Below are 230,686 nucleotides of genomic sequence, written 5' to 3'. Positions count from 1 at the left end.
CACAACTTGTAATTGTGTTGGTACTTGGCACGTTTTTTTATAACGTCAAAAAGGAATAAGTTTTAAGATGACCTTTTGGTAATTTAAAGTTCATTTGCGTTATATCTATTGGCCATGGAAACGAGGAATTACACATGTGTTGATTAACCAAAGGAAACCAGTAAATGACTGCTTAACTTTGTGTTAAAACACTAGTCGTCTTACGTATTCTTAACTGTCATTATAATTGACTAGCATCTATCTTAGTGGAATTTTTCCCCTTAACCTGTTTTAACGTCGCTACTATAAGAAAGCTAACAATTACTAATAAGAGCCATGAACTTACCTTTCCTAGGTGAACGAGACTCCATGCATCGGTTTGGTTTGGGTATTTCCATGCACCAAAGAACGTTGCAATATTTTCAGCTATCCATATAAAAAATCCGATGAGCACAAAAGAAAGTGCGAGTGGCATGCGGTAACGAGTTCCATTAACCTCGTATGTGACCCATGATTGCCAAAAGACGATAATTACAAATCCAGATAGCCACCACCGAACATCGATCCAATAATGGTGAGTGAAAAAGTTTAAATAAATTGCAGCTGCAAGAGGCACAACTATCAAAAACGGTGGCCACTTAACCAGTTCAACCTTTAACCTCCTCCATGCCTGGCAAAGATAACTCGCTACACTCGCGTACATGAATCCACTATATAAAGGCACTCCAAAGATTTTGAAATAGCCATCCTCTGGATAAGCCCAGGAGCCCATATGTACTTTGAAAATTTCAAGAGCAAGTCCAATAAGGTGGAACAATGTGATAACCTTTAGTTCATCCCGTGTTTCAAGCCCAGAACGCACCATCCACCATTGCATCAGAAGGAAGATAATGAGCAGCCAGTCATAACGTGGTAGGAACGGAAGTGGGATGAATTGTGTAAAAGCCAAAGAGGCGAAAATGACGACAGGAAACAAACATGATAGGGCCTGCTCCCGGCCAAAACGAACGAGTTGTTTTGATGCTCTCATGATTTGTTTCACCATTTTTGGATGGTTAAATTCATGAGTAACTCCCTTTTTATGAAATAACGTAAAAAGATGTCCTTTTTCTTTCAATGTTAAATACCTCCACTTTGTTAACCTTGGTTGTCTTCATCACTTCGGTATTCCAAAATATCTCCAGGCTGACAGTCCAAAGCTTTACAAATCGCTTCTAAAGTTGATAATCGAATCGCTTTTGCCTTTCCATTTTTCAATATAGAAATGTTAGCCATTGTTATTCCAACCCTCTCTGAGAGTTCTGTCACGCTCATTTTCCTTTTAGCCAACATCACATCAATATTGATTATTATTCCCATTGTTTTCACCTCAGACTGTTAAATCATTTTCTGATTTTATATTAATAGCTTCTTGCAAAAGTTTTTGGAGAACGGCAGCAAAGACTGCGATTACCATTGGAGCAAAAATAAAGAGCATTCCAACCAATATGACACCCGGGGCGTCGTCTAACTCCGCAAAGATAAAGAAGAAGGGCATACCAACCACATATAAGCCACTGATTGTGATTGCACAATGTTTTATATTTTTTAAAGCTTTTACAGATATTTCCGAGAACGCTTTGCTCTTATCAATATAATTTAAAAGTTTAAAAGCCTGATACAATGCAACGAAAAATGGTATCGCCGAAATATACATAATTATTACAATGCCGTATAGTACATAAGCAAACTCCGAATTACTTTCTGCTGCTTCTTTAGCTAGCAGGGGCAACCCAAAAATACATAAAGCAACAATAGGGATTCCAAGAAGAATAACGGCTATTTTTAAAAAGTTTGTTGAACCTCGTTTCAAAAAAAGCACCTCACTTATTTATTAGTAATTTCATTTTAGCACGTTTTTTATCGATTCGCAATAAATGTTTATCGTTTTTAGTTGTACCTTATTTTATAAAAACATCTTTTTAATTTTAGGCAAAGATAAAAAGCATTTCTCATTACAGGGAAATGCTCCATAACTTTAAACTATTCAACTTATAACTTGTGCAACTACTTATTTATCCATGGCTCACTCTACCTGAATTCGCTTCTGATTAGACTGTCCTTTTAACACCATACATGTGCTTGTCGAATAGGCGACTAGCTCATCCTTTTCATCAAAGATATTACACGTTAATAAACCTATTGAAGAGCCTTTTTTCATTAACTTCCCCTCAGCACGTAATTTACCTCTGAAAACTGGTTTGAGGAAATTCGTTTTTATTTCTACCGTTGAAAACAGTTCGTCTTTCTTGAGTGTGGTCGCAAACGCATAGCCCATCGCGGCATCTGCGATATCACATATTATTCCACCATGAAGTGTTCCCATCGGATTGTGTAGTTTTTCCGTCACGTTGAGTTCAATGATCACCTTTGCATCCTCCGCTTTGGTCACTCTAAATCCAATTAAATCAGCAACAGGTGATTCAGGCAATTCGCCCTTAGCAACCTTCTGTAATACTTCTAAAAAATTCATCGATTAGCCACCATCCTTATAAAAGTAGAATCCTTTTTGGAACGGTCATTCTAAAAGGTCAGTCTAAGACGCTCAATATTGCATTAATCACATTCTTAAGATTCTGCTTATCAGCTGTGGTTTTAGCTAAAACTAGCATATCAGTGTTGGAACATTCAGTAAAATAACGAGTGCAATACAATCTATAAATAATTATTACTTCTTAAAAAGTTAAACCATAACCCGCTATTTCTAACTTCGATTCCTAGTATCTGGAGTCACAGAAGGTCCATCTTCAAATTCACTTGGGGAAAGCTTTTTAATCCATGCATAAATAAAAAAAGCTGTTTGCCCCATACTCGGGAACAAACAGCATCTTACAACAGTTCTCTTTCAAACCCATCTCTCTTTCCAGGTTGAAAATGAATGGTTTGCGAATTAATTGGGAACCAAAATACTAGCTATACTTCAGTCAGGCTAATTTTGCTACTTTCATTCATCATTTCTAAGAATTTAAGCGGGATATTGAAGTCATTCTTTTCATTAAAAAGAGGTGTAGTAAACTCTTCATCCATTCGTTTAATTTCATTGACTTCTTTTTGAAGATTCTCCATCTTTTGATCCAATTCGTTGGCAGATTCCGCGGCCTCTTTCAACTCTTTCGTAATTTTTTCCGGGACAGATTTGTTGAATTTATAAAAGATTTTATGTTCCAGACTTGCCCAAAAATCCATAGCAATTGTCCTGATTTGCATTTCCACAAAGACGTGCTCTACCCGATCTGTCATAAACACAGGAATTTTTAATATCAAATGAAGACTCCGATAACCATTGGGTTTGGGATTTTGTATGTAATCTTTGTACTCAATCACTTCAATATCCCTTTGCTTTTGAATCATTTCACTTAGTTTATAAATGTCGGAGTTAAAGGAGCAGTTAATACGAATGCCTGCGATATCCCGCATATTTTCCTTTATGGAAGACAGGGACAGTTCAACATTTTTACGATGTGCCTTTTTAATAATGCTTTCTGGTGTTTTCAAGCGGGTATTAATATGTTCGATGGGGTTGTATTCATGTATTAATTGAAATTCTTCTTCCAAGATATTGATTTTGGTGCTCACTTCGTCTAACGCAAATTTATAGGCCAGCATGAATCTCGTCATTTCTTTTTTTAGATGATTCAATCGGCTATAGTCTAGTTCATTTGTCAGTTTCAAAATAAATTCCTCTTTTCTTTACGCTCACTATGACTAAGATGTTCTATAGTTGGCTTTTATTTTAGCTTCTCTCTTGCAATTGAATGGTGACGTCCGGTAGAAATACCATGCGATGTAATCTTCTTTGCCTTCGCATTTTCATATCCTTTTTCAATAAATAGAATGCATTTACTCTCAAATAAAGCTGTTCACTTACTTTGGGAACGTTCTTGTTTGTGCATCTACTTATCGCCAATTGAATGATAGCACGAATACAAAAAAACTTTACTTGAGTTCTAGCTATTTTAGCATTTCTACTGGATATTTGCTGTTTCGTTCACTCTTTATTCGAAAAGAGGAAGCGGGTCCCGGGAGATAAATCAGTTCTCCTTCTTTGCCACAATCCTCTGTTATTCAGGAAAGTCTAGGCGATGACCCCATCCAGATTGTTACAATAGTAGCAACGATATGTGTTATTTCAAGAAATACGACAAACTTTATCGTAGAAAATGAAAAGTGATTTTTTAAAATGATTTGAAAAAGACTTCGCCTCGAGGAATCACATCTTGTACTACTTTGTAGGCACCTTTTGCGGCACCTGCATTGATCCTATTGCTTGCCAGAAAATGGCTACCGGTTTCAGTAGGAGATATGTTTTTGTCGGTCATAAAAATTATTCTCATTCCGATTGTCCTAGGACTCGTTGCGAAAGTGCTGTTCCGCAAGCAAGTAGATATTTTATTGACTTTATCATAGAGAGAAATAGCAAACTCGTTTGAAGTTTAACACCGGATTGCAAAAGAATCCCCAATAAAACCTCGCAACTTATAACTTTATAAGAATGATAAATTGGAGGAGGCTGCTGTTTTATCGGTTGTGCACATCAGTAGGGTGAAGAGGAAGCCGCTAAATAAAGAATTACAAAGACATTCATCACAGCTGTCTGTATTTACGTTTGGTACAAATCGAGTCGTGTTTTCTGGATTCTAGTTTGGAATTTGATTGCCAGGCAATTTTCACTGTAACAAAACTTTATACCCTTGTGCTTTGTACTCATAGACGTTTTTTAAGCTTTATTCTAAAATTAACATATGGAAATATTTGAGTATTTGCATTTCGGAAACTAGGATGAATTTGTGCAAAGGGGCCTATTATGACGAATGACTATGAAGGAAAACGAAAACAACTAAAAGTAATTCAATTTGACAAGGCGAAAAATACGCTTATTGAAAAGACAGAGCCGAAGGAGACGTTTGCTGATGTTGGCGGTTTGGAGGATGTTAAAAAGAAAATTCAGATGAACTTCATCCTTCCACTTAAAAATCCAGAGTTTTTTAAAGCATATGGCAAAGAAGCCGGGGGAAGTTTACTGCTATACGGACCACCGGGTTGTGGAAAAACGTTTTTGGCAAAAGCGATTGCAGGTGAAATAAATGCCAGTTTTCTACATTTGGAATTACAAGCAATTTTGTCTATGTACGTAGGGGAAAGCGAGCATAATCTCCATGATGTATTTGAAGCAGCGCGAGAAAATAAACCATGCGTCTTATTTATTGATGAGTTGGATGCAATTGGTGGAAATCGGCAAAACATGAGACAACATCATGAGAGGATGCTTGTCAATCAGTTGCTCCTTGAGTTAGATGGTCTAAATTCTCATAATCATGGTATCTATGTTATTGGCGCAACGAATACGCCGTGGTATTTGGATTCTGCATTACGGAGACCTGGCCGTTTCAATCAGTTGCTGTTCATACCCCCGCCAAGTGAAACGGAAAGAGAAGTCATCTTAGAATTAAAACTGAAAGACAAACCTCAGTCTTCGCTAAATCATAAAAAAATTGCTAGTAAAACAGAACATTTCTCTGGGGCTGATCTTGGCCAACTTGTCGGGGATGCAATCGAGTCCGCATTACACCGTTCGTTGGAAGCGGGTGAACTACAACCGTTAACGAATGATGATTTAAGTGGAGCATTGAAGCAAAGGAAGCCGACGACTTTGGAATGGTTTTCCACGGCTAAAAATTACGCCACCTTCAGTGATGTGAATAAGGATTATCAACATGTGCTTGATTATATAAAAGAGAATAGAATTAGATAGGTTGTGAGTTGCGATGGACGAAGAAAAACAATATGCACAACTCATGCGGATTGAACAATTGTGTGAGTGGAGTCGTTTTAAAGACGCCATTAAAGAGACGGAAAACTACATTCAACAATACCCCGAAGATGCGGATGGTTATGCGCTGCTCAGTAAAGTCTATTTAATGTTAGATGACTTTGAAAAATCTTGGCATTGGTCACAAGAAGCATTAAAGAAAGAACCGGAAAATGAGGTCGCGTGGGAGGTTAGGGTATCGACGCTTTACACAGAAGGTAAATATGATGAAGCGATGACCGCGATTAAAGAGGCTTTAACGATTTACCCCGAAGAAGGCCATTATTATTTTTTGAAAGGGAATATTTATAATCAGCGCGGTAATTATAAGAAAGCGAAAGAAAGCTTTCTCGTTGCTTTAAAATTTGAGACTTCTAATGCACTCTATCTTGCAAATTACAGTTATGTTGAAAGTATTTTGGGGAATCAAGATCTTGCTCTTCAAGCGGAAGAACAAGCATTGGAACTAGAGCCAGAAAATTCAACTGTCTTTATGTATTTAGCTTGGGCAGCTGATCAAAGGGGAGATCATTTAAAGTCATTGCATTACTTGGAAAATGCAGTCCGAATAAAACCTGATAATCGCCAATTAAGAGAAGAGTACTTGGAAATTTTACAAAAGCAATATAAAGTGTACCGATTGTTCTTGGTGCCGTCTAAACTGTTAACAAGAGTAAAACCGATATATGCATTCCTAATTTGGATTGTGGCCTGGATTTTATTTAAGCCACTTGTCGTTGTATTTATTATTTTATATGTCCTGGCCCATTGGTCGACGAAAATCATTGTCAATGTAAAGGTGTTTGGTCGGATAATTGTAAAGGCATGAAATCTTGTATTAATGAATAGATATGAAAAAAGGTACCTAGATCTGAATTTTTTCAGAAACAGGTACTTTTTTAGGGTTTTTATGGGGATTAAACGATGTCGAAGGCGATAATAATAGCCTCCGTTTTTGGATGTCAGTTATAGTAGTGAACGAAAAATTTGAAGAATAAAGTCTATTGATTGAAATCAGCTAAAGAACTTTTTCTGTTGCAAAGGGAAAACAATGCATCGAATAACTGTATAAGGTATCCATAAGCAGTTAGAATGCGAAGAAACTTTATTATCTAAATGTATTGACAATTATAAAATGGAAATGGTATCCTAAAGTAGTTAGATTTACAAAAAAGAGGGAGGCACGGAAAAAATGATTAAACGTGTATATTCTACCTATAACTTTATAGTCATTCCGTGCGTAAACAATCTTTCTTTTAACTAATTAGTATCGGAATGGCATATATTCTGCCGTTCTTTATAATGAGCACACGCTTATTTTAATAGGCGTGTGCCTTTTTGAGTTCAATTTAAATACAAATTGGTGTTTCCACGCATTGCGTGTTGCATAAATAAGTAGAAAAGGAGTGTTGACTATGTTTTACGTAATTCAGCAAAGAAAAGTATTGAGGAAGGAATCTACAGAGAGCGGATAGTGAAAGATTTTAATACTTTAAGAATTAATTAAAAATAAGATTGAGGAGGAGAATAAAAGATGATCAACAAAATTGTAAATAACAGATTGAATAAGCGATTCGGAGAAAATAAATTGGAGTCACCAACAGTATATTTAGGTGGTAAATATATAACAAGAATGGTGTTTGCCATACCTTTACAATAAACTTGGAAGTGCTCCTAAGGGAGTAATAGAATGTTTGAACATGATATAGAATACGTCCGTGAACGGATGCGTGAATTACAGAAAGAAGCAAGAGCTCATGAATTAGCACGTCGCTGCATGAGCATGAAAAAGAAAAACAGAAAATCTTTTTGGGTAATTTTAATGAGCTACTTTCAGAGATGAGTAACTGATTCGTTACTTCTGTTAGAGGGCACATCATATAAATAGTAAAAAACATCTTTGTCTACAATGAGATCTAGTAGATAAAGATGTTTTTTTATACATGGTAACAGTTTTTTCATTAATAGTGCATCAGCTTTCAATAGAAGCACTAAAGCCAGAGATCTATAATATTTCTAGCTTTACATTTGCCTACACAAACTTCCGTGTCTAGCGAACAATCGATATTAAGATAGCATAATCTATATAGATATAAGTTCGATTAGCAACGGAGGTAACGGGATGATAAACTTTAAAGCTTTTAATGGTACGGTAACGACGATTGATGATTTTTCGATAGGGCAAAATAACGAAGCCGGTTGCTATAAATTAATAGCCGTGGAAAATGGGAACGGGACGTTAGTCAATTTCGTAGTGTCACCTACAACTTACTTTGTAGATCATGTAATGGTGGCAGTAGGAGATAAGATAACAGGGTTTTATGATGCGAACGCGTTAGTCCCTCTCATATACCCACCACAATTTCGAGCGCTTGTAATTGCCAAAGACACTCCCTATCAAAATGTGAAGGTATCCTTTTTTAACAGCCAATTAGAGAGTAGTGACGGCGCATTAAGATTAAATATATCTTCGCATACTAAAATCTTATTGGAAAACGGGCAAGCCTTTACCGGAAGTATTGCAAATCGAAATCTAATTGTTACCTATGGTGCTACTACTAGAAGTATCCCAGCCCAAACTACACCCAATAAAGTTATTGTTTTGTGTTAGTGGTTTGGAGCAAATGATTTCTATCTATGCCAGCGAACTACAATTGCATAAAAAAACTCAGTCATTACAATTAGACTGAGTTTTTTGTTGTATACGATTTTATTGGTATTAGCGTAGGCTGTATTTTGGTATTGTTTACTACCCTCTAGTGGTTTAGTGATTTCCAACTATCAAACTAACTCACTCAGAACTGCATTAGCACATGTTTTGTTTCACCAAAATTAAACTGAAAAACTTTTCAATGATAGAATTGAATGAATAACTCCTTGAGTTAAATCTGCTTGATTTCATTTGAAATATCGCGAAATTCTACTGATTCTAAGAATCCATTAGACTTCATCTTATCCAAAAACTCAATCAGTTCAATTTTCATTTGATATAATTGCAGATCTTTATATTCACCATCAAATTGCTCGTTTGTCGTTTCTGTAGGCATAATCTCACTCCCTTCGAAAGAATGGTATGAATTTATCCACTAGATTTAACATATTGGAAATTGCTTTAGAATCCGGAACCGATCCATTATTATCTATACATTGACTATGGCCTTTATCTATTTTAATTACCTTAACGATTTTATGGGAATAAATGTCTTCGATTCGCATGCGTACTACCCCTTGTTTCTTGCTAAGTTAAACATACCACCCACAAGACTAAAGTAACATCCAATTAGGTTGGGACATTTTATTTAGAATTATGCATTATTTAAGCCTTTCGGTAATAAATTTCTCACATTAAAATGGTATGATTAATGTTAAGTATGTACTATGCTGTAAAAGAGAGGGATTCGCTAATGAAAGTTGGTCATTTAATAAGGGCAGAACGAATTAGACAAGAAATGAAGCAATTAGTATTAGCAAAAGGAATCTGTACGCCATCTTACTTATCTAAAATCGAACGGAATTTAATTTTCCCAAGCGAAGACATAGTCACGTTATTATTTAATCGTTTAGGAATAGATTCATCGAAGTTACAGAAAAATAATCAGCAAACTGAAATTGATTTTGAAAAAATGATAGAAGCTACTTACAAGGAAGTAATCACAAATCGAGATGAAAGTTTTACTAAACAAAAACTGGAGTATTTAGAACAACACAGTCCCTTATTTGAAAATCGAACGCTCTACTACACTTATCTGCTGATTGTATTAAGGTTCCGCATTATTTCAGGCGGGAATTTGGATGAAATAAAAAAGGGAATTAAAGATCTTGAAGAGTTAAGCAAAGAATTTAACCCACGGCAAACCTATCTATATAAAGTAAATAAAGCAATTTATAATTATTCAACAGAAAATCGCAATAAATCGATTGAATATTTAGAAGATGTGTTATTATTAGTCGATGACATTGCATTAGAAGCTTGGGAAAAAGCAGAATTGAATTATATGATAGGGGTAGTTTACACCGCAGATAGTCGAATCTTTACCTCAATTGAATATACAAGAAGAGCTCTTGAATATTTCAGGGAAAACTTTTTAATGAAGAGAGTTTTAGAGTGTTACATACTTATTGGAATCACTCGTAAGAAAAGTGAACAATTTCAAGAAGCCTTGGAATCCTACCTAAAAGCGATGCAAATTTGTGATGAATTCAATTTACGCCGAGAAAAAGGAATTGTCTATCATAACTTAGGATCCTTATCTAGTATAATGGGCAATAAAGAGGAAGCAATTGCTTACTATAAACAAAGCATTGCATATAAAACTGATGAAAATGATCCAATTATTTCAATACTTTGTTTAGTGATTGAATACTCTAAGATGAACAATAAAGCGTTAGTTAAAGTATGGTGTGATGAGGGAACCTCATTGTTTTTAAAATTAAAAGATAAAAGCTTAACATCGTATTATCATCATTTTAATATTTTCGAATCCCTCCATAGTGAACGAGGTTTATCCGAAAGTATTACTGAAGAAGCAATTGAATACTTTAAAAAAGTACAAGATTACCGATATGTTCACAAATACTATTTAGCACTTGCCGAATGGCATTTTAGTAATCGGAAATACAAGCTATCATCTATTTGTTATCAAGAAGCAAATAAGTATGAAAACATTTTCAGAAAAATAAAAAAATGGGAGGATTTATAATGAAGAAACTTTTATCTATTCTTTTACTTGTAGTAATTTTAAGTGGGGTTGCTGGTAATCAGGCCTCCGCATCTGAAGATAAAGTGCCTAAGTTGTTTAAAACATCTAGTTTTACTATTGAACTCCTAAAATAAGCACAACAAAGGGAACAACTCTTAATGGGGTTGTTCCCTTTGTCATTTTAACCGGTACTTAAGCGATTCGTATAACGTCCGTATTTATTAATAGTGGAATAAGTAAAAATGAACAAACTACTATATACTCGGCACTACTTATTTAGAGTTAACTAGGTGGTATAGCTAACCAGTATAACGAACAAAACTAGCGAATGAGCGACAAGTGTGAGCCGGAGCAATAAGACCAAGGAGGGATGCAGTTCAATCCCTCCCAAGTGATCTTCTGGCGGGCTTACTGCGTGAGGCCATCACCAAGCGACAAAGCGGTGTTAGGGGAACATTCCATTCGTTAAGTGCGGACTATATAGTAATAATCAATGTGCGAGGTAGGAAGTTTTTATTCTGGTTACCAGTTGCTTATTAGAAAGTAAAAGTTTAAATATTAAATCTCGAATTCAAGGTTTATAACTTGATTCTCCATCACTTGCGTGGTAAAGTGATATTAAGGTTAGTGATGAGGAGGCGAAACAAGATGCGTAATAATACGATTGGCTCGTTGATTTGGTTACGTTTAATGCGTTTTACAAACCAAAGTAACCAACTGTCGAATGAGTTTTTAAAGCGTTTTGATTTAACAACTGCCCAATTTGATGTACTTGTTCAAATTCAGATATACCAGCCACTTACACAAAGTGAATTAGCTGAAAAAGTGACCGTTACGCAAGGCGGTATTTCCCGCATGCTCGCACGACTTGAAAAAGAAGACTATATTGTACGTAAGCAAGACTGGAAAACGAAAATGATTAGCTTAACTGACAAGGCTGAAGCGATTTTAGAAGAGGCGATGCCAGCTCAACTGGCGTTTCAAACGTCATTTTTTGCTGATGTATTAAACGAGGAAGAAGAGAAAACACTTTACAAATTAATGACACGCATCCATAAACATAGTCAAAAAAAAGAATTGCCGCTGGAGTGATTTTTTTTGCACTATCACTTGACTAATCAATTTAAAAACCAAGGAGGAACTAGCATGTATAAGATACCAGGACATCACCACATTTCAATGATTACAAAAAGCGCTCAAGCGACTAATCACTTTTACCGAGATGTATTAGGCTTGCGCCGTGTGAAAAAGACGGTTAACCAAGATAGCCCATCCATGTATCACTTGTTTTATGGGGATTTAACGGGAAGTGCAGGAACGGAGTTATCATTTTTTGAAATGACGAACGCTGGAAAAACCGTCCGTGGAACAAATGCCATAACACAAATCGGCTTACTCGTGCCATCACTTGAAAGTTTAACGTATTGGAAAAAGCGCTTTGAGCAATTGGATGTAGAGCACGGAGACATTACAACGTATGCAGGTCGAGCAGCGCTGCCATTTGAGGATACAGAGGGGTTACGAATGATCTTGCTAAATAATAATGGCGAAGCGATACCTGAATTTTGGTCGCCTTGGGAAGATTCAGTTGTGGAGCAAGAGCATCGTATTTTAGGAATGGGAACTACGGAAATAACAGTACGTTATTTGGAACGGACGGCTAAAATGTTGCAAGAGATGTTTGGCTATGTGGAAGTAGCTCATTCTGAGAAAGAAGCTATTTATCAGTCGGTTGCTGGGCAAGCATTTGGTGAAATTGTTTTGAAGCAGTTGGAGGGACCGAGTGAAAAACCGGGCCGAGGCAGTATTCATCATTTAGCGATTCGTGTGAAGAACGAGGAAGAGCTGCGCTATTGGGACGGAGTCGTGAAAGAACGTGGCTTCGATTCATCTGGTGTTATCGATCGTTTTTATTTCCAAAGCTTATACTTCCGTGATTCAAATGGCATTTTATTCGAAATTGCCACAGATGGACCTGGATTTACAGTTGATTCAGCGGTTAAAGATTTAGGAAAAGAATTAGATTTACCACCATTTTTAGAATCAAAACGTGCAGAAATTGAAGCGAAACTACAACCGATTGATTAATAGAAACGATACAAAGTATGGGCATAGAAAAAGGAGACGATGAAAATGGAGAAATACCGTATTGACACAACTAAAGGACTTGAATTTGGTTTATATTCGATTGGGGATCATTTACTAAATCCGTTAACAGGAAGTCGTATTAGCGCAGAGCAGCGTATTCACGAATTGATTGAAGCAAGTAAGTTGGCTGATGAGGCGGGACTAGATGTTTTTGCAGTAGGGGAGAGTCATCAAACGCATTTTACAACACAAGCGCATACGGTCATTTTAGGCGCTATCGCACAGGCAACAAAAAATATTAAAATTGCAAGTTCTGCAACGGTGTTAAGTGTATCTGATCCTGTGCGTATCTATGAGGATTTTGCCACGATTGATTTAATTTCAAAAGGTCGAGCTGAAATTGTTGCAGGGCGTGGTTCACGGATTGGGGCCTATAGTTTACTTGGGTTTGACGTACATGATTACGAAGAGTTATTTGAAGAAAAGTTAGAACTTCTGTTGAAGATAAATAATGAAGAAACGGTGACATGGCAGGGGCAATTTCGGGCACCATTGGAAAATGCAACGATTTTACCACAACCGCAGAATGGTCATCTGCCAATATGGCGTGCAGTAGGAGGACCACCCGCGAGTGCGATTAAGGCGGGGTATGCAGGAGTCCCGATGATGCTGACAACTCTTGGTGGACCAGCGATTAACTTTAAGGCGTCGGTGGATGCCTATCGTGAGGCGGCGCAGCGTAGTGGTTTTGATCCAGCGGCGTTGCCAATTGCAACAACGAGCCTATTCTATACAGCAGAAACTTCACAGGATGCGCTTCGTGAATATTATCCACATGCCAATGCAGGTATGCAGGCGTTAAGAGGCGGCGGCTATCCGAAACAACAATTTGCACAATCAACGGATACGCGCGATGCATTAATGATTGGTAGTCCACAGCAAATTATTGAAAAAATGCTCTACCAATATGAGCTATTTGGTCAACAGCGATTCATGGCACAAATTGACTTTGGTGGCGTACCGTTTGATAAAGTTATGAAAAATATCGAATTGATTGCGACAGAAATACTACCAGCAGTTAAGAAATATACTGCTGGTAAATAAGGAGATGCTAGCATGAAAATCGTCTTACTATCGGGCTCCAATGTAGGGTCTAAAACAAGAACAGCGATGGATTATACAGTCAAAATAGCGCATGAAAAATACCCGGATGCAGAGATTACATTACTGGATCTGGCTGAATTTGAAATGGTTTTTAGTGACGGGCGTAATTATTGGGACTACGAGGGTGACACCAAGTATGTTACAGAAACGCTTATGGCCGCGGATGCAATCATTATTGGATCGCCAACGTTCCAAGCTTCTATTCCGGCTACGCTCAAAAATATATTTGATTTATTACCAGTCAATGCGTTCCGGGATAAAGTAGTGAGTATGCTCGTAACAGCAGGTACAGCTAAGCATTATTTGATGGCGGAACAACAGTTAAAGCCAATTTTAGCGTATATGAAGGCACATATTGTACCTACTTATGTGTTTATAGAAGAAAAGGATTTCCATCGCAAAGAAATCGTTAATGATGATGTTCTCTTCCGTCTGGAGCGCTTAGTGGAAGATACCGTGCTTCTTGTCGATGCTTATGTAGGGATTCGAAAAGCGAAAGATGAGGAATATGGTTTTTAACTAGTTCAAGGCAGTAGTCCACATTGTGCGACGGGAACTTAGAAAGAAAAAAGGTGGTACTGCTTAAAGTGAAAATCTAGGGCGTTACAAAAATCCCCACAATCTCGTAGAAGTTTACGACGAGATTGTGGGGATTTTGGCTAGTAGTGACTGTCACTTATTAAGAATGAAGCTTTATCCTTTTTTCGTTTTTAAATAATAGATAATGTGCTTTTCCTAATTTTTCTTCTATATAGTCGAGTGAATAGTTACCGGATGGATCTGCTAAGTCTCCAAGGGCCCGGGATAGATTATCAACCGCGAGATTTAGCGTCTCAAACTGTCTTGGCTCATTCCCTCTATTCATTTCATCCATGATTTCATGAGCTAGTTGCTGGATTCGACGTAAGCGTACTTCTTTCGTCTGCATGATATCCTCCTCCATATATCAACTTATATAGCCTAACTATATGGCTAATGATAGGAGTTCATGAGTAGATGTATAAATTAATTCGGATAACCGCTCACAAGTACTACTTATTATATGTTGAACAAATGAATATGGCTTATGCGCTTTACAAGGGCATTTGGGAGGCCACTGAAAAGGCACCATTACTTAGAGCAAATTAGAACTCCTACCAATACCGCTTTGGCGCTTTGTGGATGCCTCCCGCGATAAGCCAGAAAGAAGACCGCTTTCAGTCTTATCGCTCCGGCTACCACGAAGACGCGCCTGCGCTGGATGGTCTGTGTGAGAAAGCGCATTTCTTGAATATAATTATATATGTTGAATCCGGTATATATACTGAGCGAAGGCGCCTTAGCAGGGGTAGCCGAAGCGATTCAATGGGATTCTTTAATTCAACATATATAGTCTCTAATTCGAAAAATTACTTATTAATGATCGTAATAAGCTCGCGAATATCCGTGCGTGGTTGAGCCTCTGGTATATGCTTAGGATAGCCGATCATCAACGTCGCTACGACTTTTTCGCCAGGTAGGACATCGATGGCCTCCCTGAATGCCGGGTCGTATACCCAATCGTTAGTACGCCAAATCATTCCAATTTCCCTTTCCCATGCCGCAAGTTGGAAGTTTTGAATTAGAGAGGAAATTGCCCCGTAATCCTCATCCCATCTTCTTTGACGGGGATCTTCAGGCATAATGACTACAAGATGAACGGGTATATCTCGGAAGTATTGTGCTTTTCTATTCACTTTTTCTGAAACTTCGCCATCTACTTTCGGCTGCGAGTCAATGTAGGCCTGAACAAATTGTTCTTTTCCTTCACCCACGTACAACTGAAAGCGCCACGGTTCCGTCAACTTGTGGTTCGGTGCCCATTTCGCGACATTTAGCAGCTCGATGATTACTTCAGCACTAATCGGATCTTTTTTAAAAGATTTGATTGTTCTTCGGTCTATAATGTTTTGTTCAACCACATTTTTCCCTTCTTGCTGACTCATCTGATAATCCCCTTTATGTTTAGATAGTATATGAAGTTTTTGAACTTCAAATGAAAATCATTCTCAATTAAATGCCCATTTAGTATAGCATGACAAGTAATAATAGCTCAATAAATCTAATCTTAAATTAGAACAGACTTCATCTACATCGTAAGAGGCAACTTCGATGGGAATCATATGCAAAAATTACGACCGTATTTGCCCAAATAATTTTCCAGTGCCTGTCGACATTCATTGAAGTTGTATGAACCGCGAGTATTTGATATATTAAAAGTAATATGAAATCTTTGATGTGACCAAGTAGACAAGAATTGTGAACCAGAAAGTATAGCGACTTACTGAGAGCTATATCACCGCTTCTTGTCGAAACCTACCACTGAGATGTTATGACAACATAACCGAGTCGTTTTCGTTATCAAACGTTTTAGAGGGCTTGAATTTAACTTAATTCAGCTGAATTAAGTTAAAGCCTCCGGCGGATGTCACAGATTTTGAATTGCGCACATGCAATTCGAAATCTGGACGCAATTACACCGGGGTGCAATTGATTTAGGCTAAACTAAGGTGGTACCACGTCCATTCAGCACAAAGACGTCCTTATTATAAGGACAACTTTGTGCTTTTTTGATGTCTAGACTTCAGGCAACCGAAGGATTTCTTTATTATTTTAGGAGGGGAAATTAATGACCAATCAACAGAAAAATGATTTTACAAGCTGGTATATCGACACGATTCAAAAGGCGGATTTAATGGATTACACGCCAGTTCGCGGGTGCATTGCATTCAAACCGGATGGCTATGAAATTTGGGAGCATATCCAAGCCGAGATGGATAGACGTTTTAAAGAAACGGGGCATCGAAATGCCTATTTTCCAATGCTTATTCCAGAGTCGTTTTTTGAAAAAGAGAAGGATCATATCGAAGGGTTCTCACCAGAACTCCCTTGGGTTACCGAAGCTGCAGGTGAAAAGCTAGAAGAGCGTTTAGCGCTTCGACCAACGTCTGAAACGATGGTTGGGCATCTTTATTCGGATTGGATTAAAAGCTATCGAGATCTTCCTGTGTTAATTAACCAATGGGCGAACGTCTTCCGTTGGGAAAAGAAAACATTGCCGTTCATTCGGACGTCTGAGTTTTTATGGCAAGAAGGGCATACAGCTCACGTGGATGAAGAAGAAGCACGTGCTGAAACGATGCAAATGCTCAACATTTATAAAGAAGTTGTCGAAGAGTTGCTGGCGATTCCAGTATATGATGGTCAAAAGACACCTTCCGAGCGTTTCGCAGGTGCTGTAGATACGTACTCCATTGAAGCAATGATGAAGGATGGAAAAGCAGTTCAAGCAGGAACTTCACATTATTTAGGAACAAAATTCGCGCAAGCATTTGATATTAAGTATTTAAATAAAGAAAATAAGCATGAATTTGTCCATACGACATCTTGGGGGACTTCTACCCGATTGATAGGTTCTGTTATTATGGTGCATGGCGATGAACAAGGGCTTGTATTGCCGCCACGTGTCGCACCGACGCAGGTTGTATTAATTCCAGTAGGACCTTGGAAGAAGAATCCTGAAATTATGGAAAGACTTGATAAGATTTATGCGGAATTAAAGGCAAAAGGAATTCGCGTGCGCTTGGATGATTCTGATCAATCACCGGGTTATAAATTCAATGAATGGGAACTGAAAGGTGTGCCGGTTCGAGTTGAATTAGGGCCACGTGACTTGGTGAATAACCAAGCAATAATAAAAGCTCGCGATGAAGAAGAAAAAATTTCTGTTGATCTTCCAACTATAGCTGACTGCATCGAAGGCGCGCTTAACACGATGCAAACTCGCTTATTGGACAAAGCACGTGCATTCCGTGAAAAGCATTCCCATACGCATGTCGATTCACTCGAGCAATTAACGCAACATATTGCTGACTCGACAGAAAATGGAGAAATCCCAGGTTGGATCCTTGCGGGCTGGTGTGGAGATGACGCCTGTGAAAAACAAGTGAAAGAAAAAACAAAATTTACGACGCGTAATATCCCATTCAATCCACCCGCTACAAAGTCAACATGCATCAATTGTGGAACAGCAGCAAAATATACTGTGTGGTTCAGTCGCGCTTATTGATTAACTAACTGGAATGAAAAATGCTCCCCCGAATAAATCGGAAGGAGCATTTTTCATTCCATGTACATTCATTGTTGTTACGGAGCAACAGCCGCAGCGTGTATTTTGAGTACTATATACAGATTAGCTCATTCGTTTTTCGAATGTACTTTCATTCATACAATTGAATTTACTTATGGACTAAGGTTGAATATGCTAGTCATATAGAGGTTTTCACTGAAAGAAGGATGCTATATGGAATACATCTTGCTTTATTTCATCGGGTTTGCTGCAACAACGCTTGGTACATTAGCAGGGGGTGGGGGACTTATCAGTTTGCCGGCCATGCTGCTGATGGGATTGCCGGTCCACTCGGCAATTGGGGCCAATAAAGTATCAAACACAGTGAGCTCATTTTCAAGTTTTCTTGTGATTTATAAAAATAAAGAAGTAACGGTCAAAGAAGCACTTACGGTTGTTCCGATCAGTCTTGCTGGAGGAGTAACGGGCGGAGTAATCGCTTCCTTTTTGAAAGAAGAATGGATGATTGTTATCGCGATTATACTATTAACGTTCGCATTCATCTCATCATTTCTTGGAAAAGCGGATTTTGACGGTAATAAATCCTTTCGTGCAACTAAAAAAAGTGCCACTTCATTGTATGGAATTGGTATTTACGACGGCGTTTTTGGACCGGGTAGCGGAACGTTAGCGTTATATTTATTTGCTCGATTGAAAGTTTCTTACTTGAGGGCAGTCGGCTTGTCTCGTATCATGATTTTTTCAAGCTGTTTCGGCGCCTCAATCAGTTATATTTCGACGGGGAAAATAATATGGCCACTCACAATTGCATTAATGCTTGGTTCGATAAGTGGTGCACAACTTGGTGTTCGTCTCGCACGTAAATTGAAAACAGAGCATGTTAAACCACTACTACGTATCGTAACCGTGCTCCTGATTATACAGATTGGTGTGAAGTATTTTGGATGAGGTACTTTTAAGAACAAAGAAAATTCATTTGGGGTATTTTTCATAAGTAGTGCATTTGATAAGTATGATGGAACAATAACTAATTGAAGCTAGATACTTTAAAAAGGGGGGCTACATATTAAAATACTTGTCGTAGGTGCAAGTGGAACGATTGGTAATGCGGTTACTAAAGAACTGGAGAAAAATCACGAGGTCATTCGTGCCGGACGAAATGGTGCCGATGTATCTGTTGATATTACGTCAGTAGAGAGCATTAAAAAGATGTATGAAAAGGTTGGCAAAGTTGACGCGGTGATTAATGCAGCAGGTCGTGCTCATTTCGACGCAGTTACGGATATGACACCCGAGTTGAATGACATCGGGATTGATAGCAAACTGAAAGGGCAAGTCAATCTAGTGCTTTTAGGTTTTAATAATATGAACGATGGTGGGAGTTACACGTTAACGACGGGGGTTATGATGGATGACCCAATCGCGAAAGGAGCATCAGCGGCTCTGGCAAACGGCGGCGTCAGGGCATTCGTTAAAGCTGCGGCTATTGAAATGCCAAGAGGAATTCGCATTAATAGCGTAAGTCCAAATGTGTTACAAGAGTCGATACACAAATTCGGCACCCTTTTCCAAGGGTTTGATGCAGTACCTGTAAGGCGTGTAGTTCTTGCTTTTGAAAAAAGTGTCTTTGGCCTACAAACTGGTCAGAACTTTGAAGTCTATTAATAAGCATGTGAAAAGCCCTCTGGGAGTGTTTCTCAGAAGGCTTTTCGTATTTATTAATTTCTTTAAATCTCTTGCAAGACGTTTTTAATTAAATGTACAAATGCACTTCGAGATTGAGCAGCAACTTTTATGACATCCTCATGACTTAATGGTTCATCTAGAATCCCACACGCCATATTCGTTAAGCAAGATATTCCTAATACCTTCAGCCCTGAATGAATCGCAACAACTGCTTCAGGCACTGTTGACATGCCAATTGCATCTCCACCTAAAATGCGAATCATACGGATTTCAGCAGGTGTTTCGTAAATAGGGCCACTCCACCAACCATAGACGCCTTCTCTTAATGTAATGTCATTCTCACGCGCTACTTTTAACGCTATTTCTCTCATTTCGCGATTATAAACCTCAGAAACGTCTGGGAAGCGCGTTCCTAAATCATCGTTGTTTTTACCAATCAATGGATTTATGCCAACTAAATTAAGATGATCTGTAATTAGCATTAACTCGCCCGGATTAAAGTCAGTATTTACCGCTCCACACGCATTCGTGATAATTAGTTTTTCTATACCTAATGCTTTCATCACTCTGACAGGGAAGGTAACTTCGTCTAAAGAATACCCTTCGTAGAAGTGATAACGTCCTTTCATAGCCACGACTGTTTTACCTTCTAAACGCCCGATAACTAATTCATTTGCGTGACCAACTGCAGCTGATTTCGAGAAAAAAGGAATATCCTCGTATGGAATGACAACTCCGTTTTCTATCTCATCGGCAAGGCCGCCCAATCCAGAACCTAGGATAATTCCGATTTCGGGAACTTCTTTTGTTTTACTAAGAATGTAATTTTTAGCTTCTAAAATTTCTTCTGTTTTATGCATTAATAGTACCTCCTGTTATTTCTATGGAATTGTTTATTAATAGCGATGCTTTCATAGTTTAGTGCTTGTACTAAAAAGAATCAAGAATGGTTCATTGTAGGTTGGTACGAACTCAAGGATTCGCAAGTTCATCAGATGCTTTTGAAGTTCTACCTAGTTTCTGCGAAAGGAAGTAGGCAATTGTTGATGATAGGAGGATGAATAATAAGGGAATAGTAGAACTCCCTCCATATATGGCTTCTTGATTCGATGTAGATTGCATTAAAAATATATCCGGCTTATAGAGAGCGGTAAGAATTGCTCCTGATGAAAGTTGGAATAGCGTATACAACGCTGCAAAACTAATGATAAAGATCAGATACTTTTTCAAAATAATCACCCCTTTCTCTATTTACGTTTCAATTTAACCAAAGTTTCATATACCTTAGTTTTCGTCACATGAGTCTTCCATCACAGTCAGTAACTCCTCTGCGGATACCAATCGTTCACCGCCACCTTGGACAAACGCATCATTCCCGCCGCCTTTTCCGTTAATCAGGGGAAGTGTAGCAGATGCGACTTGTTTCATGCTTGTTTCTACAGAAGCTCCTCGAGCCGCGACAAACTGTAATCGATTATCACTTTCAGCAACGAGAAGTACAATTACTTCATCTGCTTCAGTCACAAGAAGTCGGGCAAGTTTCTGTAATTGCTGGACAGTTCTATCTGTAAAGAGTGCTTTCACAACGCCATTTTCCTGTTGCCTTAACAATGCTTGCGCTTCAAATGCTAACAGTGCTTCTTGCGTATCCGCCAACGATTTCTCGAGTGAATGATTCATTTCTAATAACTTTTGTACTGCATCCGCAACACCAACGTCCGGGGCACTTAATAGTCTGGATGTTTCCGCTAACACCTGATTTTTTCGTTGCAATTGCTGTAACACACGTCCACCGCAAACGAAATGCACGCGTACTTTACCTCGATGCTTCTCTGTCGATAAAATCTTCAGTGCGCTTACTTGTCCCGTTGTACTTGGATGTGTACCACCACAACCGTTATAGTCAAAATCAGGGATAATGACAAGTCGAATTTCGTCTGTCACTGCCAGCTGTTTGCGAAGAGGATAGTGATGCAGTTCATCCTCAGTAATCCATTTTATTTCAATCTGTCTATTTTCTGAAATAATGTCATTCGCTAATTTTTCCACCGCGTCCAATTGCTCTGGAGATACATCCTCCATATCCAAATCGATTGACACAATTTCTTTACCTAAATGGAAACTTACTGTTGGAAACTCGAACAGTTCAACAAATCCGGCTGATAAAATATGCTGTCCTGCATGTTGTTGCATATGATCAAAGCGCCGCTGCCAGTCGATAGCGCCCTCTACTTCGGTTGCAGAACCGAGACTTTCAGCCAATGTATGGCGAATTTCATCTTCTACTTCTTCTACATTGAGTACTTGAATCCCATTCAATGTCCCCATGTCATGCGGTTGGCCGCCGCCTGTCGGATAAAACGCTGTATTGTCTAACACGACATAGTGATTTCCTTCTGCATCTTGTGCCGCTTTAATAATCTGAGCCGTAAACAATTTGCAATATGGATCTGCATAATACACACGTTCTTTTAACATAGACAATCGACTCCCACTCTTTGTTTTGTATATATTAACATTATACAGAAAAGAAGGGGGGTTCTCGTTGGTCGAAAACTCGACTTTTGAGAAACCCCCTCTTCTTGCGGTGTTTTTTAACCATGGCGGTGATAACTTATCCTATAGCGGTGATAACAACCATGGAGACGGTGATAACAAATTTATAATAAAGATATTAAGTCAAAACAAGTCCTATGTTCATTCTTACAATTTCTCGGAAGGAGTTAAAACCGTAACTTCCGGTGCATCATCGGGTTCATCTTTCTCTTCAACAATCGGTTTCTTTGACCAGATCGTGGCGAGGATTGGGCCCGAAATATTATGCCAGATCGCGCCCCAAACGCTCGGCAGTGCTGCAAGCGGGCTAAAGTGAGCAGTCGCCAAAGCCACGCCTAATCCAGAGTTTTGCATGCCAACTTCAATTGAAATGGCTCGTCGATCATTTTCGTTCAGGCCGAGCATTACCGCTGTCAAATAGCCAAGTAGTAGACCGAATCCGTTATGAAGGAAAACGGCGATGAAAACAACGAGTCCTGAACTTGCAACATTATCCGCATTGGCGGCAGTGACGGCTGATACGATGATTAAAATCGCCGTTACTGAAATGAGTGGTACAATCGAAATGCTTTTTTCGACAGCTTTCGGGAAAAGCTTTTGGACGGCAAACCCTAATATAATTGGGATGATAATCACTTGGACGATTGACTTGAACATCGAAACTGGATCAACGGGTAGCCATTGTCCCGCAAGTAAAAGCAACAAAAGTGGTGTGACGACTGGAGCCAATAAAGTGGAAAGGGAAGTCATTGCTACTGACAACGCAAGATTTCCTTTCGCAAGATAGACCATAACATTGGAGGCCGTACCGCCTGGAACACACCCGAGAAGCACTAAGCCCGCCGCCAATTCAGGGGGCAACTTGAGCAAGTGAGCTAATGCGAATGCAACTAGGGGCATGATGATGAACTGGGCACCGACACCGACAATTACAGGTAGCGGTTTTGTCAGGACAATTTTGAAATCAACGGGCTTTAACGTCAGTCCCATTCCGAACATGACGACACCTAGTAAAATTGTAATATAGCCGCCCAACCCTAAAAAGGGTGTTGGGACCATAAAGGCAATTACGGCAATCGCGATAACCCAAAAGGCAAAATATTTCCCTGCAATTGTGCTAAGGGTTTCAAGTATTTTCATAGTAGATATCCTCCCTAGTCCATCTTCACGTTTTTATTTGGATTCAATAAATTGTCTGGATCAAGTGCTTTTTTAATTTTTTCCATAACGAGGAGTGCAGCACCGTGCTCTCGTTCCTGGTATTTCTGTTTACCAATCCCAACCCCGTGTTCTCCAGTACAAGTGCCACCACGCTCAAGCGCATACATGACGATTCGTTCATTCAACTCATCGGCTTTCGCAACTTCTTCTGCATCGTTCATGTTCATCATCAGCAGTACATGGAAGTTACCATCGCCTACGTGACCGACAATTCCTCCGGTCAATTCTAGCGACTCGACCGTTTCGCGTGCATGTTCAACGGCACCTGCCAACTCTGAAATCGGAAGACAAACATCCGTTACCATCATCTTTTTCCCCGGATAACCGTGGATGAAGGCATAGGCTAAATTATGCCGCGCCTCCCATAGTCTGTTGCGTCCCGCGTTGTCCGTTTCGAATTCGATGTCTTCACAATGATGGTCTTTAACAATTTCTTTTGTGAAGTCAACATCTTGTTTTAATCCTGCTTCATTCCCATGAAATTCTAAGAATAGCGTTGGTTTTTCTTTGTAGTTGGTTTCACTGTACAGATTCGCCTGTTTTATAGATGGTTCATCGACTAACTCAACCCGTGCGATCGGAATACCAGCCTGTAGAATGGACACAACAGCTTCGACCGCGTCATTGACAGTAGCAAAGGAAGCCCGTGCAGCTGTGACGTGTTCTGGAATTCCGTATACGCGTAGTGTTAATTCCGTAAAGCAACCAAGCGTGCCCTCAGATCCTACGAACAGACCGTTCAGATGAAGGCCAGATGCAGACTTCGCGGCCATATTCCCAGTATGAATGATGGTTCCATCGGCCATCACAACTTCTAAATCACGGACTTGATCACGCATGACACCGTATTTGACGGTCGTTGTTCCACTTGCATTTGTAGCCGCCATTCCACCTAGTGTTGCATCCGCTCCCGGATCGACAGTGAAAAACAGCCCGTGCTTTTTCAGTTCTTTATTTAACTGTGTACGGGTTACACCAGGCTGTACTTTAACGAGAAAGTCATTCTCTCGAACTTCAATAATCTTGTTCATCAGCGAGAAGTCAATTGTGATTCCTCCTTTTGAAGGGATTACATGTCCTTCCAGGCTTGAACCGAGACCGAATGGAATGACCGGAACCTGGTATTCTTTCGATACTATCATTACTTTACTAACATCTTCAGTCGATTCTGGGAAAACCACAATGTCCGGAAGTCCTGCCGCGTGATACGATTCATCCCTGCCATGAAGCTCTCTTATGGTTTCATTGATGGTTACCTGCTCGTCCTTAAGTACTTTTGTTAACGCTTCAACTATATTTACTGTAGAAATTTTCATTATATTTTCTCTCCTTAATCAACTAATTTGTCATACCAATATTTTATGTAATTCGAAATTTTAAATTTTGGTCCAACCACTTTTCATTATACCTAATAATCTGAACAGTGCAACGATTATTTTGAGACATTGATTATTCCAAATTTCATTGATATCGTTAAAGTTACGAAAAAGGTTCGATGTAAGGGGGGAAATCGTTGAATCTACAGAAGAAAAAGACCTATGAAGTTATTATTGAAAAGATAGAAAAGTTCTTTTTAAATGGAAAACTAAAATCGGGTGATAAATTGCCGCCCGAAAGAGAATTGGCAAGTCGGTTTGGTGTAAGCAGGACCTCTGTGAGAGAGGCACTTCAGGCATTAGAGATTAGCGGTGCTATTGAAATCAGACAAGGTGGGGGGAGTTTCATCAAAACGTCTGAAGTTCAGTTAGTAAGTGATGCACTTTCAACTACAATTATTCAAGCTGAAAACAATTTGGTCTATGAAATGTTGGAGCTGCGCCGTGCGTTGGAAGTTGAATCGGTATCTCTTGCCGCACAACGAGCAACTTCAGCAGACTTGGAAAAGATTCGTCAGTCACTAGAACAAATGGCTGTATCGTGGCAAGATGCAGAAGCGGGGGTACAGGCTGATCTGCATTTTCATTTGCAAATAGTCTATGCTACGCATAATAAACTACTTATTAATTTGGTCCAAACGCTGACTGAACGAATGGAGGATACAATTCGTGCGACACGGAAACACCGCTTTTTAGATGAAGATCGCTACGAGGATACATTCGAGGAACATAAGGAGATTTATATAGCAATCGCATCGGGCAATGCTCAGGAAGCGAAGAAACTAATGGAAGAGCATATTACGCGTGTTCGGAGAGAATTAAGTGAAACATTTTTGCCGACTTTTGAATGAAAAAGTACTTATTAAAATCGAAGGAGAAGACGAAGTTGAAAAGTAAATTATTGCTTATGATGCTGGTGTTTACAGGGCTCTTCCTAATTCTAAATTCGCAACATAAAGCTGGCGCAAGTTCTCAAATCATCAGAGAGGACGAGGCAGGTAGCTATCAATATACGGTAATAAAGGAACACGAAACATTCACGTGGGAGGTTGGTTACAAAGGCGATGTATCTGTGATTAAAGAAAGTGAACAAAATCAGGAGGACCTACATAGGTTCATGAATGTAGTTGGAGACATCAGTGCGCAAAAGTTAAGGCTGATACTCTCCGTGTGTTACTTGCTACTTATAGTAATAACAGTAGTCATTGTTCAGAAAAAGAAAAAAGAAATGCTTAAGGAAGCTCTACTCCTACTGATTATTGGTGCTCTTGGGGGAATTGCATTCTACGTCGCTTTTCAAACAATTCTCGAATTGAATCATTCATTAAATGATGCAAAATACTATTATTTGGTGTTAATTCAAAAATGATAGGATACTAACTCTATCTTAAGAAGATAAGTCGATACCATTATATAGTTTACTTTCTAATAGTTAGTAGGGTGGGAATCGGGGGAGGATATTCCAGTGGAAAAGATAAAAATTAAACACTTTAAATACAATATATTTGAACCAATTGCCATTAATAAAAGTGCATTAACGGTAATCTTTTACCATGGCTGGGGGACTGATGTTGACAGTTTTCAAAGTCTTGCTGAAGAGATTACCAAAGAAGGACATACCGTAATAATGCCAGAAATCCTTTACCATGATACTAGAAATCCATTGAAAAAACATTTTGAGAAAGATACTCTTCAAAACTATTTTTGGAAAACAATTATCGAAAGTATTGCTGAGTTTAATGACTTTTTTAATGAATTAAAAATTTCTAAGCAAAAGACAGTACTTGCGGGCAGTTCTATGGGTGGTTTTATAGCTAATGGTATTTTTGCCTCACAAGAAAACGTAGGCGGTTTAGCAAATATTAACGGATCAGGGTCATTTTTATTGTCAGAAAAGATCTTCAGGGAGATGGATAATCGACCAGATATACCACTGGAACTGGAAATGATCCTTGAAAAGTTTGATCCCATTGGACAGAAGAATTGTGATTCACCTGTGCTTCTTATACATGGTGACTCAGATAAAACTGTTTCTTTAGATGGTCAAAAAGATTACTTTAACTACCTTACTGAAAATGAAGGAAGAAAAGATGTGGAGCTATTAATATACAAGGGCGTCGATCACCAGTTTACTTCAGATATGTTGCAGGGTTTGATTATATGGTTGAATGAAATAAGTATATGATGTGGGGTGATTTTTTTGAAGATTGATCATTCTAATTAAAAATAAATAAACATGAAATTGACTTAGATATGTTAAACAAATGAAAGCCTATTTAAACTGTGTTAAGGCGGCCTAGCGAATTAAATGGGGTTCTTTATTTCACATATATAGATCCGAAATTTATGCAAAAGGGAGAATGTCATGAATTACATAAAGTATTTAAGGGGATTCATAGGAACAAAACCTATTATTGCCCCGGGATCAGCAATAATCATAATGAATCTGGAAAATGAATTGTTATTGCAATTACGTTCAGATACAAAAGATTGGGGTATTCCTGGTGGAGGTATGGAGATGGGCGACACATTTGAAGAGACCGCCAAAAGGGAGTTATTTGAAGAAACTGGTCTTGTAGCAAATCAATTAGAACTTTTGGGAGTAGTTTCTGGAAAAGAATTATATTTTAAATTTCCACATGGTGACGAGATATATAATGCAACTGCTGTTTACAAAGCAACAGAAGTTACTGGAACACTTACAAAAGACGAGGAGAGTATAGAGCTATCGTATTTTCCTTTAAATTCATTACCAAGTTTGAACTATACAACTTTAAAAATCTTGCAAAAAGTAGGATATATAGTGGATTAAATTAATAAATTGGGGAATAGACTAGCAATTTTCATTTCGTAGATAAGGGGATTCTTTTGGAATATAAAGGCAATGCAGTTTATGACGATGATGAATCATTTGGAAATTATTTAACAAGAAGACATAGAGCGGAAAGTCCAAACAATATCATCGAAAAGCCGTTGTTAATGGAGCTAATTGGAGATGTTAGTGGGAAAAGGTGCTGGATTTAGGCTATGGCGATGCCGAATTTGGATTAGAGCTGATAAAACAGGGATGTTCATTTTATGAAGGTGTGGAAGGTCCACTCAACATGGTCCAAAAGGCAGTAAGCGTCTTAGATTATACTGCTAGTAAAATTCAACACTCGTCAATGGAAACCTGGGATTTTCCACAAGAACAATATGACCTGGTTGTTTCTCGACTAGCACTGCATTATCTAGAAAAAGTAGATGGGCAATTTGTTTTTAGTGTTCAACATCCAGTTTTAAACTTCTTCAGTACAAAGTGCAACAAAATCGGCACCTACAGATTGGAAGGTAGATGATTATTTTCATACTGGAAAACGTGTAGAGCCTTGGATTGAAAAAGAAGTCGTTAAATATCATTGTACATATAGAAGAATATTTTAAGGAATTGAAACGTGCAGGATTTAAACCTGAGGAAATAAATGAATGTCGCCCGCGTCTTGAAAACTTCAAAAGTGAGGAAGAGTATAGAAGAAGAATGAGAATCCCATTATTTTTAGTATTTGCATGCAGTAAGTAAAGATTAGCAGAAGTTTAAGAGGGAAATTAAAGTGGCGGTGTTGAAAATAGAAAAAGAACTTATTTATAAAGAACTGCTAGCCATAAAAGAAAGTTTATATACCCCTTTTCCATATAGTGATATTTATAAAATACAGCATGACTTCATTAAAGAACTAAACCCGGATGATATCCTAACAGCTGATTTGAATACCTACTGGATGAATATTGTCGGAAGCCTGAGTTATGTTCTCAGGGGGAAGCTGCAAGCAATTCCTCAAGGTCAAATAGAATGGCTTCAATTGACTTTTTATGATATTTTTCATCAATATTATTTTTTGCAAGAAAGCATGATAAATTATCCAACGTTTTACGCTGAGTATATGAATCATGAAAAAGCACGGGAGTTATTAGTAGATTATTTATCTTATAAGTGAACGGTTGAGTTTCGGTGTTTGTTTTTCGAATAAAAGGAATGGAACTAGGAGGGAATAGTATGAAGATAATTGAACAATGGAATCAAGACGATAGCGACTATATAAGAAGTAAGGTCATAGAACATAATATGGAACAGCTCCCGAACGAACTTAAAACCTCAAGGGAAAGTATTAGCTTCGTTATAAAGGATGACAAAGGAGAAGTAATGGGTGGAATTACTGGAGATATATTTTGGCGTCATATGCATATTGACTTTTTATGGGTCGATGAAAGTGTTAGGGAAGAAGGTTATGGGAGTATTTTATTGGAAAAGATTGAAAGTCTCGCAAAAGCTAAAAGATGTAGGCTTATTCACTTAGATACATTCAGCTTTCAAGCTCCTGAATTTTATCAGAAAAATGGCTATGAAGTTTTCGGTGTAATTGAAGATCATCCAAAAGGGTTTAAGCAATACTTTTTGCAGAAAAGATTTTGTGATTCATACATTTGAGAATGAGTATAGTAAGAGATGAATATATAAACACCAAAATAGATACGACTAATTAATAGTCGTATCTAAGATTGTAGACAAACGTATAATTGTTTATCTGATTACAATTAGAAACCGATAATAGACTACTTACTCCTTTGCCTTACTTGGCTTTCAGAAAACGTATCTCTTTTATACGAATAGAGACTAACCAAGTTATTAATCTTTCATAGTTCTCTTTCCATAGTTTTTTCATTATCAACGTCAAGAACAGCAGAGATAACAAAAATAAAAAAGAGATGATACTTGTTAACTGGAAAAAAAGAGTTTCTTTAAAACCACCATAACCAATGCAAATGACAACGCTACTCGCAAAAACTATTGATACAACAGGTAACAATTGAAAAAATATGTCGTAGTTTCGTTTCTTGATAAATCGCATCATAGTCGGGGAAATTAAAGCAATAAGTAAGATATAGGACATAACGACGAGTACGTCTATTACGACTAAGAATAAGTCCATCTCGTTTCAACCCCCTTATCAAAACCACCTATAGAATGACCCTCTTAGAAAAGGCTATATAGTTAAACTATACCCTTTGAACCCTGCGATTATGCATCGAAACATGCTATTTCTTTGCAATGAACATAAAAAAGAGGATGGTGTATCACCCATCCCCGTTACGCTGTCGTTATTCTATTACCCCAGGCTTTTTAAGCGATGCGATCACGGAACATTAAATAGCATTACTGAATTTAGTAACCTCTTCGCATAATCATTTTTTGCAAGTAGTAGATTGGAGCTTTCTAATTCCTCAACAATTTCTCCTTGATATAGAAAAAGAATTCTATCGCAAATATTAGCGACGACCTGAAGATCATGAGTTATAAAGAGGTAAGTCATATTCATGTCATCCTTGATATCGCGTAGTAGTTGAAGAATTTCCGCCTGACTCGAAACATCCAGGGAACTGATGGCCTCATCAAGAACAATAAATTTAGGCTTAGTTGCAATGGCACGTGCAATACAAACACGCTGAAGTTGTCCTCCGCTCAACTCATGCGGATATTTATGGATCATTGTAAGTGGGAGCCCGACTCTAGATAGGAGCTCAGCGATCCGTTCATCTAGATTTTTATTAACTCCTAGAGCAATTAGTGGTTCTGCAATTATACTTCGGGTTGTGAATTGTGGATTTACAGACGAGGTGTAATCTTGAAATACTACACTCATTTTCCCTTTATTCTTCTTAATCCATATCGAAAAAGGTTCTCCCTCAATCATTACTCTGCCCCGACCTGGTTTCTCTAGACCAAGAATGATTTTGCTCAGCGTGCTCTTACCGCTTCCACTTTCACCAATTAACCCTAGACATTCGCCTTTTTTAATCTGAAGGCTAATATCGCTCAAAACCTCGGTTTTAGACTTTATAAAAAAAACACCATCTTTATTATAGCTTTTTGATACGTTCTCAACGTTTACAAACATGATAATACTCCCGACGTCATAGATTGCTGAAACGGCTCTGTTAGGCTCAATCGGGTATTGATTAAATACTTCGTGAAACCATGCTTCGGGGAGGAAAAGACTTCGTTAGTCTTTCCGTATTCTAGACATTTTCCATTTTGCATGACCAGCAATTCATCTGACAAATATTGAACAACCCCTAAATCGTGGGAAATGAAGATAATCGAAGTGCCTGTGAGTTCGCGTAGCAACTTGAATTGCTCTACAATATCACGTTGATTTATGGAGTCGATTGCTGTTGTGGGCTCATCGGCTATTATGATATCCGGCTCCATCATAATCACAATAGAAATCATTACTCTCTGTAGCATCCCTCCCGACAGTTGATGTGGATACATCTTCAAAACTTGCTCGGGATGATGGATATGTACACGATGCAACGCAACTTTTGCCATGTCTATAGCGAGCTTCTTTTTAACCCCTAAGTTTTCGCGAAATGTCTCACTCATTTGTCTGCCGATAGTATTGAGTGGATTAAAAGCTGTCATTGCATCTTGAAGAATCATACAGACTTGTTGTCCCCGGATTTTTCTCATCACCCCGTTTGATTGTCCGATTAAGTTCATTCCATTAAAAATGGCTTCACCCGTAACATCCAACCATGGGGAAGTTAAACCGAGGATTGCTCTTGCGGTTATTGATTTTCCACTTCCGCTTTCACCTACAATTCCGAGGCAGCTGTTCTCTTTAAGAGTGAAATTTAAATCTTGTACAATCTGCTGCCCACTTCTCGTGTCAATAACGGATAGCTTTTTTACTTCTAGTAAAGACATTCAAGCGACTCCTTTTCTTTTTCATCTGAAAGTGTTTAGGATTTATGGCTGAATGTAAGCTGTCGCCAAGGAAGTTGAACGCAGCAACGACAATTACAATTGCAAGTCCTGGAGCAAGCATATGTGCTGGATGGGTAATCATTACGTTTCTCGCTTCATTTAACATCATGCCCCATTCTGGTGTCGGAGCCTGTACTCCTAAACCTAGGAAGGAGAGTGCAGAGATATTTAAAACAACCCATCCCGTATCAAGGGTTGCAAATACCGCTACTTCGCCTGATACACCAGGAAGTAAATGTTTTCTCATAATATGTCCTGTGCTACAACCGGATACCTTAGCGAAGCGTATATAATCTTTGTCTATATATTGAATAACCACGGATCGGATCATACGTGTATACCAAGCCCATTTGGCAAGGATGTTGGCAATTACCACATTTAACAAGCCTGGTCCAAGGACCCCTACAATCGCTAAAATCATGACTTCTGATGGAAAAGACAGCATAATATCACAAAACCTCATAATAATTTCGTCTACTTTCCCACGGAAGAACCCTGAAATAATTCCAAGCAATGTTCCAATCGTAATCGTAATGCACATTGTAACCAAAGCGAAAAAGACGGTTGTACGAATTCCAAATAAAAGTCTGGATAAAATGCATCGTCCTAATTGGTCTGTTCCTAATGGGTAGGTTTGGCTGACTCCTGCATATTTCTGAAGGATATTCATTTCTAACGGATTATGAGGTGCAAGAATGGGAGCGAAAATACCGGCAGTAATAACCAAAAGTAACAATGATAAGCAAAGAATGGCCAATTTATCAGTCTTTAAACGTCTCCAAACATTCATACTATAATTCCTTTCTCATGCGTGGATCAAGCATTGTATTAAGAATATCAACTAGAAGATTACATATAACGAACAGCACGCCCATAATTAATATGTAAGCTTGGATAATTGGGAAATCCGAATTAAAGATTGCAGTAACGCATAATCGTCCAATACCTGGCCAAGCAAAAACATTTTCGACAATAACCGTTCCAGCAATCAGCTTAGGAATCGACATTCCTATGGCGGTCATGGAAATTTGAAGAGAGTTTTTAAAGACTTTTCTGGTGATTGTGCTTTCCTTTAAGCCACGAACCCTAGCATAAAGTACAAAGTTTTCACTTTTGTTTTTAATCATATTGTTTCGAATAAGGCGGACATAAGTTGAAATAAATCCTAAAGACAGCGTGACAGCAGGGAGAATAACAGAACTTGGCCTTTCCATACCGCTAGTGTCGAACCAATTCAGCTTGACAGAAAAGAGCCAGATAAGAAGAATTCCTATCCAAAAACTTGGCATGGCTGTGGAGATGAAAATCAATGCGCGCATCACTTTATCACCGATGCTTCCTTCGTAAATGGCGCACAGCATGCCGATTATAATACTGAAGGAAAGAATAATAACTAACGCAATGAACGCGAGCTGGAGAGTTGCCGGCAGTGCAGTTGCCAGTTGATCAGCAACAGGCTCATGCGTTACATAACTGTTACCAAAGTCCCCTTGAAGGTTATTTCCGAGCCATGAAAAATACCGGACTAAATAGGGTTTATCAAGACCCAGTTCAATTCTCATTGCCTCTATCATGTCTTCTGTCGGTGTAACTTGGTTTACTCGCATTGCAATTTCTGCCGGATCGCTAGTTCGTAAGTTGATCAGTACAAATGCTAAAAACGAAATGCCAAGGATAATTGGAATGATAACTAGCACACGTTTTAATAGATATATTTTCAAGGATATTTCTCCTAACAAGATATTTTATCAAGTAAAATCCCCGGCCAATTCTCTGTCTATAAAAGCATAATCGGTGAGAATTCTATATCTATATAAACTGAGCGAAAGTGCTTGGCTTAGGGCGGGAGGCATCCCAGAGCGCTGTAGCGCCTTAAATGGGATACTTTATTTCAATACATTTATCTATCAAAGGATCGTTTGATTTTATTCTTCGAAGTACATTTTTTCAAAAGGAATTTCGTACTGTGAGACATTAAAATCAACTCCTTTTAGCGCCTTAGTATGAACGGCCTTTGTTACAGAATAGGTTAATGGTATATAAATATTCTCGGAGTGAATATACGTTAAGATATCCTTATACATTTGCTTACGATTATCTTCGCTTTGTTCACTCATAAGATCAGTGATGACTTGATCCAGCCATTCCTTTTTCTCAAGCCCTACTTGTGCTTGATAATCGGCATGAGAAGGCACTCGCCAAGACGATACATAAGTTTGTGGATCATAAGGCAGTCCCCATGATAGAGAATACATTAAATCGAAATCTCCTGTTTTTTGTCGGTCAAAATAGGCTTGTTTCTCTTCTCCAATGATTTTAAGACTGGCACCAACTTGTTTTAAATCATTCTGCATTGATTCACTGATTGTACGTTCCTGAGCGTTATCGGAGTTATAGTAAATTGTAATCTCAAGTTTATTTCCATCTTTATATCGATACCCATCTTTACCTATTTTCCAGCCGGCTTTTGTTAGCAATTCATTTGCTCTGTCTTCACTATATTCTTGTTTTATTAAGTTCACATCTGCATAGGGGACAGATGGTGCAAGAAGGGTATCGGCTACTTGCTCAGCCCCATTTAGAATTCCCTCTGCAATCATTTGTTTGTTAATCGCAGATTGGAATGCTTCGCGAACTATTGGATCTTTTGTAATCGGTTTTTGTGAATTTAAGACAATTGCTCGAGAACCGACTGGACGGCTAACAGCGGTGCTGTATTTGTCTTGCTCAGAAAGCGCCTTGAAAGAATCGTTATCTACCATATCTCCATCGGAACCAAATAGTAGGTCGATTTCACCTTTTTCCAAGGCTAGAAGTATGGTTTGGTGATCGGGCATCACTTTCCATTTAATGGATTTTATTTTCGGCTTATCGCCCCAGTAGTTGTCATTCTCCGTAAATACGGCATATTGATTTTTTTTATGCTCTGTCAACACATAAGGACCTGTACCTGCATAGCTACTAACTCCATTAGCTGTTGTTCCGGCGATAAAACTTTTGGGTGAAATAAACCGAAAGGGGCGAGTCAGGCCGAGTTCTTCTAGCGTAGGATAATAAGGATTCTTCAGTGTTAACTGGAATGTATACCTATCCACAGCTTTTGTTTCTTGGATTTCAGCCACAAGATTCAGCCATGCATTTTTTTCAATATTTTCTACTACAGCATCTACATTCATCTTTACAACTTCCGCATTAAATGGCTCACCATCTGTAAAGACAACTCCTTGCCTTAGATAGAAAGTATATGTTAAACCATCCTCCGAAATATCCCAGTTTTCAGCTAAGGCAGGTTTTATCCCTTCATCCGTATTAATTACCAGAGATTCAAATACAATGTTTTGGGCTGGCATTTCACCTGCATAGAGATGCGGGTTAATGTCTCGAATATCTTTTGTACTTGCAAAGACAAGGTCATTAGTAGACTTAGCTTTGGAGGTCGGGACATTGCCGTCCTTTTTATCGAAGCAAGCCGAGAGTAAAATTACAGTTAGTATGAGTAGGAATATAGAATAACTTTTTTTGTTTTTCAAAGCATAGTCTCCCTTTAGTTTTTGTATTGCAGATTCCTTTATCAAATCGTAATCATTACGATTTGATAATTAGCTTAGCATGAAAAATATATCGATGCAATATCTATTTAGGAATTCAGAGGGGGCCAACCACCAAAACGGTATGGTGAAATATATGCAAGCGTTCAAAAAAAAAAGACCGTCTCTTGACGGCCCGCTCAAAAAAAAGTTATTATTCTACGATCTCAAAGCTCTCCAACATATGGTGGAACCTTGCTCCGTGGCCTTCCGCAGCTTCGAGGAAATAGTTTTCTGTAATGATGTAGCTACCGTCTTTGCCGTTGCTGATGACATAGGCATGAACAACTTTAGCATCCCAATCGCTACCGTTCAATCCGTGTAATAAATAACCTTCAACTGGTTCTGTCACTGTTTCGACTGCTCTTAGCTCCGGGAAGTCTTTCTTTAACTCGGCTTCAAACTTTTTAACGAGATCTTCGGGTTTCTGATCAGCTACTTGTTTAATTTCCATTGTCACTTCCGGGTACTTTTCTGGAAGGGGTTCAATTGTTGTAATGACGTCTGCTTTATCGCCATTGATCATTTTATAGCGTGTTTCATCGACATAGATGATGTACTCGGAGTTTCCACCTTCATTTAAATTAACATCGGTTTTTTCGTCCTGTCCTTCAATGCTTTGAGTAATTTCCTTTTCTGGGACGAACATGTCTTTAATACCTTTCATGAATGCCATTCCTGTATCGGTTTGTAAACTGAATGCGATGACAAGGGCGGCGGCAGTTGTAATGATAATTGGAATTACACGATTTTTCTTTTTCATTTTCTTCACATCTCCTCTGTTAACGTTCTCTTCGCTGAATAGTTCTTTTTCTAGACCGTTCCATATTTCATCTTTTAGACCAAGCGTTTCTTGCTCAGTCCGTTTATCGAGAGCCTCTTTTGCTCGTTCGTCGAAGTTACTCATTGTGATCCCTCCTCCTTATTCGTCGGGTCTAACTGTTCTTTTAGTCGTTTTCTACCTTTAAACAACCGTGACTTTACTGTATTGTGATTTAACCCTAGAATGTCCGCAATTTCTTTTTCGGTAAAGCCCTTCACATACTTTAATATGATTGGAATTCGATGTATGTCATCAAGCGATTGAATCGTATCGTATAAATCGGATAGCTGATTGAAAGATTCTTCGGCAAGAGATGGGTCATTTTCCAAGTCGGGATGTTCAAATTTTGAAAGAGGGGACTCTTTCTTTAGGTAACGAAGACATTCATTCATTAAAATCCGGTAAAACCACGGGTCAAAGGGCAATTCAGGGTTGTAGCTACCGATTTGCCGATAGACGCGGATGAACGTTTCTTGTACCGCATCTTTGGCCATTTCACGGTTGCGCGTAATAGCAGAAGCCGTTCGAATTGCGTAGTCTGCATATGCTTCGTAAAATTCGCGAAACGAGTCTTTGTCACCGGTCTGTATGTTTCGTATCAATTTTTCTATCTCCACTCGGGTTTCACTCCTTCCAAAACAACGGTATTTTGTTGCTCTTACTATACTTACCCTTAGAAACACTAAAAAGTTTTCAGGGAAGAAATTTAATTTGCAAAGTTGAGTCGAATGATAGATGTGAATCGTAGGTATCGTGTAGAATACATGTTAAAGAATGGAATATGTAAAAAAGAGGAGAGAACTTGATGAAAATTGTAGCGATTGTCGGGAGTTTACGAAAAGATTCATTCAACATGCAGTTAGTAAAAACGATTGAAAAGAGATACAGTCACCTTTTCGAAATAGAAATTGCGGATATCGGAAATTTGCCGTTCTACAATGAGGATGAGGAAAAGTCACCTTCTGAGAAAGTACAAAACTACAAGAAAATGGTTGCTGATGCGGATGCTGTATTCATTAGCACACCTGAATTCAACTGGTCCATGTCGGGCGTTTTGAAAAATGCATTGGAATGGCTATCCAGAGTGGACAAGCCGATAGCAGGTAAACCGGTATTGCCAATGGGAGTTTCTCAAGGAGTGTTAGGGACGGTTAGAGCACAATTGCACTTGCGACAAGTATTAGGGAGTATCCAAGCAACTACACTGCCTCCTGCGGGAAATGAAATATTCATTGGCTCAGCCGGACAAAAGTTCCAAGATGGTTATCTGACAGATGAAGGCACTCTCAAGTTTTTGGATTTAGTCGTTGATAAGTTTGTTACTTTCGTAAAAGAGCAAGAAAGTAAATAAAGAAAACCGCCTTTTCGATTTCTAATGGATAGAAAACGAAAGGGCGGTTTGTATAGTGAAAGAAAGTCACGTCTGTTGATTAACCACTTTCTTGCATAAAGAGCAGGTAAGAAAGGCTTGAAAAACGCCATTTTCACTTGATCATTTCCGGTCCGCTTTCAGCGAAATAGTCATGACAACTTTACCGAGGGGAGAGTGTGGCTAGAAATGACTTCGTCATTCCTAGCCACACTCTTTTCAGTAATTCTGTTACGATTAGTTACCTGTCGCGTTCCTACAATGTTTAAGTGAAAAATACAGCTACTTTTGAAAAAAAGAGTAGATGACTCTTTAGAAAGGTTGTAAGTGCCCGAAGATACAATTTCGGGCACTCTAGTACTTTGTACAAGGTGTTCCTTGCTTACTATTAGTAAAGAGTATGCACCTTATCATGCGATGGACTATAAGAAAGTGACTCTTCCTTAACTAAAAAAGACAAGACTATGGAGAAGGCTTCAGCCGCCAAAATTGTATTTTTGTCGGCTACTATTCAGATAAGAAGTCCCGCTATTCTTTCGTCCCGAAAAGTTTTAGCACTTTGTGTATATATGCATTTGGAGCGCGACGGATGAATAAGCACCATACGATTACCGAAAAAATGTGTAGGGATGCGACGAAGTCGTATTCCTACACATCAAGACATCTCGTTAATCGTATAGGGGTCGTTCAATCCAAAGCGATCCAAAGTAATTGTACAAGAAGTGCCTAGTGTTGGATTTAGTTATTTACTGGTTGTTTTTGGTTAATCAACACTTGTAAAAGAAAATATAAGTTTTTCACCTGGAGTGGTGTCTAGACTCCAGCGCTGTTCTTAGTTAAACAATTTTCACCATATGATGAAAAGGTTCACCAATGATTGTCCAGGGTGAGACGATTTCATAACCCAGCCGTTTGTATAGACGAATAGCTGGTTCTTTTTGTGTTTCGACGTTTAAAGAAAGCTTTGCACTGTATTTTTGTTTCGCGACTTCTTCTGCGTACTCAAACAACTCCGTACCGATTCCTTTACCGCGAAATGCAGGATCAATACAAACTGTATCGATGTAAAGTTCGTCAGCTAAAGATTCCGCTTCGACTTCAGAGTTAGTAGCACCTTTTTTAGCAAGCCACTCACTTAAATTTCGATCGAGTTCAGGGGCATCTGCGCCTGCATACAACACCATAATACCTGCTACTTTTCCATCCAGCTCGGCAATATATGTATAGAGATGGGAGTGTCGGTTATCCTCACGCTTGAAAAGTACGCATAGTTCCTGCTCTACCTTGACCCATTCTGTTTCGCCTGTCATTCTTTTAGCGATATCACCGATTGCGTCGATAATAAGCGGTGCAGCCTGTTCGGCATCAGTCGGTTGTGCTTGTCGAATTGTTATGTCCATTATTAAAAACCTCCTTCTACATCCTCTATTATATCAAATACTACCTGTTGTAAAGAAAACAACCCACCTGCAAGTGCAGTGGGCTGTTGAAACTATCAGTTGTATTTCAATCTTCTCTGCGCAATGGTCGGTAACGTCATACCAATTACGATAATAATAATACCAATTACTTGGAAAATTGTCAGCGCTTCGCTCAATAAAATAACGGACGCGGTGACAGCAACGGGAAGTTCTGCTGCGCTTAAAATCGATGTCATCGCAGTCCCAACTTTCGGCACTGCAATTGAGAAGAGGTAAATCGGAATGACAATCCCGAACAATCCTAGGATCAAACCGTATACCCATAAATTTTCGTTAAACAACGTACCGTTCCAGACGATTTCGGGCGATTGGAAAAAGAAGATTGCAATTGCTGCGAAAAACGATGTGAACAGTAGACGCGTTTCCGTATCCATTCCTTCAACTTGTCGTGAATTAATCATAACGAATGATGCAAAGCTGACAGCTGAAGCCATTCCCCATGCCCAACCTTGCCAAGGAATTCCGCTAAGATCTGCATCGATAATACCGGCTGCAAGAATTGTACCGCCGAAAAGGAAAAGAAGTGAAATGACTTCAATCCGTTTTGGAAGGCGTCGTTTCGCGATACAGTCGAACAGCATTCCTACCCAAGTGAATTGGAATAGCATAACAACCGCAAGAGAAGCAGGCATGTATTCAATGGCTTGGCCGTATACCGTACCAGTCGTTGCAGTAAATAACCCTGCAAGAAGGAGTGTCACACCACCGCCAAACTTTGGGACTTTACGTCGTACAAAGACGAAGATAAGTAGAGCTATGAAAAAACCGACAAAGTATTGGCTCGTTACTGCTTCAGCAGCAGTGTAACCATCTTGAATCGCGAGTTTAATAATTGTTGAAAGAATACCATAACAGCTTGCTGCAAAGACGATAAGTAGTGGATAAATCCATTGTTTCATAAGAAAATCCTCCCGTTCCATCCAAACAGTATACCACGATTAGGGAAAGAATTACAGGTCAGAGGTCAGACAACTAACAAGAATTTAAATTTTGGGGTGTAATGATTCGATTATAAAGTCACGTCTGTTGAATAACTATTTGTTTGTATAAAATACTGGTGAGTAGGGCTTGGAAAAATCCGTTTTCACTGGATCATTTCCGGTTCGCTTTCGGCGAAATTATCACGACACTCTTTTCAGTAATCCTATTGCGAATAGTTGCCTGTCGCATCCCTACATATCCAGACATCTCGGTAATCGTATAGAAGTCATTCAATCCAAAGTAAATTATATACGTAGCGCCCAGTGGGTGATCATGTTATTCACTAGTTACTTTTGGTTAATCAACAGGCGTGTTCCGAAAGCGCCGAAGGGGATTGGAAGAAATTCTTTATTTCAACTTTTAAAGCGATATATTTCCGTACTCTTCCTGTAAATCGTGTTCCATGATACGATTGGGAAAAATAAAGTGATAGGGTGTACATTCATGATTGATGCGAATAAAAAACATGTTTTAATTTACGGCGATGCATTCGTCGATTATATAGCGGAAGACCAGTCCAATTCAACATTCACGACGTTTCTTGGCGGAGCAACGGTCAATGTGGCAGCGGGTATTTCTAGGCTTGGCGCTTCGTCCGCATTCATCACCGTGACAGGAGATGACGAAACTTCCGAATTTGTTCGGAATGAATTGAGGAAAGAAGGCGTCGACTTGACGTTTGCTAAACTGGAGAATGACAAACGGGTGAGTGGCGTGTATGTCCATTTGACGGATGACAACGACCGTATTTTTCATACATATATAGATGAGACGCCTGATATCCAGGTAGAAACTACTGATTTGTCTATAGAGGCATTTCAAGATGCTTCCGTATTGCATATTTGTTCGGGCACAATGTTTCATTTAACAGCTCTACAAACGACGCGGGAAGCGGTACGTCTAGCTAATAAGTTTGGAGTGCCTTTGTCATTAGACGCAAATATCCGTCCGCTAAGGTGGAAGAGTGAAGCGCATTGCCGTGAGACAATCATGTCATTTGTTGAGAACACCAATCTGCTGAAACTGACCGAAGAGGAGCTTTTTTTCCTAACGGAGACAGATACGTTGAAAGATGGAATCCTCAAGTTAGCACCTTATCGGATTCCTGTAATACTCGTCACCGCGGGTGAGCTCGGTACGTTTGCTGTCATTGACGGCAGCATAACACATGTAGGCGTTGAACCCATCATAGCTGTCGATACGACGGGAGCAGGCGATGCATTCATTGCAGGAATTCTTCGCCAAATCCAATTGAAAGGGAAACCAAAAACCCGCGATGAGTGGATTGACTATATTTCCTTTGGCAATAAACTCGGTGCACTCTGTGCAACAAAATCGGGCGCATTGTCGGCAATGCCTCGGCTTGAAGAAATAGATGAATAATGGAATCCTCCCTTTTTTATAGGGAGGATTTTTTATTTGATATTCCAATTAACTAAATAGTGGTGTATATTTAGAATTATCACTATTTTTAACTATTAAAGGGGATGGGATTAAATGAATAAGAGAATAAAACTGCTATTTTCAGTCTTGATGATGTTCACGCTAGTTGTGCTGACAGCTTGTGGAACCGATACGAAGGATGCGGGCGACAAAGAAACAGGAGCAGATGGCCCGGTAAAGGCTAAAATAGGTGTCATTTCTTATTTAACTGGACCAGGAGCTGGTTATGGAGAAGCAATTACGAATGGCTTGAAACTGGCCAATAAAGAACTTAAAGAAGCAGGGGAAGTTGACCTGGAATTAAAGATTGAAGACTCAGCTGGTAAACAAGAAGAAGCATTATCAGCTGCACAGAAATTGATGAACTCAGATAATGTCGATGCAATTATTGGGCCTACGCTTAGTACAGAAATGTTTGTAGTTGGACCTGAAGCAGATTTAAATGGTGTTCCAATCATGGGGACTTCAAATACGGCTGAGGGGATTCCTCAACTTGGGGATTATGTATTTAGAAACTCAATCCCTGAGACACTAGCGATTCCAGCGTCAGTACAAAAAGCAATTGAAAAATATGATGTTAAAAAAGTAGCGATTTTATATGGCAATGACGATGTATTTACAAAAGCGGGTTACGATGTAATGAAAAAAGTAGCAGAAGACTTAAATCTGGAGGTCGTTACGACAGAAACATTCCAGTTAGGTCAATCCGATTATAAAGCACAATTGACGAAAATAAAGAACTTGAACCCGGATTTGATTCTTGCATCTGCTTTGTATAATGAAGGTGCGGTAATTTTAGACCAAGCTAGAAAAATGGGGCTTGATGTTCCATTTGTGGGTGGGAATGGATTCAACTCACCGGAAGTTATCAAAATTGCTGGAGATGCATCCAATGGTTTAATCGTTGCGACACCGTGGTTTGCTCAAAAGGATGACGAAAAAGTAAAGAACTTTGTTAAAAACTATACAGAAGCATATGGAGTTGAACCAGATCAGTTTGCTGCACAAGCTTATGATGGATTGTATCTAATGGCTGAAGCGGTTAAAAATGCAGGTGTAGCTGACCGCGATGAAATTCGCGATGCGTTAGCAACACTCAAGGACTTTAAAGGTGTATTAGGCACAATGTCATTTGATGAAGACGGAGATATTGTCATGGAACCAACTGTATTAATTATTGAAGGTAATGAGTATGTAGTGTTCGAATAAATGATCGGCAATCAGGTTGAGATGTTTGCAGCCTGATTGCATTTCTATTTTAACTATTTAAAAAAGCTGAGAATGGATAAGGAGGGTGCACATTGCTAATTGAACAATTAATAAATGGTCTTACATTGGGTAGTATTTATGTTGTTGTTGCCCTCGGTTATACGTTGGTGTTTGGTGTCCTTAACATTGTCAATATGGGGCATGGGGAAATTTTTATGTTTGGTGCATTTATGGGCGTTATTGTAACGAATAGTTTAGGTTTACCATTATATGTGGCCTTTTTGGTCGCAATTATTGTTACAGGTATATTAGGTTATTTCCTTGAGCGTTTTGCATTAAGACCACTGAGAGGTAAAGAGGGCGTGTCCCATCTTGCTCCGCTTATCAGTACGATTGGGGTATCTATTTTTCTTGAAAATGCTGCTCATCACTTTTTTGGAGCTGGAAATCATCCATTTCGGACAAGTTTTTCAGAGTTGAACATTACGATTGGTTCAACAACCGTCTATTATGTCCAAATTCTTATCTTCATTATTGCGATTCTATTAATGTTTGGACTCACATTTTGGCTGTCGAAAACAAAGGCGGGCAAGGCATTACGTGCAAGTGCGGAAAATTTAGCTGTTGCAAGCCTACTAGGTGTTAATACGAAAAGGATGATTACACAAACAGTTATTATTGCATCTGCAATGGGTGGAATTGCCGGAATTCTAGTTGGGATTGCATTCAACTCAGTTAATCCACAAATGGGTTTATCATTCGGATTAAAAGGTTTAGCTATTATCATTCTTGGTGGTTTAGGAAACGTTCGTGGTGCGATGGCGGGCGGGTTAATATTAGGGCTTTCTGAAACGTTTTTAGTAGCTTATGGAAATTCAGGCTATCGTGATGCGATAGCGTTTTTAGCTATTATCATTATTTTAATTGTGAGACCACAAGGACTTTTCGGTACGGCAACATCGAAATCAAGGGGGTGATTATATGTTAAGCGAATTAATAAACCCATATTATTTGCAAGTTGCAACTTTTATTTTATTGAATATTATCCTTGGTGTTAGTATTTACATAACACTTGGAACAGGGCAATTGTCACTGGGGCATGCAGGATTCATGAGTATAGGTGCATACACGTCGGCTATTTTAACGCTTAATTATAATGTACCTCTAATACTCGGTATTATTATTGCAGCTGTGTTTACAGGTTTTATCGGCGTGTTAATTGGTTTTCCTGCCCTAAGGTTACAAGGCGTATATCTTGCGATTGCGACGCTTGGGTTTGGGGAGGTCATTCGAGTACTGTTTATCAATTGGGAAGGTTTAACAAACGGTGCTATTGGGATTCGTAGTATCCCTCATCTTGGGCGAGAGATTTTGAGTTTTAGTAACAGTTTAGGTTTTAGTCCGGAAATGATTGGATTAAAAAATAACCAATTTATAAGTTTAGCAGTTTTTCTTGTATTACTGATGATTAGCATTGGCGTTATTTGGTTCTTTATTAGACAAAACAATTCTAGAATTGGGCGTGCATTTGCTTCTATTAAAATGGATGAAGAGGCATCGGAAGCAATGGGTATTAACATTACATACTATAAGATTCTAGCATTCGGTCAAGGAGCGCTACTTGCTGGATTTGCAGGTGCATTATATGCACATTTAACGGCTTATATTAGTCCATCAGATTTCGATTATCATCGTGCTGTTGAAATTCTGATCTTTGCTATATTTGGAGGAAGTGAAGTTATTTGGGGACCGATATTCGGTGCTATTTTCCTTTCAACAATGCCAGAGTTTTTGCGTGTTATCAGCGAGTATCGTTTCATGATTTACGGTGCACTCCTTGTATTGATGATGGCGTTCCGGCCACAGGGGCTCATTGATATGAATGTCGTCAATTGGATTAAACGTCCAAGATTAAAGAAGAAGGAGGGAAAACATGGTACTGGAAATAAAAAAGATAAGTAAAAACTTTGGTGGGATTCAAGCATTGACAGATGTTTCTTTTTCAATAGAACAAGGAGAAGTGCTTGGCTTGATAGGGCCAAATGGTGCTGGAAAAACAACAATGTTTAATATGATTACCGCCATGTTTCCTCCTAGTTCTGGTGAGATAAAATTTACAGGACAGTCGCTTGCAGGTTTGAAACCGCATGAAATTACGAAACAGGGCATTTGTCGTACATTCCAAAACATCAGACTCTTTTCAGAGTTAACTGTTCGCGAAAATGTAATGGTAGGAAATCACTGTCGTCTCACTACTGGTGTTTTGCAAAGTGTGTTTCGGACGAAATATCAAAAGCAAGAAGAGGAAAATGTTCTGAAAAGATCGGATGAGATTCTAGAAATTGTTGGATTGTCAGAATACAGTCAAACGATTGCGAAAAACCTTGCTTACGGTCAACAACGTAGATTAGAAATTGCAAGAGCTTTGGCAAGTCGACCTAAATTATTGCTTCTTGACGAGCCAGCTGCTGGAATGAATGAAAAAGAGACAAATGATTTGTTTGATTTGATCAAGAAAATTCAAGCGCTAAATATAACTATTTTATTAATTGAACATGATATGCCACTTGTTATGCGGATTTGTAGCCGTATTGTGGTATTGAACTTTGGAAAGAAAATTGCAGAAGGTACACCGAGCAGTATTCAAAACAATAAAGAAGTAATTGAAGCCTACCTCGGGGTTGAGGAGGAAGATGAGCTTGCTTAAACTACAGAATGTCAGTACTTTTTACGATAAGATTCAGGCATTGAAAAGCATTGATGTAACGGTTGAGGAGGGGACGATAGTAACCATCCTCGGTGCAAACGGTGCGGGGAAAACAACGATGATGAATACGATTGCAGGTTTATTGAAACCGAAAGAAGGTAGTATTCATTATTTAGGTAAGGATGTAACTGGACAACGACCTGATCAGCTTTTAAGAAAAGGGTTAGCTTTAGTTCCAGAAGGAAGAGGTATTTTGGCCTCTATGACTGTTTTAGAAAACTTGGAAATGGGAGCGTATCATCGAAATGACGCTGAAGTAAATGCTGATCTTGAAAAGGCGATGAATCGATTCCCAATACTAAGGGAAAGACAATCTCAGCTAGGAGGTACACTTTCAGGCGGGCAACAGCAAATGCTGGCAATCGCGCGAGTAATTATGTCTAAGCCAAAGTTACTTTTACTTGATGAACCATCGATGGGACTGGCCCCGTTAATCGTTGCAGATATCTTTAAAATTATTAAAGAGATTAATGAAGCAGGAACGACTGTTTTACTGGTTGAACAAAATGCACGTCAGGCTTTAAAAGTTGCGGACTATGGCTATGTGCTTGAGACAGGTAAAGTGGTCGCGAGTGGTAACGCGAAAGAGCTGCTGCAAGATGATACGATAAAAAAGGCTTATCTAGGACATTAATAATTTTGAAGTACATCGACGGTAACGATTTTTGTTGCCGTTTTTTTGCGTTGAACTTTCAATCCAAAGTAATTCAAAAGCACCTGTACATAGAGTGCCTAGTGTTTCATCACAAAAATAAGCAGTACTTTTCTGGTTAATCAACACACGTGTGAAATTGCTATACTATATTTATCATTAGCAAATAGAAAAATTGTGAAATTAACGGTTGAACTCTCAAGTATTCCTCGGCTATCTGCATTTGAATTTACAGAAATGGTTGCGTGGCTAAGCAGGTGTCATAAGGCAAGCAAAAAATACATAGGAATTTGTCGGTCTAGGAGAAGCGATGAACGAAAAGACGGATACTTTTTTCGGGGGAATGAAACAGCTATTATTACATAGGCGATTGTCCATAAACCAAAACTGTACCCCAATCACATTATATGAATGGGGTACAGTTTTTTACTGTTTTTTAAGTCCAGAGCCGCGGAATTTCTCTTCGCTGGATGAATTACTTTTGGAATCGTGATGATGTTTCTCTTCCCGTTCTTCCAATTTTAAATCTTCCAGAGGAATAGAGTCGACAGTTTTCATATCTTCATGCATATCGTAAATGCTTTCCTTATCAGTTCGGAGGTTTTCGGGATTATCCATGTATGGTCCTTCAGCATCCTTTCGGTCCCGTTCAGTAAATACTTTTTTGTTAGTCATCAAAAACAGACTCCTTTCATCTTCGAGTTTGCCGTGGAATATTCTCTTGTCCTTATGTTATTCACTCTTTTACAGAAACTAAACATCCGATTTGATGGAGCAGTGCGTTTCTTAATGGTTTGGACGGGTACAATAAGAAACAAAGGCAATATCATCGAAAAGGAGGAATTTTGTAAAATGGAAAACAAGAAGTATATCGGTACATTTCATTCCATTGATACAGTTTTATATAAAATTACAGAATTGAAAGCGCAAGGCTATGATGAAAGTGATATGTATGTTGTTACCAATGAAGAAGATAATATTTCAATGCTTCGGGGACAGACCGATGCCGAACTCCTCGGTACAGCAGATGATAATTGGTTAGATCGTTTTAAACTGTTTTTGGGCGGTGAAGAACCCATTCTGAATGCTTTTTCACGCATGGGGTTTTCAGAACAGCAATCAAGGGACTATTACAATGAAGTTAAAAATGGTGGCGTTGCTCTATTCGTTAAAAGTAAGGCACTGGATGAGATGGATAGTAGTACAGAACGTGGCCTGAGCGGAGAACCATTGGATGGTCAGGGTGGAAACCAACAAATGATCGATAATGACGGTACGGTCCCACGCCTCAATACAAGAAACTTATGAGTGGCAGAAGACGGCTGTTTACCCATTGCAAACAGCCGTACTATTTATATATATGTTGAACAAATGAATACCTAAATAAACTAAGCGGAGGCGCCTTACAAGGGGATCTTTATTTCAACTTAAATAGTTGTTATTACGGTTACCCTATTAGTTTCGCAAAATTTACATTCACGCCTTAATAATTTCACACTACCTCAACAAATTAAAAAGCCCCCTCCGTCTAAAAAAGGGGGACATACAGTCATATAATCAAAAGAATGATGCATATTGATACACTTATTCCAATTTCTTAACAGGTATGGACTTATAGCTATCACTGTTTGATAGATGACTTACTTTTTAAAGATTATCGATTGTTATTATCGGAAACTTTATCTTTTAGTTCTCCGATTTTCTTTTGCGCTTCGCCTTTTAACTTATCAAACTTACCTTCAGCTTGTAGTGAAGGATCATTTGTGGCATTGCCTATCTGATCCTTTGTTTCACCTTTCACTTTGTTTACTGTCCCTTTGACTTTGTCTGAGAAACTACCGTTTGTCATTGTAAAGCCTCCTTTTTATTCTTGTTAGGTAATAGATACCCTGCATGAAAAAACATTAAACATGGGAGAAAAAAATAATACTCAATGGTATTTGTTCAGAATAGGTTCAAAAGGTCTAATTTATTGTATAAAAAGGTGACTAAACTTATGTACCCAACCTTCGATATATTACATATAATATAGGTAGATACAAAATAGTGGGAGGAGATGGGATGATTAGAAAAGGTCGATTTGCTTTATGGGATAAAAGGGAATTTGAACTGGCTTCTTATCAACGACAATACTATTTGCAATCGGCGGATCCTTTAGACTTGAAAAACGGGTTCGTGAAGAATGGATCTAACCATGTTTATATTAAGACTATTTCCGTCGAGGAATTAGAGGATGCGTATGAAGTCATTCCATATGGGATGATTGAAGGCTACCGTTTTGCAGTAGAAGGATATGATGAAAAGACTGGGAAAGTTGCATTGGTAACAAACAATCCATTTGTCAAAGAACGGATCGAAGTGCGTCCTTATGGGGAATTTCAATACATAATAGAAATACTTCTTGAAGATATTGTAATTGAGGAAGATCGGGTTCCTATACTTGGATTTGATGGTTTATACACATAAAAAGGCAATTGTGCATGTCGATAAGACAACACGATTGCCTTTTTATTGTTTTAATAGCTGTAGTACGGACTGGGCTTGTTGCATGTGCATAGCGAGTACGTATTGACCGGCCTGAAGTAGAATGTTTGCTTTCGTGAGTGCCATCATTTCCTTTGCGATGTCGACATCTCTTATGCGGGATTCGGCTGCGATTAAGTTTTCTTCCATGACGAGTGTATTGTTGTAAGCATGTTCAAGCCGGTTTGTATAGGCACCTATTCTAGAGCGTTCTGAGGATACGTTTTTAATTGCATTGTCGAGTAATCCAATTGCATCATTGGCCTTGGATTGGGTTGAAATCGATGCGTCAGACAAACCGATTGTCTCTGCACTCATATCACCAATGAAAAATTCAATTGATTGGCCGGCATTCGCCCCAGCTTGAATCTTCAAGGAAGAGCGTGAACCGTCTAACAGTGGCAATGTATTGAACTCTGTATCTTTTGAAATACGAGTGATTTCCTTTTTTAGTTCTACAAATTCTAGAGAGAGGGCTTCACGATCGGAATCTGTCACTGTTCCATTGGCAGCCTGTACGCTTAGTTCACGCATCCGTTGCAGTATAGCGTGTGTTTCATTTAAAGCACCTTCAGCTGTTTGGAATAGGGAAATACCGTCTTGGATGTTGCGTCCCGCCATCGATAGACCTCGGATTTGCGCACGCATTTTCTCTGAAATTGCAAGGCCTGCTGGATCATCTGCAGCTCTGTTTATGCGCATACCTGAAGACAATCGCTCCATCGACCGCATTACTTGATTGTTTTGCATAGTCATATTGCGGATGACATTCATTCCTGTCGCCTGCCATATTCCAAGCATGGCACAACCTCCTCTTTAAATGTTATATCGGTGATAATTGAGAGATATTAACAAACCGTCATAATCATGTTTGAAAAGTGATGAAAAAGGGTAGCCCATAGAAATAGGTATCTGCTCAGAAAAAGTATAAAGATGGTTGAACAGTTTAATCATAGGGGGCGAAATGTGTGCTTGAATTTAAAAATGTGTCAAAGATTTATGCTGGAGGTAAAAAAGCTGTAGATAACTTAGATTTACATATCAATGCAGGTGAATTTATCGTCTTTATCGGTCCGAGTGGTTGTGGAAAGACGACAACTATGAAGATGATCAATCGATTAGTTAAACCCACAGAGGGTAAAATATTGATCAATGGAGAAAATATTATGGAAAAGAACATCGTGCAATTGCGACGTTCAATTGGCTATGTCATTCAACAAATTGGTCTCTTCCCCCACATGACCATTCGAGAAAATATTGCACTTGTCCCGCGGCTTATGAAGAAGTCGGTTGATGAGCGAAACAATAAGGCTGATGAGTTAATCGAACTTGTCAATATGCCTAAAGAATTCCTTGATCGCTACCCCCATGAACTAAGTGGAGGTCAGCAACAGCGTATCGGTGTACTTCGTGCATTAGCAGCTGATCCTCCCCTTATCCTTATGGACGAGCCTTTTGGTGCGCTAGATCCGATTACCCGCGATTCGTTACAGGCGGAATTCAAACATCTTCAAAGGACACTTGGTAAAACAATTATTTTTGTCACGCACGATATGGATGAAGCAATTAAGCTCGCAGATCGCATTGTAATTATGAAAGACGGAAAAATTGTTCAAATGGGAACTCCAGACGAAATTTTAAGAGATCCGGCCAATGAATTCGTAGAGGATTTCATCGGTAAAGACCGTCTTTTGCAAGCTCAACAACGTATACAGACGGTGGGACAAATTATGAACCCGAACCCCGTCTCCTTCAAAACGGAAGGGACACTGTCTCAAGCAGTTCAGCTTATGCGTGAGCGCCGTGTGGATTCGCTACTTGTCGTTGATGAAAACAATGTACTGAAAGGTCTGCTCAATGTCGAGATGATAGACAGGGGCCGCAATATGGAAACGCAGGTCAAGGAAGTCATGTCTACGGAATTGACCGTCGTTCAGGAAGATACGCTTCTTCGTGAAGCAACGCGAAATATTCTTATACGTGGATTAAAATACGTAGCTGTTGTCGATGAAGATCGGCGTTTGGTCGGCTTGATTACAAGAACGAACCTTGTGGATATCGTTTATGATTCCATTTGGGGAGAAAGCGAAGAGCAGACACTTGGTCAGGTGTAAAGGAGGTTTTTGAATGAACGGATTTATTGATTTTTTCTCTGAGTATGGAAGCCAGTTGGCAACGAAGACTTGGGAACATCTGTATATATCATTTATTGCACTTTTTCTTGGAATCCTTGTTGCAGTACCAATTGGAATAATGCTTACAAAAGTGCCGAAGATTGCTGGTTTTGTATTGGGAGTAGTTGGAGTTATCCAGACATTCCCTAGTCTTGCGATTCTTGCGTTCTTCATACCACTTCTGGGAATCGGGAAAACACCCGCAATTGTTGCTTTATTCCTTTATTCGATGTTGCCAATCCTTAGAAATACGTTTATCGGTGTGAAAGAGGTCAATCAAGATCTCGTGGAGGCAGGTAGGGGAATGGGAATGACGGCGTTTGAACGTACGATGAACGTTGAACTTCCTCTGGCAATTCCTGTTATTATGGCTGGTGTAAGGCTGTCTGCAGTATACCTTATTGGATGGGCAACACTTGCATCATTCATTGGTGGAGGTGGGCTTGGGGACTTTATCTTTGATGGTCTGAATCTATTTAGGACAGACTTGATTATTGGTGGGGCGATACCAGTTACGTTGCTTGCGCTACTAGTCGATTTCCTGCTCGGTCGTTTTGAATCCTTCGCTACGCCAAAAGGACTTAAAGAAAGCAGAAAAGTGGTTTCTTAAGGAGGGAAAAAGAGTGTTCAGAAAAAGTATGAAAAGAATAGTACTTCCATTATTGGCCACCAGCCTGCTGATAGGGGGTTGTTCACTTCCAGGCCTCGGAGGAGGTAATGACACAATTCGAATTGCAACACTTACAAGTACGGAAACATCGACACTGGGTCATATGATTCGACTTATGATTGAAAAAGAAACAGATTTGAATGTTGAAATGGTGGAAAATTTAGGAACTTCAATCATCCAGCACCAGGCGTTGACGAGCGGGCAAGTAGATATTACAGCTGCACGCTACACGGGTACTGATATGTCGAGTATTTTAGAAGTAGAGCCCCTAGCAGATCCAGAAGAGGCAATGACGCTGGTCCAGGAAGAGTTTGATAAACGATTTGACCAGGTTTGGTACGATTCATACGGGTTCCAAAATACGTATGCGCTCACAGTAACAGCCGACCTTGCTGAAAAAGAAGGACTTGAAACTGTCTCGGATATAGAAAAGATAGCTGATGATTTAACGCTGGGTGTAGACAACTCATGGTTGAACAGGGCAGGAGATGGCTATGAAGGATTCGTTGATACATATGGATTTACATTCGGAGAAGCATTGCCCATGTCTCTGGGGCTCGTCTACCAAGCGGTGAATAGTGGTAAGATGGATGTCGTTTTGGCCTATAGTACTGACGGACGTTTGAAAGCATTTAATTTGAAGACGCTTGAAGACGACAAGAAGTTTTTTCCGCCTTATGAATGTTCACCTGTGACGCGAAAAGATGTAATCGAACAGCACCCAGAAATTGATATAATCCTGAAGAAACTTGCAGGTAAAATAGACGGAGAAACAATGACACGTTTAAATTACGAGGCGGATGTTAATAAAAAAGAACCTGCAATCGTGGCGCAAGAATTTTTGGAAGAAAACAATTACTTCAACTGAATTACGGGGGTGAATGAATGGAAACGTTACAAGAACTTTGGTCATACTACACAGTGAATGGCACGTATGTGTGGGATCAGTTTGTCAGGCATTTCCTTATGTCTGCATACGGAGTCCTGTTCGCGGCGCTTGTTGGTATTCCAGTGGGTATTCTTATTGCCCGATACGGTAAATTGAGTGGATGGGTGTTATCGGTAACGAATATTATTCAAACTATTCCAGCCCTTGCAATGCTTGCTGTTCTAATGCTTGCGATGGGTCTTGGACCGAACACAGTTGTTATGAGTTTATTTTTGTACTCTTTGCTGCCTATTATAAAAAATACGTATACAGGTATAAAAAGTGTAGAAAAACCTATTTTAGAAGCTGGTCGTGCAATGGGGATGACACGGACGCAGATGCTCTTCATGGTAGAACTTCCGCTATCGTTATCAGTTATCATGGCAGGTTTGCGGACCGCTCTTGTTATTGCAATTGGTGTGGCAACAATTGGAGCTTTTATCGGTGGTGGAGGACTCGGCTCCATTATTATTCGAGGGACGAATGTGACAGATGGAGCATCCATTATTTTGGCCGGAGCAATTCCAACCGCATTAATGGCGGTCATCGCGGACCTCTTTATGGGATGGCTGGAACGTGTTTTATCTCCAGCAAACAGAAAAGCTGTAGCAAAACAATCAACATCTACAAATACAGTGGCATGAAATCCCCCCTTTTCTTTGAGGGAATATAAGCCTGAAAGTGCTTAGGGCGGGGAGGAAGAAGTTCTACATGAGCGAAATGGAGGAGATGAAGAGATGATTGGTAAATTTAATGTGAGGAAAGAAATATTTGAAGATACGCCAAATGAAACATTACACTTCGAATTGACGTTGGACAGTAAGGAATATCAAGGTCATTATAAAGAGAATGAAGTGAGCTGGTTTCAAATGCAGCCTGATCAAGAAAATCATGAGATGAAGCTTGAAGATTTGGAAGTTGAAGTGAAAAAACGTATTAAAGAGTGGAAAGAAGATTAAATTAAATCAAGATTTGATTGAAAACTACCTAGTGACTGGGTAGTTTTTTTATATACCGTCAAGTGAGTTGTTTCGAGTGGCACTGATAAGCTTCTTTAGCATCATAACTATTTCGGTATTTCTGTTATATACAACGTATAACAGTCGTGGTATACTGAATTTACCATTAATAGTTAGAAAGGGTGTGAAGTTTATGTCTGAGCTCGCGAGTATTCCTTGGAATCTTCTTATGCCATTGATTGTACTTCAATTCATTTTGATGATTGTTGCACTCGTTGATGTTATTCGCCATAGACGGACGAACGGTCCATTTATCATGTGGATTTTCATCATTGTTCTTGGCAATTTGATTGGATCAATACTGTACTTTATCTTTGGGAGGCGGCAAGTATGACAAATTTACTTCAAGTGGATAATTTGACGAAGAAATATATCAATAATCATGTAGTGGATGCTGTCTCGTTCGAACTTGAAGAACATACAGCAACGGCTTTGATAGGGCCAAATGGAGCTGGAAAAACTACGACACTGTCTATGCTTGCAGGGTTAGTCTCGCCAACAAGCGGATCAATACAGTTCCAGGGTGCTGCAAAGCAGGATATCCGTTCGATTATCGGATTTCTTCCACAATATCCAAAGTTCTTTCCTTGGCTATCTGCACTTGAATTTACTGAAATGGCTGCACGACTAAGTGGGGTGGAAACAAAACAAGCAAGAATAGAAGCGAAAAAGACCTTGGAATTTGTAGGCCTAGGCGAAGCGATGAACAAAAAGACGGGCACTTTTTCCGGAGGAATGAAACAGCGTCTGGGGCTTGCGCAGGCAATTGTCCATAAACCAAAACTACTTTTACTCGATGAGCCGGTATCTGCACTTGATCCAGTTGGGCGCCGTCAAGTGATGGATTTGTTGAAAGACTTGCAAAGAAAAACGACGATTTTATATTCAACTCATATTTTAAATGACGCTGAAGAAATGACAGACCAGTTGCTGTTCTTACGGCATGGGAAACTTGTCGAACACGGTTCACTTGATGAAGTACGTGCGCGCTATGCGGAACCGCGAATCGTCATTGAATTCGAAGGGATGCAAGAGTTGCAGCGCTTTATAGAAGCAACTGCATGGCAAGTGACATCAAAAGGGTTGGTTGTTTCGATTGACGTTCGGTTGGAAGAAGCTGAAATGTCATCGGTCCTATCCATGTTAACCGAAGGCAAGTTCTTAGTGAGAAAAGTGGAACTGCAGACGGCGAGCCTTGAAGATATCTTCATGAAAGTGGCGGTGGTCTAATGAATGGATTTAGTGTGTTATTGCAGAAAGAATGGCGTGAACATACACGGAATTTCAAAATGTTATGGATTCCTCTCGTCTTTATTATATTCGGTATTTTGGAGCCCGTAACGAATCATTTTTTGCCTGAAATTATGAGAAGTGTAGGTAATATGCCAGAAGAAGCTGAATTCTTATGGCCAGAGTTCAAAGGAGAGGATATCTTCCAGTCATTGCTGGGGCAATATCAAATGATCGGTATTCTCGTTATAATTCTTGCTTTCATGGGGACGATTTCAGGAGAGCGGAAAAATGGAACGGCCACATTACTATATGTTCGCCCAATGTCATTTCGAAATTACTTTTTAAGTAAGTGGCTGGTCGTTAATGGGATTGTACTTGGAAGCGTCTGGCTCGGCTTTATGGCTGCCTGGTATTATATTGAAATCCTTTTTAACCATGTAGATGCAGGGGCAATATTTGCTTTTGTTGCGACGTATAGTTTATGGCTCGTCTTCGTTGTCACTGTTGTTTTAGCGCTAAGCGCATGGCTTCCGACAGGTGGGGCGGCGGGCCTAGCGATTCTAATTACACTTGTCTACCAAATTATAGATTCGCTTATCGGTACCTATTGGACAGTATCACCATGGAAATTGTCGATGTATGCATCCTATTGGTTCGATTCGAACTCTGAACTGTCGGATTTATGGATGAGTTCGGGTCTGACAGTGATACTAATCGTCATCTTAATCGTATTCGGAGTATTTATGTCGAAACGGAATGCGGCAAAAACAACAGTGTAAATAACCCTTTGTGGTATAATTCGTATAAAGACGAATTATTCTGAAAGGGAGGGGTTCTAGATGACTACACGCAATTCAGATCGCTTCATATTCGCATTTAACCGTATTGAAAAATCTTTGGAAAAAATAAGTGGCTTAAGCAGCTATATGTCTTTCCAGCGATTGATTGATAAATCCAAGCATTTGAATGCGGTTATTCGGAAATTTGAGCGGGATTTGCGGGAATGTGGTGATTTACGCAATGCAATTGTCCATAATCGGACTGATATTCAATATGCAATTGCAGAACCACATGATGACATTGTGGAACTAATTGAATACATTGACCGAGAACTTTCGAAACCTGTTACAGTCGGTGATATGTTTTTACGAAAAGTCCATATATTACAAGCTACTGATACACTTGCCTCCGGATTGAAACTAATCCGGGAAAAAAAGTTCAATCAGATACCAATTTATCAGAGCAATAAATTCATTGGGCTTGTTACTGCGACAGGCATTACGTATTGGCTTGCAGATAATATGACAGATGAAATAATTTCCCGGGAAATGCCGACGCTTCTCGACATTTATTCCCATGAAAAACAAAAAAACACGTATCGATTTATAAGAATGGATCTTTCTGTTTATGAAGCGGAGGAATATTTTAAAAAGTCTGTTGCTGAAGGAAAACGTCTTGAGGCACTTCTCATTACGGAAAGTGGAAGACCGGAAGAGAAACTACTTGGAATTATTACACCGCTGGATCTGATGAAAATAGATTAAAAAGCAGTGCCCATTCACAATAAGTGAATGGACACTGCTTTTTTTAGGGATTGAGGGAATTTACTTTGCTCGATATAGCGTTTTCTGTAATAGGCAGTTGTTTCTTTGTTGAAGTTTTCATTTTAAGTTATTTTTGAATGGTGAAGAACTGATTCTTGCTGCTTGTACTCGTATGGCATTCTCAGAACAGTAATCACGGGTTTATTATGATGGGATAAAAGTTGGATGGATTGCGCCATTCATAGATACTCCGAATCCAATTCACAGCGTTAGAATGAAAGTGGAGTAATCAGTGCGATGGACAGTAGCGTGGAACAATTGGAGGGGCAAGATAACTATATATGTTGAACAAATGAATACGGCGAATGCGCTTTACAAGGGCTTTTTCGAGACCGCCGAAAAGTTCCAATACTTGGAACGAAATAGAACTCCTACCAATACCGCTTCGACGCTTTGTGGATGCCTCCCGCGATCAATGAACAAAATTGGACAAAAATCATGGGATAGTATGCTCAAGAGTATTGAAAAGGACCATGGTGTTAAATTGGTAATGTTGCATTGGACATCAATGAATAAGCTGATTTACTTACTATCAAATTCAAGTACAACAATTGGTGATGCATTAACAGACTTTCTAGTTACTAGTGCAGGTTTTAACTCGACTTTTGCCGAAATTATAGCTAGGGGGTTCGTATTGGTTTTCTTATAATATAGTCGAATATGTAGAGAGCTCCCAATAAAAAAAGTAGCTCTCTTTTTTAAAAGTAAGTCTTTAAATCTATAAACACAACAAGAACTCTATTTTATCTTCACAAAAGTACAGTCTAAAAACATTCGGGTTATTTGCTCAAGCAAACTCCCTCATAACTCCCTTTTAATTATTATGTTCTATTCTAGAAAGAGAAATTATATAATTGAAAATTGTCGGAGGTGCTTAAAATGAATGCAAAGAAGAAAGTATTGTTAGGAATCATAATAGCTTTGATGATTTTTGTCGTAGTATTTCATGTGATTTTAGGAATTGAGTCGAAATGGATGCAGATTTTGATTCTATTTATTGTTTTTCTGTGGGGATATTTTTTGCTTGGAAACTTTAATGATACAAAGGGGTCGGATAAAAGTTCCCGATAGTTTAGTTAACATATTTCCTCTCTCTTTTTCGAGTTTAGTACTCATATTTAGACACCGTTTTCATGATTATTGTATGATACTCCGTCTTGCAATCATTGAACTCGCCACGAATCGAACACAAAAAGGCCTCCCTCTCAAATGGTACCTATTTATAACTTCAGGTAAAATGTCAATTATAAAAGTTATATATAATTGATGATAATAATTTAAGGGGAATTCAAAAATGAAAAAAAGGTTTAAAGTTAAATTAAAAGAACACTTAAGTGGAGGCATTATTAAAATTGTAGTAGATACCGAAACAGGTGTAAATTATCTCATGACAAGTGGTTTGGGATTGAGTGGAATGACACCGTTACTAGATAAAGATGGGAAAATTGTGATCGATTAATATCTAGATAAAAGTTCCTTTGGATTCTTATCGTGGCATACTAGCGATTTATACATGATTTCAATGGTCAAATTTAACATCAGTTGAGAATAAGGTCTTACCAATAAGTGTGCACACAACTACTTAAAAGTATAATAGGTTTGAGTAACTAGTTTTTATTGTTAAGAAACAAAAAGGCGCAAAAAAATCGTCTTCAAGGGATTCATTTCTCTTGAAGACGATTTTAAATTTTATCCTAAATACAATGAAGATCAATGTTCAGAGCTCAAGGAGAGTCCGATTACCAGCCTTTCATCTTTGTTCTTCGTAATGTATTCAACATACACAACACCCCTTCTCAATTTTCCATCTTTAAAATACAAACTTAAATTTCTCATTAATTGGTGGAAAGACTGAAACAATTGCAAGTAGCGTAGAATTCAAATCATCTACCCCAAAAGAAGACCCCTTTTAGTCTTATCGCTCCGGCTACCATGAAGACGCGCCTTCGCTGGATGGTCTATGTGAGAAAGCGCATTTCATTAGCTGTGATGAAATCTGCAAGCTGGAGTGCATCTTTCTTGAATATAAATAGTATCAACTAGTAATCACCTTATAATCTCAGCATATACATCTCAAAATGACATTTCTCTCGATAATGAACACCCTAGCGCAGGCGCGGCAAAGGCATCCCCAAAGCACCAAACGTTCTACAATTCACACCACGAATTAAAACACTCCCCTTATTAAGCGCCACAGTAAATCCAATGGAATTCTTTAATTCAACATATATAGTGGAAAACCAGCTTTTTTTATATGTAATTCTACTAGATTTTTGTGGAACTATGACGAAAAATGTATACACAATTTTCAATCTATTATGTATAATGGATATATAATATAACTAGTGGGGGAGATGAAGTGATAAGAAAAGGACGTTTTGCTGTATGGGGAAACAAAGAGTTTGAACTAATTTCCTATCAACGACAATACTACTTACAATCGGAAAATCCTTTAGACATGGAGAATGGGTTCGTAAGGAAAAATGGGGAAAAACAGGTTTTCATTAAACCAGTTTCCATTAGGGAATTGGAGGATGCGTATGAAATCGTTCCGTATGCAATGATCGCAGGCTATCGATTTTCTTTAGAAGGATACAATGAAAAGACTGGTGAAGTTGCGCTTGTGACAAATAATTCTTTTGTCAAAGAGAAGGTCGACGTGCAAGCTTACGGGAAGTTTGAATATATAATTGAAGTTTCGTTAGACGAGATCCGTTTAGAGGAAGATCGAATTCCGATACGTGGCTTTGAAGGTTTGCACACATAAAAAGGTAATCGTGTACGCTGAAATGACAGTGCACATGATTACCTATTATGGTTTTAACGGCTGAAGGATTACTGGTTGTGGGGAAAAGATAAGAAATTATACGTTTTTCAATTGAAGTAGTGTCTAGACTCTAGGGCTTTTCTTACCTGATAAAAATTGATCGAAAAAGAAGTACCTTACTTCATGTAACGGGAACAAAGGCACTGCTTTTTACGAATCAGTTTTTTGCGTTAGATAACGTACTTTTAGTGTGGATCTTCCAATGTTACTTTTTATTAGTAAACTTGTCTTTCAGTTCACCGAACTTATCTTGTGCTTGCCCTTTAAACTTGTCGACCTTATCGCTGTCCATTGCGGTACCGATTTTGTTTTTCACTTCGCCAAATTTGTCCTGCGCTTGCCCTTTAAATTTGTCAACCTTGTCATTGTCCATTGCGGTACCGATTTTGTTTTTCACTTCGCCAAATTTATCCTGTGCTTGCCCTTTAAACTTATCGACCTTGTCGTTATCCATTGCCGTATCGAATTTGTCTTTCACTTCGCCTTTTACTTTGTTTACAGCGCCTTTGAATTTGTCGGAAAAACTGTTGCTCATAATAAAACCCCCATTTGGTTAATTATACAACTATATACCTGACAACGAATATAGTAAACGTTATAGCAAGTTTAGTAAGAAGTATCATTTTATTAGCTATCGATTTTCGGACTACAGGTTTCGATAGGGGTCAAGTTATCTTCGAAGACAATCGCAAAGCTGACAAATGCTACGATGTGAAATGAATTTCATGATTCAAGTAAGAAATCGCTGATAAATGTGCATGATAGGAATGGCAAACTGTAAAAAGAATTAACTAAATGGAGGGGATGTTATGATCGAAAATTTTAATGTGCGGAAAGAAATATTTGAAGATACACAATACGAAACGTTACATTTCGAGTTGACGTTAGACGGAAAAGAATACCAAGGACATTATAAAGACGAGGAAGTGAACTGGTTTCAAATGCAGCCTGACCAGGAAAATCATTTAATGAAGCTTGAAGATCTGGAAGCTGAAGTGAAAAAACGTTTAAGAGAATGGGAAGAACAATGAACCGGAAGTTGTTCAGATACCGCCTATCTCTAGTTGGTTTTCTTTAAAGATACAAAACTATAAGTTTTTCATCTGGAGCAGTGTCTAGACTCGAACGCATAGCCCCTGGTCCCACACGAACTAGGCCAGCAAGTGTCGGGGCTACCAAGGGGCTTGCGCTTTTCTTATTAGTGCAAGACCTTGTAGTATTGGACTCATAAGAAAGTATTCTGGGGGGCAGGAAAGATGCCAGCGAAACGTAGAATTGGGATGTACGGCGGGAAATTTTTACCGGTACATTTAGGCCATGTGAATGCGATGGTAATGGCTTCAACAATCGTCGACGAATTACATGTCGTTGTTTCATATGATGAAGAATATGAGGAAGAAGTTTTCGAAGGGACAGGAATGAAACCAATTTCAGCGGTTCAACGACTTCGTTGGTGGAGCGAAATTACGGCTGATTTGGATCATGTATTTGTACATAGTGTTGAAGAAAAGCAAACAGGGAAATTTGAAGATTGGACGGCAGGCGCGAAAGCGATTAAAGCGTGTGTAGGGAAAGTAATCGATACGGTCTTCAGTTCTGAGAGTAGTTATAATGAATACTTTAATGAGTTATATCCAGACGCTGAACATATCGTGCTTGATAATGATCGTGAGCTATTTGACATTTCGGCAACAAAGATTAGGGATGAAGGGCCTTACGTTCATTGGCATATGATTCCCCAAGAAGTCCGTCCCTATTTTGTGAAAAAGGTTGCTGTCATTGGGACGGAGAGTAGTGGGAAGTCAACGCTCGTTCGAAATCTAGCACGCGTGTATAATACGTCATATGTTGAGGAATACGGTCGTACATATTATGACAAATTCAAAGATTCTATGTCGATTACGCTAGAAAGTGATTACCATGAAATTGCGTTTGAGCATAAATATCATGAACGTATGCAAACAAGGACGGCAAATAAAGTGCTTTTTATCGACACTGAAGCGATTGTTACCCAGTATTATTCGGAGTTATATGTCGGGAAAAGGCTAGATATCCTAACTGAAGTGGCAAAGTTACAAGAGTATGATTTACATATTTATTTGGAGCCCGATGTGGCGTGGGTGAACGATGGTATACGTGTTCACGGAGATCAGTCCATTCGAGAAGAAAATAACCGTAAGTTAAAGAAAATGTTTGATGAAGCTGGCGTTGAATATGTCATTGTAAGTGGGGATTATGAAGAGCGATTTGAAAGATGTAAGGCATTGGTGAAAGCGATTATGAAGTAAATAGAATGAGGCTGCCTGTGTCGGGGAGCCTTTTTTCATTTCATAGGAAACTATAAAATCTCGTCCTGGGGATAACCTCCAAAAGAAGCTATTTCACTTCTAGACTCCAGCGCCTCTGACCAGGCGCTGGCACTTTTGGTCGGTTTTTCTAACACCTATTTCAAGCGATATAGCACATCATCATCTTCGGCAGGGTTCCCTCTACCATCGGTATTATTTGTTATGAAAAATAATGACTCGCCATCCGAAAACACGTCACGGATGCGGCCATAGCCTTCTATTTTCTCAAGGAGTTTGCCAGCCAATGGGTCAATGACAAGAATCGCCTCACCGCGGAGTGCAGCAACGTACAACAATCCCTTGTGAAAAGTAATGCCTGATGGCGCCCATGTTTCTCCAGTACCAGAGGTGAGAAGTGGTTTTTCCATGCCTTCTGCTAATTCCGTTCCCTCGATGATTGGCCATCCATAATTGTTCCCGGCTTCAATTTTATTAATTTCATCATTTGCAGATTGACCGTGTTCTGATGCATATAATACTCCGCTTTCATCCCACGCAAGCCCTTGTGAATTTCGATGTCCGATGCTCACCAATTCAAATGTGTTGCCATCAGTTAACCGGATTATTTTCCCGTTGAATAAATCAGTGTCTTGTGCTGAATCAGGATTTGCCCCATCGCCAATTGTTGCATATAAAACACCATTCGGAGAGAGTGCAAGACGCCCGCCATGATGGACTGGACCTGATACGATTCCGTCCAACAGTATGTCTTTTTCATGCCACGAAGTTCCGTCATAGTGTAATGTTACGATTCGATTTACAGGTGTGCCTTCTAAATCATATGTGTAGTAGGCATATGCTTCATGCGATTTCAGAAAATCCTTTTTTAACACGAAACCAAGCAAACCAGATTCAGCTACATTTGCTAATGGCTTCGCAAGAAAGACATCCTCGCGTAAAGTCTGACCGTTTCCCCATACCTTAACAACTGACCCTTCTTTCTCAGAGATGAAAAAATGTTCTCCATCGAAATCAATGGACCATGGTGCGATGAGATTTACTGTGACCTTTTCTGCGAGTTCAGGATTCGCATGGGGTGAAGGACGTGCTTGATCTGTGCACCCAGCTAGTATAAATAGAAAAAAGAAGAGGAGAAGGCGTTTCATCGGAAAACTCCTTTCGTATTTCGTTTTTTTCAGTATATCCCGTTATGCGTGTGAGTAAAAATTAAGTTGATCAAAAAAATCCATGTATTGTATAAAAAATGGATAGGACTGCCATGCTTTGTGCTAGGAATCATTATATAGACGACAGTCATACTGAGGAGGATAAAGGATGGCAGTGGAAAAAAAAGGCTTATCGAGACGAGACTTTCTGAAGACAACGGGAATTGCAACAGGGGCTCTCGTGGGAGGGGGGCTCATAGGGGGACTTGTCGGTTACAACGTCAACAAGGAAGGTCAAGTTGCCGGCACGGGTGACCATAAAGGAGCTGGCGGCGAACCGACAGCTGTTAGCAATCGGGGCTTAATGTACTTTACAAATATGGCTGAATTCAATGTATTGTCTCAAGCAGTTGAACGGATATTCCCTGAAGATGACCTAGGACCTGGAGCAATTGCACTTGGTGCTCCGTATTTCATCGACAATCAGCTTGCAGGCAATTATGGAAGCAATGTGAAGGAATATATGCAAGGACCGTTTTTTGCGGGTGAAGCGACTCAAGGCTACCAAAGTAAGTTGACACGTGCAGAAATCTTTAGACAAGGTATCGCAATAATGGATGAGCAAGCAAACAAGCGGTTCAAACAAGGGTTTGTCGACCTCGAGGGTGCGCAAATGGATGAAATCATTACTGCATTCCAAAAAAATGAAATTGATATGAAGGGCGTATCGTCAGAATTTTTCTTCAAGCTTCTTCGACAAGCAACATTAGAAGGTGTCTACGCGGATCCAATTTATAACGGCAACGTGAACATGGATGCTTGGCGTATGAAGGAATTTCCGGGCAATCAAATGACCTATATCGCCGAAATTGAAAATGAAAAATTTGTGAAGTACGAACCAGTATCACTTACGAGTATGGAACATTAAGGGGGGAAATAGCGTATGGCAACAACGTTGGAGAAAGTAGATGTTATTACAGTTGGTGTTGGATGGGCCGGTGGTATCATTGGCGCAGAGTGTGCAAAAGCTGGTTTGAAAGTACTTGGACTAGAGCGTGGTAAGGAAAGAAGTACAAAAGACTACTCATTAGTACATGATGAGTTTCGCTACGCGATTCGTTACGATTTAATGCAGGATCTCTCAAAGGAAACGATTACGTTTAGGAATTCCCGGAAGATGCGGGCGCTTCCTATGAGGCAGATGGGATCGTTTCTTCTTGCGGAAGGTCTCGGCGGTTCGGGGACGCATTGGAACGGGCATACTTGGCGATTTCTTCCGTATGATTTTGAGATTAAATCGATGACGGATAAGAAATATGGAAAAGATAAACTCTCAAGCGACTATCTGATTCAAGATTGGGGCGTTACATATGACGAGCTAGAGCCTTACTTCGATAAATTTGAAAAGACAGCCGGCATCTCTGGAGAGAATAAAAATCCATTTGCGGGGAAACGCTCCTCAGAGTTTCCGACGCCTCCTATGAAGCGGACACCGATTCTAAAAAAGTTTGAAAAGGCAGCAAGCAAACTTGGGTATAGTCCTTTCATGTTACCATCTGCAAATTTGTCCGAGTCGTATGAAAATCCAGATGGAGAATCAATCATGGCGTGTCAATATTGCGGTTTTTGCGAGCGGTTTGGCTGTGAATACGGTGCGAAAACATCTCCGGAGATTACTGTCATTCCGACTGCAAGAAAAACGGGGAACTACGATGTCCGTTTCTATGCAAATGTCGTCGAAGTGTTGAAGAAAGGCAATAAAGTGACTGGAGTTAGATATATCGATACGCAAACCGGTGAAGAATTCATCCAACCAGCCGAAGTCGTAGTACTTACAAGCTATATGATGAATAATGCGAAGCTTCTTATGGTATCGGGAATTGGAGAAATGTACGATCCGGATACTGGAAAAGGGACGCTTGGTAAAAACTATGCGTACCAGGTTTTGCCGGGTGCAACAGGCTTTTTTGATGAACAAATGAATGTCTTCATGGGTGCGGGGTCGCTTGGGATGTCAATTGATGATTTCAATGGTGACAATTTTGATCATGGGGATCTAGATTTCATTCACGGGGCAAGCCTATCCATAACACAGACGGGTGTAAGGCCGATTGCGACCAATCCTCTTCCGCCAGATACACCTGTGTGGGGTGAAGATTTCAAAAAATCATCGATTTATAATTACACGCGCACGCTAAATATTGGCGGGCAGGGTGCCTCACTTCCTCATAAGGAGAATTTCTTGTCACTTGACCCAAATTATAAGGATGCATATGGGGTCCCATTGCTTCAATTGACATACAATTTTACTGAACAAGATAAGAACTTGCACAAGTACTTAACTGAAAAGACGGCAGTCATAATGAAAGAGATGGGTGCGAAGACAGTGATGGCTGGAAATCCAATTACCAACTATGATATTGTGCCATACCAGACGACGCATAATACCGGCGGAACAATTATGGGAGCAAGCCCGGATAATAGTGTCGTCAATACTCAATTACAACACTGGGATGCAGAAAATCTATTTGTTCTTGGAGCTGGAAACTTCCCGCATAACGGCGGCTACAATCCTACGGGGACAGTTGGCGCGCTCGCTTATCGCGCAGCAGAAGGAATTGTTAAATACAGTAAAGCTGGTGGGTCACTTGTTTGAAAATGAAGGGAGACTTTGGCAATGAGTTTAGCGAGTATTGGCGTACCGGGTTTAATCATCATTCTTGTTATTGTTCTCATCTTGTTCGGGCCGAAAAAGTTACCCGAAGTGGGAGCCGCGGTAGGGAAAACACTTGCTGAATTTAAAAGGTCAGCGAAAGATATTATGGAGGATGAAGAACCAGTAACCCCAAAGGAAATAAAGAAAACGGATCAACTATAAGCAGGTGAAAGTATGGATCCATACGGAGATCACAGTCGTAAAATTTTAAGTCCGCTTGATAAAGTCCAAGTCGAAAAGACGAAGATTGGTATACCCGTTAAACCGGAAATAGAATCTGACATTACTCGGGATGACAAGGTCGTAGAAAGCAATTTTGAAGCTGCTCCGTCTCTTGTTGACCATCTCACAGACCTAAGAAAACAGCTCGTCAAAAGTGCAGCTGTTTTCCTTTTTTTTCTAATCGCAGTGTTTTCAAGTATTAATTTATGGTTCCCGTATATTACCCGCGGCCATGAGCTAATCATTCTTGGACCACTCGAAGTTGTGAAGTTTTACATGTCGATTTCCACAGCACTTGCATTGGGTTTATCAATCCCTTTTCTCTGTCATTTTCTCTGGCAATTTGTTAAACCGGGACTTAACGAACGGGAAAGCCGGTTTCTAAGCATGTATTCGCCTGTAATGTTACTGCTTTTCCTTATAGGTGTATCATTTGGTTATTTTATCGTCAATCCGCTTAGCTATAAGTTTCTTGTCTCATTGGGAGCCGTGAATTTTAATGTAATGGTGTCGGCGCAAGAATACATCAGTTTCTTGCTAATGACGACTATGCCAATCGGGATATTATTCGAGTTACCAATTGTTGCGATGTTTTTGGCGGCAATCGGGTTACTTACAGCGGAATCAATGAAAAAAGTGCGTAAATGGTCGTATCTTGCCATCGCTATAATTTCGGCTTTGATTACACCGCCGGATTTTGTGAGCCAACTCATTGTACTGATTCCAATGGCGTTGCTTTACGAAGCGAGTATCTTTATTGTCCTGTATACGGAGCGTCGAAATGCTGTTGTAAACTAATGCTATATTCGACATTTTCACAACAAAAACGGCAACCTATTTAAGGGTTGCCGTTTTTGTGCAAAAGTTTTTTCGCTTAATCGTTTATAAAACAATTTTACGAATTACTTTGCGATTCGCTTTTCTTGGAAAGTGTACCTGTGAACGATTCAACCTGTTTCATCAGCTTGTTCCTAGCATCTTTATTTCTCATTAAATATGCTGCGCCAAGTCCAAGTGCTGTCACGGCCATCTTGTTCATCATATAATCACCCTCCTTATTTTTTTGTTCATGATAATATGCCCGAGTTACAGGATTTTAGTCGGAAAGTCTGCAAGAAGATTGTTCCAAACTGCGTTAGGTTAGACATTGAACATCCTGCTCTTTATAATTAGTAAGTATAGAATTACATTTTTTTGGAGGTTACTATGTTTAGAAGGAAAACAAATGCATATATTATTTTTATTGCTATTTTACTCGTTATTGCGGGTTGTGGAAACAAGGAGAAAGAAACTTCGAAAACAAAAGAAAACCGACTTGTCTATGCGTCGGAAACTGAATTTGAAGGGCTTAATCCGCTACTGGAAGAAACGAACCTGGATGCGCTATTATTCCGCGGTCTGATACGGTTCGATGAGAACAATGAGCCAACAATGGATATCGCTGAATCATATGAACTATCACCGGATAAGCTAACGTATACGTTTAAATTGAAAGAAGACATTACGTTTCACGACGGCGAACCACTTACTGCTGACGATGTGATTTTCACAATTGAGAGCATACTAGACGATAATAATGCTTCGTTTTTGAAGTCGGATTTCACGGAAGTGGATTCGGTGACAAAAATTGACGACTACAAACTTGAATTGAAACTTAAACGCCCATTCACGCCGATGCTTGATAAGTTAACGGCTCCAATTTTGCCCAAGCATGCTTTTGAAGGCGTTGAGATGAGGACAGCTGAATTCAATAGTCATCCAATCGGCGCGGGTCCATATATGTTTGATAAGTGGGACCGTGGCAACAGTTTAACGTTAAAAGCCTATAATAATTTTCATGGAACAAAGCCTTCTATTGAAAAAGTGATTTTTAAATTCATTCCGGATAGTAATGTCCGTGCATTGCAACTCAAGTCTGGAGAAGTCGATATTGCACTACTCGACCCGGTCCAAGTTGAAGAGTTGGAAAAAGAAAAGAATATTAAAATTTACGATATTGAATCTGCGGATTACCGCGGTATCCTTTTCAATACGACCATTGACTTGTGGAAAGATGTTGACGTGAGGCGCGCATTTAGCTATGCGATTGATCGCGCTCAAATCGTCAAAGGTATTTTGAAAGGATACGGGACAGAAGCGTATTCACCACTTCAAAAACATGCATTTAACAATGAAAATGTAGAGAAGTATGCATACGACATTGAAAAAGCAAAAGAGCTTCTAGACGGAGCAGGCTGGAAAGAAGAAAAAGATGGTTTCCGTTATAAAAATGATGAAAAATTGGCGTTTACGATTACGGCACCTGTATCGGATACAGTACGCGTAAATATGGCGAACTATGCTGCCGAAGGATTCAAGAAAATTGGCGCTGATGTAAAAGTAGATGCGCTTGACTGGAGTGCCATTACAATCGAAGATGCAGAAGCATTCATGGTCGGGTGGGGTAGTCCGTACGATGCGGATCATCATACACATATTTTGTTCCATACGGATCAGTCGGTTTTGACGAGCTCTGGTTATAACTACGGTAGCTATTCGAATGCAAAAGTAGATGAGCTACTTGAAAAAGGCCGTTTTTCGACAGATGCTGAAGAACGCAAAGCAATTTATATGGAGTTTCAAGCTGAGCTTGCGAAGGACCCTGCATTTGCTTATATCGCGTACGAAGACGCGGTTTACGGGATTAATAAAAATCTAAGCGGTGTGAAAGAACGAATACTTGGCCATCATGGATCTGGTTTCCTCTGGAATGTTGAGGAGTGGACGTGGAATGACCGTTAAATGGATTGGGAAGCGAATGGTGATGGGGATAATTGTCCTCCTCATCGTGAGCTTCCTCTCTTTTTTCATCATGCATGCAGCTCCCGGTGATCCGGCAGCGGCTTTTTACGGAGGGAATGCACAAACATTGAACGCGGCTGAAAAAGAACGAATCAGCCGTGTTTTTTCGCTTGACCGACCTGTCATTGCGCAGTATGGTACGTGGTTAGCGGAAACAGTGAAAGGGAATTTAGGTGTTTCGTATAAAGAAGGGCGGCCCGTATCGACAATTCTTATGGAACGGTTGCCAAATACATTACTTCTTTTCGGCGTGACGCTATTTTTTATTAGTATAGGTTCAATCTGGCTTGGAACGACAGCGGGCATGAAGGCTGGATCTGTGTGGGATAAAGGATTATCGACAGTCAGTATTGTGACTTCTTCAATTCCAGCGTTTTGGCTTGGTATTTTATTTATTTCATTATTTGCAGTCAAACTCGGCATCCTTCCGTCATCTGGAACAGGAGATATCGGCGGTGAAGGTGGATTTTTGGATAAATTGCGTTATCTACTCATGCCTGCAACTGTTATCATTTTGACTCACGTTGGAATTTATGCACGCTTTCTCCAAGAAAGCATCAAAGTAGAAAGCCGTAACTATTATGTAACGGTAGCACGTGCCAATGGTGTCGCGGAGCAAGTCATTCGAAAAGGGATTTTGCGCAATGCATCTATTCCCTATTTGAATTATATCGGGATGACCATTCCTTCATTTGTTGGCGGGTCGATTATCGTAGAATCGCTCTTTTCATGGTCGGGGCTTGGTCAACTAACCGTAAAAGCGGTGGTTACGAAAGATTTCCCATTGTTGATGGGTGGTATTTTACTAACGGGTTTAATCGTTGTCATAAGCCTTTTCGTTATTGACCTCATTACGTATTTATTGAATCCGAGGCTACGGAAAGGGGATGTGCGATAAATGAAATCAAAAAAAGCATTGATTTTTTGGTGCGTTGTCCTCGGCGTTATCATAATCCTAACTACTTTTGCAAGCTTCCTTTCATCGTATGAACCAAATGATATGAATCTCGATAAAGTATACGTCTCCCCTGGGGAAGGTCATCTGTTAGGAACTGATCATCTTGGACGCGATGTCTTTTCACGTCTTTTAGAGGGCGGTAAAGTAACGCTAACTGTTGCAAGTATTTCTGTACTAGTATCGCTTGTTATGGGTGTTCTATACGGCGGAATTAGCGGCTATATTGGTGGATTCGTCGATACTGTTATGATGCGGTTTTTAGAAGCGCTCATTACGATTCCTTCGCTTATTATTATTTTAGCGTTTCAAGCATTCATGCAAGGCGGAATGTGGAGTATGGCTCTCATTATTGGCGTTACAGGTTGGTTGGTTACCGCACGTATCGTTCGCTCTGAATTTATTCGATTGAAGGATGCGGAATTTGTGAAAATGGCGATAATGTTCGGAACACCGGTGTGGAAAATTATCTTTAGTCATATGCTTCGCAATTGTATTCCGGCTATATTCGTTGTTACATTGTTTAACTTTGCAGGAGCTATATTCATTGAAGTGTCGCTTAGTTTTCTGGGGATTGGTGTACCACCAGCGATTCCATCATGGGGTAATATGTTGTACTATGCGCAAAATGATATCCTAATTGGGGCTTGGTGGATTGGATTGTTCCCGGGCATAATGATTTTCATTACAATACTTGCGATTAACTTTATCGGTGAAGCGTTGAAAGATCCGGAACGGAGGCGTTTAAATGCTTAGGGTACATCAATTGTCGATTGATATCGATGGTAAATCGATTGTGCGTAATAGTTCGTTTTCTGTTCCACTCGGAAAGATTACTTCCATTATTGGTGAAAGCGGCAGTGGGAAAAGTATGACGGTTTCCGCACTGCTCGGAATAGTACCAACAGGAGCGAAGGTAACTGGACAGGCTATATTTAACGATAAAAACTTGATTACGGTTTCGGATAGAGAAATGATGGAAATTAGAAAAAAACACCTATTTACAATTTTCCAAGATGCGGCGAACAGCTTTAATCCCTCTGTGAAGATGAGGCGTCAACTTTTTGAGTTTTCAGGAAGAAAAACGGGCGATACAATTGAAGAATTTCGAGTGAAGATGGAGGGCATTTTGGATGATCTTGGCCTTGCATCGGAAATCATGGAACAGTATCCATTCGAATTATCGGGCGGTATGTTGCAACGATGTATGATTGCGTGTGCACTGTATATGGAACCGGCCCTTTTAATTGCAGATGAACCCACTTCTGCACTCGATATGGTGCTACAAAAGGAATTCATTGGGCTGCTAAAGCGATTGAACGAGCGGCATGGAACAACAATTCTTCTTATAACGCACGACTTGGATATCGTTGCAGAGGCGGCACATGACATGGTTGTTATGCGTCATGGTGAAGTTATTGAAACTGGCAGTGTGGTGGAGGTATTTGATTGTCCTAAGCATCCTTACACGAAGCTTTTGTTGGATAGTAGGTTTTAAAGGAATGGAGGTGTGACGGTGTTAGTGATGGAAAGTGTATCAAAAAGGTATGGTAGTGGAACTAAAGCGAAAGAAGTCCTTCGTGCAATCAGTCTCACAGTTGGAGAAGGTGAAATCGTTGGGCTTGTCGGGGAAAGTGGAAGCGGGAAAAGTACGCTGACACGTGTAATTATGCAACTTGAAGCGCCTGATGACGGAACAATTTTATTCAATGGTTCGCTCGTCACGAGGCAGTCCCGAAAAGCATTTTACAAAGGGTGCCAACTCATCTTTCAAAACGCATCGGCTGCCCTCAATCCATTATGGACTGTACGTGAAATCTTGATGGAACCGCTTCGTAATAAGAAAGGGGACCGGGATGCTCATATTCGACGCATGCTCGGCAAGGTAAAGTTAACGGAAGCTCATTTACATAGACGTCCTTCCGAACTGAGTGGTGGAGAAAGGCAACGTGTTAACTTGCTCAGATCAATTCTCGTGGAACCTAAACTACTCGTATGTGATGAAATCATTTCCAGTCTGGATCGATTGATTCAAAAAGAAATTATTGATTTACTAATAGAACTTAACCGTGAAACCGGTATGGCCCTACTTTTCATAGCGCATGATTTGCAAGCTGTTGCGTATATGTGTGACCGGCTATATGTGATGAATAACGGGGAGATTGTAGATGAAAGTGTGAAAGTGGAAGGTAGATTCGATTTTACACATCCGTATTCGGTAAGACTTTTTGGGACGGAATTTAGGAGAGGATAAAAAGGGGGGGAACGGTGTAATTTCATTTTACTAAAGAAAGGTTCGGGAATAGATCACTCGGGCTTTTTTTGTATGAAGAAATAAACCCGTTGCTTCAATGGAAGCAACGGGTTCTGACTAGTATTACTTACTTTTATCCGTATCTAAAATGTTGAATATGATTTGTGCATGGTCTGTATTATCGAGTAACCCGGCAAAACGATCTTTAGATGGACCGAAAGCATACACAGGTACGTCTTCACCAGTATGTCCACCTGTTGTCCAACCTGTATAAGAACGCTTGTCAAAAATTGATTTGATTGCGTTATTGATATCACTCGCTTTTTCACCAGCAGTTTTAACAGATTCGATTTCAACTTCTGTCAGTGGTAATAACTCTTGATCAATATAGCTTTTTAAGGTTTTCTCGACATCAGCACCATTAGCAATTTCATCTGCCATGAAGGACGGTGTCCGTTTTGCGGCTTTGATTGTATCAGTGAGCCAGTTATAATTACCGTCTGCACCTATAGAAAATCCACCTGTAGAATGGTCAGCAGTTGCTACGACTAGCGTATGCTTATCTTTTTTTGCAAATTCAATAGCTGCATTAAATGCTTTTTCAAAGTCTTCCATTTCGCTCATTGCACCAACAATGTCATTATCGTGGCCAGCCCAGTCAATTTGGCTACCTTCTATCATAAGGAAGAAACCATTGTCATTTTTACTTAAGCGATCGATTGCTGTAGTAGTCATTTCTTCAAGTGAAGGGATATCATCTGGACGATCAATCATTTTGGGAAGACCGCCAGTAGCAAATAACCCTAGAATTTGATTATTAGTATCCTTTAACAGTTCATCTTTAGTGGTTACATAGCTAAATCCATCTTTTTTAAAGGATTCTGTAAGATTCACATCTGAGCGCTCAAAATTTGATTTCCCACCGCCTAGGAGGACATCAATTTTATGCTCACCATTGATTAATTCATTGTAATAATCATCGGCAATTGCATCCATGTTTTTACGGTTTTCATTGTGAGCACCGAATGCAGCAGGCGTTGCATGAGTAATTTCTGAGGTAGCAATAAGTCCAGTCGATTTGCCTGTTTCTTTTGCAGCCTCTAAAACAGTTTTTACGTTAGATTTGTCGTTATCCACAGCAATTGCGGCGTTATATGTTTTTACACCTGCAGACATTGCAGTTGCAGCGGAAGCAGAATCTGTTATTGTTTGTTCAGGATCTTCTGGGTAAGTCATTTGCTGACCAACGAGGTAGTTGTCAAACGCTGTCTTCTCAACAATAGGTGTAGTAGGATCATCTTTCAAGTAACGATAAGCGGAAGTATAGGATACGCCCATTCCATCACCAATGAGGAAAATCACATTTTTGATTTCTGCATTGTTGTTTAGTTCTGCTTCATTTGCCTGGGCGCTTGGATTAGTGATTGCACCACTCCAACTTGCGACCAAAACAGTAGAAAGAACTGCGATGGGGATAACTTTTTTAAAGAACTGCTTTTTCATCAATGTAAAACCTCCTATTTAATCTACTATCAAATTTAACTATAAAGTGAAGTTGTTAATCTAACATGAAGGACATGTAAATTTGTGTTAATAGTTTGTAAAGAAATGAAAGGTTGTGCAATCGATCTTAAATGATGAGATAGGAATGTCCAGTGGCGTTGTAACAAAGGATCTAATATTTAATCTACAGAGGCAGTCGAGTATAGTTTTGCCTTTGAAGGACGGATGTTAAAAAGAAACAGTGTAATGGAAATCACCAACATCACAAATGTCCCTACAATGACAACATACTGAATAGAAATGAGTTGAGCTGCCACGCCAGCTATGGTCGTTGCAAGTATGATTAAAACAGCTTCAATTAATCCGTAAATACTTCCAACTCTCCCCATCACATCGACGGGGATATTGTTTTGGTAAAAGGTATGGAAGCCTGTATTCGCAAAGGCGAGAGAAAAGGAAAGAATGAAAAACCCAATAGCTGCCATGAAAAAGATAGTGGAAAAAGCGTAAACAATATAGCCGATAGAAACGAATAGGGAGCCTAAACCAATTAACAAAGAAGTCGATGATTTAGTGGCAATCATCGTATTAATAATTGCGCCCATTACGATCCCCGCTCCCGCTATGCTGACTAAAAAACTATATTCACTATCCGATAAAGAAAGGACCTCTTTAGCAAATGCCACTTCAAGTGAGTCAATAGCTGTAGCCATGACCATTACACAGCCAAAAAGAAAGTAAATGAACATGATATAGGCGTAGCGACGACTAAAATTAAACACAACAGTCCAATCTTGCTTCACTACTTCAAAAGATATTTTTTCATTTGTACTATTAAACTGTATGTGTTTTTCGAGGTTGGGCATCATCATAGTGACTAATCCTGATAATAATAAAGCGATTGCGTTCATGTAAATGGCAAAAATGGGTGTGCCGATGATAAATAACAATCCCGCTATAGCTGGCCCAATTAGAAAGCCTCCAGAATCGATTAAACTGCGTAATGAATTAAACCGTTTTCTATCCTTAGGGGGAATTAGTTTTGTAATATAAGTCATAGATGTCGGTTCAAATATAGAGCGTGCTATATTGATTAAAAAAACGACTAGATAGATCGACCAAAGAGAAGAAAGAAAAGATAAGGTAGCGATAAATACCGCACTAACCAGGTTAAGAGTGACCATTAAATTACGTTTATTTAACCGGTCTATGACGCTGCCTGACCAAAAATTTGTACATAACGTAGCCAAAGGTTTAAGGATATAAAGGACAGCCACTGCAAGCGGAGAACCTGTTTTCTCAAGGATAATCAAATTAAGCGCAATTAAATAAATCCAGGCGCCCACATTAGAAATGCCAATTCCAGCTAACAACATTAAAGGATATTTCCAAGATTCAACTACGTTCCCAAGCCTCATTTTATTTTCCTCCTCTATCATTCATTTTTTGACAATAAAAAAATCCCACCCCCAAGACCTTAAGTCTTGAGGACGAGATTATATCAATCGTGGTGCCACCCCAGTTTATTACGATGTTTCCATCGTAACCTTATCAGGTACGGCAAATAGATGCGTATACCCTGGCTCTATAACAGGAGCTCCTGTCACTCTATCCCCATTGCTGGTTCCGGAGTGATGCTCAGAGACTTGTTTCGATAACGCATTCTTACTCCTTTTCAGCAACCGGAGCTTTCTGCAAAGAATGAACGTTAGCTACTCTTCTCTTCGACGCATTTGATTTTTATAGATAATAGCACTCTTGGGATGAATTGTAAATAGAGAATTCAATCTTATTTGTTAATAAAATTAGGGGAAATATCGTAATTTAGGACTGATAATACGGGCTATATATGTTGAATTAAAGAATCTCATTGAATTTACTGTGGCGCTCAATAAGGAGAGAGTTTTATTTCGGGGTGTGGATTGTAGAACGCTTGGCGCTTTGGGGATGCCTTTGCCGCGCCTGCGCTAGGGTATACATTATCGAGAGAAATGTGATTTTGGATGTATATGGCGAGATTGTAAGGTGATTACTAGTTGATACTACTTATAGTCAAGAAAGACGTACTCCAGTTTGCAGATTTCATCACCGCTAATGAAATGCGCTTTCTCACATAGACCATCCAGCGAAGGCGCGACTTCGTGGTGGCCGAAGCGATAAGCCACTGAAAAAGTTCTTTTTTATAGTAAGAACTAGTTGATTGTAGTGAAGAGCGGCGACTCCAGCGGGAACAGCGCGAGCTGAAGACCCCGCAGGAACGCAGTGACGAGGAGGCTGAAGCCGTGCCCGCGGAAAGCGTCCGCTCGGAACGGAAATCAACGGTATTGAAGGAAATTGTACTTTTTCAGTGCCCTGGCTTATCGCGGGAGGCATCCACAAAGCGTCGAAGCGGTATTAGCGGGAACTCCAATTCGTTCCAAGTATTAGGACTTTTCATCGGCCTCCCAAAAGTCATTGTAAAGCGCATACGCTGTATCCATTTGTTCAACATATATAGATAATTTTGGACCCAGTTAACTATGAACCATCCTCATACAATAAATGAACGCTCACTTTTGTATGGAGGTGATCTTATCAACCTATGGATCGATATATCCACAAGGAAACACCGATTAAAACTTTACGATGGTCATCACTTAATGAAAATATATCCGATTGCGGTAGGGAAAATGGTCACAGCGACGCCAATGGGGACATACAGAATTATAAACAAACAAAGCAATCCTGGTGGACCTTTCGGGGCTTTTTGGATGGGGTTATCAAAACCTCATTATGGGATACATGGCACAAATAATCCTTCATCTATTGGGAAAAGCGTGTCACATGGATGTATCCGAATGCATAATGAAGATGTTCTAGAATTAGCGTCTATGGTCTCGATTGGAACCACTGTTACTATTCATAAATGAAACACTGACTACCTTGTAATTTGTATGTTTCATATGATTGGTGGGAAAGTGAGTAGACTGCTAATATTACTGGCCAGATTAATATCGGAGTATCGAGATTACATTGAATCGTATTATATTTTAATAAAAAAAGCCAGCATCAAATACAATTCTAAATTGAGAGTTGTATTTAATGCAGGCTTTTTTGAGTTACCTATTAAATTTTCTTTTTCTCTGTTGATTCTTTATCGTCTGATTTAAACTCATCTGTGACATCGTCCATGATGTCTTTCGTTGAATTCTTAAATTCTTTCAGTGTTTGTCCAACAGCTTTGCCTAATTGAGGCAACTTGGATGGTCCGAATATGATTAAAGCAATCACTAGAATTATAATTAAACCGGGTACACCGATACTTGATGGCATGATTTGTTCCTCCTTTGAATTCATGTACATTTATTTGGGAATTGTACATGCTCACAGCTACTTGAATCAGTATAACATTCCTGATTACAAGAATGCTTCGATCTTAATCCTTCAACATCTTCTCTCGTCTTACTTCATTTGCACGCTTTTTTTTCAGTGACCAGCTTGATACCAGAATGCTGATCTCAAATAGTAGTAATAAAGGAATAATGATCAGAAAGTCGGAAATGAAATCAGGTGGTGTTATTGAAACTCCGACTACTACAAGCATGAAGTAAGCGATCTTTCTCATTTTTCTCAACTTTTCTGGTGTTACAATACCTAACTTCGTTAAAAACAGGATGACGACCGGCAATTCGAACACAATACCTATTGGAATGATTAAGTTAAACATGAACGTAAAGTATTGCTTCATCCCATATGTTTCAACTGCACCAATCGATTCATTGATATTTGACATAAAGTTCAACATTAAAGGGAAGAGGAGAAAATAACTAAAACTGACCCCCGCCAAAAACAATAAAAAAGAGGCCGGAATAAACATGACTGTTCCTTTTGATTCGTCTCTGGACATTCCCGGTTTTACAAATAACCACGTCTGGTACAATGCAATGGGTAATGTAATCAGAATAGCCAACAGTAAAGCGCATTTTACATAAATCATAAGCCCATCCGTATAGCCGAATACGTTCCATTCCACATGACGGGCTGTAGGTTGCATTTTGATGAACGTTAATATTTTAGGTGCAATACCGAAACCTATTGCTAGCGATATTATAAAAGTCACGGCTACAATAATTAGCCGCTTTCTGAGCTCCGTTAGATGTTCGACAAGAGTATATTCTTGTTCTAGTTTCATGCTTCTTACCACCCACTATCTTATAATGCTAAAAAGTAAATTCAGAAGATATAAACTTTCTTATTTACCAAAAATAATAGCTTTAATTCATACTAAATTGAAAAAATGTAGTAGAATTAAGAAAGGTAATCTAACTACCCTACACATTATACACATCAAAAATGAATTGTAAATAATAGGACGCTCAATAATTAAGAAGAGTAAATTCGGAAAATAATAACTTTCTCGGATGAAGGGAAAGATATTTCTAATCCATATCAATAAAGAAAAAAAAGTAGTAGAATTAAGAACGCATTGATTTGGACCACAACATACTATCCGTTACTAAATCGATTTACTAAATAATAGGACGTTTATTCACGGAATCGAAAGAAAGGAGAATGAAGGTGTCTCAGTATTACATTGAAGAGTTTAAAATCATCAGCCAGGTATTTTTACCAATCTTGTTAATCGGTGGATTGGCTACGTTTCTTATCGTTTTTAATGATGGTTATCCTTGGTATACATTCATCGGTGCCGCAATTGGCTTATCTATTATTATAGTTTCATGGACAGAAAAAAAGTATGCAATTTTCATAACATCCCTGTTGATGTGCGCAATTATATATTCTGCTCTATCTAGCCTTTACAACTAGAATGTTTTTGTTATTGTCTGATACTTAGCTAGCTAAATAATTAGATTATATTAATACAGTTAGAATTTGGAGGTTTTATCATGTCGAAGCAAGAAAAGAATTCATTTGTAGATAAACGTTCTTCAAGGCGTACGTTTTTAAAAAATTCAGGATTGACGGTAGGTGGTGTAGTACTGGGTGGCGCATTGGGGAGTTTGTTAGGGAACGAACCTAAAACACCTGCACCGGTAAAACAAGCACATACTCCTACTGCAAATCCGAACGTTGCATTAATATTCTTTACAACCGAACAATATCAATTAACACAAGCAGCAAGCGAACGAATTTTCCCAGAAGATGAAAATGGCCCAGGAGCAAAAGAATTAAATGCTGCCATCTATATTGACCATCAACTTGCGAGCCCATGGGGACTAAACGTGAAGGATTATCGCTTAGGGGCATTCCATACACCGGAACCAACACAAGGCGGACAAACAAAAATGCTTCGTAAAGACTTGTTCCCGGCAGGTTTACTAGCATTGAATACCTACAGTGTTAAACAATTTGAAAAGAAATTTACTGAATTGGAAATAGCGGAACAAGATGCTGTATTAACCGATTTTAGTGAAGGGAAAACGACTGTTTATAAAGGTGTTTCTTCCACTGAGTTCTTTAACTTATTACGTTCATTAACGATGGAAGGTGTGTATGCCGATCCATTATATGGTGGTAACAAAGAGATGCTTGGTTGGAAAATGAGGAAATATCCTGGCTCACGGATGACTTACCTCCAAGAAATTCAAAGTGAAAATTTCGTCGTACTAGAACCGCAAGGCTTAAACAGCCACATGGGACATTGATTATAGGAAGGAATGAATGACAACAATGAGTACAAAATTACCTAAAGTACCTGTCGTTATTGTAGGTATGGGCTGGGCTGGCGGTATTATTGCAGCCGAACTAACAAAAGCAGGAATTCAAGTCGTGGGACTAGAACGTGGAAAAGATCGATCAACTGCAGATTACTTAATGGGGCATGATGAACTGCGTTATCAACATCGGACGGAGCTAATGCAAGACTTATCGAAAGAAACGATTACACATCGTAATAATCTTGAGATGCGTGCACTTCCAATGCGTTATTATGGATCATTCATCGTTGGTGATGGAGTTGGTGGAGCGGGAAGTCACTGGAATGGTCAAACTTATCGTTTCCTTCCATATGACTTTGAGATCAAAACTTTAACAGAGAAAAGGTACGGTAAAGGGAAAATTAAATCGGATATGCCCATCCAAGACTGGGGTATAACATATGACGAAATAGAGCCTTATTACGATACATTTGAAAAAATGGCGGGTATTTCCGGCGAAACAGTGGAAGCTTACGGAAAACGTTCGAATCCATATCCGACAGGTCCAATGTTGAAAACTCCTGTTTTAAAAGTCTTCGAGGAGGCAACGAAAAAGTTAGGCTATACACCTTATATGGTTCCTTCTGGGAATTTGTCGGAGTTCTACGAAAATCCAGATGGTATTTCACGTGCGGCCTGTCAATATTGTGCTTATTGTGAGAACTTCGGTTGTGAGTATGGTGCGAAAGCGGATCCAGCCGTAACGGTTATTCCTGTTGCAAGAGAGACAGGAAAACTTGACCTACGCACACACTCAAATGTAGTACGTATTTTAAAAGATGGAAAAAAAGCAACAGGCGTTGTTTACGTGGATACGATTACTGGGGAAGAGTTTGAACAACCGGCAGATGTTGTAGTTGTTGCAAGTTATGTATTTAACAATGCACGACTTTTGCTCAATTCTGGTCTCGGACAACCTTATAATCCGAAAACTGGAAAAGGTTCAATCGGGAAAAACTATTGCTATCAAGTAAGTACTGGTTCTTCAATGGCATTCTTTGAAGATAAAGAATTCAATCTGTATGCAGGAGCAGGGGCATTAGGCATGGAGATTCCTGAATTTGTTGGCGATAACTTTGACCATTCGAACGAGAACTTTATTCATGGTGCTGGAATCCGTATGTTCCAATATGGTGCACGTCCAATTGCAAACAATGTTGTACCAAGTGGCACGCCTACTTGGGGGCCTGAATTCAAGAAACAATCGATCAAATATGCGAACAGCTACTTGAAGGTTGCTTCACAAGGTGCGAGTATGCCTCATCAAAATAACTATCTTGATCTTGACCCTGATTATAAAGATGCATACGGTATGCCGTTACTTCGCATGACATATGATTACACAGAACAAGATCGCGAATTGGTGAAATATATGTCGAAAGTGACACGTTCAGTAGCAGAAGCAATGGGGGCTGACATCATTGATACCGCTGATGAACAAGGTGAATTCAATGTAAACAAAGATACAAATACGCATAATACAGGCGGAGTAATTATGGGTGCTGACCGTGAAACTTCAGCCGTTAACTCGTACTTGCAAATGTGGGATGCCGAGAACGTTTTTGTGGCGGGTGCTTCTGCATTCCCTCATAACAGTTCTTTCAATCCAACTGGTACACTTGGCGCTCTATCATATAGAGCGGCAGAAGGAATTCAAAAGTTCCTAAAACAAGGCGGATCACTTGTATAGGTGACAGTCATCAAGATAATTGTTTGTAACAAGTACGATGATTATTATTGTTTCGAAAATTAATAAAACAGCCTTAAATTGGTTATTGATTTAAGGCTGTTTTTATTCACTTTAATCAAAGCCGTGAAATTCACCTAAATAAATATGGGAAATTTAATATTAAAGTTAAATTAAAAGAACCATCAAACTCAATATGATGAATGAGCCAATTTAGGGGGAAACTCTTAGATTGGTTTTTTTATTTTCAAATAATTCATTGACAGTGAGAATTGTTATCAGTAGAATGGAAACCACTGAGAATGATTATCATTATTAATTGGGAGTGTGGAAAATGAAGAAGGTATCATTACTTTTATTATCTGTACTGTTGTTACTCGTTTTAGCAGCATGTGGTACGGAGAATGGTAAAGCAGCAGTGAAAGAAGAGGAACCAAAAGATAAGGAGAAAAAAGAAGAGGTCACGTCAGCTATTGAAGTGACAGATGCATCGGGTGAAAATATAACGTTTGAAAGTGCTCCAGAATCTATTGCAGTTTTAAATTCAGGAGACTTAGATATTTTACTAGCATTAGGTGCTAATGTGACTGGCCGTCCAACGGCAAGTGGACCTGTTTCAAAAGAAGTAGAAAGTATTACGGAAATCGGTAATCCACATCAGCCAAACTTTGAGAAATTAGCGGAAGTTCATCCAACTGTTTTAGCCGCAGCAATGAGTTTCAAGCAACATGCTGAAAATATAGAACGACAAGGAACGAAGGTTATTTACACTAAAGCAAATTCAATCGCTGATATTCAAGAAACGATTCGTCTATATGGACAACTATTTCAAAAAGAAACAGAAGCTGAAAGTATGAATAAAACGATTACGGAAGAAGTAGAAAATAGCGAAAAAACCAATTCTGATCCAGTGAAAACACTATTGGTATATGGTGCGCCAGGTACGTATCTAGCGGCTCTTCCAAACTCTCTTACAGGTGATTTATTGGAAAAAGCGGGTGGAGAAAATATTGCATCCGATTTTCCACAAGAAGAGAATTATCCGCAGTATGCGAGTTTAAGTGTTGAAAAGATTATCGAAAGAAATCCAAAAGTTGTGATGCTGATTACACATGGCGATCCAGAAGGGGTAAAAGCGGCTTTTGAAAGTGAAATGGAAAAGAATGCAGCTTGGAAAAATCTTGATGCAGTAAAAAATGGCAATGTATTTATTTTACCTTCACATTTATTTGGTTCAAACCCAGGTACAAAAGTAGTAGAAGCACTTGAGGTGATGAAGGAAAATCTAGCGGCGGTTAAATAAAATGGAAGCGGTAGAAGTTCAAGTATCTAAAAATGTTCATCCACTCGCAAAAAAACGAACAATTGTAGTTATCTCTTTTAGTATCCTTCTTGTACTTGCGTGTACGGTAAGTTTAATGATTGGGCCTGTTTCATTTACATTCAGTGAAGTTTGGAGTGGTCTTTTTCACTCAGATGATTCATTGGCTAGACGAATTATATGGGAGTTACGTTTCCCACGGGTTTTAATCGGAATGATTGTCGGAATGTGTCTCGCGGTATCTGGTGCTATTTTACAAGGCGTAATGAAAAATCCACTAGCTGATCCGGGAATTATAGGGGTGTCGTCTGGAGCTGGTCTCGCCGCAACGACTATTATGATTATCTTTCCGGCGTATATCCTATTCTTGCCTTTAGCGGCTTTTATAGGGGCTCTCATCACTGCGCTCATTATTTATGCATTCTCTTGGAAAGGTGGCACTTCACCTGTACGTATTATATTAGTCGGTGTAGCCATTAATGCCGTAATTGGTGCGTTCATGAGTGCACTCATGCTGTTATATAGTGACCGCGTGCAATCAGTTCTTCCATGGCTAGCCGGTGGCATTGGGGGCGTGGGGTGGATTCAATTCGAAATGATTATTTATTACGCTGTTGGAGCGCTTGTATTATCTTTGTTTGCAATCAGGCATATTCGCATTTTAAGACTTGGTGATGAAGTTGCAAAACTGCTTGGCCACAATGTTGAAAAAAGTCGTTTTTTCCTAATTGTTCTTAGTACACTTCTTGCGGGAATAGCTGTAAGTGTAGCCGGTTTAATAGGCTTTGTTGGGCTTGTTGTGCCACATATATTAAGAATTATGATTGGTGGAGATTATCGCTATTTACTGCCTGCATCCGCACTTGGCGGAGGGTTGCTCGTTGTATTGGCTGATACAGTTGCACGGAGTGCTTTTAATCCAATCGAGTTGCCAGTTGGGATTTTGTTGGCATTCTTAGGCGGCCCATTTTTCTTATATATGATTCAGAGAAGGAGGGACTCATTTGCTTCTAACTAAAGATGTCGCATTCGAACATTCTCCTTCCTTTCAGTTACAAGCGATTGACTTACACATAAAGGAAGGTGAAATCGTCAGCTTAATAGGTCCAAATGGGTCTGGTAAATCGACATTGCTCCGACTTGTTTCACGTCTTATAACTCCGAAAAGTGGTGAAGTAATCCTAGATGGACAAATGATTGGTTCAATGAAAAGTCTGGATGTCGCAAAAAAACTTGCCATGCTACCACAAATGCAAGATCATCAACTCGATTTGACGGTAGGCGAACTCATCGAATTTGGAAGGTATCCACATCGGGGGGCTTACGGTAAGTTGACAAAAGAAGATGATGAAATCGTTCAATGGGCGATGGAGGTTACCAGGTTAACTCGATTTAAAAACCGGACGTTACAATCACTTTCTGGTGGAGAAAGGCAACGGGCGTGGATTGCACTGGCTGTTGCCCAGCGCCCAAAGATTTTACTGTTAGATGAACCAACAACATTTCTTGATATATCACACCAATTAGAAGTGATGGAGCTTGTCGAAGAGTTAAATACAAAGTTTGGCATGACTGTTGTAATGGTCTTGCATGACATCAACCAAGCAGCACGTTATAGTGATCGCCTTGTCGTTTTAAAGGATGGGAAGGTTCAGTACGATGGTATTCCGCAATGCGTGTTATGTAGGGAAATGTTTCAATCTATTTTTGAAATAGATGCAGATATCTATAAGGACAACGGAAAACCATTTTTCACACCAATAAGGTTACGAAAGGAAGAAGTTATATGAGAAAAGGGCCACTTAGCAATGAGTTGGTAAGGGAGTTTATTATTGCTGCACATGGAGATTTTGAAGAGGTAAAGAGATTAGTAAAGCAAGAGCCAGCGCTTCTTCATTCCATTACGAACTGGGGAGGTGACGATTGGGAAAGTGGGCTTGGGGCAGCAGCCCATACAGGTAATCGTGAAATTGCAGAATGGCTACTCGAACGTGGTGCACGAATGGATATCTTCGCGGCAGCGATGCTTGGCGAACTAAGTATCGTGAAAGCAATTGTTGCTATACAGCCTAATGTCATTGCGGCTCCAGGTCCGCATGGTATTGCACTGCTTCGACATGCGCAAATGGGTGGAGAACCTGCACGGACTGTATATCAGTATCTAGAGTCTTTAACACTGAGGGAGGAAGTTGAATTATGATGAAAGCAGTAAATACAATCCGTATCAAAAAAGGAAACGTAGAAGAGGTTCTTGCACGTTTTCAAACACCGAAATCTGTTCATACATTTGAGGGATTTGTTTTAATGGAAGTATTGAAAAAAGAAAATAGTCCGGAATATGATGAGTTGAAAATCTGCACTACATGGGAAGAAAGAAAGTTTTTTGATGAATGGTTGGGTAGCAGAGCATCTCAAAAAACGCATGATAAGAAAAATGAACAAAAATCAGCGGATAATCCAATCATAAGTTCACAACTGACTACCTTTCAAGTGGCAATTCAGCACAAACCTGCAAAGCAGGAGGTTTGAATTTTAGTGGATGACGGTCACCAAGACAATTATGAAATAAACACAGTAATTTATAAAACAGCCTTAAATCGATTATGATTTAAGGCTGTTTTTATGCGTATTAATATAAATACTATCCTATTCTACCGCTATTATTAACGGGATTTGTAAATTTTTCATTTTGTCTGCTGACTACTTGTTTTGGAGCATCTTGTCTCGCTTTAGGGACCAAAAACATGATTGCTATTAACGCAAGTACTGCGAATATAACGTTGGTAATAATTCCGGCAGAGGCTGCCTTTTCAATATTGCCCGTCATCGTCATTGTACCGTACACGGTGGCAGATATGGCAACGCCAAAGGAGCTGCCGAGAGAACTCGCCATTTTGTAAATACCTGACGCTGAACCGACTTTATCTTCAGGGGCACTTGATACAGCTGTGTCAGTGGACGGTGTTGCATACAGCCCAAGTCCTACACCGAACAGGATAAATCCGAAAAAGACAACGATGATATAAGCTGTGTCCGGTAAAAATGTCAAAGCCATTAACCCGATGCCAATTGCCGCCAAGATAGAGCCTGCCATCATTGGTAATCTAGCACCGGTTCGTTGCAGTACTTTTTCACCGACACGGATCATGACAAGGACTGCCACTAAATAGCCAATTGATAGCATACCTGATTGAAACGCCGTGAAGCCTCTTCCGACTTGCACATATGTATTTGCTACAACGAGCGTACCAGCAACCGCGTTTAATAAGAAGTTGGAGATGGTAGCACCCGTATACGGTTTGTTTTTAAATAATTTAAAATCAATCAAAGCATGTAATTTACCTATTTCTATTTTGATGAAGAATAGCATTCCAACTAGCGTAGCGACAATTAAACTTAATGTGAGCGGGCTTGTCCATCCGAAATCTGCACCGCGCGTAATAACCACGTTTAATGCAATCATCGTTAAAACAAATACAACTAAGCCGGTAAAGTCGAAACGGGAAGAGCCTTGCTGTTCAACTTTGCTTTCGGGGGTATCTTTGATCAAAATCATAGCCAAGATGGCGAAAATAATTGAGAAAACAAAGATCCATCTCCAACCCATAGAAGTTGCGATAGCTCCTCCTGCAAATGAACAAACACCCGAACCACCCCAAGACCCGATAGACCAATAACTAAGTGCACGTTGCCTTTCAGCCCCTTCATAGTACGTTCTCATCAAGGCAATCGTTGCTGGCATAATACAAGCAGCCGATAATCCTTGGATGATCCGTCCGATAATTAACAGCGCGGCCCCATTCGTAAATACGAGGCAAAGTGAGCCAATGATACTTAATATGAGTCCGAAATAGGTCATTTTCTTGCGACCAAATTTATCAGCAAGCCCGCCTGCTGCCACGACGAAAATACCTGAGAATAAAGCGGTCAAACTGATTGCAATATTAAGTACACCCAGTGAAATTCCTAGATCCGATTGGATTGCGGGAACAACATTGACCATGGATTGCGCGAAAAGCCAAAACGTTATGACACCAAACACGATTCCTGTAATCATTTTATTCGTACCTTGATAGCTTGTGGTCATGATCTTCCTCCTCAAAATAGAAAGCAGCTTTCGTGAGAGTTTTATCTCGTCTATCAAAATTTAATGTTTTACTACTTTAGCATAGTAAAGCGGCGGGGTGAAGAAGAAAAACGTGGTTTTTTTATTTTAAAATGATTGCCAATTGTGCGACTTGTAGGTAGTATCAATATTTCAACCTCTTGAGTAGTCGTTTACCATAAGTAAAACAAAGATAATCCCTGATGATGTCGCAAATCTTGAAATATGGGAATGGATAAAATGATTCAAAATATGGACACAATTTAATAATAGTATAATTAAATCGTTATGATAACCAAAGTGAATCAAGTTCATTGTTCGGGTTTTGTGAATAAATATAAATATTTCATTATATTTTATATGATTTTATTGCGTTAGTTAGAATATATCCTATCATTAGGTAAAATTCAATACCAATTGTTCGTCTTTTTTGGGCTGATGTAAATTTGGAATAGTTCAGCTATATATACTGTATAATGATTTTGAGAGGTTTAAATACATATTTTGGGTTATTTGGTCATGGGGATGGAAGTTTATATGTAGGAGGGGATTCACCAAGTCCCAGACAATGAGGAGGAGTTACGGAATGAATAAAATTATGGTCATCGGGGTGTCAGCGGGTGCTGGAAAATCAACGTTTGCACGTCGATTGGGCGAATTGACTGGAATCGAAGTAACACATTTAGATTGTTTGTATTGGAAACCGAATTGGGTGGAAGCCCCGCCTGAAGTATTTTCAGCAGCTCAACAACAAGTTGTCCAAAATGAGCAATGGATAGTAGAGGGGAATTATTCAGGGACATTCGATATTCGAGAGCCGCATGCAGATACCGTTATTTATTTGGAGCTCCCTCTCCGTGTCTGTTTGTACCGTGTATTAAAGCGAAGAGTACAATTCCATGGGAAAACGAGGAATGATATTGGTGAAGGTTGTAAAGAGAAGATTGATAAGGCGTTTCTGAAATTCATCCTCACAACATATGGGGCACGAAAAAGGAAAATGCTAGAGCGAATACAACGCTATGCAGGTGAAGGGAAGAACGTACATTATTTGAAAACACCTGCGCAGATTGAAGGGTTTTTAAAAACGTATATAAAAAAGTAAAACAACAAATAAGAAAGTATAAGTTTTCGACCCGGAACAATGTCTAGCTCCGGGCGCCAGGCGCTCGGAGTCAAAAGTCGATCTAGCTAGGAAAGAATGAACTGTATCCTTCTGGGGCAAAGGAACGTCGCTCCACTGTCCCGTCTTATGTCTGTCGCATCTTAGAGGGCGCCTGCGCTTTTCTTAATGTTCAAAAACCCTCGTGTTATAAACAGCTCAGAGTTATGAAATTGATTAAGGTTAGAAACTTTGGGAATTTGTATACGAACTGTTTCACTATAATAGCTTATTAAACAAACTATCCATATGGGGATCATTAAATGTATATAATTTTTTATCGAATTTTCCAAACTGAGAAATCGTAAGTGCTTTGACTAAAGCGCGACCTTTCAAAAGAGTTTCTTCAAATTCTCGTTCAGGATCAGATAAAATTGTGATTGCTCCACCCACACCTACAGTAGCCTGTTCGGGAGTCATTATAATCGTTCGAATGACAATATTTAAATCTGTAGTACCATTTAAGCTCAAAAATCCAATTGCTCCCGAGTAAATGCCACGAGCATTCGTCTCTAATTCGTCAATATAATCCATGGTTCGTATTTTGGGAGCTCCAGTCATCGATCCTCCAGGAAATGCTGATCGTATACAATCAATTGCTGTTAATTCCGCTCTTAACGTCCCTTTAATTGTTGAAACGAGTTGATGCACTGTTTGATAAGATTCAATAGCCATCAATTTCGGTACGTGAACACTTCCAATATCACAAACTAAACCCAAGTCATTTCGAAGAAGATCAACAATCATCAAATTTTCTGCTCTATCCTTTTCACTAGTACGCAATATTTCAGCCAATCTGAGATCGTCCTCGATATTTTTCCCACGAGCAATCGTCCCTTTAATTGGTTTAGCTTCGACCACTCGATCTTGATCAATTTTCAGGAAACGTTCAGGAGAAGAACATAGAACACTCAATTCCCCGAACTTAAGAAAGGACGAGTATGGAGCTGGATTAATATTTCTAAGAATACGATATGTTACTAATGGATTGAAATGTTCATTAATATTAATTCTATTCGTTAAGCAAACTTCATAAGTTTCACCTTCAGTAATATACTTTTTACATTCTTCTATCTTTTTTACATACTGAGCGTACGATTGACTTAATTCAAAGTAAAGTGGTGTGCGGGTATCATTGTTTGTTACTTCCACGGGTGCTATAGATGGAACGTTTTGTAGTTGCTGTTCCGTAGCGTCAAACCATTCAGAAGCGGATGTAGGGGCATTATATGGAACAATACAAACTAAATATATGCAGCGCTCTTTGTGGTCAAAGGCAATTAATCGGTCGGCTAGAATAAACAAGGCATCAGGATTTGAGGATACATGGTGTTCATTGGCACCGCATTCAGCTTTCAATTCATATCCAAAATAACCTACAAATCCGCCATTAAAATCAAACGGTAATTCATTAGAATGTTGTTGCATTTTATGGATCTCAGAATCAATATAGTTGAAAATATCTTCTGTAAGCTCAGTTTGTCCCTGTGCGTCACTAATTTGAACAAGCTGTGTTTTTGAGTCGTACTTAATCACTTTACTTAATGGTCCATTAGTTGCTCCCATAAAAGAAAAACGAGATAGGTCAGATTCGACACGACTACTATCAAGCCAAAAAGCATATGCTTCTTCAGCAAAAAAATGCTGAAAAACTTCTTCTGGTTCTACAAAATTTAATAGTTTTCTACTCAAAACCTTTACAGTGGGTAATGCAGTAGACATTTCACGAGACATGCCCCGTGGGACTATCGAAATCTCTGGGATATTTGTCAACAAGAACATCTCCTTGGAAATACTGATTTATCCATAAATAGTAGTTTTTTTATTCATTAACGAAAAATTTTCTAGTATTTGATGTCCGAATTCAGTGCAAATGGATTCAGGGTGGAACTGTACACCGCATATTGGTTTTTCAGTATGCTGCAAGCCCATTATAATTCCATCAGCAGTCCATGCTGTTTTTTGTAAACAAGTAGGTAAATCATCCTCGACAATAAGTGAATGATAGCGAACTACTTCGAATTCTTGGGGTACTCCCTTAAATAACTCAGAATCGTTATGAAAGACTTTACTTATTCTTCCATGCATTGGCGTAGGTGCTTTCACAACTTTTGCGCCAAAAGTATGGGCGAATCCCTGATGACCTAAGCAGACCCCTAAAATTGGCACTTCTGATAGGCGTAAAACATCTCGACAAACACCAAAATCTTTTTCTTTCGTTGGTGTTCCTGGTCCTGGAGAAATAATCACATTATCAAACGAAATGGATTGTAATTCGTTCCATGAATATTGATCATTCCGAACTACTATGGGTAGTTCTTCGTTTATAGAGGCAATGAGTTGATAAAGATTGAATGTATATGAATCGTAGTTGTCGATTAGCAGCGTCCTCATAACTCCCACTCCTTCTAGTACAATAGAACATCTATTTATAGAGTATACATTTTCATTTAGTTGAAACTACTCTTTCTATAATCGAGGGGTTTAGGAATACGAAAGTCGGATGAGTGTGAAAAACATGTGAATTCTTATGCTTTTTCATTAGGAGAAACTGCTTCACGCTCAATCCACTTCTGTGACCAATTCTCAATTTCTTTCATAATAGGCGTAAGAGACATTCCTTTTTCAGTTAATGAATACTCAATTCGCACAGGTGTTTCAGGGTAAACGTGGCGGATGACAAAGCCTTGCTGATCAAGATCTTTTAAACGTTCTGAAAGTGTTTTTCCACTGACACCAAGTTTGTCAGTCATTGTGCAAAAGCGCTGTGGTCCTGCCATTAATTGATACAAAATAAGGGCGGTCCAGCGTTGGCTTAGAATAGATACGGCCTTCTCGAAACGCGGGCAAAGTTCAAATTCATTCATATCATTGAAGCTCCTTTCGCCGAACATAATGTGTTGACAACTGTCATTATAACATATAAAGTTAGTTACATAAAGTAATTAACTTACTATTATCGATAAGGGGGAATGAAAATGAATTTTCATACAGTACCGCATACGTATACAGGGGAAGTACATCTCAACGTTTTGGACATAAATAGAGCTGTCCAATTTTATAAAGAGGTAATTGGATTTAAAGTACTTGAAGAAGCCGCGGCTAAAGTTGTCCTGACAGCAGATGGCAAGACGCCTTTACTGATTATTGAACAACCGGAAAATGTTATGCCGAAAGAGGCGCATAAATCTGGATTGTATCATTTTGCATTATTGTTGCCGAAGAGAGCCGATTTAGGGGCAATTATTAAACATTTCATCCAACAGAATGTACGAATTGGGGCTGCGGATCACCTTGTGAGCGAGGCGCTCTATTTGTCAGATCCGGATGGCAACGGAATTGAAATTTATATAGATCGTGATCCTGCTGTTTGGAGTTGGGACAATGGAAAAGTTGCAATGAGTACAGATGCGCTTGACGGAGAAAGTATTATTGCAGAAAGTGGGGAGCAGACGTGGGATGGACTTCCTGTCGGAACGGTTATGGGCCATGTACATTTACATGTAGCCAATTTGCCTGAATCGGAAACATTCTACAATGCACTCGGCTTCGAAGTCGTTACGGACTATCCGCAAGCATTATTCATGTCTAACGGGAAGTATCATCATCATATTGGCTTGAATACATGGAATGGCGAAGGTGTATCACGTCCAACTGTGGGAAGTGTCGGACTTCAATCTTACACGCTTATTTATCCGAATGAGGCTACATTGAAAGAAGCGATTACGAAAGTGGAAGCATTAGATGGAAAAGTGGAATTGAATGGTAGTGGATTTGTAACGGTGGATCCTTCCGGTATTCAAATTAATCTTAGAGTCGGGTGATTTTTTCCATCACCAGTGTGTAAATGGGCTGTCCGAATTGGGCAGTCTTTTTTCACTTGTGGGTCTTTGGGTATAGGTGAAACAGATAGTATCCAAATTGTAGTATGGAAGTATAAGTGGCGGTACTGGTTTAAAAGCTTGGACTTTTTTTGAAGGACCATATGTTTATCATTTCGTAAGGAAAAGTTGAAACTTTCTTCGACGCCAAGCGTATAACAACGTATACTTAAAATAACAATACATAATTGAAAAGGAAGTGGGATATGTGACGAAAAAGTTATGGTTTCAAGTAGGTGTTGGAATACTGCTTGCTATGCTAATTATTAAATACTTTATAGAGATTCAAGGGATTTTTTCGCCTTTAGTAATCATAGCAAAGGCAATATTCATACCATTATTACTTGGCGGAGTTCTATATTATATTACGGAACCGGTTCAACGTTTTCTGGAAAAACGTAAAGTACCAAGGTGGGGAAGCATTCTTTCGGTTATAGCGATTCTCGTAGCAGTCGTTTGGATATTCGTAGCAATTATTGCTCCTCCAGTAACGAATCAAATTAATAAATTAGTCGAAAATACGCCTACTATCGCCCAAGAAATAAATGACTTGACATACACATTACTTCAACAAAAAAGTGATTTACCACCAAAACTTGAAGATTCAATTGATAGTGCGGTTGAATCACTTCAATCCATAGCGGTTAATTTTGGGAAATGGGTTGTTCAATTTTTACAATCCTTCTTTCAAGCAATGTTCCTGCTTATATTAGTCCCGTTTTTCTTCATTTTCATCCTGAAAGATCATGAAAAGTTTGCTCCGTTCATATACAATTTCTTTTCGGGAAAACGTCGGGAATGGATCAAAAAGACCTTACATGATATCGATACTGTACTCCGTTCTTATATCCAAGGGCAGTTGTTAATCAGTTTTCTATTAGCAATTCTGTTGTTTGCAGGTTATATGATTATTGGACTGGAGTATGCACTGTTATTAGCCATTTTTGGATTGTTCATGAACCTCATTCCTTTCATTGGCCCATGGATTTCAGCTGTTCCTGCAATCATCATCGGTTTTATACAGGATCCGAAGATTGGTATTTTAGCTGCAGTCGTAATGGTGATCGCCCAGCAAGTTGAAAGTAATCTTATTACACCAAATGTAATGGGTAAATCACTGGATATTCATCCACTTACAGTCATTACTGTTATATTGGCAGCAGGTAATATTGCAGGTTTTCTCGGTATTATCGTTGCTGTTCCGGCGTATGCAGTTGGTAAAGCCATCGTTAAGAATATTTATGCAAGGCGGAAGGAAATCAAAAGCGCTGCGACGAAGACTGTTTAAAAAAGAAATAGAAGACTAAAAAAACGCTAGATAAAATCTAGCGTTTTTTCATACCGTTTAATTGGAAGATGTAACCTTTTTTGGATTACACCGTCTCATTGATTAAATAGATAGGGGGGATTCTATGAAGCGAAATGTGTTTTTGGCTCTACTATTATCAGGCTTACTTGTATTTATGGCGTCCTGCAGTTCAAGCGAATCAAAGAAAGACATTCAGATGGAGAGCTCATCAACATCGCAAGATACGGCAACTACAGAGCAAGAGAATAAAGCTGAAACAGAAGAGTTAGCCAACGAACAATCTAAAGTGATCCCAACGAATAGGAAAATCATCCACAGGGCGGAATTACAGCTCAATGTGAAAAAACTTGAAAATACTCAGCTTATAATAGAGAAAAAGGTGAGTGACTATGGAGGTTATATCGTTGAATCGAATGTGCATCGGGAAAGCGAGGAAAGTATAAGTGCTCGGCTCACTGTTCGAATCCCAGAGCAGCACTTTCAAAAGTTTTTAACGGATGCCGAAGGGGAAGCGGCTGAAGTTTTGAATCGTAATGTGACCGGGGAAGATGTAACCGAACAATATATTGATCTAGAGTCCAGGGTGAAATCAAAACGAACAGTAGAGGAAAGGCTGCTCGAGTTTATGGGGAAGGCAGAAAAAACAGAGGATTTATTGAAAATATCGTCTGATTTATCCAAAGTCCAAGAGGATATCGAATTAATTGTAGGAAAGATGAAGTATCTAGAAAATCAGACGTCATTTTCTACTATTGAAATAACAATGTATGAAAATAGTGTTATTGTTCCAGGACTAGACAGTAAAAATTTAGACACGTGGGATAAAACTAAAAAACAACTTGCTACAAGTACAAATTTTATCTTTGCGACGGGTTCAGGCCTGATTGTCTTTTTCATCGGAAACTTACCAGTACTTCTACTTCTACTACTCGTAGGTATAGGGATTTATTTTGGCGTTAATAGAATGAAAAAACCTAAATAGGTTATCAAATATAACAAAAGCAGCATGTTTCAAATGCTGCTTTTTTCCTGTTTTAAGTTTGGAAATAAAGATTTTTATGTAAACTACATCCGGGATTAAACAGTGCTGAACAAGTAAGGCACTTCGATCCACAGGTCAAATACTCCGAAACAGTTAGTTCATAACCACATGCTCCACAAAGAACTGCTTTTTTACCAAACATCTCAGTTGGCCAAACGTCAGGATTGCCACAACCGTCTTCTTCATGACATTCATAGCAGGGATAGTAGGTGCCACAACAATAAAACTTTATCGCAATCAAGTCGATTTCGGAATGATAATGTGCACACCGAGTTTCTTCATCAAGAACTTTTCCTCGAACTGTATGGCCTTTGATTTGCATGTTCAATTCCTGCCCTTCATCTTCAAAAAGTGTATTGAATTATAAGTGTTGTGGGAAGGCTAATGTGAAAAAGGATTGATTTCATGTGGAATGAGTTCCCGATTATCCAAACAAACGTCTGGGATGCTTTTTGGGCAATACCCGCTATTCTTCTAGGAATATTCCTGTTGAAACTTTTATTTAAACTCCCTGAAAGTTGGTTTTCAACCGCGGCAACAATTATTGGACTTATCTTGTCTATTTTCATCAGTCATCCAGGTAACTTACCCGCGGGTATCTTCATGGGTTTTTTCTATGGTGGAGCGGTCAGTGGAACTATTTATTCGATGAAGATCTGGTACAATAGCTATCGCAAAAAGTAACTGAATCATGTTATTTCAATGGACAAAATCCACACTGCATGAGACCGGGTACATCCTTTGAGAAACAACATGTGGTACGGACTTCTGTATTCAAAAGTGCGGACGGCTCGCATCCTTTTAAGTAGGTGGCAAATAAAGAACGAGGTGCGATTCCTTCCCAAAGCGTGTCGTCTTTCAATATGTTGAGGTCCGCGCGTGCTTCTACGGAGGTACCTGGGTTTGCCAAAAGAACATGGTACTGCCAAAGGAGAAAACCAAAGATATTTTCCCATAACGTCAATGGAGAAATAGATGTGACGGTGCGGATTTGTCGGATGACAGCTCCGCATTCATCCTGCAGAATCCGCTTAATGACATCTCGCCGTTCCGCGTCTTCTACATATCGCCAATCCTTCGCGGATGCAAACGTACTAACAGCCAGTTTTCCGTATTCTTCTTTTGCACCAAAATGAAGTTGTTCATTGTTTCCATCCCATACTTCATCGTATGCCGCCAGGTTATAAAATTGCATCGCGGTAAACATACCGAAACGGCGCATGAAATACGATGCTGCTACAGTTCGGTTGGGGCTTCCGCTCACTGCTTGGACGACATTTAGTATATCTTCCGTTTTTTGACTATCGAGTAGCATTTTCAATGTGAATAAATTCCGTTCGGGCGAATCTACATAAATGCTGTACATATTCAGTTGTCTGAGCTGGTCCGTGGTTAAGTTTGTCATAGATCGATTATAGCGTTCTTACTAGTCAATCATCAAGTTGAGCAAGCGCTCAGTCTGCTGTATACTAATTGAATAGGCGGACTTTTATAGGAGTGAAAAAACGACGTGGAAAAACGATTGAGTGCAGAAGAGTTTATTGATTTGATTGACGTAGAGGCTGATATTATTATCCCGATTGCCAATGGGGAACCTCATCGTCTACTTGATATATTGGAAGAGAACCATTCGGAATTACAGAACGTTAAGATTCATCAAATGCTGGCTCTTCGGGAGCGGGATTATATAATAGGTAAAATGAAAGGTCATCTTTCACATGTCTCCTACTTTTTAAGTGGTGCAACACGGAAGGCTTATCAAGAGGGCAAAATAGAATTAGTTCCCAACGTTTTCCATGAAGTCCCGCGCATGTTGAAAAAAGTTACGAACATGTCGATGATAATCACAGTTGCTTCTCCAATGGATGAACACGGTTATTTTTCATTGGGCACACAGGCAGACTATATTTCCGAATTCATTGGTCATGTTCCGTTTGTCTTGGAAGTGAATAAGCATATGCCACGTACATACGGTGAAAACCAAATTCATATTAGCCAAGTTGCGGGATACATTGAAAATGATGCGCCTTTATCAGAAGAAAGCTCTCCATTAATTGGTGAGAAAGATCTTAAAATTGCTGAATTTGTAACGAATGTTATTGAAAATGGGGATTCACTCCAAATTGGTATTGGAGCCATTCCGAATGCGGTTATGAGCATGTTGAAAGACCACCGTCATCTTGGTATCCACACTGAAATGCTGACAGACGGAATCGTTGACCTTGTGCAAGCAGGAGCTATCGATGGGACACAGAAATTCACTCATAAAGGGAAGATTGTCGCGACATTTGCATTCGGATCACAGCGTTTGTACGATTTCCTCCATGAAAACCCTGCGGTTGAATTTTTACCTGTGAGTATGGTGAATGATCCACGTGAGATTGCGAAAGAAGAAAGAATTGTATCCATTAATGCGACGACGGAAGTTGACCTTTATGGACAATGTGCTTCCGAGACAATTGGAGGACGCTATTATTCATCAACCGGTGGACAAGCAGATTTTGCACGCGGGGCACTTTTTGCAAAGCATGGTAAAGGGTTCATCTGCATGCATTCAACAGTGAAAAATGACACCATTTCGCGCATTAAACTGCAATTGTCGCCAGGTTCTGTCGTAACGACGTCGAAAAATGACGTCGACAACATCGTCACGGAATACGGCATCGCAAGTCTGTATGGCAAATCGTTATCTGAACGTGCAAAAGCGCTTATCGACATTGCCCATCCGGCGTTCCGGGAAGAGTTAGTGTTTGAGGCGAAGAAGAACGGCATACTTTATTAATAGTGAAGCAGCGCCTTTTACAGGGAGCGCTGTTTTTTTATTGTATATAAGTTGAACAAATGAATACCTATATTAATTGGGCGAAGGGACCTTACAAGGGGTAGACGAAGCGGATTTATTGCCTTATTAATACCCCTGGTAGTATATTTGGAATTGAAGTTATAGGAAGACTAGGAGGAAAATCGTATGGAATGGCTTTTTATTTTACTAATCGTTGGATTTTTTGTCTGGCGAATGATGCCCGCTAAAGGTGTACGTTCCGTTTCGACGGAGGACTTAATGGGGATGCTGAAAAATAAATCGGTGCAGTTCATTGATGTACGGACACCGGGGGAATATAAAGGACGGCATATTAAAGAATTTAAAAATATCCCGTTGAATACATTGAAATCGCAGTTGGCTAGCCTAGACAAATCGAAAGAAATCGTCGTTATTTGTCAAAGTGGCATGCGGAGTGGACAAGCAGCGAAAATCTTGAAGAAAGCCAGTTTCAAGGATGTTTCTAACGTTACAGGCGGTATGAGTGCTTGGCGTGGATAAATAGGGTTGGATATCATCCATGGGGGATTATTGCTCCATGGATTTTTTGTTGTCTAGGAAATTATAAAATCTCGTACTTAGGATAAGTTGTGAAGTTGAGAATTTACGTCTTGACTCCAGCGCTTTTCTTATGGAAAGATGCTCGTTTATCAGCATATGCCCAACACACATTTTTAGGCAGATACATACTATTTGAATGAAGAGGTGGTGGACGTTGAAGAGAGATGATAAGGCTGTCCGATACGATCCGTTTGAAATCGAACAGCGTGAATGGAAACAAAGACAAACGAAAGAACGGTTAAAACAGCTGTTGACGATTGCCTCGCCCCTATTCCTGCTCTTTATGTGGGAATTCTTGTCGAGAACGGGAATGATTGATATCCGCTTCTTTCCGCCTCCATCTGCAATTGTGGGGACATTTTTCGGAATGATTTCAAGTGGTGAAATGGCGGGTCATATCGGCGTTTCATTGTACAGGATTCTTGTCGGATTTTTGCTAGGCGTCATACCCGGAATCATCATCGGTTTGTTAATGGGGCTTTATACGCCAATTCGACATTTTGTTTCGCCAATTGTCATGGCGCTCATGCCGATTCCTACACTTGCTTTGCTTCCAATCATTATTATTATTTTTGGAATTGGTGATTTATCGAAAGTTGTAACAATTGCTGGGAGTGTTTTTTTTCCTGTTGTCATTAATACGGCAGCTGGAGTCATTAATATCGATTCAATCTATTTGGATGTGGCAAAAAATTATGGAGCTAGTAAACTAGACTTTTTTACGAAAATTGCTTTGCCCGGTGCGATGCCGGTTATGTTGGAAGGGATTCAGATGGGGCAGGCGATTGCGCTTCTGACAATTGTCGCTGCGGAAATGATGGGTGCTACATCAGGGATTGGCTATCTAATCTGGGTTTCGTACAAAGCGTTCTTACTGCAAGAAATGTACGTTGGGCTCATCCTCATTTCGTTTTTCGGTTATCTGTTCTCGCTATTGCTACGAGGAATTCAGAAAAAGATGTTACCGTGGAGGTGAGTAGATGAGTAGGAAAGCAAAAATCATCATTCGTAATTTAACAAAGGCATTTTATAAAAAACAAGGCAGTGTTACGGCGCTAGACGATATTAATGTAACAATCAATGATGGGGAATTCGTTTGTATTGTTGGACCGAGTGGTTGCGGTAAATCAACGTTACTTCGAATCTTGGCAGGGCTTGAAACCCCGAGTATTGGTGAGTTTACGATTGCAACCGCGACGGATGGAGAGGATCGACCATTGCAATCGATGGTGTTTCAGGAAAAGGGTATCATTCCATGGCTCACTGTCGAGAAGAATGTAGCGTTCGGACTCAAAATGCGTCATTTGCCGAAAAAACTTATAAAAGAGCGTACTACGTATTATTTGAAAAAGACCGGTCTAGAAAAATTTTCAACCCTTTATCCGAAAGAGCTATCAGGGGGCATGAAACAACGGGTGAGTATTGCGCGTGCATTTGCCAATGATCCGGAGATCCTGTTGATGGATGAACCGTTTGGTGCACTTGATGAGCAAAATAAATTTATCTTGCAGGAAGAGTTGCTGTCGATTTGGTCGGAAACGGGGAAGACGATTCTATTCATTACCCATAGTATTGATGAAGCGTTATTGCTAAGTGATCGTATTTTACTGATGAGTTCGCAGCCGGGTAAAATTATTCAAGAAATTATTGTCGATATGCCACGTCCGCGCAAAATTGAAGACATACGAGAAAACTCAGTTATGGCAGGGCAATTCGTGGAAATATGGAAGCACTTGCAGGAAGAAGTACAGCGTTCAAGACGAGAAGATGGATAGAAAGGGAGAGGTTCGATGGCAAAGTGGATGAAAAACGGATGGTTGTTGTCGTTATTCGCGATAGCGCTAATCGTTGGTGCCTGTTCTCCTAAAGAGACGGCGAAACCGGTAGTAGAAGATGAAAAACCTGAAGAAGTAGCTACAGTTAATCCTTCTGGTGATTTGGCACCGCTTGAAAAACGTGAAAAAGTTGTCATAGCGGAAGATGGGGCGGCCTCTGGTGCAGGTTTCTATATTGCAAAAGAGAGAGGATACTTTGAAGACTATAATATCGAAGTAGAATTTGCTCAGTTTGCAAACAGTGATGACATGCTTCCGGCATTAGCGGCTGGCGAGGTGGATATTGCGGGAGGCGTTTCGACTGCATCTTTCTTCAACGCGATTGCACAGGGAATTGACGTGAAAATTATTGCAGATAAAGGACATAACGTGCCAGGGAAGTCGTATTTTACTCTCGTCATAGGTAATCATATGGTTGACGTAATAAAAGACTATAAAGATTTAAAAGGCAAGAAAATTGCAGTGTCATCACTTAACTCAATTGATTGGTATATCTACGATGAAATGCTTAAATACGCTGGATTAACCGAAGATGACGTTGAATTTGTCCTTATGGGTGATTTTGGTAGTATGCTTGGCGCAATTAGCAGTGGAACAATCGATGCTGCCGTAAATATCGAACCGCTTATCACACAAGGTGTTGAAAAAGGGTTCCACGTCCGATTTGGGGATGCAACTGATTATGCGCCGGAATCTCAAATTGCATTGGTTCTTGGATCACCAGACTTCATGAATAAAGAACAAGATGTTTCGTTACGCTTCATGGCGGCTTATTTGAAAGGCGTCCGCGATTACAACGATGCGTTTATCAAAAATGAGGGAAAAGATGAAATTATCGACATCATGACGAAGCATACAGCATTAAAAGACCCGGCTCTTTGGGAGAAAGTGAACGTCACTGGCCTTGATCCTGATGGCAAGATGTTCATCGATGATATTAAAAAGCAATATGATGCGTACAAAGCAAATGGTGCTATCCGCGGTGATATTGATTTTGATAAAGCGATAGATACCTCGGTAACGGAAAAAGCGGTCGAGACGATTGGAGAATATGTACGGTAATTAGGTTTGCTGAATCGTTAGCAAATATGGAATAGCTCACAACTTCATTGGTTGCGGGCTATTTCTTTTTCACGAATGTAAGTCTTGAAACGATGTGGTTTTTATAGATGCTTGGGAGGGCGTAAACGCAACCTTAGTTTGTCAGTTAATTTAAAATGCGATATACTGGTTTTATGGAAAAAAATAATATAAAACAAATTATTCGACCGACATTAAAAGACCAAATATACGAGTCGCTCAAAAATGCAATTGTCAATTTAGAATTGCAACCAGGACAGCGATTGAATGACAATAAACTTGCGGAACAATTTGCAGTAAGTAGGACTCCGGTGAGAGAGGCATTGAAACGACTGGAAGATGAAGGACTCGTCGAAGCATTCCCGGGCTCTTCGACGCGTGTGACGGAATTGGTTGAAGAGGAAGCAAAACACGCATTTACCGTTGTAGCTGCGCTTCATGCTTTAGCTACAAAATTGGCAGTGCCGAAGATGACGGATATAGACTTTGCAAAGTTGGAGAAAATTAACCACTCATTAGCCGAAGCGCTTGACAGTAAAGATAGTAACCGAGCAATTAATGCTGATGAGCATTTCCACCAAGTTTTTCTTGCGGTTGCGGGCAATATTGAAATTGACAAAGCTCTTGAAAGAATTGTGCCGAAAATTCATCGGCTAACGTTAAAAAAGTTTGATTCGGTGGATAGTTGGACTTCAATCAATCAGCATGAAGAAATTATTACTGCTTGTAAAAAGGCCGACAAAGAAAAAGCCGCACATCTTGTTGAAGATAATTGGCTTACCCTTGGTCGACTACTTTCCGAAGTTGAAAGTTAATTATATAATATAAAAAAGGCGTTACAACAATTCAAGCATTGTTGTAACGCTTTTTTATATTGATTCATTCGAAGCAGTAATGAAGTTTTTTGAATGATTTACGCATTTCAAGTGCTTCTTTCTTGGCAACGTCCAAGTCTTTATTCGATATGAGAATATCGGCGATCAGATTTGCAATCGTCGCCATGTCCTTTTCTTTCATGCCTAATCGTGTCACTTCGATTGTTCCGATTCTGAGTCCGCTCGGCCGATCCCAATCTTCAGTACGATCACTTGGAATTAAGTTCTTATTCGTAATGATGTTTGCCTTCGCAAGTTCATGCCCAACATGAAGACCCCCACCAAATTCTTTCACATCCAGAATCACTTGATGCGTTTCAGTGAATCCTTTATGTGCACCAAGTACAGTGATTCCACGGTCGTGGAATGCTTGACCTAGCGCTTTTGCGTTTTTAACGATTTGTTCCATGTATGCTTCTCCAAACTCCAAGAACTCGGCTGCAGATGCAGCAAGAGCAGCTACACGATTCACTTGATGAGTCGCGGCAAGGGTAGGGAATATAGCATCTGTTAGTGGTTTTGTCAGTTCAGGATCATTCCAAACGATAATTCCACTTTGAGGTCCGCTGAATGTTTTCCCCGCTGACCCAGTCATCACGCTTGCTCCTTCTTTTAAAGGATCTTGGAATTGTCCTCCGCCGATTAATCCGAGTTGGTGGGCGCCGTCAAAGAATATCTTCCCACCCCACTCTTTCACGATTTCGGACATTTCTTTAATCGGAAATGGGAATAGTGTCATTGACGCTCCAAGTGTTACAAGCTTTGGTTTTAATTCCTTTGCAACTCGTTCGAATTCTTTTAAATCAACGGTGAGTTCTTCTGTATTCATAGGAATATCAGCGATCTTCAATCCACGAATTCCGGCAGGTCCATCATGTCTGTTACTAGAATGTCCGCCTAATGGCTGTGCAATCGTCATGATTTGATCCCCAGGTTCGGTCAGAGCTGCATAAACGGCCATATTTCCAATCATACTTGCAACTAGACGATGATCCGCATAATTCGATTTGAATACTTTTTTCAATAACTCTACGCAAAGAGCTTCAATTTCGTCAATATGCTTCGTACCGGCAAACCATCTTTGTTCGGGTCCGATATGACCTTCTGCTGCACGGGTACCGACTTCAGACGCTAGTAAATCACGTACGGTTTGACTTGTAGGAGCTTCGGGGGCTAATAAATTCAAGCACTCCTCTCCCCGCCAAACAGCATTTCTTTCCACTGCGTCTATAACTTCTTGTTGTATTTGAGCGGAAGTATTATTTTCAATGATACTTTTTGCCTTATTCAATGCGGTGACGTCATGGACTTGGAAATCTTGTTTAATAGGTGTAGTTGTGTTCATACTCAAAATCCTCCCTTTTCATAGTAAAGTGAACTTGTAAACCAATATATCAGTTCGGGAAACGAGAGTCAACTAGATATTAGAATAGTTTGATTATTTACGAAAGAAAAATGACCTCCAATCCAAATGGAGGTCATCTTAACTTATTATCAGTGTACTTTTAATTGTTTCTTTCTACCAAGTGCAGTTTGGAAACTATGTAATCCCATACCAACAATAATTACTGCGATCCCAAAGAGTGAAAGGGCACCAGGGAGTGCAATGCCGAGAATCAGCATTTCGCCCAGCATAACAAAAATAAGCTGTGTGGACTGTGTTGCTTCTACAGCGGCGAGTTTTCCCTGATCTCCCCGTACGCGGTCAGTGGCCATGAAAAACAAAGTTGTAGCAATGACGCCAGAACTGACACCAACGATGAAAGACTGGCCTAACTGGCTCATAGAAGGGGGACCGACCGTCCATAACGCATAGATGGAAAACCCAATCCAGACTGGAATTGTCATAAGCGTCATACCGAGCACACGTTGAAACGTATCAAGCCTGCCGCCAAGAAGCTCCATCATTTTGCGGTTACCAAGCGGGTAGGCAAATGCTGCTAAAACAACTGGAATGATACCGAGCAGCAACGTACGTGGTTCAACACTTTGTGCGTGCGGAATTTGGATAAGTACGACACCGGCAAAAATAATAAGTGTAATTCCAAGTGAGACAAGCGGGATCTTTTGTCGAATCTTTTTTTCGCCATCCGAGGTTTTCACAATCAACGTAAAGAAAGGGGCGAGCAGGACGCCCGCCACAATTGTCAATTGCCAAGTACCGGCAAGAAGCCATCCCGGACTGTAAGCTGCCGCGTATGTAAGTGGTGCGTAGAATAAGACAAAGGCCGTTACGCTCCAAATGAAAAACGGGGCGGGTTTATGGACGAATTCCTTCTTCACGTCACCAAGTCCTTTGCGGTAAGCGACGATAGCGAATAAAAAAGGTATCATAAATAAATAGCGTAAGGAAGCACTCCAAAGCCAACTTCCCCCCGACAGTTCCATAGATCTGTTCAAAATGAAGGTCACTGCGAAAAAAAACGGAGGAAAGGACACCAATCCAAATTTCTTTCATAAGCTACCTCCCTCTTACTTAAGCACGTTCTTCAAAAAGTTTCACTGCTTCGATGATGACTTTAGTCGCTTTTACCATGTTATCGACTGAAACATACTCGTATTTCCCGTGATAATTTTCTCCACCTGTGAAAATGTTAGGCGTTGGTAAGCCCATGTACGACAATTGGGACCCATCTGTACCGCCGCGTACGGGTACAATATTTGGTTCGATATTGAGATTTTTAAATGCATCGGACATGATCTCAACTATTTCCATGACGGGTTCAATTTTTTCACCCATATTGAAGTATTGGTCTTGGATTTCGAGTGTGACCGCATTTTCGCCATAGTCGTTTCTTAGATTGTCAGCTGTTTCAATCATTAGCTGTTTTCTTGCTTCGAATGTTTCACGGTCGAAATAACGGATAATATAGCCGAGAGTTGATTCTTCAATGGACCCGTTGGACTGCATGAGATGAACAAATCCCCCGTAACCATCCGTTTTCTCAGGTATCTCATCTACCGGCATTTTAGCCTGAAATTGGTTGGCTATTAAAATTGAGTTGACCATTTTACCTTTCGCGGTACCTGGGTGAACACTAGTCCCGTGGAATGTTACTTTTGCACTTGCGGCATTGAAGCTTTCATATTGTAGTTCCCCAAGAGGGCCACCGTCCATTGTATAGGCAAATTTTGCTCCGAATTTTTCGACATCAAACTTTTGTGGTCCACGCCCAATTTCTTCGTCAGGTGTGAAGGCAATTCGCAGTTTACCATGTTTTAAGTCTGGATTCGCAATCAAATACTCCATCGCTGTTACGATTTCAGCAATCCCCGCTTTATCGTCCGCTCCAAGAAGTGTTGTCCCGTCAGTCGTAATAAGGGTATGGCCGGCATAATTTTTCAGCTCGGGAAAAGCGTTCACTGTCATGACGATGCTGTCGTTCAGTTGTATGTCTTTGCCATCATAGTTGTCGATACGCTGTGGCTTAACGTTTTTTCCGGTAAAATCCGTGGTCGTGTCGACGTGTGCAAGAAAGCCGATGACTGGCACATCCCGGTCCGTATTGGCGGGAAGCGTTGCAAATAAATACCCGTTATCGTCGAGAGTAATGTCTTCTAGACCGATATTCGTTAGTTCTTTTTGTAATTCGTGCAGAAGGTCCCATTGGCCTGGTGTAGTCGGCGTAAAATTGCTTCCTGCATCTGATTGTGTATCGATTTTTGCATAACGTACAAGACGTTCGATTAATTTTTCTTTCATTTTTAAAAATTCCTCCTAATAATGAAGTACTGATTCATCTATCTTATCAGATTGTTCCGGTTTACGGAATACTTTACAACCCGACTTCCAATGCTAGCTGCTATGAAAACTTGCGCCGCATAATATGTCACCATAACGAATGCATCCCGGTATGGGATTTCCAGAACGAATCGATCGATTGCAAGAACTGAATCAGAGAAAATGAACAGCAGTGCGCCGATAATTGCGAGCGTCATTCGTGTGCGAATAGCCATCCAGCCCATCGTTAAAATAACGCCGATGTAGGCGATGATGGCGATACCAAGCACGGTTTGGCCAGCAGAAAATTGTGAACCGGCAACCCAAATAGCCATACCTGCACCGTAAAGGAGGAGAGGGGCGGCAACCCAGATTGGCATGGGTTTCTTCGCGCCATGACGAAAAGCAAAAATATAAAAAATATGACCAATGAAGAAGGTGATAAGTCCGGGTAAGAACCAATAGATGACGCCATCCGCAATCATGCAAACGAACAGTCCACCGATTATAATCCGTTTGTATGTACGGGAAAATAGAGGTCTTGTCATTAATGCAAATAGGATAATAAGTGCCATCGGAATCAGTTTCATTAAAATTTTGAAGCCGACCGGATCCGCTGGGATAAAGAAAATATAAACGATACCCATTACAATAATTGCAGTGAGCACTAGATTTCGAACCACAAGGAAAACCCCCTTTTCTACTACTTTTCTAGGAATGACAGGAGAAACCCTTTTTCGGTCATGCAGTTTTTGGGTTAGGTCGAGCGTCTTTACCCTTTTTTACTTGGACCGAAGCTCTTCTAAAAAAACGGTGACATGCTTTTTGGCAGCCATCAGGGGGGAGTACAAGGTTGAGAAAATACGCTTTTGTAAAGGGACATCGACCTTCAATTGTACAAGCTTTCCACTATCAAGTTCAGCTTTCACTGTATGAATGGAAACGGCCGCGATACCGAGCCCACATAGAATCGCTTTTTTCACACCTTCATTCGAACCGATAACTGTTTTCGAGGGCTTGACATTACCGATTGACTGAAGTAAATAATCTGTATACTCCCGTGTACCAGAACCAACTTCTCGCATGACCCAGTGAGAAGTTTGGAGGTCAGCTCCTTTAGGGTGGCGAATATTTGTCAAAGGATGTCCGCTTGCTGCGACAAGGATGAGTTCGTCTTCCATGAATGGCTGGATGATAAGCCCTTTTGTTTGCACACTACCTTCGATACAACCGATATCCGACCGAAATTCGCGGACCGCAATTTCGACGTCCTCGGTATTTGCAATTGCAACTTCTACATGCAAATCAGGATATTTATAATGTAGCCTCGTTAGTATCTCCGGCAATACGGACTCCCCAATTGTGTAACTTGCAGCGATGCGAAGAATTCCGCTAACCTCATTATGTTGCCATAAAATTTCTTCTTTTGTTTGCTCTGCGAGATGAAGTAATTGTATCGCACGTTCATACAAAACCACTCCGGCGGGTGTAATGTGAAATGTTTTATTTGCACGTACGAGCAATGAGGCTTTTAGTTCGTCTTCCAAATGTTTGATATGGAGACTGACAGTTGGTTGAGATATGTTTAGTGATTCACCGGCCCTGGTGAAATTCTTTTTTTCAATTACCGCAACAAACGTTTTCAATTCTTCAAGTAGCATGATGATAAGCTCCCTTCTATTAGTAATCTTAATCGATTTTATCATATATCCTCATTTTACTGATCGATAAGATGAGATTATACTTAAAGAAATGGAAGAAGGTATGGCTATGAAAAAAGGATTCTGGCTTGGAATTGGACTGACGTTTTTCATCGCAGTCATCGCAAAATTGGCAACACTACTCCCTTATATTTCGTTAATTGGTCCACTTGTTTTTGCAATACTAATCGGAATGTTATGGAATACGTTTTTTCCTGTTCGCGCAGAGTGGGAAGGTGGTATTGAGTTCGCGTCAAAAAAATTATTGCGTGCTGGTATTATCCTTCTCGGCATGCGATTGAATCTGGGCGATATTGCATCTGCAGGATGGCCAGCATTTTTATGGGCAGTGGGCAGTGTTCTAATCGGTATTGGAGCTGTATACGGTATAGCTCGTGCAATTGGGGCTGATAAAACAATCAGTTTTCTAACTGCTTGCGGAACTGGGATCTGCGGTGCAGCTGCCATTGTTGCAGTGGCTTCACAAGTAAAGGCAAAACCCGAGCAGACCGCAATTAGTGTTGCCATCATCGCTATTCTTGGAACGTTATTCACATTTGTCTATACTTTAGTATATCCAGTGTTAGAACTTTCAAGTGAGGCATTTGGCATGTTTGCAGGTGGGACACTTCATGAGATTGCACATGTTGTTGCAGCAGGGGATGTTGGGGGGACTGAAGCACTTGATTTTGCGCTTGTCGTGAAATTGACTCGTGTCATGTTACTCGTCTTTGTTGCAGGAGGAGTAGGAATCTGGATGTCACGGAAGAATAAACAGTCGGCAGAAAAATTCAAATTGAAGACACTTCCAATTCCATGGTTCATTTTCGGTTTCCTTGCAGTGAGTGCGCTGTATACCACGGGGATTGTACCGGAAGCGGTCGCATCAGTATTTGTCACACTCGCTTATCTATTAATGGCGATGTCAATGGCTGGGTTAGGTCTGAATGTGAAGTTCGAGGCATTCCGTAGTGCGGGGATGAAGCCATTTGTTGCAGGACTAGGAGGAACGGTTATTCTTGTACTTGTCGGTTATATGTATGCACGTTTTGTATTTTAAACAATATAGAGGCATAGAAAAAAGGCATCGCTATTGAAGCAGATGCCTTTTTCTTATATTTATTAAACAATTGAGTAATTCTTATGTGAAACAACAGTCAGATTTGACGCGGCGCCAATAAGTTCGGCGTCCTTCGATGAGATTTCAACGATGACGGAATTCTCAAGTATTTTAAAAATAGTACCATTTACTTCATGTTCATTACGGACAAATGAAATTTCTTCATCGATTTTGCGCGCTGCGACAAAATCCGACACTTCTTTTTCCCTACGTGGAAAAGCCATTCGAATTCCCCCTATTATCCATTCTCATCTTGCCATCTAATTAAAGAGTGCTTCGGGGAAACCCGCAGCAACAAGTAGATGAAGATGGAAAACAACTAATCGTAAACGATAACACACATGCTGTCTACTATTAGTATACCATATTTCAACGAAATTTGCAGGAATGCAGACTTTAATAGCTATGCTTAAGTTCAGAAACTTTTATCTTAATAAAAGCAAAGGGGTTGACATTATACCTGTAGGGGTATAATGTGTGGATATAGCTTAAATAAAAGGAAGTGATAGGTATGGAATACGATGACAAAGTAAAAAACAGGTTAAAACGAATTGAGGGTCAAATCAAAGGGATTTTAAAAATGATGGATGACAATAAAGACTGTAAAGAAGTAATTACACAATTGTCAGCCTCACGTTCAGCTATAGATAGAACGATTGGCGTTATTGTCAGCTCCAATCTAATTGAATGTATACAACAAATGGATGACAGCGATCCAAGAACACAAGAGGATATTGTAAAAGAAGCAGTAGAACTACTAGTAAAGAGTCGATGAAACAGTGGACTCTTTTCTTTTTAACGCATATCATACCCCATGGGGTACCACTAGAAAGGAAGATTTGATTGTCTGAGACGAAAAGAACTACCATTGTATTATTCAGTGGAGATTATGATAAAGCAATGGCGGCATACATCATTGCAAATGGTGCTGCAGCTTATGATCACCAAGTAACGATTTTTCATACATTTTGGGGATTGAATGCACTACGAAAAGAAGAACTAGTCCCAGTAAAAAAAGGCTTGCTAGAAAAAGTATTTGGCAAAATGATGCCGCGAGGTGCAGATAAGATGGGTATTTCCAAAATGAACTTTGCTGGAATGGGTCCTAAAATGATTAAACATGTTATTAAAAAGCACAATGCGATGACACTTCCGCAACTGATTGAACTAGCTGAAGAACAAGATATAAAGCTTGTTGCTTGTACGATGACGATGGATCTTCTTGGTTTGCAGCAGAAAGAATTGATGGATGGTATTCAGTACGGTGGAGTTGCTGCTTATCTCGGAGATGCTCAGGAAGGCAATGTAAACTTGTTTATTTAAATTTAATTCAATACAAAAAGCGGGAGGGTTTTAGATGATTGAAATTACACCATTAGAGATTCAAGAAAAGTTAAAAATGAACAAAACGATTCACCTAATTGACGTGCGTGAAGTAGATGAAGTGAAAGAAAGGAAAATAGCACAAGCAATTCATATTCCGCTCGGATTATTGGAATTCCGTATGCATGAATTGGATAAAGATATTGAGTACACAATGGTATGCCGCTCAGGTGGACGTAGTGGAAGAGCGGTGCAATTGCTTGAGGCGCACGGTTTTAAAGTGGTAAACATGGTTGGCGGTATGAATGACTGGGAAGGTCCAGTGGAATAACATTATTTTTTTACATTTAAAGATACCCATACGGGCATTGGTAGAAGGAGAAGATGACATGATAGAAACGGATTTCGTACTCGATGCAAAGGGGCTGGCTTGTCCAATGCCAATCGTCAAAACGAGAAAGATCATGAAAGAAATGGAACCAGGAAATGTGTTGGAAGTACAGGCAACTGATAAAGGATCTACGGCGGATTTAAAAGCATGGGCTGAGGGTTCCGGGCATGACTACTTAGGCACGACTGAAGATGCAGGAATTCTGACGCATTATGTACGTAAGTCGAGTGGAGAAGAACAAGTTGAGAAAAAACATCCGCATATTGTGTTGAATGAACAACTACAAGCTGTTTTAGAGGAGAACCGTGAAGTACTTGTGCTCGATGTTCGTGAATCGGCAGAATATGCATTCAATCATATTCCAGGGGCTAAGTCTTTGCCGCTTGGGGACCTTGAAAGTGAACTCGGGAATCTTGATAAAGAAGCGGAAATTTACGTCGTATGCCGTACAGGTAGCCGTAGTGATGTAGCTTCTCAGAAACTTGCTGAAGCCGGATTTTTAAAAGTGAAAAACGTTGTGCCTGGCATGAGTGAATGGAATGGACCAACAGAAAAGATTGTGTAATTAATAAATGAAATTACTAGGGGGGGTATACAAATGACAGTTCAACTAATGACTGCAAGTACAATAGCGAAAAAAGTAGTGAATCAAGAACCCTTTTTCATTCTAGACGTTCGTAATGAAGATGCATTTGTGGATTGGAAAATTGAAGGAGAGAACATTCAGTATCTTAATATCCCTTATTTCGATTTACTCGATGGGGTTGAAGAAATCCTGCATCAGCTTCCTGCGGGTCAAGATATCGTCGTTGTCTGCGCGAAAGAAGGATCTTCCATTATGATTGCGGAAATGATTGCGGAAGAAGGGCGTGCAGTTCATTACTTACAAGGTGGCATGAAGGCCTGGAGTGAACATTTGGAGCCAGTGAAAATTGGTGACTTGAAAGACGGCGGAGAGCTGTATCAGTTCGTACGAATTGGCAAAGGTTGTTTGTCATACATGATCGTTTCAAATGGAGAAGCGGCAACTGTCGATGCGACACGAATGACTGATGTATTTCTTGATTTCGCGAAAACGTTGGATGTTAAAATTACGCATATTTTAGATACACATCTCCATGCAGATCATATTTCCGGGGGACGCAAAATTGCAGAAGCCGTCAATGGAACGTACTGGTTGCCTCCAAAAGACGCTAGTGAAGTAACGTTTGCCTATGAGTCATTAGAAGAGGGGCGAACGATTATAATCGGTGATACGACGATTGCCATTCAACCTCTTTATACACCTGGACATACAATTGGATCTACATCATTCATAGTGGACGATACGTATTTACTTTCTGGAGATATCCTATTCATCGATTCAATCGGACGACCTGACCTTGCTGGTTTAGCTGAAGATTGGGTTGGCGATTTACGAGAGTCATTGTACAAACGTTATAAAGAATTGTCAGAGGAACTGATTGTACTCCCAGCGCACTTCATGATCATAGAAGAATTGAATAGGGACGGTAGTGTATCTGAGAAACTTGGTACATTATTTGCTGAAAATCACGGTTTGAATATTCAAGACGAAGCGGAATTCAGGGACATGGTGACTGGGAATTTACCTCCACAACCGAATGCCTACCAGCAAATACGTGAAACAAATATGGGGAAAATATCACCTGATGAAGAAACCCAGCGTGAAATGGAAATCGGACCAAATCGTTGTGCGGTTAGATAATTTATTGAAAACTAAGGAGAGATTAGTGATGGAATCAAACAAAGTATTAGACGCTAAAGGGTTGGCTTGTCCAATGCCGGTTGTACGTGCAAGGAAAGTCATGAAGGAAATGGAAACGGGTGAAGTGTTGGAGATTCTTGCGACAGATAAGGGTTCCGTCGCTGATTTAGCTGCATGGTCGAAATCCGGTGGGCATGACTTAGTGAAGCATACAGAAGAGGCTGGCGTATTTACGTTTTGGATCCGAAAAGGTTAATTTGAAACGGAAGGGTGTCTGCATAGTAGATGCCCTTTCTCCTTTTGAAAGGAGGAAAAAGTGGTGGATTTCGCGTTTATTGTGACAATATTTTTAATTGGATTTGTTGGTTCCTTTATTTCAGGAATGGTTGGTATAGGCGGATCAATTATAAAATATCCGATGTTGTTGTATATCCCGCCCCTACTTGGTGTTGCAGTCTTCACCGCTCACGAAGTATCCGGAATAAGTGCAATTCAGGTCTTTTTCGCAACAATTTCAGGTGTATGGGCGTACCGTAAAAGCGGTTATATTAATAAAACGTTGGTTCTTTACATGGGCTCGAGTATTTTAGTAGGTAGTTTTATTGGAGGATACGGCTCGAATTTGTTATCTGAAGGTGCTATCAACCTGGTCTACGGTATATTGGCAACAATCGCTGCGATTATGATGTTCATTCCGAAAAAAGGACTGGATGACATTCCTGTTGATAAAGTTACATTCAATAAGTGGCTAGCAACGTTGTTAGCGTTCATTGTTGGTATTGCGGCAGGAATTGTAGGGGCTGCAGGAGCCTTTATTCTTGTACCAATCATGTTAGTTGTTTTGAAGATACCTACGCGAATGACGATTGCAACTTCTCTTGCGATTACATTTATATCCTCAATCGGCTCGACAATAGGTAAGATCACAACGGATCAAGTGCTGTACGGTCCTGCGATGGTTATGATTGTTGCAAGTATTATAGCGGCACCCATTGGGGCGAAAATTGGTCAAAAAATGAACACGAAAGTACTTCAATGGTTATTGGCACTTCTTATTTTAGGAACTGCTATTAAAATATGGTTGGACTTTTAGCAAGTAATAAAATCCGTTATCACTCATTACGTAGGCGATAACGGATTTTATTTGTAATTGGATACAAGGTGGACAATATGTAAGGGATTCAAGTATTTACATGCACCATTTGTTTAATGAGTATTGAAAAAAATGAAGTATAGTGAATGTGATAGCGATATTTTTTAAAAAGGGCTTAAATAATATAATTTAAGGGGTGACTTAGATGCGAGCACGAGATTTAGGGTTGAAATTTGAAGGAGAAACGGGATTACATAACGCAATTACTGACGTTCCAGGGGTTACCGTTGGGTATTCAACAATCATTGAAGGGGAAGGTCCATTAGAGGTGGGTAAGGGTCCAATTCGCACCGGAGTAACTGCCATATTGCCACGTGGTAAACAAAATGAAATGAAGCCGATCTGGGCTGGAACATTTTCGTTTAATGGCAATGGTGAAATGACAGGTACACATTGGATAAACGACGGCGGATACTTTTTAAGCCCGATATGTATTACAAATACGCATTCAGTTGGTACTGTCCACCAGGCGGTAGTCAAATGGATGATAGATAATTATCAAGATCAATTCTTAAATGAACATTTATGGGCTATGCCTGTCGTTGCTGAAACATATGACGGTGTTTTAAATGATATTAATGGGCTTCATGTTAAAGAAGAGCATGTTTTGGCTGCAATACAATCTGCCCAATCAGGCGAATTGAAGGAGGGCAATGTTGGCGGAGGAACTGGGATGATTTGTTACGGGTTTAAAGGGGGAACGGGTACTTCTTCTCGTAAACTAGATATCGATGGAGAGGAATACCACATCGGAGTACTTGTGCAAGCAAACTACGGTAAAAGGGAATGGCTAAAAGTTTCAGGTGTCCCAGTTGGAGAACACTTGACTGAGAATATAGTACACACAAAGGAAATGGGCTCAATCATTGTAATTATCGGGACTGATATTCCAATGTTACCTCATCAACTAAAAAGACTTGCGAAACGTGCATCCATTGGGATTGGACGGAGTGGTAGTCCGGGGGGAAATGATTCCGGTGATATATTTCTTGCATTTTCAACCGCAAATGAAATGTCTATTCATCAAAAGGAAGACCCAATCCTAACTATGAAAGTCACAAATGATCAACAGTTTGACCCGATTTATGAGCAAGCTTGTCATGCGATTGATGAGGCGATTATTAACGCTATGATTGCAGCGGAAAGTATGTCCGCTCTTAAACCAAGCGGGAAAGTAGTTGAAGCTATTGATCATGAACGACTGATGGAAGTGATGAAGAAATATAATCGTTAATAAATAATAAATGAAGATGAATGCGTTGGCTTAGCAATTAAGAAATGGATAGGTATGTAGCGGAATAAAAACATCCGGTATCGCTCATGGAATGGGCGATACCGGGCTTTTAGATTTATTAGCGAAGCGTTCTTGAAGAAGCTTGTATAATTCCCTTCTTCAATTCCTTGATACCTTCTTTCTTTCGAACAAAGATGAAATAACAAGCGATGGTTAACCCAGCAATGAGCAAGGTAAGTACTGCCTGCACACGTAACGATTCAATGACGAGCATTGCGATAAAGATTCCTGTAATAACGAAAATAGTCGCATACGTTAGATAAGGGAACAACCACATTCTAATTTGAAGTGCTTCAGGGTTTTCACGTTCTAATCTTCTGCGCATTCTTAGATGTGTGAAGGCGATGACAAGATACACTAAAAGTGCGACAGCCCCTGATGAATTGATGAGAAATAAAAATAGTTTATCGGGTGATACGTAACTGAATATGACCGCTATATAGGAAAAAACCGTGCTGAATAAGATTGCTCGAACAGGAACGCCCTTCTTACTCAATTTTAAAAAGGCTTTTGGCGCTTCGCCTTTCTGTGCCATTCCAAATAACATGCGTGAGTTGGCATATAATGCTGAATTTAAACAAGAGAGAACCGCCGTTAATACAACAAAGTTCATGATCTGGGCTGCAGCAGGTATTCCGATATAATCGAGAACGGCAACAAATGGACTGACCAGCAGATTTGCAGAGTTCCATGGCAACAAAGTGACCACGATCGCAATAGAACCGATATAGAAGATAAGAATCCGCCAAATGACACTGTTTGTCGCAATTCGGACCGCTTTCGCCGGATGATCTGATTCGCCAGCAGCAATCGTAACAATCTCGGTACCCATGAATGAGAAAATGACTACTGTAATTCCTAACAAGACGGAACCGAATCCTGTTGGCATGAATCCACCTGTCCCTAAGAGGTTTACTGTTCCAGGTGCAACAACACCTGGATACCATCCGAAAATCACGCAAAGACCGAGGACAAGGAATAAACCAATACTTACAACTTTTATGAGTGAAAACCAATATTCAAATTCCCCGAAAGATTTTACTGAAAAAAGATTTGTCAGTGTTAACAAAATGGTTAAGATTAATGCCATTAACCAAAGTGGGAATTCTGGAATCCAGTATTGCATAATAGCAGCACCGGCAATTGCTTCAATTGCTATAACGACAACCCAGAAGAACCAATATAACCATCCGATTGTAAAACCTGCCCATGGTCCAATCGACTCGGTTGCATATGTAGAGAAGGATCCGCTTGTCGGATGGGCGGCCGCCATTTCACCAAGCATGCGCATAACCAAGACGACAATTGTTCCTGCAAAAGCGTAGGATAGAATCGCACCTGGTCCAGACGCATTAATAACTGCTCCACTTCCGATAAACAAACCTGCTCCGATAACACCTGCAATTGAAATCATACTAATGTGTCGGATCTTTAAATCTGGATTTAACTGTCCCTGTTGATTAGACATATACATTCCCCCTTGTGTAAATAGTGAATTTTTTAGATGTAAGCGTTTCCAATCATTTGTTATAATATTCTTTTAAGTTGTTAAGTCAATCATACAGAAATAAATCTGAAAATTTGTAGACAAGTTGTAAGATGAAATGAATTTAAATTTTACGGAGTGTAAAATAAGGACTTGCTGCACTATTTTGGTCCGGTCATTGAACATGAAAACCGGTTTGCGTTTAGTAGCGCAACCGGTTTAACTTACTTATTACCTAACAATCGAGAGGTCATGATAGCACCCTCAAGCGCTAGACGCTTAGATGGCTCCATAAAGTCTTCGCCTAGAAGTAATTCCAACTTTTCAAGACGGTGGTACAGTGTTTGTCTAACTATGAAAAGACGGTCTGCAGTCTCTTTTTTCGATCCACCGCATTCGAGATAAACACAAAGTGTTTCAAAGAGGTTGCTTTCCATCTTCAGATCGTAGTCGAAAACTGTTGATAAGTAATCTTGGACATATGTTTCAAGGTAACCGTTGTTCTCCACTAATAGAAGAAGCCTATAAATGCCTAAGTCTTCATAGAAATATGATTTTGTAATGCCAGACTCGCGCATTTTTAAAACATCTTCAGCTTCTTTGTATCCTTTTTTTGCATCCGTAATTTCTTTGTAGACTGTACTTACTCCAAATGTACATCTGGTTCCGTCAATGAAAGTGTTGTCTTTTATGTTAACAATATGTTCAATAATTTGAGAAAAACGATTAGTCTCATCTATCAAGTGATCTGCAGCGATGAAGGATGCAATGATGACAATCTCACTTTTGCTGGATGCAACTGCGGGGAAGAACCCATTACGTTTAAAGAGTGACCGTATCATCATCGAGCGTTGCAGTTTAATCTCTTCCCATTCTTCTTCACCAAGATTCGTTTCGAATGTCTTCATTTGTATGATGAACACTCTGAAGTATGTATTGCGGCTTTTGGAGGGCAAATAGGCATGAAGGTCTTCCTGTTCAAAGGATCTGCCGCTCAATAAATTCCGAACGAATTCATCTTCGTTATTCTGTTTGCGCTCTTCTATTGTTCGGTTACGTAACAAAATTTGAGCGATTGCAAGTGCAGCGCGGTCTAATATGAGAAATGGAAATTCATCCGACAGTTGTTCTGTCACCTCGAGGAATAGATACCCCCAAATTTGTCCTAGCCCACTAACAGGCATTTGTGCAAATTTCTGATCCTTCAGCATGAGGAATTTCTGTCCTGTATTGATCGATGGGGATCTTTCAAGATGGACTCGGATGGTTATTTCCAACTCTTTGATCTCAGACGGATAGTAATAAGGCTTCGTATCATCACTAATGAACAGGATATTATGTCGGAAAAATTGATTTAGTTCTTGTAGGATTTTTAAAATACCGTTGGGTGCAAGAGAAAGTGTAATGAATTTCCTTGATAAGATATCGAGTTGTGAAAGCATCTGATGATGTTGATTAATGATAAATGTATGAAGGTCTTGAGTTATATCGACAAATTTCACAGTTTTTTCGAAGACGATGAATGGAAATGCGTGTTTGTCTGCGAGTTCAATAATTTCAGGTGGAATTAGCTTAAAGTAAGGTCCTACTTCTATACATATACATGCCACATCTTTTTCTATCAGCCTCGATACATACATTAGCTGGCTTGGAAGATCGAGTTGTAAGCCAACGCCTGTCGTAAGAATCATCTCTCCTCCATTTATTAAGGCATCGAATTCTTTTACCTCTAATACATGAGACCATTTTACTTGACGGTCCAATCCTTCTTTTCCTGCAACGACTTTGGCGTGTTTGAATGAGCTTCGTGAAAGAACATCGCGGACAGTAAGTTTTAAGGTATTCATTATAGGTGTAGACCTCCATAACGTTAAAATAATCGCCTAATGATTAGACAAAGTGTAAATTGAAAGTAATCTAAATTATTTGTAAAGTATAATATGAAGTCTAGCGAAGATAGCGTAAAGTAGCAAGAACAATAGAACGGGGGAATGAAAATGATTTTAACGCAGGTAGAAAAGAAGACGCTTACAAACTTCATCAATGGACAATGGGTAAAATCAACAACAGATAAATATGAAGAGGTACCAAATCCAGCGACAGGAGAAATATTGGCCGAAGTTCCTATCTCCACACTTGAAGATTTGAATAAAGCGGTAGAGGCGGCGAAAACAGCATTTGCGAAGTGGAAGAAGGTTGCTGTTCCTCAACGGTCAAGGATCTTATTTAAATACCAGCAATTGTTAATAGAGAACTGGGAAGCACTAGCGAAAATCATTACGATTGAAAACGGTAAAAACTATGCTGAAGCGTATGGCGAAGTACAGCGCGGGATTGAGTGTGTTGAATTTGCTGCAGGAGCCCCGACGTTAATGATGGGGTATCAGCTTCCTGATATCGCAACGAACATTGAATCGGGTATGTATCGTTATCCAATAGGCGTAATTGGTGGAATTACACCGTTCAACTTTCCGATGATGGTCCCTTGCTGGATGTTCCCACTTGCAATCGCTAGTGGAAATACATTCATCCTAAAACCATCAGAGCGTACGCCACTTTTGGCGAACCGTCTTGCAGAATTATTGCATGAAGCGGGTCTGCCTGACGGTGTTTTCAATATCGTCCATGGTGCGCATGAAGTCGTAAATGGCATTCTCAATCATCCAGATATTCCGGCCGTGTCGTTCGTAGGTTCACAGCCGGTTGCTGAGTATGTGTATAAAACAGGAACTTCAAATGGTAAGCGTGTCCAAGCATTAGCGGGCGCGAAAAACCATACAATCGTTATGCCGGACGCGGATATGGATTTGACGATCACAAATATTATTAACGCAGCTTTCGGATCCGCTGGAGAAAGATGTATGGCTTGTGCGGTTGTCGTTGCAGTTGGTGATATTGCAGATGAACTTGTCGAGAGATTAGTAGACGAGTCGAATAAACTGACGATTGGTAATGGACTAGAAGAAGGGATTTTCCTTGGACCTGTTATTAGGAATTCACATAAAGACAAGACACTGGGTTACATCGAATCAGGTATTGAGGAAGGCGCCAAACTATTACGGGATGGCCGTGAAGACAAGTCTACTTCCGAAGGCGGTTATTTCGTCGGTCCGACAATTTTTGATAATGTCACTCAGGAAATGAAAATTTGGAAAGAAGAGATTTTTGCTCCTGTGCTATCTATTGTAAGAGTGGATACATTGGATGAAGCAATCGAACTTGCGAATAAATCAGAGTTTGCAAACGGGGCTTGTTTATTTACAGATAGTGCAAGTGCAATCCGGAAGTTTAGAGAAGAAATTGATGCGGGGATGCTTGGTGTGAATCTTGGTGTTCCAGCTCCGATGGCGTTCTTCCCGTTTTCTGGTTATAAAAAATCATTCTATGGTGACTTGCATGCGAATGGTCGCGACGGAATTGAGTTTTACACACGGAAGAAAATGTTGACTGCGCGTCACTAATACTAGAAATTAATCGTGAAATTAGGAGGGGGTAGAGAAGATGACTACAGCAAAAGAGACTACAGGGTCATTAGTTGAAAAGGACCGGGAGAACGTTTGGCACCATATTTCTTCCTATAATGAAAAGAACCCACCAATGGTAGTGGAGAGTGGGGAAGGAGCTTGGATTACAGATCATAATGGCAATCGTTATCTAGATGGAATGTCTGGACTATGGTGTGTGAATGTCGGTTATGGTCGTGAGGAGCTAGCTCAAGCTGCCTATGATCAGATGAAAAAGATGGCCTATGCACCGATGACCCAAAGTCATGAGCCTGCTATTCTGCTTGCAGAAAAGTTGAATGAAATGCTTGGTGGTGACTATAAAATATTTTACTCAAACAGCGGATCCGATGCGAACGAAGTAGCGTTTAAACTTGCGCGTCAATACCATCAGCAAAATGGGGAACCGTCACGCTACAAATTCATTTCCCGCTATCGTGCGTATCATGGGAGCTCCATGGGGGCACTGGCAGCAACAGGGCAAGCACTGCGGAAATACAAGTATGAGGCACTTGCACCGGGGTTCTTGCACATCGCCCCTCCGGACAATTACCGCAGACCTGCGGGACAGTCAATTGAGGAGTACAACATACAACGTGCCCAAGAGTTTGAAGAGAAAATCATTTGGGAACAGAAGGAAACAATCGCTGGGATTATTATGGAACCGCTTATTACAGGAGGCGGTATACTCATCCCACATCCAATCTACTTGGAAAAGGTTCAGGAAATCTGTACACGCCACGGTGTACTGCTAATTGTTGATGAAGTCATTTGTGGATTCGGCAGAACTGGGAAAGACTTTGGTCATCAGCATTTTAAGTTGAAACCGGACATTATTACGATGGCAAAGGGACTAACGAGCGCTTACTTGCCACTTTCGGTTACGGCTATTCGAAAAGATATTTATGAAAAGTTCGATACAGGAGAAGATAACAGTCATTTCCGCCATGTTAATACATTTGGCGGGAATCCTGCGGCTTGTGCAGTCGCGTTGAAGAATCTTGAAATCATTGAGAGAGAAAATCTTGTTGAACGGTCGGCTGAGCTTGGCGAGCGCCTTCTAAAAGAGTTGGCTTGCTTATTGGATCATCCTTTTGTTGGCGATATTCGCGGGCTCGGATTCTTGTTAGGCATTGAACTTGTAGAGAACAAAGAAACGAAAGAACCTGCTGCAAACGCCCGTGTTGCGAAAATCATTGGCGAATGTAAGGCGAATGGACTTATTATTGGAAGGAACGGCGATACAGTTGCTGGCTATAACAATATTCTAGCGCTAAGCCCACCGCTGTCTTGTACCGATGAAGACGTGGACTTTATTATTGCGGTTATGAAGAAAGTGTTCAATGAAAATGCATGAGTTAGGATGAGATTTTTAATCTTGCTAAACCAAAAACGGAGAACCTCCAATTATAGGGGTCCTCAGTTTTTGGTTTTATTTTTTCTGAAGACCATTGAAACGCGCTTCTCGCTACGCTCTTTCATACGCTGAAAATTCTCGAGATGTTTCCAAATGGCGATTGCAAATAACAAAGTTGCTATTACGACTGGCCAGTATCCGTCTGCCAATACTGCCATCGCGATGAGCGTGACGTAGAGCATCAGCACACCAAACACGAGAAAGTCTGTTACTAGCGCTACGACGACAAATAATGCAAAACCAATGAGACCGATCTGCCAGTCGATTGCAAGCAGTACACCAATTATTGTCGCTGTTCCTTTTCCACCGTTAAAGTTCATATAAAATGGAAAGTTATGCCCAATAACGGCTGCGGCGGCTGTAAGAAATAAAAGTAAAGCCAAAAAGGCTTCTGAAAATCCTGCGTTTTCTGCGAAATAGTGCACAAGTAAGACAGCTCCTGCACCTTTACTGATATCGATTACTGCAACTAATGCGCCGAACTTCTTCCCGAGAACAATGGTCGCATTCGAGGCACCGGCATTTTTCACACCGGTTTCTTTCAAGTTAACGCCGGATATTTTCTGCGCAACAACTGATCCATGCAGGCAACCAACTGCATATCCCCATAAGAGCACGCCTACAATCCATAACCACATATCAAGTTCCTCCTAAAATAACGGTAGTCTAAGTGTAACATTCCACATAGACACAAGTTTCAGAAATATTATTCGGTAAACTATTGACAAAGTATTGAGATATCTACTATACTATGTCACAAGATGGAAAACTGAATATCACAAACTCTTATCAAGAGCGGCGGAGGGAATAGGCCCTGCGATGCCCGGCAACCAGCAAGTGACTAACTTGCAAAGGTGCTACTTCCTACAGATTCGTGCGAACGGTCTGAAAGATAAGGGGAGGAATAAGCGAAAGCGTAACCCTCTTCTTAAGCGAAGGGGGTTATTTTTCATTCCAAAAATACCCCTAACGTCTCCGCCCATTACAATCACATCCATCTAAAAAAACTCTGGAGGTAATGACGATGACAAAACTTCAACCCGAAACACTTCTTCTGCACGGTGGACAAAAACCGGATCCTGTAACAGGTTCACGCGCAGTTCCAATTCATAGAACCTCATCTTTTGTATTCCGTGATACAGAACATGCTCAAAAACTATTTGCACTACAAGAAGCAGGCAACATCTATACACGAATTACAAATCCAACTGTTGCAGTTTTTGAAGAGCGTATTGCGCTTCTTGAAGGTGGTACGGCGGCAGTTGCATTCTCCTCAGGTATGGCAGCTATCGCTTTCTCTATCTTGAACGTAGCTGGTGCTGGAGATGAAATTGTCGCAGCAAGCAACTTATATGGCGGTACTTATAATTTATTCGCCGCTACACTTCCGCGCTACGGTATTAATGTAAAGTTTGTCGATGCAACAGATCCTGAAAACTTCCGTGCAGCAATTACAGATAAAACAAAAGCAATATTCGCAGAAACAATCGGTAACCCGAGTCTTCATGTACTCGATATTGAAGCGGTTGCGGACATTGCGCATGAAAACGGACTACCGCTTCTTATTGATAGTACATTTGCTTCGCCATATGGTTCGAATCCTATCGAATTTGGTGCGGATGTTGTCATCCATTCCGCTACAAAATGGATTGGCGGACACGGTACCACGATCGGTGGAGTTGCTGTTGATGCGGGTACATTTGACTGGACGCAAGGGAGGTTTCCTGGCTTCACAGAGCCTGATGCGTCATATCATGGTCTCCGTTACGGAATTGATACAGCAGCGGCGGCATTTGCGACTAAACTACGCGTTCAACTATTGCGTGACTTCGGACCTTGCTTAGATCCAGATAGTGCATTTAATTTCCTCCAAGGACTTGAAACACTGCATTTGCGTGTGACAAGACATAATGAAAATGCCGTTAAAGTAGCGGAGTTCTTGAAAAAACATCCATCTGTCGAATGGGTAACATATACAGGCAACGAAGATCACCCATCTTATGACCTTGCGAAAAAGTACTTGAAAAACGGCTTCGGTTCCATTATTGTATTTGGTATTAAAGGTGGACGGGATGCAGGCCGGAACGTGATTGATAACGTCAAAATCTGGTCGCATGTTGCGAATGTTGGGGATGCAAAATCACTAATTATCCATCCAGCTTCAACGACGCATCAGCAGCTTGGGCCTGAGGACTTAAAAAAATCAGGTGTGACTGAAGAATTGATTAGACTATCGGTGGGCCTTGAATCCGCGGAAGATATTATTGCAGACCTTGCACAAGCAATCGAACTAGCGGTACCAGTAACAGTATAATTTTTTGGTGACAAGAAAGGGCGTGACAATCGTGGAGACGGGGATAGTGGAAATCGGGCATCTGGTATTGGAATCAGGAGTCGTCTTGGTAAATGTACAGCTTGCCTATGAAAGAACGGGCAGGTTGGATGCACCCCATGTACTTGTTTGTCATGCCTTGACAGGAAGTCACGTGACAGTTGGAACGGATGACTATCCGGGTTGGTGGAGCGGTCTTGTCGGCAAAGGAAAAAGTATCGATACAAATGAATTATCCGTTATCTCTTTTAACGCACTTGGCGGAAGTGACGGATCAACAGGACCGTTAACTGTAAATCCGGACACAGGCGAGCTGTATAGAAATTTATTTCCAGAAGTAACGATTCGAGATATGGTGCATGCAGAACGGAGAGCGCTGACGGTATTAGGTGTCAATCGATTAAGGGCGGTCATCGGGGGTTCGCTCGGTGGCATGCGTGTACTGGAATGGGGCATTATGTATCCCGAGGGTATGGATATTCTTTTCCCGATGGCGGTGACACCACAATCAACTAAAATTGGGAACATGGAATCTCCTTTTGGGAATAGCAGAAATGACATGGAGAGCTTCTACCCCTTAATCCGTGCCATGAATACGCATGACATCGGCCGTGGTCGAGGAGGCGTTGAACTAGCTTCCCGCCTGATATCTGCAAAAGTGGTGGCGTTTGCGTTTACACACGATCCGATGTATCCGACGGATGAAATTCGAACGTTCGCCTATATGATTCCAAACTCTATATATTGTTTGGTCAATACAAAACATGGCTATGAAAGTTTTTTAACGGAATTTGAAAAATGGGGACTCATCATCAAACAGTCCATGGAGGTGGCGTTATGGCGTCAATCAAAGTCGCTCTACTTGGCTTCGGCACTGTAGGTGAAGGGATTTATAGGATTTTGAATGAAAGGAAAGAAGAGATTAAGCGGGAAATGGGCTGTACAATCGACATTGTTTCCATTTTGGTCCGGGATAAGGAGAAAGAACGTCTAGCGACACCTGGAACGAAGATAACGGATGACATTCAAGAAATCCTGTTAAATCCGGACATTGACCTCATATTTGAGGCGATTGTTGGAGAAGAACCCGCTTATACGTTTCTTTCGGATGCAATAGAAAAAGGTTTTCATATAATAACTGCGAATAAGACCATGTTTGCGAAACATGGTCCGGCGTTACTAAAACATGCGGAGTTCCGTGGAGTTTACGTTGGGTATGAAGCAACGACGGCGGGTGGCATACCGATTATCCGTACGGTGACAAACTTGTTACCGACAGACCGGGTGTTACGAATTAGAGGTATTTTGAATGGCACTTCCAACTTCATCTTAACGAAGATGCGGGAAGAGGGAATTCCATTTAAAGCCGCGCTTCACGAAGCACAGACGCTTGGCTATGCGGAAGCGGATCCGACGGACGATATAAGTGGCAAAGATGCCTTTCGGAAACTGATGATTTTGAGTGCACTTGCATTCGGTACGCAACCAAATTGGCAAGACGTTTCGGTTGTTGGAATCGACAAGATTACTATTGAAGATGTGGCGGATGCATCTAAGGCTAAGCTTCGTTATCGGCATGTCGCTGATATTTTGATTGACGAAAAGGGGACATTGCACGGAAGTGTTGGCCCGGTACTTATCGGAACTCATCATTCGCTATATGGTGTCGAAGGTGTGGACAACGCAATCATCGTTGAAACTGACTATCTCGGTGCCTTAACACTTGTCGGTCCGGGTGCAGGTATGTACCCAACGGCAAGCGCAATGGTCGGAGACTTCCTTCAAATGATTGGAAAACGTGAAAAGGTTCTTGTTAATAGTTAAGAAAAAGCGATTCCATTTATGGAATCGCTTTTTCTAGTTATTATTTTAATTTCATCAACTTTAATTCGGCTTTCAACGCTTTGAGCAACGCGACAACCATGAGCAGCATGACGAAAGAGAAGGGCAATGCAGCGATGATGATCGTGTTTTGCAAAGCGGTGAGGCCGTTGACAGATAGCAAAATGAGCGCAATTGTCGATTGGATAACGCCCCAAATGAGCTTCACATTATTCGGCGGTGTCAACGAACCATTCGTTGACTGCATGCCAAGGACAAATGTTGCTGAATCGGCTGAAGTAACGAAGAACGATACAATCAATAAAATTGCGAAGACTGATATCATGAACGACATTGGCATAACATTGAACATTTCGAAAATCGTCAGTTCTGTACTGGATTGCGTCAAGTCGACAAGCCCTTTTTTCTGGATATCAATCGCTGTCGTTCCAAACGCTGAGAACCAGAATGTAACCAGCAAAGTAGGTGCAGCAAGTACGCCAATCATGAACTCCCTGATTGTACGGCCTTTTGAAACACGGGCAATGAACATACTGACAAACGGTGCCCATGAAATCCACCATGCCCAGTAGAATATTGTCCAGTCGTCAAGCCATTTCCGGTCGGTAGAGTCCAATGGTGCTGTACCGAAACTCATTTGGACAAGGTTTGAAAAGTAGCCGCCAAATGAATCAGTGAACATATTGAAAATGAGTAATGTCGGTCCAAGAACGACGATAAATCCAAGCAGTGCAAGAGCAAGGACTAAATTTGTATTCGATAAATATTTTATGCCCTTACTTAATCCTGACCATGCAGATGCAACGAACAGGACCGTGACGATTGCGATGATGACAAATTGTGAAAAGATATTGATCTCAACACCAAATAAGTAGTTTAGGCCTGCATTAATTTGAACAGCGCCGAAGCCGAGTGATGTAGCAACGCCGAATGCTGTTGCGAAAACGGCGAGTACATCGACGAGAGTACCCCATGGTCCAACCATTTTTTCACCGAATATCGGCTTCAATGTTGCTGAAATTAATCCCGGTTCCCCTTTGCGGAACTGGAAGAAGGCTAAAGATAGCGCAATGACTCCGTACATGGCCCATATGTGAATCCCCCAGTGAAAGAAAGATTGACGTAAGGCTTCTTTGAAAGCAGCATCCGTATTTGGATCTTCCGAAGCAGGACTGATTGCAAAGTGTGATAATGGTTCAGCGGCACCATAAAAGACTAGGCCGATACCCATCCCGGCGGAAAACAGCATGGCAACCCATGTAACTGTTGAAAACTGCGGACGGTCCGTATCTTTTCCAAGCCGGATTTTTCCGTATGGACTGACGATGAAAAAGAAACTGAGCGCTAACATAAATGACATGAGCAGCATATAGTACCAACCGAAAGACGACGCAACAAAGTTTCGGACATTCGTTGTAACAGCCTCAAAACTTTCAGGTGCAAACGCGCCATATCCGACGGTCAAAATAATCAGACCAATTGTGATGTAAAAGACATTTGAAATTTTCTTCATAATTCCCCCTCGTGGAGCTGGTAATTTGGAAACAGCTTCTTACTATACTAGCAAAGCATATTGAAAGCAACCAATCGATGTATTTAGTATTTTCTCTTATAGCGATTTCCATACCTTTAACGGAACGATACCCTATCTTAAATAAAACAAAACCGGCTGAAAATCCGTAGATTTTCAACCGGTTTTTCAATCTTCATCTTTAATGTCACGATCGGGTGGAATAGGTTCGTTCCGCCATTCATCGATTTGGTGTTTTAACATTTCGAGCTGTTCTAAATAGAGTCCAAACTGATCTTTGTTAATAAGGAATTTTTCACCATCATGGACGGAACGGATGCGACCTTCCCGCACGTACTTTTCTACTTGTTCGACAGGCATACCTAGATGTTCAGCGGTTTCTTGGATTGTTATGTACATCGATCCATCTCCTTAAAAAATCCCTCTATTTCAATCGCTAACAGTGAAATGGAGGGGATGGGTTATGTTAAATAAGTTTTTCGAATTTCAAACGTTTATTTAAAATCATCATAATCGGAATCCCGATAGCCATAACGACGAATTCACCTATTGCGACTGTTAACCAGGTAAGTAGGAAAGGCAGTTCTAATGCTAGATTCAACTCGAAAGCAATGATGAACATTGTAAAGGTGAAAACAAGCGTGTTGAAGACCATTCGCTTGAATATTCCAGATATGAATTTAGCAGAGAAAATCGTAATTGAAAGGGCTAGGATTGATTGGCTTACCCCAAAAAATAAGTCATACATACCAAGTGGGGAAAATAAGTTTGTCACAAATACACCAAGCACAATTCCAAATATGAGCTTTTTATTGAACACGACAAGATGGTTGAACATCTCAGGGATTCTAAATTGGATGGCTGAGTATGCTAATGGTGCTATTAATAGGGAAACAGCTACATATAAAGCGGCGATAATCCCGCTAATGGCCATTGTTTTTATTTTCATTATTCATTTCCTCCTAGTTTTTTTAGCGTGGGATGGTTGACGAACCACGTGTTAAAAAGCCTGCAATCCAGTGTATCATAGTGTTTTTGATTCGTACATGTCAATACATGTGAAAAATGAAGAAGTAAGAATTTGGATAGGATAAATATCGATGTCAGAGTCTCGTTGGGCCATGGAACAGCTCGGTATAAATGATCGAGAAAAGTGTAGGAATGATGAATGTGGTTAATCAAGGCGAGGGAAAAGAGCTATCAACCTCTAGGGGAAATAGCTCTTCTTTGGGAGTTTAATGAATTTTCTAACCTTTCGGATCTAAAGGTTTGTTCGCTTTGCCATCCAGTTCCGTATGGCAGTAATAACTTCTTTTAATTCCATCCCGCTGTCCGTTAGCTCATATCCAACTATAGTAGAAGAAGGCTCAAGTTGTTTTTTTGTAACGAGGCCTTCTTTGATTAATTCATTCAACCGTTCTGTTAAAAGTCGATCTGATATCCCTGGAATATCTTCAGTGATTTCATGAAAACGCTTGGGTCCGGACATTAGTGTATAAATAATTACCCCCATCCATCTCTTACCAATAAATTCAATTGTATCGTGAAAGTTGTTGCAGACATGTGATGAATTCCCACAATTTTTCGGTTGATTCACTAGTCGAACCTCCATTCTGCTTTATCTTTCATCTATCTTAACATGTATCGTTAGGGTTGACATAACAAACTTACTAATGGTAAGTTGAATGCAGGTACTTACTATTAGTAAGTTTTAGAAAGGGAGGCAATACAATGACTACAACATTGAACTCACATTTATATAGTGTAATGAAGGACAGAAAATCGGTAAGGGTGTTCGATCCGAACGCTACAATCGCAAAAGAGGAAATTGCAGAAATGCTGAAGCTGGCAACAATAGCTCCTTCATCTAGTAACCTGCAATCTTGGAGTTTTATAGTTATCCAAGACCCCGAGGTGAAGAAAGAACTGCAAGTAATCGCTAACAATCAAGTCCAGGTGGGGGATTCATCTGCCGTTATCGCTGTCTTAGGTAATATCGATGCGTATAAAAAGGTGGAGCAAATCTATACACAAAATGTTGCAGAAGGTCATATGGATGAGTCGATTAAAGATCGTACGATTGCCAGTACGAATGCGGTCTATCCAACTATTCCAAGAGAGGCAAGAATGAATATCGCTTCTTTCGATGCGGGGCTAGTTTCTATGCAATTGCTGTTGATTGCCAAAGAAAAAGGCTATGATACTTCAACAATAGGTGGCTTTGATAAAGTGAAATTTGCTGAGAGATTCGACCTTCCTAGTGATCAATTCCCAATTGTACTGATTGCCTTAGGAAAGGCCGCTTCCCCGGCATACGGGTCTTCCCGCTTGCCTTTAGATGAAGTTGTGCGTTTTATATAAGAAATTTATTGCCCGGGATGCTACATGCATTTCGGGCTTTTTTGTATACAGATTTTTAGTTTATATTAATAACAATTATTGACATTATGTTAAGTTGTATTTATGGTTAATACTAATTAACTGTTAATCGGAACGAAAGAAGGTGTTGTAATGGATTCTAGGTTATCTAACAATATGAAAGAGATTATTAAACGTAGAAGAGATGGATTGCAATCAGATTCCGAATACCAAGATGTGATTGAAAATAGGCATCTGTAAAACAAGTGAGCTAACGACAAGGTTACGAATTACGTCAAGTACTGTAAGCCAATTATTAAACAGACCTGAGAAAAATCAATAAAGAAAATCGTAGGGAATTGAAAATAAAACTCGATCAATTAAGAAGGATAGCCTATTTCGAAAAACTTACATAAATTGAGCAAACGATTAACGAAAAGTAGTAGGAAAAGTTAGGAATGAAGGATATTCAGGAGTTACATCGTATATTTCAAAAGTTGGAAAACATTATAACTCAAAAAAAGTGAGGTGGATAACATGGTATATAAAAGGGAATCAATCCATATTGTATGGCTAATCTTATTATTACTTGTTTTGGCTTCTAATTTTGCTTTATACCGCTCTTCCTTTGGGCTTAACCTGTTGCCTACAAAAACGAATGGTGTCGTGCTAGGTTCCATCCTTGATTTAACCATTGTGGCACCCGTTTTATTTTTAGCTTGGCAACGTAAAATGAGTTGGAAGTATCTCATTGTGTTGATGGCTGGGGGCCTTATGGTTGCACGCTTTATGATTCCGATGGAGTATTTAGCTCCTTTTAAGACGATTACGTTAGCAGGTTTTGTAATAGAAGGTGCACTCGTTTTACTTGAAGTTCTGTTGTTAGTAACTCTTTTTAAATATTTACCCGAAATCATTCAAACGGTGAAGAAAAGCCCTTTACCACTTTTATTTTCTTTCTCTCATGCAGTGGACGAAAAGGTAAGAAAGCATCCGATTATTCAAGTGATTTGTTCGGAAATGCTCATGTTTTATTATGCTTTTTGTATTTGGAAAAAGAAACCGCAAGAAAAAGACAATACGTTCACACTCTACAAAAAATCAAGTTTAATCGCCTTTCAAGTGATGATGATCCATGCAATTGTGATTGAAACAATCGGTATTCACTGGTGGTTGCATGACAAATCATTTATTTTATCGCTTATTCTGCTAGTGATAAACATCTACTCAGTCCTGTTATTTTTAGGTGATATTCAAGCACTACGCTTCAATCCTTTGCAGATAGAGCATGAAAGTATGTATGTTTCTCTAGGTTTGATGAAACGTATGGAAATCCGATGGGAAGATATTGAGGAGATAATAGAAGACCCTGATGTATTGGAACAAAAATTTTCGAAGAATACGATTGATTTTATTGCACGTGATTTTGAGAAAGTGTACCCGAGTGTCCTATTAAAGTTGAAATATCCAGTAGAAGCGACACTGTTGATGGGGGTAAAGAAATTCTATGATCAAGTAGCTATTCGAGTAGATGATTCGGAGAGGTTTAAAGAACTGGTGAAGCAAAAGTTATGAAGATAGATGTTGTATCTCACCGGTTTAGCTAGGTTCGTATAATCACTTGTGGATTCAATTAAGTAGAATTAAGGTATTGGAGAATTTGATTTATGTGGTATCTTCTACTGTAGAGAGAGTAAGGGGGGATCACTTTGTCACAACGTATTTCATATCTAGTCGTGCTGGTAGGTGCGATACTTTGGGGGACGACTGGCACAGCCCAAACATTCATGCCGCAAACGATTCATCCGTTGGCAGTTGGGGCATCGAGGCTTGCTATAGGGGGTTTTTCGTTACTAGTTATTTTGCTCATTATTCGTAAAATCGATTTTCGAAATTGGCCTTGGAGATCTACCCTGTATGCAGCTATTTCGATGGCCATTTTTCAGTATTTATTTTTTTCTTCTGTCAGATTAACGGGGGTTGCTATAGGCACGGTCGTCACAATCGGAAGTGCTCCAGTTTTTTCTGGAATCATTGAATGGTTACTAGTAAAACGCCGTCCGACCCGGGTGTGGATCATGGCGACAGCACTTGCAATTATAGGGTGTGCACTGCTCTTTTTAAATAAAGATGGAATCGTTGTAAATCCAGTGGGAATCGCGATGTCACTTGGGGCTGGATTGTTGTTTGCTTTTTATACACTTGTCAATAAAGACGTACTAGACAAGGTAGATCCTGTGCCTGCTGTTGCGGTTATCTTTTCGATGAGTGCGATAATGCTCATGCCATTCTTGTTTTTATTCGAAACGGAAGGGCTTATGACGGGGCGTGGAATTTCTGTTGTGTTGTATCTTGGGATTGTCACAACCAGTGTGGCATATATCCTGTTTTCTGCCGGATTGAAACGGATACCTTCATCGTCAGCAGTCACCCTGTCACTTGCTGAACCACTTACTGCTGCTATATTGAGTGTGATTGTTGTAGGTGAACGACTGACAGGAACGTCGTGGATGGGTATTGCGATGTTGCTTGGCGGAATTCTTGTGTTGACGTTGAGTGGTAGGAAAGTGAAGGTTTGAACAGTCTTTTTGTTTTTGAAATTCAAAATACAGGAAGCTTTAAAGGCTTCCTGTATTTTTTTGATTTTTCGATTTGGAATAAAGCTTTGTAGCGATAAAACCGACCAAGATTAGCATCGTTGCTAGGATTCCACCTTCTAGGCCGAATGCACCACCAGTCAGCCAATCATGTCCCTCGGCTAGTTCAACGCTATAGATGCCATTTGGTGCTGTACCGCTTACCGCAAATCCAAAAACATTCCCTTGGAAGTAGTTCCACGTAATATGATAACCAATCGGTAGCCACAAACTTTTTGTGGCGTCAAACATATAAGCGAATAAAAGCCCGACCAGTGCAATATTCATTAATCCTAAAAGACTTACATTTGGATTTGCACCATGGGCGATGCTGAAAATTAAAGCGGATGCTACGTAGATAACCCACTTTTTATTTCCCCTACTTGCCATGGTGGACATGACATATCCTCTAAAGAACATCTCTTCAAAGATTCCGACAAGAATAAATAGAACTAGAAAAGTAATCGTAAATATTGAGAAATGAGGGTTTGACAATGAATTAAGGAGTGTCACATTGCCGGTCGCCATCAATACAATAAAAATAAAGATAATCGATAATGCACCAAGAAACAGTCCAAACCATAAGTCTTTCAACGAACCTCTAAAGCCGAGCTCTTTCATGGAACCCTTATTTATAAAACGCCATAGTAAAAAAGTAATCACTATTCCACCGACTGTACCACCGCCTTGCATTAAAAGGGAAATCCAAGGGTGTGAATCGAAAGCAGTTTGCATATCGAGATAACTAAATCCCTCACTAAAAGGTGCTTCAGTGAACATCAATAAAAGAATCCCAGGAAGTGAGAATAACTGTTGAACAATTAGCATGGCTATAAAAGTTAGTAAAATAAGCCAGCCAGCCCTTACTTGACCTGATTGGTTTTTAAACATCTTATCCCTCCCAATTTCCACTGTTTTCATACCGAATAGTCGTGAGCTGTCTGTCGCGGTTGTGCTTGCCGAATGGCTGCAAGTAGTAGAAGAAACATGATATCCATAACTAAGGCGCCCATTGTCAGCATGAATGTAAGTGTGATCCATTGGTCCTCAGCTATATTCATGGAAAATGACATGAGCATAAGCACGGATAAGTGGATAGCTATATAAAATGTATAGACACTTTTCGTCTGGTTTATCAATGCTTGATTAGCATAGTCATTGACAATACTTTTTAGAACAGCGAAAAGAAAATAGGCGACAATCAGTTTTAGGACGAGTAAAGCAAGTGAATAGACTTCCCAAATACCGAGATAATGCGCAGAAAGATTAACGAAAATTGCCGGGAAAGAAATGACTATGCCTAGTCCAGCTACGATTCCTGCTTTTTTTGCATGAGGATATTTATCGATAAGCATGAAGCATCCGGAGTAAATCAAATAATATCCGACAGGGTCAGCTAGCCAATCAAAACCAATATGGACCCGGAAAAAAATGAAAAGATACCCCCAGAACATATACCTTAATGCTTTATCCATTGGTATCCCCCTTTGTTTTCTCCTTGATAATTGCATTGACATCTTTTTGTTCCAAATAAGGTTGATGATTGAATCTGACGGTTGTTGAGAAAAACCTGCCTGACTCTGACTTTCCGGAAATATGTATACTTAAATCAAATACTGCTTTGAGGTTTTTAGAAATGCTACTGTACACGCTTAGTCTTTCACCATTCTTCAAGTCGAATGGAAGTTGAACATTTTTCAAATCTAGCCCAGGCAACTTCCTCCACTCTTTTTCCATCGGATCGAGAAACTCTTTCTCAGTGGTCTGGGAAACTGTAGGGTTACTCGGCGAGTTTATTTTAATAAGGAAATTATCCTGTAAGACTTCTTGATATGAACCTTTAATTGTATCGACTGTAAGGGGCTCAGTAGCTCGATAATCTGCGTTATTATAGTTACTACCCATCATTGTACTTACTTGTTCGAGGGGGATTCTTTCATTGAAGTACGGAAAGATATTCACGATGCCAATGGGGGTTGTTATCTTTTTTCCATTTGAAAAAAAGATGTCCATTTCAGTGAAAGAATAAATTTCAGGAACAGAGGGTTGTTCTAAGTCGAACCTCACATTGACACTTCTTAATACATGATTATTAAATGACTGTCTATTTTGAATTCCTTCGTCTGCAAAATAAGGGTCTTCTGGATAGCCGATTAGTTCACCAGTAGAAACAGACGAGACTACTGAAGAGTCATTCTTGTTCGTTAAATAATAAAACGTTATATATATATAATCCTGCAACTCCACATCAATATAATGATCCAAGAAAATAGGCTTATCTAGTTGCTTGGAGTGAGCGTAAATAGAGTTTGAAATCCAACTTATACCAATCAGAATTAGTGCGATCCAAAAAAAACGGGGTTTCATAATATATCCTCCTTTGTTTGTGAATTGGCATATTACCTTAGTATACCAAATGGAAATGACCGAATGACTGTCACCTGGTCATTTTTTCTTGAAACAGCCTAATTTTACCTAATAAAAAAACACCCTCCTGTGTAGTTAGTTTGGTTACTAACTGAATCGATACAGGGGGTGTATATTCAAGTTTTACATGGTTGTATTAGGGCTACTGAACTTTATTAAACTTGCTGAGTTTTCATCACTTTGTTCAAAACACATGCACCTAGAATTGCGACCAAACAAATTGAGCCTACTATCCAAAATGCCAAAGAATTTACCCCACTGAACACTTGTTGATAAAATAGAGCTCCAAATACTCCACCAAGTAATGGGCCAACAATTGGAACCCAAGCATAATGCCAATCGGATGATCCTTTTCCGGGAATCGGTAAGAAAAAGTGAGCTATTCTTGGACCTAAGTCACGTGCAGGGTTTATCGCAAAACCGGTTGTTCCCCCAAGTGACAAACCAATGGAGAGGACAAGAAATCCGATGATTAGTGGATTAAGTCCTTCCGTAAATTCATTTGCACCAATCGCTAATATCCCGAGGACGAGTACGAATGTACCGATCATTTCACTTACTAAGTTGGAAAGAGGCTTTCTTATGGCCGGAATAGTTGAAAATATAACTAACTTTTGGTCTTTATCGCTTGTTTCTTCCCAGTGTGGTAAATAGTTAACGTAAACAATGACTGCTCCGAAAAAAGCACCAATGAGTTGAGCTAAAATATACGATGGAACATTTGCCCATGGAAAAGCCCCAATTACGGCTAATCCTACTGTAACTGCCGGATTAATATGGGCGCCACTTATCCCGCCTACGGCATAAATAGCTACTGCTACAGCGAGACCAAAGCCCATCGTGATCACAATCCAACCGGAATTTTGTGCTTTAGTTTTATTAAGCACGACTCCGCCAACAACACCGCAACCTAAAATCACTAAGATCATCGTTCCAACTAATTCACCTAAAAATGCCGACATAGGAAATCCCCCCTGATTGTCGATACGGGATAGAAAAACATCCACAGCTCGTTTTCGAAATTCCGAAGATTTTGTCGTGGATGTTATCATCTATGTTAAAAGAGTTATCTCTTTATCAGTCCGTGTGGATCGATAACGAACTTTTTCGCTGCGCCTTTATCAAAAACTTGGTAGCCATTCGGTGCCTCTTCTAATGAAATAAGCGTAGCATTTACTGCCTTGGCAATTTGGGCTTTCCCGCTCAGTATTGATTTCATTAAAAACTCATGGTACTTCATGACAGGAGTTTGTCCCGTAACGAAATGATGTGCTTTTGCCCAGCCTAATCCCATTCGGATTTTCAGCGTCCCAAATTTGGCATCTTCATCAGTTGCTCCTGGATCTCCAGTTACGTACAAACCTGGAATTCCTAATTTGCCTCCAGCACGTGTCACTTCCATAATTGAGTTAAGAACAGCTGCAGGTGCTTCTCCTCGATTAGGTCCGTTACCATGCGCTTCAAACCCGACGCAGTCAACAGCACAATCGACTTCAGGAGTACCAAGTATTTGGGCAATTTGTTCGCCTATATCATCATGCTGACTAAGGTTGATCGTTTCACATCCAAAACTTCTCGCTTGTGCCAATCGATCTTCAATCATATCTCCTACAATGACACATGAAGCACCGAGCAGTTGTGCTGAATGAGCGGCTGCTAATCCTACTGGGCCAGCGCCAGCTATATATACAGTCGACCCGATTGTGACTCCAGCACTGTATGCTCCGTGAAATCCTGTTGGGAAAATATCTGATAGCATAGCAAGGTCAAGAATTTTTTCCATCGCTTGTGCTTTATCTGGAAACTTTAGTAGTTGGAAATCAGCGTAAGGAACCATTACATACTCCGATTGTCCACCGACCCACCCACCCATATCAACATAACCGTAAGCTGATCCAGGACGGTCTGGATTTACGTTTTCACAAATATGAGTGTCTTGTGATTTACAATTTCTACAGCGACCACAAGCAATATTAAAAGGCACGGAGACAAGATCTCCGACTTTCATGAATTCTACGTCCCGACCTGCCTCAATGACTTCGCCGGTAATTTCATGTCCTAATGCTAGACCGCTTGGTGCAGTTGTCCTACCGCGCACCATATGTTGATCACTCCCGCAAATATTTGTAGCAACGACTTTTAGAATGACACCGTGATCACACTTACGTCCGACATTTAATGGATTTACCCCGGGTCCATCTCGTAACACCAAGTCGGGAAAGCCAATATTTTCGATTGAAACTATTCCAGGCTTATTGTATACAACAGCACGGTTTGACATTAACATTACCCCCAATAGTAGTTTGTCCTTGCACCTTATCAATATGTAAGTCTCTGTCCAAACATGCAATAATCATTTGAATTGATGGGGACAGTCACTTAGCTAATTCAAAAGCAAACACAAAAGTTTGGATTAACGTGTTTGTTTGGAATCTTGATACAACACATCTTAAGACTTTCTTCATAATTACAATTGGTAAATGTTAAGATTTGGCGGGTACAATTGGTATCATAGAGTTAAGAAAAGCGAGGTGCGGAAGATGGCGAAGTTCACGGTGTTGGTAGCGGATGACGATCAGGATATCCGTGACGGGATTGAAATTTATTTAAAAAATGAAGGATACGACGTACTAAAGGCGGCGGATGGCAAAGAGGCGATCGAGTTATTGGAGTCGAACGACGTCCATCTTCTCATTCTCGACATTATGATGCCGAATATGGATGGTATTACGGCGACATTCAAAATTCGGGAAGTGCGCAATATCCCGATTATCATGTTAAGTGCAAAAGCGGAGGATTCAGATAAAATTCACGGTTTGTCTGTGGGAGCCGATGACTATGTGACCAAACCGTTCCATCCAATGGAATTGATGGCACGTGTGAAGTCTCAATTACGTCGATATATTCAATTTGGTACATATGACGGTCAGAAAAAAGTAGAAATCGACGGACTTGTTCTTGATGAAGAGGCGAAGGAAATAACCGTCGATGGTGATGTAGTAAAGCTGACTCCTATCGAATACAAAATCACAGAATTACTGATGAAGAATGCAGGACGTGTGTTTTCTATCAGTGAAATCTATGAACGGGTTTGGAACGAGGCGGCGTACAATGCTGAAAATATTGTCGCAGTTCATATTCGTAAAATTCGTGAGAAAATCGAAGCAGATCCGAAAAATCCAAGGTATGTAAAGGTGGTATGGGGCATTGGTTACAAAATCGAAAAATGATTATACTACTTTCTGGTCGATTCTTGCAATTGTTATAGCGGCACTGAGTATTGGTTACTGTTTCTCCTATATCATCGACTTGGTAGGCAATGGTGTGGAGCGTTCTAGTCGGGCCATCGCTTATCTCACACGGCTGATGAAAGGGAGTGTATGATGGTGAAAAAGAAATATGGTATACAAATTGTTGTGTGGACTTCATTAGCGGTATTATTTTTAACGGCATTGCTTTCAGTGACAGGTGGCAACTTACGTTATATTGGTAAGAGCTATGTAGAGTCGAATGATTTTCAATGGGAAATGAATAACTTTTATGGAAATCTTACTCAAGCTGTTTTGAATCCGATTGATATAGAAGCGGAGAAAAAACGGATTACAGTTACTAAATCCGAAATCGAAGAGCATCGTAATTACTATGGTACTCTTTCTGAGCAGATTGGTAATATTGAAGTGCAATATACGCAACGAATCACCGATGCGGAAGCGGTGAAAAGTGAAAAGCTGAAAGCGACATTGATAGAAGAGCGCGATGCGAAAATTGACGACATTCGGAAGAACTTTGAATCGGACGCGCATGTAGAAGTAAAGATCCGTGCAAGTAAAGAGAAACAGCTAGAAGAAGAGTTGCAGCGACGCATTCAGAACACCGAGGAAAATCTTTATTTTCCTGTTGTTTATGAGTTAACGGATAGTCAAACGGGAGAAAAGTTCACTTCAGGAGATATCCATGTTACGACGGGCTATAAAGAGACTTTCAGTGCGGAGGAAGGTTATCTCTTTGCGGCGCCTGATCAGTTGGATGACTTTTATTATGATAGTTATTCGTCAGAGGCCTATGAAAGTGGAGTTTCGGCGTTCAGAGATACTGTTTCAACCGTAACAGAAGAGACTGCGTCAGAGCATGCACAAGACGCCGCTTTGGAGTCTACTCAGCCACAAACTGTGAAGAAATTTGAGGGGACTGTAGTTGTACCGCAAAGTGCATTGCAGAAAGGTTCTCTGGGTAAAAATGTAAAACAATATAATCAAAAACAGTTAATTTTATATGTCCTTTGGACGCTTGGTATACTTGCTTTAGCGGCTTTGCTGACAGTTATACGTTTCAACAAGGAATGGGTCACGACAAGCTATTATGTAGAGAGATACCAACGGCAGAAAATTGACCTGAAAGCAGCATTGCTATTGCTTTCAGCTAGTGTTTTTTGGGTTTTATTAGGAAATGCTGTAGGGCGCTATGTCACATTTTTTACTCATTATAGATTAGAATCCGGAGTCATTCTCGGAATGACGCTTGTCATTTTAATGGTCTTCCTATGGGCGATAGTATTCCAATTGGTCCTACTTGTAGAGCGTGTAAAAGTTAGGGGTGCGCTAATACAGGATATTAAAGAGAGTTACAGTATGAGGTTCATACTTGCGTGGCAAGGGATGTTCTTGAATCGATCCATTGGTATTCAAATGTTCCTACTGTTAATTGGTTTTTTCCTAGCAGGTATCGGACTTTGCATTGTCCTCATCCAACCTATATTAATTATGATTTATATTCCGCTTGTCTTGTTTGCTGGATTGCCATTCCTCTATATCTTTGTGAGAAGAACAGCGTATTTGAATCGCATTATGGTTGCTACGGAAGCGATGGCGAATGGGCGATTGCACAAAGAAATTGATATTGAGGGGAAATCACCACTAGCGGAACACGCAAAGAATTTGAATAATCTTCGTGAAGGTGTCCATATTTCCGTGACTGAACAGGCGAAAAGCGAACGACTGAAAACAGAACTAATTACGAATGTCAGTCATGATCTCAGGACTCCATTGACATCAATTATTACCTACACGGATCTCTTGAAAAAGGAAGACATTACAGCTGAAGAACGTACAAAATATGTAGACATTTTAGACAAAAAGTCACAGCGTTTGAAGACGTTAATCGAGGATTTATTCGAAGTATCGAAAATGGCAAGTGGTAACTTGGAGCTTAACAAGCAGCGTGTTGATATGACGCAATTACTCCAACAAGCCCTTGCAGAGCACGAAGAAGAAATCTCGAAATCAGGACTGGATTTTAGGGTGAATTTCCCTGAAGCTGCACTCGTTGCCTATGTGGACGGGAAAAGATGGTGGCGCGTATTGGATAACTTGATTGTTAATGCCATCAAGTACACATTGCCGGGTACCCGTGTCTATATTACGCTTCGAAAAGTAGGGGATACGGCCGAATTCGTCGTGAAAAATGTGACGAAGTATGAGCTCGGTGAAAATATTGACGAATTATATGAACGCTTTAAACGGGCGGATACATCACGCCATACAGATGGTTCAGGACTTGGTCTTGCGATTGCGCAATCCATCGTTGATTTGCATAATGGGAATATGAAAATCGAAGTAGATGGGGATTTATTCAAAGTAACGGTCGTCGTGGCGGCGGTTTAACAAATAGATATACAAATAATAAGCTGTATGCAAAGCCCTTATAGAAGGGGAATGTGTACAGCTTTTTTTGTCATGCGGCCTTATTCAATAGAAGTACATGATATAGACACCGATAAGTAGTACACCAATATCTGCACACATGTGAATCGTCCAAGAGGGCAAAATTGTTCCGCTTTTTTCATTGGCAAGTTGAAAGATAACTCCACCAACCCAGAGCCCTGTTACAGCGAGTATAAGAAGAGCTGAGCTGAACCATGGAAGAAAAATTGAAATATGATAAATGGCAAAGAGGAATGACGGTAAAATAAACCGAATCCGAGATTTGCCAACAAGATTTGGCAACAGACCGCGGAAGTAAAATTCCTCTAACATCGAATTGCCGAACAGTATATAGAGAGCGATGAACGGGAATGTTGTAGTCGTTATACCTGCACTAGCAAGGTCAACTAGAAGTGCAGCAATATCTATGAAAGGCTGTAAGATGATGAACGCCGCAAAGATAATCCCCATAATCGCAACTCCAGAACCAATCGCAATCAACATGCTTTTTCGATCAGTTTGGACCAAGCGTAAGAATGGGAATCCCGTCTTGCGGAATAATAGGAGTGGGACGAGCAGGAATAGAGTCACTTTCGCCGCCGTTTTCCAGATGTATGTAACTTCTACTGATTGTTCAATCCACAGTAGAAAAGTGATGCTGAATAACGATAAAATAATTCCCCGTATCATAGTAGATCCTCCAATCATTGATTCAGTATTGGACGACCAAATAATGTCTAAAGTTTCATTAAAATTAATAAAATGGAAATATGGAAAGGGAGCGCTTATCAAGCGCTCCCTAAGAAAAAAATACTATATATGTTGACCAAATAAATACCCATATAAATTGAGCGAAGGCGCCTTTTAAGGGGGAGCCAAAGTCATAAGACTGGCAGCATCCCCTAGCGCAGTAGCAAATTCAGTGGTTTCTTTATTTCAACATATATAGCAAGTATGCTGGTACTAGATGCACAACATCCTTAATTAACCAATGAAGCAAGCACCGATAATAATTAACAGGATGAAAAGCACAATAATTAACGCAAATGAGCTTCCGCTCTCATATCCTCCGTATTGACCCATTGTCAACACTCCTTTCATGAATGGTCTAATTTAGCTTATGCAAATAGATTACTAGGCACTAAGTACAAACGCCTTTACGACTGCCAAAGAAATAATTGCTTTTGGTTATTTAGAAGAATAGTTTAGCTGACAAGTAGATGGATAGACGTGGTAATTGGAGTGGCCATCCTGCTGTCTAGTATGGGATTCTACTTGCTTGTTTAATGAAATGTGTTGTATCATTAGTTTAAAATATGGGAATAGAATCACTATTCGAAGAAGGAGGATCAATAGATACTATGACAAAATCAGATGGTAAGTACCCAAACAAAGAAGATCTTGAACCGAAAGTGAAAGGGGTAGCTAATTCCGATGAGCTTCCACTCGCGGATCCATCCGATTCGAATACATCGGATGTCTTTAGAAAAAACACCTTGGACAAGACTGGTGAGAATGAACAGTCAGCATACGGAACATACAAAACGGACACGGGTTATAATAAGCCAAGGTCGGGCGAACAATACCCTTTTGGTGAAAAACATCAAGAAGATAACAAGTTTGATCAAGAAACACACGAAAAATGGAATAAAGAGAAACCGAACGAAGATCCATTTAAACCATAACTTAGTAGCGGTCGTCCCTTTGTGGAGCGACCGTTTTGATTTGTAGATAAGATGCGGTAGAGTAGAAGAGAAGCAAAGAAAGGGATGATTGTCATCGAAACAATGAATCAGTTAAAATTCACACGTATTTATACACTTGGCCGTCTTGTAAAGTCAAAAGCAGAGGCTTGGGATGCACAACCAACAGGATTCAATAACACGATTCGTTGGAATGCGGGTCATATTTTTGTAACGATGGAAACACTCATTCAAAAAGCGGTGGAAGGTTATGAACCTGTCCATCCCGAATGGATCTCTCTTTTTGTGTCGGGATCAGGCCCTAACGACTGGGAAGGAAATGCTCCATCAACAGACGAGCTCCTCGCGGCATTAGAGGAACAACCAGAACGTGTCGTTAAAGCGCTCGAAGGTAAACTAAGCAATACGTTACAGGAACCGATGTCAATTGGACCCTTGCATACAATGGTGACAGTTGAGGCAGTCGTTCAATTTGCAGTGTGGCATGAAGGCGTTCATGCAGGCATGATTAATGCTTTGAACCGTTTGGCTTCAGAATAATTCTGGAGCAAAAGCGTAAGCCTCTAGGCGCTAGAGTCTGGGCGTGAAATATCGCCTTTCTCAGGTTATCCTCGGGCCGATAATTATATAATTTCCTGCATTAAAAAAAGCAGTCATCACACGTCCGTTTTAATCTGACGTAAGATGACTGCTTTTCAATTTACTAATTCATGCTTAAATGCATAAATGACTGCTTGTGTCCGGTCTTGCACTTCTAGTTTAGATAATAGATTGCTAACATGTGTTTTCACTGTTTTCAGTGCAATAAATAAATCATCTGCGATTTCCTGGTTCGTTTTACCTTTCGCAAGGTGCAATAATACTTCAAGTTCACGTTCCGTCAACTCATCATGGGGCTGCCGTTCATTGCCTGCTCGCATTTTGCGCATCATTTTTGTTGTGACTTCAGGTTCCAATACTGTTTGTCCTTTTAATGTTTCACGGATGGCCTCTGCAATTCGCTTCGCATTCGATGTTTTTAATATATAGCTGATTGCGCCTGCTTCAAGTGCTGGATATACTTTGTCATCATCTAAAAAACTTGTCACGATAACGATTTTTGCTTCCGGCCACTCCTTAATGATGGCAGCAGTTGCTTCGGCACCGTTCATTTCCGGCATCACCATATCCATCAATATAATATCGGGGCGTAACTCAAGTGCTTTTCCTACGGCTTCGCGCCCATTTACCGCTTCGCCGATGACTTCCATATCCGGCTGAATCTGTAGATAGGCAGAAACACCGATTCTCACCATTTCATGGTCATCCACTAACAGGATCTTGATCATTCGGTCCATCTCCTTTTCGAGCAGGTAATTTCACTTCCACAATCGTCCCTTGTGAGGGAACGGAAACGATTTTGCATGTTCCACCGATTTCAATTGCACGTTCTTTAACGTTTTGCAGACCATATGAGCCGCCTTTTCCATCACTATCTTTGAATCCGATACCATTATCTTGCACCCGGAAAATTGCGAGCCCGTCTCGTTCCACAAATAGCACATCGACTTCCGTGGCTTGTGCATGGCGCAGTGTATTGGACAGCGTCTCCTGCGCGATTCGGAATAACTGATCTTCCGCACCTTTTGATAATGTCACTTCTTCCAAACGGAATCGGATATCGAATAGCACTTTTTCCCTTAATTCAATTAATAGCTCTTCAAGTCCTTCGGCAAGTGATTTGTTATTCAAGGGTGCCGGTCGTAAATGGAGTAGCAAGGCGCGCATTTCCAGTTGCGCCTGTTGGACGATTCGCTCGACTTGGAGTACCGGTTTTTGTGCGATAGCAACTTCGTTATTTTCCGTAATAGCGGATAATAGCATCGATGCGGCGAACAGTTGCTGAGATACAGAATCATGTAACTCGCGCGCGAGTCGCTGTCGTTCTTGTATAATTCGTTCTTGGATAAGTTTGTCTTGCTCCTCCGCACGCTCATCTATGATCCGTTGCAGACTTTTTCGCTGCGTATGAATGACCGTTGATACGGTCCCGATTGCCCGGTCCATACGGGGAGAGAACTTCTCGATTGAATCAGTTTCTAGCTCAGTGTCGATCAACCCTGTTATTCTTTGCTCGATTGCTTTCTCTTTTGAACTTCCTAAAAAACCTGTCCATATAGCGATTCCCCAGGCAAGCAAGAAAATAGTAGTCAAAATCCACAAGCCAAGCGAAACATTCGCAAATTGCAATTCATAAAACGCAAACCAACTTTCTTCTATTGGCAAACCAAGAAGGAAATAGATGTACACCGCTGCAATCGCAATAAATAAAATTGATAAAACAAGTCCGCGTCCGATGACTGCCTTCATTTTCGTGTCACCTCGACATCTCCGCCCCAAGTGGAAAGCGTAATGATAAGTTCAGGGGAATCAGCAGATTTCCCTTCATAGCTATCTTTCATATGGAGCGATTCATTAATGAGCCGTTTCCGATAAATATTGAAAAGCTTAGCATCACCGATTAATGTCGTGTAATGAATGCGTACGGGGATTTCGTAAGGTAAGTCAATTTTTATTTTTCCAATACCTTGCCTAACAGAAATTAAAGAAGTTCCTTTTGGCAGTACTGTATCCGTTACATCGATGTGAATATCACCAAAGAGTCCGTGGATATGGATGTCCTCCCATTCATAAGACGCAAAGGGGGATGACTGGACGGAAAATAGTTTGTTTTTCCAAATTCCGTTGGGCGTTTCTCGTTGAAGATCTTTGAGAGGACGCATTATTTCTTCCGACGGTACGCCCTTCCATAGTTTTACGAGGACGTAGATGATGACGGTGAAAATGAGCATCCGTAAACTCCACAAAGTGAAAAGTGCCATTGCGATAAAAAACAGGCCTGGTAAAAATAGCAGCTTCGATCGTTTCCGCAAACCGTAATAAATTAGTCCGGCACCAAGAAGGACGAACACGATATTGCCGTTATGAAAGAAAGCTGCCTCGACAAAAATGAGTAGAAGGAAAGTTAGCCCCCAAAATGTGATTTTGCTTGTATCGATTCGTTTCATTTTGTTATTCTCCCTTCTTGAGGTCAGATTATCTGTAAATAAGAAAAAAGGTACACAACCTAAGTACACCGATTCCTGCGGCGATGGTTGCATACCTGCATCCTACAGTCTATTTTACACAATTTCTACTTCTTTTGCGGATTCTTTCTCTAATGTCTCAAGGCGACGGTCCATTGATGACGTTTCGTACTCACGTTCAATCTTTCCGCCAAGGTTTTCGATATACTTTTTCATATCGCCAACTGATGCCATTTTACTGTCTGCATTTTCAGGAGAGATGATTTGATCCATCCGGTGATGGGCGCGGGTCACATTCTCTTTCCCCATCAATTGCAGCTGACGAACTTTCATATCTTTCACTTTATGTTTCATTTCCTCGAATTTACGCTCCAGTGAAATCAATTCATAAGCCGTTTCCATAACGCTTTCCGAAAGTTCTGCTGCACGCGTATCGTACGCAGCGATTTCCTCCTCGGCAAATGCGATTAAGTCTTCTTCACCAGCAGTTTGTGCAAGTTCAAGCTGACTACGACGTTTTTCTGACATTTTTTCAGCTTCTGCCAACTCTTTCTGCAGTTCTGTTTTTAGTTTGCTTTGACGTTCAAGCAATTTCCCAATTGATTCGGTCTGTTTTTCTGCCTCGCGGATGTATTGATTTAACATGGCAATTGGATTTTTGCTTTCCTTTTTGTCGAGCACCGTGTGAAGATCTGCTTGTACCGAGTATTTAAATCTATTCCAAAGTGAGTTCATAGTTAGTTCCTCCTCATTATTTTGTAATTTCATTCCACTGACGTTCGAAGTTTACGAATGGATCGTCAGTAGGGTTATTGATGATGTTACTGTTTTCTGAGCCATGCCATTTACGCCAAACATACAGAACACCGACTAAAGCAATGATTCCGATGAATGCCGGTACATTTGCTATTGCTGTTAACAAGCCAATGACAAGTACGCCTCCCCAGAACAATTTCGAGATTGTGGAAGTGCTCTTTCTGAAGTAATGGAACCCCGCGTATGCAATCAATGCTGAAAATGCAAGTGCGAGAAGTGATCCGAGATTCGCAAGGGCAACGATTGCTGCTGTAATACCAAGTGCTGCAAGACCTAGTTTTTTCATTTGTTGTTCCTCCTTTCGTTTGTAACTTAATCTTATAACGATTTCCGGCTCGTCCAAACGGGCGCTAAGCGGATTTCCACCTAGGACTTGAGGCTGATTCGATCTAAGTCATACTAGATTTTGTAAGTGTTTTCATGTATTCTATTATTATAAGAAAAGTTAATTAATTCGGATAACGGGGTGTAGGTATGAAAGAGGTTGTTATTGTTCAGGGGGTTAGAACTGCGGTAGGTAGGAGAAAAGGGAGCTTTTCGGTCTACAGACCTGATGAACTTGCGGCTGTGGTACTTGAGGAACTTATGAAACGCGCAGGGATAAACAAAGAAGACGTGGAAGATGTCATTCTTGGTTGTGTTACCCAATCAGGTGAACAAGGTGGGAATATTGCTAGGACAGCAGCGCTCATCGCCGGATTCCCAATACATGTACCTGGTGTGACAATTGACCGGCAATGCGGATCGAGTCAGCAAGCTGTTCATTTTGCGTCACAAGCTATTCTGTCTGGGGATATGGATATCGTCATTGCAGGTGGAGTTGAAAGTATGACGCGTGCACCAATGATGTCCAATATGGGAGATGCAAAACCAAGTACAAAGCTCCTAGAAAAATATGAAATCATTAATCAAGGACTATCAGCTGAACGAATTGCTGAGAAGTGGGAACTGTCGCGGGAAGAACTAGATCGCTTTTCATTCGAAAGTCACCAAAAGGCGATTCACGCAATTAATGAAGGGAAATTTGAAGAAGAAATTGTTTCTGTTGAAATCACGAAAGAAGATGGCACAACAGAACTATTTTCTAAAGATGAAGGCCCTCGTCCCGAATCGACAACAGCAGTGTTGGCAGGATTACGGACGGTCTTTGATGAAAATGGCGTAATTACAGCGGGTAATGCAAGTCAAATGAGTGACGGGGCATCTGCTGTACTCCTTATGTCACGAGACAAAGCGGACGAACTTGGCGTGAGGCCGATCGCACGCATTGTTGCACGAGCGGTTGTTGGCTCTGATCCGACGTTAATGCTAACTGGTCCAATTGAAGCAACACGGAAAGTACTTGAAAAGGCCGGTCTTACAATAGAAGACATGGATACGTATGAAGTGAACGAAGCATTTGCACCAGTGCCGCTTGCTTGGCTGAAAGAAACGGGTGCTGATTCTACGAAATTGAACCCGAACGGCGGCGCCATCGCACTCGGTCATCCACTTGGCGCGACAGGCACGCGATTACTGGTGTCGATGATTCACGAATTAAAACGGACTGGCGGACGTTATGGGCTACTCGCAATTTGCGAAGGAATGGGTATGGCGAACGCGACAATTATTGAACGTATTTAATTTCATCCAGTGAGGGGCCAAACCCCTGCTAAATGAAATTTAGTTGTATTCGATTAGGGGGATTTAGGTGTGGAAATGGAAAAAGTAACGGCAATCGTGACAGGTGGAGCATCCGGTCTTGGGGAGGCCACTGTAAGGAGGATAGTAAACGCCGGAGGAAAGGCAGCTATCTTCGACAGGAATGAAGAGCGTGGACAAGCACTTGCAAGAGAGCTTGGAGAGGAAAGTGTTTTATTCTTCAAAACGGATGTTGCGGATGCGGAAGAAGTGGAAGTAAACGTTGCTTCCGTAAAGGAGAAGTTTGGAGAAGTAACAGCCGTTGTTAATTGCGCAGGTATTGCGACGCCTGGGAAAGTGTTGTCGCGTAGCGGTCCGATGGTGCTTGACCAGTTTGAACAAGTCATTCGAGTAAACCTGATAGGCACATTTAATATAATTCGTGTTGCGGCGGCCGCAATGCAAGGAAATGAGCCAAACGAAGAAGGGGAACGTGGGGTTATTGTGAATACTGCTTCCGTTGCTGCTTTCGAGGGACAAATTGGACAGGTTGCATACAGTGCTTCAAAGGGCGGCGTTGTTGGAATGACATTACCGATTGCACGTGAACTCGCGGCATTCGGTATCCGAGTGATGACAATTGCACCGGGTCTTGTAGAAACGCCGTTATTCGACGGGCTACCGGAAGCCGCACGTAATTCACTTGCTTCAATGGTACCGTTCCCGAAACGACTTGGGCGACCAGATGAATATGCAAAGCTTGTTGAAAGTATATTTACTAATACACTACTCAACGGTGAAGTAATTCGGTTGGATGGTGCGATTCGGATGCAACCAAAGTGAGTTGGAAACAATGGTTCGCCGATAAACATGGCAACTCAAACACGTTCCAAAGCACATGTTACAAAAGGAGGGGCTAGACCGTTGGCGAGATACAGATTTGAAATGGATGAGCACGTCATGTTTCGAGATTCACTTCGGAAGTTTCTTCAGAAAGAAGCAGTTCCACACTACGATAAATGGGAAAAAGATCGGCTTATACCAATCGCATTTTGGAAAAAACTTGGGGAGATGGGGTTCCTCTGCCCGCAAGTGGATGAAAAATACGGAGGGCTTGGTCTGGATTTCAGCTTTAGTGTAATCATCGGGGAAGAACTTGAGCGTGTAGGCGCGGGTCTCACAGGGGTAGGCTTGCACAATGACATCGTTGTTCCATATATTGAATCGTTCGGCACAATGGAGCAGAAAGCGCGCTGGCTACCTGGTTGTGTAAGCGCTAACAATATTACCGCTATTGCAATGACAGAGCCAGGAACAGGATCGGACTTGGCTAATATCTGGACGACGGCAATTAAAGATGGGGACCATTACGTCGTGAATGGTCAAAAGACGTTTATCACAAACGGTATTAATGGGAATCTTATACTCGTTGCTGTAAAAACTGACCCATATGCCGAACCGAAACATCGTGGCGTCAGTTTGCTTATTATAGAAGAAGGTACGCCAGGTTTCACAAAAGGTCGAAAACTCGATAAAGTAGGGTTGCATTCGCAAGACACGGCGGAATTGTTCTTTGAAGATTGCCGTGTACCTGTAACGAACTTAATTGGCGAAGAAGGAAAAGGATTTAGCTATCTAATGGAGAAACTACAGCAGGAACGGCTTGTTGTTGCGATTGCCGCACAAACGGCATCAGAGGATATGCTAGAAATGACACTTGAGTATGTAAAATCGCGGAAAGCATTTGATAAGCCGATTGGTTCGTTTCAAAACACGCAGTTTAAACTTGCTGAAATTGCAACGAAAGTGGAGATTGGAAAAGTGTTTCTAGAATCACTTATCGAAGATCATCTAGCGGGAAAAGATGTCGTCACAAAAGTATCGATGGCGAAATATTGGCTGACCGATACGGCGCGAGAAATTTCGGCAGAATGTATGCAGTTGCACGGTGGGTACGGTTATATGGAAGAATATAAAATTGCGAGACGTTACAGGGATATCCCTGTGGCATCGATTTACGCAGGGACGAATGAAATCATGAAAGTCATCATCGCGAAGAATATGGGCTTGTAGAAATTAGGGTTGCTTAATAAGTTGATATAAAGAACGCCATTGAATCTGTCTTGGCGCTCGGCTAACCTTTTAAGGCACATACGCTCAGTTTGTACACCGTATTCAATACTGCAAACTATATAAATAAGTAGGAATAACTTGGTTTCGTAGGGCATATTATCTTTCGGGACCATATGTGACGTATACCTACTATTATAATGCACTGTTTACGTAAAAAATATTCTACATGAAAAGGGGCGAGATTAGTATGATGCAAACACCACTATTATTATCTTCCTTTATTAAACGAGCAGAGCAATATTTCCCTAACAAATTAATTATTTCACGAACAGGAGAAAACTCGATTCACCGGATTCCATATCGTGAGTTCGCAAAAAGAACACGCAAACTGGCAGATGCCCTGACGAAACTCGGGATGGAGCACGGAACGAAAGTTGGATCGTTTGCTTGGAATCACCATCGACATTTAGAAGCGTATTTCGGTGTGCCGGGAACAGGTGCCATCCTTCATATGATCAATATACGATTATCTCCGGAACATATTGCATACGTTATCAACCATGCCGGGGATGAAATCCTGCTTGTCGATGATAATCTGTTTCCGCATCTTGAAAAACTTGCGCCTTATCTGAAAACGGTGAAACATTATATCATCATGGGAGACAGCACTGAAATACCTGAAACATCTCTCGAAAATGTCCATTCGTATGAAGCACTTCTAGCTGAAGCATCTGAAGACTTTGTATTCCCAGAGGATCTCGATGAGAATACGCCAGCTGGCATGTGCTATACATCCGCTACGACGGGCAATCCGAAAGGAGTCGTCTATACCCATCGCGGACTTGTTCTGCATAGTTATGCGCTAGGACTAGCTGATGCTATGGGCTTATCGGAGAGAGATGTAATTCTGCCAGTCGTGCCAATGTTCCACGTCAATGCATGGGGAATGCCATTCGCCGCGGTCTTTTTTGGTACAACACAAGTCCTGCCGGGGCCAGGCTTAAATCCGAAGCTGTTGCTGGACTTGATCGAGCAGGAGAAGGTGACTGTAACAGCGGGAGTTCCGACAATTTGGCTAGCAGTGCTGAAGGAGCAGGAGGAGAGTCCGAGAGACTTGTCATCACTTAGAGCCGTTGTAAGCGGTGGTTCAGCTTCACCAAAAGGATTGATCCGTGCATTCGAAGAAAAACTTGGTGTACCGTTCATCGTTGGCTATGGCATGACTGAAACATCGCCACTAGTCAGTCTATCTGTCTATTCGTCAGGGATGACCGATTTAACAATGGATGAGAAAATCGATGTCCGTGCACTTCAAGGGATGCCGATGCCGGGTCTTGAAGTCCGTATTGTTAATGAAGCCGGAGATGCGCCTTGGGATGGTAAAACAATGGGCGAATTAGCTATTCGGGGACCTTGGATTGCAAGCGAATATTACAATGATGAGCGTACAGCAGAAGCCTTCCGTGATGGCTGGCTATTCACAGGCGATATCGCAGTTATGACAGAGTTTGGCTATCTTAAATTGATGGACCGCACAAAAGATTTGATCAAGAGTGGAGGCGAATGGATTTCGTCTGTTGACTTGGAGAATGCGCTGATGACGCATGAAGATGTTTTTGAAGCGGCAGTGATAGCAATACCGCATGAGCAATGGATTGAACGTCCACTGGCGTGTGTTGTCTTGAAAGAAGGGAAGGTTGCTGACGAAGAGATGAAACAGCGGTTGCTAACCTATTTGGCAGGCCAGTTCGCTAAATTATGGGTACCGGACGATGTTGTCTTCTTGGATGAAATCCCGAAAACATCCGTCGGTAAATTCCTGAAAGCCTCATTACGTAATCAATTGACGGAACATTATCAGCAAGTGTAAAACACACAAAAAGGGGCCGTAACCACACTGGTTTGGTCTTTTTTTCATTTCAACGTATATAGATTCGTTTCAGGCCTTAATAAGCTCCGCAATGAGAACAGTATAGTAAATTAACACACGTGTTGATTTACTAGAAATAACCAGAAAATAACTTAATCAAATACTAAGCATCCCCCGTACAGTTGCTTAGATTGCTTTGGATCGAACGACTCCTATATCTTTACCGGGGTATCTTAATCTATAGGGATGCTACTCGTCGCATCCCTATAGATTTTTTCGGTAATCGTATGGTGGTCGTTCATCTGTCGCTCTCTAAAGGTGCAAGTACATGAAGTGCGAAAGCTTTTTTGGGACGAAAGAATAGTGGGCTTGTTACCTGGATAAAGGCAGTCAACCGAACAGCAAAGGGTTCGGTTTGTATAAGTCGTAACTAGCCACACCTGTCTCACAGAAAAACTATCGTGATTATTTTAGCCGAAAGCGAGCCGGAAAAGTACTAGTCCAAATGAAAAAAATCGCTCCTACCTTAGAAGAATATTATGTGAGGAAATGGTTAATCAACAGACGTGATTAATTAACCTATATGTGTTGAATTAAAGAATCCCATTGAATTTACTGTGGCGCTAAATAAGGAGAGAGTTTTAATTCGAGGTGTGGATTGTAGAACGCTTGGTGCTTTGCGGATGCCTTTGCCGGGCTTGTTCATTATCGTGAGAAATGTGATTTTAAGATGTATATGCGAGGTTATAAGGTGATTACTAGTTGATACTACTTATATTCAAGAAAGACGTGCCTTAGCTTGCAAACTTCATCACAGATAATGAAATGCTCTTTCTCACATAGACCATCTAGCGAAGGCGCGTCTTCGTGGTAGCCGGAGTGATAAGACTGAAAGCGGTCTTCTTTCTGGCTTATCGCGGGAGGCATCCACAAAGCGTCGAAGCGGTATTTGTAGGAGTTCTATTTCATTCCAAGTATCAGTACTTTTCAGCGGCCTCAAAAAAGCCTTTGTAAAGCGCATATGCCGTATTCATTTGTGCAGCATATATAGTATGGTTTTAGTACTTGAATAATCAACCAGATAGTTAGTACTTTAGTGAATCGTATTCCTGATATTCAGTATAAATATAACTTACCAGACTATGGATTATATATAGCTTGGTGGGTAGTGTATAACTTCATTGATCATTGTGGAGGAATTGTTAACTGGGGAGGAAATTGTGGATATCTATCTTTAGAATTTGATTAATAACCCAAAAAGATGATTTCCGATAGAAAATTCTGAAACTATAAACATTTTTTCGAGTTATCAACTGATGACTGTTGATAACTCGGCACTTTATGACGTTATCAACAAAAAGCGAACAAGTCTCTAGAATGATTCAAGCGGGTAATACCGACGTAGAATCATAGGGATGGACTCTTTTGCATAAAATAATTGATAAGAAAGGCAACTTCTTCTTATAAAGGAACGTCTATTCATTTCACGAAGTCAGTTTGCACTTGCATTCGGTATTTAGTAAAGTAATAGTTGGTGGGGGCGAAGCGTGGAAAATTGGATTACTGAATTTATGGACCAGTTTGGCTATTTTGGTGTGTTTTTATTAATCATGATTGAGAATGTGTTTCCACCAATACCATCTGAAGTTATTTTGACATTCGGTGGATTCATGACGACTTATTCGGATATGACTCGAATGGGTGTAATCATTGCAGCAACGGTCGGATCAATTATTGGGGCGATGATTTTGTATAGTATCGGGTTATTTCTCGATGTGGCACGCCTTGAGAAAATTGTTGATCGGTGGGGTGGCGTTTTACGTCTTACTCGAAAAGATATCCGTAAGGCCGATGCATGGTTCGACAAATATGGTCCGTGGACAGTGCTACTCTGTCGCCTAGTTCCACTAATACGGAGCCTAATCTCGATTCCAGCAGGTATGTCGAATATGAACTTCCCGCTCTTCATTTTACTTACAACAATCGGTAGTCTGATCTGGAATACGGCACTTGTTATGGTCGGCGCAGCAGTCGGCGACAATTGGCAATCGATTGTTCATTATATGGACATCTATTCGAACGTTGCGTACGCACTGCTAGCAATTGGCGGAATTGCGATTTGCATTTGGTATATTCGCTTCCGTAGAAAGAGAGTGTAACTAACTTATGGAATTATTTGATTTGATTAAAGCGTTAATACTTGGATTTGTTGAAGGTATGACGGAGTTCGCACCTGTATCATCGACGGGTCACTTGATTATTGTCGATGATATGTGGCTGAAGACAGAAGAGTTTTTAGGTAAATATCCCGCGATTACATTTAAGATTGTTATCCAGCTAGGATCGATTTTAGCGGTTGTCGTCGTATTTTGGAAACGTCTTTTTAGCCTAGTCGGACTTTATAAGATTGATGGTAAAAAGATGAATTCACGTTTCAATTTAGGGCATGTCATTATCGGTATGCTTCCGGCAGTCATTCTTGGATTTGCGTTTAAAGATCTGATTGATGATTATTTATTCGGAGTGGAAACGGTTATTTTTGCCTTGGTGGCAGGGGCTATTCTTATGATTGTGGCTGATAAATTTGGTCCAAAAAAACCGAAAGTACAAACGTTGGACCAAATCACATACAAACAGGCATTCTCGGTTGGTCTTGTCCAATGTCTGTCATTATGGCCAGGATTTTCGCGCTCAGGCGCCACGATTTCGGGTGGTGTACTGTTCGGCATGAACCATAGAACGGCGGCAGATTTCACGTTCATAATGGCTGTTCCAATTATGATGGGTGCAAGCCTTGTATCGGTTTTGAAAAACTGGGAGTACTTATCAATGGATAATCTGTCGTTTTATATCGTCGGATTCATCAGTGCATTCATCTTTGCGCTTATCTCGATTCGCTTCTTCTTGAAGCTCATCTCACGCGTCAAGCTTGTACCGTTCGCAATTTACCGACTTATATTAGCAGCTGTGCTAGCGGTTATTGTGTTTTTATAAGAATCTGAAACGACTCCTGCACATTGGTGCGCGGGAGTCGTTTTTTTGTCTTTGCAATGCAGTCTGAAGATATCTGATCTACTTATAAATTGGTGATTAATTACTGTTCGAACCTAGTTTTTCCGAAATCCTTCTACCTGTTTCCATAACTTTTTCAATAAGGAAATCCATCCGATTTTCAGTCAGATTGAAACTGACGAAGCCTATACTGATTGCCCCGACAACTTCTCCTAATCCATCAACAATGGCCACCGCGACAGAAGAAGTACCTTCCGTCCTTTCACCGTGACTCGTAGCATATCCTAGTTTTTTTATCTGTTTTAGCGTTACTTCTACTGGAGCCAATTGTTCGATAGGCAACAGTTTCTTCAAAATGTCCGTGGACTTAAAAGAAGGCATATTGGCAAGCATCGCTTTATTAGCCGCACCGATATTCATTGGAATGCGCAAACCGAGTTGGTCATAAATCCGGATTGTATTATTTTCACTATCTATTCTCTCTAAAATAATTGCTTCTAATCCTGCGGGGCGGCTTAGATAGACACTTTCATCTACTTCATGGCTCAAACGTTCTAGCTCTGGCCTTATTTTAGTGACATAATCCATCGAATCATACACTTGCAAACCGTATTCTAACCAAATCGTTCCGAGCCGATAGCATTTCGTACGCTCATCCTGCTCCACCATACCTTGTTTAATCATCGCTTTCAGCAATCTATGCATTGTACTGAGTGGTAATTCGCATTGCTTGGAAAGGTCTGAAATAGACACTCCGTTTTCTGAAGTGTGTGTAGCAAGAGTTTTGGCTACGATCATAGCGCGGTCAATTGATTGCATTTAAAGCACCACCTATCATATAAATAACTAAGTAAAATTCATTACTCTGAAAAAAAGAATTAAAAGTATTTGAAATACATTGACATTGTACCATGAAGAGAATATATTTTATATATAAACTTTCCGTTATTCGGAAACGTTTTCCACTATGCGGAAAAGGGTGACGTAAATTGACTTATTGTTCATCAATGTACAGTCCATTAGAACGGGTGATTGTAAAGCATCCAAATGAAGCTTTTCAAAATCAAAATCATCTCGCGGATCAATGGAAAACATTCAATTACCTTGAGGAACCGAATTTTAAAGGGGCGGTTCGCGAGTATTCGAATTTTATAGGGATTCTTGAAAAATATGTCCCACAGATTGATTATTTACCTGCATCGCCTGAAGTTGGTATGGATTCGTTGTATGCACATGATCCGGTGAAGTTTACGCCAGCAGGAGCAATCATTTTGAAATCAGGTAAAAAACTGAGACAACCGGAAGCGGTAGTATATAAAAAGTTTCTTGCAGAAAGAGAAATTGCTATTGTTGGTGAGTTGACTGGAGACGCAGTGTCAGATGGCGGTGATATTGTTTGGTTGGACGACAAGACACTTGTTGTAGGCCGTGGATACCGTACGAATGATGAAGCAATCCGGCAATTGAAAGAAATGACAGCGTCTTTCGTCGACGAATTCATCGTCGTTCAACTACCACATGATCAAGGAGAAGCGGAATGTCTGCATCTTATGTCGTTCATCAGTATGGTCGATCGTGATTTGGCAGTCGTGCATTCACCACTAATGCCTGTTTTTTTCCGGCAGTTGTTGATTGAACGAAAAATCCAGCTAATTGAAGTTCCGAAAGATGAATATGACACACTTGGTTGCAACGTGTTGGCACTGGCACCACGGGTTTGTGTAATTGTTTCTGGAAACGCTTCCACGAAAAAACAATTGCTCGATGCTGGAGCTACAGTTTATGAATATAAAGGTGAAGAAATAAGTGTAAAAGGGACGGGTGGTCCAACGTGTTTGACTTCTCCCGTAGTAAGAAACTAAAAATGAGGAGTGGAATGGGTATGTATTCAAACGTAATTGTTAAAACACCTGGGGAAAGCTATTTGAATGGATTGACGACTTCTGATTTAGGAAAGCCCGTATTTGAAAAGTTACTAGAACAGCATAAAAAGTATGTTGAAGCGTTGGAAAAGTGCGGCGTGACTGTTACACATCTTCCAGCAAGCGAAGAATTCCCAGACTCGACATTTGTAGAAGATGCTGCCGTGTTGACATCTGATTTCGCGGTTATTACAAATCCAGGAGCGGAATCACGTAATGGAGAAATCAAGGAAATCGAAGCTACTCTAAAAGGATTTTACGAGAAACTTCACTATATAAAATCGCCAGGAACACTAGATGGCGGCGATATTCTTCAAGCGGAGAACAATTTCTATATTGGGATTTCTGAACGGACGAATGAAGAAGGAGCACTTCAATTGAAAGGGATATTAGAACAACAAGGTTATGAAGCTACGATTATTCCGTTAAAAGAGTTTTTCCATTTGAAAACAGGAATTGCTTACCTAGGAGATAACCGGATGGTCGTTGCGGGAGAATTTGTGGATCATCCAGCATTTGATTCATATGAAAAAATTGTTATAGGTAAGGAAGACGAGTATTCAGCCAACTGTATCCGTGTGAATGATTATGTCATTATTCCGTCAGGATATGAAGAAACAAAACGTAAATTTAATGAAGCGGGCTATGAAACAATCGAACTGGAAATGTCTGAAGTTCAGAAGCATGACGGCGGATTAAGCTGTTTGTCATTACGCTTCTAACCGTAATCGAAAAGTAAATGGGGAAAACAGGGGAGTGAATATCATGTCAAACAAAGGGGAACAACCGCAAGATAATCTATTAAAACGTTCTATGAAAAGCCGTCACTTGTTTATGCTCTCTCTCGGAGGAGTAATTGGAACCGGTCTGTTTCTGAATGCAGGCTATACAATTAATCAAGCCGGCGCGGGGGGAGCGCTGCTTGGATACTTATTCGGTGGTTTGATTTTATATATGGTTATGGTTTGTCTTGGCGAGCTGGCTGTCCATATGCCTGTGACAGGGTCTTTCCAAACATATGCAACGCGTTATATTAGTCCTTCGGCTGGTTTTTCACTTGGCTGGATGTATTTTGTAGGTTCGGCTGCCACTGCGGGAGTGGAATTCACTGCTGCTGGAATACTTATGCAACATTGGTTCCCAAATGTTCCGATTTGGATTTGGTGTTTGATATTTATGGTCCTCTTATTCTCTTTGAATGCGTTGTCGACGAGAGGATTTGCAGAAGCTGAATTCTGGTTTGCAGGTATTAAAGTCCTTGCAGTTATTTTGTTCCTTATCATTGGGTTTGCGGCGATTTTTGGCTTCATTCCTATGGAAGGTCGTTCAACACCCTTCTTAACAAATTTAGCTCCTACAGGGTTATTCCCAGCGGGCATCGCGATCGTGTTTGTGACGATGATGAACGTTATCTTCTCCTATCAAGGTTCGGAGTTGGTTGGAATTGCGGCAGGGGAAACAGAAAATCCTGAAAAGAACATACCAAAAGCAATCCGAACGATAATTTTTAGAATTGTCATTTTCTATATCGCTTCGATTATTGTTTTATCGGCTATTTTTCCTGCATCCGAACTTGGTTTACTTGCCAGTCCGTTTGTGACATTGATGGAAATTGCCGGCGTTCCGTACGCGGCGGGTATTATGAACTTTGTTATCTTGACGGCGATTTTGTCAGTGGGAAATTCGTGTTTATATGCGTCAACGCGACTTCTATGGGCAATGTCAAACGAAGGGATGGCACCTAAGATGTTCGGGCGATTATCGAAAAATAGAGTACCGCTCAATGCACTTATCTTCACAATGTCGTTCTCCCTCTTATCATTATTGACAAGTGTGATGGAAGCAGAGGCAGTGTTCGTATTACTCATGTCGATTGCAGGAATAGCTGTCACAATTTCGTGGATGGGGATTGCGACATCTCAATTGATGTTCCGTCGTCACTATTTGAAAGAGGGCGGAAAATTGGAAGACTTAAAATATAAAGTCCCTTTCTATCCTTATGTCCCATTGTTTTGTATCGCCTTTTGTCTTCTTATTCTCGTCTTTTTGGCATTCGATCCAACACAGCGGATTGGGTTATACTACGGGGTCGGATTTTTAGTTGCATGTATGCTGTTTTATAAATTCAGGTTGGAAAAAAAGAACAAGGTTAGTGTTGAAACCGAAGTGAAACCTGTAAATTAAAGGAGAATTATTATGAACCAATTACTATGGGGCACACCCTCTACACTTCGGTCACTGTTATGTGAACTCGTTAGCTGGGACAGCCGTACGTTAACTGAAGGGGAGAATACATTTGCTCCCAAATTAGAGGCGAAATTAAATGAACTAGCGTATTTCATAAATAAACCGAATCAGTTGGCACTTCACGATGCAGGGCTTGGTCGTCAAGCTGTCACTGCTTTGTACAAGCATCCCGAAGCAACAGAAACGATTGTTCTTATAAGTCACTTCGATACCGTATGGACTGAAGAATATGGTGTGTTGGAGCCGTTTGCATTTTATCCGGAAATGCTGACGAAAATGTTGTCTGAACCCCAGCATAATGCTGATCTTCCGGAGGATGCACGCATCGACTTGGAGACCGGAAATTACTTGTTTGGTCGAGGCACAATGGATATGAAAATGGGGCTTGCGCTTCATATGCAACTCATTGAAAAAGCCAGTGTTGAAAAATGGCCAATCAATCTATTATTAGCTACCGTTCCTGATGAGGAAGTTAACTCAGCAGGGATGCGTGCTGTAGTGAAGGAGCTTGTCCGTATTCGTGAGGAGCAAGGGTTAACGTATAAACTATTTTTAAATAGCGAGCCATCGTTTTCCCAAAACCCAACGGATATTGCTGAATATGTTTACTCGGGTACCATCGGGAAAATCATGCCCGCTGCATTGTTCTATGGCAAAGAAACGCATGTCGGCGAGCCAATGAAAGGTATGACTGCGAACTATATTGCTTCATATCTGACACAACGGATGGAATGGAACGAATTATTCCGCGAGACGGATCTTGGAGAAAGTACGCCGTTGCCGGTTTCATTGCAACAAAAAGATTTAAAGCTTCAATACTCGACGCAAACGCCTTACCGCGCAGTAGCATTATATAATGTTTTCCTGATGAAGCGTACGGCATCGGAAGTGATGGATTTGTTCGAACAAGTGGCACTTGAGGCAATGGCAGCGTGCAACGATAGCTACAAGGTTATTTGTGAACGAGAGCAAGTGAAAGGCGTAGGGGAAGTGAACGTTTTGCGTTATGAACAGCTCCTTGAACATGCTTTGCTAAAATTAGGGGAAAAAGAAGTGGATCGCTTGAAGCAAGAAGTACTCCATAACGAAGAGTGGGATGATCGTGAAAAATCGCTTCGTATCGTCGATAACTTGATGATCCAATGCCAGGAACTTGCGCCGGCAACTGTCCTTCTTTATGCACCACCTTACTATCCAGCCATTAACTCGTCGGATAACCCGCTTGTCATCCAGTCGATTGAATTGATGAAGAAAACAGCGGAAACATTTAATAATACAGTCGAACAGATTCATTACTTCAACGGTATCTGTGACCTAAGTTATGTTAACTACGATGACGACACAAATGGCTGGGCTGCATTCGAAAGCAATACGCCGGTATGGGGCGAAACGTATAGCATTCCATTCACTGAGATGGCCCAGTTGAAAGCGCCCGTGTTCAATGTAGGTCCGTTTGGGAAAGATGCACATCAACGGACGGAGCGTTTACATGTCGACAGTGCTTTTGTGGAAATGCCTGTTATGCTGGAAACGCTCGTGAAGAGCATGTATGTCACGAATGAAAGTTTGGAAACATGTACAGGCTAATATAACTGAAATGTGGAGACCTTCGGAAATAGTGAAGGTCTCTATTTATTGTCTGCATCTGTTAAGATGAAAGAAAAAGTGGCAGGTGAATCGAATGAAAGAGCAAATCTTAATCATCGAAGACGAAGAAAATATCGCACGTGTCCTTCAGCTTGAGCTTGAGTTTGAGGGCTATGAAACGGGCATTGCACATACAGGACCAGACGGGCTTATCAAATATCGTGAACAACGATGGGATCTTGTTCTATTAGATCTTATGTTACCTGGATTGAATGGGTTAGACGTATTACGACGGATTCGAGCAACAGAAGCAGACACGCCAGTCATATTATTGACGGCGAAAAGTGATGTGGAAGATAAGGTGGCCGGGCTTGACCTCGGGGCGAATGATTATGTGACGAAACCTTTTGAAATCGATGAATTACTCGCAAGGATTCGTTCGGCACTTAGATTCTCTAAACCTGTGGCGTCTGTAGAGACTAAAGACGAACATCTCCTTGAATTTGCGGGTTTGTCTCTTCATGAGCAAACACGTGACGTAACAAGAAATGGCCGCTCCATTGAGCTAACACCACGGGAGTACGATCTTTTACTTCATCTGTTGAAACACCCAAACCAAGTGTTGTCACGTGAACAGTTGCTAGACGCTGTTTGGGGATTCGACTATTACGGTGATACAAACGTCGTGGATGTGTACATTCGATATGTCCGGAAGAAAATCGAACAAGGGGAAAAAAGCACGCTTATCCAAACGATACGGGGTGTTGGTTATGTTTTAAAGGAGCAACAGGTTAATGAAGCTTAAAACAAAGATTCACCTTTTTTCTACGTTGCTGATGCTCGTTATCTTAACGTTGACGAACACGGGCATCTATTTTGTGTACGGGAAATTGGCATATGACACGGAGTATAATCAGCTAAAAACGCAATCGCAAGACTTGATTGCTTCGCTCAGCCAGATGACCGAAAAAACGAATCCAGCGACGGTTCTCCATGCCTACAGACCACCGAATGGTGCGGTCCGTATTTTGGATCCAACGGGCAAGTTGAAAGTGGAGTCCGAATCGGCGGAAGGAATTAGAAGTTACCATCCTGAAATAAAACCAGGCGAACGCTATTCAATCGGTGAATTTGACAATACACCGATACTTACGATGCGCGAGCCAGTTATTTGGACAGACGGAAAAGTGGTTGAACTGCAAACGATTCAACTGCTAAGTGATGTAAAACATAATTTGAGCTTGCTCAAGCTTATCCTCTTCGGAGTGACCCTTATCGCGATGATTCCCATAACGATCTCAAGCGTTGCGCTTGGTCGCATCGTGATCCAACCAATTGATAATCTCATTAAAACGATGTCACAAAGCCGGCAAACGGGAACATACGAGAAGATTGAGGTCCCAGCCGAAGGGAAGGACGAAATGGCGCAGATGGGCCATGAGTTCAACGATATGATGGGGCAACTCGAGAGCAATTTTAAAAAACAAGAACAGTTCGTTTCCAATGCCTCGCATGAATTAAAAACGCCGCTCACTGTTATAGAAAGCTACGCGCGGCTTCTCTCACGCCGCGGATTTGATGACCTTTCGGTGGCAAAAGAGGCAGTCGGAGCAATTCTTGGGGAATCCATTCGGATGAAGGATATGATTGAGCAAATGCTCCATCTTGCAAGAAATCAAGAACATGTTGCGTTTAAGTTTGAGGAAACGGATATTAATTCTTTGGTTGAAAAGACCTTACAACCAATGCGTCATGCACACGCAAGAGATTTCATTCTAGAAGGGAACGGTTCTGTGGTTGTGGTAACAGATGCTGAAAAACTTAGGCAATTATTATTCATCCTCCTTGATAATGCACGAAAATATAGCGAACGAGAAATTAAAACGACTATTTCGAAAAATGAAACTTCTATTTCCATTGCTGTTACTGACTATGGAAACGGAATCCCTAAAGAAGCCTTGCCGCACATTTTTGACCGATTCTATCGAGTCCATGAAGACCGAAACCGTAAAACAGGTGGAACGGGCCTTGGGCTGGCAATTGCTAAGGAACTTGCAGATGGTCTTGGAGCAGAATTGAATATAGAAAGTAGCGTTGGCGTAGGAACCACCTTCCGGATCATCATGCCCAAAAAACAGATTCTCACCGATTTTTAATGTTGGAATCGTATGATGAATGAAAGGAGGCGAGGAGTATGCATTTTTTGGAAAAATCATGGTTTATTCCGTCCCTGTTAACCTTAGTACTTCTAACGGTGGGCGGATTTTATATAGGAAGTTTGATCAATAAGCAGGAACCGATGGCGGCTGATACGATCCGAACTCAGTTGGAGAGCATGTACGGTGGAACTGTTGACCGCATCTCAATAACGAACGGCGTTTATCAAGCAGAAATGAGTCGAGGTGAAGCGGTTTATTCGGCTGAAGTTGACGCAATGACAGGAAGTGTTTTATCGCTTACCCAGACTGGTGAAATGAAGGAAGAGATTCCGGACGTGCTTTCTGAGTCTAAGGTGAAAGAAATTATAGCGGGGAAATATAGCGGTGAAACGGAACGGATTTCATTGATTACAGGCGGGGAAACCCCGATTTACGAGGTGAAGCTGTCGAAAGACCCGAAGTTTACAAAGGTGACAGTCGACGCCATGACGGGGAAAATAATCACTGAAACCGTGAAGGAAACGACAGGGGAAAATGCGCTTATTACCAAGGAACAGGCAATTGCAATTGCGCAAACTCAACTAAAAGGTGATGTAGATGACTTTTCGTATGAAAAAACAAGCGATGGAGGCTACTACCTAATCGAAATCGAAGCAGCTGATGACCGGGAAGGTACCTTCCAGATTCATGCAATTTCAGGAAAAATAATGTCTGTCACATGGGATGACTAATCTCTCATCAAATTCTAATACTCCTCACAATGTCCTCTCATGTTCGCCGAGTAATATGAAGGTAACAACAAAAGGAGGAGATACAAGATGAAGAAATGGATGATGATTCCAGCATTGGCTGGCGTGCTTGTAATAGGTGGAGTTGCGGTGGCTGGGAACGCGGGACATAGTTTCGCGGCGACGCCAAAAGGTTTATTGACGATGGAAGAAGCGGAAGCAATTGCTGTAAAATCAGTAGGTGGAACAGTGACTGGAATTGAATTGGACCGTGAACGAGTGGGTGATATTTATGAGGTTGAAGTTAAAACAAACGGCTTTGAATATGATCTCGATATCGATGCGAAAACTGGAAAAGTATTGCGCACAGATAAAGAAAATGATAATGATGACGACTTTGATAACGACGATTCAGACGATAAAGTGATTGCTCCAAATGGTAAATTTATAACAGAAAAAGCTGCTGTCAATATTGCGATGAAACAAGCAAAAGGTACTGTGGCAGAAGTGAAATTAGACGAAGATGATGGCCGAGTAGTCTATGAAATCGAAATTCGAGATGGAAAATATGACTACGACTTTGATATTGATGCAATTTCAGGTGAAGTTCTGAAATTTGAAAAAGATAGTGATAAAGATAATGATTGAAGTAAAGGGGCTGTTCCTGAACAGCCCTATTTTTATGGGGAAAAACAATTTACACTTCGTATACTTTCCCAACTTCAGCAAGTTCAGTAGGCCCATCATATACGACGACAGCTGCATCAAGAATTTCTTCAATATTTCCGTGCAACGGCAAGTGGGTTAACACAAGTTGTTTTACTCCCGCCAATTTCGCCATTCTTCCAGCTTCGCTTCCGCCCATATGACCTGGTGCTTTCCCGACGTGTTCTTCATATAAATTGGCCTCGCTAATTAAAAGATCAGCGCCGCGTGCGAAATCAATCAGTTCATCTCGCCATTCTGTATCTGCGGTGAGTACAATGGACTGGCCACCGACCTTGAATTTCATTGCCAAGCAATAGACGGGATGTACCGTACGGCAAAAGCTCACTTTAAATGGACCTATTTGAATGACATCATCTTCTGAAATGCCAATGCCTATTGTTTGATCTTGGTACGAGAGTTTTGCGAAATTCTCTTGATCTTTAGTGTGCCCATAAATCGGTAATGGAGGAGCTTGATGACCTAGATAAAAATTAATGATCCTGCTGAATTGGAGACTCCCGACGTCAGCAATATGGTCTGCGTGATAATGACTGATGACAACAGCGTCAATTTTTTCTAAAGGTAAATAATTTTGCAATGAGGAAAGTACGCCACTGCCGCAATCAATGAGACAATGAAAGTTATCGTGTTCGATCAAAAAAGACGAAGTGGCACTATTTGCTTTCGGGTATCCACCCCAGATACCGATTGGTGTTATTTTCATTATGAATTCCTCCAATTCCATTGCAAGTGAAAAAAGTGTACCTTGAAACGGAGTCAATTGAAAGTAGGAAGTGTAGAATAATATTGACCCTGTAGGATATAAATACTATAATGTATTCAAAGAATTCAAATAAAGGTGGGTATTAACTAACAGTGGCAGAATCTACACTCGAGCAATTGTGTACTATATATACGGACCTGTCAGCTGATGATATTCAACAATTAAAAAGTGTTGCTTCTACATTACAAATGTATGCGGATTTATCGGATGCTTATATGTTCATTGATTGTAAGATGAAAGACAATGAACAGGCAATTGTTGTTGCCGAGGCTTTTCCAAAGTCTATTAATGCTGTTTATGAAAATTCGGTTATTGGAAAGATAGTGTTTGATTCCTTTGAGCCGGGTGTGTTTTATAGTTATCGAAAAGGGAAGAAGTCACTAATTCGTCAGGCGGTAACACAAGAAGGAAGATCTGTGGAGCAAAGTGTAGTTCCTATTAAAAATAATATGCATCAAGTAATAGCTGTACTTATACAAGAGAAAGAAGTCTATCATGCCATGCCTTACACTAATAATCTTGAAGATCTTCCATTTGGACAGGAGTCAATCGGCTATGTCTTGGGGGATAAGAATAGTGAAATGCCGATAGTTTCGGACTTATTAATGGAAATTTTCCTGTTGACTGACCATGAAAATAAGTTGACTTATGCAAATCCAGTAGGTGTTAAATTCATAACAGAGATGAGTCATACGGAAGAAATACAAAATGTAAACTTAGTAGAGTTATTGCCTTTTCTTAAACCTGTATATGATCAGCAAGATGACGTTTTTGTATCTGAATTAACATTAGACCGTAAGAATCTCGTTGTCAAAAAAATTCGATTGCGAAAAAAGGATGAAATGAGAGGGACCTTACTCGTTATCCAAGACTTAACTGAGCTCCGTACGAAAGAAAAAGAACTTATGATGAAATCCGTTGTTATTCAAGAAATTCACCATAGAGTGAAGAATAATCTTCAAACCGTGGCAAGCTTACTTAGGCTACAAATGAGGAAGGGGATTTCCGAAGAAAGTAAATCCTACTTTGAAGATACGCTAAACAGAGTATTTAGTATTTCCTCCGTTTACGAATTGATTTTGGCTAATGAAGATGCAGAAGATGATGATGTGGATATCATTGAGCTTACAAAAAAGGTTTGTTCAACAATGACAATAAATGGCCCCAATAAAAAAGTGGGCTTGATTATTAGGTCAAATGGCAATAGAATATTAACATCATCAAGGAAAGCGGTTTCAATTGCACTAATTGTTAATGAACTCGTTCAAAACTCCTTGAAACACGCATTTCCTGGAGACACTCGCGGTGAGATTATTGTTAACTTTTATTCGAAGGCAGACTCTTTGGAGCTTCATATTTCCGACAACGGTGTTGGGATTAAACAAACGAAGTCATCACTTGGTTTAGAAATTGTACGTAATTTAGTTGTGAATGACTTGAATGGCGAATTTAGTTATATGCCGGAAGACATAGGAACACACGCAGCAATTATGTTTCCAGTAAGTCCGGAGGTTATTATTTATTATGAGAAAGAAAATATTGATAGCTGAAGATGAATCCTTAATTCGTATGGATATCAAGATGATGTTAGAAGACCATGGCTACGATGTTGTCGGTGAGGCAGGGGACGGTGATCGAGCGATTGAACTCGCATTTTTACATAAACCGGACCTAATTTTGATGGATATTAAAATGCCCAAGATTAACGGACTACAAGCCAGTCAAATTATTGCCAATCAGTTAGACTTACCGATTTTAATCATCACGGCTTATAGTCAAAAAGAATTTATCAAGAAAGCACAACAGGATAATATTGTAGGTTATTTGGTCAAACCTATTGCGGAATCAAATTTAATACCAGCAGTTGAAATCGCTCTCCATCAGTCGGGTAAAGCAAAAAGACTGAAAGAGGATATTAAAAACGCGAAACAAGAAGTAGAAAAAAGAAAACTGATTGAACGAGCCAAAGGAATTCTAATGCAAATGGAACAAATAACGGAAGAAGAAGCGTTTAAACGAATGAGAGATTCTAGTATGACCAGACAAATGACAATGGAGTCATTGGCTAAGGAAATTATTGCACAACAAAAGTGAATAACAACAAGCAAAGGCGCTTAAAGAGATTGTTCTTTAAGGGCCTTTTTGTATTTATTTGGGGAGGTGATTGCTAATTGACTACTAAACAAAGAACAAAATGATAACGTTTTTATTAAATTACTACATAATAGGGGGAATATTAATGGCGATGATAGGCACAGTAATTGTATATATTATTATGTTTTGTGCAGTTTTGGGGGCGTTTGCGGCAATTAAAAACCCGGAAGATGGGCTTGGTAAGGAATTTATGTCTGGTCTTCATGCGGTTGGTCATATCTTTGTACCGGCAGCTGGTATCATGGCATCCATACCTTATTTAACATGGTTTATCAGTAAGTTTATCGGACCTATTTTTGATGCTATTGGGGCGGATCCGGCAATTGCCGCGACGACAATCTTAGCATCGGATATGGGCGGGTATCAGTTAGCAAACGCATTGAAAACATCCTATGAAGGCTGGGTAATGGCATTAATTGTAGGATACATGGCGGGGGCAACAATTGTATTCTCGATACCTATGGGACTTGCAATGCTTGATAAAAGAGATCATAAATACATGGCACTTGGCGTAATGTCTGGTGTTCTAACAATTCCGATCGGTGCATTTATTGCTTCTGTATTGGTCGTATTGTTTAATACTGAAATTCGTGATGTCATAAGCACAACATCCGATTCTACGTATGAATTTGTCATCAGTTATGGACAAATACTAATTAACCTATTACCGTTACTCATATTCGTACTTTTAATCGCGGCAGGGTTGAAGTTCTTCCCACGTGGCATGATTGCAGGTTTTATGATTTTTGGACGTGTAATGGATGCGGCTATCAAACTAGTGTTAGTCTTCTCGATCGTTGAAATATTCACGGGTTTATTCACAACTATTTTTGGTGCATGGGGCTTCGATCCAATTATGGCGGATGAAGCAGATCAATTCCGCGCACTTGAAACGGCTGGTTATATTGGTATCATGTTAGCAGGGGCATTCCCAATGGTTTACTTACTACGTAAATATGCAGCGAAACCATTGGAAGCAGGTGGACGTAGGATTGGACTATCTTCCACAGGGAGTGCTGGTATCTTAGCGACAATGGCTAATATTTTGGCGATGTTCTCGCTAGTTAGATACATGAGGCCGAAAGATAAGGTCATTAACATCGCATTTGCAGTCTGTGCAGCATTCTTGCTAGGAGATCACTTGTCCTTTACGGCAAACTTCCAACCAAATATTATTTTGCCAGTAATTATTGGTAAATTAACAGCCGGTATCTGTGCAATTGGGATAGCGTACTGGTTATCTGTTCCAACAGCTCTGAAACTTGAAGAGAAAGACCGTGCAGATGGAACCATTCTTCCAGGCGAGTACTTAGAAGATGAAAAAGCCGAGAAGTAAGATTAAGCCTGATTGTACTAACCTTTTAACTATATAAGTTGAAATAAAGATTCCCTTCCAATTCGCTCCGGCGCTTAGGGGATGCCTACGCTAAGTTTCACATGTATAAATATTTTCGATATGTATCCAGCAGAAAGGGGCAAATAAAGTGAGTGAAGAGAAAAAAAGGTTTATCCAAGAATTTGTACCCGGTAAGCAAATTACATTAAGTCATTTAATCGCTAATCCGAATCCTGATATGTTTCAAAAACTTGGTATTCAGCAAGCAGGTGCGTTAGGAATTATGACATGCACACCAAGTGAAACAGTAATAATCGCGGGTGATTTGGCAACAAAAGCAGCGAATGTATCGATTGGTTTCTTAGATCGATTTACGGGAAGTCTTGTTATTGTTGGTAGTGTTTCAGAAGTCGACATGGCTATGAGTGAAATTAATCGATTTTTATCTGAGAGATTAGGATATACGCCAGCACTCATTACAAAGTCGTAAGGACGTGTTTGAGAAGATGAAAAACAGGGCGATGCTTATTGGTTCAATTGGCGCTGGAAAATCTACGTTAACGAATGCGTTATTAGGAAAAACAGTCGAGGCATTTAAAACACAGACATTGACCTATTACGATTGGATTGTAGATACACCTGGTGAATATACAGAGAATCCAATGTTTTATAAAAGCATTATGGCTACTGCTTTAGAAGTAACCCATGTGTTTTACTTGCAGGATGCAACAAACGGGAAAATGATTTTTCCGCCTGGATTTAGTATGGGGATTACGAAATTGCCGATTGGAGTGATTACCAAAAGTGATCATCCCAATGCAGACATAGCGCGGTCAATTGACATGATAAAGTCTGTTGTTTCGAGTGGGCCCATTGTCATTACTTCATCAGTTGAAGGAATTGGCATTGAGTACCTGAAAGAATTAGTGAAGTTAAATGATATGAATTCAATGAAAAACTTCGTAATCGCCGCTATGGACGATAAGCTTTTATTCAACGACTACCTTTACACTTCACGTAATGTTTGATATATTAATACTATTAAAAGTTAATGAACACGGCAAAGGCGCCTTTACTACTCGGAGAGTTTTCTTCGGGTCTGTAGAGGCGCTTTTATTTTTTGTCTAGAGTCCAGGCGCCTTGCGCTTTTATATCACTTAAATGAGGTGTGAGTATGGGTGGTTCCAATCGCGAACCGGAGACGATGATTAGTGCGGGGATTGACATTGGCACGAGCACAACAAAGCTAATTATTAGCCGATTTTCATTGATGAATGTAGCAGGTACCACTCATGTTCCCAAAATTGAAATTGTAGATAAAGAAGTTCTATACAAGAGTCCTATTTTCAGAACACCTTTAACCAATCCTTCGACGATAAATGTTGTGGAGATTGAAAAAATTGTTCGTTCAGAATATGCAAAGGCCGGTATCGTTGCTTCGCAAATTGCAACCGGTGCAGTCATTATTACCGGTGAAACGGCGACAAAGCAAAATGCGAGCGAGATGCTTCACTATTTGTCAGGTGAAGTTGGTGATTTCTTAGTAGCTACAGCAGGACCGGATTTAGAAGGAATTATAGCTGCTAAAGGTTCCGGAGCATATGACTATTCTAGTCGTAGCGGAAAAGTAATTGCCAATATCGATATAGGCGGAGGAACGGCGAACATTGCTGTTTACAAAGATAAGGTACTTCTTGGCACATGTACATTGCATATTGGAGGGCGACTCATAGAATTTCATGAGGGGAAAGTAAATTCTATTTCTCCGCCTGTACAAAAGCTTTTAACGGAGCAAAATGTGTTATTACATGTGGGCGATAATCCAGAATCAAGGAATATAAAATTTGTAACCGATTTCATGGCGGAGTCGTTGGGAAGAATACTGAAAAATGATGTCCAAGAAAAGGATGAAGTGCTTTTGCTAGGACATCATCCCAACTGGCACGAAAAGATTGACACGCTTGTTTTTTCGGGTGGTATTTCTGAGTGCATGTATAATCATGAACCGGATAAGGGGCAGAAATCGAATTACGATGATATAGGTGTACAGTTGGCAAAAGCTCTTCAAAGGAATGAAGCATTGCAAAGCTATTCATGGTTGGAGCCTGTTGAAACAGTACTGGCAACAGTTCTTGGAGCGGGCACGCAAACAACAGAAATTAGCGGAGCAACAATCCAGGTGGCATCGGATGAATTACCGCTTAAGAATATACCAGTTTACAATTATGCGTTTGGTGAGAATCTCCAAACTGGATTAGAAAACTTTGAAATAGCCGTTAAAAATGCAATCGATATATATGATGCGGCCAGAGAAGGACAGAACTTTGCATTATACATTTCCGAACTGCCTTATATGGGCTTTAGAGATATTCAAAAGTTAGCGGCCGCCATTATTCAGGTGATGGAACAACGACCTGATCCCGATCAACCGATTGTTCTAATTTTACAAACTGATCATGCAAAAGTGTTAGGTCAAACTTTGATTGCTATGCAAGTCAGGCAAAGCGTTATATGTATCGATCAAATTACTGTCGAACATGGTGATTATATGGACATCGGAAGAGCACTTGAATCCGGAGTTGTCCCTGTCGTCGTCAAAACATTAACATTTCACTCATCGTGAAGGAGGGTGTCTACTTTTGATATTAAAAACAACTTTAGGCGGCATAAGTTATAATTTCGCCGATCTGAAAGAAGTAATGGCAAAAGCAAATGAAGAAAAGTCGGGAGATCGGCTGGCGGGTGTTGCAGCGGAAACTGTACAAGAACGAATTGCTGCAAAAACAGTCCTCAGTGAAATCTTATTAAGTGATATTCGTAACAATCCTTTAATACCAATCGAAACGGACGAAGTTTCCAGAATTATTGAAGGCGATATAAATGAACGGATTTATGCAGAATTAAAAAATTGGAGTGTCGCTGAATTACGGGAATACATTTTAAGTAATAAAGTGGGCGACCGTGAACTGAAACGTATTAGCAGGGGCTTAACTTCCGAAATGATTGCTGCAGTTGCGAAGTTAATGTCTAATCTTGATTTAGTACATGCGGCCAATAAAGTTGAAATATTAACAACATGTAATATTACGATTGGTCAAAAAGGAACGATTTCATCTCGGTTACAGCCAAATCATCCGACAGACAACGTGGATGGAATGATTGCGTCTCTGAAAGATGGATTGTCATATGGAATTGGCGATGCAGTAATTGGGATTAACCCTGTTGACGACTCCGTTGAAAGTGTTAAACGGCTATTGCATGCGACAAAAGATTTCATGCAAGAATGGGAAATTCCTACTCAAAACTGTGTGTTAGCTCATGTAAATACGCAGATGAAAGCAATTGAACAAGGTGCTCCCGCAGATATGATTTTCCAAAGTATTGCAGGAACCGAAGTAGCAAATCGCTCATTTGGTATTACTGCAGAACTGATTGCAGAAGCAAAAGATCTCGCTATGAAACAGGGAACGGGTTCAGGCCCACAAGTTATGTATTTTGAAACGGGTCAAGGGTCAGAGCTATCGGCAGAAGCGCATCATGGAATTGATCAATTAACGCTAGAATCTAGAAATTACGGATTCGCAAGACACTTCGATCCGTTCATCGTAAATACGGTGGTCGGTTTTATAGGACCTGAGTACTTGTATAACAACAAACAAGTCATACGTGCTGGTCTCGAAGATCACTTCATGGGTAAAATGCACGGCATTCCAATGGGTGTGGACATCTGTTACACAAACCATATTAAAGCAGATCAGAATGACATTGAAGATTTAGGTGTCTTATTATCTGCTGCAGGTGTCAACTTCATCATCGCTACTCCTATGGGAGACGATGTAATGCTGAATTACCAGTCGATGAGCTTCCACGATGTAGCAACGCTTTTACAAACGTTTGGTAAAACACCTGCGCCGGAATACTTAAAATGGCTTGAAAAAATGGGGATTTATGAAAATGGTCGCTTAAGTGCTCGAGCAGGCGACCCTACTATATTTACACGTTAGGAGATGACATCTGTGAATGAACAACTCATTGAAAAGATTACGAAGATGGTCGTTGAAAAACTCCAAACAAGTAACTTGAAAACAGATGATCGTGATAATGACAACAAACAGATGCCTGTTATGTTGTTTCAAGAGACTTTAGTAGGAAATCATTTTACAGAGGAAACAGTGCGTGCAACTCCTGATGGAAATGTGAAATTCTTCGATACGGCGCTAGAGGATAAAAAGCCGAAAAGCGTAAATCTGCAAGCAAGCAAAAGTAAGCCTGTAATAGAGGAATCAAATAAGGAAGCGTACTTAGCTGATCTTCGTAAGAAAACACCTGCACGGATTGTAGTGGGAAGAGCAGGTACTAGACCGAAAACAGCTACCTGGCTCCAATTCAGATTTGACCATGCAGCAGCTGTAGACGCTGTTTACGGAGAAGTTCCGCAAGAAATATTGGAACGATTGGGCTTCCTCCAATTGCATTCAAAAGTGTTGGACAAAGAAGAGTATATCCGACGACCTGATTTAGGAAGAAGATTATCGGATGACTCTAAAAAAATGGTTACGGAAAAATGCCAGCGCGCTCCAAGGGTACAAATTGTTGCTTCTAACGGACTAAGTGCCAAAGCACTTGAAGTGAATTTAGAAGATGTCTACTTATCATTGGAGCAGTCGTTAAACAATTTAAATATTGAGATGGGTACCACTATTTATGTTGATAAAGGCAGAGTTGCTTTAATGGATGAAATAGGTGAAATCCTGCAGCCTGATGTCGTCATCATTTTAATTGGGGAGCGTCCAGGACTTGTCTCGGCAGAATCATTAAGCGCCTATATTTGTTACAAACCCCGCATTGGAACGATTGAAGCGGAACGCATGGTCGTTTCAAATATTCACAAAGGTGGAATTCCACCGGTGGAAGCAGGAGCGTATCTTGGAACTGTTATCCAAAAGATATTGAAGTATGAAGCAAGTGGCGTTTCACTTGTTAAGAAGGAAGGATAGGAGGTGTGTAGATGTCATGAAGAAAGTTCATGCAGAAGTGTTGTCTATGCAAGTTATTCCTAATGTAGATGCTGGGCTAGCTACGAAGTTTAATTTAAAGCCTTACCAACGGAGTTTGGGGTTATTTACAACAACGATTGATGACGTGGGTTATACGGCTGCCGATCAGGCAACGAAAGATTCGGACGTCGAAGTGGTCTATGCAAAAAGTTTTTACGCAGGATCGGCACATGCATCGGGTCCTCTTTCAGGAGAATTTATCGGCATCATAGCAGGTTCATCTCCGGATGAAGTGAAAAGCGGCCTTGATTCGATTCGTACCACAATCGAAAATACGGCTTACTTTGAAGCCATCAATGATGATGAAAATCATGCGTTATATGCGCATACAATTTCAAGCTGTGGAAGTTATTTGGCAGAGGTTGCTGGGATTTCACCCGGCCAATCGCTTGCTTACTTAATCGCTCCGCCAATCGAAGCAATTGTAGGACTGGATGCGGCGTTAAAGGCGGCAGACGTTAGTGTGTGTGAATTTTTCGCTCCGCCTTCTGAAACGAACTTTGGTGGAGGGTTACTAACAGGCAGTCAATCTTCTTGCCAAGCAGCGGCGGATGCGTTTAGAGAAGCCATTTTGAATATGGCGAAGAGGCCTTTAGAATATTAGGAAAGGAGAGAGTGCAGTGGTAATAGCAATAGATGCTGATTTATTAGCTCTCCAGGAAATGCGTACAGCAGTGCAAATCGCTAAGGAAGCACAATTAGCTTATATGAGTTTTACACAAGAGCAAGTGGATCGTATCGTTAAGGCGGTTGCTGATGCGGCGTACGAACAGTCTGCGAGACTAGGTAAGATGGCAGTAGAAGAAACAGGAATGGGTGTAGCCGCTCATAAAACCATTAAAAATGAAGTTGGTTCAAGAGATGTTTACGAAAGTATTAAAGATTTAAAAACAGTCGGTGTAGTCGGTGAGGATAAAGTTAAAAAGGTTGTTGAGATAGCTGCTCCTTTTGGAGTGGTGGCAGCAATCATTCCAACAACAAATCCAACGTCAACCGCGTTTTTTAAAACATTAATTGCTTTGAAAACGAGAAACTCAATTGTCGTAAGCCCCCATCCCTATGCAATTCAATGTACGAACGAAGCGTTAAAGGTTTGTGACGAAGCGGCTGTGGCGGCGGGAGCACCAAAAGGGTTGATCCAGTGCTTAACGATGGCTTCGATGGATGCAACACAACAATTGATGAAGCATCCCGATGTGAACTTAATTCTTGCAACGGGTGGCAGTGCATTGGTAAAAGCGGCATACAGTTCAGGGAAACCTGCATATGGAGTCGGTCCCGGAAATGTTCCCGTTTATATTGAACGTTCTGCCAAAATCGAGAAAGCTGTTAAAGATATCATCGACAGTAAATCTTTCGACTATGGAACAATCTGTGCAACAGAGCAAGCGATAGTGGTAGACCGCAACATTTTAGAGCTAGTTAACCGCGAATTAAAGAAAAACGGTGCGTATATTTTATCAGATGAAGAAAAGCTCATCATGGAAAAAGTAGTTTCACCTATTCCGGGAAAAGTGAATCCTAAAATTGTTGGGAAAAGCCCACAAGTCATTGCGAAATTGGCAGGCATTACACTACCCGAAGGGACACGTGTCATCGTTGGGATGGAAACAAAAGTAGGAAAAGAAATTCCTTTCTCACTTGAAAAGTTATCCCCTGTTTTCGCAATGTATGTAGCATCTGATCTGAATCATGCAAAAGAACTTTGTTTATCATTATTAAACCTAGGCGGCCGTGGGCATTCGCTGTCCATTCATACAGAAACAGACGCTATCGCACGTGAATTTGCGATGGATATGCCTGTCTCACGTATTTTAGTAAACACTATGTCATCCGTTGGAGCGGTTGGGGGCACAACAGGTTTAATGCCTTCGATGACATTAGGTTGTGGGACATTCGGGGGGAATATTACATCCGACAATGTAACAGCTAAGCATTTGTTGAACATTAAACGAATGGCTTATGGCATTAAAGAAGTACAGCTTCCGAAAAATACAGCTGTTTCAAGTGAAGACGTAACAGAACAAGTAGTCTCACAAGTATTGAAATCTATGAGTTCAAGTGACAATGTCAATCCTGAAATGGTGAAAGACTTAGTCAACGAAATCGTGAAACAATTATCTAAATAAGAATACTTCAATACCTCTGCAAACTAGCGAAGGCGCCTTAAAAGTGGCATCCCCAAGCGCCGCAGCGGATTCAATGAAATGCTTCATTTCAACATACCAAACTAAAAATTACTAGGAGGAAACAGACATGAATAGAGAAGGTACAGCATTAGGAATGGTAGAAACAAAAGGATTAATCGGTGCAATCGAAGCAGCAGACGCAATGGTGAAAGCAGCAAGCGTACATCTAGTTGGTAAAGTACACGTAGGTGGCGGAATTGTAACTGTTTTAGTACGTGGAGATGTAGGTGCAGTTAAAGCGGCGACAGATGCAGGAGCTGCAGCGGCACAACGTGTAGGCGAATTGCTATCTGTTCATGTAATTCCAAGACCGCATGATGAGCTTGAAATGCTATTACCTAAATCAGATAACTAATACTCGCATGTTTTTAACAGGAAGGCGGTAACGACATGGATCAGCAATTGATTGAAAAAATTGTGGGGGAAGTACTTGGCCAATTAACAAAAGCAGAAATTGAACCAAAACAAGCACCTGTACTTCCTCCAAATACAATACCAATCGCTGTTTCTGCTCGTCACGTCCATTTGTCGCAAGAACATGTTGAGATACTATTTGGTAAAGGGTATGAATTAACGAAGAAAGCTGATTTATCCCAACCAAATCAATTTGCAGCGAATGAGACAGTAGTCATTGCAGGTCCAAGAGGGAGCATTGAACGTGTTCGTGTACTTGGCCCTGCGCGCTCGTTGACGCAAGCAGAAGTCAGCTGGACAGATGCTATGAAGCTTGGCGTTAAGCCGCCACTTCGTGAATCAGGTAATATTGCAGGTTCAGGAGCATTTACGTTAATCGGGACAAAAGCAAGTCTATATCTCGATGAAGGGTTAATCATTGCCCAAGCTCATATTCATATGCAGCCCGAGGACGCAATGCAATTGGGCGTACAAAATGGCGAGTATGTAACGGTAGAAGTAGCTGGAATACGACCGATTGCTTATCGTAACGTGAAGATTAGAGTTTCTGAGCGGTATCGTTTAGAAATGCATATCGATACAGATGAGGCAAATGCGGGTTTAATCACGCAGGGAACGGTTGGGCATGTTATTCGCTCTGGCGAAGTTCGTTCAAGCGTACTTGTCGACAATAAAACGTCAGAGATTATTGTTAAAAACCAGCATGATTTTAAAAAGAAATTGCTGTCAAATGATGATGTCAGAGAAATTACGGCAACTGAGATTATCGTTGAAAAAGGAACAATCGTCACAGCACTTGCGCGTGATACAGCAAGAGATTTAGGTAAATCTATTTCCGTTAGAAAATAGAAAAAGGTGATAGTCATGCGTTTAGGAAAAGTGATTGGAAACGTTTGGGCAACACGCAAAGAAGAAGGATTACAAGGTGTGAAATTACTGATCATCCAACCTGAAGATGCGTATGGTAACCCGGTGAGAACACATTTTGTAGCCGCAGATCGACTTGGCGCCGGAATTGGTGATCAAGTCATTGTAACAAGTGGCGGTTCATCGCGTTTTATAGATAAAGATAACCCCATTCCAATTGATGCGGTTGTGATTGGAATAATCGATTCAACAGAAGTGAAGAGAGGTGAAATCGATGAGTCAAGCAATCGGAATGATTGAAACAAAAGGATTAGTCGGTTCCATGGAAGCGGCAGATGCAATGATTAAAGCGGCTAACGTTAGATTGATAAAACAAGAATTTATTGACGGAGGAATCGTGACGGTTATTGTTCAAGGTGATGTTGGCGCTGTGCAAGCAGCTGTCGACGCCGGCCGTGAAGCTGCGAAGCGTGTAGGTGAACTTTTAGGAGCTCACGTTATTCCGCGTCCAGACGAATCTGTTTATAAAATGGTTAAACCCCTTGACTATAATGAGTTTGAACAACAGAAAAAACAAGTGAAACTTACACCTGCACCTACTACTAAAGAGCAGGTAACAAAAAAGACTGATAGTTAATGGTTATGGAAGGGTGAGCATATTTGGCTTTTCGGAGAAATAAAATCGCCGTAATTGGTGCGGGTTATACCGGTGCCACAGTAGCTTTAATGCTAGCGCAAAAAGAGTTGGGTGATATTGTATTGCTCGATATCCCTGAACAAGAAAACCCTGTAAAAGGGAAAGCGCTTGATATACTACAAACAGGTCCTGTTCAAGGTTTCAATGCAAAAGTAATGGGGACTTCCAATTACGAGCATATTCAAGACGCGGATATGGTCATCATTACTGCAGGTATTGCAAGAAAACCTGGTATGAGTAGAGATGATCTTGTCAATACGAATGCAAAAATTATGCGTGCTGTATCGGAGCAAGTGAAAAAATATGCACCCGAAAGCACTATTTTAATTTTAAGTAATCCTGTAGATGCAATGACATATGTCTGTTATAAAACGACGGGGTTCCCTAAAAATAGAGTCATTGGTCAATCGGGTGTACTTGATACAGCCCGCTTTAATACATTTGTCGCTGAAGAGTTGAATATTTCAGTGGAGGATATTTCCGGGTTTGTTTTAGGGGGGCACGGGGATGATATGGTTCCTCTTGTTAGGTATTCCTACGCAGGTGGGATACCCCTTGAGAAAATCATTCCTCAAGATCGCATGGATCAAATCGTAGAGCGAACGAGAAAAGGCGGCGGTGAAATTGTTTCCTTACTTGGAAACGGAAGTGCATACTATGCGCCAGCTGCTTCACTTGTCGAAATGGCCGAATCAATTATTCGTGATAAGAAAAGGATTTTACCGTCAATTGCTTATCTAGAGGGAGAGTACGGCTATACTGATTTATATTTAGGTGTCCCGGCTGTGATTGGCGGGAACGGTATAGAGAGCATTATTGAGCTTCCGTTAACGATTGAAGAGAAGGCCGCGCTAGACAAGTCGGTTGAATCAGTTCGTTCCGTACTTGAGATATGTGATAAATAAGCAAGGGCATTCCGGTTATTCGGGATGCTTTTTTTGTGTCTTGTAAATTACGATATCGAGATAGGCGGTGATAAATCCGTTCGAGTCGGTGATAAAGTGCTTCAAGGCGGTGATAACCAAGTTCATGCCGGTGATAAAATGCTTTAAGGCGGTGATAAAACCAGCAATTCAACTAGGCGATGGGAAGGTGCAAGTAATGGGAAGGCGAGCATAGCATGCCACTTGCTGGTCAAAAAAAGATAATAAATTGAATACTCTTTTTAATTATGGTTTCTGTGATCAGAATATGGTACGATTTCCTTAAGCAGACGTCAAAAACTAGCGAGGAGGTTGAGAAAATTCATTAGTAAGCGAAGAAAGGAACCATTGCTACTTGAGGGGTTAAACGCGGCTATCGAGCGTATAGCGCCGGAACAAGGAACAATTCTTCCTCTATTGAAGGCTAGATACGCATCAGTAAAAGCTGGGTTCGGCGGAGAACAGCAACTAGACAGGATATTTGAAAGCTATTCTTTTCCAATGAAACACCAAGTCCTGTACGATTTATCTCTTACATCGAGTACTCATTTTCAAATGGATACATTATTCATCACACCGTCGTATGCAATAATTTTTGAAGTAAAGAACATGGCTGGAAAACTTAAAGTAATTAATAATCCACCACAATTAATCCGTACACTGGACAACGGGGAAGTGAAGGGTTTCAACAGCCCTATTACCCAAGTGCAGAGTAATTGTGAGCTACTGCGGGACTGGTTTCAAGCACGCGATGTCTATTTACCGATTTACGGTGCAATAGTTTTGGCTTATTCAACACAACGTATTGAACTATTTGACACGGAAATTCCATTCCTATTCCCAAAGGCAGTTCCCACTTACATTCGCAGTCTTTCCGCAGATACCCCACTGTTGGACGATGCAAGCTTCAAAAGGCTAGGGCATGAACTTGTTGCCAGCCATCGCGAATTTATTCCACCCCCAATCAGCTTCACCTACCCTGATATTCAGAACAAAATTATAACAGGCGTTGCATGCCCATCATGCGGTCTTTTTGGAATGAAAAAATATATGAAAGGTTGGCATTGTACAGCATGTGATGGGACAAGTCCAGATGCCCATAAAAAAGCAATCCGTGATTGGTTTCTTTTATTCGGAGGGGCGATGAAAAACAAAGACTGCCGGGAATTTTTACACATTGATCGCCAACAAACAGCAAATCGGATTTTAAACAGCATGGATTTACAAACGGAAGGGGCGAATCGAAATCGAAGTTACTCGATGAATCTCAGATTGAAATGTGAAAAGCGCACCTAATTCAAGTGCGCTTTTTCATTTTGAGTTATTTTGGCCATGACGGTGATAAACTTGTTTGAGTCGGTGATAAAGTGTCCCATGGCGGTGATAAACCCACCCACGTCGGTGATAACCCTAACATCAACCGCGAAGCTGGTCACAATTCGTACGCCCATTCCTCTTTCAAGATCAAATATAAGACAAGCAAAGTGTTTTCAAGATCAAGGTGGCTTTTTCCTGCTATTTCTAATCCTAATTTAGGGAATAATAATCCGGCCATTTGTAGGGTAAGTTCAGATCTTTCGTTTGTTGGCAACTGCATAAGACGATTACTATAGGTGTTAATGAGGTTCCAATCTTTCTGGCTGAGTGATTGTAAAGCCCACTCATCAATGGTGAAATCGTCTTTCGTTAGGCCTTTTTCTATGATTTCTTTTTCAATCGGTGAAAGCTTCTTCTTTCGTTTCGCTTTTCTCTCATGGACGACGATTGTCCCTGCCACAAGGTCCCCAATTCTTTTATGTGTTGGATGGAAGTAAATCATTATGATGCCCAGAAAGTAACCTGCCGGTAAATTATCAACAATCCGAAGAAAGTTACGAATAAAACTAGATAAGAGTGTCAGACTATGGCCATTTTCCTGAATGGCTCGAATCCCGACGATTCGCTTTCCAATTGTTCTCCCGCCTGAAAAGTATTCGAGAGCGATAAAATACCCTGAGTTAATAATAAAGAGGCCAACGATTGTAAGTCCTAATAGAAGGGAGTCTGTACCTGCATAAGCCAATAGGTCCATCTCGCCAGTAAAAAGGATAATAAGAGAAATAATGATTAACGCATTCACGACGAGTAGAATAAGTTGGTCGATTATAAACCCTGTGGCTCTACTACCAAGACCCGCAAGCTGAAATTGAAGAGATACGAATTCCGGCGTTTTAATTCCTACTTGCTCTTGTTTCACAATGATTTCCTCATTTCTGGTGGAGTTTTCATTTTATTACAAGTTGTTCAAGTTCATCTGCTATACTTGTATTTATATACATTTGTTACTAACTATATATGTTGATATAAAGAATCCCCTCAACAACGCTCGGCTACCCCTATGAGGCGCATACGCTGGAGATTATATAGAATCATTAGTTCAACATAACTAGACAGAGGTATTTTGGAAACTCTTTCAATCAATAAAAAACAAGAAGGTGACTAGATGAATATAAAGCAATTTGTAAAGTTGCATCGTGATGATTGGAATCAGCTTGAAGATCTAGTATCAATCATGCATAAAAGGAAATCCGGTATGACGGGTGCCACGATTGATAAATTTTATCGGTTCTATCAAAAGGCAACCCAGAATCTATCCTATTCACAAACGTATTTTCCCGAGGACGAAGTAACACTTTACTTAAATGGACTTGTTTCGAAATCGCATAATCTCTTATATAAAGATCAAATATCGAGTATGAAACAAATTGGGCATTTTTTGAGCACAACATTTATTCGCCTATTTTTAGAACAACGGAAGTTTATCGTTGCTGCAATGCTGTTGTTTACATTAGGTGGGGTAGGAAGCTTTTTCGCGGTTGTCAATGATCCGCAAACGATGCATGGGATCTTACCAGCAGAAATAGCTCAAGGTGTGAATCCTGAACAACTAGGTAGTGCAGATGGTCAGGTTAATTCTTCGGTGATGTCCGCCAGTATCATGACAAATAATATTAATGTGGCGATCTTGGCATTTGCCGGCGGGGTCACATTTGGTTTATTAACAGTCTATGTACTCATTTATAATGGAATTGTAGTGGGGGCCCTCGCTGGCTTGTTCTTTCATTATGGGAAATCATATGAGTTTTGGGCATACATCGTTCCCCATGGAATGATTGAGCTTACAGCTATTTTTATCGCAGGTGGTGCCGGTCTGTTAATGGGCTATAAGCTCTTTGTTCCAGGACAATTTTCCAGAGGCTATCAGTTAAAGAAACAGGCACAACGTTCTGTCCAACTTTTGATAGGGACAATTCCTTTATTTGTAATTGCTGGATTGATCGAAGGTTTCATCACCCCAGCAGCGATTCCCTTGGCAGCGAAGTATAGTGTTGCATGCATAACCGTGTTTGGCTTAGTTCTGTATATAGTGATTGGCAGGGTATTACTAGCAAAAAGACAGCTTATATAAGATTACGATTCATAATATCGATATAATGGGAAACTGCAGCTACTGCAAGTTTGTCCTCGCGGGCCTCAATCATTTGTAGGCCTTGCTTTTCCCATTTTAATTTTTCTTTTTTCTTGATCAAAACTTGCTGCTGGGCAATGCTTTTTTCCATCGCGCTTCGAACGTCTACGGGTACCTCATTGGCTTTCTTCAATATCGCCACATCTTCAATTCCGATCATCAAAAACACATGTCTTTGTCTAAGACGCTGTAAATATACTAGCGCGCTTTCCTCATGAAGAAATGTGCGTACATCACTAAATAAGAGTAGCAAGCTTCGTTTCTTTTGCATCGATTCCAAATAAGTGAGCACAGCCGCATAATTTGACTCTGCTGTATCGACTTTAAGGTTGTAGACTGCCTGAAGGATTGTCTGTAAATGTGTCATGCCTTTTGCGGGTGGTATAAATACTTTCACTTCTTTTGAAAATGCTACTATAGAGACATAATCTCCTTTTTGTAAAGCCGCCGCGGTCACTGTTAATGCGGCTTCCAGCGCTTTCTCAAGGCGATTGCCTATCGCTAGTTCCGAGCCCATCATTCGCCCGCAATCAATTAAAATGGTTACATACTTTCCATGCTCAGGTTCATATTCATTAGTCATCACTTCTTGAAGCTTTGCAGTTTGCCGCCAGTTGATCATCCGTGGATCATCACCTACAGCATAGTTTCTAATCTGTGCGAAATCTCCTACACCGCGTTGTTGCTTACGAATTTTCGAGCCATCATATAATAAAAAACGCTGAGCGTTCCCTAAATAGTGTTTCGTCTCTGTTAAATCGGGAATCACTTTTACAGAATCGACTAATTCAATCGTCTGTTGCTTTGCCCATAACCCAAAACGACTTGTATAACGAAAGTACAGCCGCTCAATGTCGTACTTACCTCTAACGGGTGCATTTGTTTCGTATGTAACAATACTTGCGGATACCCTCGGAGCCTCCCCACGGAGCGGAAAAGGTCGCTCAAATGACTGGGGAATATCATCCACTAGGAAAAAGCGAAGATCAAATTCGGAAGTATTACTTACTTCAATCTCTACTGTATAGCTGAGATTACGCTCTAGTTCTTTAGTGATTGTACGCCGAAAGCTCAGTTGACTTTTCTTAGGTGAATAAATTAAATCCAGTAAACTTACTAAAATAACACCGACGTTCAAGGTAATGATCAAGGACCAAGTAATATCGAGTAGGCTTCCAAGTAAAATGACAAGCAACGAAAAGATTAGGTAAGCACTGAGTAATCGTTTCGTCGGTAAAATTCCTCTACCTTGGAACAGGAACCGAGCCCACAAGTTCTTCAATGATTTGGTCAACGGCCGCTCCCTCCATTTCTACATGTGGCGCTAATTGAATCCGATGCCTTAATGAAGGTTTCGCTACTATTTTAATATCATCTGGCGTCACATAGTCTCGACCCGCTAAGTAGGCCCATGCTTGGCATGCCTTACCAATCGAAATCGCTGCTCTTGTACTCGCACCAAAGCGGATTGAATCTGTTTCCCGGGTCTTTCTGACAATCTGCATAATGTAATCTAGCACGCCATCCTCAATCGTCACACGCTGAATTTCTTCTCTAATTGTCAAGAAAGCCTCCATATCTAGTACGGGAGTAACCAGGCTTGTATCAAAAGTTTTTTCAATCACTTGTTTAAGTACATTTTTTTCTTCTGCAAATGAAGGGAAATCAATTTTTAACTTAAATAGGAAACGATCTTGCTGAGCTTCAGGCAAGGGATACGTTCCTTCGAATTCAATCGGGTTTTGTGTCGCCACAACAAAAAACACATCTGGTAATGGATACGTGTTTCCTTGAATGGTAACTTGTTGTTCTTCCATCGCTTCTAAAAGTGCTGCTTGCGTTTTTGCTGGCGTTCGGTTAATTTCATCTGCCAAAAGGATGTTGGTAAATACAGGTCCTTTAAGCGTTTCAAACGTGCCTTCTTTCATGTTGTAGATCATACTTCCGGTAATATCACTTGGAAGTAAGTCTGGTGTAAACTGGATTCGGCGAAAACTTCCGCCAAGAAGTTCTGCGAGCGATCTAACCATCTGTGTTTTTCCAGTACCCGGAACTCCTTCGAGTAGAACATGTCCTCCTGATAAAATTGCAGATAATAGGAGCTTGAGGTTAGTGCTTTGACCTAAAATACGTTCTTCATATTTTTCTAATAAGGTTAAAACTTGTGCTCTCATCCTTTTTCAACCTCTTTCCTGATCTTCTCTAGTCTTTTAGACCATAACAAGTATTCCTGCTTGCTCACTGTGCTCTTTTCTAACATATCTGCCAAACCACTTAATAGGGAGTGAATCTCTCCTTTTTCCAAATGTGGCCACTTTCGTTCGAATTGTGCGGTGAGATCCTTCCATTCCTGATGATAAGGAATTCTCCAATGTTCTTGTAGCAAAGTCATGACATAATTAGCTTGAATAACTAACGAATCATGATAACGATGCCCTCTAATATACCAGGCAGCTAAAGCTTTAATCCCTTCATCACTGAAGCGAACTGTTTCTTTTCTCGAAATGAAAACAGGTCCGAATCGCTTTCCATGGTGCCACAGCCAAAGAATTGTCAAAAGGGCACCTTGAATCATTAATAACAAAAACCAGCGTGGATAGATGTTCAAAATGGTTGTGGCATTTTTCACATCATGGATGTATTCATCAAATAAAATGACTTTGCTATCCACGTCTTTTAGAAGTGCTAAAATGAGTGCAAGATGATCATCCGTTACTATTTCTCCGTTCATAATCCATTTCGGAGAATTAGTTACAATCAATTGACCCTCACCAACTACTCGCTTTAACGCAATTGTGCCTGCATCATCAGATAGTAAGATTTCGTCTTGAGCATTTTCTAGAAGCCTCACTTGGCTAGTCACGTCAGTTTTAGTACGATAACTAGCGCCTGCTGGGTCAAACAGATTTACTGCGTCAGTTTCCACGACTTCTGTTTCTAGTCCAAACATCCCTTTCGGATTTTCTTTGAATAACAGGATTGTATTTCCTGCTTCCATAAAGCGGTTGTAGCTGTCCAGTTCTGCACTGTTCGGTGTAAAGTATGGTTCGATCATAATGAGTAGTTGATTTGCTGGCTTGTTTGGTAATTGGCTTGGAGAATCGGACCATCTTTTGACAACATCCTGATGATTCAGTGCGTATGTATAAAATGCCTTCACACCTGTAGGAGAAGGAGAATCAGAAGCATACATTGGATACTCTTTTAGTTGTCCTTGGATTAAGATATACCGTGAAAACAGTAGCACAGTCAAAAGAATTACTAGCCATACCCATATTTTTTTATTCGCTATTGGGTTCTGCAATCTATCTTCCTTCCTCCTTTCTCCTGAACACTTTGCTTATTCATCCGCTTCACTTAGGTATTTCATTACTTCCTTCTGAAATTGAACGTAGTCCTCTTTTTGTACTTCTCGCTCTCCATATGTGGCTTCATCGAAAAAATAGGCGAGATGTTGAAATTGATCGGCTGATTGTTGATTTACTTTCTTTAATTCTTCATAATACTCCCAGTTAGTTTTCCAAATCCTTGCTTCTAACCATTCTTTTTCATGGAAATACAGGAGCAATGCTATAAATAGATGACGAGTAGCGGAAGAGAACTTTTCCAAGTCCTCCTGTTTCATTGCTTCAGTTACATGCATTTGATATGACCAATCAATTTCCTGCGTTGATTGCAGGGGAGGTGTCTCACGGAACTTCCTTTTTCGACTACGATTACGTATAACAAAAAATAGTACGGTTACCATTAATAGAAGCGTAATGACAATAATAATCGTCAAAATCGGTCCAGCTAACATACTCGTTGTTTTTAATGCAGGAAACAACTGGTCTAATTGATCTGCAATCCAGTTTTTAGCTTTTTCCAACCAAATCGAAAATATAGTACTGGACTGATCACTATAATTCGTATACTCAGTTTCGTTTAAAATCTTTTCGAGTTCATCTCTTGCGTCATCTACATTATCCATAGATTATCACCTTTAATTGTTTCATTATTGAACCACGTTATAATCATCAATCATTTCTTTTAAATCGTCTGCATCATGCCTGACTTTTAAATCTAGGTACATGACTGCATAACCAACAGAGAAAATCATTGTCGTAAATATAGTCGCTAGGGATACAATCAGTGAAAGGAGTACACTATTTCCTAAAAATAGACCGAAAGCCAATTCAATTACGGTACTAATAACACCGATAATTAAAGAAAAGATAATATAGAGGCCGATTAAAAACCAACCGCGCTTACGAGTTAGCCTCCAACTTCTTGTGAAACCCGGAGAACCTTCACCGAGTACAGCAGATCCAAGATAAAAGCTCCAACGAGTTAACAGGTAGCCACTACCGATAGCAAGTGCTATGAATAGGATAATCCCTACAACTATTCCAACAGTTGAAGAAGTGGCAAGGGAGCTTATTAGTAAAAACACTAAAATAAACACTGGAATAAGGATCAAGCCAATTGTTATTAAAGAAAATAAGATGGTACTACCAATAATAGGACCGTATCGTGAAAAAGCTTGTTTAATGACTGAACCAATGGTGTATGTTTCATTTTTTCTTATCCGATTAACGACTAATAAAATGGCTGCTGTAGCGACTGGAAATAAGAAGAAACTAGTAATTCCTACAAGAGCAGTTCCGAGATCGGCTCCTAGACCCGTGGATTCCGCCCCCTCGAAGCTTGAAATTATCTTTTCATACCAAGCTCCAGTAGCACCCATTTCCCTGAAAAAGCCTACTCCAGAACTGAGACTAATCAATGCTTGAATCAAGTAAATTGGACCCATAAAAATAAGGGAAATAATGAAAAAATCCCGAAACCTGCTTTTGCTCAAACTAAATGTTAGATCAAGGATTTCTCCAAATCCTTTTGGTCTGTTAAGTCTTTCATTCATTTTATTCATCTCCTTAAAATTCTCATATTTACTATTCTAACACTATTTTGATAGTGAGTGTTTTGCGAACCAGAAGAAGTATTCGGAAAAGTCCATGTCATCTAAGCTTTTAGGCAAAAAAAATAAGCACCATGAAGGTACTTATTTTCAACCGTGTGTTCGAACCCACGGCTTATTTTTCTTTTATTAATCCTGACTCAATAAGGAAATTTTCCGCAACTTGTTCGACCATCATACCGTCATTGTCGACTTTCGCATTCATTTTCTGCATTGCTTCTTCATCAATCATTCCTTCAAGCATAATGAGCACCTCTTCAATTTCGGGGTACTCCACTAACGTCTCTTTCCGTACGATTGGAAGTGCATGGTATGGTGGGAAATAGGATTTATCATCCTCTAGTACACGTAAGTCATAATCTTGTAGCTGACCGTCTGTCGTATATGAGTTGATAACATCCACTTCTTTCGCGCCAATGGAACGGTACATGATACCATGGTCCATGCCTTTGACGTCTTTGAATTTCAGTCCGTATTCTTCTTGAAAGCCTGGTAAACCATCCGGGCGGTCGATGAATTCGAAGACTGCACCTAGTATGAAGTCCTCTGAAACTTTAGCGAAGTCACTGAATGTCACAACACCGAGTTCTTCGGCTCTTGATTCATCAAGGGCGAGTGTATACGTATTGTTGAAACCAAACGTATTGAACGCAATCATACCGTCGCCATCAACGAGTCGTTTCGTTGCTTCCAATGTTTCTTCGGCTGTGCCGGGATCTTCATGGTAATAGTTGACGACGATTGTCCCTGTATAGTCAGGAATAACGTCGATAAGGCCGTTTAACATTGCGTTCCAAACAACGTTGGAGCCGCCAAGGTTTTCTTTATAAATGACTTCAATATCTGTTTTGTCTTCAATTAATTGCCCCATGACATGTGACAAAATGATACTTTCTGTATTGTTCCGTGAACCGAGTGTTAGTGACTCTTTTTCGATGAAAATACAGCCCGACAGCATACTCACAATGAGCACTGTCGAGAATAGAACTAGGAATTTCTTTTTCATAGTTACTTCAATCCTTTCGGCGTTGTCCAGCGTTCAATCCCACTAAAGAGTGTTTCTAGGATAATCGCAAGGATTGCTGCCGGGATTGCCCCAAGTAAAATCAAACCATCAATTCCACGAGTAATACCTAGGAAGATGAAATCACCGAGTCCACCTGCTCCGATGAAAGCGGCAAGTGTTGCTGTACCGACGTTAATGACTGCTGCTGTACGGATACCAGCCATGATAACGGGGATCGCAAGTGGCAGTTCCACTTTTAACAAGACTTGCATGCTTGTCATACCCATCCCTTTTGCAGCCTCGGTTGTTGCTTTGTCGACATCTTTAATACCAGTGTACGTGTTTCGGATAATCGGCAATAAGGAATAGAGGAATAGGGCAGCGATTGCTGTTTTTACGCCGATTCCGAAAATCGGGATCATGAAACCGAGCAATGCAAGACTTGGAATTGTCTGCATAACGCCCGCACCGCCAAGTACGATTGTCGTGAGCTTCGGAACGCGTGTAATAAGAATACCAAGTGTAATACCGAGGACAATGGCAATAAGCATCGAGAAGAAAACAAGTTGAATATGGACTGATGTCGCCTCAAGTACTTCTTTCCATCGCATTTGAGATTGTTCAACAAGTTGTTGCCAAATAGTTAATTTATTCATTGGATATCCCCCGTTTCTGTCCACTGACTGGACATGGCGGACAACAGCGAACCTCGTGTAACAACGCCTACTAATTTTTGCGTTTTATCGATGACTGGAAGAATGCCGTAAGGTGCTTCATTCATCATGATAATAGCGTCTTTAGCCGTCGAAGTGTCATATAAAAATGGCTCTCGCGAAACCATGATCTCTTCAATTATTTTAATGTCGTCTAATTTTTTAATAAGATCATGTGCGGATACAATTCCAACTAATATATTGTCATCATCGACAACGATAAGATTCGTAATTTTTCGCTGACGGATGAATGAAAGTGCTTTCTCAGGTGACCATTGAGGGAGAGCGGTGTAAACCGATTCTGACATGATGTCGATAACGGGCATGAGTTCAGGGTTTTGGATAATCCGATGTTTCCCTATGAACTCCTCTACAAAGCCGTGGGCTGGTTCGTGAAGTAATTTCTCTGGGGTGTCCAACTGTAGCAGCTTACCATCTTTCATAATGGCGATGCGATCGCCCATTTTTAGCGCTTCATCCATATCATGTGTAACAAAAACAATCGTTTTTTTCAACTTCTTGTGCAAGGAGAGAAATTCATTTTGAAGTTGTTCACGTGTCAGTGGATCGAGTGCACTAAAGGGTTCATCCATCAGAATAACATCAGGATCTGCTGCAAGCGCTCTTGCGATACCGATACGCTGCTGTTGTCCGCCTGAAAGTTCCTTTGGATAGCGAGTTGCATAAATTTCAGGATCAAGACCAACTAATTCAAGAAGTTCGTTAACGCGCGCCTTAATTTCTTTGTCGTTCCAACCTTTTAGCTGGGGTACTATTGCAATATTTTTTTCAATTGTATAGTGGGGGAAAAGCCCGATTTGCTGAATGACATACCCGATGTTCCGGCGTAGTTCAGAGGCGTTGTAGGAGTTGGTATCCTTACCGTTAATTGTGATTTTACCGCTTGTGTGGGGCTCCATTCTGTTAATCATTTTCATTGTTGTCGACTTTCCGGAACCACTTGGTCCAATGAGGACAAGAAACTCTCCTGTTGGAATATCGAAACTGACAGATTTTACTGCTTGAAATCCACCATCGAACACTTTGCTTACATTTTCAAATTTGAGCATGTGTACCTCCCTGTAGTTTTTCACAACGAATTTATTTCCGAATAGTAGATGAAAAAATCATTCGGAGTTAAAAAAAAGCAGACACTTTGCACTCCAGATAACGTTCGGAGTGATGTCTCACTCCTTTAGTATATCATATTCGGAGCGGGTTTTGAGTTTTTTTTGCATGATATCCCGGAAGTGTCCAAATTGCCTGTCTGTTGTATGTTCCTTTAGAATGGATAATAGAAGGGAAGTGCATCGGCAATGGATATGACAGTTTTCGTCGTAGAGGACGATAAAGCAATATTTGATTCACTGAAAGAGCGACTGGGGCAATGGTCTTTTAATGTAACTGGACCGAATGACTTTCATGATGTCATGGTCGATTTTATTAATGAAAAACCGCATCTTGTTATTATGGATATTCAGTTGCCTTCCTATGACGGCTTTCATTGGTGCCGCGAAATTCGTGCAATTTCGAAGGTACCTATTATCTTTCTATCATCGCGGGATCACCCGATGGATATGGTTATGGCGATGAATATGGGAGCGGATGATTATGTTCAGAAACCATTCCATTCAGATGTATTGCTTGCAAAAATTCAGGCACTCTTAAGAAGGACATACGCATACGGTGAAGAAGCGCCGGATGTACTCGAATGGAATGGAGCGATGATTGACATGAAGCGCGGTGTCATCCGTTTAGGTGGCAATGAGGTCGAATTGACGAAAAATGAATTTTTCATATTAGCGGTGCTTGTTCAATCAAATGACGAGATTGTTTCACGGGATGAGTTAATCCGTAAGTTATGGGATGATGAACGTTTTGTTAACGATAATACATTGACGGTGAATGTTACGCGCCTCCGTCAAAAGCTCACGGAACTGGGCCTCGGTGAAGCAATCGTCACGAAAAAAGGACTGGGCTATATGGCGACTACGCTGTAGGAAGGGGCTATTTTTTTGTTTATAAGTTATCTGATGGATATGAAAAGTTGGATTCTCTTTTTTATAGCGGCACTCGGGTTTGCGGATATAGTTATTTGGCTGGACGCTGGAATCGATGCGGCATTTTCATCTGTTTTGTATTTTAACGTTTTACTGCTGAGTGTGTTCTTCACTTTTTTCATATGGCGCTATTTCAAGGAAATGAAGTTTATGAAAGCATTAATCCCGCCCAATGGAATAATTGAAGAAGATTGGCAAGAAGCGCTGCCGGAGCCGTTATCAATACGTGACACAATAACGAATAAGATGTTGCGGCAAGTTGCGGATGATTATACGAAAAGATTGTACGATTTAAAAGCAACTAACGTGATTGAAAGTGATTATACGGCAGCTTGGGTACATGAAGTGAAAGCACCGCTGACTGCCATGAAATTGGTGATTGAAGCCAATCGAAGTGAACCGGCATTGCAGAAAATCGAAACGGAGTGGCTACGTGTTCATTTGCTCATCGACCAGCAGTTATACATTTCCCGTTTGCCTTCTTTGGAATCGGATTATGTTGTCGGGAAAAGCGGCATCCACCAGCTTGTAGCTGCGGAAGTGCGCGAGCTTGCATCGTGGTGCAGGCAAAAAAACATGGCTATCGAATTTGAAGATGAAGCGATTGAAGTTGTAACGGATAGTAAATGGTGTCGGTTCATAATCCGTCAAGTGTTGACGAATGCAGTGAAGTATAGTCCGTCAGGCGGAACAATTTGGATCACAACAAACGTTGTAGAAAGTGGCAATGTGGTTCTAACTATAAGAGACGAAGGACCTGGTATTCCATCGCATGACTTGCCTCGGTTATTCGATAAAGGATTCACTGGCGGTACAGGAAGACTACATAATGCAGCAACAGGTCTAGGACTTTACCTCGCACAAACCGTTGCTATCAAGATTGGCATCACACTTACTGCACAATCCGAAGCGGGGCAAGGAACGACGATGCGACTGACATTCATGACTGAGAATGAATTCGACTCTGTACTAACGTGACGTTTATGTAACGTTGGACGACCTGTTTGTCATGCAAATCAAACGACCCAAGGAACTAAGCAGGATAAGATAGGGACATAGCAAACAGGGAGGCCATTTTATATGAATAAAACACATACAACAAAAAAAACAGTTCTGCATGCGCAGAATATTCGAAAGTCCTATGGATCACGCAGCAATGTCCAACAAGTACTAAAAGGCATCGAACTTCGTGTCCATGAAGGTGAATTTGTCGGCATTATGGGTTCTTCGGGAGCAGGAAAGACAACATTGCTCAACGTCCTTGCGACGATTGACCGTACGACAGAGGGGTCTATCCTCATCGGTAATTCCGATATTTCGAAGATGAAAGATCGGGAACTTTCCGCGTTTCGTCGTGAAAAATTAGGATTCATTTTCCAAGACTATAATTTACTAGATACATTAACTGTAAAAGAAAACATCTTGCTACCTGTATCACTTGGTAAGATGAATAAAAAAGAAGCGGAAGCAGAGTTCACGGCAATCGCAGACATCCTTGGCATTAAAGACCTCGCACACAAATACCCGCACGAAATTTCAGGTGGTCAAAAACAGCGGACATCTGCTGCACGTGCTCTTATTAATAGACCCTCCATGGTATTTGCAGACGAACCAACAGGGGCCCTCGATTCCAAGTCAGCATCTTCCCTATTAGGCACATTAGAGGATGTCAATAAAAAGCGGGACGTCACAATCATGATGGTGACGCATGACCCACTTGCTTCGAGCTATTGCAGCCGCGTTGTCTTTTTGAAAGACGGCACCATTTACTCGGAATTGTACCGTGGCGATAAAACGAGACAAGTCTTCTTCCAGGAAATCCTGAAAGTTCAAGGCGTTCTCGGGGGTGACAGCGTTGACACTATTTGATCTTGTCATCCGCAGTATGCGGAAAAATATCAAGCATTATTATTTGTATTTCTTTGCACTGATTTTCAGTGTTGTCCTTTACTTTGTATTCGCGACGTTGCAATATGATTCTGCAGTTATTGAGCAGGCAAATAGCTCCATGAAGATGGATTCCGCATTCAAGGTGGCGGGCATTTTGGTTCTATTCATTGCTGGCATATTCGTTATCTACGCCAATTCGATTTTCCTTCGGAGAAGAAGTAGTGAAATTGGACTGTATCAATTGATTGGATTAACGAAAGGGGCAGTTGCACGGCTCCTTATTATTGAAAACACACTTCTTGGAGCCGGAGCGCTCGTTATCGGAATCGGTGTCGGGATGCTTTTATCCAGAGTATTTTTATTGATACTTATGAAATTGGTCGGCTTTAATGACATTGTAGAGCTATCGTTTTCGATGGGGGCCGTTTTACAGACAGCACTTGTATTCGTGGTTATCATTGCGCTTACATCGATTCAAATGGTGTTTAAAGTGTATCGTAATACATTGCTTAGCCTATTCAATGCTGACAAACAAGGGGAACAGCCGAAGAAGCCGAAAAGTGGGCTATCGGCAATACTTGCTTTTCTTGGTATCGGATTGATTGTCTTTGGTTATTGGTTATCGGCACATATGTTGAATGAATTGTTATTCTTTAATATGCTTGGCGTTTTATTCTCAACGATATTAGGAACCTATCTTCTATTCCGCGTGACAATCAGTTGGTTGTTCTATCAAGTACGAAAGAGAAAGCAAGGACATTTAGGACTTTCCAATAGTTTGTCACTTGCCTCACTCATGCACCGTCTAAAAGGGAATGCGAACTCGCTCACCATTATTACAGTTTTATCTGCAATGACATTAGCGATGCTTGCAGGTTCTTATTCGCTTTATTATTCAACGGAAAAAGAAACGCGCTACATGATGCCATTCGATTTTGCGTTTGAAGAAGGAGCGGCAACACCGCTTTCAGACAACGAAATATCGGCAGTGGACTTTGAGGTTGAGTTAAAAGAAAATGGAATTGATTATACAACTGGGACAATCGAGTTACTCGGAGTGGAAGGAACTCATGAAAAAGGTGTTTTCCCTGCATTTCTTGATATGAGGGAAGAAATTTTTAATGCCTATTTTGTAAATGCTAAGCAATTACGAAAAGCAGGTCTCGAAGTTGAATCACCAAAAGATGGATCTGTCATTTTTCATAATGCTTCCATGGTGGCTATGGCAAAAGATATAAAGATACCATTCGAGATGTATATTACAAGCGGTGAAACAGAAAGCATATTTACCGCTGTGAAATATGGTGAAGGGGACGTTGTGAACGCAGTTTGGGGATCTCAACTTGTAGTGAGTGATGCCGATTTTGAAAAGTATAAAAGAACGATGAAACCAGAAAGAATAGTAGAGATGACCCCAGAGAGTATAGTAAGGAATGTCCGCGTTTTTAATGTAGTAGACAAAGGCCAACTTGCCATTGCTTCTTCTATCCGCAACCCAAATCAAGACACCGTGTCGTCATACGGCACCGATTATTATTTGACGTATGTAAAATCCATGCAAAGTAATGGACTTCTCATCTTTATCGCCGGGTTTTTAGGGTTGGTGTTCTTAATTTCAACAGGTAGTATTTTGTACTTCAAACAAATGACGGAAGCTGAACAAGAGAAAAAAAGTTATGCAACACTTCGTCAACTTGGCTTTACGGTTAAAGATATTATGCGCGGAATTATCCGCAAACAAGTATTTGTCTTTGGCTTGCCGCTACTGATTGGTCTATTGCATTCTATCTTTGCGATAAAAGCGGCGTCGTTCCTATTCATGTCCGATATTACAGTACCTACAACGATTGCTATGGGCCTTTATGCATTGATTTACCTCGTATTCGCATTCTTGACTGTCGGCTATTATCGGAAAACGGTGAAAGCCGCACTATAATTGATTTTAACTTTACGAATAGTTCTAATTTCGAAGTGGCACTCTTTCATGTAAAAGTGGATTGGGTGCCATTTCCGATAAAAGGGATTCATTTCAAGAATACGTTAGAGGTAATGGTTAGGAAGGGGGGGATTAATTGCAAACTCATATAATGCCAATTTTCTTCGCATTTATTGTCTGTTTTATGCTCGCATCATTTTTGACTTTGCCTTGGGCAATCTACCAATACCGAAAATATGGGTACATTAGTTTTTTGCGTACGTTTTTGATAATTAGTTTCCTGTTTTACAGTTTAAGTGCCTTTTTTCTTGTGATTTTACCCTTACCTATAGTACGGAATAATTGTCAATTTGCAGATCCGATAATGTCGTATATGCAATTACGACCGTTTCAATTCATCCAGGATATAGCACATGATACAGGTGTAGTTTGGTCAAGACCCTCTTCATATAAATCATTGGTTGGTGCTCTCTCGGTGTATCAAGTCGTATTTAATGTACTCCTATTATTCCCAGCTGGCGTGTTTTTACGTTATTTATTCAAAACGAAGGACAAATGGTTTTATGTGATTTTCATTGGATTCGGCGTGTCTTTGTTTTTTGAAATTACGCAGTTAACGGGTGTTTTTGGGATTTTTACATGTCCATACCGGCTGTTTGATGTCGATGATCTAATGGCGAATACACTTGGCACCTTTCTTGGCTTTCTTTTTGCACCCCTGTTTTTAGCGTTTATTCCTTCAAGAGATAAGTTAAATGAAGAGGATGAAACGCATATGAATGAAGAACAATCGACCATAGGTGCACAACTTTTTGGACTTGTTTTGGATATTATTCTAGTTAGGTTCATCACGGGTGTTGTTATGAATGTGATGAAATGGACAGGTACGTTTACCGAATTTGCGCTCTTTACGGTTGTCCTATTTGTGGGAATTGTAATTGTACCGATGATTTGGAAGGGCTATACACTAGGTTCAAGAATTGTTCGGATGAAATTACAGCCCGACACGACCAAATGGTTTACAAGTTTAAGCAGACGATACCTTGCGATTTACTTGCCTTATTTCTTCAGTGGACTTGCAGGTGTAGCAAATCAGTTTGCAAGTCAAGCAGAATTACTGTTACTCCTTTTCTCAATCGGACTTGTTTTTTTATCAGTGCTTTTATGGATGACTGTAATCGGACATATACTAATTCGTTGGATAAAAAAAGACAAGCCACTTTATTTTAATGAGTATAGCAATATAATTTCTTTAAGAAGACATACAAAAAATTAAATGAATAAAGAAGGCGGAATTCTTATTCTACCTGTAAGAAAGAGGAATGTTGGATGAACCCATCAATCGCAAAAAAAGAACGAATTATTTCATTGGATATTATCCGTGGAATCGCATTGTTTGGTATTATGCTTATTAACATACCTGCTTATCAAGTTGTTATGGAAGGTGATATTCTCCCCGTAAATAGTGGTATGAATCATTATGTAGATATGCTCATTCATATCCTGGTGGAAAAGAAATTCTTCTCCATATTCTCCTTCCTGTTCGGTATCGGTTTCTACATTTTTACATCACGTGCCCAGCAGCGTGGAGATAAGCCAAGATGGCGTTTTGTTCGCCGTTTGCTTAGCTTATTGGTACTCGGTATCATTCACGCAATCATATTTTGGGGATCTATTTTAGCAGCCTATGCTGTTATCGGATTTCTTCTCCTCCCATTTTACAGGGTACAAATCTCGACCATCAAAAAATGGCTGGCAGGCTTCACTTGCGTTTACCTGATTGCGCTGATTATGGCGTTAGTCATTCCGACAATGGCCAGTTCCATGGCTTCAATCGGAAATGATACAGTGCTGGTCTACATTATGTTTTTGGCAGGTTTCTTAGTTGCAAAAGCGGACTGGCCACGACAAATTGGCCGATTGCAAAAGCAAGTCAGATGGATTCAGATTGTGACACTGCCAATCGTCATTGGTTTTTCTGTATGGATTTGGATAGCAAAGCAACAAGGTGTAGATAGTGTGGAGTTAATCATTTCTCTTGGCACAATTCCTACCGTGCTGTTTTATCTGGCAACGATGTTCTTATTGCTAGAAAATAAAACCATTGTACATTTACTTCAACCTGTTGCCCGCGTTGGTCAAATGGCTTTGACTAACTATGTTGCTCAAAGTTTCATTGCATTGACAATCATGTCACTAATGGGCATCAAATTTGCATCTTCAAGTCAGACCGTCTTGATTGCCAGTGTTATTTTCATTATCCAAATACTTTTTAGTGTCCTATGGTTTAAATTTTTCAAGATGGGGCCATTGGAGAAAGTATGGCGTCTTATGACCTATGGAAGAAAAAATTCAACTACGAATAGAAAAGGAGCAAAATCATGAAGAAAGTATTCGCAGCAATTGCAATCATAGTTGTTATCATTGGTTTCCTAATAGCCTTGAGATCAGTGGGATTCAATCGATTAGGCGCAGAAAGTTATTATGTTCAAATCACGGAAAGTAGTACTAAACTCGAGGACCAATCACCTAGCGGAGAGCTATATGTTCGATACGAATACACACTGCCTGCATTTGATAAAAAAGGAAATGAAAAAGAGTTTACGTTTACAGGTGATCATGAATTGCGTAAAGATGCATATTTGGAGTTGTTTATAAAGAAAGGAAAGGGAGTAACTTCCTATCAAGAAGTGAAAAAGGAAGAGATTCCCGCAAAGGCAAAGGACATGTTGAATTGAATGAAAGATGAATTCTAAGGTGATTAATATTTATTAAATAATGAATATTATACAGATAATTGCTATAGCAACTTTGATAATCGCGTTAAAGGTTAAAGGTTAAAGGTTAAAGGTTAAAGGTTAAAGATTAAAGTATGAGTATTGGGTTTCTATTTCGAAAACGGCATCGATATCGTTATCTTCGGTATCACTGTATCAACTATATACGGAAAAAGTAGTAAACATTTCACTGGAAAGTTAGTCGAACAAAATGGCGACAATCAAGTGTAAACGGATTAGTTATTTGAAATTCCTTGAATTAGCAGAATAGGAAAGCATCAGACTATAAAAACACCGGATTCCAATTAGGAATCCGGTGTTTTTACTAGCGATTGGGAATTGTGTTACTATTTACAAAAGGATGAAATTTGTGAGGTGAAAGTATAAATATTCCTAACAAGGCTTAAATAATACAAGCATTCTTTTTATTTTGATATTCCCTCCATCTTTAAGATGCAATTTTACTTTTTTCGGATATTAAAAATAGAAGGAATGTGAGAAATATAAAATCCGCCTGTCGATAAAAGAAGTATCAGACAGAGGTTTCCGAATTTTAATTTTTCACTTTTTCAAAGCGAAATGTTTATTTTATTACTCACGTTTGTTTAGGTGCTTGTCGCGAAAGGCTAATGGTTAGCGAACAAAATAAGGTGGATTATTTCTGTTTTGGGGTAGAGAATAATAAAAATCTTAATGAGAAAGTGAGGTATCACTATGTTTATGGATGCGCTAATGGTTGGTCTAGCGAATGATTTTATATGGACGTACATACGGATGTAGCTAAGCAAATCGATGGCATTAGAAAGGATCCTCTTGCGAGCGCATTGAATACAGCAGGCTATAAATACAGTAGTGCAACTCCGAGGGGGTGGACCTTCGTTGGCGACAGCGATGAACCACTTGATCAAAGCATTTTCGACTTTGTGAAATCCAAATCATCGGCCAAGAATACTCATTCACAACCGGTTCCCAAGACAGTTACAACAGATTCACATGCTATTCATCGACAATTCACCGATGACGAAATGCGAGCCATCAAAGAGATGTTAAAATCATGGCAAGAATCAGCTCCAGTAATTAAAAGGGAGCCAACGCTTCATGAACGTATTAAACAACTTCCACAAGAAGAGAGAACGCGAAAGACCATTGTGATTGATCAAACTATTGGGGAGCGCTTTGATGTGTTTTGCGAAGCGGAACGCCTCAATAAATCGGACATTTTACATTTAGCGTTGGTTGATTTTATGGATAAATTCGAATGCCCCTCATTGAGGTAAATCTGCATAATTATTCAGGTAGACAGGCCTGACGTTCACCAGAAAGCCCGTTAACTCAACAATGTATATTTGATGCATACAGAAAACAAAGGACCGTTGGAGATGAAATGAGGGTTTATAAGGGGTTATGGCGTATGATCAACTTCCGAGAATTCTTATTGCGTAAAGAAGTTAACTACTTCCGTGAACTGGCGTTATGTTAACCTGTCGTGTATAGACTATACAAGCCTGTTCAGCAATCAAATCATAAGGAGGTATTTTAAATGCCGTGGTCAGAATTAAGATCAATAATAATTATGCTCTTGCTTTTAGGTTGGTGTGTTAGTTTAATGCGTCAAAAAAGTGCATTAAAAAGGGAAAACGCTAGACTTTTGGAAAAGACCGGAGAATATGGAGATATGAAAAATGAAGCAAAGGAAATATTAAAAAATTTATCAGAAGTAAAAACCGTTAAATCATTGAGAGAGAAGTACGGTTTGTCCTTGATAGATGCAAAGAAAATCGTGGATTCAGTAAAATAGCAGTGATCTTATTAAACTAATGGGCCATTTAGTTGCAATTATGGAACCATTTACTACCTCGCTACGTCTGGATTAATAAGAATTTTCAGTGTGAATGGAGGTATAATTATGTGGGTAATATTCGGTCTTATCGCAATAATAGCAACTTGTATAAATCTTTATATGTATGGAACAGGCAAAGATTATAAATTGGCAATGGCGATGGGATTATCATTTACGGCACTAACAATTGTTGCAGATTACAGTATGGTGTCCGATTGGGTAGAGGTGAAAGATTGGGCTGCATTATTAGATGTAGTACCTACGATGGAAACAGCCTTATGGGTTTTGACGATTATATCGATTTTATTAAATATTACTCCTATACTTTTAGAGTTGAAAAACAAAAAAAATTAATATGTTAATTTTTTTCAGCTAACGGGCGCGATTGTCGTACAAAATTCGTGCTTCTGTCGGGCTAAATAATACAAGAATTGCTAAATAGAATTCTGACTGTCGAGGTGCTTGATATTGAAAAGACCAATTGGAATTAGACTAGATGGTTGTATTTATACTAGCAATGGTGAAGATTTAAGTGAGGAAGAGTTTTCTAATGCTTTTATTGAATTTATTGAAGAAAAAGGATGGTATTTCGGTGGTGGCCTTTTCCAAATAGACGAGGAAGGAAATCATATAAAGGATATTGTATAGCTTGTAGCGCAATCAGGCGCAATTCTTGAAAAAGGATTTGCGCCTGTTCAGTAAAAGGAGCCATTTAGGAGGAGCAACATATGAAAAAACACTGTTGTGAAGATATGGATTACCATGCAAATTTCAAATGTGATATGTATAGCGATCCATTTGAATGTCCTGATAAAATAATGATTTTCGATGATAAAGATAACGACTACGGTTTGATAATCCATGATGGTGGCTCTTCAAGTATAAGTATTGATTTCTGTCCGTGGTGTAGTTCGAAATTATAAACTACTATGCAGCTAACGGCCGCGATTGTTTAATTAAGCGTCTCTGTTTTTATTAAACTAACGAGGTGATTTAGTTTAAGATTCAGCTGCCTTTACAGGGCATTTTTTTATTGTGTAATGGAGGTAACTACTTCCGTGAACGGGTGTTATGTCTACCGATCGTACATCCATGCTAAGTGCAAGAACAAGGATTAGGATGTATGAGCCTAAAAACTTCTGAATTCGGAAGTGAACCCCGATAACCAATGGTAAACCCTGAGTTTTAATAGTTAACTCGGGTAAATTGAGTTAACTAACACGTGGAGAAAATTAAGAGAAACAGAGCTCATTCTAAAATCCGAATATTAAACCTTCAAAAACGTCTACCAGCCTTTTTAAGCCCCTTTAAGGAAAATCACATATAAATTACAAGAAAAAAACCCTTAAAGCGCTCAGAATGAATTTCAAACCCACAAAACCCCCTTCGCCAGGTGGCGTCTTCCAACGGAGGTTGGAAGAACAAAGGAGGGTGAAAACAATCTCTCGTATCAACTCCTTAAATTCCTTCCGCTTTGCTTCAGTCAGACATTTACCGTTGACACTTCCCCTTTATCCACTGCCAAGCCATAATAAAAAAAACAGGGACCTTTGCGCTTTTTCACAAAGGTCCCTGTTTTTTACATACTAAACGTTATATATATTTTATTAAAATATATATTCCTAATCTCGCCTACTTGATAATAAGCAACGTTATCGCAATCAACATACCTATTAAAAGAAACACCATTCCTCCAATAGGATACCCGTTAGTATAGTTAAAGATGATAAATCCAACACTCACGATTAACAAAACAGTACAATATATAAAATAAAAAATCTTCTTTTTTTTACTCATCTCTAACATCAACAAACAAATCCTCTACGAACTGACTTTCCATTGAGACCATCCCTAGAAACATTGGCTTTATGATTCGTATTAAAATATGTAACCATTGACACAAGTGTTCCAACTGCAGGTATAGATTTACCAAGTTTCTTGAGAACTGACTTTAAAGTAGCTAATGTCACATTACCATTTCCAATAGCCTTTGTTAGTTCTCCAAGCGCTTGAGCTCCTCCGACAAAAGGTATAAGTTGTATTTCTTGAGCTACTAAACTATCGACAAGCCTCGTATATTCATCAAATTTTTTATCAGGCGTTTTTACAATAATATCCAATGTACCTAAACGAGAAATTCCCAACTTTTCTCCATAATTATTTGCATATGCATGCCCAGTTATAGCTTCTTTCTTGCCCGTATATCCATCCGGCCATATTTTACTACATCTCGCAAAAGTCGTTACAGAATTTCCAGTCTCACCGACATTTAAATTATTCAAATCTAAACTAGTCTGCTCTGTAGTTTTATTCATATTGTCAAACGTACTTAAAATGAGTCTATCATCACTCAATATAAGTGTAGTTGAACTGTCTTCAATAAGATTTCTTAAAGAACCAGTAATTTTATACTTTTTCGTATGCACAACGTCATCGACAGTTATCTCTTCATACTCATATACAATGCGATTTTCTTCCATTTGATAAAGCATAAAGTCTTCTTCATCCTGAATTACTGTAAAATTAATTCCACTATCATCCAAATCACGAGTCTCGGCAAGAACCTCTAGTATAGGCAACTGAGAAAAAGCAAGTATAAAAACAATAAACAAGATAATAAACTTTTTCATTTTTACATAATACCCCTTTTCTTTAAACAAAAATATTTACACTCTCTATAATTCATACATTACCACTAATATGCAAATATGTTAAATAAGAGTTATTTTTATTCAGCAGAAAATCTTCCCAATTTAACACAAGTGAAATATGTTAGATTTGTAAGAATAGGCTGCCTTTCAAAAAACTCGCTAACTATTGCACTTTTGGGATGATGAAATAGTTAGCGAGTTTTTTATACCTTTCTCAATAGAGTGCGGATTTATGGGCATCATTGAATCTAACACAATGCAAATAAGTTAGATTTGCGAAGTTTGATATTAACAAGCATTTAGCAGTTCTTAGAAAACAACAAACTAAAAGGAATAATAGTACTGATGCAGAACCAATAAAACTAGTAGTAAAGTTATCATTTAGAAGTATGGATGACAGTGTTGATATAGCTTTAAAAAAGCCTTTTAGAACATATAAAAACTGCACCTCCAATTAGTTATTAATTGGAGGTGCAGTTTTTATATGTTCTTTATCAATAGATTGTATCTAAAAGTATTTACCAACAATTACTTTCCATTTGTTTTTTCTTTTAACTCATTCGAAGGAATGAATTGGTTTTGACGAAAGAGGCGTCTCAGCTTGCTTCGCACGTGCTTGATCGAAACTAATATGGCATCGTATGGCGAACCGTAAGAATCCACAAAGAAGTATTAATTTTTAAGTACGGAATCAATCAAGGCGAAAAAGTACTGATATAAAAGGTTGGATCGACTTTGACCGTTCTCTTTTCTATTTACGCCAGAAAACAGGAAAACAAATTAATGGAATTGGTGAAGTACATTTATTTAAGAATTATATCCAAAAGAAATAATAAAAATCAATAAAAATAACGATAAAATTATTAGAAATACACAAAAAATTATTGTTAATAAAGTTAACGTTTTAGGGATGTTGAAACGATTTTTCCAAATGCTAACTAGGAAAAAAAAGCTTAAAAGTAATATTATTATAAATATTGAGATAAATACATAACGTTCTTTAATAATAATCCATAGGTCCATTTTAAAACTCCTTTACTTCTTTTTTGGCATTTTCTTGCTATATAAGGAACATAGTGGTAAATTTCAGCTTACATAATATATTATCATAACATTGGTAATATATTAAATTAAAAGGAGTGATATCAATGAAGAATATTTTTAAAGTTGGAAAAGTTGGATTTTTATTTTTAGCGACAGTAATTTTTTTGTTTACTGTAATTCCTCAAAATGCAAGTGCTGCAATAAAAAAAAATAATGAAACTTATGAAGAATTGTTTGAAAGTTTGGGAGGGGTGGATCAAGAAACTATTGATTTATTTAATGAGCTAGATAAGTACCGAGTAGAATCAGAAGATGGAAGTTTCAAGGTGGATGTGACAACTGCTGAACTAGATGGTGTGCAATCCGAAGTTTTAAATGTAATGAACATCCTTAACGCTATGCTTACTGGAGACGAAGAAGCTTCAGTAATAATGCCTCTAGCTTTATTCCCTATAGGTAGTTATGGTAACTACTGTGGCAAAGGGAATAATGGGTATGATAAAACGGCAATTGATAATTTAGATAGTGCTTGTCGTACTCACGATATGTGTTTTACAGGGTTCAATAGTTCGAGTGCTGCATGTAATCAAGTTTTTATAGGATCATTGTTGCCTATTGTACAAGCAACTACTGCACATACTACAAAAGGAGCATACGCTCGAGCAGCAGTGGCTCTTTTCCTCAAATGGGTATAATATCATCATCAAGATGACGACAATTTGACGATGCAGTAAAATATGCAAAGTGATTCTCAATTCGGGATATTAGTTATGTGCCTATTTTTATGGAAGTCTATTTAAAAAAGAGGACTTTTTATGAGATATTCGCAGAATAATGAATGTTTAGATATGTCTTGTGTGTTTTGCGAATCTAACACAATGGAAATATGTTAGATTGGGAAAAAGTCTCTCTTTTATTTAGAAAGGGAGACTTTTTTATCTATTGCGGGTGGCATAACTTTATAAACGTTAAATACTCCTTCTTTGTATACTGTATATAAGTGATTACAGCCAATGAAATGTACCACTAGTGACATGTTTTTTACCACCAAGTGACATAGATTGTACCAGTGAGAGACAATACCTTTACCACTTCATACCTTCTGGATAGTTAAAGACAATAAATATACTTTTCAGAAATGGAAATGCTATACTTGCTATACAAACTCGGCTAATTCGTAATAAAGTCTTTATGCCGCAAACGGGCCATTTACTTTAATAAGAAAAAACTTGTTGTTGTGCCAAAAACCAGTAAAAGTTAGAGTATCAGAAAGCAATGGTGAAATTCATAATTTTTTTTGAGTCTTCTTTGACTTTAAAACGTATAAGTTACTAAGGGGGTTATGTAATGCTTGAACGAAAGAACAAAACACTTATTGTTTTTTTGACTATAATTATGTCTATATCAGGATTTTTAATTTCTGGTTGCTCGCAAGATGAAACAGGGGACCCAAATAAGGTAGTCATTCAAAAAGTACTAGAGCACCAATTTACGGGGCCAGATAAGGAGTTTATGGATTTGTTGTGGAATCCTAAATACAAGATTGTTGAAAATGGGGCAGAAAGAAATTCAGAATTAGATAAGTATATAGAAGAGGTTTATGGAGAGTATTTCACAGAGAGCCAACTAGATTTCTTCATGCGGGCATTCGGTACTACTTATCAAAGTTTCGCTGATTCTAATGGATATACGTTACATTTTAAAGAAGCCTCGATTGAGCAGGATGAACAGGTCTCAAATCGGTATACATTCGTAGCGAAGGTAGGGTATCAGAAAAATGGGGATGAAGAAAAAATAATTAATGTTGAAGGTTTGGTCCTTTTTTCTACAAAAGAAGAAGGGAAAATCGGGAAATTCCAATATGGAAATGACAACGGATTCTCAGATATATTGAGACAATGAGCAATTAAACAATGACTTTGTTAGTCAATAATCGGGTGCGTTTGTTTAAGATCATAAGCCTAATTTCTCGTTCAAGGTACGTATGGTTGTTCTCAGAAAAGAAATCTAAAATTTTTCCAATGAAAATAACACTTGGTAACCAAATAGTTATAAGTGTAGATGGAGAACATGAATTTTTCCTTAATAAACTTCATGATGGAGTCCATGTTTAACGAATTGCATTCTGAAAGTTTAACAATTTTACTTAGTGATTACCACAATATCTATTTAAGTGTACTTAAAAAGAAAATCCGAATCTAACACAATCCAAATATGTTAGATTCATAAAAACATCCTAAACCCTTGATACAAAAGGGTTTAGGATGTTTTTTATCCTTGTATTTTTTTCGTCGTCAATTTGAATCTAACTTAATGCATGTTAATATTATCTTAAGTTAGATTGAGGTTTGTACGTTAAAATACGTGAGGAAGTGTACTGAAAGCATGAAATTCGTTGAACCGATACGGGATCTTCAAAAGATTAGCAGCATGAAAAAAATCCTTTTTGCGCAAAGCGAAAGTGGACTAACCTAAATTATTGAGACAATATAAAACACCTTCGGAGTGGTACATTTGTAAAATGTACCACTCCGAAGGTGTTTTTGCATGGGCAAAAACGTATATTCAAGCGAAGTTAAATGGGCAGTTGTTAAAGATAAACTAAGTGGTGAATTGACAACTAATGAAATTATGGAAAAACACGGAATCAAAAATAAATCACAGGTTGAAACTTGGATGAAATGGTACCGTGCGAATGAAATTTATCGATTTGATCAGCCAATCGGTAAACAATATACATTTGGTCACGGTCCCGAGTTAGCCAGTGAAGACGACAAGCGGGAACGTCAATTATCTCATTTGAAGATGGAGAACGAAATCTTGAAAAAGTACATGGAGATCGAAAGGGAGTTAAAAAAGAAATAGTTCTACAGAGTGTAGAGAAACTTAAAAAGAAGTACACGATTACAGCCATTTTGTCCGCGTTAGGAGTACCACGGGAGAACTATTATAGATGGTGTCTTCAAGCTATAATAAGCCGCTTTCAGTAGAAGAGGAAGCCATTATGGAACTGTATAAAAGCACTAGGTATCGGGATGGTCATCGAAAAATAAAGGCTATGATGAAGCAGAATGAAGCAGAAATATAATATAGAATTGAATCGCAATACAGTTCAGAACCTCATGCAAAAGCATAACTTACAGTGTCGTATCAAGCCAAAACGGAAGTGGAAATCCCAAGGTGAAAGTATCATAATTGACCCTAACCTTCTTAACCGCGATTTCACGGCTAGTAAACCGAACAAGAAGTGGGTGACAGACATCACATATATCCAATATGGCAGTACTACAAAATATCTTTCGACTATTATGGATCTATTCAAGAACGAAATTGTCGCTTACAAATTATACGATCATCAACAAACCTCGCTCGTGATTGACACGTTAAAGGCGGCGATGGCTGTCCGTAATCACCCTCAAGGCGTGATTGTGCATTCAGATCAAGGAAGTGTCTACACGTCATATGCGTACCAGGCCTGCATTAAGGATAACGACCTCGCCAGCAGTATGTCGCGTAGAGGAAACTGTTGGGATAATGCGGTGATTGAATCTTTTCATTCGAACTTGAAGTCTGAGGAATTTCAATATGTTAAATTTAATTCATTACGTAATCAAGACGTAACTGAGCGGGTAATTACCTATTTAAATTATTATAATGAAGAACGTATCCAAGAAAAATTAGGATACCTAACACCCATAAAGTATGGTGTCACGGCAGCCTAATAAAGGTGTTTTATATGTGTCTCATATCGCTATGTCAGTCTACTCAGGTGGTTTTTTAATTTTGTACAGGTTCGTGTTGGAAGAAAGTGGTATACTTTGTGGTTAGTGATACGTTCCAATGACTATAAATATTGACATAGAGAATCCTCTCAACAACGCTTGGCGCTTGGGGATGCCTCCCGCAATAAGCCAAACAGAAAACCGCTGTCAGTCTTATTGCTTCGGCTACCCCTATGAGGCGCCTTCGCTGGAGATTATATAGAATCATTAGTTCAACATATATAAGATTGGATTAAGAAGTAGGAGGGGTTTGATAGGTTAGAAATACTTAGAGTTCAAAAAAACAGATACTCTGCTACAAAAAATATACCAAATAAGTTTTTGACCAAGAGTATATTGGGTGAAATGTCTATGCAAGGTTTTTATCAACAAGTATGTGAGTCGGAACTTGCGATAGAATCATTGTGACTGTATCCATTTGAACAATAGGAGAAAAAAAGTTGGAAAAGAGATTCGTATTTTGAACTAATATAATAGATGAGTAAGGAGGAAAAAATTGTAAGCTTTGAAAAGGGATGCTATTACATTTTTTAAAGTGTTAATTTATTTGGCTATTGGTTTCATCCTAACTGAAAATGTATTAGGAGTAATTTATGAAAAATTCGGGATTAGTTTTATGGGGAACGTATGGGTTAATTGGTTCGGGTTGTCGTATCTTTTGTATTTTGTCTATACAACAATCCGTGTGCTATTTACAAATAAAAATAACCACTTGTTTAAAAAACGTATGAAATCCAAGGTTTTTTGGGTACTTTTTATTGTCTCGGCTTACGTCGTCTTTATTCCTTTTATTAAAGGAGAAAATCCATTCTAGCCCAACTAATGATAGTTAGTTGAACAAAGAACAAGAAATCAACAAGAGGATTTAATGGATCGCGCTAGTGAAAACGCCAAACGTAAATGTTTGGCGTTTTCACTAGCGCTTTTTGCTGTTTTTTTTACCGCTGAACGGACCTGTTGACTTCGGTATGATTTATTTCCAATCACATTTCCTCAGGTGCCTTCATACCTAACAATCGTAACGCCTCTTTCAAGACAATCGCCGTACTCGTGATCAGCGCAATTCTGTATGGCAGATGATCAGCATCGGAAAGCACTTTGACATTCCCGTAAAACGAGCTAAACGTTTGAGCGAGATCGATTGCATATTTTGCGATGATGGAAGGATCTAAATCATCCGCAGCGCGCTTGACTGTTTGTGGGAATTGCTCCAATGCTCGAATGATTGCCCATTCGAAATCATTGACGTCATCCACGCTATACGGCTGTATGTCACCAGCTTTTCTTAACACTGATTTGGCCCGTGCGAAAGCATATTGGACGTAGGGACCGGTTTCACCTTCTGTCTGGAGCATTGTTTCTAAGTTAAATTCGATATCGTGTTTGCGATGTTGTTTCAGGTCACCGAAAATGATGGCACCGACGCCAACTTCTTCAGCGACTTGCGCTTTATTCGCTAAGTTTGGATTCTTCGTTTCAATTGTCGACTGTGCAAGTGAAATCGCCTCATTCAAAACTTGCTCTAGCAAAACAATTTTCCCTTTGCGGGTGGACATCTTTTTTCCGGCTTTTAATATGAGACCGAAAGGAATGTGCTGGATATCGTCTGCCCACTCGTAGCCCACTTTACCGAGTACTTTCTTGAATTGTGTGAAGTGGAGACTTTGTTCATTTCCAACGACATAGAGAGATTTCACGAAATCATACGTTTCTTTTCTATCGATTGCAGCGGTTAAATCGCGTGTGGCGTATAACGTCGCGCCATCTGATTTCATAATCAAACAAGGTGGCATATCCTCACCCAGTTCAACCACGAGTGCACCATTTGATTCTATTAAGAGTCCTTTATCTGCTATTTCCTTAACGATGGGTTCCATCTTGTCATTATAGTAGGCCTCGCCGTTATAGGAATCAAAGGTAATACCCAGCAAATCATAAATGCGTTGAAATTCCTTGAGGGATTCCGTTTTGAACCACTTCCATAAAGCCAGTGCTTCCTTATCACCGTCTTCCAGGGATTTGAATGCTGCTCTGCCTTCAGCGTTAAGCGAATCATTGTGCTCTGCTTCTTCATGGAATCGGATGTACAGTTTTAACAACGTCTGGATTGGAGCTTGCTGGACCTCTTGTTCGTTGCCCCATTTCCGGTAGGCTGTCAGTAGCTTGCCAAACTGTGTGCCCCAATCTCCGATGTAATTGATTTTTACGGTCTTAAAACCATTCTTTTCGAGTAGTAGTGCAATCGAATTTCCGATGACGGTGGAGCGCAAATGCCCCATGGAAAATGGTTTGGCAATGTTGGGGGAAGATAAATCGATTGTGACAATCCCGCCATTTCCTTCATTAGATGACCCATAGGAAACGGATGGATCCAGAATTTTCTGCAGTAGGGCACTGGTAATTGTAGTACGGTTCAGAAAGATATTCACATATCCGTTGACGGCTTCTGCTTTACGAATTAGCGGATGTTCGATTGCCAGGGCGATTTCATTGGCAATGACAACAGGCGATTTTCTAAGTTCCTTTGCGAATGGGAAGCATGGTAAAGCCAAATCGCCTAAATGTGCATGGACAGGCTTTTCTAGCATGTTTTCATCCAATGGAATCGGACTAAATTGTTGCAGCACTTGCAAGACATCCATTTTCATTGTCAACACTCCTTTTGGTTGATTGAACTAAAAAAGCGTAAAAAAAAGCCCTCATCTCAAATTAATGAGACGAAAGCTTACTTCCGCGGTACCACTCAAATTGCCCGTATAGGGCCACTTCCTCATAACGGCGAGACACCGGCTTTTCTAAAACGCTTGGAAAAGCATCTCCGAAGTGCGGTTCACAAGTATTCTTTACCGGGCTTCCACCTTCCCCAGTTCGCTGAAAAAGAAATCATTGCTACTCTCTTCATCACAGATGTTGTAGTTGAATGTATCAAAATGGTGATTGGCTGTCAATTGAAAGTAACAATAATTCACAAGTGAAAACTGTTTGGAGTTAACTTCTAAACTATGTGTAGAACACTGCATTTAGTGCTGAATGACAAAATAGAACCGACATCGGGAAAAAAGGATATTTTTTTAGATTTTAAATTAATGTTTATAACTTGTGTATCATTTGCAAGAATGACGATGATGACGGTCAAAGCGACACGAGAAAATGACTGTGGATATGTGGATAAGTTATTGATGGTAGGGCAAGTAAACTTTTTCCCTATTTACGATTAGACCACAACATGTTAGGGTAAGTATAATGATTAAGACACTACATATAGTGTTAGTGGCGAAATTGAACGAAAGCTGTATTGTTGACAAATAGGAATTTAGAGTGTCAAATAAGTTCTTGACTACCTAACTACAGCCAACAAATTATCCCTCAGTAAATAAAACTCATAAACGATGGATCTGCCTGAAAAAGGTGGGATTATCGTTTTTTATTGGAAATAGAAAAATTAGGTTTGATAAAGGAGCCGATGAAAATGACAATGAATATTACTAAGACGAGTACGCAGATGCTATTGGAAGACTTACAGAACGAGTTTGGTGGGGAGAAGATTCGTCCATTATTTGCTGCAAGTGAAAAATGGAATGAGCGTCATCCTGGAGCAAGCGCATCAGAATGGACAAAAGCGATGATTCTAGAAACGCTCAGCAATATCGATGAGGTATCGACGTACTGGACTTTCGTTGCGGCCCGAATTCACTTACGTGATGTTTACAATCGTCAAGCTCAGCTTCGCGGTGCAAAGGTCTATACGGATTTTGCTGAAAACGTTGCCCGTCTAGTCGAGCAGGGATTATACACACCCGTCTTAACTGAAAAGTATTCACGCGAAGATCTTGTTATTCTCGGTAATCTAATCGAACCAGAACGGGACAAGCTATTTACATATATCGGTTTGAAAACACTTATGGACCGTTATGTCGCTGTTGACTTTAGCAAACAATCGGTTGAACTTCCGCAAGAGCGCTGGCTTGTTATTGCGATGACATTGATGCAGGATGAGACAACTAACCGGCTTGAAAAAGTAGCGGAATCATACTGGGCGATGAGCAGTCTCTATATGACGGTTGCAACGCCGACATTGTCGAATGCTGGAAAACCGCACGGCCAGTTATCAAGTTGCTTTATCGATACGGTCGACGATTCTTTGCAAGGCATCTATGACAGCAATACGGATATAGCTAACTTGTCGAAATACGGTGGCGGCATTGGTGTTTACATGGGGAAAGTCCGCAGTCGTGGGTCATCCATTCGTGGATTTAAAGGCGCTTCAAGTGGCGTACTTCCATGGATTAAGCAGTTGAACAACACGGCAGTAAGTGTTGACCAACTTGGTCAGCGACAAGGTGCAATCGCCGTTTATCTCGATGTTTGGCACAAAGACATTTTTACGTTCCTTGACCTCAAGTTAAACAACGGAGACGACCGCTTGCGCGCACACGATATTTTCACGGGCGTCTGCCTTCCTGATATTTATATGGAACAAGTTGATGCACGTGGGGACTGGCACTTGTTTGATCCGCATGAAGTTCGGGTGGTTATGGGTTATTCACTAGAGGACTTTTACGATGAAACAAAAGGGGCAGGTTCGTTCCGTGAGAAATACGAAGAGTGTGTTAATAATCCTGAACTTAGTCGGGAAATCGTTCCTGCTATCGATCTTATGAAACGGATTATGCGTAGCCAATTGGAAACGGGAACGCCGTATATGTTTTACCGTGATGAAGTGAACCGTGCGAATGCTAACAAACATGAAGGCATGATTTATTCATCGAATCTTTGCACAGAAATCACGCAAAATATGAGCCCGACTGAATTCGAGTCTGTTACGCTCGAAGACGATATCGTGGTCACGCGTTCAAAACCGGGCGATTTTGTCGTCTGTAATTTATCATCCATTAACCTGGGACGAGCTGTTCCAGCAAGCGTTTTGGAAAGACTCATTACAATTCAAGTGCGCATGCTTGATAACGTCATCGATCTTAATAAAATACCGGTTGTCCAAGCGCAACGAACTAACGCGCGTTACCGTGGAATCGGTCTAGGGACATTTGGCTGGCATCATTTGCTTGCCTTGCAAAACATTCAATGGGAATCAAACGAAGCAGTGGATTACGCTGATAAATTATATGAGAAAATAGCTTATTTGACGATTAAAGCTTCGATGCAACTGGCTACTGAAAAAGGATCGTACCCATTATATGAAGGATCCGAATGGCAGTCTGGCGTTTATTTCGACAACAAGAACTATGACTCGAAGGAATGGCATGAACTCCGCATCGATGTTGCAACAAATGGTATGAGAAATGGTTATTTGATGGCAATTGCACCGAATAGCTCGACGTCTATTATCGCAGGATCAACTGCATCAATTGATCCGGTTTTCAAACCGTTTTATCATGAAGAAAAGAAAGATTATAAGCTTCCAGTTGTTGCGCCTGACCTTAATCACAACACATATGACGTCTATCGACGCTCCGCTTATATTGTCGATCAGCGTTGGTCAATCAAACAAAACGCAGCAAGACAGCGCCATATTGACCAAGCAATTTCTTTCAACATCTATGTTCCGAATTCAATTCGTGCATCGGTTCTGCTTGAACTTCATTTGCAAGCGTGGAAGTCTGGTATGAAAACGACATACTACACACGTTCAACTGCGACGGATATCGAAGAGTGTGAATGGTGTCATTCTTAATCGTCTACGCATCGTGGAGCGGAAACACGCAGGAAGTTGCTGAAATGATTGAAGAAACGCTAGTAGCGGAAAATATAGCTGTTACAACGTTTCGAATCGGTGGGGGCGTCATTCCGAACCCTCGTGATTTCGATGCGATGCTCTTGGGGTCATTCACGTGGGAGCAAGGCTCAACGCCTGACGAAGTAAAAGACTTTGTAGCGGATGTGGGGTATAAACCGGATAATGTATACGTCTTCGGAACGGGTGATACCCAATTTGGCGGCGATGCATTATTCTGCCACGCAGCGGTGAAGTTAGCGCGGTTTTACGCATCCCCTTATGAGCCGCTTAAAATCGAACAAAGTCCACGTGGCATACAGCAAGAAAAAGTAATTGAATGGTCGAAGGGAGTCATCAGAAATTGGAAAAACTTAAACGAGTGAAGGTCTTGGAACCTGCACATCCAAACAAATCAACGGCTATTTTCGGGGGCAAGGCGAGTGGTATCCTCAACTGGAATGACATCGCACATCCCCATTTCTATACATTGCGTCAACAAATCCGTTCACTATTCTGGACGGCCAATGAAGTCGATATGACACAAGACGTTAAGCAATTCTCGACGCTGACAAAGCCGGAACAAGACGCATTTCTTAAAATTATTGGCTTACTCGCGACACTTGACGGACCACAGACGACAATCGCTTTGAAAATGGCGGATTATACAACCGATCCTTCTGTTAAATCAATTATGGCCACAATTGCCGATCAAGAAAGTGAACATAATCACAGCTATGCGTACGTACTATCTTCCGTTACGACACTTAATAAGCAGATGGCTTCATTTGAAATGGGCCGCTCAGACGAAGTGCTATTGAAACGTAATGAGCGCATTGTAGAAGTATACAATGACTTCGCCGAGCGTCCGACAATCGAATCAGCATTGAAAGCGATGGTCTATACAACGCTGCTTGAAGGACTATTTTTCTATAGTGGATTCGCATTCTTCTACAATCTCGCACGCAATCAGAAAATGGTTGGTACTTCGACAATGATTTCGTATATTAATCGTGATGAATTGCAACATGGTAAAGCAATTAGTGACATTTTCCGCGCAGCACTTGCAGAAAACCCTGAACAAAATACAGATGAATTCACGGCTTGGATTTACGATCAGTTCAAACATTCGGTCGAACAGGAAGTCATCTGGAGTCGTTACGTACTAGCAGATATTGAAGGTATCGAACTTGCCGAAATGGAAGGCTATGTGAAATATCGCGCGAACAAAATGCTTCGCATGCTCGGACTTAGTGAAATTTATCCGGAGTTCACTGACAACCCAATGAAATGGATTCGTGCATATGTCGACAGCTTCGACGATACAAAAACGGACTTCTTTGAACAATCTTCACGTCAATACGTCAAAACAAGCGATCTTAATGGATTTGATGATTTGTAAGTATATGAACGCACACGGGAAAAATCGTGTGCGTTTTTTTTTCAAGTAAGAAGGGATTTGAATGGGGATGTAGTATCTTAAATAGGGCAAACCCTACTATCGGTACGAATGGCTGCCTTGTAAACTAAGGGTGAGAATAATTCTCATTAAAACAAGCAGAGGAGGAAAAAATTATGAGTCGACTAACACTTGATACACAAGTTTGTGATATCGTCACGGAGCTCCCTCAAAGTGCTGATTTGTTTAGAAGTTTGCGCATCGATTTCTGTTGCGGTGGAAAAATTGCTCTTAAAGATGCAGCTAAAGAACGAAAACTCAATCCTGAAGAGGTTCTAAATAGTGTCAAAAAAATAGAGGAGAAACGCGAGCAGCAAAGTGGCAACGATCCAACGTCATTCGGTTCAAAAACGCTCGTCTCCTATATTCAAGAAAAGTATCATACTGGGCTACGGGAAGAATTACCGCTTCTCGCACCGTACATTACAAAGGTTGCCCGTGTCCATGGAGAAAATCATCCGCATCTTCTTCGCGTTCAAGAAATCTTTAAAGAATTACGAAGTGAACTTCTTGATCACACGGCAGACGAAGATGCCAATGTATTTCCGTTAATTCTGGAGTTTTTAGAAAATCCTACACCTGAATTGAAAGAAAAGGTTAAGCCGCTTGTAAAGGAACTTGAGCAAGAGCACGAACACGCAGGAATATTATTATTTGAAATACGTGATCTAACGAATAATTTCACGCTACCAGACGAAGCCTGCGGAACGTATAGGCTTGTGTACGCACGTCTTGCACAACTTGAAAAAGACACATTTGAACATGTCCATCTCGAAAATAACAACTTATTCGACCGTGTCCGTGTCGCACTGTGATTGATTAAAGGACAAAAAACCACCTATCTACAAAGGTGGTTTTTTATGTGGAATGGTTTAGCGAAGTACGTTATGACTATAGAAATAGATATGAAAGAGTCTGGGATAGTATGAAACCACTTGCATGGCTAGGTTTGCTAGCGGGGGTCGTTTTAACGTTCGCCAGGGTGCTCGGTAAGTTTGGAGCAATACTGATAGAGACAGAGAAAGTAATAACACGTATATATCGATTCGAAAAAGGTCGCTTAATCTAGTCCGTAATGGGCAGAGTAGGCGGCTTTTTAATTTGAAGATAGAAACTATAGATTTTCAACATGGAACGTTGGTTAGCTCCGGGCGCTTTCCGCTTTTCTTTTTATAAGGGTATTCCCCACATCAAATAGGCACATCCCTACTAGGAAAGAATCAGGATTATTCTTAAAATTAATAGTATGTGAATGAATAAGTCTTTGATTCCCGTCATAGATCGTTAGTTATTCTAAAAAGGAGTGAGCTATTCCAATGAAGAAAAAATTTGGACTTAATTATTTCAAGCCAGTTGAACGTTTTTCAGGAAATTGGTCAATTTTAGAAGAAAAAAGTCGAGATTGGGAAAATATGTACCGCCAACGTTGGTCTCATGACAAAGTGGTTCGGACAACGCATGGCGTGAACTGTACAGGGTCATGCAGTTGGAAAGTATTTGTGAAAAACGGCATTATTACTTGGGAAAACCAGCAAATTGATTATCCTTCATGTGGCCCTGATATGCCTGAATTTGAACCGCGTGGATGTCCCCGTGGAGCTTCATTTTCCTGGTATGAATATAGCCCGCTTCGCGTGAAGTATCCATACATACGAGGGAAGTTATGGCGTATGTGGACTAAAGCAGTTTCTGAACTGAAAGACCCTGTAAAAGCATGGGCTAGCATCGTAGAAGATCCTAATAAGGCAGATGAATATAAAAAAGCGCGCGGAAAAGGCGGCCATGTCCGGGTTAACTGGAGAGATGCCACCTTAATGATTTCGGCACAGCTTATTTACACAATCCAAAAGTACGGTCCCGATCGGATAGCTGGATTTACACCGATTCCGGCAATGTCAATGGTCAGCTATGCGTCAGGTGCACGATTCCTCTCTCTTCTTGGCGGCGAAATGCTTAGCTTCTATGACTGGTATGCGGATTTACCGCCATCTTCTCCACAAATTTGGGGTGAGCAGACAGACGTCCCTGAATCGAGTGATTGGTTTAACGCTGGTTACATCATTATGTGGGGATCGAATGTACCGCTAACAAGAACGCCAGATGCTCACTTCATGACAGAAGTACGCTACAAAGGAACGAAAGTAGTTTCTGTGGCCCCGGATTACGCAGAAAGTGTTACGCATGCGGATGACTGGATTGCGGCAAATCCCGGAACGGACGCTGCAGTTGCTCAAGCAATGACGCACGTCATTCTCGATGAATTTTATGAACAGCGTAAAGAGCCGATGTTCTTGAACTACGCGAAACAATATACAGATATGCCTTTCCTGATAACACTCGATAGACATGAAGATTCTTATAAAGCGGGTCGATTTTTACGGGCAAGTGATATAGGGCAAGCATCCCAGCACGCTGAGTGGAAACCGGTTATTTTTGATGAAACGACAAATGAAATTATTGTTCCGAACGGTACGATGGGACAACGTTGGGAAGAGGACAAGAAGTGGAACCTAATTCTTGATAATGTAGACGGAACACGCGTTGAACCGGCTTTGTCAGTGGCCGATCATGGGGCGGAATGGAAAGAAATTGTTTTCCCATTCTTCGACAACGTGTCAAACGGAACATTCAAACGTCCGATTCCGGTGAAAAAAGTAACACTTGCAGACGGAACCGAAAGTCTTGTAACAACTGTTCACGATTTGATGCTTAGCCAGTATGGTGTTAACCGGATTGGTAGTGAACTCGAAGCATCTGGTTATGACGACGCAGAATCATTCTACACGCCAGCATGGCAGGAGAAAATCACAAGTGTTAAACCTGAACTGGTTACCCAAATCGCGCGGGAATTTGCACATAATGCGCTTGAAACAGGCGGCCGTTCGATGATTATTATGGGAGCGGGTATTAACCACTGGTTTAACAGTGACACCATTTATAGATCGATCCTTAACCTCGTTATGTTAACTGGTTGTCAAGGCGTTAATGGTGGTGGCTGGGCCCATTACGTTGGTCAAGAAAAATGCCGTCCGATTGAAGGGTGGAGCACAATCGCATTTGCACGTGACTGGCAAGCGCCGGCGCGACTTCAAAACGCGACATCTTATTTCTATTTTGCAACTGATCAATGGAAGTACGAGGAAATGGGCGCGGATCTTCTTATGTCACCGACAGGAGGAAAAGCCCGCTATCAGCATCCTGCAGACTATAACGTCTTGGCTGCACGACTTGGTTGGTTGCCATCTTACCCTCAGTTCAACAAGAACAGCCTGACGTTTGCAGAAGAGGCAGCCAAAGAAGGAAAAACAACAACACAGGAAATCGTTAATTATACACTGGAACAAATCAAGTCAGGCGAAACAAAATTTGCAATTGAAGATCCGGATGCACCGGAAAACTTCCCGCGCTCTCTATTTGTTTGGCGTTCCAACTTAGTGTCGAGTTCTGCAAAAGGTCAGGAATACTTTATGAAACATTTATTCGGCGCTTCCCACGCTCTGCTTGCAACACCAAATGAAGATGTTAAGCCTGAAGAAATTGTTTGGCGCGATGATGTGGAAGGAAAACTCGATCTTCTTGTGGCACTGGATTTCAGAATGACAACAACTCCGTTGTACGCAGATGTCGTTCTTCCAGCAGCAACTTGGTATGAGAAACACGATCTTTCTTCAACAGATATGCATCCATTTGTTCACCCGTTCAACCCAGCAGTTGACCCGCTTTGGGAATCTCGTTCTGATTGGGATATTTACCGCGCACTTGCGGAAACATTCTCGGAAATGGCAAAAGTTCATCTTCCAGGCGTTTATAAAGACCTTGTAACTTCACCGCTTGCACATGATTCTATCCAGGAAATTGCTCAGCCTTATGGCGAAGTGAAGGACTGGAAAAAAGGTGAAGTTGAAGCGATACCGGGTAAAACAATGCCAGCTATGACAATTGTCGAACGTGATTATACACAAATTTATGATAAATACGTCACGCTTGGACCATTATTATCGACTGGTAAAGTGGGAGCGCACGGCGTCAGTTTTTCTGTAGCCGATGAATATGAAATGATGAAGGGCATCAACGGCACCTATTTCGATGAATCTATCAAAAACGGATTGCCTAAACTGCACACAGCAAAACATGCGGCAGAAGCAATGCTGACACTATCTTCTGCAACGAATGGTCGCGTTTCTCAAAAGGCTTTCGTAGCAGCAGAAGCAGATACCGGCGTTGAACTGAAAGATATTTCAGCCGATCGCGCGGCAGAGCGCTTCACGTTTGCAAGCATTACTGCACAGCCGCGTGAAGTCATACCGACACCAGTATTCTCCGGTTCGAATAAACTTGGGCGCCGTTACTCGCCTTTTACGACAAATATCGAACGATTGGTTCCGTTCAGGACATTGACCGGAAGACAGCACTTCTACATTGACCATGAATTATTCCTGGATTTCGGAGAAGGTCTACCCGTTTACAAACCGACGCTTCCACCAATGGTATTCGGACCGCGAGACAAAAAAATCATAGGCGGTCAAGATTCACTTGTACTTAGGTATTTGACGCCGCATGGTAAATGGAATATCCACACGACGTACCAGGACAACCAGCATATGCTGACGTTATTCCGTGGGGGACCGACTGTCTGGATTTCCAGTGAAAATGCCGAAGAGCATGGTATTGACGACAACCAATGGCTTGAAGTTTACAACCGAAACGGTGTTGTTACTGCACGTGCCGTAGTCAGTCACAGAATACCTAAAGGAACCATGTTCATGTATCACGCGCAAGACAAGCATATTCAAGTACCAGGCTCTGAAATTTCAGAGGAACGAGGCGGAAGCCATAACGCGCCGACGCGAATTCACATGAAACCGACGCAAATGGTTGGCGGCTATGCGCAACTCAGTTACGGATTCAACTACTACGGACCAATCGGAAATCAGCGAGATGAGTACGTTGCAGTCCGTAAGATGAAGGAGGTAAACTGGCTTGAAAATTAAAGCACAAGTTGCAATGGTAATGAATCTGGATAAATGTATTGGCTGCCATACATGTAGTGTTACGTGTAAAACGACGTGGACAAACCGTGAAGGTGCAGAGTATATGTGGTTTAATAACGTCGAAACAAAACCGGGGATAGGCTATCCAAAACGCTGGGAAGACCAGGAGCTTTATAAAGGCGGATGGCAAATTAATAAAAAAGGTAAACTCGAATTGAAATCCGGTTCGAAGCTATCAAAAATTGCTCTAGGGAAGATTTTCTATAACCCGGATATGCCTGAAATGAAGGACTATTACGAACCATGGACATATGACTATGAAAAACTGACTTCGGCACCAGACAGTAAACATACGCCCGTTGCTCGTGCAAAGTCTGTTGTGACAGGAGAATACATTGATCTAGAATGGGGCCCAAACTGGGAAGACCAACTTGCTGGGGCTCACATTACGGGACCAATGGATCCTAATATTGAAAAGATAGAAGAAGAAATTAAATTTAACTTTGAACAAGCATTTATGATGTACTTGCCAAGACTCTGTGAGCACTGTCTCAATCCGAGTTGTGTGGCATCCTGTCCATCAGGCGCCATCTACAAACGCGATGAAGATGGAATCGTCCTCGTAGACCAAGAAGCGTGTCGAGGCTGGCGTTATTGCATGACCGGTTGTCCATACAAGAAAGTCTACTTTAACTGGAAAACAAATAAAGCCGAGAAATGTACATTCTGTTTCCCGAGGATTGAGTCGGGACTACCAACGGTTTGTTCTGAAACGTGTACAGGCAGAATCCGTTATCTTGGTGTTCTTTTATATGACGCAGATCGCGTTTTAGAAGCGGCTTCTACACCGAACGAAAAAGATTTGTACAAAGCGCAAATTGATTTATTCCTCGATCCAAATGATCCGGAAGTTATTGCTCAGGCTAGAAAAGATGGTATTTCCGAAGAATGGATTGAAGGCGCACAAAATTCACCGGTTTATAAACTAGCAATTGAATATAAACTTGCCTTCCCGCTTCACCCTGAATACCGCACGTTGCCGATGGTATGGTATGTCCCGCCATTGAGCCCAATCATGAACTATTTTGAAGGTAAAGACTCGATTAAGAATCCTGATATGATTTTCCCAGCAATTGAGGAAATGCGTATTCCGATTCAGTATCTCGCAAATATGCTTACAGCAGGAGATACCGAAACAGTGAAAGGTGCACTGCAAAGAATGGCAATGATGCGTTCATACATGCGTGCCATGTCATCTGGTAAAGAATTCGATGAATCACGTCTAGAACGTGTCGGTCTGACTGCTCATCAAACGAAGTCAATGTACAGACTTCTGGCGATTGCAAAGTACGAAGATCGCTTTGTTATCCCGACAGCACATAAAGAAGGTCATATGAATGCATACCGTTCACAAGGATCTGAAGGCTATGTGGAAATGGGCGACTACAGTATGGGTACTTCAGAAAGTCCATACAACTACGCAGGTATAAAACAAGAAGATAGTAGCTGTGATGGTTGTGGTACACAACCACAAGTGAAGTCAGGTAAAGAAATTTACGAAGAGAACTTTTACGGGGGGATTTGGCGTGATTGATCTGCAGAAGCTGTATAACGAAAAACACACATTTGGCTTCTTCGCACAGCAACTTACGTACCCGGAAAAGATAAACTTTCATCCGTCAGTCATGGAAGAGTCAGTTGACTCTTCCCATCCGGCGTATGTGCATATTAAAACTTACTGGGAGTTAATGCATGACTACAGCTTTGATGATATCCAGGAAATGTATACATATACGTTTGATTTCCAAACGGATTCAACGCTGTTCATGACTTACGTAAAGTATCAGGATGCGAAAGATCGCGGTCAAATGCTTGCTAAATTAAAAGTGCTTTATGAAATGTTTGGCCTGAATATGCCAGACGGTGAACTGTCCGACTTCTTGCCGCTTATGTGTGAATTTATCTACGCATGCGAATGGATAGGTGACCCGAGGGCAGAACAAAGTTTTGGTATGTTACTCGCTGTTTTGGAAGACGGAACATATCATCTGTTAAAAGCGCTGGAGAAATATAATAGTCCCTATTTCCATCTAATTAAGGGGATGAGGGTAACCTTTAAGTCATGTGCTCGTCAGGAGGCGCCTACAAATGGCTAATCAATTTCTATGGGTCATTTTCCCTTATCTGTGTATGGCAACATTTGTTGTAGGGCATATTTTCAGATACCGGAACGACCAGTTTGGCTGGACTGCAAAATCAAGTGAATTTATAGAAAAGAAACAACTGATGATAGGTAGTTTACTGTTCCATATTGGCATCATGCCTGTAATAGCGGGCCATGTCGTGGGGCTTGCTGTCCCGAAGGAATGGACGCAAGCACTTGGTGTTAGTGATCATATGTATCATATGGGCGCTGTTTGGGGTGGAGGATTTTTTGGTGTCGTCACATTTGTGGGGATGTTTATTTTGACATATCGCCGTTTTGCATTAAAAAGCGTACGTAAGTTGTCATCTGCATCAGACTTAATCGTCAACTCCCTATTACTGTTCATCGTATTCATCGGTATGTACAGTGTAATTGCAACTAGTATTACACAGCCAGAATTTGATTACCGAAGTTCAATTTCAATATGGTTCCGTTCCTTGCTGATTTTTCGACCGGAAGGTGCCTATATGATAGGTGTACCACTGGCATTTCAGCTTCATGTTTTATCTGGGTTCCTCATTTTTGCAATGTGGCCGTTTACCAGATTGGTTCACGTCTGGAGTGTACCGTTGAATTATGTAGGAAGAAGCTATATCCTGTATAGAAGGCACCGTGAAAACTAATGAACGAAAAAAGGCAGCTTTGCCTTTTTTCTATATAGGGAGAAATAGCAATGGATGAACAATTAAGATTTGATTATCAGCAAGAAATAGAACGGTTACAATCGATTTTCGGTTTCGACTTTGTCGCTCTGGCTCTTGTTGAGTCAGCGGAAATGCGTTTCGTCCAGAAATGGAAATACGTAACAGGCAATCGTAGCAACCGATATAAACGTATCACTTTGCAAACTGGAAAAGGCGTTGCAGGGCATGTTTTTAAATCAGGAAAACCATTTTTTGTTCACGATAGAGACCTGGAACTTGATTCAATGGATCTGTTTAACTATCCAATTATTGTTGCAGAAGACTTAAAAAGTTTTGGAGCGATACCTCTTTATAAATATAATCGCGTCCATGGTGTGTTACTTGTAGCTTATCGAGAGGGAAAAAGAATGACTGCAGAAGAATTTTCAGGCTTTATAAATCATGTCGGCCTGAGATTCGGTCCGTATTATAATAAGGAGATGGTAAAACAGTGATGCAAATCGGGAGTTTTCAGTTGACAGACTTGTTAATGAAAATGTACGACAATTCAGCTGAGGCCATCTTCTTTTTTGACTCAGCTGGAAAAGTAATTGCTATGAATAGTGCGGCGGAACTTATTATAGGTGCGGAAGTACTGAATGGAATGATTGCGGGAGATGTAAAAGCAATTTGCATGTCTTGTAAAGGGTATACAAGTGAATCGGAACTTCAGACATGCCTATCCTGCTATTTGGTAAGTCCACAAAAAGATTTCAGCTCATTTCAAGTTTACCTGGACACGCAAGGCAAAGGAATAACTCCGTACACGGCAAGTTATCAGACCATCGATGAAGAAAATGGAATTCGTGTCTTCATGTTGAGAGATTTGACGAAGCAGTACAAGACACAAGAAACACTTAACCAGAAAACCATGATGAAAAATGTCATTAAAGCACAAGAAGATGAACGCAAGAGGTTGTCGAGGGAATTACATGATAGCGTAGCCCAGGAAATGTTAAGTTCCCTTGTTGACTTGCGTGTGTTGAAATACATGAATGTCGATTCTGAAGTACTCAAAAAGATTCAACAAGCGGAAGGCTCATTGATGCGTTTACTGGATGATATTCGTCACTTGTCTGTTGAGTTACGACCAGCTACTTTAGATGACCTTGGCCTCGAAGCTGCTTTTAGGACACATTTTAAATGGATTGAGAAAAATTATGGATTAATCGTTCATTTTACTGCTGAACTTGAAGCTAAAAGATATGAAGGTGAAATTGAGACAGTTGTCTATCGGATTTGCCAGGAGTCCATTCTCAATGCGCTTAAGTATGCAGAAACGGATGAAGTTTACGTTCGGTTGTTTGAACGTTCAGGAAACCTTGAATTGAGTGTGTATGACAAGGGTGCAGGATTTGATAAAAATAAAATCAATCCAATTGGTACGGGTCTTGGCCTTTATGGAATGAGAGAACGAGCAGAACTGGTGAATGGCCAGTTCGTTATTCAATCGAGTATTGGTAAAGGTACTTCTGTACGATTGGAAATCCCACTTAGAGCGTCTGAGGAAGGGGAGGATAACAAATGAAAATAATTATTGCGGATGACCACGCCGTCGTTCGTAGTGGATTTATGCATATCCTGAATTTCCAAAGTGATATGGAAGTCGTTGCCACTGCTGCAGATGGTCTAGAAGCATATGCTTTAGTCGCAAAGTACCGACCAGATGTATTGCTGTTGGATTTAAGCATGCCTCCCGGAGAGAGCGGTCTAATTGCTACCGGTAAAATTAATGAAGATTTTCCAGAAACAAAAATTCTTATTTTGACAATGCATGATGATGAAGAATATTTATTTCATGTGTTAAAAAATGGAGCATCGGGCTATGTTCTAAAAAATGCGCCCGATGGTGAATTACTTGCCGCAATACGTACAGTTCACGCCGGTGATACGTATATTCATCCTGCTATGACCACTTCACTTGTCCGTGAGTTTGTTAAAAAGGGCACGGAAGTGGTAGAAGATGATCCTTTCAAGATCTTAACAAAACGCGAAATTGAAGTTCTTCCGCTTGCGGCAAAAGGGTTTGGAAACAAAGAAATTGCAGAGAAACTATATATTTCTGTTAAGACTGTCGAAGCGCACAAAGCTAGGATTATGGAAAAACTGCAGTTGAAAAGCAGGCCTGAACTCGTTGAATATGCGTTACGTAAAAAACTATTAAACTTTTAGCAGAAAGGTGTGTTTCAAATGGCTGAGGCACAAAAGTTCAAGTTCGACTTACCAGCTTTACGTGTGCTTGAAAATGAACATCGCTATTTAGAGTATTTAATGAGTGGCTGGCATACAATTGTTCTGGCTTTTGAACGGGATATCTATACTGTCATAGAAGGCCATGAAGCACTGAAGTCACTTCGGAAACTCATCGTTGATTTCATTGAACCGTTAAAGAATCATACAGACAAAGAAGAAGAATTTTTGTTCCCAATGCTTGCCCAATACGTCGGTTCAGAACAGGGACCAGTCAATGCAACGGAGGAAGAACATGGTGAAATTGATGCCTACATCGGTCATTTTCTTCATCACACACGCGGTGATGTAAACCACTTTACGCTGGAGGAAATGAAGAAGGTAGTTCAAGACGCCGCAGAAGCATTTGAGGTTATCACTGTTCATTTTGTGAAAGAAGAATCTGTACTATTTTTAATGGTTAATAATATCCTCACTATCAAAGAGCAGGATAAACTCTATGAACAATTATATACTCCGATTCTTTAAGCATATATAACGTAGATAGCGCGTCTATTGATTAACCATTATCTTGCATAAAGAACAGGTAAGAAAGGCTTGAAAAACACCATTTTCACTGGATCATTTCCGGTCCGATTTAGGAGAACTATTCATGACATCTTTACCGAGAGACAAATGTGGCTAGAAATGACTTCGTCATCCCTAGCCACATATTTTTCGGTAATCCTGTTACGACTAGTTGCCTATCGCGTTCCTATAACGTTCAAGTAAAAAATACAGCTATTTTAGAAAAAAAGAATAGATAACTTTTTATAAAGGTTGTAAGTGCCCGAAGATACAATTTCGGGCACTCTAGTACTTTGCACAATGTATTCCTTGCTTACTTGTAGTAAAGAGTATGTATCTTCTCATGCGATGAACTATAAGAGAGTGACTCTTCCTTAACTAAAAAAGACAAGACTATGGAGAAGGCTTCAGCCGCCAAAATTGTACTTTGGCGGCTACTATCGAGATAAGAAGCCCGCTATTCTTTCTTCCCGAAAAGATTTAGCACTTTGTGGACTTATTCATTTGGAGAGCGATGGATGAATAAGCACCATACGATTACCGAAAAAAGTGTGTAGAAATATTTCGATAATCGTTTAGAGGTCGTTCAATCCAAAGTAATCCAAAAGTGACTGTACACGAAGTGCCTAGTGTTGGCTTAAGTTATTTACTGGTTGTCTTTGGATGATCAACATATGTATGTAAATTGCTAGATGTAGGGAAAACCCTTATAGGTTATCGGGGACTACCTACTATTTTACACTGAACTAATTCAATTATAATTAAAGCAGGGAATCAATGTCGGTTTCATTCAAAATACAATGATGGGATTGATTTGAATGAATAAAAAATTACAACTTCCATTACAGACGGCGAACTTAGTAGTCGGTTTTATGGTATGGGTACTCATATCCTCACTATTGCCATTCATCCGGGAAGATATTGCTATTCCTGCCGAAAAACTTGCGATTGTAACTGCTGTTCCGGTCGTTTTGGGATCTATCCTTAGAATTCCACTTGGCTATTATGCAAATATATTTGGCGCAAGAATTATCTTTTTTGTGAGTTTCATATTACTCCTGTTTCCGGTATTTTACATAAGTGCTGCTTCAACGTTCGCGGATTTGATCGTTGGCGGTACGTTCCTCGGAATCGGGGGGGCTGTATTCTCAGTGGGTGTAACATCGCTACCTAAGTATTACCCGAAAGAGAAGCATGGTCTCGTCAATGGTATTTACGGTATGGGGAATATGGGTACTGCAATTTCAACGTTTGCTGCACCGGTAATTGCCACACAAGTCGGTTGGTCAATGACCGTCAAATTCTATCTCGTACTGTTGCTTATCTTCGCGGCCTTGAATTTCATATTTGGTGACAAGCAAGAAGTGAAAGTGAAAACACCGATACTTGAGCAAATTAAAGGCGTTTATAAAAATGAAAAACTGTGGTTCTTCTCATTATTTTATTTCATTACATTCGGTTCATTTGTTGCATTTACAATATTTTTACCGAACTTTTTGGTCACGTACTTCGAACTGGAAAAAGTGGATGCAGGAATGCGGACTGCGGGTTTCATTGCAGTGGCAACATTCCTGCGCCCGGTCGGAGGATGGCTTGCTGACAAATTCCAACCGTTGTTCTTATTGATGGGTGTCTTTGCGGGACTTACATTTGCGGCTATTATTCTCGCGTTTTCACCTACTATTGCATTATATACAGCGGGAAGTATGTTAATTGCTGTTGCAGCAGGAATAGGTAATGGTGTAATCTTCAAACTCGTTCCGTTTTACTTCAACAAACAAGCTGGAATTGCTAATGGGATTGTATCGATGATGGGGGGGCTTGGAGGATTCTTCCCACCTTTACTACTATCGATTATTCATTCGATGACAGGTTCCTATTCAATCGGTTTCATGGCATTCTCTCAAGTTGCACTTGCGAGCTTGGTCCTTGTCATTTGGCTTTATTATATGGATCGACTTAGCATGTCTGCAGAAGTCTTCAATTCAACGGGTCAAGGGATTCTTGTAACAGATGCTTCGGGAACAATTCAGTCTGTGAATCCTGCTTTTACAAGGCTGACAGGATATACCGAAGAAGAAGTGATTGGAAGTAATCCGAATATGTACAGTTCAGGTAGACACTCGAAAGAATTCTACACGTCTATGTGGAGTCAAATTGGTCAAGATGGATTATGGCAAGGTGAAATATGGAATAAACGCAAAAATGGCGAAGAATACCTTGAACTGCTGTCAATCAGTGCGGTGAAGGATGGTTCCGGAGATGTAACTCGTTACGTCGGAACATTCAGTGATATAACGCCGCGAGGCTAAGAGGGCATCCGGTCGTAAAGACCGGTAGCCCTCGCTTCAATTTATAGGAGGAGTGGACATTGGAAAATCGCTATACAAGGCAAACGCTGTTCAAACCAATTGGGAAATTAGGGCAGGACAAGTTAAGTTCTTCCCACGTTGTTGTCATTGGGTGTGGGGCTTTAGGTTCAGCTGTTTCAGAGACACTTGTCCGTGGTGGAGTGCGAAAATTGACGATTGCAGATCGAGATTATGTAGAACCGTCTAACTTGCAAAGACAACAGCTGTTTACCGAGAAAGATGCACGGGACGGCATACCGAAAGTGGTTGCTGCTGAAGCTCGTTTGAAAATGATTCGGGAAGACATTGAAATCGTAACCGTGCTTGATCATGTAGATGGATCCATTATGGAACAAATTATTGATGACGCTGATTTAATCATGGATGCGACGGATAACTTTGAAACGCGTCTGTTGATAAATGATATTGCATGGAAAAAAGGTATTCCCTGGATTTATGGTGCGTGTGTAGGCAGTTCAGGTACAGTTTTTCCATTCATTCCAGGCGAGTCAGCTTGTTTCCGCTGTTTGCTACCGGTTTTACCGTCGGTTAATGAAACGTGTGATACGTCAGGAATTATTGCGCCTGCTGTTCAAATTACGGCGGCACATCAAAGTGCAGAAGCGCTGAAATGGTTAACGGGGAATAAAGATGCAATGCGCAAGAAGCTATTCCATTTTGATGTATGGAACAATACGCATATAGAAGCAGGGATTTCCCGTATGCGAAACGAAGTATGTGAGACATGCGGAAATACACCGACCTTCCCGGCGCTGCATCGAGCAGAAGATACCGGATACGCAGTGTTATGCGGTAGGGATACAGTGCAAATCATTCCGAATGCAAACCGCACATTGACGATTGAGGATGGGGAAACAGTCGCTAAAAGGCTGGGGTCACCCTATAAAGTGACACCATTTTTTGTGGAATTTAATGCGGATAGTTATCGTTGTATTCTATTTGGCAATGGTCGTTTGTTAATTCATGGATTAAAGGATATAAAGATAGGACGTAAATTGTACCATCAATTTTTTGGATGAAAGGGAGGAATCAGATTGTCACATTTGAATGAATCGGACAAAGAGAAGAAACTCACTTTTTGCGTACTGACGACGAGTGACACGCGTAATGTCTCGAATGATCGCAGTGGCTGGACAATTCGGCAAAAGCTTGAATCGGCGGGTCATCATGTATTTGAAACATGGCTTTGTCAGGATGACGCGATGGAAATTGAATCGATTGTCGAAGAATGGCTGCGGAATCCAAACGTTCATGGCATTATTTCTACAGGTGGGACTGGCATTGGTTTTCGTGATGTTACTATTGAAACTGTGTCGACCTATTTCACAAAAACGATTGATGGATTCGGCGAGTTATTCCGTTACCTTAGCTATACAGAAGATGTAGGTTCAAAGGCGCTATTAAGCAGGGCTGCGGCAGGCGTGGTAAAAGAGAAGGTGTTTTTCGCACTTCCCGGATCCGTTAAAGCAGTGGAACTTGCAATGGACAAGCTAATTTTGCCTGAAATTCACCATATTGTGCATGAACTTACCAAACATCTAGAGGACTAACTTAATTCCGTAATTACTTATTTTAAATAAAAACCTAACGCTAACGAAATTTCTATATCGATTATTAGTTTCCATGGATGAGTTCCGTTGATTGTAACGGAAGGCGTCCGCCTGGAGTGTAAATCAACCTTGTAAGGATTTCAATACAAAATCCACTATTATAAAATTGGTTCTACTGACCAAAAAACTCACCTGAAGTGAGCCGTGGAAGAGAATTAGAATTGTCTTTCGTAATCGCCGTTTTTTCCACCTGTTTTACGTAATAGCATTGTTGGTCCAATAACCATTTCTTTGCCGGCCGCTTTGCACATGTCGTAAATAGTGAGTGCAGCAGCGGAGGCAGCAGTAAGTGCTTCCATCTCAACACCGGTCACACCTTTTGTCTTCACTTCCGCTTCAATCAATACTTCATAATGAGCAGATGATTTATCTATGTTCCATTCGAAATGGATGTTAACACCTGTCAGTGGGATCGGATGACACATAGGAATTATGGATGATGTACTTTTTGCTGCCATGATTGCCGCGACCTGAGCGACCGCGAATACATCGCCTTTCTTATTGGTACCTTCTGTGATTTGTGAATGAATTGTTTCATTAACAATGATGGACGATTTTGCGATAGCTGTTCGAGTGGTTTCTGCTTTGTCGGAAACATCGACCATTTTTGCACGGCCTTGTTCGTTGAAATGTGTGAGCTCTGACAATGGAGTCATTCCTTTCGTACATATCTAATACATTCAGTATAGCAGAAGGAGGAGAATCTACATGGTAGAAATGAGAAAGCCTATCTTAGTATCTGAGGCTGTTCGACTCGTCATGGAACATAGCTATCTAGGTGGAACTGATACGATTCCACTTGAACATACATACGGAAGAATACTTGCGGAACCGATTATCGCAAAGCATGATGTCCCATCATTCGACAGATCGCCATACGATGGATTCGCTGTCCGTGCAAAGGACACAGAGGGTGCTTCTGGAGATAATCGTATACAGTTCACTGTGATTGGTGAAATTGGTGCGGGCCATGTAGCGACTAGTGGAATAGGTCCAAGAGAAGCATACAGAATCATGACGGGTGCCCCGATACCGGATAATGCCAATGCGGTTGTCATGCTCGAACAGACGACAGAAGGAAAAGATCGTTTTACATTGCGTAAACCGTTTAGCGAAGGGGAAAATATATCCTTTAAGGGTGAAGACGCAAAGGAGGGGGAACTCCTTGTTGAATCGGGAGCATTTATCCATCCCGGTACAATCGCGTTATTAGCGACATTTGGTTATGCAACAGTCAAAGTTGCGAAACGACCAATTGTTGGCATTCTTTCAACGGGAACGGAGTTGCTAGATGTGTCAGATGAACTTGTTCCTGGAAAAATACGGAACTCGAACGGACCGATGATAGCTGCCCAGTTAACTCGTATGGGATTAGGTTACAAATCATATGGCATGCAAGAAGACGATCTAGATGCATGCACAGAAGTCGTCAGAAAAGCTCTCATTGAAACAGATGTACTTATTACGACAGGCGGTGTTTCTGTTGGTGATTATGATCATTTACCCGCAATCTATGAACGGTTGGGAGCTAAGGTCCTATTTAACAAAGTTGCGATGCGTCCGGGAAGCGTAACGACGGTCGCCGTGCTTGGTAAAAAACTATTATTCGGTCTGTCGGGAAATCCATCTGCTTGTTTCACGGGTTTTGAATTATTCGCTAGACCCGCTATTCTTGCTATGCAAGGTGCAAACACACCGTATATGCCGCGCATGCAAGCGATATTAGGTGAAGATTTCGGAAAGCCAAACCCTTTTACCCGCTTCATTCGTGCATTCTGGGAAATGACATCGGAAGGTATTGTTGCAGTACCCGCAGGCTTTAATAAATCAAATGCAGTATCATCGATTGCCCGGGGAAATTGCCTTATCGCTCTTCCAAGCGGAACGCGCGGTTACACAGCAGGAACCCATGTTGATATTTTGCTGCTCGGTTCTGAGCAAGGCGTTAGTGAGTGGGTATTATGAAGACACTTCAAGTTGTCGGTTATAAAAATAGTGGCAAAACGACACTTACATCGAGATGGATTTGTTTATTGAAAAACAAAGGACTTTCAGTCGCTGTATTAAAGCATCATGGCCACGGTGGGCAGCCTGCCATGCCAAATCCATCGACGGATACGATGCAGTTTTTTGGTAGTGGGGCAGACGTTTCAGTTGTTGCAGGTGGGGGTGCGGTTCAAATCCTGTTGAATGAAGAGCCCGAATTTGCCGAGCTTAAGGTGCTGGCAGCAATCGGAAAACCGGATATTCTGCTCATTGAAGGGTATAAGAAAGAACAAGGGGAGAAAGTAGTCCTTCTTAGAGATGCCGGGGATTGGGAATCGTTAAGCGGATTGGATGGCATACAGCTAGTTATCGGATGTCCAGAAATTACAGCTGTTAGTTCGCATATTGAATCTGCGCAGAATGTTGAACAACTCGATTCGTGGCTACTTGACTGGATTGAAAAGGAGGATGGCAATGAAACCGTTTGAAATTGTTGAAACAGTAATTGAACCGCAAAAATATACTGATTATGTCCTTCATGCTGGAGCAGGAGCTGTCACTGTTTTCACAGGACATGTCCGGGAATGGACACACGGGGTCCGAACATTATATTTGGCATATGAAGCCTATGTACCAATGGCCGAAAAAAAACTGGCGGAAATCGGTGGAGAAATGGAAGCGAAATGGCCAGGCGTGAAAGTGGCGATTGCTCACCGGATTGGGGAAATGCATATCTCAGATATTGCGGTAGTCATTGCAGTTTCCTCCCCTCATCGGAAAGCAGCATATGAAGCGAATGAGTATGCAATTGAACGCATTAAGGAAATAGTCCCTATCTGGAAAAAGGAAATCTGGGAAGACGGCGAAGAATGGATTGGCGGTCAAAAAAAGTATCCTGAAAAGGGAGGCGAACAAAAGTGATTAAAGTGAACTATTTTGCAAGGCTGCGCGAATTGACCGGCAAGGCGGAAGAAACCATCGAACGGGAATCGATGACTGTCCGCGAGCTGCTGGACTGGGCGGAAATGATGTATCCGGGTTTTGGGAAAGATACAGTGCATGTTGCAGTGAATGAAGAATATGCCTTAAAGGAGGATGTCATTCATTCGGGAGATATTTGTGCATTCATCCCACCTGTGAGCGGGGGATGAAGGAGACAGTAGGCATCGTTCTGGCGGGCGGATTGTCTCGGCGGTTCGGTTCTCCGAAAGCATTTGCTAAACTAAGAAATAAGTACTTTTATAAAATTGCAGTCGAAGCAATGTCGGCATCCTGTGACGAGATTGTTATTGTGACGCTACCTGAACTAATGGACCGATTTGGTGATGGTGAAAACCTGATGGCTGATAAAGTGGAATATGCTGGACTCGGTCCGCTTGCAGGGATTCTGTCTGCGATGGAATCCGTGGAAGCGAACCGCTATGTAGTATTACCGTGTGATATGCCATTTATAGATGATAAAGCTATATCGAAGTTGATAACGCTTCATAACGAATGTGTCACGGCTGTCATTTCGGATGGAAGATATCATCCTCTCGTGTCTATCTGGGATACGCAAATGAAAAATGCAGTGAAAGAAGCCTTGAAAAACAACCAACTGAGTGTAATGAAATTACTTTCTATTAGTAATACAGCGTGGGTTCAAGGAAGCGTTCTGACTGACGATGAAAAACGGATGTTCACGAACGTGAATACGCCGGAAACCCTGGAAAGGGGATGACGAAATGGAAACAGTTAAAGATAAGCTCGGACGTCCGATCCGGGATCTCCGAATCTCCGTAACGGATCGCTGTAACTTTAGATGTGCCTATTGCATGCCAAAAGAAGTTTTTGGTGATGATTATGTTTTTCTACCCAAGAACGAACTGCTTTCATTTGAAGAAATTGAACGGTTCGCGAAGCTATTTGCGTTACTTGGTGTGAAAAAACTCCGCTTGACGGGCGGCGAACCGCTTATGCGGCGCGATTTGCCAAAACTGGTTGAAAAACTGATGAAGATTGAAGGAATTGAAGATATAGGGTTGACGACGAATGGTGTACTGTTGAAACAATACGCACAACCCCTTTATGATGCAGGTCTGCGTCGTTTGAATATGAGCCTCGATGCACTTAATCCGGAAACATTCGGTAAATTAAATGGACGCGGAATTAAACCAGAACTGATACTAGCCAATATCGATCATGCACAAAAGATCGGCTTTGAAATCAAGGTGAACATGGTTGTTCAAAAAGGCGTAAATGAGGAAGAAATTCTACCAATGGCCGCTTATTTTAAAGAGCATGATATTACGTTGCGGTTCATAGAATTTATGGATGTCGGTAATGATAATGGATGGAGCTTTGAAAAGGTTGTCACGAAAAAAGAAATTTACGAAATGATCAGTGCTGTTTATGATATCGAACTGGCGGAAGAAGACTATTACGGTGAAGTTGCAAAACGTTATCGTTACTTGGATAATGGAGCACAAGTCGGTTTTATCACGTCTGTATCAGAATCATTCTGTTCAACATGTACGCGGTCCAGACTGTCGTCGGACGGTAAACTGTATACGTGCCTGTTCGCATCAGAAGGGTTCGATCTGCGTGAATTAATTCGCAGTGGACTGACAGACGCAGAATTGTTGGAAGTCATTACAGGCGTGTGGCAAAACCGTGGAGACCGTTATTCAGATGAGCGAACTGAACAGACAGCGAAGAATCGGAAAAAAATTGGTATGAGTTATATAGGTGGGTGAAGCGTTGCTGCGGCGACGCTTTTTATTATGGAGAGAGACGGAGGGGGATGCTGACTTTGTTTAGTTTTATGAGACTGTTGCTTAGTTTCACGGGAGTATTGCGAAGTCCATTTAAAACGTTTGGAACTTAAGTTGCAACGTCGCCTAGTTTGGGCAAAACGTTGTTAAGTTGTTCAAGTGTTGTGAAGTTTCGTGGAAACGTTATTAAGTTCATTGGAAATGCTGTGAACATCAACGGAAACGATGTTAAGTTCATTTAAA

233 protein-coding genes, 5 pseudogenes, 2 riboswitches and 2 other annotated features are annotated in these 230,686 nt (G+C 40.4%); of the genes and pseudogenes, 161 read left to right on the top strand and 77 right to left on the bottom strand.

Annotated elements, in window-relative coordinates; all coding sequences use genetic code 11:
* Positions 1–220: 220 nt before the first annotated feature.
* From MKY15_RS06760 to MKY15_RS06740, 5 genes are all read right to left on the bottom strand, one after another.
* Positions 221–1,009 (bottom strand): DUF817 domain-containing protein, encoded by a 789-nt coding sequence (locus tag MKY15_RS06760; protein ID WP_342539718.1) that lies wholly within the window; start codon positions 1,007–1,009, stop codon positions 221–223.
* A gap of 107 nt (positions 1,010–1,116) precedes the next feature.
* Positions 1,117–1,338 (bottom strand): helix-turn-helix transcriptional regulator, encoded by a 222-nt coding sequence (locus MKY15_RS06755; RefSeq protein WP_067213691.1) that lies wholly within the window; start codon positions 1,336–1,338, stop codon positions 1,117–1,119.
* Between the two features lie 10 nt (positions 1,339–1,348).
* On the bottom strand, positions 1,349–1,831 hold the full coding sequence (locus MKY15_RS06750) for a DUF2975 domain-containing protein (protein WP_067213690.1): 483 nt from the start codon (positions 1,829–1,831) through the stop codon (positions 1,349–1,351).
* Positions 1,832–2,044: 213 nt separating this feature from the next.
* Positions 2,045–2,491 carry a PaaI family thioesterase gene (locus tag MKY15_RS06745; protein ID WP_342539301.1) on the bottom strand — a complete coding sequence of 149 codons (447 nt, stop codon included), beginning with the start codon at positions 2,489–2,491 and terminating at the stop codon, positions 2,045–2,047.
* Between the two features lie 440 nt (positions 2,492–2,931).
* Positions 2,932–3,690 carry a GTP pyrophosphokinase family protein gene (locus MKY15_RS06740; RefSeq protein WP_067213688.1) on the bottom strand — a complete coding sequence of 253 codons (759 nt, stop codon included), beginning with the start codon at positions 3,688–3,690 and terminating at the stop codon, positions 2,932–2,934.
* 576 nt (positions 3,691–4,266) lie between these two features.
* Here MKY15_RS06740 and MKY15_RS06735 point away from each other — a divergent pair.
* The 5 genes and pseudogenes from MKY15_RS06735 to MKY15_RS06715 form a co-directional block, all read left to right on the top strand.
* Positions 4,267–4,425 (top strand): annotated as a pseudogene (locus tag MKY15_RS06735) (bile acid:sodium symporter family protein); the annotation flags it as partial.
* 397 nt (positions 4,426–4,822) lie between these two features.
* Positions 4,823–5,770, top strand: a complete 948-nt coding sequence (locus tag MKY15_RS06730; protein WP_187046206.1) for an ATP-binding protein — start codon at positions 4,823–4,825, stop codon at positions 5,768–5,770.
* Positions 5,771–5,783: 13 nt separating this feature from the next.
* The gene (locus MKY15_RS06725; protein WP_187046205.1) at positions 5,784–6,656 is read left to right on the top strand and encodes a tetratricopeptide repeat protein; all 873 of its coding nucleotides are present in this window, start codon (positions 5,784–5,786) and stop codon (positions 6,654–6,656) included.
* 861 nt (positions 6,657–7,517) lie between these two features.
* Positions 7,518–7,670, top strand: coding sequence for a hypothetical protein (locus tag MKY15_RS06720; RefSeq protein ID WP_187046204.1), 153 nt, complete (start codon positions 7,518–7,520; stop codon positions 7,668–7,670).
* Between the two features lie 279 nt (positions 7,671–7,949).
* Complete coding sequence (locus tag MKY15_RS06715) at positions 7,950–8,438, top strand: hypothetical protein (protein ID WP_187046203.1); 489 nt, start codon at positions 7,950–7,952, stop codon at positions 8,436–8,438.
* Between the two features lie 271 nt (positions 8,439–8,709).
* Here MKY15_RS06715 and MKY15_RS06710 read toward each other — a convergent pair whose 3' ends face one another.
* Positions 8,710–8,874 carry a hypothetical protein gene (locus MKY15_RS06710; RefSeq protein ID WP_156476125.1) on the bottom strand — a complete coding sequence of 55 codons (165 nt, stop codon included), beginning with the start codon at positions 8,872–8,874 and terminating at the stop codon, positions 8,710–8,712.
* 357 nt (positions 8,875–9,231) lie between these two features.
* Between MKY15_RS06710 and MKY15_RS06705 the strand changes: the two genes are divergently transcribed.
* The 6 genes from MKY15_RS06705 to MKY15_RS06680 all read left to right on the top strand — a co-directional run bounded on the left by MKY15_RS06705 (position 9,232) and on the right by MKY15_RS06680 (position 14,298).
* Entirely contained in the window at positions 9,232–10,527 is a 1,296-nt protein-coding gene (locus MKY15_RS06705; protein WP_187046202.1) for a tetratricopeptide repeat protein, read from the top strand.
* Positions 10,527–10,661: a hypothetical protein gene (locus tag MKY15_RS06700; RefSeq protein WP_255428532.1), complete on the top strand. Its 135-nt coding sequence runs from the start codon at positions 10,527–10,529 to the stop codon at positions 10,659–10,661. The genes MKY15_RS06705 and MKY15_RS06700 overlap by 1 nt, the downstream gene beginning before the upstream one ends.
* A 514-nt stretch (positions 10,662–11,175) precedes the next feature.
* Positions 11,176–11,619 carry a MarR family transcriptional regulator gene (locus MKY15_RS06695; RefSeq protein WP_067213680.1) on the top strand — a complete coding sequence of 148 codons (444 nt, stop codon included), beginning with the start codon at positions 11,176–11,178 and terminating at the stop codon, positions 11,617–11,619.
* A gap of 54 nt (positions 11,620–11,673) precedes the next feature.
* The gene (locus MKY15_RS06690; RefSeq protein WP_338654568.1) at positions 11,674–12,615 is read left to right on the top strand and encodes a ring-cleaving dioxygenase; all 942 of its coding nucleotides are present in this window, start codon (positions 11,674–11,676) and stop codon (positions 12,613–12,615) included.
* Positions 12,616–12,660: 45 nt separating this feature from the next.
* Positions 12,661–13,719 (top strand): LLM class flavin-dependent oxidoreductase, encoded by a 1,059-nt coding sequence (locus MKY15_RS06685; protein ID WP_187046200.1) that lies wholly within the window; start codon positions 12,661–12,663, stop codon positions 13,717–13,719.
* 12 nt (positions 13,720–13,731) lie between these two features.
* A complete protein-coding gene (locus MKY15_RS06680) occupies positions 13,732–14,298 on the top strand; it encodes an NADPH-dependent FMN reductase (protein WP_187046199.1) in 567 nt (188 codons plus the stop codon).
* A gap of 160 nt (positions 14,299–14,458) precedes the next feature.
* On the opposite strand, the gene MKY15_RS06675 is transcribed toward MKY15_RS06680, so the two are convergent.
* The gene (locus MKY15_RS06675) at positions 14,459–14,707 is read right to left on the bottom strand and encodes a hypothetical protein (RefSeq protein ID WP_342539300.1); all 249 of its coding nucleotides are present in this window, start codon (positions 14,705–14,707) and stop codon (positions 14,459–14,461) included.
* A 460-nt stretch (positions 14,708–15,167) separates the two neighbouring features.
* A complete protein-coding gene (locus MKY15_RS06670) occupies positions 15,168–15,743 on the bottom strand; it encodes a nitroreductase (RefSeq protein ID WP_342539299.1) in 576 nt (191 codons plus the stop codon).
* Positions 15,744–16,426: 683 nt separating this feature from the next.
* Between MKY15_RS06670 and proS the strand changes: the two genes are divergently transcribed.
* The 3 genes from proS (at position 16,427) to MKY15_RS06655 (ending at position 19,552) form a co-directional block, all read left to right on the top strand.
* Complete coding sequence (gene proS / locus MKY15_RS06665) at positions 16,427–17,866, top strand: proline--tRNA ligase (protein ID WP_342539298.1); 1,440 nt, start codon at positions 16,427–16,429, stop codon at positions 17,864–17,866.
* Between the two features lie 234 nt (positions 17,867–18,100).
* Positions 18,101–18,835: a sulfite exporter TauE/SafE family protein gene (locus MKY15_RS06660; RefSeq protein ID WP_342539297.1), complete on the top strand. Its 735-nt coding sequence runs from the start codon at positions 18,101–18,103 to the stop codon at positions 18,833–18,835.
* Between the two features lie 117 nt (positions 18,836–18,952).
* Positions 18,953–19,552, top strand: coding sequence for a short chain dehydrogenase (locus MKY15_RS06655; protein ID WP_342539717.1), 600 nt, complete (start codon positions 18,953–18,955; stop codon positions 19,550–19,552).
* Between the two features lie 62 nt (positions 19,553–19,614).
* On the opposite strand, the gene MKY15_RS06650 is transcribed toward MKY15_RS06655, so the two are convergent.
* From MKY15_RS06650 to MKY15_RS06630, 5 genes are all read right to left on the bottom strand, one after another.
* Positions 19,615–20,433, bottom strand: a complete 819-nt coding sequence (locus tag MKY15_RS06650) for a purine-nucleoside phosphorylase (protein WP_067213671.1) — start codon at positions 20,431–20,433, stop codon at positions 19,615–19,617.
* A gap of 112 nt (positions 20,434–20,545) precedes the next feature.
* Entirely contained in the window at positions 20,546–20,803 is a 258-nt protein-coding gene (locus MKY15_RS06645; RefSeq protein WP_340741087.1) for a hypothetical protein, read from the bottom strand.
* A gap of 54 nt (positions 20,804–20,857) precedes the next feature.
* Complete coding sequence (locus MKY15_RS06640; protein WP_342539296.1) at positions 20,858–22,051, bottom strand: DHHA1 domain-containing protein; 1,194 nt, start codon at positions 22,049–22,051, stop codon at positions 20,858–20,860.
* A 225-nt stretch (positions 22,052–22,276) separates the two neighbouring features.
* Positions 22,277–23,269 carry a bile acid:sodium symporter family protein gene (locus MKY15_RS06635; RefSeq protein ID WP_342539295.1) on the bottom strand — a complete coding sequence of 331 codons (993 nt, stop codon included), beginning with the start codon at positions 23,267–23,269 and terminating at the stop codon, positions 22,277–22,279.
* Between the two features lie 14 nt (positions 23,270–23,283).
* Positions 23,284–24,666: an FAD-linked oxidase C-terminal domain-containing protein gene (locus tag MKY15_RS06630; RefSeq protein WP_342539294.1), complete on the bottom strand. Its 1,383-nt coding sequence runs from the start codon at positions 24,664–24,666 to the stop codon at positions 23,284–23,286.
* A gap of 197 nt (positions 24,667–24,863) precedes the next feature.
* Here MKY15_RS06630 and MKY15_RS06625 point away from each other — a divergent pair, with 197 nt between their 5' ends.
* From MKY15_RS06625 to MKY15_RS06595, 7 genes and pseudogenes are all read left to right on the top strand, one after another.
* Positions 24,864–25,577 (top strand): FadR/GntR family transcriptional regulator, encoded by a 714-nt coding sequence (locus tag MKY15_RS06625; protein WP_342539293.1) that lies wholly within the window; start codon positions 24,864–24,866, stop codon positions 25,575–25,577.
* Positions 25,578–25,612: 35 nt separating this feature from the next.
* Complete coding sequence (locus tag MKY15_RS06620; RefSeq protein ID WP_342539292.1) at positions 25,613–26,095, top strand: hypothetical protein; 483 nt, start codon at positions 25,613–25,615, stop codon at positions 26,093–26,095.
* A gap of 96 nt (positions 26,096–26,191) precedes the next feature.
* Positions 26,192–26,911: an alpha/beta fold hydrolase gene (locus MKY15_RS06615; protein ID WP_067213664.1), complete on the top strand. Its 720-nt coding sequence runs from the start codon at positions 26,192–26,194 to the stop codon at positions 26,909–26,911.
* A 180-nt stretch (positions 26,912–27,091) separates the two neighbouring features.
* Positions 27,092–27,538: an NUDIX domain-containing protein gene (locus tag MKY15_RS06610; protein ID WP_067213663.1), complete on the top strand. Its 447-nt coding sequence runs from the start codon at positions 27,092–27,094 to the stop codon at positions 27,536–27,538.
* Positions 27,539–27,594: 56 nt separating this feature from the next.
* Positions 27,595–28,285: pseudogene (locus MKY15_RS06605) on the top strand (class I SAM-dependent methyltransferase).
* Positions 28,286–28,316: 31 nt separating this feature from the next.
* Entirely contained in the window at positions 28,317–28,700 is a 384-nt protein-coding gene (locus tag MKY15_RS06600; protein WP_342539291.1) for a YxiJ family protein, read from the top strand.
* A 59-nt stretch (positions 28,701–28,759) separates the two neighbouring features.
* Entirely contained in the window at positions 28,760–29,191 is a 432-nt protein-coding gene (locus MKY15_RS06595; RefSeq protein WP_187046190.1) for a GNAT family N-acetyltransferase, read from the top strand.
* A 706-nt stretch (positions 29,192–29,897) separates the two neighbouring features.
* Here the strand turns inward: MKY15_RS06595 and MKY15_RS06590 are convergent.
* From MKY15_RS06590 to MKY15_RS06560, 7 genes are all read right to left on the bottom strand, one after another.
* Positions 29,898–30,659 carry a dipeptide/oligopeptide/nickel ABC transporter ATP-binding protein gene (locus MKY15_RS06590; protein ID WP_342539290.1) on the bottom strand — a complete coding sequence of 254 codons (762 nt, stop codon included), beginning with the start codon at positions 30,657–30,659 and terminating at the stop codon, positions 29,898–29,900.
* The gene (locus MKY15_RS06585; protein WP_187046187.1) at positions 30,650–31,471 is read right to left on the bottom strand and encodes an ABC transporter ATP-binding protein; all 822 of its coding nucleotides are present in this window, start codon (positions 31,469–31,471) and stop codon (positions 30,650–30,652) included. Before MKY15_RS06585 ends, MKY15_RS06590 begins: the two co-directional genes overlap by 10 nt.
* On the bottom strand, positions 31,434–32,321 hold the full coding sequence (gene opp1C / locus MKY15_RS06580) for a nickel/cobalt ABC transporter permease (protein ID WP_067213657.1): 888 nt from the start codon (positions 32,319–32,321) through the stop codon (positions 31,434–31,436). The genes MKY15_RS06585 and opp1C overlap by 38 nt, the downstream gene beginning before the upstream one ends.
* Before the next feature lies 1 nt (position 32,322).
* Positions 32,323–33,252: a nickel/cobalt ABC transporter permease gene (opp1B, locus tag MKY15_RS06575; RefSeq protein WP_067213656.1), complete on the bottom strand. Its 930-nt coding sequence runs from the start codon at positions 33,250–33,252 to the stop codon at positions 32,323–32,325.
* 204 nt (positions 33,253–33,456) lie between these two features.
* Positions 33,457–35,061 carry a nickel ABC transporter substrate-binding protein gene (gene nikA / locus MKY15_RS06570; protein WP_338654609.1) on the bottom strand — a complete coding sequence of 535 codons (1,605 nt, stop codon included), beginning with the start codon at positions 35,059–35,061 and terminating at the stop codon, positions 33,457–33,459.
* Positions 35,062–35,272: 211 nt separating this feature from the next.
* The gene (locus tag MKY15_RS06565; protein ID WP_067213655.1) at positions 35,273–36,025 is read right to left on the bottom strand and encodes a hypothetical protein; all 753 of its coding nucleotides are present in this window, start codon (positions 36,023–36,025) and stop codon (positions 35,273–35,275) included.
* Positions 36,022–36,558 (bottom strand): RNA polymerase sigma factor, encoded by a 537-nt coding sequence (locus MKY15_RS06560; RefSeq protein ID WP_231885741.1) that lies wholly within the window; start codon positions 36,556–36,558, stop codon positions 36,022–36,024. The genes MKY15_RS06565 and MKY15_RS06560 overlap by 4 nt, the downstream gene beginning before the upstream one ends.
* A 188-nt stretch (positions 36,559–36,746) precedes the next feature.
* On the opposite strand from MKY15_RS06560, the gene MKY15_RS06555 reads away from it, so the two are divergent.
* Entirely contained in the window at positions 36,747–37,292 is a 546-nt protein-coding gene (locus tag MKY15_RS06555) for an NADPH-dependent FMN reductase (RefSeq protein WP_340742556.1), read from the top strand.
* A gap of 854 nt (positions 37,293–38,146) precedes the next feature.
* On the opposite strand, the gene MKY15_RS06550 is transcribed toward MKY15_RS06555, so the two are convergent.
* Positions 38,147–38,710, bottom strand: a complete 564-nt coding sequence (locus MKY15_RS06550) for a GNAT family N-acetyltransferase (protein WP_342539289.1) — start codon at positions 38,708–38,710, stop codon at positions 38,147–38,149.
* 95 nt (positions 38,711–38,805) lie between these two features.
* Positions 38,806–39,690 carry a DMT family transporter gene (locus MKY15_RS06545; protein WP_067213652.1) on the bottom strand — a complete coding sequence of 295 codons (885 nt, stop codon included), beginning with the start codon at positions 39,688–39,690 and terminating at the stop codon, positions 38,806–38,808.
* A 526-nt stretch (positions 39,691–40,216) separates the two neighbouring features.
* Here MKY15_RS06545 and MKY15_RS06540 point away from each other — a divergent pair.
* The 6 genes from MKY15_RS06540 (at position 40,217) to MKY15_RS06515 (ending at position 45,825) form a co-directional block, all read left to right on the top strand.
* Positions 40,217–41,155 carry a carbohydrate kinase gene (locus MKY15_RS06540; protein WP_342539288.1) on the top strand — a complete coding sequence of 313 codons (939 nt, stop codon included), beginning with the start codon at positions 40,217–40,219 and terminating at the stop codon, positions 41,153–41,155.
* Positions 41,156–41,269: 114 nt separating this feature from the next.
* Entirely contained in the window at positions 41,270–42,424 is a 1,155-nt protein-coding gene (locus MKY15_RS06535) for an ABC transporter substrate-binding protein (protein WP_067213650.1), read from the top strand.
* Positions 42,425–42,516: 92 nt separating this feature from the next.
* Positions 42,517–43,401 (top strand): branched-chain amino acid ABC transporter permease, encoded by an 885-nt coding sequence (locus MKY15_RS06530; RefSeq protein WP_067213649.1) that lies wholly within the window; start codon positions 42,517–42,519, stop codon positions 43,399–43,401.
* 4 nt (positions 43,402–43,405) lie between these two features.
* Positions 43,406–44,386: a branched-chain amino acid ABC transporter permease gene (locus MKY15_RS06525; RefSeq protein WP_342539287.1), complete on the top strand. Its 981-nt coding sequence runs from the start codon at positions 43,406–43,408 to the stop codon at positions 44,384–44,386.
* Positions 44,358–45,131, top strand: a complete 774-nt coding sequence (locus tag MKY15_RS06520) for an ABC transporter ATP-binding protein (protein WP_342539286.1) — start codon at positions 44,358–44,360, stop codon at positions 45,129–45,131. Before MKY15_RS06525 ends, MKY15_RS06520 begins: the two co-directional genes overlap by 29 nt.
* Positions 45,124–45,825 (top strand): ABC transporter ATP-binding protein, encoded by a 702-nt coding sequence (locus MKY15_RS06515; protein WP_342539285.1) that lies wholly within the window; start codon positions 45,124–45,126, stop codon positions 45,823–45,825. Before MKY15_RS06520 ends, MKY15_RS06515 begins: the two co-directional genes overlap by 8 nt.
* Before the next feature lie 444 nt (positions 45,826–46,269).
* Here the strand turns inward: MKY15_RS06515 and MKY15_RS06510 are convergent, their stop codons facing one another.
* Positions 46,270–46,518 carry a hypothetical protein gene (locus tag MKY15_RS06510; RefSeq protein ID WP_067213645.1) on the bottom strand — a complete coding sequence of 83 codons (249 nt, stop codon included), beginning with the start codon at positions 46,516–46,518 and terminating at the stop codon, positions 46,270–46,272.
* Positions 46,519–46,695: 177 nt separating this feature from the next.
* On the opposite strand from MKY15_RS06510, the gene MKY15_RS06505 reads away from it, so the two are divergent.
* A complete protein-coding gene (locus tag MKY15_RS06505; protein ID WP_342539284.1) occupies positions 46,696–47,151 on the top strand; it encodes a general stress protein in 456 nt (151 codons plus the stop codon).
* 346 nt (positions 47,152–47,497) lie between these two features.
* Here MKY15_RS06505 and MKY15_RS06500 read toward each other — a convergent pair whose 3' ends face one another.
* Complete coding sequence (locus MKY15_RS06500) at positions 47,498–47,692, bottom strand: CsbD family protein (RefSeq protein ID WP_067213643.1); 195 nt, start codon at positions 47,690–47,692, stop codon at positions 47,498–47,500.
* Positions 47,693–47,904: 212 nt separating this feature from the next.
* Between MKY15_RS06500 and MKY15_RS06495 the strand changes: the two genes are divergently transcribed.
* Positions 47,905–48,309, top strand: a complete 405-nt coding sequence (locus tag MKY15_RS06495; protein ID WP_067213642.1) for a hypothetical protein — start codon at positions 47,905–47,907, stop codon at positions 48,307–48,309.
* Between the two features lie 42 nt (positions 48,310–48,351).
* Here the strand turns inward: MKY15_RS06495 and MKY15_RS06490 are convergent, their stop codons facing one another.
* The gene (locus tag MKY15_RS06490; RefSeq protein ID WP_067213641.1) at positions 48,352–49,167 is read right to left on the bottom strand and encodes a flagellin; all 816 of its coding nucleotides are present in this window, start codon (positions 49,165–49,167) and stop codon (positions 48,352–48,354) included.
* 167 nt (positions 49,168–49,334) lie between these two features.
* Here MKY15_RS06490 and MKY15_RS06485 point away from each other — a divergent pair, with 167 nt between their 5' ends.
* The 11 genes from MKY15_RS06485 to MKY15_RS06435 all read left to right on the top strand — a co-directional run bounded on the left by MKY15_RS06485 (position 49,335) and on the right by MKY15_RS06435 (position 58,761).
* Positions 49,335–50,480, top strand: coding sequence for a betaine/proline/choline family ABC transporter ATP-binding protein (locus MKY15_RS06485; RefSeq protein WP_067213640.1), 1,146 nt, complete (start codon positions 49,335–49,337; stop codon positions 50,478–50,480).
* A 13-nt stretch (positions 50,481–50,493) separates the two neighbouring features.
* Complete coding sequence (locus MKY15_RS06480) at positions 50,494–51,150, top strand: ABC transporter permease (RefSeq protein ID WP_067213639.1); 657 nt, start codon at positions 50,494–50,496, stop codon at positions 51,148–51,150.
* Positions 51,151–51,178: 28 nt separating this feature from the next.
* Positions 51,179–52,078: an osmoprotectant ABC transporter substrate-binding protein gene (locus MKY15_RS06475; protein WP_187048026.1), complete on the top strand. Its 900-nt coding sequence runs from the start codon at positions 51,179–51,181 to the stop codon at positions 52,076–52,078.
* Between the two features lie 17 nt (positions 52,079–52,095).
* Positions 52,096–52,782 carry an ABC transporter permease gene (locus tag MKY15_RS06470; RefSeq protein WP_067213638.1) on the top strand — a complete coding sequence of 229 codons (687 nt, stop codon included), beginning with the start codon at positions 52,096–52,098 and terminating at the stop codon, positions 52,780–52,782.
* Positions 52,783–52,875: 93 nt separating this feature from the next.
* Positions 52,876–53,097 (top strand): hypothetical protein, encoded by a 222-nt coding sequence (locus MKY15_RS06465; protein ID WP_067213637.1) that lies wholly within the window; start codon positions 52,876–52,878, stop codon positions 53,095–53,097.
* Positions 53,098–53,290: 193 nt separating this feature from the next.
* The gene (locus MKY15_RS06460) at positions 53,291–53,491 is read left to right on the top strand and encodes a PLDc N-terminal domain-containing protein (protein WP_067213636.1); all 201 of its coding nucleotides are present in this window, start codon (positions 53,291–53,293) and stop codon (positions 53,489–53,491) included.
* A complete protein-coding gene (locus tag MKY15_RS06455; protein WP_342539283.1) occupies positions 53,488–54,387 on the top strand; it encodes an ABC transporter ATP-binding protein in 900 nt (299 codons plus the stop codon). Before MKY15_RS06460 ends, MKY15_RS06455 begins: the two co-directional genes overlap by 4 nt.
* Positions 54,387–55,169, top strand: a complete 783-nt coding sequence (locus tag MKY15_RS06450; protein ID WP_067213634.1) for an ABC transporter permease subunit — start codon at positions 54,387–54,389, stop codon at positions 55,167–55,169. Before MKY15_RS06455 ends, MKY15_RS06450 begins: the two co-directional genes overlap by 1 nt.
* A gap of 60 nt (positions 55,170–55,229) precedes the next feature.
* Complete coding sequence (locus MKY15_RS06445) at positions 55,230–55,934, top strand: CBS domain-containing protein (protein WP_067213633.1); 705 nt, start codon at positions 55,230–55,232, stop codon at positions 55,932–55,934.
* Positions 55,935–57,288: 1,354 nt separating this feature from the next.
* Positions 57,289–57,453: a DUF6440 family protein gene (locus MKY15_RS06440; RefSeq protein WP_187046725.1), complete on the top strand. Its 165-nt coding sequence runs from the start codon at positions 57,289–57,291 to the stop codon at positions 57,451–57,453.
* Positions 57,454–58,353: 900 nt separating this feature from the next.
* A complete protein-coding gene (locus MKY15_RS06435; protein WP_187046175.1) occupies positions 58,354–58,761 on the top strand; it encodes a hypothetical protein in 408 nt (135 codons plus the stop codon).
* Between the two features lie 265 nt (positions 58,762–59,026).
* Here the strand turns inward: MKY15_RS06435 and MKY15_RS06430 are convergent, their stop codons facing one another.
* A complete protein-coding gene (locus tag MKY15_RS06430) occupies positions 59,027–59,356 on the bottom strand; it encodes a hypothetical protein (protein ID WP_067213631.1) in 330 nt (109 codons plus the stop codon).
* 274 nt (positions 59,357–59,630) lie between these two features.
* Between MKY15_RS06430 and MKY15_RS06425 the strand changes: the two genes are divergently transcribed.
* Together MKY15_RS06425 and nadR are read left to right on the top strand one after the other, a co-directional pair.
* Positions 59,631–59,852: a hypothetical protein gene (locus MKY15_RS06425; protein WP_067213630.1), complete on the top strand. Its 222-nt coding sequence runs from the start codon at positions 59,631–59,633 to the stop codon at positions 59,850–59,852.
* A gap of 225 nt (positions 59,853–60,077) precedes the next feature.
* Complete coding sequence (gene nadR / locus MKY15_RS06420) at positions 60,078–61,109, top strand: multifunctional transcriptional regulator/nicotinamide-nucleotide adenylyltransferase/ribosylnicotinamide kinase NadR (protein ID WP_342539282.1); 1,032 nt, start codon at positions 60,078–60,080, stop codon at positions 61,107–61,109.
* Positions 61,110–61,264: 155 nt separating this feature from the next.
* Here the strand turns inward: nadR and MKY15_RS06415 are convergent, their stop codons facing one another.
* Positions 61,265–62,275 carry a PQQ-dependent sugar dehydrogenase gene (locus MKY15_RS06415; protein WP_342539281.1) on the bottom strand — a complete coding sequence of 337 codons (1,011 nt, stop codon included), beginning with the start codon at positions 62,273–62,275 and terminating at the stop codon, positions 61,265–61,267.
* A gap of 169 nt (positions 62,276–62,444) precedes the next feature.
* Here MKY15_RS06415 and MKY15_RS06410 point away from each other — a divergent pair, with 169 nt between their 5' ends.
* From MKY15_RS06410 to tatC (MKY15_RS06395), 4 genes are read left to right on the top strand one after another with little or no spacing between them, the layout of a single operon-like run.
* On the top strand, positions 62,445–63,203 hold the full coding sequence (locus tag MKY15_RS06410) for a gluconate 2-dehydrogenase subunit 3 family protein (RefSeq protein WP_067213627.1): 759 nt from the start codon (positions 62,445–62,447) through the stop codon (positions 63,201–63,203).
* Between the two features lie 15 nt (positions 63,204–63,218).
* Positions 63,219–64,931 (top strand): GMC family oxidoreductase, encoded by a 1,713-nt coding sequence (locus MKY15_RS06405; RefSeq protein ID WP_067213626.1) that lies wholly within the window; start codon positions 63,219–63,221, stop codon positions 64,929–64,931.
* 21 nt (positions 64,932–64,952) lie between these two features.
* Positions 64,953–65,153 carry a twin-arginine translocase TatA/TatE family subunit gene (gene tatA, locus MKY15_RS06400; protein ID WP_187046170.1) on the top strand — a complete coding sequence of 67 codons (201 nt, stop codon included), beginning with the start codon at positions 64,953–64,955 and terminating at the stop codon, positions 65,151–65,153.
* Between the two features lie 12 nt (positions 65,154–65,165).
* Positions 65,166–66,011: a twin-arginine translocase subunit TatC gene (gene tatC, locus MKY15_RS06395; RefSeq protein WP_067213624.1), complete on the top strand. Its 846-nt coding sequence runs from the start codon at positions 65,166–65,168 to the stop codon at positions 66,009–66,011.
* A gap of 97 nt (positions 66,012–66,108) precedes the next feature.
* On the opposite strand, the gene MKY15_RS06390 is transcribed toward tatC (MKY15_RS06395), so the two are convergent.
* Positions 66,109–66,255 carry a hypothetical protein gene (locus MKY15_RS06390; RefSeq protein ID WP_187046168.1) on the bottom strand — a complete coding sequence of 49 codons (147 nt, stop codon included), beginning with the start codon at positions 66,253–66,255 and terminating at the stop codon, positions 66,109–66,111.
* Positions 66,256–66,419: 164 nt separating this feature from the next.
* Between MKY15_RS06390 and MKY15_RS06385 the strand changes: the two genes are divergently transcribed.
* From MKY15_RS06385 to MKY15_RS06365, 5 genes are read left to right on the top strand one after another with little or no spacing between them, the layout of a single operon-like run.
* Complete coding sequence (locus tag MKY15_RS06385) at positions 66,420–67,994, top strand: ABC transporter substrate-binding protein (RefSeq protein WP_067213623.1); 1,575 nt, start codon at positions 66,420–66,422, stop codon at positions 67,992–67,994.
* Positions 67,984–68,952: an ABC transporter permease gene (locus MKY15_RS06380; RefSeq protein WP_342539280.1), complete on the top strand. Its 969-nt coding sequence runs from the start codon at positions 67,984–67,986 to the stop codon at positions 68,950–68,952. The genes MKY15_RS06385 and MKY15_RS06380 overlap by 11 nt, the downstream gene beginning before the upstream one ends.
* Complete coding sequence (locus MKY15_RS06375) at positions 68,953–69,765, top strand: ABC transporter permease (RefSeq protein WP_342539279.1); 813 nt, start codon at positions 68,953–68,955, stop codon at positions 69,763–69,765. It begins immediately after the preceding gene.
* Positions 69,758–70,507 carry an ABC transporter ATP-binding protein gene (locus MKY15_RS06370; RefSeq protein ID WP_342539278.1) on the top strand — a complete coding sequence of 250 codons (750 nt, stop codon included), beginning with the start codon at positions 69,758–69,760 and terminating at the stop codon, positions 70,505–70,507. The genes MKY15_RS06375 and MKY15_RS06370 overlap by 8 nt, the downstream gene beginning before the upstream one ends.
* Positions 70,508–70,534: 27 nt before the next feature.
* Positions 70,535–71,263, top strand: a complete 729-nt coding sequence (locus tag MKY15_RS06365) for an ABC transporter ATP-binding protein (RefSeq protein ID WP_342539716.1) — start codon at positions 70,535–70,537, stop codon at positions 71,261–71,263.
* A gap of 123 nt (positions 71,264–71,386) precedes the next feature.
* On the opposite strand, the gene MKY15_RS06360 is transcribed toward MKY15_RS06365, so the two are convergent.
* On the bottom strand, positions 71,387–72,766 hold the full coding sequence (locus tag MKY15_RS06360; RefSeq protein WP_342539715.1) for an alkaline phosphatase: 1,380 nt from the start codon (positions 72,764–72,766) through the stop codon (positions 71,387–71,389).
* Positions 72,767–72,945: 179 nt separating this feature from the next.
* Positions 72,946–74,184, bottom strand: coding sequence for an MFS transporter (locus MKY15_RS06355; protein WP_342539277.1), 1,239 nt, complete (start codon positions 74,182–74,184; stop codon positions 72,946–72,948).
* A 65-nt stretch (positions 74,185–74,249) separates the two neighbouring features.
* Positions 74,250–74,503, bottom strand: a binding site (T-box leader).
* Positions 74,504–75,339: 836 nt separating this feature from the next.
* Between MKY15_RS06355 and MKY15_RS06350 the strand changes: the two genes are divergently transcribed.
* Positions 75,340–75,675 carry a L,D-transpeptidase gene (locus tag MKY15_RS06350; RefSeq protein WP_067214102.1) on the top strand — a complete coding sequence of 112 codons (336 nt, stop codon included), beginning with the start codon at positions 75,340–75,342 and terminating at the stop codon, positions 75,673–75,675.
* Positions 75,676–75,871: 196 nt separating this feature from the next.
* Here the strand turns inward: MKY15_RS06350 and tatA (MKY15_RS06345) are convergent, their stop codons facing one another.
* Both tatA (MKY15_RS06345) and tatC (MKY15_RS06340) read right to left on the bottom strand, forming a co-directional pair.
* Positions 75,872–76,078, bottom strand: coding sequence for a twin-arginine translocase TatA/TatE family subunit (tatA, locus tag MKY15_RS06345; RefSeq protein ID WP_067213616.1), 207 nt, complete (start codon positions 76,076–76,078; stop codon positions 75,872–75,874).
* A gap of 103 nt (positions 76,079–76,181) precedes the next feature.
* Positions 76,182–76,937: a twin-arginine translocase subunit TatC gene (gene tatC, locus MKY15_RS06340; protein ID WP_067213615.1), complete on the bottom strand. Its 756-nt coding sequence runs from the start codon at positions 76,935–76,937 to the stop codon at positions 76,182–76,184.
* A 386-nt stretch (positions 76,938–77,323) separates the two neighbouring features.
* Here tatC (MKY15_RS06340) and MKY15_RS06335 point away from each other — a divergent pair, with 386 nt between their 5' ends.
* From MKY15_RS06335 to MKY15_RS06300, 8 genes are all read left to right on the top strand, one after another.
* A complete protein-coding gene (locus MKY15_RS06335; protein WP_067213614.1) occupies positions 77,324–77,572 on the top strand; it encodes a hypothetical protein in 249 nt (82 codons plus the stop codon).
* An 80-nt stretch (positions 77,573–77,652) separates the two neighbouring features.
* On the top strand, positions 77,653–78,411 hold the full coding sequence (locus MKY15_RS06330) for a gluconate 2-dehydrogenase subunit 3 family protein (RefSeq protein ID WP_067213613.1): 759 nt from the start codon (positions 77,653–77,655) through the stop codon (positions 78,409–78,411).
* Positions 78,412–78,436: 25 nt separating this feature from the next.
* Positions 78,437–80,152, top strand: a complete 1,716-nt coding sequence (locus MKY15_RS06325) for a GMC family oxidoreductase (RefSeq protein WP_067214101.1) — start codon at positions 78,437–78,439, stop codon at positions 80,150–80,152.
* 331 nt (positions 80,153–80,483) lie between these two features.
* The gene (locus MKY15_RS06320) at positions 80,484–81,452 is read left to right on the top strand and encodes an ABC transporter substrate-binding protein (RefSeq protein ID WP_342539276.1); all 969 of its coding nucleotides are present in this window, start codon (positions 80,484–80,486) and stop codon (positions 81,450–81,452) included.
* A 1-nt stretch (position 81,453) separates the two neighbouring features.
* Positions 81,454–82,488 (top strand): iron ABC transporter permease, encoded by a 1,035-nt coding sequence (locus tag MKY15_RS06315; RefSeq protein WP_338654662.1) that lies wholly within the window; start codon positions 81,454–81,456, stop codon positions 82,486–82,488.
* The gene (locus MKY15_RS06310; protein WP_067213610.1) at positions 82,475–83,260 is read left to right on the top strand and encodes an ABC transporter ATP-binding protein; all 786 of its coding nucleotides are present in this window, start codon (positions 82,475–82,477) and stop codon (positions 83,258–83,260) included. Before MKY15_RS06315 ends, MKY15_RS06310 begins: the two co-directional genes overlap by 14 nt.
* Positions 83,257–83,670, top strand: a complete 414-nt coding sequence (locus tag MKY15_RS06305) for an ankyrin repeat domain-containing protein (RefSeq protein ID WP_342539275.1) — start codon at positions 83,257–83,259, stop codon at positions 83,668–83,670. Before MKY15_RS06310 ends, MKY15_RS06305 begins: the two co-directional genes overlap by 4 nt.
* Positions 83,667–83,999: an antibiotic biosynthesis monooxygenase gene (locus MKY15_RS06300; protein ID WP_067213608.1), complete on the top strand. Its 333-nt coding sequence runs from the start codon at positions 83,667–83,669 to the stop codon at positions 83,997–83,999. Before MKY15_RS06305 ends, MKY15_RS06300 begins: the two co-directional genes overlap by 4 nt.
* Positions 84,000–84,111: 112 nt before the next feature.
* Here the strand turns inward: MKY15_RS06300 and MKY15_RS06295 are convergent, their stop codons facing one another.
* Positions 84,112–85,560 (bottom strand): MFS transporter, encoded by a 1,449-nt coding sequence (locus tag MKY15_RS06295; protein WP_340742553.1) that lies wholly within the window; start codon positions 85,558–85,560, stop codon positions 84,112–84,114.
* A 601-nt stretch (positions 85,561–86,161) separates the two neighbouring features.
* Between MKY15_RS06295 and MKY15_RS06290 the strand changes: the two genes are divergently transcribed.
* The gene (locus tag MKY15_RS06290; RefSeq protein ID WP_338654669.1) at positions 86,162–86,680 is read left to right on the top strand and encodes a topology modulation protein; all 519 of its coding nucleotides are present in this window, start codon (positions 86,162–86,164) and stop codon (positions 86,678–86,680) included.
* Positions 86,681–86,956: 276 nt separating this feature from the next.
* On the opposite strand, the gene pabB is transcribed toward MKY15_RS06290, so the two are convergent.
* The 3 genes from pabB to MKY15_RS06275 all read right to left on the bottom strand — a co-directional run bounded on the left by pabB (position 86,957) and on the right by MKY15_RS06275 (position 89,604).
* Positions 86,957–88,510 (bottom strand): aminodeoxychorismate synthase component I, encoded by a 1,554-nt coding sequence (gene pabB, locus MKY15_RS06285; protein WP_342539274.1) that lies wholly within the window; start codon positions 88,508–88,510, stop codon positions 86,957–86,959.
* 27 nt (positions 88,511–88,537) lie between these two features.
* Positions 88,538–89,131: an aminodeoxychorismate/anthranilate synthase component II gene (locus MKY15_RS06280; RefSeq protein WP_067213606.1), complete on the bottom strand. Its 594-nt coding sequence runs from the start codon at positions 89,129–89,131 to the stop codon at positions 88,538–88,540.
* A gap of 134 nt (positions 89,132–89,265) precedes the next feature.
* Positions 89,266–89,604, bottom strand: a complete 339-nt coding sequence (locus MKY15_RS06275; RefSeq protein WP_067213605.1) for a helix-turn-helix domain-containing protein — start codon at positions 89,602–89,604, stop codon at positions 89,266–89,268.
* 111 nt (positions 89,605–89,715) lie between these two features.
* On the opposite strand from MKY15_RS06275, the gene MKY15_RS06270 reads away from it, so the two are divergent.
* The 3 genes from MKY15_RS06270 (at position 89,716) to MKY15_RS06260 (ending at position 92,909) form a co-directional block, all read left to right on the top strand.
* Positions 89,716–90,561 carry a VOC family protein gene (locus MKY15_RS06270; protein WP_338654676.1) on the top strand — a complete coding sequence of 282 codons (846 nt, stop codon included), beginning with the start codon at positions 89,716–89,718 and terminating at the stop codon, positions 90,559–90,561.
* Between the two features lie 265 nt (positions 90,562–90,826).
* Positions 90,827–91,906 (top strand): AI-2E family transporter, encoded by a 1,080-nt coding sequence (locus tag MKY15_RS06265; protein ID WP_067213603.1) that lies wholly within the window; start codon positions 90,827–90,829, stop codon positions 91,904–91,906.
* A 124-nt stretch (positions 91,907–92,030) separates the two neighbouring features.
* Positions 92,031–92,909 carry a DUF4349 domain-containing protein gene (locus MKY15_RS06260; RefSeq protein WP_338654680.1) on the top strand — a complete coding sequence of 293 codons (879 nt, stop codon included), beginning with the start codon at positions 92,031–92,033 and terminating at the stop codon, positions 92,907–92,909.
* A gap of 52 nt (positions 92,910–92,961) precedes the next feature.
* Here the strand turns inward: MKY15_RS06260 and MKY15_RS06255 are convergent, their stop codons facing one another.
* Positions 92,962–93,291 carry a CHY zinc finger protein gene (locus MKY15_RS06255; RefSeq protein WP_342539714.1) on the bottom strand — a complete coding sequence of 110 codons (330 nt, stop codon included), beginning with the start codon at positions 93,289–93,291 and terminating at the stop codon, positions 92,962–92,964.
* A gap of 83 nt (positions 93,292–93,374) precedes the next feature.
* Here MKY15_RS06255 and MKY15_RS06250 point away from each other — a divergent pair, with 83 nt between their 5' ends.
* A complete protein-coding gene (locus MKY15_RS06250) occupies positions 93,375–93,653 on the top strand; it encodes a hypothetical protein (protein ID WP_342539273.1) in 279 nt (92 codons plus the stop codon).
* A 10-nt stretch (positions 93,654–93,663) separates the two neighbouring features.
* Here MKY15_RS06250 and MKY15_RS06245 read toward each other — a convergent pair whose 3' ends face one another.
* The gene (locus MKY15_RS06245; protein WP_340741064.1) at positions 93,664–94,374 is read right to left on the bottom strand and encodes a hypothetical protein; all 711 of its coding nucleotides are present in this window, start codon (positions 94,372–94,374) and stop codon (positions 93,664–93,666) included.
* 105 nt (positions 94,375–94,479) lie between these two features.
* On the opposite strand from MKY15_RS06245, the gene MKY15_RS06240 reads away from it, so the two are divergent.
* From MKY15_RS06240 to MKY15_RS06215, 6 genes are all read left to right on the top strand, one after another.
* Positions 94,480–95,751 (top strand): acetyl-CoA hydrolase/transferase C-terminal domain-containing protein, encoded by a 1,272-nt coding sequence (locus MKY15_RS06240; protein ID WP_342539272.1) that lies wholly within the window; start codon positions 94,480–94,482, stop codon positions 95,749–95,751.
* Between the two features lie 186 nt (positions 95,752–95,937).
* Positions 95,938–96,291 carry a rhodanese-like domain-containing protein gene (locus tag MKY15_RS06235; RefSeq protein WP_342539271.1) on the top strand — a complete coding sequence of 118 codons (354 nt, stop codon included), beginning with the start codon at positions 95,938–95,940 and terminating at the stop codon, positions 96,289–96,291.
* Positions 96,292–96,505: 214 nt separating this feature from the next.
* A complete protein-coding gene (locus tag MKY15_RS06230; RefSeq protein WP_231885740.1) occupies positions 96,506–97,327 on the top strand; it encodes an ABC transporter permease in 822 nt (273 codons plus the stop codon).
* A gap of 4 nt (positions 97,328–97,331) precedes the next feature.
* Entirely contained in the window at positions 97,332–98,126 is a 795-nt protein-coding gene (locus MKY15_RS06225; RefSeq protein WP_342539270.1) for an ABC transporter ATP-binding protein, read from the top strand.
* Between the two features lie 15 nt (positions 98,127–98,141).
* Positions 98,142–99,248, top strand: coding sequence for an ABC transporter substrate-binding protein (locus tag MKY15_RS06220; RefSeq protein WP_231885739.1), 1,107 nt, complete (start codon positions 98,142–98,144; stop codon positions 99,246–99,248).
* 173 nt (positions 99,249–99,421) lie between these two features.
* Positions 99,422–100,081: a GntR family transcriptional regulator gene (locus MKY15_RS06215; protein ID WP_067214098.1), complete on the top strand. Its 660-nt coding sequence runs from the start codon at positions 99,422–99,424 to the stop codon at positions 100,079–100,081.
* A gap of 64 nt (positions 100,082–100,145) precedes the next feature.
* Here the strand turns inward: MKY15_RS06215 and MKY15_RS06210 are convergent, their stop codons facing one another.
* From MKY15_RS06210 to MKY15_RS06190, 5 genes and pseudogenes are all read right to left on the bottom strand, one after another.
* Positions 100,146–101,486, bottom strand: a complete 1,341-nt coding sequence (locus MKY15_RS06210) for a serine hydroxymethyltransferase (protein WP_342539269.1) — start codon at positions 101,484–101,486, stop codon at positions 100,146–100,148.
* A 149-nt stretch (positions 101,487–101,635) separates the two neighbouring features.
* Positions 101,636–102,599, bottom strand: a pseudogene (locus MKY15_RS06205) (multidrug resistance efflux transporter family protein).
* A gap of 18 nt (positions 102,600–102,617) precedes the next feature.
* Positions 102,618–103,844, bottom strand: coding sequence for a peptidase T (gene pepT / locus MKY15_RS06200; RefSeq protein ID WP_342539268.1), 1,227 nt, complete (start codon positions 103,842–103,844; stop codon positions 102,618–102,620).
* Positions 103,845–103,882: 38 nt separating this feature from the next.
* Positions 103,883–104,545: a lysoplasmalogenase gene (locus MKY15_RS06195; protein WP_067213592.1), complete on the bottom strand. Its 663-nt coding sequence runs from the start codon at positions 104,543–104,545 to the stop codon at positions 103,883–103,885.
* 99 nt (positions 104,546–104,644) lie between these two features.
* Positions 104,645–105,523 (bottom strand): LysR family transcriptional regulator, encoded by an 879-nt coding sequence (locus tag MKY15_RS06190; RefSeq protein WP_067213591.1) that lies wholly within the window; start codon positions 105,521–105,523, stop codon positions 104,645–104,647.
* Between the two features lie 91 nt (positions 105,524–105,614).
* On the opposite strand from MKY15_RS06190, the gene MKY15_RS06185 reads away from it, so the two are divergent.
* On the top strand, positions 105,615–106,622 hold the full coding sequence (locus MKY15_RS06185; protein ID WP_067213590.1) for a YeiH family protein: 1,008 nt from the start codon (positions 105,615–105,617) through the stop codon (positions 106,620–106,622).
* A 62-nt stretch (positions 106,623–106,684) separates the two neighbouring features.
* Here MKY15_RS06185 and MKY15_RS06180 read toward each other — a convergent pair whose 3' ends face one another.
* Positions 106,685–106,906 (bottom strand): DUF2187 family protein, encoded by a 222-nt coding sequence (locus MKY15_RS06180; RefSeq protein WP_067213589.1) that lies wholly within the window; start codon positions 106,904–106,906, stop codon positions 106,685–106,687.
* 287 nt (positions 106,907–107,193) lie between these two features.
* On the opposite strand from MKY15_RS06180, the gene MKY15_RS06175 reads away from it, so the two are divergent.
* From MKY15_RS06175 to MKY15_RS06140, 8 genes are all read left to right on the top strand, one after another.
* Positions 107,194–107,457 carry a metal-sensitive transcriptional regulator gene (locus MKY15_RS06175; RefSeq protein ID WP_067213588.1) on the top strand — a complete coding sequence of 88 codons (264 nt, stop codon included), beginning with the start codon at positions 107,194–107,196 and terminating at the stop codon, positions 107,455–107,457.
* 125 nt (positions 107,458–107,582) lie between these two features.
* The gene (locus MKY15_RS06170; protein ID WP_255428723.1) at positions 107,583–108,005 is read left to right on the top strand and encodes a DsrE/DsrF/DrsH-like family protein; all 423 of its coding nucleotides are present in this window, start codon (positions 107,583–107,585) and stop codon (positions 108,003–108,005) included.
* Positions 108,006–108,039: 34 nt separating this feature from the next.
* Positions 108,040–108,336, top strand: coding sequence for a rhodanese-like domain-containing protein (locus MKY15_RS06165; RefSeq protein ID WP_187046147.1), 297 nt, complete (start codon positions 108,040–108,042; stop codon positions 108,334–108,336).
* A gap of 58 nt (positions 108,337–108,394) precedes the next feature.
* The gene (locus tag MKY15_RS06160) at positions 108,395–108,961 is read left to right on the top strand and encodes a sulfurtransferase TusA family protein (protein WP_067213585.1); all 567 of its coding nucleotides are present in this window, start codon (positions 108,395–108,397) and stop codon (positions 108,959–108,961) included.
* Positions 108,962–108,994: 33 nt separating this feature from the next.
* Positions 108,995–110,122, top strand: coding sequence for an MBL fold metallo-hydrolase (locus tag MKY15_RS06155; protein WP_342539267.1), 1,128 nt, complete (start codon positions 108,995–108,997; stop codon positions 110,120–110,122).
* Between the two features lie 28 nt (positions 110,123–110,150).
* Positions 110,151–110,378, top strand: coding sequence for a sulfurtransferase TusA family protein (locus tag MKY15_RS06150; protein WP_067213583.1), 228 nt, complete (start codon positions 110,151–110,153; stop codon positions 110,376–110,378).
* A 63-nt stretch (positions 110,379–110,441) separates the two neighbouring features.
* Positions 110,442–111,215, top strand: a complete 774-nt coding sequence (locus MKY15_RS06145; RefSeq protein WP_067213582.1) for a sulfite exporter TauE/SafE family protein — start codon at positions 110,442–110,444, stop codon at positions 111,213–111,215.
* Positions 111,216–111,420: 205 nt separating this feature from the next.
* Positions 111,421–112,509, top strand: coding sequence for a P1 family peptidase (locus MKY15_RS06140; RefSeq protein ID WP_187046145.1), 1,089 nt, complete (start codon positions 111,421–111,423; stop codon positions 112,507–112,509).
* Positions 112,510–112,627: 118 nt separating this feature from the next.
* Here the strand turns inward: MKY15_RS06140 and MKY15_RS06135 are convergent, their stop codons facing one another.
* Positions 112,628–114,037, bottom strand: a complete 1,410-nt coding sequence (locus MKY15_RS06135) for an amino acid permease (protein ID WP_338654718.1) — start codon at positions 114,035–114,037, stop codon at positions 112,628–112,630.
* A gap of 242 nt (positions 114,038–114,279) precedes the next feature.
* Positions 114,280–115,902, bottom strand: a complete 1,623-nt coding sequence (locus tag MKY15_RS06130) for a PucR family transcriptional regulator (protein WP_067213579.1) — start codon at positions 115,900–115,902, stop codon at positions 114,280–114,282.
* A 150-nt stretch (positions 115,903–116,052) separates the two neighbouring features.
* Here MKY15_RS06130 and MKY15_RS06125 point away from each other — a divergent pair, with 150 nt between their 5' ends.
* Entirely contained in the window at positions 116,053–117,516 is a 1,464-nt protein-coding gene (locus MKY15_RS06125; protein ID WP_187046142.1) for a CoA-acylating methylmalonate-semialdehyde dehydrogenase, read from the top strand.
* Between the two features lie 40 nt (positions 117,517–117,556).
* Positions 117,557–118,915, top strand: coding sequence for an aspartate aminotransferase family protein (locus MKY15_RS06120; protein WP_067213577.1), 1,359 nt, complete (start codon positions 117,557–117,559; stop codon positions 118,913–118,915).
* Positions 118,916–118,977: 62 nt separating this feature from the next.
* Here MKY15_RS06120 and MKY15_RS06115 read toward each other — a convergent pair whose 3' ends face one another.
* Entirely contained in the window at positions 118,978–119,613 is a 636-nt protein-coding gene (locus MKY15_RS06115) for a glycerol-3-phosphate acyltransferase (RefSeq protein WP_342539266.1), read from the bottom strand.
* Positions 119,614–119,758: 145 nt separating this feature from the next.
* A riboswitch (SAM riboswitch) is annotated at positions 119,759–119,874 on the top strand.
* Between the two features lie 125 nt (positions 119,875–119,999).
* On the opposite strand from MKY15_RS06115, the gene MKY15_RS06110 reads away from it, so the two are divergent.
* The 3 genes from MKY15_RS06110 to MKY15_RS06100 are packed head-to-tail and all read left to right on the top strand — an operon-like array spanning position 120,000 to position 123,131.
* On the top strand, positions 120,000–121,289 hold the full coding sequence (locus MKY15_RS06110) for an O-acetylhomoserine aminocarboxypropyltransferase/cysteine synthase family protein (protein WP_187046140.1): 1,290 nt from the start codon (positions 120,000–120,002) through the stop codon (positions 121,287–121,289).
* A gap of 31 nt (positions 121,290–121,320) precedes the next feature.
* Positions 121,321–122,187: a hypothetical protein gene (locus MKY15_RS06105; protein WP_342539265.1), complete on the top strand. Its 867-nt coding sequence runs from the start codon at positions 121,321–121,323 to the stop codon at positions 122,185–122,187.
* On the top strand, positions 122,145–123,131 hold the full coding sequence (locus MKY15_RS06100; RefSeq protein WP_342539264.1) for a homoserine dehydrogenase: 987 nt from the start codon (positions 122,145–122,147) through the stop codon (positions 123,129–123,131). The genes MKY15_RS06105 and MKY15_RS06100 overlap by 43 nt, the downstream gene beginning before the upstream one ends.
* A gap of 40 nt (positions 123,132–123,171) precedes the next feature.
* Here the strand turns inward: MKY15_RS06100 and MKY15_RS06095 are convergent, their stop codons facing one another.
* The 4 genes from MKY15_RS06095 to MKY15_RS06080 form a co-directional block, all read right to left on the bottom strand.
* Complete coding sequence (locus MKY15_RS06095; RefSeq protein ID WP_067213572.1) at positions 123,172–124,662, bottom strand: BCCT family transporter; 1,491 nt, start codon at positions 124,660–124,662, stop codon at positions 123,172–123,174.
* A gap of 186 nt (positions 124,663–124,848) precedes the next feature.
* Positions 124,849–125,079: an excisionase family DNA-binding protein gene (locus MKY15_RS06090; protein WP_067213571.1), complete on the bottom strand. Its 231-nt coding sequence runs from the start codon at positions 125,077–125,079 to the stop codon at positions 124,849–124,851.
* A 67-nt stretch (positions 125,080–125,146) separates the two neighbouring features.
* Entirely contained in the window at positions 125,147–125,629 is a 483-nt protein-coding gene (locus MKY15_RS06085) for a QueT transporter family protein (protein WP_067213570.1), read from the bottom strand.
* 7 nt (positions 125,630–125,636) lie between these two features.
* Positions 125,637–125,683: riboswitch (PreQ1 riboswitch) on the bottom strand.
* Positions 125,684–125,941: 258 nt separating this feature from the next.
* Positions 125,942–126,277 carry a helix-turn-helix domain-containing protein gene (locus tag MKY15_RS06080; RefSeq protein ID WP_342539263.1) on the bottom strand — a complete coding sequence of 112 codons (336 nt, stop codon included), beginning with the start codon at positions 126,275–126,277 and terminating at the stop codon, positions 125,942–125,944.
* A gap of 134 nt (positions 126,278–126,411) precedes the next feature.
* On the opposite strand from MKY15_RS06080, the gene MKY15_RS06075 reads away from it, so the two are divergent.
* The 3 genes from MKY15_RS06075 to MKY15_RS06065 all read left to right on the top strand — a co-directional run bounded on the left by MKY15_RS06075 (position 126,412) and on the right by MKY15_RS06065 (position 129,617).
* Positions 126,412–127,041, top strand: a complete 630-nt coding sequence (locus MKY15_RS06075; RefSeq protein ID WP_342539262.1) for a nitroreductase family protein — start codon at positions 126,412–126,414, stop codon at positions 127,039–127,041.
* 534 nt (positions 127,042–127,575) lie between these two features.
* Positions 127,576–128,613, top strand: a complete 1,038-nt coding sequence (locus MKY15_RS06070) for a beta-carotene 15,15'-monooxygenase (protein ID WP_067213567.1) — start codon at positions 127,576–127,578, stop codon at positions 128,611–128,613.
* A 134-nt stretch (positions 128,614–128,747) separates the two neighbouring features.
* Entirely contained in the window at positions 128,748–129,617 is an 870-nt protein-coding gene (locus MKY15_RS06065; RefSeq protein ID WP_342539261.1) for an EamA family transporter, read from the top strand.
* A gap of 39 nt (positions 129,618–129,656) precedes the next feature.
* Here the strand turns inward: MKY15_RS06065 and MKY15_RS06060 are convergent, their stop codons facing one another.
* The 5 genes from MKY15_RS06060 to fdhA form a co-directional block, all read right to left on the bottom strand.
* Positions 129,657–130,565: a CPBP family intramembrane glutamic endopeptidase gene (locus tag MKY15_RS06060; protein ID WP_342539260.1), complete on the bottom strand. Its 909-nt coding sequence runs from the start codon at positions 130,563–130,565 to the stop codon at positions 129,657–129,659.
* Between the two features lie 26 nt (positions 130,566–130,591).
* Complete coding sequence (locus MKY15_RS06055) at positions 130,592–131,149, bottom strand: hypothetical protein (protein ID WP_067213565.1); 558 nt, start codon at positions 131,147–131,149, stop codon at positions 130,592–130,594.
* On the bottom strand, positions 131,142–132,041 hold the full coding sequence (locus tag MKY15_RS06050; protein ID WP_342539259.1) for a hypothetical protein: 900 nt from the start codon (positions 132,039–132,041) through the stop codon (positions 131,142–131,144). Before MKY15_RS06050 ends, MKY15_RS06055 begins: the two co-directional genes overlap by 8 nt.
* Before the next feature lie 215 nt (positions 132,042–132,256).
* The gene (locus MKY15_RS06045) at positions 132,257–133,063 is read right to left on the bottom strand and encodes an MIP/aquaporin family protein (RefSeq protein WP_342539258.1); all 807 of its coding nucleotides are present in this window, start codon (positions 133,061–133,063) and stop codon (positions 132,257–132,259) included.
* A 104-nt stretch (positions 133,064–133,167) separates the two neighbouring features.
* Positions 133,168–134,388, bottom strand: coding sequence for a formaldehyde dehydrogenase, glutathione-independent (gene fdhA / locus MKY15_RS06040; RefSeq protein WP_067213562.1), 1,221 nt, complete (start codon positions 134,386–134,388; stop codon positions 133,168–133,170).
* Between the two features lie 253 nt (positions 134,389–134,641).
* Between fdhA and MKY15_RS06035 the strand changes: the two genes are divergently transcribed.
* Positions 134,642–135,331 (top strand): response regulator transcription factor, encoded by a 690-nt coding sequence (locus tag MKY15_RS06035; protein ID WP_067213561.1) that lies wholly within the window; start codon positions 134,642–134,644, stop codon positions 135,329–135,331.
* A 156-nt stretch (positions 135,332–135,487) separates the two neighbouring features.
* A complete protein-coding gene (locus MKY15_RS06030; RefSeq protein WP_342539257.1) occupies positions 135,488–137,761 on the top strand; it encodes a histidine kinase dimerization/phospho-acceptor domain-containing protein in 2,274 nt (757 codons plus the stop codon).
* An 84-nt stretch (positions 137,762–137,845) separates the two neighbouring features.
* Here MKY15_RS06030 and MKY15_RS06025 read toward each other — a convergent pair whose 3' ends face one another.
* Both MKY15_RS06025 and MKY15_RS06020 read right to left on the bottom strand, forming a co-directional pair.
* On the bottom strand, positions 137,846–138,490 hold the full coding sequence (locus MKY15_RS06025) for a CPBP family intramembrane glutamic endopeptidase (protein WP_067213559.1): 645 nt from the start codon (positions 138,488–138,490) through the stop codon (positions 137,846–137,848).
* A gap of 294 nt (positions 138,491–138,784) precedes the next feature.
* Positions 138,785–138,883 carry a YjcZ family sporulation protein gene (locus MKY15_RS06020; protein WP_156476121.1) on the bottom strand — a complete coding sequence of 33 codons (99 nt, stop codon included), beginning with the start codon at positions 138,881–138,883 and terminating at the stop codon, positions 138,785–138,787.
* 278 nt (positions 138,884–139,161) lie between these two features.
* On the opposite strand from MKY15_RS06020, the gene MKY15_RS06015 reads away from it, so the two are divergent.
* Both MKY15_RS06015 and MKY15_RS06010 read left to right on the top strand, forming a co-directional pair.
* Positions 139,162–139,485, top strand: coding sequence for a hypothetical protein (locus tag MKY15_RS06015; protein WP_067213558.1), 324 nt, complete (start codon positions 139,162–139,164; stop codon positions 139,483–139,485).
* Between the two features lie 84 nt (positions 139,486–139,569).
* The gene (locus MKY15_RS06010) at positions 139,570–140,043 is read left to right on the top strand and encodes a DinB family protein (protein ID WP_231885736.1); all 474 of its coding nucleotides are present in this window, start codon (positions 139,570–139,572) and stop codon (positions 140,041–140,043) included.
* Positions 140,044–140,198: 155 nt separating this feature from the next.
* Here MKY15_RS06010 and MKY15_RS06005 read toward each other — a convergent pair whose 3' ends face one another.
* The 5 genes from MKY15_RS06005 to MKY15_RS05985 form a co-directional block, all read right to left on the bottom strand.
* On the bottom strand, positions 140,199–140,831 hold the full coding sequence (locus MKY15_RS06005) for a response regulator transcription factor (protein ID WP_067213557.1): 633 nt from the start codon (positions 140,829–140,831) through the stop codon (positions 140,199–140,201).
* On the bottom strand, positions 140,806–141,852 hold the full coding sequence (locus tag MKY15_RS06000; protein WP_067213556.1) for a sensor histidine kinase: 1,047 nt from the start codon (positions 141,850–141,852) through the stop codon (positions 140,806–140,808). Before MKY15_RS06000 ends, MKY15_RS06005 begins: the two co-directional genes overlap by 26 nt.
* Positions 141,849–142,550, bottom strand: coding sequence for a cell wall-active antibiotics response protein LiaF (liaF, locus tag MKY15_RS05995; RefSeq protein WP_340741052.1), 702 nt, complete (start codon positions 142,548–142,550; stop codon positions 141,849–141,851). Before liaF ends, MKY15_RS06000 begins: the two co-directional genes overlap by 4 nt.
* Positions 142,551–142,664: 114 nt before the next feature.
* The gene (locus tag MKY15_RS05990) at positions 142,665–143,303 is read right to left on the bottom strand and encodes a PspA/IM30 family protein (protein WP_067213554.1); all 639 of its coding nucleotides are present in this window, start codon (positions 143,301–143,303) and stop codon (positions 142,665–142,667) included.
* Between the two features lie 16 nt (positions 143,304–143,319).
* Positions 143,320–143,670 (bottom strand): ABC transporter permease, encoded by a 351-nt coding sequence (locus MKY15_RS05985; RefSeq protein WP_187046131.1) that lies wholly within the window; start codon positions 143,668–143,670, stop codon positions 143,320–143,322.
* A gap of 188 nt (positions 143,671–143,858) precedes the next feature.
* Between MKY15_RS05985 and MKY15_RS05980 the strand changes: the two genes are divergently transcribed.
* The 6 genes from MKY15_RS05980 (at position 143,859) to MKY15_RS05955 (ending at position 151,941) form a co-directional block, all read left to right on the top strand.
* Positions 143,859–145,007, top strand: coding sequence for a thiolase family protein (locus MKY15_RS05980; protein WP_340741051.1), 1,149 nt, complete (start codon positions 143,859–143,861; stop codon positions 145,005–145,007).
* A 69-nt stretch (positions 145,008–145,076) separates the two neighbouring features.
* Positions 145,077–145,847, top strand: coding sequence for a 3-hydroxyacyl-CoA dehydrogenase (locus tag MKY15_RS05975; RefSeq protein WP_342539256.1), 771 nt, complete (start codon positions 145,077–145,079; stop codon positions 145,845–145,847).
* Between the two features lie 81 nt (positions 145,848–145,928).
* Positions 145,929–147,077 carry an acyl-CoA dehydrogenase family protein gene (locus tag MKY15_RS05970; RefSeq protein WP_187046128.1) on the top strand — a complete coding sequence of 383 codons (1,149 nt, stop codon included), beginning with the start codon at positions 145,929–145,931 and terminating at the stop codon, positions 147,075–147,077.
* A gap of 247 nt (positions 147,078–147,324) precedes the next feature.
* Positions 147,325–148,947, top strand: a complete 1,623-nt coding sequence (locus MKY15_RS05965) for a long-chain fatty acid--CoA ligase (protein WP_067213550.1) — start codon at positions 147,325–147,327, stop codon at positions 148,945–148,947.
* 1,547 nt (positions 148,948–150,494) lie between these two features.
* The gene (locus tag MKY15_RS05960; protein WP_342539255.1) at positions 150,495–151,106 is read left to right on the top strand and encodes a DedA family protein; all 612 of its coding nucleotides are present in this window, start codon (positions 150,495–150,497) and stop codon (positions 151,104–151,106) included.
* Positions 151,107–151,113: 7 nt separating this feature from the next.
* Positions 151,114–151,941 (top strand): undecaprenyl-diphosphate phosphatase, encoded by an 828-nt coding sequence (locus tag MKY15_RS05955; protein WP_067213548.1) that lies wholly within the window; start codon positions 151,114–151,116, stop codon positions 151,939–151,941.
* A gap of 96 nt (positions 151,942–152,037) precedes the next feature.
* Here MKY15_RS05955 and MKY15_RS05950 read toward each other — a convergent pair whose 3' ends face one another.
* Entirely contained in the window at positions 152,038–152,778 is a 741-nt protein-coding gene (locus MKY15_RS05950; protein WP_067213547.1) for an IclR family transcriptional regulator, read from the bottom strand.
* A 188-nt stretch (positions 152,779–152,966) separates the two neighbouring features.
* Between MKY15_RS05950 and MKY15_RS05945 the strand changes: the two genes are divergently transcribed.
* The 8 genes from MKY15_RS05945 (at position 152,967) to MKY15_RS05910 (ending at position 161,250) form a co-directional block, all read left to right on the top strand.
* Entirely contained in the window at positions 152,967–153,821 is an 855-nt protein-coding gene (locus MKY15_RS05945) for an arginine deiminase family protein (protein ID WP_342539713.1), read from the top strand.
* A gap of 20 nt (positions 153,822–153,841) precedes the next feature.
* Positions 153,842–154,603 carry an arginine deiminase family protein gene (locus MKY15_RS05940; RefSeq protein ID WP_067213546.1) on the top strand — a complete coding sequence of 254 codons (762 nt, stop codon included), beginning with the start codon at positions 153,842–153,844 and terminating at the stop codon, positions 154,601–154,603.
* A gap of 43 nt (positions 154,604–154,646) precedes the next feature.
* A complete protein-coding gene (locus MKY15_RS05935; RefSeq protein ID WP_067213545.1) occupies positions 154,647–156,065 on the top strand; it encodes an amino acid permease in 1,419 nt (472 codons plus the stop codon).
* A 12-nt stretch (positions 156,066–156,077) separates the two neighbouring features.
* The gene (locus MKY15_RS05930) at positions 156,078–157,715 is read left to right on the top strand and encodes a M20/M25/M40 family metallo-hydrolase (RefSeq protein ID WP_342539254.1); all 1,638 of its coding nucleotides are present in this window, start codon (positions 156,078–156,080) and stop codon (positions 157,713–157,715) included.
* Between the two features lie 94 nt (positions 157,716–157,809).
* On the top strand, positions 157,810–158,520 hold the full coding sequence (locus MKY15_RS05925; RefSeq protein WP_187046125.1) for a response regulator transcription factor: 711 nt from the start codon (positions 157,810–157,812) through the stop codon (positions 158,518–158,520).
* Positions 158,510–159,871, top strand: coding sequence for an ATP-binding protein (locus MKY15_RS05920; protein WP_187046124.1), 1,362 nt, complete (start codon positions 158,510–158,512; stop codon positions 159,869–159,871). Before MKY15_RS05925 ends, MKY15_RS05920 begins: the two co-directional genes overlap by 11 nt.
* Before the next feature lie 38 nt (positions 159,872–159,909).
* A complete protein-coding gene (locus MKY15_RS05915; RefSeq protein WP_342539253.1) occupies positions 159,910–160,605 on the top strand; it encodes a PepSY domain-containing protein in 696 nt (231 codons plus the stop codon).
* Between the two features lie 87 nt (positions 160,606–160,692).
* Positions 160,693–161,250: a PepSY domain-containing protein gene (locus MKY15_RS05910; protein WP_342539252.1), complete on the top strand. Its 558-nt coding sequence runs from the start codon at positions 160,693–160,695 to the stop codon at positions 161,248–161,250.
* Positions 161,251–161,299: 49 nt separating this feature from the next.
* Here MKY15_RS05910 and MKY15_RS05905 read toward each other — a convergent pair whose 3' ends face one another.
* Positions 161,300–162,034, bottom strand: coding sequence for an MBL fold metallo-hydrolase (locus MKY15_RS05905; protein WP_340741043.1), 735 nt, complete (start codon positions 162,032–162,034; stop codon positions 161,300–161,302).
* A 152-nt stretch (positions 162,035–162,186) separates the two neighbouring features.
* On the opposite strand from MKY15_RS05905, the gene MKY15_RS05900 reads away from it, so the two are divergent.
* The 16 genes from MKY15_RS05900 (at position 162,187) to MKY15_RS05825 (ending at position 177,027) form a co-directional block, all read left to right on the top strand.
* Positions 162,187–163,644, top strand: coding sequence for a sensor histidine kinase (locus MKY15_RS05900; RefSeq protein WP_187046120.1), 1,458 nt, complete (start codon positions 162,187–162,189; stop codon positions 163,642–163,644).
* Positions 163,619–164,188: a response regulator gene (locus MKY15_RS05895; RefSeq protein WP_067213538.1), complete on the top strand. Its 570-nt coding sequence runs from the start codon at positions 163,619–163,621 to the stop codon at positions 164,186–164,188. Before MKY15_RS05900 ends, MKY15_RS05895 begins: the two co-directional genes overlap by 26 nt.
* A 145-nt stretch (positions 164,189–164,333) precedes the next feature.
* Positions 164,334–165,584, top strand: a complete 1,251-nt coding sequence (gene eutH / locus MKY15_RS05890) for an ethanolamine utilization protein EutH (RefSeq protein ID WP_067213537.1) — start codon at positions 164,334–164,336, stop codon at positions 165,582–165,584.
* A gap of 148 nt (positions 165,585–165,732) precedes the next feature.
* A complete protein-coding gene (locus tag MKY15_RS05885) occupies positions 165,733–166,074 on the top strand; it encodes a BMC domain-containing protein (RefSeq protein ID WP_067213536.1) in 342 nt (113 codons plus the stop codon).
* A gap of 16 nt (positions 166,075–166,090) precedes the next feature.
* On the top strand, positions 166,091–166,612 hold the full coding sequence (locus MKY15_RS05880) for a EutP/PduV family microcompartment system protein (protein ID WP_067213535.1): 522 nt from the start codon (positions 166,091–166,093) through the stop codon (positions 166,610–166,612).
* A 146-nt stretch (positions 166,613–166,758) separates the two neighbouring features.
* Positions 166,759–168,207, top strand: coding sequence for an ethanolamine ammonia-lyase reactivating factor EutA (locus tag MKY15_RS05875; protein ID WP_342539251.1), 1,449 nt, complete (start codon positions 166,759–166,761; stop codon positions 168,205–168,207).
* Positions 168,208–168,223: 16 nt separating this feature from the next.
* On the top strand, positions 168,224–169,588 hold the full coding sequence (locus MKY15_RS05870; protein WP_067213533.1) for an ethanolamine ammonia-lyase subunit EutB: 1,365 nt from the start codon (positions 168,224–168,226) through the stop codon (positions 169,586–169,588).
* A 12-nt stretch (positions 169,589–169,600) separates the two neighbouring features.
* Positions 169,601–170,581, top strand: coding sequence for an ethanolamine ammonia-lyase subunit EutC (eutC, locus tag MKY15_RS05865; RefSeq protein WP_342539250.1), 981 nt, complete (start codon positions 169,601–169,603; stop codon positions 170,579–170,581).
* A 16-nt stretch (positions 170,582–170,597) separates the two neighbouring features.
* Complete coding sequence (gene eutL / locus MKY15_RS05860) at positions 170,598–171,245, top strand: ethanolamine utilization microcompartment protein EutL (RefSeq protein WP_067213531.1); 648 nt, start codon at positions 170,598–170,600, stop codon at positions 171,243–171,245.
* A 16-nt stretch (positions 171,246–171,261) separates the two neighbouring features.
* Complete coding sequence (locus MKY15_RS05855) at positions 171,262–172,770, top strand: acetaldehyde dehydrogenase (acetylating) (protein WP_342539249.1); 1,509 nt, start codon at positions 171,262–171,264, stop codon at positions 172,768–172,770.
* Between the two features lie 127 nt (positions 172,771–172,897).
* A complete protein-coding gene (locus MKY15_RS05850; protein ID WP_067213529.1) occupies positions 172,898–173,185 on the top strand; it encodes a BMC domain-containing protein in 288 nt (95 codons plus the stop codon).
* 35 nt (positions 173,186–173,220) lie between these two features.
* A complete protein-coding gene (locus MKY15_RS05845; protein ID WP_338654779.1) occupies positions 173,221–174,093 on the top strand; it encodes a phosphate propanoyltransferase in 873 nt (290 codons plus the stop codon).
* A gap of 15 nt (positions 174,094–174,108) precedes the next feature.
* The gene (locus tag MKY15_RS05840) at positions 174,109–174,411 is read left to right on the top strand and encodes a EutN/CcmL family microcompartment protein (protein WP_067213527.1); all 303 of its coding nucleotides are present in this window, start codon (positions 174,109–174,111) and stop codon (positions 174,409–174,411) included.
* Positions 174,386–174,748: a BMC domain-containing protein gene (locus tag MKY15_RS05835; protein WP_067213526.1), complete on the top strand. Its 363-nt coding sequence runs from the start codon at positions 174,386–174,388 to the stop codon at positions 174,746–174,748. The genes MKY15_RS05840 and MKY15_RS05835 overlap by 26 nt, the downstream gene beginning before the upstream one ends.
* Before the next feature lie 23 nt (positions 174,749–174,771).
* Positions 174,772–175,713: a malate dehydrogenase gene (gene mdh / locus MKY15_RS05830; protein WP_338654782.1), complete on the top strand. Its 942-nt coding sequence runs from the start codon at positions 174,772–174,774 to the stop codon at positions 175,711–175,713.
* A gap of 330 nt (positions 175,714–176,043) precedes the next feature.
* Complete coding sequence (locus MKY15_RS05825) at positions 176,044–177,027, top strand: nuclease-related domain-containing protein (protein ID WP_342539248.1); 984 nt, start codon at positions 176,044–176,046, stop codon at positions 177,025–177,027.
* 136 nt (positions 177,028–177,163) lie between these two features.
* On the opposite strand, the gene MKY15_RS05820 is transcribed toward MKY15_RS05825, so the two are convergent.
* On the bottom strand, positions 177,164–177,967 hold the full coding sequence (locus tag MKY15_RS05820) for an RDD family protein (RefSeq protein ID WP_067213522.1): 804 nt from the start codon (positions 177,965–177,967) through the stop codon (positions 177,164–177,166).
* A 246-nt stretch (positions 177,968–178,213) separates the two neighbouring features.
* Here MKY15_RS05820 and MKY15_RS05815 point away from each other — a divergent pair, with 246 nt between their 5' ends.
* Entirely contained in the window at positions 178,214–179,179 is a 966-nt protein-coding gene (locus MKY15_RS05815) for a stage II sporulation protein M (RefSeq protein WP_342539247.1), read from the top strand.
* On the opposite strand, the gene MKY15_RS05810 is transcribed toward MKY15_RS05815, so the two are convergent.
* From MKY15_RS05810 to MKY15_RS05775, 8 genes are all read right to left on the bottom strand, one after another.
* Positions 179,172–180,533 carry a DUF58 domain-containing protein gene (locus MKY15_RS05810; protein ID WP_342539246.1) on the bottom strand — a complete coding sequence of 454 codons (1,362 nt, stop codon included), beginning with the start codon at positions 180,531–180,533 and terminating at the stop codon, positions 179,172–179,174. The genes MKY15_RS05815 and MKY15_RS05810 overlap by 8 nt on opposite strands.
* Positions 180,484–181,413, bottom strand: a complete 930-nt coding sequence (locus MKY15_RS05805; protein ID WP_187046115.1) for a MoxR family ATPase — start codon at positions 181,411–181,413, stop codon at positions 180,484–180,486. Before MKY15_RS05805 ends, MKY15_RS05810 begins: the two co-directional genes overlap by 50 nt.
* On the bottom strand, positions 181,410–182,543 hold the full coding sequence (locus MKY15_RS05800; protein ID WP_342539245.1) for a DUF4350 domain-containing protein: 1,134 nt from the start codon (positions 182,541–182,543) through the stop codon (positions 181,410–181,412). Before MKY15_RS05800 ends, MKY15_RS05805 begins: the two co-directional genes overlap by 4 nt.
* 36 nt (positions 182,544–182,579) lie before the next feature.
* Positions 182,580–183,209, bottom strand: coding sequence for a DUF4129 domain-containing protein (locus MKY15_RS05795; protein ID WP_187046113.1), 630 nt, complete (start codon positions 183,207–183,209; stop codon positions 182,580–182,582).
* Positions 183,210–183,233: 24 nt separating this feature from the next.
* Entirely contained in the window at positions 183,234–184,139 is a 906-nt protein-coding gene (locus MKY15_RS05790) for a hypothetical protein (protein ID WP_067213511.1), read from the bottom strand.
* Between the two features lie 172 nt (positions 184,140–184,311).
* A complete protein-coding gene (locus MKY15_RS05785) occupies positions 184,312–185,202 on the bottom strand; it encodes a glycine betaine ABC transporter substrate-binding protein (RefSeq protein ID WP_187046112.1) in 891 nt (296 codons plus the stop codon).
* A 2-nt stretch (positions 185,203–185,204) separates the two neighbouring features.
* Positions 185,205–185,858, bottom strand: a complete 654-nt coding sequence (locus MKY15_RS05780) for an ABC transporter permease (protein ID WP_067213507.1) — start codon at positions 185,856–185,858, stop codon at positions 185,205–185,207.
* The gene (locus MKY15_RS05775; RefSeq protein WP_067213506.1) at positions 185,855–186,985 is read right to left on the bottom strand and encodes a betaine/proline/choline family ABC transporter ATP-binding protein; all 1,131 of its coding nucleotides are present in this window, start codon (positions 186,983–186,985) and stop codon (positions 185,855–185,857) included. The genes MKY15_RS05780 and MKY15_RS05775 overlap by 4 nt, the downstream gene beginning before the upstream one ends.
* A gap of 246 nt (positions 186,986–187,231) precedes the next feature.
* Here MKY15_RS05775 and MKY15_RS05770 point away from each other — a divergent pair, with 246 nt between their 5' ends.
* From MKY15_RS05770 to MKY15_RS05715, 12 genes are all read left to right on the top strand, one after another.
* Positions 187,232–187,915: a response regulator transcription factor gene (locus MKY15_RS05770; RefSeq protein ID WP_342539244.1), complete on the top strand. Its 684-nt coding sequence runs from the start codon at positions 187,232–187,234 to the stop codon at positions 187,913–187,915.
* Positions 187,916–187,930: 15 nt separating this feature from the next.
* Positions 187,931–188,953 carry a sensor histidine kinase gene (locus MKY15_RS05765; protein WP_231885734.1) on the top strand — a complete coding sequence of 341 codons (1,023 nt, stop codon included), beginning with the start codon at positions 187,931–187,933 and terminating at the stop codon, positions 188,951–188,953.
* A gap of 102 nt (positions 188,954–189,055) precedes the next feature.
* A complete protein-coding gene (locus MKY15_RS05760; protein WP_187046110.1) occupies positions 189,056–189,844 on the top strand; it encodes an ABC transporter ATP-binding protein in 789 nt (262 codons plus the stop codon).
* Entirely contained in the window at positions 189,822–191,801 is a 1,980-nt protein-coding gene (locus MKY15_RS05755; protein ID WP_342539243.1) for an ABC transporter permease, read from the top strand. The genes MKY15_RS05760 and MKY15_RS05755 overlap by 23 nt, the downstream gene beginning before the upstream one ends.
* A 136-nt stretch (positions 191,802–191,937) precedes the next feature.
* The gene (locus MKY15_RS05750) at positions 191,938–193,077 is read left to right on the top strand and encodes a VanZ family protein (RefSeq protein WP_342539242.1); all 1,140 of its coding nucleotides are present in this window, start codon (positions 191,938–191,940) and stop codon (positions 193,075–193,077) included.
* A 53-nt stretch (positions 193,078–193,130) separates the two neighbouring features.
* Positions 193,131–194,186 (top strand): DUF418 domain-containing protein, encoded by a 1,056-nt coding sequence (locus MKY15_RS05745; protein ID WP_342539241.1) that lies wholly within the window; start codon positions 193,131–193,133, stop codon positions 194,184–194,186.
* Complete coding sequence (locus MKY15_RS05740) at positions 194,183–194,539, top strand: YxeA family protein (RefSeq protein WP_340741035.1); 357 nt, start codon at positions 194,183–194,185, stop codon at positions 194,537–194,539. Before MKY15_RS05745 ends, MKY15_RS05740 begins: the two co-directional genes overlap by 4 nt.
* A gap of 797 nt (positions 194,540–195,336) precedes the next feature.
* The gene (locus tag MKY15_RS05735) at positions 195,337–195,855 is read left to right on the top strand and encodes a hypothetical protein (protein WP_342539240.1); all 519 of its coding nucleotides are present in this window, start codon (positions 195,337–195,339) and stop codon (positions 195,853–195,855) included.
* A gap of 263 nt (positions 195,856–196,118) precedes the next feature.
* A complete protein-coding gene (locus MKY15_RS05730; protein WP_338654808.1) occupies positions 196,119–196,376 on the top strand; it encodes a hypothetical protein in 258 nt (85 codons plus the stop codon).
* A gap of 108 nt (positions 196,377–196,484) precedes the next feature.
* Positions 196,485–196,772: a hypothetical protein gene (locus MKY15_RS05725; protein ID WP_187046103.1), complete on the top strand. Its 288-nt coding sequence runs from the start codon at positions 196,485–196,487 to the stop codon at positions 196,770–196,772.
* A 114-nt stretch (positions 196,773–196,886) separates the two neighbouring features.
* Positions 196,887–197,066: a hypothetical protein gene (locus tag MKY15_RS05720; RefSeq protein WP_187048040.1), complete on the top strand. Its 180-nt coding sequence runs from the start codon at positions 196,887–196,889 to the stop codon at positions 197,064–197,066.
* Positions 197,067–197,146: 80 nt separating this feature from the next.
* Complete coding sequence (locus tag MKY15_RS05715) at positions 197,147–197,341, top strand: hypothetical protein (protein ID WP_187046102.1); 195 nt, start codon at positions 197,147–197,149, stop codon at positions 197,339–197,341.
* Positions 197,342–198,223: 882 nt separating this feature from the next.
* Here the strand turns inward: MKY15_RS05715 and MKY15_RS05710 are convergent.
* Entirely contained in the window at positions 198,224–199,048 is an 825-nt protein-coding gene (locus MKY15_RS05710) for a hypothetical protein (RefSeq protein WP_342539237.1), read from the bottom strand.
* Positions 199,049–200,217: 1,169 nt separating this feature from the next.
* Between MKY15_RS05710 and MKY15_RS05705 the strand changes: the two genes are divergently transcribed.
* The 3 genes and pseudogenes from MKY15_RS05705 (at position 200,218) to MKY15_RS05695 (ending at position 203,835) form a co-directional block, all read left to right on the top strand.
* A complete protein-coding gene (locus tag MKY15_RS05705) occupies positions 200,218–200,808 on the top strand; it encodes a hypothetical protein (RefSeq protein ID WP_342539236.1) in 591 nt (196 codons plus the stop codon).
* A gap of 652 nt (positions 200,809–201,460) precedes the next feature.
* On the top strand, positions 201,461–202,015 hold the full coding sequence (locus MKY15_RS05700; protein WP_342539235.1) for a hypothetical protein: 555 nt from the start codon (positions 201,461–201,463) through the stop codon (positions 202,013–202,015).
* A gap of 645 nt (positions 202,016–202,660) precedes the next feature.
* Positions 202,661–203,835: pseudogene (locus MKY15_RS05695) on the top strand (IS3 family transposase).
* A gap of 1,043 nt (positions 203,836–204,878) precedes the next feature.
* On the opposite strand, the gene argS reads toward MKY15_RS05695, so the two are convergent.
* Positions 204,879–206,543, bottom strand: a complete 1,665-nt coding sequence (gene argS, locus MKY15_RS05690; RefSeq protein ID WP_342539234.1) for an arginine--tRNA ligase — start codon at positions 206,541–206,543, stop codon at positions 204,879–204,881.
* 62 nt (positions 206,544–206,605) lie between these two features.
* Positions 206,606–206,809, bottom strand: a binding site (T-box leader).
* A 555-nt stretch (positions 206,810–207,364) separates the two neighbouring features.
* Between argS and MKY15_RS05685 the strand changes: the two genes are divergently transcribed.
* The 16 genes and pseudogenes from MKY15_RS05685 to MKY15_RS05610 all read left to right on the top strand — a co-directional run bounded on the left by MKY15_RS05685 (position 207,365) and on the right by MKY15_RS05610 (position 225,644).
* Positions 207,365–209,587: a ribonucleoside-diphosphate reductase subunit alpha gene (locus tag MKY15_RS05685; protein WP_342539233.1), complete on the top strand. Its 2,223-nt coding sequence runs from the start codon at positions 207,365–207,367 to the stop codon at positions 209,585–209,587.
* Positions 209,572–210,012 carry a flavodoxin gene (locus tag MKY15_RS05680; protein ID WP_067213478.1) on the top strand — a complete coding sequence of 147 codons (441 nt, stop codon included), beginning with the start codon at positions 209,572–209,574 and terminating at the stop codon, positions 210,010–210,012. The genes MKY15_RS05685 and MKY15_RS05680 overlap by 16 nt, the downstream gene beginning before the upstream one ends.
* The gene (locus MKY15_RS05675) at positions 209,967–211,028 is read left to right on the top strand and encodes a ribonucleotide-diphosphate reductase subunit beta (protein WP_187046088.1); all 1,062 of its coding nucleotides are present in this window, start codon (positions 209,967–209,969) and stop codon (positions 211,026–211,028) included. Before MKY15_RS05680 ends, MKY15_RS05675 begins: the two co-directional genes overlap by 46 nt.
* Positions 211,029–211,201: 173 nt before the next feature.
* Entirely contained in the window at positions 211,202–211,900 is a 699-nt protein-coding gene (ric, locus tag MKY15_RS05670; protein WP_342539232.1) for an iron-sulfur cluster repair di-iron protein, read from the top strand.
* A gap of 116 nt (positions 211,901–212,016) precedes the next feature.
* Positions 212,017–212,097: pseudogene (locus MKY15_RS05665) on the top strand (molybdate ABC transporter permease subunit); the annotation flags it as partial.
* A gap of 304 nt (positions 212,098–212,401) precedes the next feature.
* Positions 212,402–216,076, top strand: coding sequence for a nitrate reductase subunit alpha (locus tag MKY15_RS05660; RefSeq protein WP_342539230.1), 3,675 nt, complete (start codon positions 212,402–212,404; stop codon positions 216,074–216,076).
* A complete protein-coding gene (narH, locus tag MKY15_RS05655; RefSeq protein WP_067213472.1) occupies positions 216,066–217,670 on the top strand; it encodes a nitrate reductase subunit beta in 1,605 nt (534 codons plus the stop codon). Before MKY15_RS05660 ends, narH begins: the two co-directional genes overlap by 11 nt.
* On the top strand, positions 217,663–218,232 hold the full coding sequence (gene narJ, locus MKY15_RS05650) for a nitrate reductase molybdenum cofactor assembly chaperone (protein WP_067213470.1): 570 nt from the start codon (positions 217,663–217,665) through the stop codon (positions 218,230–218,232). Before narH ends, narJ begins: the two co-directional genes overlap by 8 nt.
* Positions 218,225–218,905 carry a respiratory nitrate reductase subunit gamma gene (gene narI / locus MKY15_RS05645; RefSeq protein WP_342539229.1) on the top strand — a complete coding sequence of 227 codons (681 nt, stop codon included), beginning with the start codon at positions 218,225–218,227 and terminating at the stop codon, positions 218,903–218,905. Before narJ ends, narI begins: the two co-directional genes overlap by 8 nt.
* 50 nt (positions 218,906–218,955) lie before the next feature.
* Positions 218,956–219,420, top strand: a complete 465-nt coding sequence (locus MKY15_RS05640; protein WP_067213461.1) for a GAF domain-containing protein — start codon at positions 218,956–218,958, stop codon at positions 219,418–219,420.
* On the top strand, positions 219,420–220,493 hold the full coding sequence (locus MKY15_RS05635; protein WP_340742549.1) for an ATP-binding protein: 1,074 nt from the start codon (positions 219,420–219,422) through the stop codon (positions 220,491–220,493). Before MKY15_RS05640 ends, MKY15_RS05635 begins: the two co-directional genes overlap by 1 nt.
* Positions 220,490–221,137: a response regulator transcription factor gene (locus tag MKY15_RS05630; RefSeq protein WP_067213456.1), complete on the top strand. Its 648-nt coding sequence runs from the start codon at positions 220,490–220,492 to the stop codon at positions 221,135–221,137. Before MKY15_RS05635 ends, MKY15_RS05630 begins: the two co-directional genes overlap by 4 nt.
* 18 nt (positions 221,138–221,155) lie before the next feature.
* On the top strand, positions 221,156–221,683 hold the full coding sequence (locus MKY15_RS05625; protein ID WP_342539228.1) for a hemerythrin domain-containing protein: 528 nt from the start codon (positions 221,156–221,158) through the stop codon (positions 221,681–221,683).
* Positions 221,684–222,540: 857 nt separating this feature from the next.
* Positions 222,541–224,034: a nitrate/nitrite transporter gene (locus tag MKY15_RS05620; protein WP_067213451.1), complete on the top strand. Its 1,494-nt coding sequence runs from the start codon at positions 222,541–222,543 to the stop codon at positions 224,032–224,034.
* Positions 224,035–224,093: 59 nt separating this feature from the next.
* A complete protein-coding gene (locus MKY15_RS05615) occupies positions 224,094–225,113 on the top strand; it encodes a ThiF family adenylyltransferase (RefSeq protein ID WP_342539227.1) in 1,020 nt (339 codons plus the stop codon).
* A 15-nt stretch (positions 225,114–225,128) separates the two neighbouring features.
* Positions 225,129–225,644, top strand: coding sequence for a MogA/MoaB family molybdenum cofactor biosynthesis protein (locus MKY15_RS05610; protein WP_231885732.1), 516 nt, complete (start codon positions 225,129–225,131; stop codon positions 225,642–225,644).
* A gap of 215 nt (positions 225,645–225,859) precedes the next feature.
* Here the strand turns inward: MKY15_RS05610 and moaC are convergent, their stop codons facing one another.
* Positions 225,860–226,351, bottom strand: a complete 492-nt coding sequence (moaC, locus tag MKY15_RS05605) for a cyclic pyranopterin monophosphate synthase MoaC (protein WP_067213447.1) — start codon at positions 226,349–226,351, stop codon at positions 225,860–225,862.
* 61 nt (positions 226,352–226,412) lie between these two features.
* On the opposite strand from moaC, the gene glp reads away from it, so the two are divergent.
* From glp to moaA, 6 genes are read left to right on the top strand one after another with little or no spacing between them, the layout of a single operon-like run.
* On the top strand, positions 226,413–227,669 hold the full coding sequence (gene glp, locus MKY15_RS05600; RefSeq protein ID WP_342539225.1) for a gephyrin-like molybdotransferase Glp: 1,257 nt from the start codon (positions 226,413–226,415) through the stop codon (positions 227,667–227,669).
* Positions 227,666–228,178: a molybdopterin-guanine dinucleotide biosynthesis protein B gene (gene mobB / locus MKY15_RS05595; protein ID WP_067213441.1), complete on the top strand. Its 513-nt coding sequence runs from the start codon at positions 227,666–227,668 to the stop codon at positions 228,176–228,178. Before glp ends, mobB begins: the two co-directional genes overlap by 4 nt.
* Positions 228,165–228,611, top strand: a complete 447-nt coding sequence (locus tag MKY15_RS05590; RefSeq protein ID WP_187046079.1) for a molybdenum cofactor biosynthesis protein MoaE — start codon at positions 228,165–228,167, stop codon at positions 228,609–228,611. Before mobB ends, MKY15_RS05590 begins: the two co-directional genes overlap by 14 nt.
* Positions 228,608–228,841, top strand: a complete 234-nt coding sequence (moaD, locus tag MKY15_RS05585; RefSeq protein WP_067213436.1) for a molybdopterin converting factor subunit 1 — start codon at positions 228,608–228,610, stop codon at positions 228,839–228,841. Before MKY15_RS05590 ends, moaD begins: the two co-directional genes overlap by 4 nt.
* On the top strand, positions 228,838–229,410 hold the full coding sequence (locus MKY15_RS05580) for a molybdenum cofactor guanylyltransferase (protein WP_067213434.1): 573 nt from the start codon (positions 228,838–228,840) through the stop codon (positions 229,408–229,410). Before moaD ends, MKY15_RS05580 begins: the two co-directional genes overlap by 4 nt.
* A 4-nt stretch (positions 229,411–229,414) precedes the next feature.
* The gene (gene moaA / locus MKY15_RS05575; protein WP_342539224.1) at positions 229,415–230,425 is read left to right on the top strand and encodes a GTP 3',8-cyclase MoaA; all 1,011 of its coding nucleotides are present in this window, start codon (positions 229,415–229,417) and stop codon (positions 230,423–230,425) included.
* Positions 230,426–230,686 lie beyond the last annotated feature (261 nt).

This window comes from Sporosarcina sp. FSL K6-1540 (assembly GCF_038620285.1).
Classification (GTDB): domain Bacteria; phylum Bacillota; class Bacilli; order Bacillales_A; family Planococcaceae; genus Sporosarcina; species Sporosarcina psychrophila.
This window is presented reverse-complemented; position numbering and strand designations above follow the sequence as displayed.

What these genes read in the sequence shown, in the direction of transcription:
- MKY15_RS06760 (WP_342539718.1), bottom strand. Translation starts at nt 1,009, where the DNA reads ATGAGAGCATCAAAACAACTCGTTCGTTTTGGCCGGGAGCAGGCCCTA.
- MKY15_RS06755 (WP_067213691.1), bottom strand. Translation starts at nt 1,338, where the DNA reads ATGGGAATAATAATCAATATTGATGTGATGTTGGCTAAAAGGAAAATG.
- MKY15_RS06745 (WP_342539301.1), bottom strand. Translation starts at nt 2,491, where the DNA reads ATGAATTTTTTAGAAGTATTACAGAAGGTTGCTAAGGGCGAATTGCCT.
- MKY15_RS06730 (WP_187046206.1), top strand. Translation starts at nt 4,823, where the DNA reads ATGACGAATGACTATGAAGGAAAACGAAAACAACTAAAAGTAATTCAA.
- MKY15_RS06725 (WP_187046205.1), top strand. Translation starts at nt 5,784, where the DNA reads ATGGACGAAGAAAAACAATATGCACAACTCATGCGGATTGAACAATTG.
- MKY15_RS06720 (WP_187046204.1), top strand. Translation starts at nt 7,518, where the DNA reads ATGTTTGAACATGATATAGAATACGTCCGTGAACGGATGCGTGAATTA.
- MKY15_RS06715 (WP_187046203.1), top strand. Translation starts at nt 7,950, where the DNA reads ATGATAAACTTTAAAGCTTTTAATGGTACGGTAACGACGATTGATGAT.
- MKY15_RS06710 (WP_156476125.1), bottom strand. Translation starts at nt 8,874, where the DNA reads ATGCCTACAGAAACGACAAACGAGCAATTTGATGGTGAATATAAAGAT.
- MKY15_RS06705 (WP_187046202.1), top strand. Translation starts at nt 9,232, where the DNA reads ATGAAAGTTGGTCATTTAATAAGGGCAGAACGAATTAGACAAGAAATG.
- MKY15_RS06700 (WP_255428532.1), top strand. Translation starts at nt 10,527, where the DNA reads ATGAAGAAACTTTTATCTATTCTTTTACTTGTAGTAATTTTAAGTGGG.
- MKY15_RS06695 (WP_067213680.1), top strand. Translation starts at nt 11,176, where the DNA reads ATGCGTAATAATACGATTGGCTCGTTGATTTGGTTACGTTTAATGCGT.
- MKY15_RS06690 (WP_338654568.1), top strand. Translation starts at nt 11,674, where the DNA reads ATGTATAAGATACCAGGACATCACCACATTTCAATGATTACAAAAAGC.
- MKY15_RS06685 (WP_187046200.1), top strand. Translation starts at nt 12,661, where the DNA reads ATGGAGAAATACCGTATTGACACAACTAAAGGACTTGAATTTGGTTTA.
- MKY15_RS06680 (WP_187046199.1), top strand. Translation starts at nt 13,732, where the DNA reads ATGAAAATCGTCTTACTATCGGGCTCCAATGTAGGGTCTAAAACAAGA.
- MKY15_RS06675 (WP_342539300.1), bottom strand. Translation starts at nt 14,707, where the DNA reads ATGCAGACGAAAGAAGTACGCTTACGTCGAATCCAGCAACTAGCTCAT.
- MKY15_RS06670 (WP_342539299.1), bottom strand. Translation starts at nt 15,743, where the DNA reads ATGAGTCAGCAAGAAGGGAAAAATGTGGTTGAACAAAACATTATAGAC.
- proS (WP_342539298.1), top strand. Translation starts at nt 16,427, where the DNA reads ATGACCAATCAACAGAAAAATGATTTTACAAGCTGGTATATCGACACG.
- MKY15_RS06660 (WP_342539297.1), top strand. Translation starts at nt 18,101, where the DNA reads ATGGAATACATCTTGCTTTATTTCATCGGGTTTGCTGCAACAACGCTT.
- MKY15_RS06650 (WP_067213671.1), bottom strand. Translation starts at nt 20,433, where the DNA reads ATGCATAAAACAGAAGAAATTTTAGAAGCTAAAAATTACATTCTTAGT.
- MKY15_RS06640 (WP_342539296.1), bottom strand. Translation starts at nt 22,051, where the DNA reads ATGTTAAAAGAACGTGTGTATTATGCAGATCCATATTGCAAATTGTTT.
- MKY15_RS06635 (WP_342539295.1), bottom strand. Translation starts at nt 23,269, where the DNA reads ATGAAAATACTTGAAACCCTTAGCACAATTGCAGGGAAATATTTTGCC.
- MKY15_RS06630 (WP_342539294.1), bottom strand. Translation starts at nt 24,666, where the DNA reads ATGAAAATTTCTACAGTAAATATAGTTGAAGCGTTAACAAAAGTACTT.
- MKY15_RS06610 (WP_067213663.1), top strand. Translation starts at nt 27,092, where the DNA reads ATGAATTACATAAAGTATTTAAGGGGATTCATAGGAACAAAACCTATT.
- MKY15_RS06595 (WP_187046190.1), top strand. Translation starts at nt 28,760, where the DNA reads ATGAAGATAATTGAACAATGGAATCAAGACGATAGCGACTATATAAGA.
- MKY15_RS06590 (WP_342539290.1), bottom strand. Translation starts at nt 30,659, where the DNA reads ATGTTTGTAAACGTTGAGAACGTATCAAAAAGCTATAATAAAGATGGT.
- MKY15_RS06585 (WP_187046187.1), bottom strand. Translation starts at nt 31,471, where the DNA reads ATGTCTTTACTAGAAGTAAAAAAGCTATCCGTTATTGACACGAGAAGT.
- opp1C (WP_067213657.1), bottom strand. Translation starts at nt 32,321, where the DNA reads ATGAATGTTTGGAGACGTTTAAAGACTGATAAATTGGCCATTCTTTGC.
- MKY15_RS06565 (WP_067213655.1), bottom strand. Translation starts at nt 36,025, where the DNA reads ATGAGTAACTTCGACGAACGAGCAAAAGAGGCTCTCGATAAACGGACT.
- MKY15_RS06555 (WP_340742556.1), top strand. Translation starts at nt 36,747, where the DNA reads ATGAAAATTGTAGCGATTGTCGGGAGTTTACGAAAAGATTCATTCAAC.
- MKY15_RS06550 (WP_342539289.1), bottom strand. Translation starts at nt 38,710, where the DNA reads ATGGACATAACAATTCGACAAGCACAACCGACTGATGCCGAACAGGCT.
- MKY15_RS06545 (WP_067213652.1), bottom strand. Translation starts at nt 39,690, where the DNA reads ATGAAACAATGGATTTATCCACTACTTATCGTCTTTGCAGCAAGCTGT.
- MKY15_RS06540 (WP_342539288.1), top strand. Translation starts at nt 40,217, where the DNA reads ATGATTGATGCGAATAAAAAACATGTTTTAATTTACGGCGATGCATTC.
- MKY15_RS06535 (WP_067213650.1), top strand. Translation starts at nt 41,270, where the DNA reads ATGAATAAGAGAATAAAACTGCTATTTTCAGTCTTGATGATGTTCACG.
- MKY15_RS06525 (WP_342539287.1), top strand. Translation starts at nt 43,406, where the DNA reads ATGTTAAGCGAATTAATAAACCCATATTATTTGCAAGTTGCAACTTTT.
- MKY15_RS06520 (WP_342539286.1), top strand. Translation starts at nt 44,358, where the DNA reads ATGGTACTGGAAATAAAAAAGATAAGTAAAAACTTTGGTGGGATTCAA.
- MKY15_RS06510 (WP_067213645.1), bottom strand. Translation starts at nt 46,518, where the DNA reads ATGACTAACAAAAAAGTATTTACTGAACGGGACCGAAAGGATGCTGAA.
- MKY15_RS06505 (WP_342539284.1), top strand. Translation starts at nt 46,696, where the DNA reads ATGGAAAACAAGAAGTATATCGGTACATTTCATTCCATTGATACAGTT.
- MKY15_RS06500 (WP_067213643.1), bottom strand. Translation starts at nt 47,692, where the DNA reads ATGACAAACGGTAGTTTCTCAGACAAAGTCAAAGGGACAGTAAACAAA.
- MKY15_RS06495 (WP_067213642.1), top strand. Translation starts at nt 47,905, where the DNA reads ATGATTAGAAAAGGTCGATTTGCTTTATGGGATAAAAGGGAATTTGAA.
- MKY15_RS06490 (WP_067213641.1), bottom strand. Translation starts at nt 49,167, where the DNA reads ATGCTTGGAATATGGCAGGCGACAGGAATGAATGTCATCCGCAATATG.
- MKY15_RS06480 (WP_067213639.1), top strand. Translation starts at nt 50,494, where the DNA reads ATGAACGGATTTATTGATTTTTTCTCTGAGTATGGAAGCCAGTTGGCA.
- MKY15_RS06475 (WP_187048026.1), top strand. Translation starts at nt 51,179, where the DNA reads ATGAAAAGAATAGTACTTCCATTATTGGCCACCAGCCTGCTGATAGGG.
- MKY15_RS06470 (WP_067213638.1), top strand. Translation starts at nt 52,096, where the DNA reads ATGGAAACGTTACAAGAACTTTGGTCATACTACACAGTGAATGGCACG.
- MKY15_RS06465 (WP_067213637.1), top strand. Translation starts at nt 52,876, where the DNA reads ATGATTGGTAAATTTAATGTGAGGAAAGAAATATTTGAAGATACGCCA.
- MKY15_RS06460 (WP_067213636.1), top strand. Translation starts at nt 53,291, where the DNA reads ATGTCTGAGCTCGCGAGTATTCCTTGGAATCTTCTTATGCCATTGATT.
- MKY15_RS06455 (WP_342539283.1), top strand. Translation starts at nt 53,488, where the DNA reads ATGACAAATTTACTTCAAGTGGATAATTTGACGAAGAAATATATCAAT.
- MKY15_RS06450 (WP_067213634.1), top strand. Translation starts at nt 54,387, where the DNA reads ATGAATGGATTTAGTGTGTTATTGCAGAAAGAATGGCGTGAACATACA.
- MKY15_RS06445 (WP_067213633.1), top strand. Translation starts at nt 55,230, where the DNA reads ATGACTACACGCAATTCAGATCGCTTCATATTCGCATTTAACCGTATT.
- MKY15_RS06440 (WP_187046725.1), top strand. Translation starts at nt 57,289, where the DNA reads ATGAAAAAAAGGTTTAAAGTTAAATTAAAAGAACACTTAAGTGGAGGC.
- MKY15_RS06430 (WP_067213631.1), bottom strand. Translation starts at nt 59,356, where the DNA reads ATGAGCAACAGTTTTTCCGACAAATTCAAAGGCGCTGTAAACAAAGTA.
- MKY15_RS06425 (WP_067213630.1), top strand. Translation starts at nt 59,631, where the DNA reads ATGATCGAAAATTTTAATGTGCGGAAAGAAATATTTGAAGATACACAA.
- nadR (WP_342539282.1), top strand. Translation starts at nt 60,078, where the DNA reads ATGCCAGCGAAACGTAGAATTGGGATGTACGGCGGGAAATTTTTACCG.
- MKY15_RS06415 (WP_342539281.1), bottom strand. Translation starts at nt 62,275, where the DNA reads ATGAAACGCCTTCTCCTCTTCTTTTTTCTATTTATACTAGCTGGGTGC.
- MKY15_RS06410 (WP_067213627.1), top strand. Translation starts at nt 62,445, where the DNA reads ATGGCAGTGGAAAAAAAAGGCTTATCGAGACGAGACTTTCTGAAGACA.
- MKY15_RS06405 (WP_067213626.1), top strand. Translation starts at nt 63,219, where the DNA reads ATGGCAACAACGTTGGAGAAAGTAGATGTTATTACAGTTGGTGTTGGA.
- tatA (WP_187046170.1), top strand. Translation starts at nt 64,953, where the DNA reads ATGAGTTTAGCGAGTATTGGCGTACCGGGTTTAATCATCATTCTTGTT.
- tatC (WP_067213624.1), top strand. Translation starts at nt 65,166, where the DNA reads ATGGATCCATACGGAGATCACAGTCGTAAAATTTTAAGTCCGCTTGAT.
- MKY15_RS06390 (WP_187046168.1), bottom strand. Translation starts at nt 66,255, where the DNA reads ATGATGAACAAGATGGCCGTGACAGCACTTGGACTTGGCGCAGCATAT.
- MKY15_RS06385 (WP_067213623.1), top strand. Translation starts at nt 66,420, where the DNA reads ATGTTTAGAAGGAAAACAAATGCATATATTATTTTTATTGCTATTTTA.
- MKY15_RS06380 (WP_342539280.1), top strand. Translation starts at nt 67,984, where the DNA reads ATGACCGTTAAATGGATTGGGAAGCGAATGGTGATGGGGATAATTGTC.
- MKY15_RS06375 (WP_342539279.1), top strand. Translation starts at nt 68,953, where the DNA reads ATGAAATCAAAAAAAGCATTGATTTTTTGGTGCGTTGTCCTCGGCGTT.
- MKY15_RS06370 (WP_342539278.1), top strand. Translation starts at nt 69,758, where the DNA reads ATGCTTAGGGTACATCAATTGTCGATTGATATCGATGGTAAATCGATT.
- MKY15_RS06365 (WP_342539716.1), top strand. Translation starts at nt 70,535, where the DNA reads ATGGAAAGTGTATCAAAAAGGTATGGTAGTGGAACTAAAGCGAAAGAA.
- MKY15_RS06360 (WP_342539715.1), bottom strand. Translation starts at nt 72,766, where the DNA reads ATGAAAAAGCAGTTCTTTAAAAAAGTTATCCCCATCGCAGTTCTTTCT.
- MKY15_RS06355 (WP_342539277.1), bottom strand. Translation starts at nt 74,184, where the DNA reads ATGAGGCTTGGGAACGTAGTTGAATCTTGGAAATATCCTTTAATGTTG.
- tatA (WP_067213616.1), bottom strand. Translation starts at nt 76,078, where the DNA reads ATGCCATCAAGTATCGGTGTACCCGGTTTAATTATAATTCTAGTGATT.
- tatC (WP_067213615.1), bottom strand. Translation starts at nt 76,937, where the DNA reads ATGAAACTAGAACAAGAATATACTCTTGTCGAACATCTAACGGAGCTC.
- MKY15_RS06330 (WP_067213613.1), top strand. Translation starts at nt 77,653, where the DNA reads ATGTCGAAGCAAGAAAAGAATTCATTTGTAGATAAACGTTCTTCAAGG.
- MKY15_RS06325 (WP_067214101.1), top strand. Translation starts at nt 78,437, where the DNA reads ATGAGTACAAAATTACCTAAAGTACCTGTCGTTATTGTAGGTATGGGC.
- MKY15_RS06320 (WP_342539276.1), top strand. Translation starts at nt 80,484, where the DNA reads ATGAAGAAGGTATCATTACTTTTATTATCTGTACTGTTGTTACTCGTT.
- MKY15_RS06315 (WP_338654662.1), top strand. Translation starts at nt 81,454, where the DNA reads ATGGAAGCGGTAGAAGTTCAAGTATCTAAAAATGTTCATCCACTCGCA.
- MKY15_RS06305 (WP_342539275.1), top strand. Translation starts at nt 83,257, where the DNA reads ATGAGAAAAGGGCCACTTAGCAATGAGTTGGTAAGGGAGTTTATTATT.
- MKY15_RS06300 (WP_067213608.1), top strand. Translation starts at nt 83,667, where the DNA reads ATGATGAAAGCAGTAAATACAATCCGTATCAAAAAAGGAAACGTAGAA.
- MKY15_RS06290 (WP_338654669.1), top strand. Translation starts at nt 86,162, where the DNA reads ATGAATAAAATTATGGTCATCGGGGTGTCAGCGGGTGCTGGAAAATCA.
- MKY15_RS06280 (WP_067213606.1), bottom strand. Translation starts at nt 89,131, where the DNA reads ATGAGGACGCTGCTAATCGACAACTACGATTCATATACATTCAATCTT.
- MKY15_RS06275 (WP_067213605.1), bottom strand. Translation starts at nt 89,604, where the DNA reads ATGAATGAATTTGAACTTTGCCCGCGTTTCGAGAAGGCCGTATCTATT.
- MKY15_RS06270 (WP_338654676.1), top strand. Translation starts at nt 89,716, where the DNA reads ATGAATTTTCATACAGTACCGCATACGTATACAGGGGAAGTACATCTC.
- MKY15_RS06260 (WP_338654680.1), top strand. Translation starts at nt 92,031, where the DNA reads ATGAAGCGAAATGTGTTTTTGGCTCTACTATTATCAGGCTTACTTGTA.
- MKY15_RS06255 (WP_342539714.1), bottom strand. Translation starts at nt 93,291, where the DNA reads ATGCAAATCAAAGGCCATACAGTTCGAGGAAAAGTTCTTGATGAAGAA.
- MKY15_RS06250 (WP_342539273.1), top strand. Translation starts at nt 93,375, where the DNA reads ATGTGGAATGAGTTCCCGATTATCCAAACAAACGTCTGGGATGCTTTT.
- MKY15_RS06245 (WP_340741064.1), bottom strand. Translation starts at nt 94,374, where the DNA reads ATGACAAACTTAACCACGGACCAGCTCAGACAACTGAATATGTACAGC.
- MKY15_RS06235 (WP_342539271.1), top strand. Translation starts at nt 95,938, where the DNA reads ATGGAATGGCTTTTTATTTTACTAATCGTTGGATTTTTTGTCTGGCGA.
- MKY15_RS06225 (WP_342539270.1), top strand. Translation starts at nt 97,332, where the DNA reads ATGAGTAGGAAAGCAAAAATCATCATTCGTAATTTAACAAAGGCATTT.
- MKY15_RS06220 (WP_231885739.1), top strand. Translation starts at nt 98,142, where the DNA reads ATGGCAAAGTGGATGAAAAACGGATGGTTGTTGTCGTTATTCGCGATA.
- MKY15_RS06215 (WP_067214098.1), top strand. Translation starts at nt 99,422, where the DNA reads ATGGAAAAAAATAATATAAAACAAATTATTCGACCGACATTAAAAGAC.
- MKY15_RS06210 (WP_342539269.1), bottom strand. Translation starts at nt 101,486, where the DNA reads ATGAACACAACTACACCTATTAAACAAGATTTCCAAGTCCATGACGTC.
- pepT (WP_342539268.1), bottom strand. Translation starts at nt 103,844, where the DNA reads ATGAAAGAAAAATTAATCGAACGTCTTGTACGTTATGCAAAAATCGAT.
- MKY15_RS06190 (WP_067213591.1), bottom strand. Translation starts at nt 105,523, where the DNA reads ATGCTACTTGAAGAATTGAAAACGTTTGTTGCGGTAATTGAAAAAAAG.
- MKY15_RS06185 (WP_067213590.1), top strand. Translation starts at nt 105,615, where the DNA reads ATGGAAGAAGGTATGGCTATGAAAAAAGGATTCTGGCTTGGAATTGGA.
- MKY15_RS06180 (WP_067213589.1), bottom strand. Translation starts at nt 106,906, where the DNA reads ATGGCTTTTCCACGTAGGGAAAAAGAAGTGTCGGATTTTGTCGCAGCG.
- MKY15_RS06175 (WP_067213588.1), top strand. Translation starts at nt 107,194, where the DNA reads ATGGAATACGATGACAAAGTAAAAAACAGGTTAAAACGAATTGAGGGT.
- MKY15_RS06170 (WP_255428723.1), top strand. Translation starts at nt 107,583, where the DNA reads ATGGCGGCATACATCATTGCAAATGGTGCTGCAGCTTATGATCACCAA.
- MKY15_RS06165 (WP_187046147.1), top strand. Translation starts at nt 108,040, where the DNA reads ATGATTGAAATTACACCATTAGAGATTCAAGAAAAGTTAAAAATGAAC.
- MKY15_RS06160 (WP_067213585.1), top strand. Translation starts at nt 108,395, where the DNA reads ATGATAGAAACGGATTTCGTACTCGATGCAAAGGGGCTGGCTTGTCCA.
- MKY15_RS06155 (WP_342539267.1), top strand. Translation starts at nt 108,995, where the DNA reads ATGACAGTTCAACTAATGACTGCAAGTACAATAGCGAAAAAAGTAGTG.
- MKY15_RS06150 (WP_067213583.1), top strand. Translation starts at nt 110,151, where the DNA reads ATGGAATCAAACAAAGTATTAGACGCTAAAGGGTTGGCTTGTCCAATG.
- MKY15_RS06140 (WP_187046145.1), top strand. Translation starts at nt 111,421, where the DNA reads ATGCGAGCACGAGATTTAGGGTTGAAATTTGAAGGAGAAACGGGATTA.
- MKY15_RS06135 (WP_338654718.1), bottom strand. Translation starts at nt 114,037, where the DNA reads ATGTCTAATCAACAGGGACAGTTAAATCCAGATTTAAAGATCCGACAC.
- MKY15_RS06130 (WP_067213579.1), bottom strand. Translation starts at nt 115,902, where the DNA reads ATGAATACCTTAAAACTTACTGTCCGCGATGTTCTTTCACGAAGCTCA.
- MKY15_RS06125 (WP_187046142.1), top strand. Translation starts at nt 116,053, where the DNA reads ATGATTTTAACGCAGGTAGAAAAGAAGACGCTTACAAACTTCATCAAT.
- MKY15_RS06120 (WP_067213577.1), top strand. Translation starts at nt 117,557, where the DNA reads ATGACTACAGCAAAAGAGACTACAGGGTCATTAGTTGAAAAGGACCGG.
- MKY15_RS06115 (WP_342539266.1), bottom strand. Translation starts at nt 119,613, where the DNA reads ATGTGGTTATGGATTGTAGGCGTGCTCTTATGGGGATATGCAGTTGGT.
- MKY15_RS06110 (WP_187046140.1), top strand. Translation starts at nt 120,000, where the DNA reads ATGACAAAACTTCAACCCGAAACACTTCTTCTGCACGGTGGACAAAAA.
- MKY15_RS06100 (WP_342539264.1), top strand. Translation starts at nt 122,145, where the DNA reads ATGGCGTCAATCAAAGTCGCTCTACTTGGCTTCGGCACTGTAGGTGAA.
- MKY15_RS06095 (WP_067213572.1), bottom strand. Translation starts at nt 124,662, where the DNA reads ATGAAGAAAATTTCAAATGTCTTTTACATCACAATTGGTCTGATTATT.
- MKY15_RS06090 (WP_067213571.1), bottom strand. Translation starts at nt 125,079, where the DNA reads ATGTACATAACAATCCAAGAAACCGCTGAACATCTAGGTATGCCTGTC.
- MKY15_RS06085 (WP_067213570.1), bottom strand. Translation starts at nt 125,629, where the DNA reads ATGAAAATAAAAACAATGGCCATTAGCGGGATTATCGCCGCTTTATAT.
- MKY15_RS06075 (WP_342539262.1), top strand. Translation starts at nt 126,412, where the DNA reads ATGACTACAACATTGAACTCACATTTATATAGTGTAATGAAGGACAGA.
- MKY15_RS06070 (WP_067213567.1), top strand. Translation starts at nt 127,576, where the DNA reads ATGGTATATAAAAGGGAATCAATCCATATTGTATGGCTAATCTTATTA.
- MKY15_RS06060 (WP_342539260.1), bottom strand. Translation starts at nt 130,565, where the DNA reads ATGTTTAAAAACCAATCAGGTCAAGTAAGGGCTGGCTGGCTTATTTTA.
- MKY15_RS06055 (WP_067213565.1), bottom strand. Translation starts at nt 131,149, where the DNA reads ATGGATAAAGCATTAAGGTATATGTTCTGGGGGTATCTTTTCATTTTT.
- MKY15_RS06050 (WP_342539259.1), bottom strand. Translation starts at nt 132,041, where the DNA reads ATGAAACCCCGTTTTTTTTGGATCGCACTAATTCTGATTGGTATAAGT.
- MKY15_RS06045 (WP_342539258.1), bottom strand. Translation starts at nt 133,063, where the DNA reads ATGTCGGCATTTTTAGGTGAATTAGTTGGAACGATGATCTTAGTGATT.
- fdhA (WP_067213562.1), bottom strand. Translation starts at nt 134,388, where the DNA reads ATGTTAATGTCAAACCGTGCTGTTGTATACAATAAGCCTGGAATAGTT.
- MKY15_RS06035 (WP_067213561.1), top strand. Translation starts at nt 134,642, where the DNA reads ATGGCGAAGTTCACGGTGTTGGTAGCGGATGACGATCAGGATATCCGT.
- MKY15_RS06025 (WP_067213559.1), bottom strand. Translation starts at nt 138,490, where the DNA reads ATGATACGGGGAATTATTTTATCGTTATTCAGCATCACTTTTCTACTG.
- MKY15_RS06020 (WP_156476121.1), bottom strand. Translation starts at nt 138,883, where the DNA reads ATGGGTCAATACGGAGGATATGAGAGCGGAAGCTCATTTGCGTTAATT.
- MKY15_RS06015 (WP_067213558.1), top strand. Translation starts at nt 139,162, where the DNA reads ATGACAAAATCAGATGGTAAGTACCCAAACAAAGAAGATCTTGAACCG.
- MKY15_RS06010 (WP_231885736.1), top strand. Translation starts at nt 139,570, where the DNA reads ATGATTGTCATCGAAACAATGAATCAGTTAAAATTCACACGTATTTAT.
- MKY15_RS06005 (WP_067213557.1), bottom strand. Translation starts at nt 140,831, where the DNA reads ATGATCAAGATCCTGTTAGTGGATGACCATGAAATGGTGAGAATCGGT.
- MKY15_RS06000 (WP_067213556.1), bottom strand. Translation starts at nt 141,852, where the DNA reads ATGAAGGCAGTCATCGGACGCGGACTTGTTTTATCAATTTTATTTATT.
- liaF (WP_340741052.1), bottom strand. Translation starts at nt 142,550, where the DNA reads ATGAAACGAATCGATACAAGCAAAATCACATTTTGGGGGCTAACTTTC.
- MKY15_RS05990 (WP_067213554.1), bottom strand. Translation starts at nt 143,303, where the DNA reads ATGAACTCACTTTGGAATAGATTTAAATACTCGGTACAAGCAGATCTT.
- MKY15_RS05985 (WP_187046131.1), bottom strand. Translation starts at nt 143,670, where the DNA reads ATGAAAAAACTAGGTCTTGCAGCACTTGGTATTACAGCAGCAATCGTT.
- MKY15_RS05980 (WP_340741051.1), top strand. Translation starts at nt 143,859, where the DNA reads ATGAAAGAGGTTGTTATTGTTCAGGGGGTTAGAACTGCGGTAGGTAGG.
- MKY15_RS05965 (WP_067213550.1), top strand. Translation starts at nt 147,325, where the DNA reads ATGATGCAAACACCACTATTATTATCTTCCTTTATTAAACGAGCAGAG.
- MKY15_RS05955 (WP_067213548.1), top strand. Translation starts at nt 151,114, where the DNA reads ATGGAATTATTTGATTTGATTAAAGCGTTAATACTTGGATTTGTTGAA.
- MKY15_RS05950 (WP_067213547.1), bottom strand. Translation starts at nt 152,778, where the DNA reads ATGCAATCAATTGACCGCGCTATGATCGTAGCCAAAACTCTTGCTACA.
- MKY15_RS05945 (WP_342539713.1), top strand. Translation starts at nt 152,967, where the DNA reads ATGTACAGTCCATTAGAACGGGTGATTGTAAAGCATCCAAATGAAGCT.
- MKY15_RS05940 (WP_067213546.1), top strand. Translation starts at nt 153,842, where the DNA reads ATGTATTCAAACGTAATTGTTAAAACACCTGGGGAAAGCTATTTGAAT.
- MKY15_RS05935 (WP_067213545.1), top strand. Translation starts at nt 154,647, where the DNA reads ATGTCAAACAAAGGGGAACAACCGCAAGATAATCTATTAAAACGTTCT.
- MKY15_RS05930 (WP_342539254.1), top strand. Translation starts at nt 156,078, where the DNA reads ATGAACCAATTACTATGGGGCACACCCTCTACACTTCGGTCACTGTTA.
- MKY15_RS05925 (WP_187046125.1), top strand. Translation starts at nt 157,810, where the DNA reads ATGAAAGAGCAAATCTTAATCATCGAAGACGAAGAAAATATCGCACGT.
- MKY15_RS05920 (WP_187046124.1), top strand. Translation starts at nt 158,510, where the DNA reads ATGAAGCTTAAAACAAAGATTCACCTTTTTTCTACGTTGCTGATGCTC.
- MKY15_RS05915 (WP_342539253.1), top strand. Translation starts at nt 159,910, where the DNA reads ATGCATTTTTTGGAAAAATCATGGTTTATTCCGTCCCTGTTAACCTTA.
- MKY15_RS05910 (WP_342539252.1), top strand. Translation starts at nt 160,693, where the DNA reads ATGAAGAAATGGATGATGATTCCAGCATTGGCTGGCGTGCTTGTAATA.
- MKY15_RS05905 (WP_340741043.1), bottom strand. Translation starts at nt 162,034, where the DNA reads ATGAAAATAACACCAATCGGTATCTGGGGTGGATACCCGAAAGCAAAT.
- MKY15_RS05895 (WP_067213538.1), top strand. Translation starts at nt 163,619, where the DNA reads ATGAGAAAGAAAATATTGATAGCTGAAGATGAATCCTTAATTCGTATG.
- eutH (WP_067213537.1), top strand. Translation starts at nt 164,334, where the DNA reads ATGGCGATGATAGGCACAGTAATTGTATATATTATTATGTTTTGTGCA.
- MKY15_RS05880 (WP_067213535.1), top strand. Translation starts at nt 166,091, where the DNA reads ATGAAAAACAGGGCGATGCTTATTGGTTCAATTGGCGCTGGAAAATCT.
- MKY15_RS05875 (WP_342539251.1), top strand. Translation starts at nt 166,759, where the DNA reads ATGGGTGGTTCCAATCGCGAACCGGAGACGATGATTAGTGCGGGGATT.
- eutL (WP_067213531.1), top strand. Translation starts at nt 170,598, where the DNA reads ATGAAGAAAGTTCATGCAGAAGTGTTGTCTATGCAAGTTATTCCTAAT.
- MKY15_RS05850 (WP_067213529.1), top strand. Translation starts at nt 172,898, where the DNA reads ATGAATAGAGAAGGTACAGCATTAGGAATGGTAGAAACAAAAGGATTA.
- MKY15_RS05845 (WP_338654779.1), top strand. Translation starts at nt 173,221, where the DNA reads ATGGATCAGCAATTGATTGAAAAAATTGTGGGGGAAGTACTTGGCCAA.
- MKY15_RS05840 (WP_067213527.1), top strand. Translation starts at nt 174,109, where the DNA reads ATGCGTTTAGGAAAAGTGATTGGAAACGTTTGGGCAACACGCAAAGAA.
- MKY15_RS05835 (WP_067213526.1), top strand. Translation starts at nt 174,386, where the DNA reads ATGAGTCAAGCAATCGGAATGATTGAAACAAAAGGATTAGTCGGTTCC.
- MKY15_RS05815 (WP_342539247.1), top strand. Translation starts at nt 178,214, where the DNA reads ATGAATATAAAGCAATTTGTAAAGTTGCATCGTGATGATTGGAATCAG.
- MKY15_RS05805 (WP_187046115.1), bottom strand. Translation starts at nt 181,413, where the DNA reads ATGAGAGCACAAGTTTTAACCTTATTAGAAAAATATGAAGAACGTATT.
- MKY15_RS05795 (WP_187046113.1), bottom strand. Translation starts at nt 183,209, where the DNA reads ATGGATAATGTAGATGACGCAAGAGATGAACTCGAAAAGATTTTAAAC.
- MKY15_RS05790 (WP_067213511.1), bottom strand. Translation starts at nt 184,139, where the DNA reads ATGAATGAAAGACTTAACAGACCAAAAGGATTTGGAGAAATCCTTGAT.
- MKY15_RS05785 (WP_187046112.1), bottom strand. Translation starts at nt 185,202, where the DNA reads ATGAAAAAGAAATTCCTAGTTCTATTCTCGACAGTGCTCATTGTGAGT.
- MKY15_RS05780 (WP_067213507.1), bottom strand. Translation starts at nt 185,858, where the DNA reads ATGAATAAATTAACTATTTGGCAACAACTTGTTGAACAATCTCAAATG.
- MKY15_RS05775 (WP_067213506.1), bottom strand. Translation starts at nt 186,985, where the DNA reads ATGCTCAAATTTGAAAATGTAAGCAAAGTGTTCGATGGTGGATTTCAA.
- MKY15_RS05770 (WP_342539244.1), top strand. Translation starts at nt 187,232, where the DNA reads ATGGATATGACAGTTTTCGTCGTAGAGGACGATAAAGCAATATTTGAT.
- MKY15_RS05760 (WP_187046110.1), top strand. Translation starts at nt 189,056, where the DNA reads ATGAATAAAACACATACAACAAAAAAAACAGTTCTGCATGCGCAGAAT.
- MKY15_RS05745 (WP_342539241.1), top strand. Translation starts at nt 193,131, where the DNA reads ATGAACCCATCAATCGCAAAAAAAGAACGAATTATTTCATTGGATATT.
- MKY15_RS05740 (WP_340741035.1), top strand. Translation starts at nt 194,183, where the DNA reads ATGAAGAAAGTATTCGCAGCAATTGCAATCATAGTTGTTATCATTGGT.
- MKY15_RS05735 (WP_342539240.1), top strand. Translation starts at nt 195,337, where the DNA reads ATGGACGTACATACGGATGTAGCTAAGCAAATCGATGGCATTAGAAAG.
- MKY15_RS05730 (WP_338654808.1), top strand. Translation starts at nt 196,119, where the DNA reads ATGCCGTGGTCAGAATTAAGATCAATAATAATTATGCTCTTGCTTTTA.
- MKY15_RS05725 (WP_187046103.1), top strand. Translation starts at nt 196,485, where the DNA reads ATGTGGGTAATATTCGGTCTTATCGCAATAATAGCAACTTGTATAAAT.
- MKY15_RS05715 (WP_187046102.1), top strand. Translation starts at nt 197,147, where the DNA reads ATGAAAAAACACTGTTGTGAAGATATGGATTACCATGCAAATTTCAAA.
- MKY15_RS05710 (WP_342539237.1), bottom strand. Translation starts at nt 199,048, where the DNA reads ATGAAAAAGTTTATTATCTTGTTTATTGTTTTTATACTTGCTTTTTCT.
- MKY15_RS05705 (WP_342539236.1), top strand. Translation starts at nt 200,218, where the DNA reads ATGAAGAATATTTTTAAAGTTGGAAAAGTTGGATTTTTATTTTTAGCG.
- MKY15_RS05700 (WP_342539235.1), top strand. Translation starts at nt 201,461, where the DNA reads ATGCTTGAACGAAAGAACAAAACACTTATTGTTTTTTTGACTATAATT.
- argS (WP_342539234.1), bottom strand. Translation starts at nt 206,543, where the DNA reads ATGAAAATGGATGTCTTGCAAGTGCTGCAACAATTTAGTCCGATTCCA.
- MKY15_RS05685 (WP_342539233.1), top strand. Translation starts at nt 207,365, where the DNA reads ATGACAATGAATATTACTAAGACGAGTACGCAGATGCTATTGGAAGAC.
- MKY15_RS05680 (WP_067213478.1), top strand. Translation starts at nt 209,572, where the DNA reads ATGGTGTCATTCTTAATCGTCTACGCATCGTGGAGCGGAAACACGCAG.
- MKY15_RS05675 (WP_187046088.1), top strand. Translation starts at nt 209,967, where the DNA reads ATGGTCGAAGGGAGTCATCAGAAATTGGAAAAACTTAAACGAGTGAAG.
- ric (WP_342539232.1), top strand. Translation starts at nt 211,202, where the DNA reads ATGAGTCGACTAACACTTGATACACAAGTTTGTGATATCGTCACGGAG.
- MKY15_RS05660 (WP_342539230.1), top strand. Translation starts at nt 212,402, where the DNA reads ATGAAGAAAAAATTTGGACTTAATTATTTCAAGCCAGTTGAACGTTTT.
- narI (WP_342539229.1), top strand. Translation starts at nt 218,225, where the DNA reads ATGGCTAATCAATTTCTATGGGTCATTTTCCCTTATCTGTGTATGGCA.
- MKY15_RS05640 (WP_067213461.1), top strand. Translation starts at nt 218,956, where the DNA reads ATGGATGAACAATTAAGATTTGATTATCAGCAAGAAATAGAACGGTTA.
- MKY15_RS05635 (WP_340742549.1), top strand. Translation starts at nt 219,420, where the DNA reads ATGCAAATCGGGAGTTTTCAGTTGACAGACTTGTTAATGAAAATGTAC.
- MKY15_RS05630 (WP_067213456.1), top strand. Translation starts at nt 220,490, where the DNA reads ATGAAAATAATTATTGCGGATGACCACGCCGTCGTTCGTAGTGGATTT.
- MKY15_RS05625 (WP_342539228.1), top strand. Translation starts at nt 221,156, where the DNA reads ATGGCTGAGGCACAAAAGTTCAAGTTCGACTTACCAGCTTTACGTGTG.
- MKY15_RS05620 (WP_067213451.1), top strand. Translation starts at nt 222,541, where the DNA reads ATGAATAAAAAATTACAACTTCCATTACAGACGGCGAACTTAGTAGTC.
- glp (WP_342539225.1), top strand. Translation starts at nt 226,413, where the DNA reads ATGGTAGAAATGAGAAAGCCTATCTTAGTATCTGAGGCTGTTCGACTC.
- mobB (WP_067213441.1), top strand. Translation starts at nt 227,666, where the DNA reads ATGAAGACACTTCAAGTTGTCGGTTATAAAAATAGTGGCAAAACGACA.
- MKY15_RS05590 (WP_187046079.1), top strand. Translation starts at nt 228,165, where the DNA reads ATGAAACCGTTTGAAATTGTTGAAACAGTAATTGAACCGCAAAAATAT.
- MKY15_RS05580 (WP_067213434.1), top strand. Translation starts at nt 228,838, where the DNA reads ATGAAGGAGACAGTAGGCATCGTTCTGGCGGGCGGATTGTCTCGGCGG.
- moaA (WP_342539224.1), top strand. Translation starts at nt 229,415, where the DNA reads ATGGAAACAGTTAAAGATAAGCTCGGACGTCCGATCCGGGATCTCCGA.